The organism is Pseudomonas abyssi (genome assembly GCF_002307495.1).
Lineage (GTDB): Bacteria > Pseudomonadota > Gammaproteobacteria > Pseudomonadales > Pseudomonadaceae > Halopseudomonas > Halopseudomonas abyssi.
In genome coordinates, this window is sequence record NZ_NTMR01000009.1 from 1 (window position 1) to 229,301 (window position 229,301).

General features: G+C 60.5%; 213 protein-coding genes, 7 tRNA genes, 1 other RNA gene and 5 pseudogenes (1 of these 226 running past the window's edge). 103 read left to right on the plus strand and 123 right to left on the minus strand.

Annotation, left to right across the window (positions count from 1 at the left end; translation table 11 throughout):
* Positions 1-161: 161 nt before the first annotated feature.
* The 4 genes from CNQ84_RS06415 to CNQ84_RS06430 form a co-directional block, all read right to left on the minus strand.
* Positions 162-2,438, minus strand: a complete 2,277-nt coding sequence (locus CNQ84_RS06415; protein WP_096004084.1) for an OsmC domain/YcaO domain-containing protein — start codon at positions 2,436-2,438, stop codon at positions 162-164.
* A gap of 147 nt (positions 2,439-2,585) precedes the next feature.
* Positions 2,586-5,006 carry a TonB-dependent receptor gene (locus tag CNQ84_RS06420; RefSeq protein WP_096004085.1) on the minus strand — a complete coding sequence of 807 codons (2,421 nt, stop codon included), beginning with the start codon at positions 5,004-5,006 and terminating at the stop codon, positions 2,586-2,588.
* A 67-nt stretch (positions 5,007-5,073) separates the two neighbouring features.
* The gene (locus CNQ84_RS06425; protein WP_096004086.1) at positions 5,074-6,021 is read right to left on the minus strand and encodes a FecR domain-containing protein; all 948 of its coding nucleotides are present in this window, start codon (positions 6,019-6,021) and stop codon (positions 5,074-5,076) included.
* A complete protein-coding gene (locus tag CNQ84_RS06430) occupies positions 6,018-6,530 on the minus strand; it encodes a sigma-70 family RNA polymerase sigma factor (protein ID WP_096004087.1) in 513 nt (170 codons plus the stop codon). The genes CNQ84_RS06425 and CNQ84_RS06430 overlap by 4 nt, the downstream gene beginning before the upstream one ends.
* A gap of 147 nt (positions 6,531-6,677) precedes the next feature.
* Here CNQ84_RS06430 and CNQ84_RS06435 point away from each other — a divergent pair, with 147 nt between their 5' ends.
* Together CNQ84_RS06435 and CNQ84_RS06440 are read left to right on the plus strand one after the other, a co-directional pair.
* Complete coding sequence (locus CNQ84_RS06435; protein ID WP_096004088.1) at positions 6,678-7,079, plus strand: hypothetical protein; 402 nt, start codon at positions 6,678-6,680, stop codon at positions 7,077-7,079.
* 142 nt (positions 7,080-7,221) lie between these two features.
* Positions 7,222-8,547 carry a diguanylate cyclase domain-containing protein gene (locus CNQ84_RS06440; RefSeq protein WP_096004089.1) on the plus strand — a complete coding sequence of 442 codons (1,326 nt, stop codon included), beginning with the start codon at positions 7,222-7,224 and terminating at the stop codon, positions 8,545-8,547.
* On the opposite strand, the gene CNQ84_RS06445 is transcribed toward CNQ84_RS06440, so the two are convergent.
* Together CNQ84_RS06445 and CNQ84_RS06450 are read right to left on the minus strand one after the other, a co-directional pair.
* Positions 8,517-9,710 (minus strand): alpha/beta fold hydrolase, encoded by a 1,194-nt coding sequence (locus tag CNQ84_RS06445; protein ID WP_245841265.1) that lies wholly within the window; start codon positions 9,708-9,710, stop codon positions 8,517-8,519. The two genes, CNQ84_RS06440 and CNQ84_RS06445, sit on opposite strands and share 31 nt — an antisense overlap.
* Positions 9,711-9,889: 179 nt before the next feature.
* Positions 9,890-10,108: a hypothetical protein gene (locus CNQ84_RS06450; RefSeq protein ID WP_217350064.1), complete on the minus strand. Its 219-nt coding sequence runs from the start codon at positions 10,106-10,108 to the stop codon at positions 9,890-9,892.
* Between the two features lie 101 nt (positions 10,109-10,209).
* Between CNQ84_RS06450 and CNQ84_RS06455 the strand changes: the two genes are divergently transcribed.
* Positions 10,210-10,581: a hypothetical protein gene (locus CNQ84_RS06455; protein WP_096004090.1), complete on the plus strand. Its 372-nt coding sequence runs from the start codon at positions 10,210-10,212 to the stop codon at positions 10,579-10,581.
* A 74-nt stretch (positions 10,582-10,655) separates the two neighbouring features.
* Here CNQ84_RS06455 and CNQ84_RS06460 read toward each other — a convergent pair whose 3' ends face one another.
* From CNQ84_RS06460 to CNQ84_RS06540, 20 genes and pseudogenes are all read right to left on the minus strand, one after another.
* Complete coding sequence (locus tag CNQ84_RS06460) at positions 10,656-10,973, minus strand: hypothetical protein (protein ID WP_096004091.1); 318 nt, start codon at positions 10,971-10,973, stop codon at positions 10,656-10,658.
* Positions 10,974-11,050: 77 nt separating this feature from the next.
* The gene (locus tag CNQ84_RS06465) at positions 11,051-11,500 is read right to left on the minus strand and encodes an SRPBCC family protein (protein ID WP_096004092.1); all 450 of its coding nucleotides are present in this window, start codon (positions 11,498-11,500) and stop codon (positions 11,051-11,053) included.
* A 72-nt stretch (positions 11,501-11,572) separates the two neighbouring features.
* The gene (locus CNQ84_RS06470; RefSeq protein ID WP_096004093.1) at positions 11,573-13,987 is read right to left on the minus strand and encodes an AAA family ATPase; all 2,415 of its coding nucleotides are present in this window, start codon (positions 13,985-13,987) and stop codon (positions 11,573-11,575) included.
* Between the two features lie 230 nt (positions 13,988-14,217).
* Complete coding sequence (locus CNQ84_RS06475; RefSeq protein WP_096004094.1) at positions 14,218-15,099, minus strand: restriction endonuclease; 882 nt, start codon at positions 15,097-15,099, stop codon at positions 14,218-14,220.
* Positions 15,100-15,164: 65 nt separating this feature from the next.
* Positions 15,165-15,392: pseudogene (locus CNQ84_RS20900) on the minus strand (AAA family ATPase); the annotation flags it as partial.
* An 89-nt stretch (positions 15,393-15,481) separates the two neighbouring features.
* A complete protein-coding gene (locus CNQ84_RS20905; RefSeq protein ID WP_217350065.1) occupies positions 15,482-15,715 on the minus strand; it encodes an AAA family ATPase in 234 nt (77 codons plus the stop codon).
* Positions 15,716-15,718: 3 nt separating this feature from the next.
* The gene (locus tag CNQ84_RS06485) at positions 15,719-16,177 is read right to left on the minus strand and encodes a hypothetical protein (RefSeq protein ID WP_096004095.1); all 459 of its coding nucleotides are present in this window, start codon (positions 16,175-16,177) and stop codon (positions 15,719-15,721) included.
* A gap of 23 nt (positions 16,178-16,200) precedes the next feature.
* Positions 16,201-16,560 carry a hypothetical protein gene (locus CNQ84_RS06490; RefSeq protein ID WP_096004096.1) on the minus strand — a complete coding sequence of 120 codons (360 nt, stop codon included), beginning with the start codon at positions 16,558-16,560 and terminating at the stop codon, positions 16,201-16,203.
* A 35-nt stretch (positions 16,561-16,595) separates the two neighbouring features.
* A complete protein-coding gene (locus tag CNQ84_RS06495) occupies positions 16,596-16,967 on the minus strand; it encodes a VOC family protein (protein ID WP_096004097.1) in 372 nt (123 codons plus the stop codon).
* Between the two features lie 102 nt (positions 16,968-17,069).
* Complete coding sequence (locus tag CNQ84_RS06500) at positions 17,070-17,603, minus strand: cysteine hydrolase family protein (RefSeq protein WP_096004098.1); 534 nt, start codon at positions 17,601-17,603, stop codon at positions 17,070-17,072.
* A 35-nt stretch (positions 17,604-17,638) separates the two neighbouring features.
* Positions 17,639-17,914 (minus strand): annotated as a pseudogene (locus CNQ84_RS21060) (DUF6228 family protein); the annotation flags it as partial.
* A 224-nt stretch (positions 17,915-18,138) separates the two neighbouring features.
* Complete coding sequence (locus CNQ84_RS06505) at positions 18,139-19,992, minus strand: M48 family metallopeptidase (protein WP_096004099.1); 1,854 nt, start codon at positions 19,990-19,992, stop codon at positions 18,139-18,141.
* 204 nt (positions 19,993-20,196) lie between these two features.
* Complete coding sequence (locus tag CNQ84_RS06510) at positions 20,197-20,892, minus strand: class I SAM-dependent methyltransferase (protein ID WP_096004100.1); 696 nt, start codon at positions 20,890-20,892, stop codon at positions 20,197-20,199.
* Between the two features lie 68 nt (positions 20,893-20,960).
* Positions 20,961-21,518, minus strand: a complete 558-nt coding sequence (locus CNQ84_RS06515) for a riboflavin biosynthesis intermediates N-glycosidase (protein ID WP_096004101.1) — start codon at positions 21,516-21,518, stop codon at positions 20,961-20,963.
* Between the two features lie 59 nt (positions 21,519-21,577).
* Positions 21,578-22,018, minus strand: a complete 441-nt coding sequence (locus CNQ84_RS06520; protein WP_096004102.1) for a hypothetical protein — start codon at positions 22,016-22,018, stop codon at positions 21,578-21,580.
* A 202-nt stretch (positions 22,019-22,220) separates the two neighbouring features.
* Entirely contained in the window at positions 22,221-23,333 is a 1,113-nt protein-coding gene (locus CNQ84_RS21065; protein WP_425439953.1) for a methyl-accepting chemotaxis protein, read from the minus strand.
* Between the two features lie 9 nt (positions 23,334-23,342).
* A pseudogene (locus CNQ84_RS21070) lies at positions 23,343-24,275 on the minus strand (nitrate- and nitrite sensing domain-containing protein); the annotation flags it as partial.
* Between the two features lie 102 nt (positions 24,276-24,377).
* Complete coding sequence (locus CNQ84_RS06530; protein WP_096004104.1) at positions 24,378-25,010, minus strand: FMN-binding negative transcriptional regulator; 633 nt, start codon at positions 25,008-25,010, stop codon at positions 24,378-24,380.
* A gap of 9 nt (positions 25,011-25,019) precedes the next feature.
* Positions 25,020-25,265 (minus strand): hypothetical protein, encoded by a 246-nt coding sequence (locus tag CNQ84_RS06535; RefSeq protein ID WP_096004105.1) that lies wholly within the window; start codon positions 25,263-25,265, stop codon positions 25,020-25,022.
* Between the two features lie 6 nt (positions 25,266-25,271).
* Complete coding sequence (locus CNQ84_RS06540) at positions 25,272-25,679, minus strand: GFA family protein (RefSeq protein ID WP_096004106.1); 408 nt, start codon at positions 25,677-25,679, stop codon at positions 25,272-25,274.
* A 119-nt stretch (positions 25,680-25,798) separates the two neighbouring features.
* On the opposite strand from CNQ84_RS06540, the gene CNQ84_RS06545 reads away from it, so the two are divergent.
* The 5 genes from CNQ84_RS06545 (at position 25,799) to CNQ84_RS06565 (ending at position 29,410) form a co-directional block, all read left to right on the plus strand.
* Positions 25,799-26,416 (plus strand): hypothetical protein, encoded by a 618-nt coding sequence (locus CNQ84_RS06545; protein ID WP_096004107.1) that lies wholly within the window; start codon positions 25,799-25,801, stop codon positions 26,414-26,416.
* Complete coding sequence (locus tag CNQ84_RS06550; protein ID WP_133065873.1) at positions 26,409-27,137, plus strand: hypothetical protein; 729 nt, start codon at positions 26,409-26,411, stop codon at positions 27,135-27,137. Before CNQ84_RS06545 ends, CNQ84_RS06550 begins: the two co-directional genes overlap by 8 nt.
* Positions 27,138-27,245: 108 nt before the next feature.
* Entirely contained in the window at positions 27,246-27,824 is a 579-nt protein-coding gene (locus CNQ84_RS06555) for an LOG family protein (protein WP_096004109.1), read from the plus strand.
* A 109-nt stretch (positions 27,825-27,933) separates the two neighbouring features.
* Positions 27,934-28,776, plus strand: coding sequence for an AraC family transcriptional regulator (locus CNQ84_RS06560; protein ID WP_096004110.1), 843 nt, complete (start codon positions 27,934-27,936; stop codon positions 28,774-28,776).
* Between the two features lie 46 nt (positions 28,777-28,822).
* Positions 28,823-29,410: a LysE family translocator gene (locus tag CNQ84_RS06565; RefSeq protein ID WP_096004111.1), complete on the plus strand. Its 588-nt coding sequence runs from the start codon at positions 28,823-28,825 to the stop codon at positions 29,408-29,410.
* Here CNQ84_RS06565 and CNQ84_RS06570 read toward each other — a convergent pair.
* The gene (locus CNQ84_RS06570; protein ID WP_096004112.1) at positions 29,352-29,669 is read right to left on the minus strand and encodes an ORF6N domain-containing protein; all 318 of its coding nucleotides are present in this window, start codon (positions 29,667-29,669) and stop codon (positions 29,352-29,354) included. The genes CNQ84_RS06565 and CNQ84_RS06570 overlap by 59 nt on opposite strands.
* Before the next feature lie 339 nt (positions 29,670-30,008).
* Between CNQ84_RS06570 and CNQ84_RS06575 the strand changes: the two genes are divergently transcribed.
* Positions 30,009-30,221, plus strand: a complete 213-nt coding sequence (locus tag CNQ84_RS06575; RefSeq protein ID WP_096004113.1) for a hypothetical protein — start codon at positions 30,009-30,011, stop codon at positions 30,219-30,221.
* 20 nt (positions 30,222-30,241) lie between these two features.
* Here the strand turns inward: CNQ84_RS06575 and CNQ84_RS06580 are convergent, their stop codons facing one another.
* Together CNQ84_RS06580 and algB are read right to left on the minus strand one after the other, a co-directional pair.
* A complete protein-coding gene (locus CNQ84_RS06580) occupies positions 30,242-32,017 on the minus strand; it encodes an ATP-binding protein (RefSeq protein ID WP_096004114.1) in 1,776 nt (591 codons plus the stop codon).
* Entirely contained in the window at positions 32,014-33,360 is a 1,347-nt protein-coding gene (gene algB / locus CNQ84_RS06585; protein ID WP_096004115.1) for a sigma-54-dependent response regulator transcription factor AlgB, read from the minus strand. The genes CNQ84_RS06580 and algB overlap by 4 nt, the downstream gene beginning before the upstream one ends.
* A gap of 243 nt (positions 33,361-33,603) precedes the next feature.
* Between algB and CNQ84_RS06590 the strand changes: the two genes are divergently transcribed.
* The 4 genes from CNQ84_RS06590 to CNQ84_RS06605 all read left to right on the plus strand — a co-directional run bounded on the left by CNQ84_RS06590 (position 33,604) and on the right by CNQ84_RS06605 (position 35,710).
* On the plus strand, positions 33,604-34,014 hold the full coding sequence (locus CNQ84_RS06590; RefSeq protein WP_096004116.1) for a BON domain-containing protein: 411 nt from the start codon (positions 33,604-33,606) through the stop codon (positions 34,012-34,014).
* 27 nt (positions 34,015-34,041) lie between these two features.
* Positions 34,042-34,326, plus strand: a complete 285-nt coding sequence (locus tag CNQ84_RS20380) for a hypothetical protein (RefSeq protein WP_133065874.1) — start codon at positions 34,042-34,044, stop codon at positions 34,324-34,326.
* Positions 34,327-34,333: 7 nt separating this feature from the next.
* The gene (locus CNQ84_RS06600) at positions 34,334-34,765 is read left to right on the plus strand and encodes a GNAT family N-acetyltransferase (RefSeq protein ID WP_342745751.1); all 432 of its coding nucleotides are present in this window, start codon (positions 34,334-34,336) and stop codon (positions 34,763-34,765) included.
* Positions 34,766-34,993: 228 nt separating this feature from the next.
* Positions 34,994-35,710 (plus strand): TorF family putative porin, encoded by a 717-nt coding sequence (locus CNQ84_RS06605; protein ID WP_096004118.1) that lies wholly within the window; start codon positions 34,994-34,996, stop codon positions 35,708-35,710.
* A 300-nt stretch (positions 35,711-36,010) separates the two neighbouring features.
* Here the strand turns inward: CNQ84_RS06605 and dcd are convergent, their stop codons facing one another.
* The 3 genes from dcd to dctP all read right to left on the minus strand — a co-directional run bounded on the left by dcd (position 36,011) and on the right by dctP (position 39,003).
* Entirely contained in the window at positions 36,011-36,577 is a 567-nt protein-coding gene (gene dcd / locus CNQ84_RS06610) for a dCTP deaminase (RefSeq protein WP_096004119.1), read from the minus strand.
* A 74-nt stretch (positions 36,578-36,651) separates the two neighbouring features.
* A complete protein-coding gene (gene apbC, locus CNQ84_RS06615; RefSeq protein ID WP_096004120.1) occupies positions 36,652-37,743 on the minus strand; it encodes an iron-sulfur cluster carrier protein ApbC in 1,092 nt (363 codons plus the stop codon).
* A gap of 108 nt (positions 37,744-37,851) precedes the next feature.
* Complete coding sequence (gene dctP / locus CNQ84_RS06620) at positions 37,852-39,003, minus strand: TRAP transporter substrate-binding protein DctP (protein WP_217350066.1); 1,152 nt, start codon at positions 39,001-39,003, stop codon at positions 37,852-37,854.
* A gap of 232 nt (positions 39,004-39,235) precedes the next feature.
* On the opposite strand from dctP, the gene CNQ84_RS06625 reads away from it, so the two are divergent.
* From CNQ84_RS06625 to CNQ84_RS06635, 3 genes are all read left to right on the plus strand, one after another.
* Positions 39,236-39,829 carry a TRAP transporter small permease gene (locus CNQ84_RS06625; protein ID WP_096004121.1) on the plus strand — a complete coding sequence of 198 codons (594 nt, stop codon included), beginning with the start codon at positions 39,236-39,238 and terminating at the stop codon, positions 39,827-39,829.
* Positions 39,830-39,845: 16 nt separating this feature from the next.
* Entirely contained in the window at positions 39,846-41,129 is a 1,284-nt protein-coding gene (locus CNQ84_RS06630; RefSeq protein WP_096004122.1) for a TRAP transporter large permease, read from the plus strand.
* A 756-nt stretch (positions 41,130-41,885) separates the two neighbouring features.
* Positions 41,886-42,995 carry a methyl-accepting chemotaxis protein gene (locus CNQ84_RS06635; protein WP_425439954.1) on the plus strand — a complete coding sequence of 370 codons (1,110 nt, stop codon included), beginning with the start codon at positions 41,886-41,888 and terminating at the stop codon, positions 42,993-42,995.
* A 105-nt stretch (positions 42,996-43,100) separates the two neighbouring features.
* Here the strand turns inward: CNQ84_RS06635 and CNQ84_RS06640 are convergent, their stop codons facing one another.
* Positions 43,101-43,721, minus strand: coding sequence for an alpha/beta family hydrolase (locus CNQ84_RS06640; RefSeq protein WP_096004124.1), 621 nt, complete (start codon positions 43,719-43,721; stop codon positions 43,101-43,103).
* 336 nt (positions 43,722-44,057) lie between these two features.
* Here CNQ84_RS06640 and ccoN point away from each other — a divergent pair, with 336 nt between their 5' ends.
* The 13 genes from ccoN to CNQ84_RS06705 all read left to right on the plus strand — a co-directional run bounded on the left by ccoN (position 44,058) and on the right by CNQ84_RS06705 (position 55,744).
* Positions 44,058-45,485: a cytochrome-c oxidase, cbb3-type subunit I gene (gene ccoN / locus CNQ84_RS06645; protein ID WP_096004125.1), complete on the plus strand. Its 1,428-nt coding sequence runs from the start codon at positions 44,058-44,060 to the stop codon at positions 45,483-45,485.
* Positions 45,486-45,497: 12 nt separating this feature from the next.
* Positions 45,498-46,106 carry a cytochrome-c oxidase, cbb3-type subunit II gene (gene ccoO, locus CNQ84_RS06650; RefSeq protein WP_096004126.1) on the plus strand — a complete coding sequence of 203 codons (609 nt, stop codon included), beginning with the start codon at positions 45,498-45,500 and terminating at the stop codon, positions 46,104-46,106.
* Between the two features lie 6 nt (positions 46,107-46,112).
* Positions 46,113-46,301, plus strand: a complete 189-nt coding sequence (locus CNQ84_RS06655) for a cbb3-type cytochrome oxidase subunit 3 (RefSeq protein WP_096004127.1) — start codon at positions 46,113-46,115, stop codon at positions 46,299-46,301.
* Entirely contained in the window at positions 46,301-47,191 is an 891-nt protein-coding gene (gene ccoP / locus CNQ84_RS06660; RefSeq protein ID WP_096004128.1) for a cytochrome-c oxidase, cbb3-type subunit III, read from the plus strand. The genes CNQ84_RS06655 and ccoP overlap by 1 nt, the downstream gene beginning before the upstream one ends.
* A gap of 217 nt (positions 47,192-47,408) precedes the next feature.
* Complete coding sequence (gene ccoG / locus CNQ84_RS06665) at positions 47,409-48,818, plus strand: cytochrome c oxidase accessory protein CcoG (protein ID WP_096004129.1); 1,410 nt, start codon at positions 47,409-47,411, stop codon at positions 48,816-48,818.
* Positions 48,819-48,835: 17 nt separating this feature from the next.
* The gene (locus tag CNQ84_RS06670) at positions 48,836-49,351 is read left to right on the plus strand and encodes a FixH family protein (RefSeq protein ID WP_165771237.1); all 516 of its coding nucleotides are present in this window, start codon (positions 48,836-48,838) and stop codon (positions 49,349-49,351) included.
* Between the two features lie 7 nt (positions 49,352-49,358).
* Positions 49,359-51,812, plus strand: a complete 2,454-nt coding sequence (locus CNQ84_RS06675) for a heavy metal translocating P-type ATPase (RefSeq protein ID WP_096004131.1) — start codon at positions 49,359-49,361, stop codon at positions 51,810-51,812.
* On the plus strand, positions 51,809-52,030 hold the full coding sequence (gene ccoS, locus CNQ84_RS06680; protein ID WP_096004132.1) for a cbb3-type cytochrome oxidase assembly protein CcoS: 222 nt from the start codon (positions 51,809-51,811) through the stop codon (positions 52,028-52,030). The genes CNQ84_RS06675 and ccoS overlap by 4 nt, the downstream gene beginning before the upstream one ends.
* The gene (locus CNQ84_RS06685; protein WP_096004133.1) at positions 52,027-52,752 is read left to right on the plus strand and encodes a sulfite exporter TauE/SafE family protein; all 726 of its coding nucleotides are present in this window, start codon (positions 52,027-52,029) and stop codon (positions 52,750-52,752) included. The genes ccoS and CNQ84_RS06685 overlap by 4 nt, the downstream gene beginning before the upstream one ends.
* A gap of 85 nt (positions 52,753-52,837) precedes the next feature.
* Entirely contained in the window at positions 52,838-53,569 is a 732-nt protein-coding gene (gene fnr / locus CNQ84_RS06690; protein WP_096004134.1) for a fumarate/nitrate reduction transcriptional regulator Fnr, read from the plus strand.
* Positions 53,570-53,583: 14 nt separating this feature from the next.
* Positions 53,584-54,132 (plus strand): adenine phosphoribosyltransferase, encoded by a 549-nt coding sequence (locus tag CNQ84_RS06695; RefSeq protein WP_096004135.1) that lies wholly within the window; start codon positions 53,584-53,586, stop codon positions 54,130-54,132.
* 45 nt (positions 54,133-54,177) lie between these two features.
* Positions 54,178-55,047, plus strand: a complete 870-nt coding sequence (locus CNQ84_RS06700) for an ion transporter (protein WP_096004136.1) — start codon at positions 54,178-54,180, stop codon at positions 55,045-55,047.
* A gap of 55 nt (positions 55,048-55,102) precedes the next feature.
* Positions 55,103-55,744 (plus strand): response regulator, encoded by a 642-nt coding sequence (locus CNQ84_RS06705; RefSeq protein ID WP_096004137.1) that lies wholly within the window; start codon positions 55,103-55,105, stop codon positions 55,742-55,744.
* Positions 55,745-55,754: 10 nt separating this feature from the next.
* Here the strand turns inward: CNQ84_RS06705 and CNQ84_RS06710 are convergent, their stop codons facing one another.
* The gene (locus CNQ84_RS06710) at positions 55,755-57,557 is read right to left on the minus strand and encodes an ATP-binding response regulator (RefSeq protein WP_096004138.1); all 1,803 of its coding nucleotides are present in this window, start codon (positions 57,555-57,557) and stop codon (positions 55,755-55,757) included.
* A 157-nt stretch (positions 57,558-57,714) separates the two neighbouring features.
* On the opposite strand from CNQ84_RS06710, the gene CNQ84_RS06715 reads away from it, so the two are divergent.
* Together CNQ84_RS06715 and CNQ84_RS06720 are read left to right on the plus strand one after the other, a co-directional pair.
* Positions 57,715-58,227 carry a hypothetical protein gene (locus CNQ84_RS06715; RefSeq protein WP_133065875.1) on the plus strand — a complete coding sequence of 171 codons (513 nt, stop codon included), beginning with the start codon at positions 57,715-57,717 and terminating at the stop codon, positions 58,225-58,227.
* A 212-nt stretch (positions 58,228-58,439) separates the two neighbouring features.
* Entirely contained in the window at positions 58,440-59,474 is a 1,035-nt protein-coding gene (locus tag CNQ84_RS06720) for an NADP-dependent oxidoreductase (RefSeq protein WP_096004140.1), read from the plus strand.
* A gap of 42 nt (positions 59,475-59,516) precedes the next feature.
* Here the strand turns inward: CNQ84_RS06720 and glpD are convergent, their stop codons facing one another.
* The gene (glpD, locus tag CNQ84_RS06725; RefSeq protein ID WP_096004141.1) at positions 59,517-61,043 is read right to left on the minus strand and encodes a glycerol-3-phosphate dehydrogenase; all 1,527 of its coding nucleotides are present in this window, start codon (positions 61,041-61,043) and stop codon (positions 59,517-59,519) included.
* Between the two features lie 191 nt (positions 61,044-61,234).
* Here glpD and ybaK point away from each other — a divergent pair, with 191 nt between their 5' ends.
* Positions 61,235-61,705: a Cys-tRNA(Pro) deacylase gene (gene ybaK, locus CNQ84_RS06730; protein ID WP_096004323.1), complete on the plus strand. Its 471-nt coding sequence runs from the start codon at positions 61,235-61,237 to the stop codon at positions 61,703-61,705.
* A 34-nt stretch (positions 61,706-61,739) separates the two neighbouring features.
* Positions 61,740-63,221, plus strand: a complete 1,482-nt coding sequence (glpK, locus tag CNQ84_RS06735) for a glycerol kinase GlpK (RefSeq protein ID WP_096004142.1) — start codon at positions 61,740-61,742, stop codon at positions 63,219-63,221.
* Between the two features lie 251 nt (positions 63,222-63,472).
* Here glpK and efeO (CNQ84_RS06740) read toward each other — a convergent pair whose 3' ends face one another.
* From efeO (CNQ84_RS06740) to moaB, 6 genes are all read right to left on the minus strand, one after another.
* A complete protein-coding gene (efeO, locus tag CNQ84_RS06740) occupies positions 63,473-64,306 on the minus strand; it encodes an iron uptake system protein EfeO (protein WP_096004324.1) in 834 nt (277 codons plus the stop codon).
* A 32-nt stretch (positions 64,307-64,338) separates the two neighbouring features.
* Positions 64,339-65,661, minus strand: coding sequence for an iron uptake transporter deferrochelatase/peroxidase subunit (gene efeB / locus CNQ84_RS06745; protein WP_096004143.1), 1,323 nt, complete (start codon positions 65,659-65,661; stop codon positions 64,339-64,341).
* An 11-nt stretch (positions 65,662-65,672) separates the two neighbouring features.
* The gene (efeO, locus tag CNQ84_RS06750) at positions 65,673-66,800 is read right to left on the minus strand and encodes an iron uptake system protein EfeO (RefSeq protein ID WP_096004144.1); all 1,128 of its coding nucleotides are present in this window, start codon (positions 66,798-66,800) and stop codon (positions 65,673-65,675) included.
* A 42-nt stretch (positions 66,801-66,842) separates the two neighbouring features.
* Complete coding sequence (efeU, locus tag CNQ84_RS06755; RefSeq protein ID WP_096004145.1) at positions 66,843-67,679, minus strand: iron uptake transporter permease EfeU; 837 nt, start codon at positions 67,677-67,679, stop codon at positions 66,843-66,845.
* 302 nt (positions 67,680-67,981) lie between these two features.
* Positions 67,982-69,187, minus strand: coding sequence for a molybdopterin molybdotransferase MoeA (locus CNQ84_RS06760; RefSeq protein WP_245841268.1), 1,206 nt, complete (start codon positions 69,185-69,187; stop codon positions 67,982-67,984).
* Positions 69,184-69,723: a molybdenum cofactor biosynthesis protein B gene (moaB, locus tag CNQ84_RS06765; protein ID WP_096004146.1), complete on the minus strand. Its 540-nt coding sequence runs from the start codon at positions 69,721-69,723 to the stop codon at positions 69,184-69,186. The genes CNQ84_RS06760 and moaB overlap by 4 nt, the downstream gene beginning before the upstream one ends.
* A 107-nt stretch (positions 69,724-69,830) precedes the next feature.
* On the opposite strand from moaB, the gene mobA reads away from it, so the two are divergent.
* Together mobA and CNQ84_RS06775 are read left to right on the plus strand one after the other, a co-directional pair.
* Positions 69,831-70,439, plus strand: a complete 609-nt coding sequence (mobA, locus tag CNQ84_RS06770) for a molybdenum cofactor guanylyltransferase MobA (RefSeq protein ID WP_096004147.1) — start codon at positions 69,831-69,833, stop codon at positions 70,437-70,439.
* A gap of 219 nt (positions 70,440-70,658) precedes the next feature.
* Positions 70,659-70,735, plus strand: a tRNA-Pro gene (locus CNQ84_RS06775).
* 91 nt (positions 70,736-70,826) lie between these two features.
* Here CNQ84_RS06775 and acnA read toward each other — a convergent pair.
* Complete coding sequence (acnA, locus tag CNQ84_RS06780) at positions 70,827-73,556, minus strand: aconitate hydratase AcnA (protein ID WP_096004148.1); 2,730 nt, start codon at positions 73,554-73,556, stop codon at positions 70,827-70,829.
* 250 nt (positions 73,557-73,806) lie between these two features.
* On the opposite strand from acnA, the gene CNQ84_RS06785 reads away from it, so the two are divergent.
* The 17 genes from CNQ84_RS06785 (at position 73,807) to galE (ending at position 96,065) form a co-directional block, all read left to right on the plus strand.
* Positions 73,807-75,366, plus strand: coding sequence for a methyl-accepting chemotaxis protein (locus CNQ84_RS06785; RefSeq protein WP_096004149.1), 1,560 nt, complete (start codon positions 73,807-73,809; stop codon positions 75,364-75,366).
* A gap of 194 nt (positions 75,367-75,560) precedes the next feature.
* The gene (glmS, locus tag CNQ84_RS06790) at positions 75,561-77,387 is read left to right on the plus strand and encodes a glutamine--fructose-6-phosphate transaminase (isomerizing) (RefSeq protein ID WP_096004150.1); all 1,827 of its coding nucleotides are present in this window, start codon (positions 75,561-75,563) and stop codon (positions 77,385-77,387) included.
* A gap of 594 nt (positions 77,388-77,981) precedes the next feature.
* Positions 77,982-78,416 (plus strand): low molecular weight protein-tyrosine-phosphatase, encoded by a 435-nt coding sequence (locus tag CNQ84_RS06795; RefSeq protein ID WP_096004151.1) that lies wholly within the window; start codon positions 77,982-77,984, stop codon positions 78,414-78,416.
* A gap of 42 nt (positions 78,417-78,458) precedes the next feature.
* The gene (locus tag CNQ84_RS06800; RefSeq protein WP_096004152.1) at positions 78,459-80,684 is read left to right on the plus strand and encodes a polysaccharide biosynthesis tyrosine autokinase; all 2,226 of its coding nucleotides are present in this window, start codon (positions 78,459-78,461) and stop codon (positions 80,682-80,684) included.
* Positions 80,685-80,721: 37 nt separating this feature from the next.
* The gene (glmS, locus tag CNQ84_RS06805) at positions 80,722-82,548 is read left to right on the plus strand and encodes a glutamine--fructose-6-phosphate transaminase (isomerizing) (RefSeq protein ID WP_096004153.1); all 1,827 of its coding nucleotides are present in this window, start codon (positions 80,722-80,724) and stop codon (positions 82,546-82,548) included.
* Positions 82,549-82,593: 45 nt separating this feature from the next.
* Positions 82,594-83,742, plus strand: coding sequence for a non-hydrolyzing UDP-N-acetylglucosamine 2-epimerase (wecB, locus tag CNQ84_RS06810; protein ID WP_096004154.1), 1,149 nt, complete (start codon positions 82,594-82,596; stop codon positions 83,740-83,742).
* A complete protein-coding gene (gene wecC / locus CNQ84_RS06815; protein WP_096004155.1) occupies positions 83,739-85,016 on the plus strand; it encodes a UDP-N-acetyl-D-mannosamine dehydrogenase in 1,278 nt (425 codons plus the stop codon). The genes wecB and wecC overlap by 4 nt, the downstream gene beginning before the upstream one ends.
* A 49-nt stretch (positions 85,017-85,065) precedes the next feature.
* Entirely contained in the window at positions 85,066-86,343 is a 1,278-nt protein-coding gene (gene tviB / locus CNQ84_RS06820) for a Vi polysaccharide biosynthesis UDP-N-acetylglucosamine C-6 dehydrogenase TviB (protein ID WP_096004156.1), read from the plus strand.
* A gap of 71 nt (positions 86,344-86,414) precedes the next feature.
* On the plus strand, positions 86,415-87,488 hold the full coding sequence (locus CNQ84_RS06825) for an NAD-dependent epimerase/dehydratase family protein (protein WP_096004157.1): 1,074 nt from the start codon (positions 86,415-86,417) through the stop codon (positions 87,486-87,488).
* Between the two features lie 2 nt (positions 87,489-87,490).
* Complete coding sequence (locus CNQ84_RS06830; RefSeq protein WP_096004158.1) at positions 87,491-88,339, plus strand: glycosyltransferase family A protein; 849 nt, start codon at positions 87,491-87,493, stop codon at positions 88,337-88,339.
* Positions 88,340-88,342: 3 nt separating this feature from the next.
* Positions 88,343-89,476: an O-antigen ligase family protein gene (locus tag CNQ84_RS06835; RefSeq protein ID WP_096004159.1), complete on the plus strand. Its 1,134-nt coding sequence runs from the start codon at positions 88,343-88,345 to the stop codon at positions 89,474-89,476.
* Entirely contained in the window at positions 89,466-89,972 is a 507-nt protein-coding gene (locus CNQ84_RS06840) for an acyltransferase (RefSeq protein ID WP_096004160.1), read from the plus strand. The genes CNQ84_RS06835 and CNQ84_RS06840 overlap by 11 nt, the downstream gene beginning before the upstream one ends.
* Positions 89,969-91,165: a lipopolysaccharide biosynthesis protein gene (locus CNQ84_RS06845; RefSeq protein WP_133065876.1), complete on the plus strand. Its 1,197-nt coding sequence runs from the start codon at positions 89,969-89,971 to the stop codon at positions 91,163-91,165. Before CNQ84_RS06840 ends, CNQ84_RS06845 begins: the two co-directional genes overlap by 4 nt.
* A 138-nt stretch (positions 91,166-91,303) precedes the next feature.
* Entirely contained in the window at positions 91,304-91,993 is a 690-nt protein-coding gene (locus tag CNQ84_RS06850; RefSeq protein WP_281254812.1) for a WecB/TagA/CpsF family glycosyltransferase, read from the plus strand.
* Positions 91,994-92,008: 15 nt separating this feature from the next.
* Entirely contained in the window at positions 92,009-93,409 is a 1,401-nt protein-coding gene (locus CNQ84_RS06855) for a phosphohexomutase domain-containing protein (RefSeq protein ID WP_096004163.1), read from the plus strand.
* A gap of 213 nt (positions 93,410-93,622) precedes the next feature.
* Complete coding sequence (locus tag CNQ84_RS06860; RefSeq protein WP_096004164.1) at positions 93,623-95,038, plus strand: undecaprenyl-phosphate glucose phosphotransferase; 1,416 nt, start codon at positions 93,623-93,625, stop codon at positions 95,036-95,038.
* 1 nt (position 95,039) lies between these two features.
* Positions 95,040-96,065 (plus strand): UDP-glucose 4-epimerase GalE, encoded by a 1,026-nt coding sequence (galE, locus tag CNQ84_RS06865; protein WP_096004165.1) that lies wholly within the window; start codon positions 95,040-95,042, stop codon positions 96,063-96,065.
* A 284-nt stretch (positions 96,066-96,349) separates the two neighbouring features.
* Here the strand turns inward: galE and pgi are convergent, their stop codons facing one another.
* The 4 genes from pgi to rfaH form a co-directional block, all read right to left on the minus strand.
* The gene (gene pgi, locus CNQ84_RS06870; RefSeq protein ID WP_096004166.1) at positions 96,350-98,014 is read right to left on the minus strand and encodes a glucose-6-phosphate isomerase; all 1,665 of its coding nucleotides are present in this window, start codon (positions 98,012-98,014) and stop codon (positions 96,350-96,352) included.
* A gap of 18 nt (positions 98,015-98,032) precedes the next feature.
* The gene (locus CNQ84_RS06875; RefSeq protein ID WP_096004167.1) at positions 98,033-99,319 is read right to left on the minus strand and encodes a nucleotide sugar dehydrogenase; all 1,287 of its coding nucleotides are present in this window, start codon (positions 99,317-99,319) and stop codon (positions 98,033-98,035) included.
* A gap of 13 nt (positions 99,320-99,332) precedes the next feature.
* On the minus strand, positions 99,333-100,226 hold the full coding sequence (galU, locus tag CNQ84_RS06880; RefSeq protein ID WP_096004168.1) for a UTP--glucose-1-phosphate uridylyltransferase GalU: 894 nt from the start codon (positions 100,224-100,226) through the stop codon (positions 99,333-99,335).
* Positions 100,227-100,312: 86 nt separating this feature from the next.
* Positions 100,313-100,882, minus strand: coding sequence for a transcription/translation regulatory transformer protein RfaH (gene rfaH, locus CNQ84_RS06885; RefSeq protein WP_096004169.1), 570 nt, complete (start codon positions 100,880-100,882; stop codon positions 100,313-100,315).
* Between the two features lie 542 nt (positions 100,883-101,424).
* On the opposite strand from rfaH, the gene CNQ84_RS06890 reads away from it, so the two are divergent.
* The 8 genes from CNQ84_RS06890 to cysQ all read left to right on the plus strand — a co-directional run bounded on the left by CNQ84_RS06890 (position 101,425) and on the right by cysQ (position 108,570).
* Entirely contained in the window at positions 101,425-101,727 is a 303-nt protein-coding gene (locus CNQ84_RS06890) for a hypothetical protein (protein ID WP_096004170.1), read from the plus strand.
* Between the two features lie 105 nt (positions 101,728-101,832).
* Positions 101,833-102,951, plus strand: coding sequence for a polysaccharide biosynthesis/export family protein (locus tag CNQ84_RS06895; RefSeq protein WP_096004171.1), 1,119 nt, complete (start codon positions 101,833-101,835; stop codon positions 102,949-102,951).
* A 104-nt stretch (positions 102,952-103,055) separates the two neighbouring features.
* A complete protein-coding gene (locus tag CNQ84_RS06900) occupies positions 103,056-103,619 on the plus strand; it encodes a YjbF family lipoprotein (RefSeq protein ID WP_133065877.1) in 564 nt (187 codons plus the stop codon).
* Positions 103,620-103,663: 44 nt separating this feature from the next.
* Complete coding sequence (locus CNQ84_RS06905; protein WP_165771238.1) at positions 103,664-104,386, plus strand: capsule biosynthesis GfcC family protein; 723 nt, start codon at positions 103,664-103,666, stop codon at positions 104,384-104,386.
* Positions 104,386-106,521, plus strand: a complete 2,136-nt coding sequence (locus CNQ84_RS06910) for a YjbH domain-containing protein (protein WP_096004174.1) — start codon at positions 104,386-104,388, stop codon at positions 106,519-106,521. Before CNQ84_RS06905 ends, CNQ84_RS06910 begins: the two co-directional genes overlap by 1 nt.
* Positions 106,521-106,907, plus strand: a complete 387-nt coding sequence (locus tag CNQ84_RS06915) for a VanZ family protein (protein WP_096004175.1) — start codon at positions 106,521-106,523, stop codon at positions 106,905-106,907. Before CNQ84_RS06910 ends, CNQ84_RS06915 begins: the two co-directional genes overlap by 1 nt.
* A gap of 208 nt (positions 106,908-107,115) precedes the next feature.
* The gene (locus tag CNQ84_RS06920; RefSeq protein ID WP_096004176.1) at positions 107,116-107,742 is read left to right on the plus strand and encodes a transposase; all 627 of its coding nucleotides are present in this window, start codon (positions 107,116-107,118) and stop codon (positions 107,740-107,742) included.
* 48 nt (positions 107,743-107,790) lie between these two features.
* Complete coding sequence (gene cysQ / locus CNQ84_RS06925) at positions 107,791-108,570, plus strand: 3'(2'),5'-bisphosphate nucleotidase CysQ (RefSeq protein WP_096004177.1); 780 nt, start codon at positions 107,791-107,793, stop codon at positions 108,568-108,570.
* A gap of 273 nt (positions 108,571-108,843) precedes the next feature.
* Here the strand turns inward: cysQ and grxD are convergent, their stop codons facing one another.
* Complete coding sequence (gene grxD / locus CNQ84_RS06930; protein ID WP_083729463.1) at positions 108,844-109,164, minus strand: Grx4 family monothiol glutaredoxin; 321 nt, start codon at positions 109,162-109,164, stop codon at positions 108,844-108,846.
* A gap of 592 nt (positions 109,165-109,756) precedes the next feature.
* Here grxD and argF point away from each other — a divergent pair.
* Together argF and CNQ84_RS06940 are read left to right on the plus strand one after the other, a co-directional pair.
* Positions 109,757-110,662, plus strand: coding sequence for an ornithine carbamoyltransferase (argF, locus tag CNQ84_RS06935; RefSeq protein WP_096004178.1), 906 nt, complete (start codon positions 109,757-109,759; stop codon positions 110,660-110,662).
* 4 nt (positions 110,663-110,666) lie between these two features.
* Positions 110,667-111,773, plus strand: a complete 1,107-nt coding sequence (locus CNQ84_RS06940) for an ABC transporter ATP-binding protein (RefSeq protein ID WP_096004179.1) — start codon at positions 110,667-110,669, stop codon at positions 111,771-111,773.
* Between the two features lie 102 nt (positions 111,774-111,875).
* On the opposite strand, the gene CNQ84_RS06945 is transcribed toward CNQ84_RS06940, so the two are convergent.
* Positions 111,876-113,126 carry a serine hydrolase domain-containing protein gene (locus CNQ84_RS06945; RefSeq protein WP_165771239.1) on the minus strand — a complete coding sequence of 417 codons (1,251 nt, stop codon included), beginning with the start codon at positions 113,124-113,126 and terminating at the stop codon, positions 111,876-111,878.
* A gap of 193 nt (positions 113,127-113,319) precedes the next feature.
* Between CNQ84_RS06945 and msrB the strand changes: the two genes are divergently transcribed.
* The 3 genes from msrB (at position 113,320) to CNQ84_RS06960 (ending at position 114,985) form a co-directional block, all read left to right on the plus strand.
* Entirely contained in the window at positions 113,320-113,841 is a 522-nt protein-coding gene (msrB, locus tag CNQ84_RS06950) for a peptide-methionine (R)-S-oxide reductase MsrB (protein ID WP_096004181.1), read from the plus strand.
* Entirely contained in the window at positions 113,838-114,437 is a 600-nt protein-coding gene (gene msrA / locus CNQ84_RS06955; protein ID WP_096004182.1) for a peptide-methionine (S)-S-oxide reductase MsrA, read from the plus strand. The genes msrB and msrA overlap by 4 nt, the downstream gene beginning before the upstream one ends.
* 68 nt (positions 114,438-114,505) lie before the next feature.
* On the plus strand, positions 114,506-114,985 hold the full coding sequence (locus CNQ84_RS06960) for an FKBP-type peptidyl-prolyl cis-trans isomerase (RefSeq protein WP_096004183.1): 480 nt from the start codon (positions 114,506-114,508) through the stop codon (positions 114,983-114,985).
* Between the two features lie 115 nt (positions 114,986-115,100).
* Here the strand turns inward: CNQ84_RS06960 and CNQ84_RS06965 are convergent, their stop codons facing one another.
* Positions 115,101-116,978: an MFS transporter gene (locus tag CNQ84_RS06965; protein WP_096004184.1), complete on the minus strand. Its 1,878-nt coding sequence runs from the start codon at positions 116,976-116,978 to the stop codon at positions 115,101-115,103.
* Positions 116,979-117,103: 125 nt separating this feature from the next.
* Positions 117,104-118,555 carry an MFS transporter gene (locus CNQ84_RS06970; protein WP_118130308.1) on the minus strand — a complete coding sequence of 484 codons (1,452 nt, stop codon included), beginning with the start codon at positions 118,553-118,555 and terminating at the stop codon, positions 117,104-117,106.
* A 353-nt stretch (positions 118,556-118,908) separates the two neighbouring features.
* Between CNQ84_RS06970 and CNQ84_RS06975 the strand changes: the two genes are divergently transcribed.
* From CNQ84_RS06975 to bfr, 4 genes are all read left to right on the plus strand, one after another.
* Positions 118,909-120,087 (plus strand): YbfB/YjiJ family MFS transporter, encoded by a 1,179-nt coding sequence (locus CNQ84_RS06975; RefSeq protein WP_096004186.1) that lies wholly within the window; start codon positions 118,909-118,911, stop codon positions 120,085-120,087.
* Between the two features lie 241 nt (positions 120,088-120,328).
* Positions 120,329-120,802: an anti-virulence regulator CigR family protein gene (locus tag CNQ84_RS06980; protein WP_096004187.1), complete on the plus strand. Its 474-nt coding sequence runs from the start codon at positions 120,329-120,331 to the stop codon at positions 120,800-120,802.
* A gap of 179 nt (positions 120,803-120,981) precedes the next feature.
* Positions 120,982-121,194, plus strand: coding sequence for a bacterioferritin-associated ferredoxin (locus CNQ84_RS06985; RefSeq protein WP_096004188.1), 213 nt, complete (start codon positions 120,982-120,984; stop codon positions 121,192-121,194).
* Between the two features lie 122 nt (positions 121,195-121,316).
* Positions 121,317-121,784 carry a bacterioferritin gene (gene bfr, locus CNQ84_RS06990; protein ID WP_096004189.1) on the plus strand — a complete coding sequence of 156 codons (468 nt, stop codon included), beginning with the start codon at positions 121,317-121,319 and terminating at the stop codon, positions 121,782-121,784.
* A gap of 69 nt (positions 121,785-121,853) precedes the next feature.
* Here bfr and pyrF read toward each other — a convergent pair whose 3' ends face one another.
* From pyrF to CNQ84_RS07050, 12 genes and pseudogenes are all read right to left on the minus strand, one after another.
* On the minus strand, positions 121,854-122,552 hold the full coding sequence (gene pyrF / locus CNQ84_RS06995; protein ID WP_096004190.1) for an orotidine-5'-phosphate decarboxylase: 699 nt from the start codon (positions 122,550-122,552) through the stop codon (positions 121,854-121,856).
* A 37-nt stretch (positions 122,553-122,589) separates the two neighbouring features.
* Positions 122,590-123,753, minus strand: coding sequence for a lipopolysaccharide assembly protein LapB (lapB, locus tag CNQ84_RS07000; RefSeq protein WP_096004191.1), 1,164 nt, complete (start codon positions 123,751-123,753; stop codon positions 122,590-122,592).
* Positions 123,754-123,758: 5 nt separating this feature from the next.
* Positions 123,759-124,040 (minus strand): lipopolysaccharide assembly protein LapA domain-containing protein, encoded by a 282-nt coding sequence (locus tag CNQ84_RS07005; RefSeq protein WP_165771240.1) that lies wholly within the window; start codon positions 124,038-124,040, stop codon positions 123,759-123,761.
* An 87-nt stretch (positions 124,041-124,127) separates the two neighbouring features.
* Positions 124,128-124,433, minus strand: a pseudogene (gene ihfB, locus CNQ84_RS07010) (integration host factor subunit beta); the annotation flags it as partial.
* A 352-nt stretch (positions 124,434-124,785) separates the two neighbouring features.
* A complete protein-coding gene (gene rpsA / locus CNQ84_RS07015) occupies positions 124,786-126,468 on the minus strand; it encodes a 30S ribosomal protein S1 (protein WP_083726706.1) in 1,683 nt (560 codons plus the stop codon).
* Positions 126,469-126,623: 155 nt separating this feature from the next.
* Positions 126,624-127,313 (minus strand): (d)CMP kinase, encoded by a 690-nt coding sequence (gene cmk / locus CNQ84_RS07020; protein ID WP_096004326.1) that lies wholly within the window; start codon positions 127,311-127,313, stop codon positions 126,624-126,626.
* Complete coding sequence (locus CNQ84_RS07025; protein WP_245841270.1) at positions 127,313-129,556, minus strand: bifunctional prephenate dehydrogenase/3-phosphoshikimate 1-carboxyvinyltransferase; 2,244 nt, start codon at positions 129,554-129,556, stop codon at positions 127,313-127,315. The genes cmk and CNQ84_RS07025 overlap by 1 nt, the downstream gene beginning before the upstream one ends.
* On the minus strand, positions 129,549-130,661 hold the full coding sequence (gene hisC / locus CNQ84_RS07030; RefSeq protein WP_096004192.1) for a histidinol-phosphate transaminase: 1,113 nt from the start codon (positions 130,659-130,661) through the stop codon (positions 129,549-129,551). The genes CNQ84_RS07025 and hisC overlap by 8 nt, the downstream gene beginning before the upstream one ends.
* 93 nt (positions 130,662-130,754) lie before the next feature.
* Positions 130,755-131,852, minus strand: a complete 1,098-nt coding sequence (gene pheA, locus CNQ84_RS07035; protein ID WP_096004193.1) for a prephenate dehydratase — start codon at positions 131,850-131,852, stop codon at positions 130,755-130,757.
* A 5-nt stretch (positions 131,853-131,857) separates the two neighbouring features.
* Positions 131,858-132,943: a 3-phosphoserine/phosphohydroxythreonine transaminase gene (gene serC, locus CNQ84_RS07040; RefSeq protein WP_096004194.1), complete on the minus strand. Its 1,086-nt coding sequence runs from the start codon at positions 132,941-132,943 to the stop codon at positions 131,858-131,860.
* A gap of 2 nt (positions 132,944-132,945) precedes the next feature.
* Positions 132,946-135,705, minus strand: a complete 2,760-nt coding sequence (gyrA, locus tag CNQ84_RS07045; protein ID WP_096004195.1) for a DNA gyrase subunit A — start codon at positions 135,703-135,705, stop codon at positions 132,946-132,948.
* 255 nt (positions 135,706-135,960) lie between these two features.
* The gene (locus tag CNQ84_RS07050) at positions 135,961-137,001 is read right to left on the minus strand and encodes a s-methyl-5-thioribose-1-phosphate isomerase (RefSeq protein ID WP_165771241.1); all 1,041 of its coding nucleotides are present in this window, start codon (positions 136,999-137,001) and stop codon (positions 135,961-135,963) included.
* A 112-nt stretch (positions 137,002-137,113) separates the two neighbouring features.
* Between CNQ84_RS07050 and CNQ84_RS07055 the strand changes: the two genes are divergently transcribed.
* From CNQ84_RS07055 to CNQ84_RS07075, 5 genes are all read left to right on the plus strand, one after another.
* On the plus strand, positions 137,114-138,454 hold the full coding sequence (locus tag CNQ84_RS07055; RefSeq protein ID WP_096004197.1) for a TRZ/ATZ family hydrolase: 1,341 nt from the start codon (positions 137,114-137,116) through the stop codon (positions 138,452-138,454).
* Positions 138,444-139,151 (plus strand): bifunctional 2-polyprenyl-6-hydroxyphenol methylase/3-demethylubiquinol 3-O-methyltransferase UbiG, encoded by a 708-nt coding sequence (ubiG, locus tag CNQ84_RS07060; protein WP_083726690.1) that lies wholly within the window; start codon positions 138,444-138,446, stop codon positions 139,149-139,151. The genes CNQ84_RS07055 and ubiG overlap by 11 nt, the downstream gene beginning before the upstream one ends.
* Complete coding sequence (locus CNQ84_RS07065; RefSeq protein WP_096004198.1) at positions 139,151-139,831, plus strand: HAD family hydrolase; 681 nt, start codon at positions 139,151-139,153, stop codon at positions 139,829-139,831. Before ubiG ends, CNQ84_RS07065 begins: the two co-directional genes overlap by 1 nt.
* Positions 139,824-140,564, plus strand: coding sequence for a YciK family oxidoreductase (locus tag CNQ84_RS07070; protein ID WP_096004199.1), 741 nt, complete (start codon positions 139,824-139,826; stop codon positions 140,562-140,564). Before CNQ84_RS07065 ends, CNQ84_RS07070 begins: the two co-directional genes overlap by 8 nt.
* Before the next feature lie 183 nt (positions 140,565-140,747).
* Positions 140,748-141,668, plus strand: a complete 921-nt coding sequence (locus CNQ84_RS07075) for a GGDEF domain-containing protein (protein WP_096004200.1) — start codon at positions 140,748-140,750, stop codon at positions 141,666-141,668.
* Positions 141,669-141,722: 54 nt separating this feature from the next.
* Here the strand turns inward: CNQ84_RS07075 and rluB are convergent, their stop codons facing one another.
* From rluB to CNQ84_RS07105, 6 genes are all read right to left on the minus strand, one after another.
* Complete coding sequence (gene rluB / locus CNQ84_RS07080; RefSeq protein WP_083726682.1) at positions 141,723-142,619, minus strand: 23S rRNA pseudouridine(2605) synthase RluB; 897 nt, start codon at positions 142,617-142,619, stop codon at positions 141,723-141,725.
* 69 nt (positions 142,620-142,688) lie between these two features.
* Positions 142,689-143,534 (minus strand): SMC-Scp complex subunit ScpB, encoded by an 846-nt coding sequence (scpB, locus tag CNQ84_RS07085; protein WP_425439952.1) that lies wholly within the window; start codon positions 143,532-143,534, stop codon positions 142,689-142,691.
* The gene (locus tag CNQ84_RS07090) at positions 143,509-144,225 is read right to left on the minus strand and encodes a segregation and condensation protein A (RefSeq protein WP_165771248.1); all 717 of its coding nucleotides are present in this window, start codon (positions 144,223-144,225) and stop codon (positions 143,509-143,511) included. The genes scpB and CNQ84_RS07090 overlap by 26 nt, the downstream gene beginning before the upstream one ends.
* Positions 144,226-144,387: 162 nt before the next feature.
* Positions 144,388-145,605 carry a tryptophan--tRNA ligase gene (locus CNQ84_RS07095; RefSeq protein WP_096004203.1) on the minus strand — a complete coding sequence of 406 codons (1,218 nt, stop codon included), beginning with the start codon at positions 145,603-145,605 and terminating at the stop codon, positions 144,388-144,390.
* 64 nt (positions 145,606-145,669) lie between these two features.
* Positions 145,670-146,314, minus strand: coding sequence for an L-threonylcarbamoyladenylate synthase (locus CNQ84_RS07100; RefSeq protein WP_096004204.1), 645 nt, complete (start codon positions 146,312-146,314; stop codon positions 145,670-145,672).
* Positions 146,315-146,390: 76 nt separating this feature from the next.
* Positions 146,391-147,245 (minus strand): PHP domain-containing protein, encoded by an 855-nt coding sequence (locus tag CNQ84_RS07105; protein WP_096004328.1) that lies wholly within the window; start codon positions 147,243-147,245, stop codon positions 146,391-146,393.
* A gap of 184 nt (positions 147,246-147,429) precedes the next feature.
* Here CNQ84_RS07105 and CNQ84_RS07110 point away from each other — a divergent pair, with 184 nt between their 5' ends.
* The 5 genes from CNQ84_RS07110 to CNQ84_RS07130 all read left to right on the plus strand — a co-directional run bounded on the left by CNQ84_RS07110 (position 147,430) and on the right by CNQ84_RS07130 (position 150,662).
* Complete coding sequence (locus CNQ84_RS07110) at positions 147,430-147,732, plus strand: YciI family protein (RefSeq protein WP_096004205.1); 303 nt, start codon at positions 147,430-147,432, stop codon at positions 147,730-147,732.
* 14 nt (positions 147,733-147,746) lie between these two features.
* Complete coding sequence (locus tag CNQ84_RS07115) at positions 147,747-148,151, plus strand: SH3 domain-containing protein (RefSeq protein WP_133065878.1); 405 nt, start codon at positions 147,747-147,749, stop codon at positions 148,149-148,151.
* Positions 148,148-148,828 (plus strand): response regulator, encoded by a 681-nt coding sequence (locus CNQ84_RS07120; RefSeq protein WP_096004329.1) that lies wholly within the window; start codon positions 148,148-148,150, stop codon positions 148,826-148,828. The genes CNQ84_RS07115 and CNQ84_RS07120 overlap by 4 nt, the downstream gene beginning before the upstream one ends.
* A 128-nt stretch (positions 148,829-148,956) precedes the next feature.
* A complete protein-coding gene (locus CNQ84_RS07125; RefSeq protein ID WP_096004207.1) occupies positions 148,957-149,304 on the plus strand; it encodes a Spy/CpxP family protein refolding chaperone in 348 nt (115 codons plus the stop codon).
* A gap of 23 nt (positions 149,305-149,327) precedes the next feature.
* The gene (locus CNQ84_RS07130) at positions 149,328-150,662 is read left to right on the plus strand and encodes a HAMP domain-containing sensor histidine kinase (RefSeq protein ID WP_096004208.1); all 1,335 of its coding nucleotides are present in this window, start codon (positions 149,328-149,330) and stop codon (positions 150,660-150,662) included.
* A 25-nt stretch (positions 150,663-150,687) separates the two neighbouring features.
* On the opposite strand, the gene CNQ84_RS07135 is transcribed toward CNQ84_RS07130, so the two are convergent.
* Both CNQ84_RS07135 and CNQ84_RS07140 read right to left on the minus strand, forming a co-directional pair.
* Entirely contained in the window at positions 150,688-151,251 is a 564-nt protein-coding gene (locus CNQ84_RS07135; RefSeq protein WP_096004330.1) for a nitroreductase family protein, read from the minus strand.
* An 8-nt stretch (positions 151,252-151,259) separates the two neighbouring features.
* Positions 151,260-152,297: an AraC family transcriptional regulator gene (locus tag CNQ84_RS07140; protein ID WP_096004209.1), complete on the minus strand. Its 1,038-nt coding sequence runs from the start codon at positions 152,295-152,297 to the stop codon at positions 151,260-151,262.
* 184 nt (positions 152,298-152,481) lie between these two features.
* Between CNQ84_RS07140 and CNQ84_RS07145 the strand changes: the two genes are divergently transcribed.
* The 3 genes from CNQ84_RS07145 (at position 152,482) to CNQ84_RS07155 (ending at position 155,120) form a co-directional block, all read left to right on the plus strand.
* Positions 152,482-152,802 carry an Mpo1-like protein gene (locus CNQ84_RS07145; RefSeq protein ID WP_096004210.1) on the plus strand — a complete coding sequence of 107 codons (321 nt, stop codon included), beginning with the start codon at positions 152,482-152,484 and terminating at the stop codon, positions 152,800-152,802.
* 172 nt (positions 152,803-152,974) lie between these two features.
* On the plus strand, positions 152,975-153,547 hold the full coding sequence (locus tag CNQ84_RS07150; protein WP_096004211.1) for an HD domain-containing protein: 573 nt from the start codon (positions 152,975-152,977) through the stop codon (positions 153,545-153,547).
* 193 nt (positions 153,548-153,740) lie between these two features.
* Entirely contained in the window at positions 153,741-155,120 is a 1,380-nt protein-coding gene (locus tag CNQ84_RS07155) for an adenylate/guanylate cyclase domain-containing protein (RefSeq protein ID WP_096004212.1), read from the plus strand.
* Between the two features lie 44 nt (positions 155,121-155,164).
* On the opposite strand, the gene CNQ84_RS07160 is transcribed toward CNQ84_RS07155, so the two are convergent.
* On the minus strand, positions 155,165-155,983 hold the full coding sequence (locus CNQ84_RS07160; protein WP_096004213.1) for a UDP-2,3-diacylglucosamine diphosphatase: 819 nt from the start codon (positions 155,981-155,983) through the stop codon (positions 155,165-155,167).
* Positions 155,984-156,149: 166 nt separating this feature from the next.
* Here CNQ84_RS07160 and CNQ84_RS07165 point away from each other — a divergent pair, with 166 nt between their 5' ends.
* The gene (locus CNQ84_RS07165) at positions 156,150-158,327 is read left to right on the plus strand and encodes a patatin-like phospholipase family protein (RefSeq protein WP_096004214.1); all 2,178 of its coding nucleotides are present in this window, start codon (positions 156,150-156,152) and stop codon (positions 158,325-158,327) included.
* A 43-nt stretch (positions 158,328-158,370) separates the two neighbouring features.
* Here the strand turns inward: CNQ84_RS07165 and recQ are convergent, their stop codons facing one another.
* Positions 158,371-160,497: a DNA helicase RecQ gene (gene recQ / locus CNQ84_RS07170; protein ID WP_096004215.1), complete on the minus strand. Its 2,127-nt coding sequence runs from the start codon at positions 160,495-160,497 to the stop codon at positions 158,371-158,373.
* A gap of 123 nt (positions 160,498-160,620) precedes the next feature.
* Here recQ and CNQ84_RS07175 point away from each other — a divergent pair, with 123 nt between their 5' ends.
* The gene (locus CNQ84_RS07175) at positions 160,621-161,211 is read left to right on the plus strand and encodes a UPF0149 family protein (protein ID WP_096004216.1); all 591 of its coding nucleotides are present in this window, start codon (positions 160,621-160,623) and stop codon (positions 161,209-161,211) included.
* On the opposite strand, the gene CNQ84_RS07180 is transcribed toward CNQ84_RS07175, so the two are convergent.
* The 5 genes from CNQ84_RS07180 to CNQ84_RS07200 all read right to left on the minus strand — a co-directional run bounded on the left by CNQ84_RS07180 (position 161,208) and on the right by CNQ84_RS07200 (position 165,733).
* Entirely contained in the window at positions 161,208-161,849 is a 642-nt protein-coding gene (locus CNQ84_RS07180) for a DsbA family protein (protein WP_096004217.1), read from the minus strand. The genes CNQ84_RS07175 and CNQ84_RS07180 overlap by 4 nt on opposite strands.
* A 20-nt stretch (positions 161,850-161,869) precedes the next feature.
* Positions 161,870-162,820: an oxygen-dependent tRNA uridine(34) hydroxylase TrhO gene (gene trhO / locus CNQ84_RS07185; protein ID WP_096004218.1), complete on the minus strand. Its 951-nt coding sequence runs from the start codon at positions 162,818-162,820 to the stop codon at positions 161,870-161,872.
* A gap of 544 nt (positions 162,821-163,364) precedes the next feature.
* Positions 163,365-163,676 carry a BolA family protein gene (locus tag CNQ84_RS07190; RefSeq protein WP_096004219.1) on the minus strand — a complete coding sequence of 104 codons (312 nt, stop codon included), beginning with the start codon at positions 163,674-163,676 and terminating at the stop codon, positions 163,365-163,367.
* Positions 163,677-163,716: 40 nt separating this feature from the next.
* Positions 163,717-164,697 (minus strand): DMT family transporter, encoded by a 981-nt coding sequence (locus tag CNQ84_RS07195; RefSeq protein WP_096004220.1) that lies wholly within the window; start codon positions 164,695-164,697, stop codon positions 163,717-163,719.
* A gap of 91 nt (positions 164,698-164,788) precedes the next feature.
* On the minus strand, positions 164,789-165,733 hold the full coding sequence (locus CNQ84_RS07200; protein WP_096004221.1) for an HPP family protein: 945 nt from the start codon (positions 165,731-165,733) through the stop codon (positions 164,789-164,791).
* A gap of 123 nt (positions 165,734-165,856) precedes the next feature.
* Between CNQ84_RS07200 and CNQ84_RS07205 the strand changes: the two genes are divergently transcribed.
* The 3 genes from CNQ84_RS07205 to CNQ84_RS07215 all read left to right on the plus strand — a co-directional run bounded on the left by CNQ84_RS07205 (position 165,857) and on the right by CNQ84_RS07215 (position 171,452).
* Positions 165,857-166,186, plus strand: coding sequence for a 4a-hydroxytetrahydrobiopterin dehydratase (locus CNQ84_RS07205; RefSeq protein WP_096004222.1), 330 nt, complete (start codon positions 165,857-165,859; stop codon positions 166,184-166,186).
* A 440-nt stretch (positions 166,187-166,626) separates the two neighbouring features.
* Positions 166,627-168,633 (plus strand): bifunctional tRNA (5-methylaminomethyl-2-thiouridine)(34)-methyltransferase MnmC2/FAD-dependent 5-carboxymethylaminomethyl-2-thiouridine(34) oxidoreductase MnmC1, encoded by a 2,007-nt coding sequence (gene mnmC, locus CNQ84_RS07210; protein ID WP_281254813.1) that lies wholly within the window; start codon positions 166,627-166,629, stop codon positions 168,631-168,633.
* An 83-nt stretch (positions 168,634-168,716) separates the two neighbouring features.
* Entirely contained in the window at positions 168,717-171,452 is a 2,736-nt protein-coding gene (locus tag CNQ84_RS07215; protein WP_096004224.1) for a hybrid sensor histidine kinase/response regulator, read from the plus strand.
* Here CNQ84_RS07215 and CNQ84_RS07220 read toward each other — a convergent pair.
* Positions 171,433-172,188, minus strand: a complete 756-nt coding sequence (locus CNQ84_RS07220; RefSeq protein WP_096004225.1) for a sulfite exporter TauE/SafE family protein — start codon at positions 172,186-172,188, stop codon at positions 171,433-171,435. The genes CNQ84_RS07215 and CNQ84_RS07220 overlap by 20 nt on opposite strands.
* A 71-nt stretch (positions 172,189-172,259) precedes the next feature.
* On the opposite strand from CNQ84_RS07220, the gene CNQ84_RS07225 reads away from it, so the two are divergent.
* The 3 genes from CNQ84_RS07225 to CNQ84_RS07235 all read left to right on the plus strand — a co-directional run bounded on the left by CNQ84_RS07225 (position 172,260) and on the right by CNQ84_RS07235 (position 173,845).
* Positions 172,260-172,499 (plus strand): YheU family protein, encoded by a 240-nt coding sequence (locus tag CNQ84_RS07225; protein ID WP_096004226.1) that lies wholly within the window; start codon positions 172,260-172,262, stop codon positions 172,497-172,499.
* Between the two features lie 101 nt (positions 172,500-172,600).
* Positions 172,601-172,894 carry a hypothetical protein gene (locus CNQ84_RS07230; RefSeq protein ID WP_083726628.1) on the plus strand — a complete coding sequence of 98 codons (294 nt, stop codon included), beginning with the start codon at positions 172,601-172,603 and terminating at the stop codon, positions 172,892-172,894.
* An 87-nt stretch (positions 172,895-172,981) separates the two neighbouring features.
* Positions 172,982-173,845 (plus strand): pirin family protein, encoded by an 864-nt coding sequence (locus CNQ84_RS07235; protein ID WP_096004227.1) that lies wholly within the window; start codon positions 172,982-172,984, stop codon positions 173,843-173,845.
* A gap of 9 nt (positions 173,846-173,854) precedes the next feature.
* Here CNQ84_RS07235 and recR read toward each other — a convergent pair whose 3' ends face one another.
* From recR to dnaX, 3 genes are read right to left on the minus strand one after another with little or no spacing between them, the layout of a single operon-like run.
* The gene (gene recR / locus CNQ84_RS07240) at positions 173,855-174,454 is read right to left on the minus strand and encodes a recombination mediator RecR (protein ID WP_096004228.1); all 600 of its coding nucleotides are present in this window, start codon (positions 174,452-174,454) and stop codon (positions 173,855-173,857) included.
* Between the two features lie 3 nt (positions 174,455-174,457).
* The gene (locus CNQ84_RS07245) at positions 174,458-174,784 is read right to left on the minus strand and encodes a YbaB/EbfC family nucleoid-associated protein (protein ID WP_083726622.1); all 327 of its coding nucleotides are present in this window, start codon (positions 174,782-174,784) and stop codon (positions 174,458-174,460) included.
* Between the two features lie 17 nt (positions 174,785-174,801).
* Positions 174,802-176,802, minus strand: coding sequence for a DNA polymerase III subunit gamma/tau (gene dnaX, locus CNQ84_RS07250; protein ID WP_096004229.1), 2,001 nt, complete (start codon positions 176,800-176,802; stop codon positions 174,802-174,804).
* 165 nt (positions 176,803-176,967) lie between these two features.
* Between dnaX and CNQ84_RS07255 the strand changes: the two genes are divergently transcribed.
* A complete protein-coding gene (locus CNQ84_RS07255; protein ID WP_096004230.1) occupies positions 176,968-178,665 on the plus strand; it encodes a HAMP domain-containing methyl-accepting chemotaxis protein in 1,698 nt (565 codons plus the stop codon).
* Between the two features lie 206 nt (positions 178,666-178,871).
* Here the strand turns inward: CNQ84_RS07255 and ffs are convergent.
* From ffs to CNQ84_RS07275, 5 genes and pseudogenes are all read right to left on the minus strand, one after another.
* An RNA gene (gene ffs / locus CNQ84_RS07260) (signal recognition particle sRNA small type) lies at positions 178,872-178,968 on the minus strand.
* A gap of 81 nt (positions 178,969-179,049) precedes the next feature.
* Positions 179,050-179,838 carry a methyl-accepting chemotaxis protein gene (locus tag CNQ84_RS21075; protein WP_425439955.1) on the minus strand — a complete coding sequence of 263 codons (789 nt, stop codon included), beginning with the start codon at positions 179,836-179,838 and terminating at the stop codon, positions 179,050-179,052.
* Positions 179,839-179,907: 69 nt separating this feature from the next.
* Positions 179,908-180,678, minus strand: a pseudogene (locus CNQ84_RS21080) (HAMP domain-containing protein); the annotation flags it as partial.
* Positions 180,679-180,980: 302 nt separating this feature from the next.
* A complete protein-coding gene (locus CNQ84_RS07270; RefSeq protein ID WP_096004232.1) occupies positions 180,981-181,901 on the minus strand; it encodes an AEC family transporter in 921 nt (306 codons plus the stop codon).
* 8 nt (positions 181,902-181,909) lie between these two features.
* Positions 181,910-182,560: a thiopurine S-methyltransferase gene (locus CNQ84_RS07275; RefSeq protein ID WP_096004233.1), complete on the minus strand. Its 651-nt coding sequence runs from the start codon at positions 182,558-182,560 to the stop codon at positions 181,910-181,912.
* Positions 182,561-182,668: 108 nt separating this feature from the next.
* On the opposite strand from CNQ84_RS07275, the gene CNQ84_RS07280 reads away from it, so the two are divergent.
* The 4 genes from CNQ84_RS07280 (at position 182,669) to CNQ84_RS07295 (ending at position 188,201) form a co-directional block, all read left to right on the plus strand.
* On the plus strand, positions 182,669-184,411 hold the full coding sequence (locus CNQ84_RS07280) for a potassium/proton antiporter (RefSeq protein WP_096004234.1): 1,743 nt from the start codon (positions 182,669-182,671) through the stop codon (positions 184,409-184,411).
* Positions 184,412-184,510: 99 nt separating this feature from the next.
* Positions 184,511-186,883, plus strand: a complete 2,373-nt coding sequence (locus CNQ84_RS07285) for a heavy metal translocating P-type ATPase (RefSeq protein ID WP_096004235.1) — start codon at positions 184,511-184,513, stop codon at positions 186,881-186,883.
* 8 nt (positions 186,884-186,891) lie between these two features.
* Positions 186,892-187,284, plus strand: coding sequence for a Cu(I)-responsive transcriptional regulator (gene cueR / locus CNQ84_RS07290; protein ID WP_096004236.1), 393 nt, complete (start codon positions 186,892-186,894; stop codon positions 187,282-187,284).
* Between the two features lie 8 nt (positions 187,285-187,292).
* Complete coding sequence (locus CNQ84_RS07295) at positions 187,293-188,201, plus strand: LysR family transcriptional regulator (protein WP_096004237.1); 909 nt, start codon at positions 187,293-187,295, stop codon at positions 188,199-188,201.
* Here the strand turns inward: CNQ84_RS07295 and flgL are convergent.
* From flgL to CNQ84_RS07360, 13 genes are all read right to left on the minus strand, one after another.
* On the minus strand, positions 188,188-189,447 hold the full coding sequence (flgL, locus tag CNQ84_RS07300; protein ID WP_096004238.1) for a flagellar hook-associated protein FlgL: 1,260 nt from the start codon (positions 189,445-189,447) through the stop codon (positions 188,188-188,190). The two genes, CNQ84_RS07295 and flgL, sit on opposite strands and share 14 nt — an antisense overlap.
* A gap of 13 nt (positions 189,448-189,460) precedes the next feature.
* A complete protein-coding gene (gene flgK, locus CNQ84_RS07305) occupies positions 189,461-191,434 on the minus strand; it encodes a flagellar hook-associated protein FlgK (protein WP_096004239.1) in 1,974 nt (657 codons plus the stop codon).
* A 2-nt stretch (positions 191,435-191,436) separates the two neighbouring features.
* Positions 191,437-192,516, minus strand: a complete 1,080-nt coding sequence (flgJ, locus tag CNQ84_RS07310) for a flagellar assembly peptidoglycan hydrolase FlgJ (RefSeq protein ID WP_096004240.1) — start codon at positions 192,514-192,516, stop codon at positions 191,437-191,439.
* Between the two features lie 14 nt (positions 192,517-192,530).
* The gene (locus CNQ84_RS07315) at positions 192,531-193,631 is read right to left on the minus strand and encodes a flagellar basal body P-ring protein FlgI (RefSeq protein ID WP_096004241.1); all 1,101 of its coding nucleotides are present in this window, start codon (positions 193,629-193,631) and stop codon (positions 192,531-192,533) included.
* Between the two features lie 13 nt (positions 193,632-193,644).
* Entirely contained in the window at positions 193,645-194,322 is a 678-nt protein-coding gene (gene flgH, locus CNQ84_RS07320) for a flagellar basal body L-ring protein FlgH (protein ID WP_096004242.1), read from the minus strand.
* A 15-nt stretch (positions 194,323-194,337) separates the two neighbouring features.
* Positions 194,338-195,123 carry a flagellar basal-body rod protein FlgG gene (flgG, locus tag CNQ84_RS07325; protein ID WP_083726595.1) on the minus strand — a complete coding sequence of 262 codons (786 nt, stop codon included), beginning with the start codon at positions 195,121-195,123 and terminating at the stop codon, positions 194,338-194,340.
* A gap of 42 nt (positions 195,124-195,165) precedes the next feature.
* Positions 195,166-195,903, minus strand: a complete 738-nt coding sequence (flgF, locus tag CNQ84_RS07330; RefSeq protein WP_083726593.1) for a flagellar basal-body rod protein FlgF — start codon at positions 195,901-195,903, stop codon at positions 195,166-195,168.
* A 195-nt stretch (positions 195,904-196,098) separates the two neighbouring features.
* The gene (locus CNQ84_RS07335; RefSeq protein WP_096004243.1) at positions 196,099-197,496 is read right to left on the minus strand and encodes a flagellar hook protein FlgE; all 1,398 of its coding nucleotides are present in this window, start codon (positions 197,494-197,496) and stop codon (positions 196,099-196,101) included.
* A gap of 37 nt (positions 197,497-197,533) precedes the next feature.
* Positions 197,534-198,214, minus strand: a complete 681-nt coding sequence (gene flgD / locus CNQ84_RS07340; protein ID WP_096004244.1) for a flagellar hook assembly protein FlgD — start codon at positions 198,212-198,214, stop codon at positions 197,534-197,536.
* A 17-nt stretch (positions 198,215-198,231) separates the two neighbouring features.
* Complete coding sequence (gene flgC, locus CNQ84_RS07345; protein WP_096004245.1) at positions 198,232-198,672, minus strand: flagellar basal body rod protein FlgC; 441 nt, start codon at positions 198,670-198,672, stop codon at positions 198,232-198,234.
* Positions 198,673-198,674: 2 nt separating this feature from the next.
* Positions 198,675-199,082, minus strand: a complete 408-nt coding sequence (gene flgB, locus CNQ84_RS07350) for a flagellar basal body rod protein FlgB (protein WP_083726585.1) — start codon at positions 199,080-199,082, stop codon at positions 198,675-198,677.
* A 233-nt stretch (positions 199,083-199,315) separates the two neighbouring features.
* A complete protein-coding gene (locus tag CNQ84_RS07355; RefSeq protein WP_096004246.1) occupies positions 199,316-200,143 on the minus strand; it encodes a CheR family methyltransferase in 828 nt (275 codons plus the stop codon).
* A 33-nt stretch (positions 200,144-200,176) separates the two neighbouring features.
* On the minus strand, positions 200,177-201,124 hold the full coding sequence (locus CNQ84_RS07360) for a chemotaxis protein CheV (RefSeq protein WP_096004331.1): 948 nt from the start codon (positions 201,122-201,124) through the stop codon (positions 200,177-200,179).
* Between the two features lie 108 nt (positions 201,125-201,232).
* On the opposite strand from CNQ84_RS07360, the gene flgA reads away from it, so the two are divergent.
* The 4 genes from flgA to CNQ84_RS07380 all read left to right on the plus strand — a co-directional run bounded on the left by flgA (position 201,233) and on the right by CNQ84_RS07380 (position 203,755).
* Positions 201,233-201,943 carry a flagellar basal body P-ring formation chaperone FlgA gene (flgA, locus tag CNQ84_RS07365; protein ID WP_096004247.1) on the plus strand — a complete coding sequence of 237 codons (711 nt, stop codon included), beginning with the start codon at positions 201,233-201,235 and terminating at the stop codon, positions 201,941-201,943.
* 130 nt (positions 201,944-202,073) lie between these two features.
* The gene (gene flgM / locus CNQ84_RS07370; protein ID WP_096004248.1) at positions 202,074-202,400 is read left to right on the plus strand and encodes a flagellar biosynthesis anti-sigma factor FlgM; all 327 of its coding nucleotides are present in this window, start codon (positions 202,074-202,076) and stop codon (positions 202,398-202,400) included.
* A gap of 78 nt (positions 202,401-202,478) precedes the next feature.
* Complete coding sequence (locus CNQ84_RS07375; protein ID WP_096004249.1) at positions 202,479-202,937, plus strand: flagella synthesis protein FlgN; 459 nt, start codon at positions 202,479-202,481, stop codon at positions 202,935-202,937.
* Positions 202,938-203,005: 68 nt separating this feature from the next.
* Positions 203,006-203,755, plus strand: coding sequence for a flagellar brake protein (locus CNQ84_RS07380; protein ID WP_096004250.1), 750 nt, complete (start codon positions 203,006-203,008; stop codon positions 203,753-203,755).
* A gap of 43 nt (positions 203,756-203,798) precedes the next feature.
* On the opposite strand, the gene CNQ84_RS07385 is transcribed toward CNQ84_RS07380, so the two are convergent.
* The gene (locus CNQ84_RS07385; RefSeq protein WP_096004251.1) at positions 203,799-205,118 is read right to left on the minus strand and encodes an MFS transporter; all 1,320 of its coding nucleotides are present in this window, start codon (positions 205,116-205,118) and stop codon (positions 203,799-203,801) included.
* A gap of 291 nt (positions 205,119-205,409) precedes the next feature.
* On the opposite strand from CNQ84_RS07385, the gene CNQ84_RS07390 reads away from it, so the two are divergent.
* Positions 205,410-205,799 carry an antitoxin Xre-like helix-turn-helix domain-containing protein gene (locus CNQ84_RS07390; RefSeq protein WP_096004252.1) on the plus strand — a complete coding sequence of 130 codons (390 nt, stop codon included), beginning with the start codon at positions 205,410-205,412 and terminating at the stop codon, positions 205,797-205,799.
* Complete coding sequence (locus CNQ84_RS07395) at positions 205,793-206,479, plus strand: RES family NAD+ phosphorylase (protein ID WP_096004253.1); 687 nt, start codon at positions 205,793-205,795, stop codon at positions 206,477-206,479. The genes CNQ84_RS07390 and CNQ84_RS07395 overlap by 7 nt, the downstream gene beginning before the upstream one ends.
* Before the next feature lie 89 nt (positions 206,480-206,568).
* On the opposite strand, the gene CNQ84_RS07400 is transcribed toward CNQ84_RS07395, so the two are convergent.
* Positions 206,569-206,645, minus strand: a tRNA-Arg gene (locus tag CNQ84_RS07400).
* Positions 206,646-206,957: 312 nt separating this feature from the next.
* Between CNQ84_RS07400 and CNQ84_RS07405 the strand changes: the two genes are divergently transcribed.
* A complete protein-coding gene (locus CNQ84_RS07405) occupies positions 206,958-207,281 on the plus strand; it encodes an Arc family DNA-binding protein (protein WP_096004254.1) in 324 nt (107 codons plus the stop codon).
* 101 nt (positions 207,282-207,382) lie between these two features.
* On the opposite strand, the gene CNQ84_RS07410 is transcribed toward CNQ84_RS07405, so the two are convergent.
* From CNQ84_RS07410 to CNQ84_RS07510, 22 genes are all read right to left on the minus strand, one after another.
* Positions 207,383-208,519, minus strand: a complete 1,137-nt coding sequence (locus tag CNQ84_RS07410; RefSeq protein WP_083724812.1) for a sodium ion-translocating decarboxylase subunit beta — start codon at positions 208,517-208,519, stop codon at positions 207,383-207,385.
* Positions 208,520-208,530: 11 nt separating this feature from the next.
* Entirely contained in the window at positions 208,531-210,309 is a 1,779-nt protein-coding gene (gene oadA / locus CNQ84_RS07415) for a sodium-extruding oxaloacetate decarboxylase subunit alpha (protein ID WP_096004255.1), read from the minus strand.
* 50 nt (positions 210,310-210,359) lie between these two features.
* Entirely contained in the window at positions 210,360-210,617 is a 258-nt protein-coding gene (locus tag CNQ84_RS07420; protein WP_096004256.1) for an OadG family protein, read from the minus strand.
* A gap of 185 nt (positions 210,618-210,802) precedes the next feature.
* Entirely contained in the window at positions 210,803-212,242 is a 1,440-nt protein-coding gene (mgtE, locus tag CNQ84_RS07425) for a magnesium transporter (protein WP_096004257.1), read from the minus strand.
* A 166-nt stretch (positions 212,243-212,408) separates the two neighbouring features.
* Positions 212,409-212,485: transfer RNA gene (locus CNQ84_RS07430), tRNA-Arg, on the minus strand.
* Positions 212,486-212,582: 97 nt separating this feature from the next.
* Positions 212,583-212,659, minus strand: a tRNA-Arg gene (locus tag CNQ84_RS07435).
* 97 nt (positions 212,660-212,756) lie between these two features.
* Positions 212,757-212,833: transfer RNA gene (locus CNQ84_RS07440), tRNA-Arg, on the minus strand.
* A 97-nt stretch (positions 212,834-212,930) separates the two neighbouring features.
* Positions 212,931-213,007, minus strand: a tRNA-Arg gene (locus tag CNQ84_RS07445).
* Between the two features lie 97 nt (positions 213,008-213,104).
* Positions 213,105-213,195, minus strand: a tRNA-Ser gene (locus CNQ84_RS07450).
* Between the two features lie 59 nt (positions 213,196-213,254).
* Positions 213,255-213,440 carry a carbon storage regulator CsrA gene (gene csrA / locus CNQ84_RS07455; protein WP_083724804.1) on the minus strand — a complete coding sequence of 62 codons (186 nt, stop codon included), beginning with the start codon at positions 213,438-213,440 and terminating at the stop codon, positions 213,255-213,257.
* A gap of 154 nt (positions 213,441-213,594) precedes the next feature.
* Positions 213,595-214,830, minus strand: a complete 1,236-nt coding sequence (locus CNQ84_RS07460) for an aspartate kinase (RefSeq protein WP_096004258.1) — start codon at positions 214,828-214,830, stop codon at positions 213,595-213,597.
* 71 nt (positions 214,831-214,901) lie between these two features.
* A complete protein-coding gene (gene alaS, locus CNQ84_RS07465) occupies positions 214,902-217,523 on the minus strand; it encodes an alanine--tRNA ligase (RefSeq protein ID WP_096004259.1) in 2,622 nt (873 codons plus the stop codon).
* 551 nt (positions 217,524-218,074) lie between these two features.
* On the minus strand, positions 218,075-219,085 hold the full coding sequence (gene astA / locus CNQ84_RS07470) for an arginine N-succinyltransferase (RefSeq protein WP_096004260.1): 1,011 nt from the start codon (positions 219,083-219,085) through the stop codon (positions 218,075-218,077).
* 1 nt (position 219,086) lies between these two features.
* Positions 219,087-220,106 (minus strand): arginine N-succinyltransferase, encoded by a 1,020-nt coding sequence (locus CNQ84_RS07475; RefSeq protein WP_096004261.1) that lies wholly within the window; start codon positions 220,104-220,106, stop codon positions 219,087-219,089.
* 18 nt (positions 220,107-220,124) lie between these two features.
* On the minus strand, positions 220,125-221,381 hold the full coding sequence (locus CNQ84_RS07480; RefSeq protein ID WP_096004262.1) for an aspartate aminotransferase family protein: 1,257 nt from the start codon (positions 221,379-221,381) through the stop codon (positions 220,125-220,127).
* Between the two features lie 28 nt (positions 221,382-221,409).
* A complete protein-coding gene (locus CNQ84_RS07485) occupies positions 221,410-222,393 on the minus strand; it encodes a GlxA family transcriptional regulator (RefSeq protein ID WP_217350067.1) in 984 nt (327 codons plus the stop codon).
* Between the two features lie 184 nt (positions 222,394-222,577).
* The gene (locus CNQ84_RS07490) at positions 222,578-223,765 is read right to left on the minus strand and encodes a thiolase family protein (RefSeq protein WP_096004263.1); all 1,188 of its coding nucleotides are present in this window, start codon (positions 223,763-223,765) and stop codon (positions 222,578-222,580) included.
* Between the two features lie 422 nt (positions 223,766-224,187).
* The gene (locus CNQ84_RS07495) at positions 224,188-225,000 is read right to left on the minus strand and encodes an SDR family oxidoreductase (RefSeq protein WP_096004264.1); all 813 of its coding nucleotides are present in this window, start codon (positions 224,998-225,000) and stop codon (positions 224,188-224,190) included.
* 119 nt (positions 225,001-225,119) lie between these two features.
* Positions 225,120-225,761 carry a tRNA-uridine aminocarboxypropyltransferase gene (locus tag CNQ84_RS07500; RefSeq protein ID WP_096004265.1) on the minus strand — a complete coding sequence of 214 codons (642 nt, stop codon included), beginning with the start codon at positions 225,759-225,761 and terminating at the stop codon, positions 225,120-225,122.
* Between the two features lie 213 nt (positions 225,762-225,974).
* Positions 225,975-226,091 carry a cytochrome c oxidase subunit CcoM gene (gene ccoM, locus CNQ84_RS20910; RefSeq protein WP_281254814.1) on the minus strand — a complete coding sequence of 39 codons (117 nt, stop codon included), beginning with the start codon at positions 226,089-226,091 and terminating at the stop codon, positions 225,975-225,977.
* A gap of 82 nt (positions 226,092-226,173) precedes the next feature.
* A complete protein-coding gene (locus CNQ84_RS07505) occupies positions 226,174-226,353 on the minus strand; it encodes a hypothetical protein (protein ID WP_096004266.1) in 180 nt (59 codons plus the stop codon).
* 62 nt (positions 226,354-226,415) lie between these two features.
* Positions 226,416-226,688, minus strand: coding sequence for a hypothetical protein (locus CNQ84_RS07510; protein WP_096004267.1), 273 nt, complete (start codon positions 226,686-226,688; stop codon positions 226,416-226,418).
* 229 nt (positions 226,689-226,917) lie between these two features.
* Here CNQ84_RS07510 and rapA point away from each other — a divergent pair, with 229 nt between their 5' ends.
* Positions 226,918-229,301: the 5' portion of an RNA polymerase-associated protein RapA gene (rapA, locus tag CNQ84_RS07515; protein WP_096004268.1), read on the plus strand. The gene runs 457 nt beyond the window's last position; only the first 2,384 of its 2,841 coding nucleotides appear in the window; its start codon is at positions 226,918-226,920; its stop codon lies beyond the right edge, outside the window.

Here is a 229,301-nt window from a genome sequence, read left to right on the forward strand (position 1 = left end):
ACGGCGTTCTCCGCCCTACACCCGTAGCGTGGAGAACCGCGCAGCGTTCTCCACCAGAACCGCCGCGCCGCAACCACCCCGTAGCGTGGAGAACCGCGCAGCGTTCTCCACCAGAGCCAACGCGCCGCGACGACGCGGAGAAGCCTTTGGCGTTCTCCGCACTACGGCTTTTTGCGCCAGGCGGATCGGGGGCGGGAGGGTTGCAGGAGGGGTTTGGCTGTGGCGTCGTCATTGCGGGCGACGCTGGCGGCCGCCTTGGCGCGGGCGGCGTGGAGCTTTTTGTAGCTGTCGATCAGGCGCAGGTGGCGGTCCAGCCCTTCCAGCTGCATGTTGGTGGGTGTCAGGCCATGGAAACGCACATCGCCATTCGCCGAGCCGATCACCGCGTCCATCCGCTCGTTACCGAACATGCGCCGGAAGTTGGGCTCAAAATCGGCCAGCGCCAGCGCCTCATCCAGCAGCACCTCCAAGACCACGTTGAGCGCCTGATAGAACAGACCGCGCTCGACGGTGTTGTCGTTGAACTGCAGAAAGGCTTCGACCAGCTCCTTGGCCTCATCACGCTGCTGCAGCGCCAGATGAATCAGCAGCTTGAGCTCGAGAATGGTCAGCTGACCCCAGGTGGTATTGTCATCAAACTCGATGCCGATCAGCGTCTTGATATCGGTGTAATCATCCAGGCCACTCTCGTCCAGCCGCTCGACCAGCGCCTGCAACTGCTCATCATCCAGGCTGTGCAGGTTGAGAATATCGGCGCGGAAGTCGAGCGCCTTGTTGGTGTTATCCCAGATCAGATCCTCGACCGGGTAGATCTCGGAATAGCCCGGCACCAGAATGCGGCAGGCGTTGGCGCCCAGGTCGGTGTAGGTCGCCATATAGGCTTCTTTGCCCAGGTCTTTGAGAATGCCGAACAGGGTGTCGGCTTCCTGCTGGTTGGAATCCGCCCCTTGGCCGGAGAAGTCCCACTCGACAAAATCGTAGTCGGGTTTGGCGCTGAAGAAGCGCCAGGACACCACACCGCTGGAGTCGATAAAGTGCTCAACAAAGTTGTTCGGCTCGGTCACCGCCTGAGACTCGAAGGTCGGCTGCGGCAGGTCGTTCAACCCTTCAAAGCTGCGCCCCTGCAGCAGCTCGGTGAGGCTGCGCTCCAGTGCCACTTCGAGGCTCGGGTGCGCGCCAAAGGAGGCAAACACACCGCCAGTGCGCGGGTTCATCAGCGTGACGCACATGACCGGGAACCGGCCGCCAAGCGAAGCGTCCTTCACCAGGACCGGGAAGCCCTGCTCTTCCAGCCCCTTGATGCCGGCAACAATGCCCGGGTATTTGTCCAACACAGTCTGCGGCACATCCGGCAGCGCCAATTCGCCTTCCAGAATCTCGCGCTTGACCGCTCGCTCAAAAATCTCGGACAGGCACTGCACCTGCGCCTCGGCCAGCGTGTTACCCGCGCTCATGCCGTTGCTGAGAAACAGGTTTTCGATCAGGTTGGAGGGGAAGTACACCTCCTTGCCGTCGGACTGGCGCACATAGGGCAAGGCGCAGATGCCGCGCTCGGCATTGCCGGAGCTGGTGTCGATCAGGTGCGAGCCACGCAACTCCCCTTCCGGGTTGTAGATATCCAGGCAGTAGCTGTCGAGCAGCCCGACGGGCAGATCATCATTGCGCCCGATCTTGAACCAGCGCTCGTTGGGGTAATGCACGAAGTCCGCGTTGGCGATGTCTTCGCCCCAGAACTGATCGTTATAGAAGAAGTTGCAGTTCAGCCGCTCGATAAACTCACCCAGCGCCGAGGCCAGCGCCGCTTCCTTGGTCGCGCCCTTGCCGTTGGTAAAGCACAGCGGCGACTGGGCGTCACGGATGTGCAGCGACCAGACGTTGGGCACGATGTTGCGCCAGGAGGCGATTTCGATCTTCATGCCCAGCCCTGCCAGCAGCCCCGACATGTTGGCGATGGTCTGCTCCAGCGGCAGGTCCTTGCCCAGAATCCGCGTGCCCTCGCCCTCGGTCTGCACCGGCATCAACAGCGACTGGGCGTCAGCATCCAGATTCTCGACCTCTTCGATGACAAAGTCAGGGCCGGTCTGTACCACCTTCTTGACCGTACAGCGCTCGATCGAACGCAGGATGCCCAGACGATCCTTCTCGGAAATGTCGGCAGGCAGCTCGACCTGAATCTTGAAGATCTGCTTGTAGCGGTCTTCCGGGTCAACGATGTTGTTCTGCGACAGACGGATGTTGTCGGTGGGGATATTGCGGGTATTGCAGTAGAGCTTGACGAAGTACGCCGCGCACAGCGCCGATGACGCCAGAAAGTAGTCAAACGGGCCCGGAGCAGAGCCATCGCCCTTGTAGCGGATGGGCTGATCAGCCACCACCGTGAAGTCATCAAACTTGGCTTCCAGGCGGAGGTTGTCGAGAAAGTTGACCTTGATTTCCATGCAGAACACCAGACGTGGGGGCGGGTTGAATAGCCCGCCATTATCCGGCTTTTGTACTGAATGTCATGTCGCGTCCGCAGCAAAGCGACAGACGCGGATAACCGAACGCCACTGCCCAGGCCGACAACCAGCCTGGGCGCGCCAGGCTCAGAAGCCGATGGTGGCGGACAACAGACAGGTACGCGGCGCTGACAAGGTCAGGCCCGCAGCGCTGTCGTCCGATGCCCCGGCAGAAATCCAGGAGCGATCATCCAGCACATTCTCCACGCTGGCACGCAAAGTGACATCCTTGCCGGCAGCGGCAAAGGCGTACCGCGCACCCAGATCATAACGCTCCCAGCCGTCGATCTTCTTGCTGTTGGCCTGATCCAGATACTGCGAGCTGGAGTGAATGCCACGGGCAGTCAGGGTCAGACCGCGCAACGCCGGCACATCCCACTCGGCGCCCAGATTGACGCTGTACTCAGGCGTAGCAGGTGCACGGTTGCCGTCCTCGGTCGGATCGTTGGTGGCGGTCAGTTCACTGTCGATGTACATCAGGCCGCCGAGCAGACGCACACCCTGCCAGGGCTCGCCAAAGGTGCTCAACTCAATACCGCGGTTCTCGCGCTTGCCGTTGGGGCCGAACACGCCGGTGGCGGCGTCGGTTTCATAGGCGGGCTGACGAATGCGGAAGGCGCTCAGGGTGACGCCAACGTCGCCCCGGTCGTACTTGGCGCCCACTTCCACCTGCCGGCTGACAAAGGGCGCGAAGATTTCATCCTCGTTGATCGAGGTAGACGGGGCGATCTTGCCCTGGCTCAAGCCTTCCATGTAGTTGGCGTAGATCGACACCTCCGGTGCAAGCCGATATACCACACCAACCGAGGGCGAAACCTTTTCCTCGTCGTACGCGGTTTCACCCTTGATGCCGTTGCTCCAGTCGTCCACCTTCACCCGCTGCCAGCGCGCGCCCAGGGTAACCAGCAGGCGGTCATCCATAAAACCCAGGGTGTCGGCCAGCGCGACACCGCTGAAACGGTTCTCGGTGTAGACCTCGTTATCGATACGGGTCGGCGCGCCCGGTGCCGGCGTGGGCACCGGGTCATACAGGTTGCTCGGACCGGTGGCGTAGCGCGCGCCGCCGTTGGTGAAGTCCATGTAGAAATAGCTGGCAGCCAGGTTCAGCTCATGGCTGACCGGCCCGGTCTGTAGCCAGTTGCGCAGGCCGGCTGTGGCCGTGCGCACGCTCTCATCGCGGGTGAAGTCGCGTGGCTGCACATTGAAGTCACCGGCCTCGTTGATGATCGAGACGTTGTGACGCAGGAAATCGTGGTTGCTCTCGCGCACGCCCGCCGCGCCATAGAACAGCAGGTCCTCGTTGATGTCGTACTCGCCATTGAACGCGGCAAAAGTGTCTTCAGTACGGGCCTTGCTCCAGGCCTGCGCGTAGTTGTCATTGACCCGGTCGGCGTCCGGAATCGGCGCGGCTGCGCCAATCAGCACGCGCTCCTGCGGTGCATCGGTATCGCGCTCGGTGTGGCCAATGTCCGCGCCCAGGCGCACACGCTCGCCCCGGTAGTCGAGGCCCAGTACCGCCATCTCGCGGTCGACGTGCTGGTGGTCCCACTCGGTATCGCCTGCCTGGCGCACGCCGTTGAAGCGCAGGCCAAAGCGGTTGTCTTCGCCAAAGCGCCGTCCCACGTCGAGTGCACCGCCGACCTGGCTATCGGAGGCGTAGCTGCCGGTGAACTCGGTCAGTGGCGTATCGGCGGCCCGTTTCGATACCAGATTGATGCCGCCACCCACAGCGCCGCGCGGCGAGATGCCGTTGATCAACTGGCTGGGGCCCTTGATCACATCCACCCGGTCAGCCATTTCCATGTCGATTGAATAGGTCGGCAGAACACCGTACAGGCCGTTGAAGGCAACATCGCTATTGAACAGGCTGAATCCACGAATGGTGAACTGCTCAAAACGGCCACCGGCCGGGTTGGTGGAGCGCACCGACGGATCATTGGCAATCAGGTCCAGCAGGGTGCGGGCATTCTGGTTCTGGGCGGTTTCGCTGGTATAGGTGGTTGCGCTGAACGGGGTGTCCATAAAGTCGCGTGAGCCGAGCATGCCCTGGGAGGTTTGCATGGTTACCTGACCGCCGGCGTAACGCTCACCGCTGGCCAGCTGCGGGCTGACGCCCACGACCGTGATCGGAGCAATCTGCAGCGCCGCACTCTGGGCAGGCGCCGCGACCAGCGTATAGCCGCCAGCGCCTACCGGTTGAAGCTGCAGCCCGCTACCCTGCAGCAGGCGAGCAAAGCCCTCCTCCACGCTGTAGCTGCCGGACAGGCCTTCGCTGCGGCGGCCCTGCATCAGCGCCGGATCAACCGACAGGCTCACGCCAGCCTGACCGGCAAAGCGGGTCAGTGCCGCGCCCAGCTCGCCAGCCGGCACCGCATAGCTGCGCCGTTCCACCTCCTGCGCGTAACTGGTGGAGATAGCCAGCGGGCTGACGCTCAAGCCCATGACCAGCCCCAGGTGCACCCATGAACGCAGACGCAGCGATGCGCACTCGGTCGATACTGCAGACATAAACCAGCTCCTCAATTTTTGCTTTCTCACCGCTACTGACTGGCGAGCGCAGAAAAAGGGACAGGCATCAGGCATTTTCTTGTCTGGGCGCGAGCGACACCCAATAGCGGGTGCGTGTCTGCACGCTCAGCGGCAGACTGGCCGCCAGCAGAGCCAGCACACGGTCGGTGTCATCCAGTCGGAAGCTGCCCGTCACGCGCAGACGCTCCAGCGCCGGGTCCCAGCGCAGCACGCCGGGGCGATAACGACGCAGCTCGCGCAGAAAATCACCCAGCGGCTGGTTGTCGGCCAACAGCACACCCTGACGCCAGTCAGGCAGTGTGGGGTCATAAGGCGTCCAGCCGGACAAGCCACCCGCGCTTACCGACACCTGCTGGCCGCCCTCAAGCAGCTCGCTGGCACCGGCACTGGCGGCCAGCTGCACCCGCCCACGGGCCACCGCGATTCGGCAGTGGTCATCAAAACGGCGTACGCACACTTCAGCGTCACGCAGGGTGAGCACGGCCTGCGGCAAGATGATACTCAGCGGCTGATCGCCAGCGGCAGACAACGCAAGCTCCCCACGCACCAACGTCAGCCGTCGCTCGGCCAGCTGCAGATTCACCGCGCTATCGGTGTTCAGCTGCAGCTCGATGCCCTCGGCCAGCGGCATGCGCTGCTGTTCGCCAGTGGCGGTGTGGACATCGGCGGTCCAGGCCTGCACCGGCAACTGCCGCCCCACCAGCCAACCCGCAGGCAGCAACGCACACGCGCCCAGTACCCGCTTGACCGCCACCCGCCGACCCAGATCAGGCCTATCCAGCGCGGCCAGGGACAACGCACTGGGCAGCCCGGCAAAACGCTGACGCAACTGCAACGCGCGCTGCCAGGCGTGCTCGTGCTCGGGGTTGCTGCTGCGCCAATGCGCCAGGCGCGCGTGATCGTCTTCGCTGCAATCCTCCGCGTCCAGCAGCGCCAGCCAGCGCGCGGCAGCACGGGTAATATCGCGGCGCTCGGCCTGGGTCACACCGCTCATGTCCGCTCCAGCAGCAGACAGTGCTCGTAGGCTTGGGCCATGTAGCGTTTTACCGTGCGTTCGGACACCTGCAACCGCGCGGCAATATCGCGATAACCGAGCCCTTCCAGCTGACTCCAGAGAAAGGCCCGCCGCACGGCCAGCGGCAACCCGTCCAGCAGCTCGTCCAGCGCCTGCAGGGTTTCCAGCAGGGCCCAGCGCTGTTCTGGCGACGGTGCCAGCGCCTGCGGCAGTTGCTGCAGTGCATCCAGATAGGCCTGTTCCAGGCTGCGACGGGCGTAAAAGGTGTTAAGCAGGCGTTTGCCAACGGTCAACAGATAAGCACGCGGCTCGCGAATATCCGCCACGTTCTGGGAGCTGGTCAGCACCTTGATGAAGGCATCCTGACTCAGGTCAGCCGCATCCCAGGTGTTACCCAGCTGACGGCGCAACCAATTCTGTAACCAGCTGTGATGGTCGCGATAGAGCGTGTGCAGGTTCTGCTGTGTGGCTGGCGCGGCGTCGGTCATTGGCGGTCAGGATCAGGGAGGCGGGCAAATGAGATTGATTGTATTTAACAAATGCCATCAACTGCAATGCGCAAGACGCCCAAGCCCCATTGCACTGGCCGCGCAAACCCAGCACGATAGCCACACGCTCCCACGTGCAGATACGCCATGACCACGACGCCTGCCACACGCCAACCCTGCCCGCCCGGCACCTGCGATTGCGACCGCGACACCCTGGCCGGGCAAGCCAACGCCGATCCACGCATCCTGCGTCTGACGCTGCATGAAGAGAAACGACTGGTGGCCCGGCTCGAAGCCATCAGCACACTGGAAGAACTGGAGCACCTGCAAATGCGCATGTACGAGCAGTTGGGCATGCGTCTGGCCATCGACACCGGCTTTGGTGAAGTACGCAGCGTGCGCGGTATCGACATTAAGCTGCTACCGCAACCCGGGCTCTGCCGCAAAACCCGCAAGTCTATCCCCGCCGCCATCCGTCGCAGTCTGAAAGCGCATCCGGAGATCACCTTCGCGCTGCTGAACAGTCAGGACTTGCTGCGCGACGCCTGAGCGCCGCCAGCAACACAGCCGTGATGGGGCTCGCGCGACAGGGGAGCCCCGAGTAAGGCGTGGCCTTGCGTGCACGCAAGGCACAAAAAAAACATCAGCGCACGGTAGCAGGCCAAGGCACTCTGCCACTATATTGGGCGGCATGATCCCAGCTCCCCTGATTCCCCACGACAAGCTATTGGATTTGCTGCTGGATGTCGTCTGCGTCGTAAACAAGGAGGGACGCTTTTTATCCGTTAGCGCGGCCAGCGAACGGGTGTTTGGCTATACGCCGCAAGAGCTGATCGGCCGCACGGCCTTCGAACTGATCCACCCGGATGACCGGGAGGCCACCCGACAGATCGTCGAGCGAATCACCGCCGGCCAGCCCTCAAGCGATCACGAGAACCGCTACATCCACAAACAGGGCCATATCGTCCACATCATGTGGTCGACCCAATGGTTCGCAGCCGAACAGGTGCGCGTTGGCGTCGCCCGTGACATCACCGCGCGAAAACAGGCCGAGGCCAGACAGGCTGCGGTATATGCGGTATCGGCAGCGGCGCACTTGGCAGAAACACTGCCCGCACTGTATCAGCAGATGCATCACCTGATCGCCCAGCATCTGCCGGTCCAGGCCTTTTCCGTTGCCCTCTATGATCCCGAACGGGATCAACTGAGTTTTCCCTACCAGGCGGGTGATGGTCTGCCGGCGCCTGCGCCTGCGCCACTTGCCGCCTACCCGTCGCTGGCACGAACAATTCGCTCATACCCGCACACGCCCAAGACAGAAAACAACGGACAATCGCCTCAGCTCTGCGTCCCCCTGCTGCACGACGGCGTGCCCATTGGCGTACTCGTCGTACAAGGCCGGCGGGGCAGTCCAGTATTCAATGCACGGGACACCGAGTTTCTGAACTTTGTCGCCAGTCAGCTGGCCAGCGCCATCAGCCGGCACCGTGCCCACGATAAACTCTCCTTCCTCGCGCAACACGACCAGCTGACACAGTTGCCCAATCGCGTACTGCTCATGGATCGCTTGCAGGGCGCCCTGCTGCGAGCGCAGCGCACTAGCGGGCAACTGGCCGTGCTGTATCTGGACCTGGACAGCTTCAAGCAGATAAACGACACCTACGGCCATGGCGTTGGCGATCAGCTGCTGCAACAGGTCGCCGCCAGATTACGTCAGAGCGTACGCGAGTCCGACAGCTGTGGCCGTCTGGGTGGCGATGAGTTTGCGGTCCTGCTCGACAGCATTCGACAACGGCAAGACGCCGCAAGCGTAGCGGAAAAGATCCTCAGCACGCTGGCAGCTCCCTTTCTGATCGAGGGACATACCCTGACCTGTACACCCAGCGTCGGCATCGCGGTCTACCCTGAGCACGGTCAGAGCGAACGCCAGCTGATGCATCACGCCGACAATGCGATGTACGCTGCCAAACGCAACGGTGGCGCCGGCTACGCTTTTTCTCCGGACGCGCCAGCCTGACGCGCGAGAAAACCCAACAGCGCCTCAACAACGGCCGCTGGCTGCTCCTGCTCCACCCAGTGCCCTGCCCCGGCAATCAGGTCGACGCTGCGCAGGTCGGCGCACACCCGGCGCTGCATCAGCTCCAGCGCGCCGGGGCTCTGCCAGGTACCCCAGTCACTTGCACCGGCAATAAAACAAGACGGCACTGTTATCTGCCGCCCCGCAAACAGCAGCATCTCCGCCTGCGCCGCAGTTGAGCCAAGCGATCGGTAGCACTGCAGACCGCCCTGCAATCCGGTATCGGCAAAGATACCCGTATAGACTGCCAGCTCCGCTTCAGGCAGCCAGCCACAGGCAGCCACCTCAGCCGCTGACGGCATGGCAACCGCGACGGTCTCAGCCATCGTCTTGCCCTGCTCCATGATGTAGTAGGTCGGCATGCTGGCCAGATCGGCCGCACTCGCCGATGGCAGCGGCGCTGGCTGGTTGCCCGCCCAGTCCGCGCTTTTCATGTGGAAGTAGGCACGCAGAAAGTCGTGCAGCCCCTGCTCGCACGCCAGCATGTGCGCATTGGCGTCGGGCTGACTGAAGTAACGCTGATAATGCAGGCGCGGCGGCTCAAGAGCCGCCAGATCCGCATGCAACCGCGCAATGGCCTGCGTCCCGTTCTGCCCGTCAACGCGGTAACTTGGCGGGCCCGGATAAGGCGCGCTCATCATCGCGACCGAGCGAAACGCGTCCGGGCGCGTCAGCGCACAGGTACCGGCCACCGGCGAGCCGATATCATGGCCCACTACCGCCGCCACCTGGTCATAACCCAACGTGTGCACCAGCCCCAGTGCATCGCGTACCAGGTTGAGAAAGTGGTACTGACTGATGTCGCCGTCATAGCGCGCATCACCGCCCTCGGTCATGCCGTAGCCACGTTGGTCCGGCGCCACCACGTGATAACCCGCCTCGGCCAGCGGCAACATCACCTTGCGCCAGCTAAACGCCAGCTCCGGAAAACCGTGCAGCAATAACACACACTCACGCCCCGGCTGCTCAAAACCGGCTTCCAGAATATGGACGTTCAGACCGTTGCCATTGTCGACCTGGCGGGAGCGGATACCGGGCGGCAACTGCGCCAGCATGGCAGCGCGAGCAGCATTGCTGACCGGGCGGGCATTGAATTCGGGCATGGGGCCTCTTGTTGTTGTGACTGCCTAACAGAGCCCACAACCTATCCAGCACACCTCAAGCCGGTCAACCAATGACCGTCCCATTCAGCCTGCCGAATACAGCGGCATTGCCCAAAGCGATGTCGCAGATGCACAAAAGCCGCCCGGAGGCGGCTCTTGCAGTACCACTCGGCCCCCTATCAGGCAGCCGCCAGATCAGACTCTGCTTCCGCCAGCATGGCAAACTCTTCGTCAGCCGACTTGGCAACCAGATGCTGGCGGCTGTAGCCGAAGTAGTAGGCAGCGCCAATCACGAACAGGCCCATGGTGAAGAAAAACGCGCGCGGGTCGAAGGCGTACACACCGGTCAGCGCGACGAGCGAGAGCACCAGCGCGATACCCGAGGTCACCGCCGCCAAGCAGTATACCTACCCAATGCCAGAGCAGCACCCGGGCTTGGCGCATTAAGCACGGCAGCCGCTGTGGTAAAGTGGCCGCTTAATTCCACCAGGTAGCCCCCATGCTTATATACATTTTCATCGCCTGCGACCGGCTGGATGAAAAGCAGGAAAAACAGCTCAAACAGAACCTGCCAGCTCTGCAAGCCGCGCTGCAAACCTACGTTGAAGAAAACGAAGCCAACCGCGCCGAGCTGATTAACGATTGCAGCAGTGATGACTGCGAAGACTGGCAGCTGGGCATCAGCCAACCGGTGAAAAAGCACACCCACCTGGCCCCCGCCGTCAACCTGTTCAACAGCCTCGCCCAGCAATACGACATCGACTGCGAAGTAGGCTCCATCGAAGACGGCGAACGCGAGCCGGTCAGCTACTTTGGCAAGCATGAAGGGAAAGGCGACGCTTTTTTGATCGCCCAGTATCTGGGGCTGTAACGCGCAGAGACTGCCAGCTCCTGACCACGACGAATGAAGAATACGCCGGGGTCAGAAACCTGATCCGCGTTAGCTCACCCCTGCGAACCACCAGTCTCAGCGTCATCGGGTTTGCGGCCTCGCCGGGCCGCAGCAGCACGTTTAAACAGGCGATACGCCCCTACACCCGCAACAAGCGCGAACACCCCAAACGACAGCCCCAACACCCCATACACATACTCACTACCCGCGTGGTGAACCGTCACCCCGTCAAAGTAGCGACCCGCCTCGTTGTACGGCATACGCGCCTTGGTGAATGCGTATGCACAGAGCAGCACTGCCGAAATACCGAAGAGCAGTGCGAGCACGCCTGAGGCGGTGGCGAGGATGTTGAGTTTGGTGGTGGTTTTCATGGGGATGAGTGACGTCGTATCAGGTGGCCGGAATCAGGCAGTCCTTGCGAGCAAAAGCCAGTGACTTCAACCACTTGCTACGCACCTTGCTCGCAGTATTGCTTAAGGCCATTAAGCCTGGCCTTAACCACCCGCTTGAAATAAAGGCTAGCTACATATTCCGAGATTACGGGGATTGCCCATTTTTTGGTTTTGATGACGTAGCGAAATTTCGCTTTTGTAGTGCCACAGCTGAGGGGCTTGAATACCCAGCTGCCAGCAAAGCTCTTTATAAAGGCAGGGCCTTTGGTCATGACGATGGCTGCCGTGGTAGGCGGGGCAACCTGAACAAACTCGACCTCCATGGTTAAGCCGGACTTTGCGACTACAAGTGTCCTAACCCCAATGCCTACCTCGGTTGCACAACCCAGGAGCTCGATCCTTTCCGGAAACGGGTCCCACTGATACCTCACGGAATAGTCTTGAGACGCGGCGTACACGACCGGATGAGGCGCGTTGACAGTCAGCTCATACTCGATTAAGGCCATTTACGTGCCTCACGCCCGCATTTGCGGCTGGTTTGGAGCGCAGCGGAAAAACAGTCCGGCAACATGCGCTTGTTAGGCATTTTCTACCCCAATACTTTGAAGTAGCGCCGAATACTGGTCTGGATCTTTTTCTTCAATTTTTCGCAATATAAAACTTGCCGTTGTCTTCATCTCAGGCACATCAATAGGCAAAATACTTCTCTCAAACACACCCGCTAAATGGGAAAACTCATTGTTGATGCGATCCGTTAGTGACGATGCCAATGCATCATCTCCGAAAAAACGCGCCAGCTTGTCATCATTTTCTACGGCATTGGGGTATTTGTAGTACAAGAATGCTTCAAGAAACTTGCGGGCATTGTTTCCAAAGTTGTAGTAGCAATCATGATTTTCATCACACTCGATCTGGGCATGAGCGCATTTATAAATTTGATGAAACAGAAAGTTGAACTCCGTAACGTAGTCTTTCAGGTATCGAGGCATCAATGTAATGTCACTGACTTGATCCGTTCGGTTAATGATAAAGTATTGGGACTTCTTTTTGTTCAAAGCGCCGGGTAGCCGCTTCAGATACTTCAAAAAATCCAAATTGTGAGTCGAAATAAATAGCTGCTTAAAACGGTCACGCGCCTTGATCTCACCGTCATCTTCATATTTCTCTGGCGTTACAATCTCAGCATTAATAAGGCTGTAGACAAAAAAGATATGGTTTGCATCCAAGCTGGAAATGGGGTCATCGATCCAAATGATAGGCTGGTTACCTTTAGTCTCTATGTCTTCAAGCTTGGCCATGAAGTAACAGAAAGCTATCAGGCTGCATTCACCTTCGCTGAGATGGAATGCTTTTTTGTTGTTTCGAGTTACCTCAAACCGGTATCCAGATGACGCGTCCCCCAGGTTTTCTTCAATGGCTTTTAGTGAGAGAGACTGGTGGCCGAAAAAGTTGTTCAGATAATCGTTTACCCTATCAGCTCCCTTGCTTTCATCTTTTAACTGGGCCTTCAGTTCAGCAATTTTTTCTCGTTTTTCATCAACTTTTTCTGTTGCGGTGTTTTTAGCTTCCTTCGCTTCGCCCATAGCCTCATTCAATGTTTCGATGACCGTACACTCGTCTCCATACTTAATGTCGTTTATGAATGTATAAACCTCATGGAGTCGGAGAGCCGCACGAGCTTCAGATTGGTCAGCGCTTAGTGAAGCCGTAAGCCTATTAGATTCGTTTCTGAGCTCCTCATACGAATCCCTGACCGCATTCAAAGCATCTTCAATAAACTCAGATGTTTTAAACTCAAGAGGCGTAAAAATGTCATCTCTTCGTTTTTCGACCTGTTCTTTTATCGAGTCCAGACTCTGACTGTAAGACTCTGATAAGGTCGACAACTGCTCTGCCAATGAATCCAAGTCGGCTGTAAAGTTAGAGTAGAAATCCGAGTTTTTGATTTTCAGTAGATTAGGAACTCGGGCTCGCTCACGTTCAATTGATCCAAGCAGGGTTTCCAATGCTTGACGAAGCTCTTCAGACTCCTGATTAAAATGCTTGTCCAATTTCTCCCATAAATCTTCAGGAAGGTCGCTGCCACAAAATGCGCACTTATCTCTTTTCTCTTGATGATGGCCCCGACCAGTCCTCACCCACGAGGCCAGAGCCGCATCGATTAGCAATTCCTGAATTGGAGCAGATGCCTGAATCTTTTTTTCAATGAGCTCTTTAGCCTTTGAAGCGATAGCAGAGTATTGAAGATTGAAAGTTGATGATTCAGGGATTTCCGATCTGGGTTCTTCTCTAAGGAGGTCGTGAAACTTGCCCACCTGCTCATCAGTAAGCGGAGAATAAGTGCCTTTAGTAACAGTCGAGATGTCTGTCTTTATTTTAGAAACATTGTAGTTGGCATCACCAAACCTTTTATTGTGCTTGATTCCAGTGTCTGCCTTATTGGCTTTTTCACGTAACTTCCCCTCCAATTCTGACGACTTGTCATCATGGTCTTTTTGGACTCCTTTTAATTTTTCTTCAGCCCCAAGGAGTTCTCCCAGCAGTCCAGACTTGTCCTCTTCGCTCCCAAGTTCGGCTTCATGCTTCTCGATTTCTTCCTCAAGCTTTGTGTTGTCTTCCCCCAAGATGGCAAATGAATTGATCGTCTGCTCGTCATCAACAATGAACCGAAGGTTGTCTCGGACAAAGTCCTCATTGAAAACCCGAACGATTCGACCATGATTACTTAATGACCTCTGCGTGGCAGTGCTGCCGCCATCAAATGACAATTGAAACTCAGGTGAACTATATTTGTCTGATATCGTGCCAGTTTCAAGAGCTCTGAAGATCCGCGAGAGTGTTGTTTTGCCAGAATAGTTGCGGCCATATATGATGTTTAGCTTTTTAAATTCTGCGATGTTGTTACCAGCATCTCGCATAGATGATGACCACTGAAAATCATCATAGACCGCCATACTTTTAATTGAGTCTATTTTTTTTATATGTCCGCTCATGTATGTCCTTTTTGATGGTGCCTAACAGCTGATTGGACCGAAGGCTTCATCATTGCATATCGGTGACTTCTTCATAACAACACCTCCTTCCACACATCAGCATAAAAAATTAACAATAAAAACAGACACCTACCGCCATCCCATTAACCACGCACGTAATAACGCGACTTCCTCTTTTCGTGCTTCCAATAACCCTGTAGGGCATGCCGCTCGACATACCATCTGGGCATTTAAAGCAGCTGCACATTTACGATACCTCTGCATTTTGGATAGGTGCTGCAGCCCCAGAAGCTGTTGCCGGCGTTAGTGCCTTTGCGCGCAATGCGTTTGATCATGCTGCTGTGGCATAGCGGGCAGGTTGGGTCTTTTGCTGGCTGGAGGGTTGCGGCAGTGGGTGTGCTGGATGGTGTGCTGGTGGCCCGGGTTATGGGGGCGCTTGGTTGGGCGCGGAGCATCAGGCGTTTAAGGCCGGTGCCGTCGATCAGCTGGATGTTGCGTCCCTGGGCGAAGCTTTTGGCCTCTTGGGTGAACTGGCCTGAGGTGACCACATAACCACCCGCGGCGCCCTCTGCGGCCATGGCGCCGAAGAACTCGCGTACCACTGGTACGCCGACCTTTAGCGAGCGCCAGTGTTTGCATTGCACCAGGTACTTCTCGTTGTTCTTACGCAGGATCAGGTCTACGCCGCCGTCGGCGCCCTGGCCGCCGGTTTCGGTAATGCTGTATCCCTTGCGGCGGAAGGCTTCGCCAATGAGTTGTTCAAACTGTTGCCAGCTGAGGCCGTCGATGGCTTTGCCGGGTTGGGTGGCGGCGGTGACGCTGCCGAGCAATTGCTTGCGTTTGTAGCGCGCGATAACCGAGCCAATGGCGCCCAGGCCGCAGGCAATGGGGATGAGGTATTGGCCGAACAAGGCAAAGGTGCGCCAGAGCTGCGCGGTAAGAATGCCGCCCATATCGCCCGGCTTGAGGGCGGCAGGCGGGGTAACAGGTGCGGTGGCGATGGGGTGCAATATCAGCCAGCTGACCAGACCAATGGCCAAGCTTGCCCACCAGGGCAGACGTGACAGTACAACGATCAGGTCTTCAAATGCAGAGGTCCGTCTGCGTGCCATCCTTTGGCTCCTTTAACTGGCTTAGTGCCATTAAAGCCCTATCCTGGTGCGTGGTAAAGCCGCTTTTAGTCTGCCCCGCCCTGCTCTGCCGCCTGTGTTACCGCATGCAGCACAAAGGCCACGCGCTCCGGCACGCTGCAACAGGGCACGTCTACCACGTCATAACCCCAACGCAGGTACCAGCGTTTGAGGTTTGCGTACACCTGTTGGGCTTCGCTAAAGGTTTGGTCTCGCTCGCCGTCCGTTTGGTAGATGGCCTGCCATGGCGGCAGAAAGAACACGGTGCGTGTTGTAGGGGTAGGCGCTGCTTTGTTGCGCTACGGCGGCCTCGTCCATGGCGCCGGCGGCGTGCAGCATGTAGAGGGCGTCTACCACGCTGCGATCAAAGAAGCATGGCGTGTCTACAGTCTGCAATTGCTGATAGTGCTGCGTGTATGGCCTGGGCGAAGGCGGCGGGCTCGGGCCGTGGAGCAAGGCCGCTCTGCAGTCGGCTGCGGATAATGGCGCGGGCCGACTCGGGCACCACGGGATAACCGCGCTCGGCCAACGCTGCAAGCAGCGCTGACTTGCCGCCGCCGGGGCCGCCGGAGAGCACAAAACGGTTGGTCATAGGCATGGGTTACTCCACCGCATCCAGCGCTGCGGCGGCTGCGCGGGAGCGGCTGATGGCCTGGTCCAGCTGGGCGGTGCAGTGATCGCGCGCGGTCTCCAGCGCTGTATCTTCCACCGATTGCAGCGCAGCCCGCCGCGCAGCCAGCTCCTCGGCCTGCTGGGCAAAGGCATCCACAAAGTCCGGCCCCAGCGCGGAGACATTCGTACACTCCGCGCCGCCGTTGTAGGCCACCAGCTCGGTAAGAAAGAGCTTGGGATGGGCTTGCGCTACCTGGCCCAGTGTCCCGTTGATCCACTCTGCCACGGCGCCATCCGCGCCTTCATAAAAGCGGAACAATTGCGCGGTGGCAAAGGCTTCTCCGGCCAGGGCAGGCTCGGGCGCTGCGGCCACATCCTGCTCGGTTACCGCTGCCCAAATAGGCGTGCACAGGGCTGCGGCCAGCAGCGCCAAGGTTGGTTTGTTCATGAACGTTGACTCCTGCGCGGCGCTCAGATGGTGTTATCGAGTTGGATGGATTTCTCGGGCACACGCCAGAGGCGCACACCGTCGACGACCATGGTCCAGTCGCCTTCTACTTCGTGGGGCGGTTCGCTGACCTCAAAGCGCGTGGTCAAAAACAGCAAGCCAACAATAAAATCGTCGCCCTCAAAGCCCTGCATGGGCCCATTGATGGAGGTGGTGCCGCCGCTTTTAAGCCGCTCATAGGCGACGGTGCCGTCTGCCAGAATCAGCAGGCTCATCTCTTTGCTGCGCCATTGGCCTACGTAGTCCAGCCGGTTCTCCGGCAGCGGTTCGGCGCAGCCAGCCAGTAGCACGGCCATGGCGATCACCAGCAGCCAGTTTTTCATTGCGATTCTCCATTGCGTTCAGGGCACCGGGCAGATTACCGATTTGCTGGCGTGCGCGCTTCCGACCAGACCGCAAATTCGTTGCCGCTTGGCTCGCAGAAGTGAAAACGACAGCCGCCGGGAAAGTCGAAGCTCGGCTTGACGATATCGCCGCCGCACGCCTGCACCTTGTTCAGCGTTGCAGCGATGTCGGCGCTGTAGAACACCAGCAGCGCGCCGCCGCTGTCTGTGCGGTTGCAGGTATCAGCTTTGAAGAAACCACCATCCAGACCCTGATTGGAAAAGGCCGTGTAGTCCGGGCCGTAATCGGCAAAAGCCCAGCCAAAAGCAGCGGTAAAGAACGCTTTGGTAGCGGCCAGGTCCTTAGCGCCCAACTCAACGTAATTCAGTTTTTCATGCTGATGCATCGCGTCTCTCCTGCTACGAGATTGAACACCGCCGGGCGAGCCGGCGGCGTGGTTGAGCCCCCCCCCATTAGAGGGAGCGAGGCTAGCGCATGCTGGCCCGCATCAGGCAGGCTTTTGCTCTGCTACAAGCGCTGCGGTGGCTGTCAGCTCGATGTTGGGGTGCTTCGAGAGCGTAAAGCTGTGATGCGCAATGATTGTGCGGGCATCCAGGTGTGGTTTGTCGTGGGTGGTATGGGCGTCGTCTGCCAGGGTCACCTTGTAGCCGCGGCTAGCCGCGCTGAAGACGGTTCGATCGATACAGAACTCGGTCGAGTAGCCGCAGACAATAAGATGCTCTACACCCTCTTGTGCCAATCGTTCGGCCAGGTCAGTACCAAAAAAGGAGTCAGGTGTCTGCTTGCGCACGGTGATGCCCTGCTTGGCCGCGGTCAGGCCAGAGTATAGTTGCCAGGCCGGGCTCTCGGGCTCGAGCATGCCCGGAATCTGGTGCTGGATAAGTACGGTTTTCAGTGAATGTGCGTTGGCGTATTCCACCAAGGTGTTGATGTTGCGGACGACAGCCTCGGACTGATACGGCGGCTGAGCTGAGCCAAATACGCCGTTTTGCACGTCCACCACCAGGAGTGCGGACTTCATACCAATTCCCTTTAATAATGATGTGTTTCCTACCCTCAGGCAGGTACCGGGCCAAAGAAAGCACGTGCAGCTTTGGCGAGAGCGGGCAACGGACCAAACTCACAGTGCAACTGAGTTCTGACGTACCGCCCCTCAGAAGCGCCCAACGGGTTCAGCTCCAGACCGACAGTTACAGTTCCGCGCAAATCGCAGGTAGCAATCAGTTTGAACTCCCGCTCCAGCGACGCCCAGCAAAGCGGCTCTGCCCAAGGCCGGGTTTGTGCGCCCAGCAGCTCGAACAGACGCGCCAGCCCATCGGCATCGGTGTAGGCCCAGACATCCTGATGTCAGGTGAGCGCACTGGATGAAAACGTCACCTGAAAGTAATCGCCGTTGCGGCTGTGCAGTACCAGCTCTGCGTCGCTCGCGGCGGATTTGATGCGGAAGGTAGTCACGGTGCTCCGGTCGGTTGTTGCGCAGTTTGCGTCAGCTCAGTTCTCGTCAAACAAGCCCTCGAGACGTGGCATCTCCTACAGCGCTATCGGAACCCATTAAATCACCGCACCCTTGCCCCGCGCTTCCACCGGAACTTACGACCAAAGCGGTAGTTGTCGCCATCGGTACTGAGCACGAACACCTCACCCGGCAGCTGAATTTCATCGACCAGACGTTGCCCGATAGCGTCTACCTTTTTGCGACGATACAGCCCCCACCAACGCGTACAGGAATACCCGAGCACAAACAATGGGCGCTCGGGGAACAGGGCTACGCGCTTACGCAGCAGGTAAACCCGACGCAGCCCCGGCATGGCCCGCAGTTGGGCACGCAGTGCGGCAAGCTGCTCCTGATCCAGCCCATGGGGGTCAAAGGTGTCCTTGAGGGTGATCTGGTCGCGTTCAGCCCGTGCCCGCTGCAGCAGCTCGTGGCGCTCCAGCAAGCGGTCATGCCAGGCGTGGGCGGCCTCCTCTCGGCCACGGCGCCAGCAGTAGTCGCGCAGCACTTCATAGCCGCTCAGCTGGGCGTCCTCATCCAGTTTGGTGGCCTTTTCGACCAGGGCCAAGCCTGCATCATCATCGCGCTGCAATAGTCGCAGCCCCAGCGCGTAACAAACTACCGGCTGGTCCGGAGTCTGTTCATACAGGGCTTTGAACAGCGGCAAGGCCGCGTCTTCCCCGGCGCCGTACTCCTCGGTCAGGCAGGCATGATCATAGCCATCCTGCGGGTTCAGCTCGGTGCCCTGCTGCAGCATTGCATCCAGCTCGCGCAGGCGCTCGCGTCCGCGCGTGGCGGTTTGGTAGCGCTCTTCCCAGGCGGGTAGTACAGCGGCCTCCCAGCGGCAATCCAGCTCCTCGGTGATGGTCGACAGCACCGGGCCGAGCAAGCGATCTGCGCGCGCATCAGGGCGGGGCAACGATAGCAGCGGCCCCTGCTGCAGGGCGCGCAGGCGGTCGGTCAGGGCGGGATGGGTGTCGTCTGAGCTGGTCTCGCGCTGCAGCGCGTGTTCAACCCAGTCAGCCACCGGCTGGTCCTGCAGGCCGCCGGACACCTTGTCGGCCAGGCTGCCATAGGGCGCAAAGGCCGGGCGCGGCAGGTCGCTTGCGCTGCGGTGGATATCGCTCCAGTAGCGCTCGTCCAGATAACGGCCCACCACGTTGACGGCGGTTAGCGCCTCGGCAATCGCCTGCGGCGAAGTCAGGCGCGCCGCTGCAGCATCAGCCTCATACTCGTTGGCCCGCGCCAGCGGGAAGGAATAAGCCGTAAAGTACGGCACATACCAGTTGAAGAAACGGCGAAACAGAAAGGTGCCAAAACGGCCCTCGCCGACCAGCGAGTCGATCAGGCGATGCCAGCTCAGGCGCAGGCGGTAGATCCAGTTGGATACCCGGCCATGGCCACCGGCAAGGTGGCCAAACTCGTGCGCCAGCACGGCCCTGAACTGTTCTACGCTGAGCGTCTTCATCAGCGGCAGGCCGATGACCAGATAGTTGCGATACCAGCCGAATACGCCCAGGCGTGGCGTTTGCACCACGCAGGCATTGAAGTCGTCGGTAATCAGTACGCGGTGAAAACGCGGCGCCTTGAGCCCTTTGCGCAGGTCATTGATCATGGCAAACAGCTCAGGCGCCTCCTTCTGCGTTACGCGCCGCCCCTGCGGAGCATCCAGCTTGACCCACAGCGCCTTGAGCACCATCCACATCAACACCAGCAGCCCCAGCGCCAGCTTGGCGCCCAGCGCCTTGAGCGCGACAACGCTGATCACCGAGGTCAACAACAAGCCGACCAGCATAAAGGCGATGTAGCCGTAGCCCAGCAACGCCAGCGCCAATACGCGCATCTTGTACAGCCACGGGCGCCGCAGCGCCTGTGCTTCAAGGCGTGCTACCAGTTGTTCAAACTCCCGGTTGGTCATTGCGATGAGCTCCCTTTATCGTTTTTATCTGGGTGCGACGCGCAGCAGTACGCCACACCCGGGGCATCGGGGTGTGGCGTGTGTAACGGTATGCAGGGTGAAGTAGAAGCAATGCGCGCCATCCCTGGGCCTTGGGCAACGCTGCCCACTTGGCGAAATTACCGCGTCCGTGCGGCGGGGTAAAGTGGCGAAGCGCGCGGACGATTAATCCCGGCGCGCGCTCCAGGCGCGGATCATGCCAGCCTGAAAGAACGGAATCGGCGCGGTGAAACCGGCCTGCCGGATCAGCGCCTCAACGTTATCGGCGGGCAGTACGGCAACGTCCTGGCGATAGGTCTGCTGCATCCGCGCAACCACCTGGGGCGTTACCGGCTCGGCCGAGACAACCTGCGCCCAGAGCGTCATCAGCCGCGCCTGCTGTTGCGGATCGGCGCGGGCCGTGAGGTCGGAGCTGGCAAGAATGCCGGCCGGCTTTAAGCGGGCGGCTATCTGGCTGAAAAAGCCGATGCGCGCCTTTGGGTCCAGAATAAACTGCGAGACGAGAAAGCTGGTAGCAGCATCAAATTCCGCCTCTTCCGGCAGGCTGTCGAGGTAACCGGTGTGAAAGCGACAGCGCCCGGCAACACCCTGGGCCTCAGCGTTGCGGCGGCACTCCTGCATCATTGCACTTGATGGCTCAACGGCGGTGAAGCGCCACTGCGGGTAACGCGCGGCCAGATACAGCAGCTCCTGCCCGGTGCCAGCGCCGACACACAGCAGGTGCGCGTTGTCCGGTAGCTCGCTGAACACCGACTCCAGCAAAAAGTGCAGACAGTCGCGGATGGGCGCCTGCCGCGCCCACTGCTGGTCATAGCCTGCGGCCTGTTGATCAAAGAGTGCTTCCAGTTCCTGGCTGTTCATGCGGCGGCCTGTGCTCCGGTAACTGACTGAGGGCATCATCACCCGATTCAATCACCATACCGCAGCTGTCAAGCCTCAGCCTGGGCCAGGTGCTCGCGCACATCCATAAGGGCAAAGCCCAGCAGGTTGAGGCCCTTCCATTGGTTGGGGTTTGCCGCAGCCGGAGCGTCCTGCGCCAGCCCGATACCCCAGATGCGGTCAACCGGGCTGGCTTCTACCAGAACCCGATTCTCAGTACCCAGCAAAAACGCCTTGAGCGCCGGATGCTGAGAGAACTTGGCCAGATTGGCATTGACCACGATCTCAAACCTGGCCGCCTCCCAGCGCTGCTGGTCAAAGCCCTGCACCTCACGCCCAATGGCCTTGGCCTCCCCCGGATTGCCTGCTGCCAGCACGCGCTCGGCAGCGGCAAGGTCACCAAACAGCCGCGCCTTGTGGTACATCATGTAGTGCTCGGCTGTCAGGAAGGCGAGGCCGTCTTCTTCAAAGGGCGCGTCATACCATTGGCTAAAGCAACTTTTGGTTACCTGGGCGCCCGACTCCTGTTGGCCCCAGAAAAAGACGTACTTGACCTTGTTGCCGTGGTTTACCCAATCGACAAGCTGCGCTGTGCTTCTGATGCTCACTGCTGTTCCACTGTCTGTTGTCTGGAGAAAAGCTGCCGGTTAGCACTGGCGTAACGCAACTACTCCCCGCTCTCCCACTCTTCTTTGCTTGACGACACCAGAAAGTTCTTAGGGTAGCCAAAGAACACCCACTGACCGTTCGACTCAATCCCTGTCGCGGTAAAAGTCCTCAAGTAGATATCGTCGCCAACGTCGACGCTAGTGCGAAACTCCGAATCGTTACCGCCTAATATCCCCATCGAGTAGGCCATGATCTCAACCAAGTGCTCACCGGGTGCAACCCGGGCGGTGACGATAGGTTCTCTATTGATCGCACCAACATAGTTGCCGTCGATGAACACCCGAAGTTCAGCGGCAAATCCAAGGTAATCATTCTTGAAAACATGTATTTCACCGCTGTTGCTGTCATTGAGCCCCGGCACCGCATGGACCAGCGGAGCGGGTGAAGCGCAGCCAAAAAGCAGCATAGAAAGAGCAAAAATCAACAGAGACTTTGACATCCAAACTTCCTGTTCAGAGACTTCACTACCCGATGCAAGAACGTGGAAGGACATATCAGCACCGCAGCGCTAAACGTACCGTGTTGCACGGCGCGCTTCACTTTCCGGCGCCACGTACTTGCGTCAGAACGCCCCCGCAAGTTACCCGCTCAGCGAGCGGTGGTAAAGCCGACGACAGAGGGCGTGTCGAGTTAACCAGCTGTCAAGCCACCCTGAACCCCTGCGCCAACGCCTGCAGCTCACCCGCCAACTGCGCCTGACTGTCGGTCACCTGAGAAATTTCCCGCGAGCCGTTAAGGGTCTGCAGGGAGGTTTCGCGCACTGACGTCATGCTGCGAGAAATATCCCGCGTTACGGCAACCTGCTGCTCGGCGGCGGAGGCAATCTGCGAGGCCATGCCAGAGATGCGGTCAACGTCCTGCAGGATGGCGGCCAGGGTGTCTTCGAGTTTTTCGGCTTCATCGGCACTGAGGTTGGCCAGCTTGTGGCTGTCGGTCACCGCGGTGCGCACGCTGTCGGTAATATCGCGGAAGCCGCTGATCATGGTCTCGATTTCTACCGTGGAGTCATGCGTCTGACGCGCCAGATTGCGTACCTCATCGGCAACCACGGCAAACCCGCGACCATGCTCCCCAGCCCTGGCCGCCTCGATGGCGGCGTTGAGCGCCAGCAGATTGGTCTGGTCGGCCACCGCCTTGATCACGTCGATCACCCGGGTGATGGACTCGCTACTGGTCTGCAACCGCTCCATCTGGCCGTTGACCTGCTCGATGGCCCCGGCCAGATGCCGAATACGGCCAACGCTGTCCTGCACTACCTTGCGACCGGCTTCATTGCGCGCCGAGGCGTGCTGCGCCGCTTCAGCCACCTGCTGGGTGTTGCGCGAGATCTCTTCCGAGGTGCTGGACATCTCCTCCGCCGCAGCCGCGACCTGATCGACCAGCGCCTGCTGCTGGCCCACCTGGTCGGAGTTTTGGCTGGCGGTGGCGCGGGTCTGCTCCGAGGCCGAGGCCAGACGCACACTGGTTTCGTCGATCTGGCTCAGGGCACCGGAGAAGGTTTCGATCAGCCCGTTCAGCGCGCTGCCGATCAGCCCCATCTCGTCCTTGGAACAGACCCGTGTGCGCACAGACAGGTCCTTGCGCTCCATGATCTGACGAAAATCACCCAGCAGCTGATTCACCTGCCCGGATACCCCCATGATGATCAACAGCGCCAGCAACAGCACCGCGCCAATCACCACGCAGCCAATTATGGCGGCCCGACGCAGCTCCGAGCGCGCGCCCGCCAGCACCAGATCGGTGCCCTTCGCCATATCCACCGCCAACTGCTGCTTGAGCTGATAGATACCCGCGACCGCCGCGCTGGAGCTGTCGAACCATTCGATATTGGCCATGCCCAGAAAACCGTATTCCGACCCGATCAGCCGGTCACGCAGCGCCGCAAACTCGAGACTTTCCGGGCGCGTTTGCATGGCGTCCAGTTGCCCCTGCAGCGACGGCCCCAGCAGGCCCGCCGCCGCATCCAGCAGCGCCTGGCGGCGCGCGCCGGCTGCGCTGACCTGACTGGCCAGGGCCAGCGACACGCCACCATCACTCAGTACCTGAGCGCCGGCAGCCATCTCGCTGGCGCCCCACTCGCTTGCCTCGCTCAAGGCCAGAAACGCGCCCATCATCCGCGTCAGGCGTGGCTCGTTGGAGCGCAGCAGGATTTCCGGGATCAGTGCGATCAGACCATCGACGGCATCGGTGAAGGTTTGATAGGACAGCGCGGCATCCACATCCTCGTTGATCACCCGTTCACGCAGCGGCGCCAAGGCATCCAGTGCTTCGTTGATGCGGGCCAGCTGCGCGGCCACCGCCAGCCGGTCAGCGCCTTGCAGTGTTGCCATGCCGGAGCGCAGCGCGCTCAGGCTGGCATCTGTAACCGCACGCTGCAGCTCCAGGCGTTCGACCACACGGCCGTCAGCGCCCCCGGTTGCGATGAACAGCGCGGTCAGACCCCGCTCTTTTTGCAGGTTCTCCAGCGCCGGATCGGCTGTCAGCGCCAGGTCAAACAGCGCCCGTGCCGACTCTGTTGTCTGCAAGTGGGTGTAACGATCCTTGACCGTGGAACCGGAGAAATACAGCGTTCCGGCCAGCGCCGGCAGAATGAGCAGCAGCAATTTGCCGCGCATGGAGATGTTACGGAGCATCGACAGCATGGTGAGAAAACCTGACTGATTGGACAGCCAGACCCTCAGCAAGAAAAGTGCCATCACTTTGCCACGCAGCAATGCGGCCTGCAGCGCCGTGACCCGCACATTGCGCACCAGTTCAGGGCTGATACGCCAGTGTACGAGCGATAAAAGGGAGAGATTTCAGTCTTGCGGCCTGGCCATCGCCGCCGCCAGATCACCATGACCGCCCCGCTCCAGGCCATCAGCAGCCCCGGCAATATCCTCCGCAGCCTTGTTCTGACTCAGTTTGAACTTGCCGACCAGCTGCTCAATCTCGACGTCGATACCGACAATCGCCGCGAGCATCTGGCTGATGTATTCAGGGCTGGAGTCGGTCATTTTCCACGGCCGACCCTGCCCGGACGCCACCTCATGCTTGCGCGTCAGCCGGGCCACCAGCCCACGCACAAAGCGCTCGTCGTCGCGCAGGCGGATACGCCCATGGGCATGCACCACCTGATAGTTCCAGGTTGGCACCTGCCGGTGAGTCTCGTGCTTGCTGGGATACCAGTTGGGCGACACATAGGCCTGCGGGCCCTGAAAGATCACCAGCACGCGCATACCATCGGTGATCTGCTCGACCAGGGGGTTGGCGCGCGCCAGGTGCGCCTGCAGCGTACCCTGCGGCCCCTGGTCCGGCAGCAGCTCAAAGGGCACGTGATTGGCATCCAGCCCGTCCGGCCCGCTGGTGACCAGCGCACCCAGCGGGTTGGCCGTGATCAGGGCGTGTAGTTCACCGCTACGGGTTTCGGCAAAGTGCTCTGGCAGGTACATGGGCTAGCCTCAGATAGCGAAAGTCTGGTCGAGATAATACAGCCCCAGCACCAACAGCAGCCAAAAGACGATGCCGGCAGCGCTTTCCAGCCAGGCATGGTAGGACCGCGGTCTGAACCAGTGCGGCGGCCACAGGCAGCGCAGCAACCAGCGCCCGGGCAGACGCAGGCTGAGGTCGAGCACCGCACCCGCTTCCAAAATCAGGCGCCCGAGCAACAACAGGCCGCGCGCCAGTGCTTCGAGCAGCTCAAGCATCACTTGTTACTCCACGCTGGGCGCAAACTCGGCAAAACACGGCAGGCGATCAGTAATCTCAAACCAGTTTGCCTTGTGGGCGGTGAAAAAGTGCGCTTGCAAGCGAGTATCGAGATCACCGTCCAGCGTCCCTGCGCGAATCCGCAGCACGCCGGGAATGCGCTCATTACGACTGAAAATGGGCGAGCCGCAACCGCTGCAGAAGCAACGCTGCTTGCCCGGCGAAGAGCTGAAGCTGTTCAGCAGGTCCTGCCCTGTCAGCAAGCGAAAATGCGACTCGGCAACCGGGATATTGGTCGCAAAGGCCGTGCCCTGTGCCTTGCGGCGCTGGCCGCAGTGACACACCTGAATGGGCTCCAGCGGCCCGGACACCTCGTAACGAATCCCACCGCACAGGCAACTGCCGGTAATCATGTGAACTCCCCTGTTCTATCAGTGCTCTCTGCCACACCTTAAAATAGCCCAAAAAAGATAATATTGAAAAATTAGCATTTATAGGCTAACGTCATTCAGAACCTTCCAGAGGCCTGCCCATGACCATCGCTGCCGTCCTGACCGGCGACCTGATTGACTCCCAAGGCGTCGAGAATACGCAGGATTACGTCAACCAGCTACGTGCCACGTTGAGCAAACTGCTGCCATTGTGCGCCTTCAGTCACGAGCTGTACCGTGGTGACAGCTTTCAACTGACGCTGGAGTCCTCAGCTGACGCCGTTCGCTGCGCCGTGATGCTGCGCGCAGCGCTGATTGCAGCCAGCCCTGAACACGAGCGTTACGACGCCCGCATCGCTATCGGCATTGGGCACGCGCCTGAGAGTAACCACTATGGCGAAGCGTTCGTGCTCTCTGGTCAGGGGCTCGACGGTATGAAAAAAGAAACTCTTGCCCTCTTCACCCACTCCGCCAGCCTGCTGGACCACCTCGAGTTACCCATCGCCTTTGCCGCTCGCATCATCGAGAACTGGACCCGAGTCGAAGCCGAGACCTGGTGGTTGCACGCCACCATGAACACTAGTCAAAAGGCGCTTGCTGAACATCTGGGCAAGTCTCAAGTCACCGTACACAAGGCACTGCAGCGTGCCGAAGCCCCACTGATTGACCGCTTTCTGGCCCGCAGCCACGAATGGATTACGGAGCTGGCCGGTGACTGATCTCATGCTATTGCCATTGATGCTGCTCCTGCACATGCTCAGCAGCCTGTGGGCCAACGCCCGGCCGCTGCCCGAGCAAGCCGACCGGTTGCAGCAACGCGCCTGGCTAACTCTCAAGGCCTTGCCATTGGCCGCCGCCATCAGTGCCTTGCTGCTGTCGCAGGGGCTGGTCAGCGGCCTCATGGGCTTCATCGTGATACTGCTCAGCCAATTGATTCTGGAACACCAGCGCCTGACCCGGCCGCAAACCTTCACCGCCAGCTTTGTGCTCGGCCAACTCATCCCCGTCGCTATCGTGGTCCTGCTCTGGAGCGGCGCCACCGACAACTGGAGTCAGTTGGCAGCCGCTTTTGAGCAGTTGCTGCAACCGCAGATGCTGACCGTGCTGGTGGGCGCACTTTTCCTGCTGCATCCGACTTCGTCACTGATTGCCCTGATCCTGACGCCCTGGCTGAATCACGTGGACCTGCAGGATGAGCAATCGTTGAAGAAAGCTGGCCGTCTGATCGGCTTTCTTGAACGGCTGCTGGCCTTTGCCTTTGTGGTTATGGGCCAATGGTCGGCCATCGGTTTTCTGCTCGCAGCCAAGAGCATCATGCGCTTCAACGACACCCGACAGGCCAAGCGGCCGGTGTCAGAGTATGTCCTACTCGGGACACTGCTCAGCTTCGGCACCAGCGTGGCGACCGGACTGGCCGTCCGCACGCTACTCGGCGGTTAGCCGCGACACACTAATCTGGCAAAAATAGCCTCACGAAGGTAAAGTCATCAGCCCTTCGCGGCGCTCTGCCACCGAGCGTTGCCCCTCCCCAGCTCATCAGGAGAGTCCATGCGTCTGTGTGTTTTCTGTGGTTCCTCCCCCGGCAACCAACCCGAATATCTTGCCGCCGCTCAGCAGCTCGGCACCGCGCTGGCCAAGGCCGGCATTGGCCTGGTGTACGGCGGTGCCCAGGTTGGTCTGATGGGTGCAGTCGCTGATGCGGCGCTGGCCGCCGGTGGCGAAGTGATTGGGGTGATCCCGCGCCATCTGGTCGAGCGCGAATTGGCCCACGAAGGCCTGACCACCCTGCACGAAGTCGGCTCCATGCACGAACGCAAAGCCATGATGGCCGACCTGTCTGACGGCTTTATCGCACTGCCCGGCGGCGTCGGCACCTTTGAGGAACTGTTCGAAGTCTGGACCTGGGGCCAACTGGGCCACCACCAAAAGCCCTGCGCCCTGTTCAATGCCTCCGGCTACTACGACAAGCTGATCGAGTTCCTCAACCACGCAGTAAACGAAGGCTTCATGCGCCAGCCCTACCGCGACATGCTGATCGTCGACAACGCAGCAGAGCCCCTGCTCGCGAAGGTCCGCGACTACACACCGCCCAGTGTCGCCAAGTGGGTGAAGACCGGGCAGCGCTGACCCGCACACGGCTGTCGGCAGCCCGCCGACAGCCGTGCACAAATCTTCCAGACACCCACAAACACTGGGTTATGCTGCACTGATACTCGTCATCCCCTAGGCGTGCGCCATGAAACCCAGCAACTGGATCGATCTCAAGCAGGATGCCGACACCGGCATTGAGACGATTCGTGCCCATTTTGAGGGCCACGCCTACGATCCGCACTGGCACGACAGCTATCTGGTCGGTTTTACCGAGCAGGGCCTGCAGCGCTTTCATTGCGGACGGCAGCGCTATGACAGCGTGCCGGGCAAGGTCATTCTGATTGAGCCGGGTGAAGTGCATGACGGTGAGGCGCCGACAGAGGATGGTTTCACCTATTCCATGCTGTATCTGGACCCGCTGTGGATGGAGCGCGAGATGCGCGGGCTGTTTGCCGACGCGCCCGAGGATTGCGTCCCCGGAATGAGCATGACGGTGACGCAGTCACCCGAGCTGATCTTCGCCATCGCCAGCACCTTTCAGACCCTGCATCAGCAGGAACTGCGCATTGTCAGGCAGACGGCCTTGGACTATCTGCTCAGCAACCTGTCGGCACATACCCAGTGGCGCCGCCGTACCGAGGCCAACCCGCGCATGCCGCAGGTGGCGTTGCGAGCCCGCGACTACCTGCACGCTCATGCGCATGAAGACCTTGGCCTGAACGAGCTGGCGGCCGTGACCGGTGTTGACCGCTTTCGCCTGAACCGCGCGTTCAAGGCGGCTTTCGGCATGGCGCCGCACGCCTATCTGGTACAGCTGCGTCTCGCCCAGGCCCGCCGCCAGCTGGCCGCAGGTCAGGCCCCGGCCGAGGTGGCCGCCAGTCTGGGATTTGCCGATCAGAGCCATCTGGGACGCTGGTTCAAGCGTGCCTACGGCGTCACCCCCGCGCACTACCAGCAACGCTGCTCAGGCCTTCCAGACCGACGCTGAGACACGCGGCAGACTGGCTCTCGAATCCATTTTCGGGAGAACTGTCTTGACCGCCCTGCTGCCCTTTCTTGTCTTTGCCTTTGTTGCCTCCATCACCCCCGGCCCGACCAACCTGTTGGCCATGAGCAGCAGCGCCCGCTTTGGCCTGCGCGCCAGTCTGCCTATCGTGCTGGGCGGCTGCGCGGCTTCCGCCGCCCTGGTGCTGGCGGTGGGGCTAGGCGCCGGTGCAGCGCTGCTGACGCACCCCGAGATGGCGACAGTATTCGGCTGGGCGGGCGCGCTCTGGCTGAGCTGGCTCGGTTGGAAGATAGCCACCGGGGATGTGCAGCTGAACACCGACAGCAGCACCGACAAACCGCTGGGCGCTGCGGCGGCCGCCTTGATGCAGCTGATCAACCCCAAGCCGTGGACCGTGGCGCTCGCGGTTGTTGGTGTCTTCATGAGCACCTCAGGCGCGCCGGCCTGGATGCTCGCGCTGCTGTTTCTGCTGATCGCCATTCCCTGCATGCTGCTGTGGGCGTGGCTGGGCCTGAAAGCGCGCCATTGGCTGCATTCTAGGGTGGCACTGCGACGCTTCAATCAGCTGATGGGGGTGCTGCTGGCGGGCTCTGGCTGGCTTGGCCTGCTCGGCTAAGTTCAGTCAGACGCTGATAGCCTGACTGGCTCAGCAGCACCAGATTGACGGTGGTGGCGTAGATCTGGCCGCTCACCTTGAGACTGTCGATCAGCGCCTTGTGCGCGTCGGCCGCCAGATAGAAGAAGTCCTTCCCCTCCTCCAGCTGCGCCTCGCAGCGACGGAACACCCGAAACGCCGTGCCTTTGGGGGCGTGATTGAGTTCGTCGAGCTGACGCAGGCTCAGCGTATCGGTGTCGGCATAGTGGATGGGCTGCATGTCTGTCGTGTTCAAGGTCAAAGTGGGTGGCGGCAAAAACATCATCAAGCACGCTACTCAGACGGCATGCTGGCGAGGGGCGTCACGGAGCGGACGACTTGCCAGATACCGCACGGCGAGACCACATTGTGCCAAAGTCGGCGATCAGCGGTAAGTGCCCTCTGGGTCTGCCGCGCGTTCGCGGCGATGCGGACGTTGCACTGCAAGGACTGAATCATGGCGCTGCCCCGGTCCTGCGTCACAGTAGACGCGAGCACACCGGGCAACCGGAGCACAGAAGGGCTTATGGCGCTCCCGGCAAGCCGTTATACTCGCCGCCCCCACCTTGGAGAGAACGTCATGAGCAAGCAAGACGATCAGTGCCTGAACGATGCGAGCACCGACCAACCGGTTGCGCCGTCAGCGACCGGGCTCGGCGCCCTCTTTGCGGCCGCCGGCAAACAGGCCGGCAAAACCAACTCGCCCAGACAGGGCAAGGCGGGCTTCGACCCGCACACCAAGCGCGTACATATGCCGCCGCGTGGCACGCGCCGCTCGATGGGTAAACGCTGATTGATCAGCGCCTGCCGCCGCTACAACGGCAGAGCAAAATGGAAGCTGGCGCCCTCGCCAGGCCGTGACGTCACACCAATGTGGCCACCGTGCAGCTGCACGACCTCCTTGCATAGTGCCAACCCGAGGCCTGCCCCGCCCTTCTTGCCGCCGCCCTGAACAAAGGGCTCGAACACCCGGATCTGCTGACTGTAGGGAATACCCTCACCGGTGTCGGTGACGGCAAATACCACGCGTTTGCCATTACGCTGCACCGACACGGTAATGCTGCCGCCCACATCGCTGTGCCGCAACGCGTTGCCGACCAGGTTGTCCAGCACTCGCTCCAGCTGCAGCCGGTCCAGCCGCGCAACGGCCAGGTCGTCATCTATCTCTTCGTGCATGCTTATGCCCTGCTGCTGGGCCTGGGCCTCAAAGCGCGATACCACCGCTCGCACCAGTTCGCGCGGGTCGCATGGCTCCAGCTCCAGCTTCTGCAGGCCATTCTGATAGCGCGAGAAATTGAGCAGGTCGTTGATCAGGTCCACCAGCCGGCGCATTTCCTCATCGACAGTGTCGAACAGGTCTTGCTCGCGACTGCCCGGCGTGAACTCCAGCCGTTCCTGCAACAGGGCAAAGGCCATGTGCATGCCGGTCACCGGCGTACGCAGCTCGTGGGAGGCGCGTAGCACAAACTCACGACGCACCCGTTCGAAAGCACGCTGATCGGTCACATCACGCAGCACCATCACCGCGCCCTGCACCCAGCTGTCGTTGCGCACCACCGGGGTCAAACTGTAGTCGAGCAGGCGCGTCTCACCGGACACCTGCACCGCCAGGTCTTCCTGTTCGCTGCTGAAGGCATCACCGGCCAGTACTTCGCGCACCTGCTCATCCAGCTCAGGACGCCCCATGGCCTGCCCCAGTGATTGCCCCAGCTCGCGCGCATCCCAGTTGAGCTGGCGCCGGGCAACCGGGTTGAAGTGGTCCACCTCACCATGCTGATCAAGAATCAGCAAGCCGTCGTCGATACTGTCGAGTACCGCTTGCAGGCGCCGCTGCTCTGACTGCAACGCTTCCAGGTCAGTGCTCTTGAACTGACGCAGCGCCTCGGCCATGGCGCCAAAACGGCGACTGAGCGCCGCCACCTCGGTGACCGGTGACAGCGGCAGCATTACGTTGAAGTCACCTTGACCGATACGGTCGGCAGCCTGCGCCAGGCTTTCAATGGGGCGGCCAAAGCGCTGGGCAATGCTGTGGGCCGTCAACAGGCCCAGCAGCAGCACTGCCAGACCAATCAGGCCCAGCAGTATGGCAATCAACCAGGCGCGCTGGTGGGCCGCGGTTTCCGCTACTTCAACGTATTCCAGATAGCGGTTCTGCACCTCATTGATCCGGTCACGCATGGCCGCCACATTAATGCTAAGTGTGCTGTCGGAAAGCAGGTCACGGCGCAGGGAGGTGGGGCGCTGGAGCACCTGATCGTAGACCGAGTAAGCCCGGCTGATCTCGCTAATGGCTTGGCGGTCGGCGTCACTGCGCGCCTGCTCCCCGGCCACCGTCAACCACTCCTTGAATATCCGGTCTGACTCCTTGAGCGCGGCAGAATCAAAGTCTTCGGCCAACAGCATGGTGACCTGACGACCGATCTCCTGACGCATGCCCATGGTTGCCTTGAGGATGCCGATGTTGCTACTGACACTCAGACTCTGCGACTGCGTGAGGCTGAGCACGCCAACCATCCCCACCAGCAAGCCGACCAGGGCAACCGTCAGCAACGCACTGCTGCTGAGAAACAGCTGGCTGCGCAGCTTCATAGACCGAACTGCTTACGCTTGCGATACAAGGTAGAAGCATCAATCCCAAGGGTGCGCGCGGCCTGCTCCAGCGTCGGGCTGGAAGCCAGCACGGCTGCGATATGCGCCTTCTCCAGCTCGTCCAGGCTCAGGCTCGCGCCCACACGTGGTGCGGCGTTGTCTTCGGGTTCTGCGCCCAGGCCCAGGTGCGCTACATCCACCCGCTCTTCATTGCAGATGATGCTGGCACGTTCGATGACGTTGCGCAGTTCGCGGATGTTGCCGGGCCAGCCGTGGTTGAGTAGCGCATTCTGCGCGCCGTCGCTGAAACCACGCGCCGGACGGGCGTAGTCCTTGACGAAGCCGGCCAGAAAGCGGTCGGCCAGAGTGAGAATATCGTCGGTACGCTCGCGCAGCGGAGGCAAGGTCAGGGTAATCACGTTGAGGCGATACAGCAGGTCTTCGCGAAAGCGCCCTTCCTTGGCCATCTCGGTCAGGTCAAGGTTGGTTGCCGCCAGAATGCGCACATCCGCGCGGCGGGTCACCGGATCACCGACGCGCTCGTACTCTTTGTCCTGAATAAAGCGCAGCAACTTGGGCTGCAGCGTGAGCGGAAAGTCACCAATCTCATCCAGAAACAGGGTGCCGCCGTCGGCCTGGCTGACACGCCCCAGGGTACTTTCGCTGGCACCGGTGAAGGCGCCCTTGGTGTGGCCAAATAGCTCGCTTTCCATCAACTCGGCATTGAGAGAAGGACAGTTGATGGTGACGCATTCCTTCTTGGCCCGCCGGCTCCAGCCGTGAATCAGGCGGGCCAGCTCACCCTTGCCCGTCCCCGACTCACCTAAAATAAGGATGTTGGCATCGGTGCCGGCTACCTGACGCGCGGTTTCCAGTACCGCCATCATCGCGGGGCTTTGCGAATCGCCGCTCACGCGGGTCTGCCGTACTTCCTCTTCCAGGGTTTCCAGTCGCGCGGCCATCTGCCGCGCTTCAAGCTGCTTGGCTGCGGACATGCGCAACTGATCAGGGCTGCAAGGCTTGACCAGATAATCGACAGCGCCGGCCTGCATGGCGTCGACCGCGGTATCCACCGCCGAATGAGCGGTTACCATCACCACGCGCATCCAAGGCGCAATCGCGCGCATGCGCGCCATCACATCCAGGCCATTTTCCTCGCCCAGACGCAGGTCCAGAAAGCACAGGTCAAACACCTGGCTGTGCAACACCGACTCGGCTTGCATACCGTTACTGGCGGTCGCTACCAGATACCCCTCGTCTTCGAGGCAGTAACGGAAGGTACGCAAAATCGCTGGCTCATCATCAACCAGCAATATCCGGCCATTGCTTTGAGTTGCATCCATAAGGGTTGTCTTCTCCGGGCGCTGATCCCACCGCAAGGCAGTCGTGCAAAATGCATGACCTACCGGGACGCATCTTGCAAACTGCATGCAAGGCAATCTGCGAAAATTCTGTAAGCATTTGATTTTTATTGATTTAAAAACACTAAAAAGCCTGGCACGACGCTTGCTCAAGTACTAATACAAACCAGAAAAAGGCGAGCCACAAGCAAACCTTTATACGGATATTGACTGGAGAAGACCGTCATGCGCAGCGCCAAACCCATCGCACTGCTTAGCCTATCCACCGCCCTGCTGTGCTCACTGTCAATGAGCACGCAAGCACGCGAGCCGGCTCTTAGCATGGAGCCGCACCAGGCCACGATAGTTCAATCTGCCGACGACAGCCGCATCGTCAGCACCCTGCAATCACGGTTGACCTGGCATGGTAACACGTCCGGCATCGACATCCGTGTGGACAGCAACAAGGGGGTTGTACGGCTCAGTGGTGTGGTTCCCGAGCGCGGGGACAAGCGTGTTGCGGTCGCTACCGCCCTACACACGCCGGGCGTGGTCAGCGTGGATGCCAGTCAACTGCATATCGGACAGGCTCGGACAGTCAGCGAAGCACGCTGGCCAAGTCCGGCGCTGCAGACTGCCAACCGACTGCAGCTGTAATGCAAAAAGAAGGAAAGGAAAAAAATCATGTCTCTGGAGCCCAAACCTGCGATTTACTTTCATATAATGGAAGCCACTCGACCTGGAGCTTTTGATAACCAGTTAACTGAGCGTTTTACCGCCGCACCGAGGAGATCCCCCATGTACAACTGGGCCATCGCCTTTATTGTCATGTCTCTTGCCGCCGCCGTATTTGCATTGGGAGGATTTGGCGCCCCCTACGATCAGCTGGGCGCTTTGCTTTGCCCCCTGTTTTTGGCCCTGTCTGTGGTGGCTGCCGTAATGGGCAAACGCACCCGTCATCGCCAGTAGCACCCCGTTGACCGCACCAGCGGATACGGTAACACTGACATTGCAGCAGCTGCCCCGCGAGTTGCTGCCCCTGGCCAACCGGTTCTACCGCCGCCACCATCGCGGTATGAAGGCGAATGGCCAACAGCAGATCTGGGTGCTGCGCGCACCTGACATCTGCGCCAGTCTGTGCCTGCAGCCCGTGGAAACTGGACACTGGCTAACCGCCTTGCTGGTCGCGCCAGCGATGCGCGCCCAAGGCCTCGGCACTCAGCTGCTAGACCAGGTGCGTGCCGAGGTCGACGGCCCCATCTGGCTGTTTTGCGCCCCGCACCTGACTCCCTTCTACCAGCGCTGCGGCTACCAGCTTGCCGCCCACCTGCCTGAATCGCTCGACTCACGCCTGCAACGCTATCAGCGCAGCAAGTCGCTGGTCGCCCTGGCAAACCTGCCCGGGTAAGCCATTTCTACCCCATCGTGGCAGCTTGCCACCAAATGCAACACAATTCTGTAATACGCGCACTACAACAGTGCGCGCGCAGCTATTGTACCTGTGTACCGAAGAGCAACCGCACCCGCAATTATGACGTAAGCAATTGATTTAAAAAGAAAATAAAAAACTGGCAAGCTAAATGCTATGTGAGCAATGCCAACGCACTTAAATCAAAAACCTACGGGGTATTACGTGATGATGAAGAAAATCGCAGTTGCCGTTGCTACCGCCAGCACGCTCTCTTTTGCCAACATGGCGCACGCCGAAGCCTTTGATACCGCCATGGGCGAGTTTGACGTCAGCATGACTGCCACCCTGGCAACCGACTACATCTGGCGCGGCCAGTCGCAAACCGATGGCGCTGGCGCCATTCAGGGCAGCCTGGACATCGCCCACGAAAGCGGCCTGTACATCGGTGCCTGGGCATCCAACATCGACTCAACCGACTTTGGCGGCTCCAGCATCGAGATCGACTACTACGCCGGCTACGGCGGAGCCATCACCGACGACATCAGCTACGATCTGTCCTGGACTACTTATACCTACCCGAAAAACAGCGCTATCGATGTTGAAGAAGCGCTGGCCAGCATCAGCCTCTACGGCCTGACCCTGGGCGCCAAATACGCGTACGATCCGCAGAGCGCGCTGTACACCTACGTAGGCTATGACTTCTCCCTGCCGTACGACGTGGGCCTGGGCCTGCACTACGGCCTGACCGACACCAAAGATCCGCTGAACGGCGTTGACGGTGACGAAGAATACGGCGATTGGGCCGTCACCCTGAGCAAAACCATGCTGGGCCTCGACGTCGCTCTGATGTACAGCGACACCGACCTGGGTGATGACTGTGCCTACTCCAGCCAGGATTCCTGTGACTCCAACGTCACCCTGTCGGTCTCGAAAACCCTGTAATACCCGGCCCGGGCTAGCATATCCCCATCAGACGCTGAGCCCGGGCTGCTGTTCCGTCAGCATTGCACCGCCTCTTTTGCGCTGTTCCACGGCAGCTCGAAAGCGGCGGTTTTTTTATTCACGACTAACCGTGCGGGTGGCGCCTAAGGACGGAACGGTGTTGAGCCCACTGACGGGGACCACGCCGGCCAGAACGCCGCATTGCGCGGGCACGCGGTTGGCTTGGTCCGCCTTGCCACAGATGACCACACAACAAAAAACCGGCCCAAGGCCGGTTTAGTCGTCATGCGCTCTTGCCGCTCAGGCGCGTGGCAAGGTAACGCCGCGCTGCCCCTGATACTTGCCGCCGCGATCACGGTAAGAGGTTTCGCAGGTCTCGTCGGACTCAAAGAACAGCATCTGCGCTACACCTTCATTCGCGTAGATCTTGGCCGGGAGGTTGGTCGTGTTGGAAAACTCCAGGGTCACATGCCCTTCCCACTCCGGCTCCAGCGGCGTGACGTTGACGATAATGCCGCAACGCGCGTAGGTGCTCTTGCCCAGACAAATAGTCAATACATTGCGCGGAATACGGAAGTACTCAACGGTGCGCGCCAGCGCAAAGGAGTTGGGCGGGATGATGCAGACATCACTCTGAATATCGACAAAGCTCTTGTCGTCGAAGTTTTTCGGATCAACGATCGCCGAATGGATATTGGTGAATACCTTGAACTCGTCGGCGCAGCGCACATCGTAGCCGTAGCTGGAAACACCGTAGGAAATGACCCGCTCGCCCTCAGCGCCGCGGATCTGGCGCTCGACAAAGGGTTCAATCATCCCCTGTTCCTGGGACATGGTGCGGATCCAGCGGTCGGATTTGATGCTCATGGCGGGTCCTGAGTGATCTGTACGAAAACGAGCCAGCATGTTACCGGGTTATAGGCAATGACAAAAGACCGTCATCAATCCTCGCTAATGCTGATCTCCGGCATGCCGCCGGCGCCTTTCAGCGCCGTGATGCGCGCAGCGGCGTGACGGGCCATGTCCTGATAGACCATGCTGATCTGGCACTCCGGCTCAGCCACCACCGTCGGCTTGCCGCCATCGGCCTGCTCGCGAATCATCATTGACAGAGGCATCGAGCCGAGCAGCTCGACATGGTATTGCGCCGCCAGGCGCTCACCACCACCCTCGCCAAACAGGTGCTCGGCATGGCCGCAGTTGGAGCAGATGTGGATTGCCATGTTCTCAACCACACCGAGCACCGGGATGTTCACCTTCTCGAACATGCCGATGCCCTTCTTGGCATCCAGCAGCGCGAGATCCTGCGGTGTGGTAACGATAACGGCGCCCGTCACCGGCACCTTCTGCGCCAGGGTCAGCTGGATATCCCCCGTGCCCGGCGGCATATCTACAACCAGATAATCCAGGTCATCCCAGGCGGTCTGGGTCAGCAGTTGCATCAGTGCACCGGACACCATCGGGCCGCGCCAGACCACCGGCGTGTTGTCATCCACCAGAAACGCCATGGACATAACTTGAATGCCGTGCGCACGCGGCGGCACAAACCATTTACCCTCGCGGGTTTCCGGTCGCGTGCCTTCGGGCAAGCCCAGCATCAGCCCCATACTGGGGCCATAGATGTCGGCATCCAGCACACCGACCTTGGCGCCCTCTCGCGCCAGAGCCAGCGCCAGATTGGCGGCCGTGGTGGACTTGCCTACCCCGCCCTTGCCAGAGGCCACCGCAATCACGTTCTTGACGTTGGCCAGCGCCGCGACCTGCCCCTGCACCGCACCCGCTTCAATCTCGCAGCGCACACTGACCTTGGCCGAGGTCACGCCATCGACATTCTCCACCGCCGTTTGCAGAATCTGCGCAATGCCACCGACCAGGCTGCCGGCGGCATACCCCAGCACCAGCTCAGCCTCGACCTGCCCGCCATTAATCTCCAGACGGCGCAGGCAACCGCAACTCAGCAGGTCGGTTTTCAGGTAGGGGTCCTGGTATTGGGCCAGGGCCTGTTCAATGGCAGCGCGATCAAGGGTCGACATGACGGAGTTCCGAACGAGATAAAGAGGCCGCTATGCTACCGAGCAGCACAGCCCAACGCAAAGCGGCCCGCCGGTGGAGCCGGCGGGCCGCTGCTTTAACGCAACTGATCAGGCGGCGTCAGCTTGTGGCTCGGCGTCAGCCTCTTCTGCCTCGTCGCTGGACTCCTGCTCAGCCGGGGCCACCTTGGCAGCATCGGCCTGCTCTACCTGCTCGATCAGGGTGTTCATCAGGCGAGTACCGCGCTCACCGACCATCTCGGCAAACACATCACGCACCGGCAGGCTGCGCTCGCGGAAGGCTTCACGCTCTTCAGCGGTCAGGTAAACCAGTTCGATGTCGCTGTTCTCGGTGATGATATCCAGACGCTCGGTGTTCAGGCGGGTCTGCACGTCGTGAATCCACGGCACCAGCTCGACCACTGCCTCTTCGACCACATCCTTGCGCTCCTGGCTCAGACCGTCATACCAATCGCTGTTGGCCATAAAGGTCGCGATAAACTGAGCCTGGTTGGCAAAGATCAGGTAATCCTGCACCTTGTAGAAGTCCATTTCCTGGTGGGCAAACACCGGTTGGATGTTGCCATCCAGCTGACCCAGCTGCATGCCGCTGAACAGCTCACCGTATTCCATGGTGGTCGGGTCGGCGCCGTAGGCGCTATAGGTTTCGCGCAGCAGGCGGTTATCCATGGTGCGGATCGCCAGGCCGTCAAAATCCTCGGGGGTGCGGACCGCCTTGTTGGCACTCCAGACCTGCCAGCCTTCCGGCACAATGGCGAGCGGCTGCAGGCCGCGATCACGGTAGGAGGCAACCAGGTCCTCGTTCTTGCGGAAGGCCGGGTCGTTGAGAATCTCGGTATTGGTCTTCTCGTCATCGGTCAGCACGAAGTTCAGGCTGAACAGCTGCGACTCGGGAACGGAACCGCCCAGAAAACCGGAGCCGAAGGCAAACTGCACTGCACCGGACTGGACCTGATCATAGATATCGGTCAGACCACCCAACTGGCCGTAGGGGTAGAGTTTGACCTCTACCGCGCCGTCGGTCTTTTCCTTGATCAGCTCGGCAAACTTGGCGCCGTACTCGTATTGCACGCTGCCATCAATCTCTTCCAGGGCAAAACCCCATGTTTCGGTTTCTACTTCGGCAGCCGCAGTCGGCTCCTCCGCTGCAGGGGCGGTATTCGATGCCGTCGGTTCTTCCTCGGACCCGCACGCTGCCAGCATGATCGCTGCTGCACCAATACATCCATTGCGCCAATTCATGGAACACTCCTTATCAACTGTTCTGGATTCCTCACGAACCTTAACACAGCACAACCGCATGTCCACGCCGTGCAAAAGCCTTTTATATGAGTTAAGGTCAAAAAAGGCGCCGAAACTACGGACCAGATCGCATTCTGACTGCAGCGTCCGAATTACGACATTGCACCAGCAGATAGCGTAGACGAGGTCTGATCGGTCAGCCCGGAGACAATAGCCACACAGGACACATTGCATGCCCCAGCCAGCCGAGCCGTCGGCAAGCCACACGAGCGGCTCTTTGCTGCTACGTCTGCTGGGCGCGGTAGACCGCGTTACCGAGTGGGTCGAAAAAATCATTCTGGGCAGCAGCGTGCTGTTTCTGGCCGGACTGCTGATCGTGCACGTACTGGGCAGGCAGCTGTTCGGCAATGGTGTGACAGGCCAGGTTGAGCTCACCCAGATCAGCCTGATCATCATGACCTTCTCGGGGCTCGGCTACGCCGTGCGGCGCGCACGCCATATCAGCATGTCCGCTTTCTTCGACCAGCTCAGCGGCAAACCACGCAAGGCGCTGATGATCTTCATCGCCCTGGGCACCGCTGCCCTGATGTTCTACCTGGCCTGGCACGCTGGTGACTATGTCACCAACATTTACGAGCGCGGCCGCACCTCCTCCGCCCTGCAGATTCCGCTGTGGATTCCCTACCTCGCGGCCCCGGTCGGCTTTGTGCTGGCCGGCATCCAGTTTGTGCTCACCGCCGTGCGCAATCTGACCTCTCGCGAGGTCTACCGCTCCTTCACCGAGAAGGACGAATACGACGCCATTCCGGACGACGGCGCGCTCTGACCAAGGCTACGGACCCATGCTTACCCTGACCTTCATTACCATGATCGTGCTGCTGGCATTGGGCTTCCCAATGATGGTGCCGCTGCTGGTCGCCGCGCTCATGCTGCTGTTTCTGGTCATCGACCTGGGCAACGTCAGCCTGCTGATGGGACAGATGATCAGCGGCGTGCAGTCCTGGGCGCTCGCCGCCGTACCGCTGTTCATTTTTGCTGCCGACCTGATGACGCGCGGGCATACAGCCAACCGTCTGCTGGACCTGGTACAGAGCTTTGTCGGCCACCTGCGTGGCGGCCTGCCGATCACCACCGCCGCCAGCTGCACCCTGTTTGGCGCAGTGTCGGGCTCTACCCAGGCAACCGTGGTGGCCATGGGCGGGCCGATGCGCCCAAAGCTGCTGGAGAAGGGATACTCAGACACCTTCAGCATCGCCTTGATCATCAACGCCAGCGACATCGCGCTGCTGATTCCGCCCAGTATCGGCATGATCATCTACGGGGTGATTTCAGGGTCCTCAATCGGTGACCTGTTTATCGCCGGTATCATCCCCGGCCTGCTGATCCTGCTGTTGTTCTCCATCTACTGCTGGGTCGCCTCCATCCGCATGGGCATTGCGCCAGAGCCAAAGAGCGATTGGACCACACGTCTGCTGGCCCTGCGCAAGGCGCTGCTGCCGCTCGGCTTTCCTTTGGTGGTGGTCGGCGGTATCTACGGCGGCCTGTTCAGCCCGACGGAGGCTGCGGCCATCGCGGTGCTCTATGCCCTGATTCTTGAGGTCGTCATTCTGCGCGCGGTAAAGCTGCGCGAGTTGTGGGATGTGGCACTGTCTACCGGGCTGATCACCGCCGTGGTGTTCATTCTGGTAGCAGCCGGCAACGCCTTTACCTACGCCATCTCCTTTGCCGGTATCCCGCAGGCCATCCTGGATCCGGTGATCGCCAGCATCGGCGACAACCAGACTCTGGTGCTGGCCCTGATCGCCGTGTCGTTTTTCATCGGCTGCATGTTCGTTGACCCCATCGTGGTCATTCTCATCCTCACACCGCTGTTCAAGCCCGCAGTCCAAGCCGCCGGCCTGGACCCGGTGCACGTTGGCGTGATTGTCACCCTGCAGGCCGCCATCGGATCGGCAACACCGCCCTTCGGCTGCGACATCTTTACGGCCATGGCGATCTTCCGCCGGCCCTACTTCGATGTCATTCGCGGTACACCGCCCTTCATATTCATCCTGCTGATAGCGACAGTGTTACTGATACTCTTTCCCGAGATATCGCTGTGGCTGCCTTCGCTCGCCCAGGACTAATTACAAAACGCCATCAAATATGACGTTTTTGTCCTATCGAATTTGCGAATCAGCGCCGATATTCTGATCGTTAACGGACTATTTGCTTTTTTGCCTCACCCCCTCAGGGCAGCGCATGCCGTTACAACAACAATATCGAGAAGCGCCCAGGAGGCACCCATGATGTCAGAGCAACACGCCGAGGCGCTTGCGCCCGCCGCCAAGCCCGTCCTCGCTCGTAGCCGGCTAGCCTTGGCCGGGCTGATCATCTGCGAACTCTTTCTGTTTGCCGCAGTGCTGCTCAGCACGACCGGCGTGCTCTTCTGGGCCGCATTGGCCATGCTGATCCCGACGCTCGCGCTTACCTGGCAGCTGCATGGCGGAGCCGGCGACAGCGGCGCACTGGGAGCCAGCCTGCAACGCGTTAACGGCAAGCAGATTGATCTGCGCCTGGGCAATGAGAAACACAGCGACGACCCAGCCATTCAGGAGTACGTCAAACTAAACGAACGCCTGCGCGCCATCATGCTGGAGCTGCAGCAGAACAGCCTGGGCACGGCGCTGGCCTCAGCCAATAGCCGCCTGCTGGCAGAACAGGCAGCGCGGGACGCGCAAAGCCAGCAGCAGGTCTCCGAACTGATCTTCCATGCCAGCGAGCAAACCACCAGTGCCCTGCAGGACATCTCCCATCGCGCCACCGGTGTCACCGAAGTCAACTCCCGCAACCTGGAAATGGCCCGTCAGTCGCGCGAGCAGATGAGCGATGCCCGCAGCAAGATGCAACAAATCAGCGACGCCATGGGTGGCTTCAAGGACAACGTCAGCGCCCTGAACGCCACCTCGGCAAAGATCCGCGACATCCTGACCACCGTGCAGGACTTCTCTGCGCAGACCAACATGCTGGCACTCAACGCAGCGATTGAAGCCGCCCGCGCTGGCGAGCAGGGTCGCGGCTTTGCGGTGGTGGCCGATGAGGTACGCAACCTGTCGCTCAAGGTCGGCAACGCCGCCGAACAGATCAGCCAACTGATGGGCCAGATGAGCGACGCCATGGCTGGCGCAGATGCCCAGACCCTCGGCATGCTGGAGCAGACCGAGGCAACTGGCACGGCCGTCAGCAGCGCAGCCGATCAGTTCGATGCCATGGTTGATGACTTCCAGCGCGCCAACGACGATCTGCTGATGGTCAGCAGCGCCCTGGAGGAACTGACCGCCACCAACGCCGAAACACTGCAGCACGGCGGCGAGATTCGTGACCTGAGCCTGACCATCAGCCAGCACATGGCCGCCACCCACACCCAGGCCGATGCGCTGCGTGACAACACCAACCTGGCGCTGCGCTCGCTGGCCGGTTTCCGTCTGGGCGAAGGCCAGCTGGAAGCCGTGACCGAAGTCCTGATGGCACGGCGCAAGGAAATCGAGCAACGCCTGGACGCGCTGGCCGACAACGGCGTTGATCTGTTTGATCAAAACTACACGCCGGTGGCCAATACCAACCCGCCCAAGCACGACGTGCGCTGGGCCGACGCCTTTATCGACCGCATTCGGCCACTGCTGGACGAGTGGGACAAGGGCGGCCAGGACGGTATTGTTTATACCGCTGCGGTGAACGAGCGCGGCTATCTGCCGACCAGCCGCAGCGCCTCCTCCCAACCACCCACCGGCGACCCGCGCATTGATGCCGCGCGCAGCAACTACAAGCGGTTTGCGGTGTCCAGCGACACCGACCTGCGCATTATGGCCAGCTGCACTTACCTCAATCTGGGTACCTTTGTGCTGCCCGGCACCACCACCGTGGTGTTCGTGCTCTATGTGCCGATCTTCGTCAAAGGCCGCCGCTGGGGGACGATGTCTTCCGCGATTGCACCGGCGGCATTGGGGCTCTGAGGGCCGCCGCAGTGCGGCGAGCTGGAAGCCGCAAGCAAGACAGTTTGGGCTTTTAGGTTTTAGCTTGAGGCTTGAAGCTTGAAGCTTGAAGCTTCCGCCTTGCAGCTAACGCTCGGCCGCCGCAATAAACGCGGCGGCGACGTCTGCCGCTTCTTCTATTAGCGCCTGCTGTGTCAGGCCGCTGGACTTCAGCGGCCGAAAGTCGTGTTCGCCGGACTCCAGCCAGTGCAACTGCAGTGCAGGATCCAGCGGATAGGCCGCGACCTCATCTGGTTTGCCAAAGGGGTCCCGGGTGCCCTGCACTATCAGCCCCGGGCAACCGATCTGCTGCAAATGCTCAATACGGGTACGTTCGGGCTTGCCCGGCGGGTGAAACGGATAGCCAAAGCAGATAAAGCCGGCGGCCCCCACCTCCGCCGCCAACTGACTGGCCACGCGTGCGCCCATCGACTTGCCGCCTAGAAACAGACGCCCGGAAACCCCAGCGGCCTGCTCGCGCATACATTGCTCCAGCATCGGCATCGGGTTGGGCGGACGCTTGCGGCCATCGTCGCGGCGCGCCGCCATATAGGGGAACTCAAAGCGCGCCACCTTGACCCCCTGGGCAGACAGCGCCGCCGCCAGCTGCGTCATAAACGGGCTGTCCATCGGCGCGCCGGCGCCATGGGCCAGCAGCAGCGTTGCTCTGGGCTCGCCGGCTGGCTGGTCGGTCAGCACTGATTGCATAACACCTTCCTTTATATAGATTCGTACGCTGCGACACGATGTCACATAAACTGCGCCCTGCTGCACCTTCACATAACCCCGGTAGAGGGCTAGTCTGAACCCTGTCCCGACGTTTGTCTCTCCGACGCGCTAGCGGTGAAGCTATCTCGGGCAACCACCCTGGTGGGGCCATGGCGAGCAGGCCATACAAGAGCAAAATTCTCGCCGTTTCAAGCCTTTGAAGGGCTTTGCGACGCACCTCGACACTGACCTATGTCATTGCAATGCGCGCGGGCTTTCCTCATACTTGCCAGCGCTTTAAACCCAATAAACCAACTGCTATCCGTGGAATCTCGCATGAGCACAGCTACCACTCCGACAGCCTATAACTATAAGGTGGTACGCCAGTTCGCCGTCATGACGGTGGTCTGGGGTATCGTGGGCATGGCCATGGGCGTCTTTATTGCGTCCCAACTGGTCTGGCCTGAACTGAATTTTGGCTTGCCGTGGACTACCTTCGGACGTCTGCGTCCGTTGCACACCAACGCGGTCATCTTCGCCTTTGGCGGATGTGCCCTGTTCGCCACCTCCTACTATGTGGTCCAGCGCACGACGCAGGCCCGCCTGGTATCCGATGGCCTCGCTGCTTTCACCTTCTGGGGTTGGCAAGCGGTTATCGTTCTCGCGGCGATCACTCTGCCCATGGGCCTCACCAGCACCAAGGAATACGCTGAGCTGGAATGGCCAATCGACATCCTGATCGCGGTTGTGTGGGTGAGCTACGCGCTGGTGTTCTTCGGCACCATCATGAAGCGTAAGATGAAGCACATCTACGTGGGCAACTGGTTCTTCGGTGGTTTCATCATCACCGTTGCGGTCCTGCACATCGTCAACAGCATGGCGATGCCGGTTACCCTGACCAAGTCCTACTCGATGTACTCCGGTGCTACCGATGCGATGGTGCAATGGTGGTACGGCCACAACGCAGTTGGTTTCTTCCTGACCGCCGGCTTCCTGGGCATGATGTACTACTTCGTACCCAAGCAGGCTGAGCGTCCGATCTACTCCTATCGCCTGTCCATCGTGCACTTCTGGGCGCTGATCGCCATCTACATCTGGGCCGGCCCGCACCACCTGCACTACACCGCTCTGCCTGACTGGGCTCAGTCCCTGGGTATGGTGATGTCCCTGATCCTGCTGGCACCCTCCTGGGGCGGCATGATCAACGGCATGATGACCCTGTCCGGCGCCTGGCACAAACTGCGTACCGACCCGATCCTGCGCTTCCTGGTTGTGGCACTGGCGTTCTACGGCATGTCCACCTTTGAAGGCCCGATGATGGCTATCAAGACCGTCAACGCACTGTCCCACTACACCGACTGGACCATTGGTCACGTACACGCTGGTGCTCTGGGCTGGGTTGCCATGATCTCCATCGGTTCGCTGTACCACCTGATCCCGAAAGTCTTCGGTCGTGAAGCCATGTACAGCACTCCGCTGATCAACGCTCACTTCTGGCTGGCGACTATCGGCACCGTGCTGTACATCGTGGCCATGTGGGTCAACGGCATCACTCAGGGCCTGATGTGGCGCGCAGTCAACGTTGACGGCACCCCGACCTACTCCTTCGTCGAGGCGCTGGAAGCCAGCCACCCGGGCTTCATCGTCCGTGCAATCGGCGGTGCCTTCTTCCTGCTCGGCATGTTGCTGATGGCTTACAACGTATGGCGCACCGTGCGCCACAGCAAAGCAGCTCAACTCGAAGCTGCGGCCCAGACTGCCTGAGGGATGTGCTAAATGAAACTGCATGAAACAGTAGAAAAAAATCTTGGCCTGATGATCTTTCTGATGGTGTTTGCCATCAGCTTCGGCGGCCTGGTTCAAATCGTACCGCTGTTCTTCCAGCCGGAAACCACCGAGCCGGTAGAGGGCCTGCGCCCGTACACCGCAGTGGAGCTGGAAGGTCGCGACATCTATATCCGCGAAGGCTGCGTTGGCTGCCACTCGCAGATGATCCGTCCGTTCCGTGCCGAGACCGAACGCTATGGTCACTACTCGGTTGCCGGCGAAAGCGTCTGGGAACACCCCTTCCTCTGGGGCTCCAAGCGCACCGGTCCGGACCTGGCCCGTGTTGGCGGTCGTTACTCCGACGACTGGCACCGCGCTCACCTGATCAAACCTCAGGACGTGGTGCCGGAATCCAAGATGCCAGCCTTCCCCTGGCTGCAGGATGACGTGCTTGATGGCAAGCACACCGCCCGCAAGATGGAAGTGCTGCGTACTCTGGGCGTTCCTTACACCGATGAAGACATCGCCGGTGCTCAGGAAGCAGTCAAGGGCGTATCCGAAATGGATGCTCTGATTGCCTACCTGCAACACCTTGGCACTGTCCTGTCGGATCGGTAAGCAACCATGGATATCAATACTCTCCGAGGCCTTGGCACAGTATTCGCGTTTGTCGCCTTCGTCGGCGTCGTGATCTGGGCCTACAGCACGTCCAAGAAGAAGGACTTCGATGAGGCAGCCCAGCTGCCCTTCGCGGACGAAGAGGACGACAAGGCCTCCGGTGAGCAGCACAAAGATGCTAGGAGTGACAAGTAATGACTAATTTCTGGAGCGGGTACATTGTTGTCCTGACCCTGACCTGCCTGGGCCTCATCCTCTGGCTGCTGCTGGCGACCCGCAAGGGCCAACGCAAGGAACAGACCGAAGAAACCCTGGGCCACAGCTTTGACGGCATTGAAGAGTTCGATAACCCGCTGCCCCGCTGGTGGTTCGTGCTGTTCATCGCCACCATGGTATTCAGCGCCATCTACCTGTTCCTGTTCCCGGGTCTGGGCAAGTGGCCGGGCTACCTGAACTGGACCCAAGTAGGCCAGTACGAAGCAGAAGTCGCCAAGGCTGAAGAAGCCTTTGCCCCGATCTTTGCCAAGTACTCCGCCATGCCGGTTGAAGAAGTCGCCAAAGATCCTGAAGCGGTTGCTATAGGCCAACGCCTGTTCGCCACCAACTGCTCGGTCTGTCACGGCTCTGACGCCCGCGGCGCCTTCGGCTTCCCGAACCTGACCGACAACGATTGGCTGTACGGCGGTGACCCGGAAACCATCAAGACCACCCTGCGCGCAGGTCGTCAGGCAGCGATGCCCGCGTGGCTCGCGGTTATCGGTGAAGATGGTGTACGCAACGTCTCCGGCTATGTCCGCAGCCTGTCCGGCCTGGAAACCGAGAACGTTGATCTGGCCGCAGGCCAAACCACCTACACCAACACCTGTGCGGTCTGCCACGGCCCGGATGGCAAGGGCAACCAGCAACTGGGTGCGCCCAACCTGACCGACGACATCTGGCTGTATGGCTCCAGCTTCCTGCAGGTTCAGCAGACTGTGCGTTATGGTCGTAACGGCCACATGCCGACACAGGCCCACCTGGGTGAAGACAAGATCCACATGCTGGCCTCCTACGTTTACAGCCTGTCCCACAAAGACGAGCAGTAAGCCGCAGCAGTGGTTGCAACACCCAACGGGGAGGCCAGTGGCCTCCCCGTTTTTTTTGACGCGACTACCTGTCGCATTGTGGCTGCGGACCAAGAGGTCTATTTTCAATATTGAGAAAGTACGCGTCTTGCATCGCGTACCAGCTTAGCGGCAAAGATTGGCCCTACGAGAGGCCAGTCGCCGTGCACCCCTTCCGCCTGATAGGGTTAGTCTGACCATGAGCAAAATCCCCGTCCAAGATGTAACACCCAAGGTCGAAACCTACGACCTCTACGCCAAGCGCCAGAAAATCCAGACCCGCTCCTACAAGGGCCTGTTCATGAACGTACGCCTGGCCGGCGTGGCTGCACTGTTTCTGTTGTACTTCGGCACGGTCTGGCTGCCGTGGGGCGACCGCCAGGCGGTGCTCTGGGATCTGCCCGCCCGCCAGTTCCATATCTTTGGCGCGACCTTCCAGCCGCAGGACTTCTTCCTGCTGTCCTTCCTGCTGATCATCTGCGCCTTTGGCCTGTTCTTTATCACCGTGTTCGCCGGCCGGGTATGGTGTGGCTATACCTGCCCGCAGACTGTCTGGACCTGGATTTTCATGTGGGCAGAGCGCATCACCGAGGGTGAGCGCAATGCACGCATCAAGCTCGACAAGGCGCCCATGAGCGTCAACAAGTTCCTGCGCCGCAGCGCCAAGCATGCCATCTGGCTGGTGGTTTCGGTGCTGACCGCCATCACCTTTGTTGGCTATTTCACGCCCATCCGCGGACTGGTAGCAGACCTGTTCACCCTGCAGATTGCCGGCTGGGCCGCGTTCTGGGTGTTCTTCTTTACCGCCGCCACCTATATCAACGCTGGCTGGCTGCGCGAGCAGGTGTGCTTTCACATGTGCCCCTACGCACGCTTCCAGAGCGTCATGTTCGACGCTGACACCCTGATCGTGTCCTATGACGCCAAACGCGGCGAGCCGCGTGGCGCCCGCAAAAAAGGCGTCGACCCGGCTGAGGTCGGCAAGGGCGATTGCATCGACTGTAACATCTGCGTGCAAGTGTGCCCGACCGGCATCGATATCCGTCACGGGTTGCAGTACGAATGCATCGGCTGCGCAGCCTGCGTAGATGCCTGCAACGAGGTCATGGATAAGATGGAGTACCCGCGCGGTCTGATTCGCTATACCACCGAGCACGAGCTCGAAGGCAAGAAGACCCACTGGCTGCGCCCTCGCCTGCTGGGCTATGGCGCGGCTCTGGTGACCATGATCGTGATGTTTATCATCACCGTCGGCAACCTGGCTCAGGTATCGCTGGATATCGAGCGAGATCGAAACGTTCTGTATAGAGAAACCCGTGCCGGGGACATCGAGAACGTGTACATTGTCAAAATTTTCAACAAGGGTCAGACCGAACGCACCTACACAATCGACGTCAGCGGGCACCCGGCGCTGCAACTGCAGATGCCGGACAACCGCCTGACCGTCGCGCCAAGCCGCAAGCTTGAACTGCCGGTCAACATCCATATGGAGCCGGGCGCGCTGAACGGCGCGACCAACATACCGATCACCTTTGTGGTCACCGCTGAAGACGATGACAGCGTGCAGGCCGAGGCAGAAAGTCGCTTCATGGCGCCGCAGGTACGCTGATGAGCACAGGAACATCCATGACGCACGACCCTTCGCAATCGGCCTGGTACAAGCAAATCTGGGCCTGGTTCGTCATCGCCATTCTGGCCTTTGCCGTGTTCATCGGCATCGGCCTGCTGCTGGTGGCAACCATGAACCCGGACAGCCTGGTGCGCGACAACTACTACAGCGAAGGCAAGGCGATCAATCTCACGCTGGACCGCGATCACCATGCGCGTGATATGGGCATCGCCGCCAGCTTCATGGTGGACTCGGTAACCGGCGATATCAGCCTGCAGCTGGAGGGCGACCTGCCCGCCCTGCCGCGCAGTCTGACGCTGGACCTGATCTCCCCTGCTCACGCCTCCCGCGATCGCTCGGTGACGCTGCGGCAGATCAGCGGCAACACCTACACCGGCCAGCTGGAGAAGCAGATCGAAGGTCGTCGCTATATCGAGCTGAGCGATCCGGACAAGCCCGGTGAAGGCGGCTGGCGTCTGACCGGTGAGCTGCACCTGGGCGGCAACCAGCGGTACCAGTTGAGCGCCCACTGATTCGCGCATGACCCAACCCACCCCCTGCTATCACTGCGGCGAACCGGTTCCGGCCGGTGCGCCCTGGACGGTTGAGCTGCTCGGCGCACCGCGCGCCATGTGCTGCCCGGGTTGCCAGGCTGTGGCCGAGGCAATCAGCAGCGCGGGTCTGGAATCCTACTATCAGCATCGAACCGAACCCTCGGCCAATCCAGAAGCACTGCCCCAGGCACTGCAAGACGAGCTGGAGCTGTATGACCGTGACGATGTCCAACAACGTTTCTCTCGCAGCGAAGGCGAAGGCCAGCAGGCCACCCTGCTGATCGAAGGCATCAGCTGCGCCGCCTGTTGCTGGTTGATCGAACGCCACCTGCGCGCGCAACCCGGCGTGCAGGAAGCCAGTCTCAATATGGGCAATCAGCGCCTCAGCCTGACCTGGAGCCCCCAGCAGACCAAGCTGTCCGCGCTGCTCACCAGCCTGCGCCGCATCGGCTACAACGCTCACCCCTACGAGCCGGACAAGGCCTCGGAGCAGATCGCCGACGAGAACCGCCGCTACCTGCGCCGCCTCGGCCTGGCCGGGCTGATGTTCATGCAGGTGATGATGGCAACCATGGCGCTGTCCAGCGAGTTTGATCAGGACATGACCGAGGGCATGGCCCATCTGCTGCGCTGGGCCAGTCTGCTGATGACCACGCCGGTAGTGTTCTACAGCTGCGCCCCCTTCTTTCAGGGCGCCCTGCGCGACCTGCGCAACCGCCGCCTGAGCATGGACGTGTCGGTCTCGCTGGCCATCGGCGGTGCCTATCTGGCCGGTATCTACGCCACCCTGATCGGCCAGGGCGAGGTGTACTTCGACTCGGTCACCATGTTTGCCCTGTTTCTGCTCGCCGGTCGCTACCTGGAGCGCCGAGCGCGGCAGCGCACGGTGGAAAGCACCGCCAGACTGGTCAACCTGCTGCCACCCAGCGCCCTGCGTATCGAGGCCGATGGCTCGCGCCAGCGCATCATGCTGGAGGAGCTGCGCTGCGGCGATCTGGTCGAAGTCAAACCTGGCGAAAGCATCCCGGCTGACGGGCTGATCGCCAGCGGCAGCAGCAGCGTTGACGAATCAGCGCTGTCCGGTGAGTACCTGCCGATCGCCAAGCAGCCTGGCGATCGCGTCACCGCCGGCACCCTGAACGTCGAAGGCCCACTACAACTGCGCATCGAGGCGCTGGGCGAGGAGACCCGCCTGTCCGCCATTGTCCGCCTGCTCGAGCGAGCCCAGTCCGACAAACCCCGGCTGGGCCGCCTGGCTGACGACGTAGCGCAGTACTTTTTGCTCACGGTGCTGCTGGCCGCCGTGGTCGTCGGCGGTGCCTGGTGGTGGGCCGCCGATGCCCACACCGCCTTCTGGATTGTGCTGGCAATGCTGGTCGCCACCTGTCCCTGCGCCCTGTCGCTGGCCACACCGACCGCGCTCACGACCGCCACCGGCAGTCTGCACCGCCTGGGTCTGCTGGTTACCCGCGGGCATGTGCTCGAAGGCCTGCCGCAGATGCAGACGGTGATCCTCGACAAGACCGGCACCCTGACCGAAGGCCGCATGACGCTGGAACAGATCCAGCCCTTTGCCGGCGTCAGCAGCGATCAGGCCCTGCGCTGGGCACAGATGCTCGAAAGCCACTCCGAGCACCCCATCGCCCGCGCCTTTGGCCGCACCAGCGCCCAGGCCGAGGCCTCCCATAACCAGCCAGGCATGGGCCTGGAGGGTGTCTGCGATGGCCAGCGCCTGCGCATCGGCAAGGCGGAGTATGCGATGGACCTGAGCCAGCAACCGCTGCCCACGCGCCCCACCGGCGACGGTCAGTGGCTGCTGCTGGCCGGCGACCAGGGCCCGTTGGCCTGGTTTGGCCTCAACGACCGCCTGCGTACCGACGCCGCCGAGTTGATCCGCGGCCTCAAGCAGCGTGGCCTTGACGTCGTCCTGCTGTCTGGCGACCACCAGAACGTGGTGGACCGGGTCGCCGCTGAACTGCAGATCGACCAGGCCATCGGCAACGCCAGCCCCGACGACAAGCTGGCCTACGTGCAGCAACGCCAGCGCGCCGGCGAAAAAGTGCTGATGATGGGCGACGGCGTCAATGACGTACCGGTCCTGGCCAGCGCCGACATCTCGATCGCCATGGGCAATGCCTCGGATCTGGCCAAGACCAGCGCCGACGCGGTGCTGCTCGGCAGCCGACTCGGCGCCCTGCTGCAGGCCATCGGCATCGCCAAACGCACCCGTGCGATCATGATCGAAAACCTGGGTTGGGCAACCCTGTATAATGTCGCCGTTCTGCCGCTGGCAGCGCTTGGCATGATCACCCCGGCCCTGGCCGCCCTGGGCATGTCAGTCAGTTCACTGCTGGTGGTGCTCAACGCCTTGCGCCTGACCCGCATCCGCCAGCCTGCGCAGGCCGCCTTGCCAGCTGCTCAACCGGAGCCGAGCCCATGACCGTTCTCTACATTCTCGTGCCCATCGCCATTGTGCTGGTCATCATTGCCATCTGCCTGTTCAACTGGGCGGTCAACAACGGCCAGTACGAAGACCTCGACAGTCCCGCGCACAGCATTCTGTTTGATGAAGACGACCCGGCGCACCTCGCCGCGCAGCAGCGTGACGAAGCGCCCGCCGACGATGCAAGCGACAGCGAGCAACCACCCCGTTCATGAATGACCTGCTCCCCCAACTGCTGACCGCGCTGGCCTTGGGCCTGCTCGGCGGCGGACACTGCATTGGCATGTGCGGCGGCCTGATGGGCGCCCTGACCATGGCCATCCCGCCGGAACGCCGCCATGGCTGGCCGCTATGGCGCCTGTTGCTGTCCTATAACGCAGGGCGTATCGCCAGCTACAGCGCCGCCGGCGCATTGCTTGGCAGCCTCGGCTGGGCTCTGCAGGGCATGGGGCTGGGCGTGGTGCTGCGCAGCATCGCCGGCCTCTTGATGATTGCCATGGGGCTGTATCTGGCCAACTGGTGGGCCGGGCTGACCCGCATTGAACAGCTGGGTCGGGGACTGTGGAAACATATCGAACCGCACGCCCGCGCCCTGCTGCCGGTGCAGCGGCCCGGCCAGGCCCTGCTGCTGGGTGCGCTCTGGGGCTGGCTACCCTGCGGCCTGGTGTACAGCACGCTGATCTGGGCCAGCAGCCACGGCAGCGCAGGCCATTCCGCCCTGTTGATGCTGTTCTTCGGTCTCGGTACCCTGCCGACATTGCTGGCCACCGGGGCTGCTGCCGAACGCCTGACCGCCCTGCTGCGCCGCCGCAGCCTGCGCGTCAGCGCCGCGCTGGTGATTATCCTGTTTGGACTCTGGACCTTGCCCGGCCCGCATCAACACTGGCTGATGCAGCATTTGAGCTTGCCATCGCAGGCACATCACGGGCATGAATGAATACCTGTTGCAATACTCCCAGGCGTGGCGGCGATGCCATGCTTGAGGTAGGCTTTGCTGATCGAACAACGGAGCTGTGACCGTCATGACCGATGCAATCAAACTCAAGTCGCTGCCCGAAGCGCACTGCAAGGACTGCAGCCTGGCCACCATGTGCCTGCCGCTGGCACTGCAAGACCAGGAGCTCGATACGCTGGACAGCATCGTCAAGCGTGGCCGGCCGCTGCGCAAGGGCGAGATGCTGTTCCGTCAGGGCGACCCCTTTGACTCGCTCTATGCTCTGCGCTCGGGCACCATCAAGACCTTTACCGTTGACGACGCAGGTGTAGAGCAGATTACCGGCTTCCACCTGGCCAGCGAGCTGATCGGTCTGTCCGGCATGGACGGCGAGCGGCAGCCGGTCTCGGCGGTCGCGCTGGAAACCACCTCCGTGTGCGAAATCCCCTTCGAGCGCCTGGACGACCTGACCGCCACCATGCCGTCGCTGCGTCGTCAGGTCATGCGCCTGATGAGCCGCGAAATCCGTGACGACCAGCAGATGATGATGCTGCTGTCGAAAAAGACCGCCGATGAACGCATTGCCACGCTGCTGATCAACCTGTCTGCCCGTTTCCGCGCCCGCGGCTATTCCGCCCGTTCCTTCCGCCTGGCCATGTCACGCAACGACATTGGCAACTATCTGGGCCTGGCGGTCGAAACCGTCTCGCGCGTGTTCACCCGCTTCCAGCAGCAGGGGCTGATCGCCGCCGACGGCAAGGAAGTAGAAATCACCAACCACGGCGAGCTTTGTGCGCTGGCCGGTGGCCAACTTGACTGACCCGGCACCCGCTGATGATCTTTGACGAATACGCTATCAAATCGCTGATTCGCCCGGTACCGGGCTTTCCGAAGGAAGGTGTGACCTTCCGCGACATCACCCCGCTGTTTCAGTCACCCAAGGCCCTGCGCATGGTGGCAGACAGCCTGATCCAGCGCTATATCGACAGCCCGGTCACGCATATCGGCGCCATTGATGCCCGCGGCTTTCTGATCGGCTCGATTCTCGCCTATGAACTCAATCGCCCGCTGGTGCTGTTCCGCAAGGCCGGCAAGCTGCCCGCCGATACGCTCAGTGCCAACTACCAGACCGAGTATGGCGAGGCGACGCTGCAGATGCACCGCGACGCCCTGAGCGGTGGTGAGCAGGTGCTGCTGCTGGACGACTTGATCGCCACCGGCGGCACCTTCCTGGCCGCGGCCAGCCTGGTACGCCAGAGCGGTGCCGATGTCTATGAGGCTGCGGCTATCATCGACCTGCCGGACCTGGGCGGCTCGCAACAGATGCAGGACACCGGCATCCCGACTTACACGCTCTGCGCCTTTGCCGAAAGCGAGCGTTGATTCCCGCGGCCTGCCTCGCAGGCCGTAACCTTTCTCAAGACTCCCATGAACCAGACACTCGAGCTCAACACGCCCTGGCGCGCGCGCCTTGCCGCCCGCCTGGAACACCCGCGCTTTCAGTACACCATCACCGCCCTGATCCTTATCAATGCCGTCGTCCTTGGTCTGGAGACAGCGCCCTCGATCATGCTGCGCTGGGGCGGCCTATTGCGGCTGCTCGACCAGTTGATCCTGACCTGTTTTGTGGTCGAGATTGCCCTGCGCTTTGTCGCCCATGGCTGGCGTCTGCTGCGCGACCCGTGGGGGGTGTTCGATACCTTGGTGGTGGCGATCGCACTGGTGCCTGCCAGCGGCCCACTGGCGGTACTGCGCGCCCTGCGCGTGCTGCGGGTACTGCGCCTGGTGTCCATCGTGCCGAGCATGCGCGTGGTCGTGCAGTCACTGCTGGCCTCGCTGCCCGGCATGGGTAGTATCGTCGCCCTGCTGGGTCTGATCTTCTATGTTGCCGCGGTCATTGCGACGCAGCTGTTCGGCGAGCAGTTTCCGGAGTGGTTCGGCACCCTGGGCGCCAGCCTGTACACCCTGTTCCAGGTGATGACGCTGGAGAGTTGGTCGATGGGCATTGTCCGCCCGGTGATGGAGACCTATCCCTACGCCTGGCTGTATTTTGTGCCTTTCATCCTGATTGCCACCTTCATGATGCTGAACCTGTTTATCGCCGTCATCGTCGATGCCATTCAGCATCAACGCGATGCGCTGGAACCGGTGCAGGAGCCAGTGGAAGACCCTCAGCAACTGCTGCTGGCCGAAGTAAAGGCCCTGCGCAGCGAACTGGCTGAGCTGCGTCAACGTTTGCCGGACCAGGACTCTGGACCTGACCAGGCAGCTTGCATATCATCAAGCCGCGAACAATAACAAAAGGCTGTCACCGGGACGCACTGAGGCAGCCAGCGCGTAGAGGATTCCACGCATGAGCAACACGCTGCCGCCCGATACACGGCTATTGCTGATTGATGACCACCAGATCTACCTCGACGGCCTGAGCCTGACCCTCAGCTCGTTGTGTGAAGGCGTCCAGCTCGACCACGCCCACAACGCCGCCGAGGCGCTCCAGCAAGTGAGCGAACATCCCTATGACCTGATCCTGCTGGACCTGCAATTGCCGGACAGCAGCGGTCTGGCGCTACTGCAAAAGTTACGCGCCGCCGACGCCATGGCGCCCATCGCCATCCTCACCGCCAGCAACAGCCCCAGCGATCTGGATGCCGCCCTGCAGCTGGGCGCGGCCGGCTTCATCAGCAAAACCGCAGACGGCGCAACCTTGCTGCAGGCAGTCACTCAGTTGCTGTATGGCGCGCAGGTGGTGATCAGTGATGAGAATCGCCCGCTGGATCGGCAAAGCAGTGCCCGGGAAGTGGGTATAACGCCGCGTCAGCTGGAAATTCTCGACCTGCTCGCCGAGGGGCTGCCCAACAAACTCATCTGCCAGCGCCTGTCGCTCTCCGAAGATACGGTCAAAACCCACCTCAAGGCGCTGTTTTCGTCACTGGAGAGCCACAACCGCACCGAGTGCGTCAATCATGCGCGCAAGCTGGGGCTGGTGAGCTTCTGACAGGCGCCGGTCAATCAGCGGGGGCCGCGCTCGGCGCCTGCGCCAGCAACTGTTGCACGGTGCGTCGCAGGCGCGCAGGCAACACCGGCTTGTAGAGCAACTGGATATCAGCCAGGCGGAGCGCCTCGGTCAGCTCCTCCGAGGTATCTGCGGTCACCAGGGCTGCGGGGCCGGCGTAGTCGCCGCGCTCGCGCAGGTGGCGAATCAGCTCCAGGCCGTTGAGTTCACCCTCCAGGCGGAAGTCGCTCAACAGAATATCGACAGCGACCGTGCGCAGCCCCACCAATGCCTCATCGGCACTGGCAAATGCCCAGACAATACAGCCCCAGCTGGACAACAAGGTCTGCATGGCTTCGCGGCTGACGCGGTCGTTCTCGATCAGCGCGACCTGGCCGCGCAACTGCGGCAGCGCCGCGTTCACCGCTTCCTGCGGCTCTATCTGCCACTCGCCCACCGGCGCTTCAAACCAGAAGCGGGCACCCTCGCCAACCCGTGACCACAGGCCCGAAGGATAGGCCAGCAAGTGCAGTATCTGCCGGCAGATACTCAGACCCAACCCCACTCCCTTGTCCAGGGTACGCGCCGGATTACGCAACTGGGTAAACTCCTCGAAGATACGCTCCTGATCAGCCTCGGCCAGCCCGCAGCCGTTATCGACCACGGCAATCCGCAAGCGCGCCTCAACCCGTACCACCTCAATGCGCACCAGACTCGCCTCGGCATGAATCAACGCATTGTTCAGGTAGTTACGCAGCAGCCGCTCCAGCAGCAGCGGATCACTTTGCACCGCCAGGTGCGCCGGGCACTCAATCTCCAGACGTATGCCCCGGCGCCGGGCGTAGGTTTCCAGGCTGGCCACCAGCCGCTCAAGCCAGGGCCGCAGGTTGAAGGAGCGGGTTTGCGGACGGACCATGCCGACACTCAAGCGCGAGATATCCAGCAACGAATTCAGCATCGCCTGCAATAACTGGGTCGAGTCGGTCAGACGTTCCACGGTGCGCCGCGCTTCGCCCTCCAGCACCTGATCCTGCAGGTGCTGGATAAACAGCAGCATGGCATGCAAAGGCTGGCGCAGGTCATGGCTGGCGGTCGCCAGAAAGTGGGTCTTGCTCTGGCTTTCGCGCTCGGCACGGCGTCGTGCCGCTTCCAGCAACTGCTCGTTAACAAAGCTCTGCCGCTGCAGGTACTCGTAGATATAGGCGCCCAGCGAGCCCATCAGGGCAAAGCTGCTCAGAAAAATGCCGTCGGATATGACCCGTGCTGGCTCACTGCCAGAGAGCTGGGCGGCAGCCAGATAGCTCAGCACAATCGCCCAGGAACCGATCACCGCGTGGCGCATGGGCAGCGCCAACAGGAAGAACCCCGACAGCAATACCAGATAGAGGCCATCGTGCGTCACACGGATGGGCACCTCAGCCAGCCGCGCAACGGTAATCACCATCACCACCATCAGGCCGGAGCAGCAATAAGCCAGTGTCGATACCGCAAAGGCCCGCGCCGGCCTTACCCGGCCGGGCCGGTTGCCGTACCAGATGGCCAAGCACACCAGCACCAGCGCCACCGCTCGAATACTCAAGGTATAACGCGCCACCTCAGGCGGCAGGTAAAGATGGTCAAGCCACATGAACAGCAGCATGAACAGGACGGATGAGGCCGCTACGACCACCACACGTCCCGCCATCTTTACATGCAGGTAGTGCTGAAAGGCCTGCTCCAGCGGGCCGCTGAAGCGCAGCCTTGCAAAGCCGCGCTGTTGCGCCAGCAGCGCAGGTTCATCAATGCCGACGGCGGCAGAGGCAGTAATCGAGGTCATGCAGATCAGGGCCCGTTGTTGTTATCAGTGTGGCCAATATATCGAGACGTTATATAGCACATCGTCTACGACGTTAAATAATTTAAAAACAATGCGTTACCAGCACAAACTCTGGCTATGCTTGAGAATAGGACGCTAACTGACAGGACGTAACTGCATGTCTGCCAACCTCCTCACTCATCCAACGCAACACAGCTCGTCGTCACCCGCTCCCTCCGCAGAGCCCAGTCGCTACCTCTGTCAGCAACAACTCCTGCCGGTCATGCAGTACCTCCAGCTCGACTGCCCGCAGCTGCAGCAACTGCTGGTCGGCACGCTGCTGTGCATGTCCGCGCTGCCAGCGCCCCAACGCGCAGCCGAGGCCATCGGCCCCTTTGGTATCCCGCCGAGACTGCACACGCTGATCTGGGACGACTACCTCGCCTACCAGCCCGACCTGGCCAGCAAGGTTCGAGGCCTGGCCAGCCAGCACTGCTTCCTGACCGACCCGCATGCCGAGCTGGGTTACAACCTCGGCTACGCCGCAGCCATTGCCTGGCTGATCTACCAGCGCCAGCACATGCTCCCCGGCGAGCAAAGCGATCTGGCTAGCCTAGCGCGAATCTGGGAAGCCTCCTACCCCCATAGGGGTGGCCACGCCGAGGACTTCCAGCGCGCCTGGCTTGCCTGACCCGTCGCAGGCCAATGAGGCCTGATCAGACAGCCGCGCCGGGGGCGTTGACGCAACAGGCACGCACGCCAAAGGACGGCCGACTCTGGCACCTGAACCCCATCAATGGCGCACCATCAAGCAACCCGATACCGGCTTGACCCTTGCCTGGCACTGGCGCATTGTCGGCGGCACAGTCGTCGGCCGACGGCCCTGACCAGAGGACAACAACAATGCCCCAGACTTCCGACATCAATCGCCAGATACTGCTGGAATCCCGCCCGATTGGCGCCCCTACCCAAGCCAACTTCCGCATGGTGGAAACACCTGTCCCCGCCGTGAGTGCCGGGCAAATGCTGCTGCGCAACCGCTGGATGTCGCTTGACCCCTACATGCGTGGACGCATGAGTGACGCCAAGTCCTACGCCGACCCGGTACCGGTTGGTGGCGTAATGACCTGCGGCACCGTCAGCGAAGTGGTCAGCTCAGAACTGGAAGGCTACGCTCCGGGCGACCTGGTCATGTGCTTTGCCTCCGGCTGGCAGGATTACACCCTCTCCGATGGCAGCATGGTATTTCGCCTGGACCGCAACATGCCCGAGCCCTCACAGGCCCTGGGCGTGCTCGGCATGCCCGGCTTCACCGGCTACATGGGCTTGACCGATATCGGCCAACCCAAGGTCGGCGAAACCGTGGTTGTCGGTGCAGCAACCGGCCCGGTCGGCACCGTCGTCGGCCAGGTCGCCAAGATTCTGGGCTGTCAGGTGGTCGGCATCGCCGGCGGCTCAGAGAAGTGCGAGTACGCCGTGAAGGAGCTGGGGTTTGACGCCTGCATCGACCACAAGGACCCGGCCATGGCCGAGAAACTGGCCGCAGCCTGCCCCAAGGGCATCGACGTGTACTTTGAGAACGTCGGCGGCAAGGTGTTCGACGCGGTCATGCCGCTGCTCAACGCCCACGCCCGCATCCCCCTGTGCGGCCTGATTGCCCAGTACAACGCCACCAGCCTGCCAGAGGGCCCCGATCGCCTGCCGCAGCTGATGCGCCTGATACTCAGCCAGCGTATCCGCATGCAGGGCTTTATCATCTTCGACAACTACGGCCACTGCTATCCCGAGTTCCTGAAGACCATGACGCCCTGGGTGGCCGAGGGCAAGGTGCGGGTGAAAGAAGACCGTGTAGAAGGACTGGAAAACGCCCCCGATGCCTTTATCGGCCTGCTCGAAGGGAAAAACTTCGGCAAGCTGGTGGTCAAGATCGCCGACTGATCTGTCAGCCGGTTCAGCTGGCGCCCGTCAACCGGCGGGCGCTCACTCCCACTCCCGGTTAGCCAGATAGCACGTTACCCGCGCGCGTTGAGCCTCGGTCAGGTGCAGGCCCAACTTGCTGCGGCGCCACAATAGCGTATCGGCATCCTCGGTCCACTCGCGCTCGCGCAGATAACGAATCTCGCGCTCGGTCAGCCCGGCGCCAAAGTCCTCCCCCATATCCTCGGCACAGGTCATCCCGCGCAGGAACACGCGACACAGCGTGCCGTAACTGCGCGCATAGCGCGTGCGCTGCGCCTCGGTAAGCCAGGGGTAGGTCTGCGCCAGTTCCGCCTGCAATGCCGCCTGCGTGTCGAAGTCTCCGCCGGCCAGCGCATGCTCGGCCGTCCAGGCTGGGCCTACCGCCGGAAACCAGCGCTGCAGGCGGTCCAGCGCCTGCTCGGCCAGCTGTCGATAGGTCGTCAGCTTGCCGCCAAACACGGCCAGCAGCGGCGCCTGCCCCGGCTCGGCGTCCAGGGTCAGGCTGTAATCACGGCTGACCTCTGCCGCGTTCGCCGTGGCGCTGCTGATCAACGGGCGCACCCCGGCAAACCGATGCACAATGTCCGACGCGCGCAACTGCCGCTTGAAGTGCGCGTTGACCACCTCCAGCAGGTAGTCGATCTCGGCCTGTTCCGGCTCCACCGACGCCGGATCACCCTGAAAGTCCACATCGGTGGTACCAATCAGCGAGAAGACGCCTTCGTAGGGCAGTACAAAGACAATCCGCTGGTCCTCGTTCTGCAGGATGTAAGCCTCACTGCCGCGGTGCAGCTGTGGCACCACGATATGGCTGCCCTTGACCAAACGCACGCCATGCGGCGAGCGGGCATTGACCACCCGCTCCATCACCCGCGCCGCCCAGGGACCAGCGGCATTGACCAGCGCCCGCGCCAGCACGGTGCGGCGCTCACCTGCCGCGCTTTCCAGCTCCACCTCCCACAGATCATTGCGGCGCCGCGCCGCGATGCAGCGGGTACGCAGACAGATCTCGGCGCCCAGGCTGGCCGCTTGCACCGCATTGAGCGCCACCAGCCTCGCATCGTCAGCCCAGCAATCGGAATACTCGAATGCGTAGTCGATGATCGGGTTAAGCACGCCCTGGCCGTTCAGCGCCTTGCCGGAGGAACCGGGCAGACTGGTGCGCCGATGCAGATGGTCATACAAAAACAGGCCGGCGCGCAGCATCCAGCGCGGGCGCAGGTGCGGACGATGCGGCAACACAAAGCGCAGCGGCCAGATCAGATGCGGTGCCTTGGCCATCAACACCTCGCGCTCACCCAGTGCAGCGCGCACCAGGCCAAACTCGTAATGCTCCAGATAACGCAAACCACCGTGCACCAGCTTGCTGCTGGCCGAGGAGGTATGTGCGGCCAGATCGTGCTGCTCACACAACAGCACCGACAGACCGCGGCCGGCCGCATCATTGGCAATGCCTGCACCATTGATACCGCCGCCAATCACCAGTAGATCCAGCACCGCCATGGGCGTAGATTGGCGTCGTCGTTCCTCTGGGTGTGGCGAGAGCATGCAAGGTCCTTTTATCAGCGGTGCCTGGGCGCCCAAGGTGCGCCATGGCAACAACCCGTGGCGACCGGCGCTATCTGTTGTACAACGCCACGCAGCCAGCAGCAAGCTGGCGAGCGTGACCAGCCGCACAGAGCTTGGCCGATGAGCGCCTGCGGTTTAACCTTGCAGCATCACCCGGCACAGATGACAACATGACGCCCGCAACCAAACTGCTCGACAAGGCCAAGGTGGCCTACCAGCTGCACCGCTACACCCACGACCCGCAGGCTGAATCCTACGGCAGCGAAGCCGCCGACAAGCTCGGGCTGGAGCACCGACGCGTGTTCAAGACCCTGCTGGCCGCCAGCGAAACCGGTGAGCTGCTGGTTGCGGTGGTTCCCGTCTCGGACAAGCTGAACCTCAAGGCACTGGCCAGCGCCGCCAAGGTAAAGAAAACCGCCATGGCCGATCCGGCGGCCGCCCAGCGCAGCACCGGCTATCTGCTCGGCGGCATCAGCCCACTCGGCCAGAAGAAACGCCTGCGTACCTTTATTGATAGCAGCGCCGCAGACTGGGACAGTATTTTTGTCAGCGGCGGCCGGCGCGGGCTGGAAATCGAACTCAACGCCAGCGACCTGCAGGCCCAGACCAACGCTCAGCTATGCGAGCTGTGCCGCGACTGAACCCTACTCACAAGCATCCGACCAGGACACCAACATGGCCAAGCCGATCCTCGCCATAGACCAGGGCACCACCAGCAGCCGCGCCATTCTGTTTGCCGCCGATGGCAGCCCGCAGCACAGCGCCCAGCAGGAGTTTGCCCAGCACTTCCCGGCAGACGGCTGGGTCGAGCACGACGGCGAAGACATCTGGCAATCCACCCTCGCCGTCTGTCGTGAGGTCCTCGACAAGGCCGGCATCAGCGCCAGCGAGGTGGCCGGCATCGGCATTACCAATCAGCGCGAAACCACCTTGCTGTGGGATGCCGAGAGCGGCGAACTGCTGCACCACGCCATCGTCTGGCAGGATCGCCGCACAGCGGATTTCTGCGCCCGCCTCAAGGCAGACGGCCACGAGACACTGATCAGCGAGCGCACCGGCCTGCTGATTGACCCCTACTTTTCCGCTACCAAACTGCGCTGGCTGCTCGATGAAGTGCCCGACGCCCGAGCCCGCGCCGAACGGGGCGAGCTGCGCTTCGGCACTGTCGACTGCTTCCTGCTCTGGCGTCTGACCGGCGGCCAGGTACACCGCACCGACGCCACCAACGCCTCACGCACCATGCTGTTCAACATCCACACCCAGCAGTGGGATGAGGAGCTGCTGTCGCTGCTCGACATTCCGGCCAGTCTGTTGCCCGAGGTGATGGACAGCGCCGCCGACTTTGGCCAGACAGACGCCAGCGTGCTGGGTGCCAGTGTGCCCGTGTGCGGTATCGCCGGCGACCAGCAGGCCGCACTGATCGGCCAGGCGTGTTTCAGCCCCGGCATGGTCAAAAGCACCTACGGCACCGGCTGCTTTATGGTGATGAATACCGGCGACACGCCAATCCGCTCGCAGAACCGCCTGCTGACCACCGTTGGCTATCGCCTGAAAGGCCAGACCACCTATGCCCTGGAGGGCAGCATTTTTGTGGCCGGCGCCGCCATCCAGTGGCTGCGCGACGGCCTCAAGCTGATCCAGCACGCCGGCGAGACCGAAGCCCTGGCACGCCAGGCCGGCGACCACAACGGCGTCTACCTGGTACCCGCCTTTACCGGCCTCGGCGCGCCCTACTGGGACCCGGCCGCGCGCGGCGCCATCTTCGGCCTGACCCGCGACACCGGGATCGCCCAGATCGTTGCTGCCGGTCTGCAATCAGTCTGCTTCCAGACCCGCGATCTGCTTGACGCCATGCAAGCCGACGGCGCCCAGAACACTGCCGCCCTGCGTGTGGACGGCGGCATGGTGATCAACAACTGGGTCGTGCAGGAGCTGGCCAACATCCTCGGCGTCACCGTCGATCGCCCCCAGGTCACCGAAACAACCGCCCTGGGCGCCGCCTACCTGGCCGGCCTGCAACTTGGCATCTTCAAGAACCTGGACGACATCGCCAGCCACTGGGCCTGCGAACGCACCTTCACCCCGGTGATGGCCGAAGAACAGCGCAGCGCGCTGTACGAAGGCTGGCTGGACGCAATCCGGCGGGTGCGGGAGTAAGCAGCACTGAATTCCCGCCTTCGCCGAAATGACGGATATGTGCATACCCGCCCCTCTGAATCCCCCACACCCGGTCATCCCCGCGAAGGCGGGGATCCAGATCGACGTCAGAGACAGCACTGAGCGCCCGCCTGCGCGGGAATGACGGTGGCGTGTTGGCGCCACGCTGGGTTAACCAGAAAAACGTGGCGCACCCAGGCTCATGGACGCTGCCTGCGCACCCACACCGCCAATGACGGCATCGAGTACCGTTAATCCAGCCCGAGCATCCCGCGCAGTGTGGACAGCTCCTCAGCCAGGACGGTGACCGGCCCGACCAATGCACGGCGATCGCGTTCGCTGACCTTGTCGTAGGTCTGGAAGCCTTTGCTGGCGTCGCCTTGGCTCAGGTGGTAGTTGGCCAAGGTGTCATCAAGCGCAGCAAAGTTGCTTTCGATACGCGCAACAAAGGCCGGATCGTCCTGCTCGACCAACGGTTTGACCAGCTCAAAGATTTTCTTGGAGCCATCCAGGTTGCCCTGAAAATCCCACAGGTCGGTATGGCTGTAGCGATCTTCCTCACCGGAGACCTTGGTCGCAGCCACTTCTTCCATCAGCGCGGCAGCGCCACCGACCACCGCTTCCGGCGGGAAGGTCAGCCCCTGCACGCGCTGCTCCAGGTCATTCACATCGACCATCAGGCGCTCGGCATAGGCATCCAGGCCCTCGGTGCTGCGCTCATGGAACAGGCCGTACTCCAGCCGGTGAAAACCGGTAAAGGTCGGATCCTGCACGCCATTCTCGTAATCGTCTTCACGGGCGTCGATGCTCGCATCCAGATCGGCGAACAGCTCGGCAATAGGCTCGATGCGCTCGTAGTAGACACGGCTGGGCGCGTACAGCGCCTGCGCGCGCGCAAGGTCACCGGCCTTGACTGCCTCGGTAAAGGCGCGGGTGTGCTCGGTAAACTGCTCAAGATTGTCGAGCACATAGAGTTTGTAGTCGGTAATAGGCGCTACCAGCGCCTGCGGCGCGACGGCGGCCTGGGCCTGCAGCGCGCCCAGACTCAACGCGGCGGCAAGCAGAACACGACGGGAAATCAGCATCTTGGTCTCCTGAAAGGTCGGATAAATATCAGTCACGCTTCACGGATTGCATCGGCAGCAGCCAGCATGCCGCTACCCAGAAAATCGCCAGCCTGCACACCCGGCAGGGTAAAGAAGTAACCGCCGCCTACCGGCTTGATGTACTCCTCCAGCGGCTCGCCATCCAGACGCTGCTGCACGGTGATGAACCCCGCCTGCAGATCCGCCTGATAGGCAATAAACAGCAGGCCCATATCCAGCTGACCGTTGGCTTCGACGCCATTGGAGTAGTTGAACGGACGGCGCAGGATCAGGTTGCGCTCACTGCCGTGGGTGCGCGGGTTGGCCAGGCGGATATGCGAGTCCAGCGGCGTCACGCTGCCGTCCGGGTCACCGGCATACTGCGGCAGGTCATGCTCGACACCGCCGTGCATTGGCGAGCCGCTGTCGCGACGCCGGCCGAAGATCGCCTCCTGCTCCTGCAGTGGCGTACGATCCCAGCGCTCGACAAAGTTGCGGATCAGGCGCACCGCCTGATAGCTGCCGTTGTGCGCCCAGGCCGGCTCAGCGTTATTGCGGCCGACCCAGACCAGTTGCTGCATCAGCGTGCGATCGTCCGCTGGCGGGTTGGCGGTACCATCGCGAAAGCCGAGAAAATTGCGCGCGCTCTCGGTCTGACCGTCCGGGCGCGGGGCCATGACCGGCACACTGCCCTCCTGCTTCCAGCGCACCATCAACAGACCGGGGGTGTTCTTGATGATGTCGCGCAGCGCGTGAATGGTGGTGCCTTCGCTGTTGGCGCAGAACTGCAGCGAGATATCGCCGTGGCAACGCGCTGCGTCCAGCGCGTCATTCGGGAAGGCCGTCATACGCTCCAGGTGCCGCGGCTTGACCTCAGCCAGGCCAAAGCGTTCATCAAACAGCGAAGCGCCAACCGACAGCGTAATGGTCAGACCGTCCGGGTCGATGGTCGGGCCAAGAATGCCGGAGTCGACCGGTGGATAGCGCGGGTCGCGCTGCTCGTAGCTGCCACCCCGGGTGAGAAAGTCAATCCGCTCACTCAGAATACGCAGCAACTGCTCCAATCCGGCGCGATCGCGCGCCAGTACGTCAAAGGCCACCAGCATGCCCACCGCCGGGCGCGGTGTGGTGATGCCCTGCTGATGAGCACCGTGCCAGGGATAGGCTTGACCAGTGGTTGCGCTGGTCGGTGCATCGGCTACCTCGGCAGTGCGCGCCGGCTGACTCGCCAGCGCGCCACCGCTCAGACCCGCAGCCGCAATACCGGCACCGGCGGCGCCAAGCCCCTGCAGAAAACGTCGACGATCCAGCCCGGCGAACGGGCAACCCTGGGATGAAGTGTCATGCTTACTCATGCAATGCAATCCTAATTGGCCGCTGCAAGCAGCGGGTTGACGTTGGCCAGCTGCGCCGCCAGCGCTTCGGTCAGCGGCAGTACGCTTGGCGCACTGCCCTCAGACATCTGTGCAGCCAGGGCCTGATTGGCCTCGGCCAGTTGCGCCGCCTGCTCCGGGTGCGCCTGTTGCAGCACGGGAACCACCAGACTCACGACCTTGTCCACGCCCTGCTGCAGACTCATCAGGTCAGCCAGCGCCAGCTCACTCAGCTGGGCCTGCCCCTGCTGCTGGTCATGCCAGGCCTGCAGCACGCGACCGGCACCGCGAGCCAGCTGCGGCGCGGGCACGCCCTCAGCGCGCAGGCGCTCGCGCAACTCAGCCACATCGTGATTAAGCTGCTCGGCTACCGGCCGCAATCCATCGAGGCTTTGCTGTTCGAACAATCCGTAAGCCAGACGCTGAAACCCCATGAACTCAGGGTCCTGTTCGCGCTGGGCGAAGTAGTCGGCGCGGGCGTTGAGACGCTGATCCAGATCGCTGAACAGGCCAACGGCCAGGGCCATCTGCTGATCCACCGTACGCGCCGCCCGATAGGCCTGCTGAGCGGCGCTCAGGTCACCGGCCGCAATCTGCTGCTGCAGCTGTTCAGCCGCCTTTGCCAGGGCGCGCCCACGTAGCGTGAGATACACCTGGTATTCGGCCAGCGGCCCGATCAGCGCGCGGGCGGACACTTCCGTCACGCGCTCACTGCCATCGCCCTCGGTGACCGTCAGCGTGCCTTGGGGGTTGCTCAGCAGGCCGCAGGTCATCGCGTACTCACCGGGCGTCAGTTGTGCACTCAGCTGTTGCCGCATGCCCGGCGCAATGTTCTCGCGCTCCTCCAGCACCATCACACCATCGAGAATCTCCCACTCGATAGCCCGCTCCGAGCCGTTGATGACGGTAAATCGCCGCTTACCCGCCGGCACCGAAATGGCATTGGGCACGCACCCTTTGGCGGTAACCGTCACCTCGGTACTGTCGGCGTACGGTGTGGCAGACTTGCCGCCCAGCGAGACATAGAACAGCGCCAGCGCACCCAGCATCAGCAACGCGGCCGCGACCAGGCCGGCCCGCAGGGCCAGACGGCTGGGCGCAGAAACAGGAGAATCAGTCATCAGAAGACACTCGCAAGCAGTTGAAAAACAGACCTGAGCCAATCAGCCCCGAGCTGCAGAGGGCCCAGGCAGTGCCTGAGCAGGCGGCCAGAAGAAAGCGCACAGCGCCAGGGCCAAGTACCCGAGGTAGGCCACCAGCTCACTCACGCTGGGCGCCGGGTAATAGCCAAAGATGCCGGCAAACAGGCTGCCCAGCGCGGTATCCAGCGGTAGCCAGTCACTCAGATCAAAGACCACCGCCTGAGCGTGGTTCCACAGTCCCGCCTCGTGCAGCGCCCGCACCGAGCCGGCAAACAGCCCGGCGGCCACCAGCAGAATGAACAGCCCGGTCAGGCGGAAGAAGTACTTGAGGTTCAAGCGCAGGCTGCCGCGGTAGAAGGCCCAGCCCACCAGCGCCGCGCAGAGCACGCCGAGGAGCGCGCCCAGCGGCGCGCCATGGCTCTGACTTTGCTGGAATACCGCCAGCAAGAAGAAGATCGACTCCAGCCCCTCACGGGCTACCGCCAGAAATACCATGCCGATCAGCGCCCAGGTGTGCTGGCGGCCCTGGGCAAACGCCTGATCCAGCGCCCCGGTCAGCTCGCCACGCAACCCTTGGGCGGCGCGACGCATCCAGAACACCATCCAGGTCAGCATCGCCACAGCAACAAAGCCCACCAGGGCCTCAAACAGCTCCTGCCGGCGTTGCGGAAACTCGGCACTGACAAACTGCAAGCCCGCACCAGCCAGCAACGCCAGACTGACCGCCAGGAAAATGCCGATCCACACCAGCGGCATCCAGCTCGCGCGCCCCGTCTGGCGCAGGTAGGTCGCAATGATGCCAACGATCAGCGCCGCCTCGAGGCCTTCGCGCAGCATGATAAGAAAGGGGATGAACATGAATGAAGTCGCAGATGAGAATTGATACGCAACAATGATACATGTAACAAAATATGTAACAAGCAGCAAAACCGTATCCGATATGGAAACACTGATTTCTCATCTGACACTGCAAGGGAGGCATACAGTAGTAGGGGGACAAAGCCGCAGGCGTGTCCGCCGGTCGGCCTCAATGCTGACATCGATGGTTTGAGCGGGTGGACTAGGGCAGCGTAGTCCACCAGAGCCACACCGCAGCACCCTGTCCCGCGGACACGCCTACGGCTTTGTCCGCCCTACCCGCCCAAGCGTCGACTCGAGGACTAACCGAGCAGCCCGGAGAACGGCAGATAGCGCACCAGGTCGCCCGCCGCAAAGGTCTGACCTGCCGGGACGCACAGCAGCCCGGTGGCCTGGCTGGCGCTGCTGAGCACGCCGGAGCTTTGATTGCCGGCCAGCTGCACCGCGCCCTGCTCCACTCGCGCACGCAGATACTCATCGCGACTGCCAGCCCGGTTCCAGGCGCAACCGGCGGGCAGCTCAAACTGGGCGGGGGCGGTCTCGAGCGCTCCCAGGCGGGTCAGCAGGTACGGGCGCACCAGCAACAAAAAGGTGACCAAGGTTGCCGCCGGGTTACCCGGCAAACCGAGCACGGGCGTGTCGGCGTAAGCCGCCAGGGTAAAAGGCTTGCCCGGCTTGATCGCCAGCTTCCACAGATCCACAGCGCCGCCCTCGCGCAGCGCCTGTCCCAGGCAATCTGCCTCGCCAACCGAGACGCCACCGGAGGTGATAATCACATCGGCCTGTGCACTCAGCTCGCGCAGGCGCGCGTGGGTAGCAGCCAGGTCATCCGGCAGGATGCCGGCATCCAGCACGGTCTGGCCCAGGCCCTTGAGCAGCCCGATCAGGGTGAAGCGATTGCTGTTGTAGATCTGCCCCGGCGCCAACGCCTCGCCCGGCTCCACCAGCTCATTACCGGTCGACACCACCGCCACCCGCAGCGGCTGACGCACCGATACCTCGGCCAAACCGACCGAGGCGATTACACCCAGCTCTTGCGGGCGCAGGCGCACACCGGCGGCGATCACCTGCGCGCCCGCCACAATATCCTGTCCGCGCCGACGCACGTTCTGGCCGGGCACAACAGGCGCCTGCAACTGCGCCACCTCTCCCTGCTGCGCCACGTTTTCCTGCATCTGCACCGCATCGGCACCGGCCGGCAGTGGCGCGCCGGTAAAGATGCGCGCACAGGTCCCCGCCTGCAGCCGCCGCGGCGCCATGCCCGCCATAATCCGCTGACTGACCGGCAAGCCACTCGCCATGGCCGCAGCCAGATCGCTGCTGGCCAAGGCATAGCCGTCCATCGCGCTGTTGTCCCAGGGCGGCACGTCCGCCGCAGCGACTACCGGCTCGGCCAGAACACAGCCCAACGCATCTGCCAGCGGCACCTTGGCGACGGCCGTCGGCGGGTGCTCGGCCGCACTCGCCAGCAAGCGCTCAAGGGCAGTGGCGACCGGCATCAGACTCATGCGCGACGACCACACTGCTCGGCCATGCCCAGGTGCTGCACAAAGTTGCAGGGGCGTGTGCGGCTGTCCAGTTGCGGCTCCAGAATACGCGTCCAGGCGGTACGACAGGCGTTGGTCGAGCCCGGCATGCAGGCCACCAGCGTGCGGTTGGCCAGGCCCGCCAGCGCGCGGGACTGAATGGTCGACGTGCCGATATCTTCTACCGACACCTGACGGAACAGCTCGCCAAAGCCTTCCACCTGCTTGTCCAACAACGGGGCAATCGCCTCGGGCGTGCTGTCGCGACCAGTGAAGCCGGTCCCACCGGTAACCAGCACCACCTCGATCTCGGGGTCGGCAATCCAGGCCGACACCACCGCCCGGATACGATACAGGTCGTCAGGATAAAGTTGCCGATCAGCCAGGTGATGACCGGCGGCCTGCAGGCTATCAGCCAGCAACTGCCCGGAGGTGTCGGACTCCAGCGTACGGGTGTCACTGACGGTGAGCACGGCGATGTTCAGAGGGCAAAAGGGGGCGTCGGGCTTGCTGCTCATGGGGTGGAATCCTTGTCGAAGATAAAATCAGGCAGGCGCGACCCGTGTCATTGTTCGCTGCTTGCCGCGCTGTTATAACACAGGGCAACCTTGCACGGAGTCCTGTCATGCCCAACCCGATCAACCTCAGCGCACTAGTGCTGGCCGGCGGCCAAGGCAGCCGGCTGGGCGGTATCGACAAGGGGTTGATGGTCTATCATGGCGAGCCCGTGGCCGCCCATCTGAGCCGATTGCTGGCCTCGCTGAGCAATGAAGTGCTGATCAGCTGTAACCGTAACGCCGACCAGTACCAACAGTGGGCCGACCGGCTGGTCAGCGACCCGCAACCCGACTACCCCGGTCCGCTGCTGGGCATTCTCAGCGCACTGCGGGTCGCGCGCGGCAGCCATCTACTGGTCGTGCCCTGCGACATGCCGCGACTGGACGCGCCGCTACTGCGAGCGCTGGTCGCGCTGACCTGCGAGCACCCCGAGCGGCCCATCGCGCTGCAGAGCGCAGAACAGTTGCAGCCGCTGATCTGCATATTGCCGCGCAGCCTGCTCAACACGCTGGAGCAGGCCTGGCAAGCCGGCCAGCGCAGCCCGTATCGCTGGCTTATCGAACAGCAGGCAGTTACCCTGACCATTGCCGCAGACGACCCGCGCCTGCTCAACGCCAACACCCGCAGCCAATGGCACACCCACCTTAAACGCCACAGCCCCCACCAACGGCGCTAACGTCCAGGCCAACCGGTGGGCAAACCTGCGGCCTGCCCACCCTACAAAGGGCCGCACCAGCCGTAGGGTGGCCTAAGCGAAGCGTGTCCACCATCAGCGCCACAGCCCCACCACCAGCGGTGGAGTCGCCCTGCACACCCGCTAACTCCGCGAAAAACGGCAATTTTTTTCGATTGCCTCTTGTGCGAAAAGCTCTTTTAGGTAAAATGCCGCCCACAACGGAGCGTAGCGCAGCCTGGTAGCGCGTCTCGTTCGGGACGAGAAGGTCGCTGGTTCGATTCCAGTCGCTCCGACCAACAGCAAAACCCCTGACTCAGTGAGTCAGGGGTTTTTCTTTTTGTGCTCGCAAAAAGCAGACGACCGGGCCTTCACCCGGCCGCCCCTCCATCAGTCCAGCATCTCGCGCAACACGTGGTGCAGAATGCCGCCCGCCTTGAAGTAAGCAATCTCGTTGGCGGTATCGATCCGACACAGCACCTCAAACTCGACCACCTTGCCTTCCGGGGTGTGTGCCTTCACCTGCAGACGCTGGCCCGGCTTGAGGTTGTCGTCGATGCCCAGAATATCGATCTGCTCATGCCCATCCAGTCCCAGCTCGGCGACATTCTTGCCGTCGACAAACTGCAGCGGCAGCACGCCCATACCAACCAGATTGGAGCGATGAATCCGCTCGAAGCTTTCGGCCAGCACCGCCTTGACGCCCAACAGATTGGTGCCCTTGGCGGCCCAGTCACGGCTGGAGCCGGTGCCGTACTCCTTGCCCGCCAACACCACCAGCGGCGTACCTTCGCTCTGATAGCGCATGGCAGCATCGTAAATCGACAGGCGCTCGCCCGAGGGCACGTGGATGGTCTCACCACCCTCCTCGCCACCCAGCATGCGGTTGCGAATCCGGATGTTGGCAAAGGTACCGCGCATCATCACCTCGTGGTTGCCACGACGCGACCCGTAGGAGTTGAAGTCGTCCGGCTCAACGCCTTGCGCCTGCAGGTATTCGCCGGCTGGCGAGCTGGCGTTGATGTTGCCGGCCGGCGAGATGTGGTCGGTGGTGATGGAGTCGCCAAACACCGCCAGTACCCGCGCCTGCTCGACCGACTGCAATGGCGCCAGCGGCTGATCAATGGCTTCAAAGTACGGCGGATGCTTCACATAGGTGGAGGCATCATTCCAGGCGTAGGTCTTGCCCTCGCCCACAGCAATCGAGCGCCAATGCTCATCGCCGGTAAATACATCGGCGTAGCGGCTGCGGAACATGTCGTCCTCTACCAGCGCCACCGCATCGGCTATATCCTGATTGCTCGGCCAGATGTCCTTAAGGAACACCGGGCGATTGTCGGCATCCAGCCCCAGCGGCTCTTCGCGCAGGTTGATACGCGTATTGCCGGCCAGTGCGTACGCCACCACCAGCGGCGGCGATGCCAGCCAGTTGGCCTTGACCTGCGGATGCACCCGGCCTTCGAAGTTGCGGTTACCCGATAGCACGGCCGAGACGGCCAGGTCATGCTCGCTGACGACCTTCGACACCTCATCAGGCAGCGGTCCGGAGTTACCGATACAGGTGGTGCAGCCGTAACCCACCAGGTTGAAGCCCAGCTGGTCCAGGCTGTCGGTCAGGCCGGCCTTCTCCAGATAGTCGGTCACCACCTTGGAGCCAGGCGCCAGCGAGGATTTAACCCAGGGCTTGCGCATCAACCCGCGTTCAACGGCGTTCTTGGCCAGCAGGCCGGCGGCCATCATCACGCTGGGGTTGGAGGTGTTGGTGCAGGAGGTAATCGCAGCAATCACCACTGCGCCATGATCCAGCACGTGTTCTTCACCACCCACCGTAATCGAGGCCTGAGCGTTGGGGCCGCCCACCGCTGTGCCACCGCCGCCTTCGCCTTCCAGACGCGCCTGCTCACTGTCAGCCGGCGTCATCTGCAGCGCCAGCAGTTCTTCAAAGGCAGCCGGCACATCCGGCAGCGCGACACGATCCTGCGGACGGCGGGGGCCGGCGAGACTCGCCTCAACCTCACCCATGTCCAGGTGCAATGTGTCGGTAAACTCCGGCTCATCACCGGCCTCACGCCACAGCCCCTGGGCTTTGCAATACGCCTCTACCCGCGCAACCACCTCGTCGGGCCGGCCAGTCAGGCGCATGTAACGCAGGGTTTCGTCGTCCACCGGGAAAAAGCCGCAGGTGGCACCGTACTCCGGCGCCATATTGGCGATGGTCGCGCGGTCAGCCAGCGGCAGGTCCGCCAGGCCGTCACCGTAAAACTCGACAAACTTGCCGACCACGCCCTTGGCACGCAGCATCTGGGTCACGGTCAGCACCAGGTCAGTCGCGGTAATGCCTTCACGCATACGACCGGTCAGCTTGAAGCCGATTACCTCAGGGATCAGCATCGACACCGGCTGCCCGAGCATCGCAGCCTCGGCCTCAATGCCACCCACCCCCCAGCCCAATACACCCAGGCCGTTGATCATGGTGGTGTGCGAGTCGGTACCCACCAGCGTATCGGGCCAGGCCCACTGCTCACCGTCCACCTCAGCGGCCCAGACGGTCTGCGCCAGATATTCCAGATTGACCTGGTGACAGATACCCGTGCCCGGTGGCACCACACGGAAGTTGTTAAAGGCTTTCTGCCCCCAGCGCAAAAATTCATAGCGTTCGCCGTTGCGCTGCATTTCAATCTCCACGTTTTGCGCAAAGGCCTGGTCGCTGGCAAAGCGGTCCACCATCACCGAGTGGTCGATGACCAGATCAACCGGCGACAGCGGATTGATCTGTTCCGGATCGCCATTGGCACGGGCCACCGCATCGCGCATGGCAGCCAGGTCGACCACGGCGGGCACGCCGGTAAAGTCCTGCATCAGTACACGCGCCGGGCGGTATTGAATCTCACGGTCAGAGCGCCGCTCCTTCAGCCAGTCCGCCATCGCCTTGATGTCGTCCTGCGTCACGGTTTCGCCGTCTTCGTTGCGCAGCAGGTTTTCCAGCAGCACCTTGAGCGACTTGGGCAAGCGCTTAAGCTCCGGCAGCGTCTCTGCGGCCTGGGCCAACGAGTGGTACAGGTAGGTGCTATCACCGACGGCTAGTTGCGCGCGGGACTTCAGGCTGTCTTTCACGGACATATCTCCTCCTAATGTCGAGCACTGGCCACGTTTGTGGTTGCTATAATGGTTCGGTGCCAGCACATGTATTTGGTCCTGAGAGCCGCAATGTCTGTCTGCGCTCTGTGTTCGGAAGACCATAGTGCGCCAAAAATGTTCATGCGGACTATAAAGACACAGTGTTCTGTGACCGATACACCAAGCATAGACAATCCGGCACCCCTGCCAATCCGGCGATCGTGCCGAGAGTCACTCAGTAGAGAATCCGAACATGCGCAACAACCAGCCCGTCACTCAACGAGAACGCACCTTTCCCGAGACCCAGCGGCTGATCTCCACCACCAACCTCAAAGGCATCATCACTTACTGCAATGACGCTTTTGTGGACGTCAGTGGCTTCACCCGGGAAGAGTTGATCGGTAGCCCGCACAATATGGTGCGCCACCCCGACACACCGGCTGCGGTCTTCGCTCACATGTGGGCCGACCTCAAGCGCGGGCGCGCCTGGATGGGCATCGTCAAAAACCGCTGCAACAACGGTGACCACTACTGGGTCAATGCGTTTGTCACACCGATTTATGAAAACGGTCAGGTTCAGGGCTACGAGTCGGTACGGGTGCGCACCACACCCGGCCAGGTGCAACGGGCCGAAGCCTTGTACCAACGGCTGAACAGTGGCCGCAAGGCGGTTACGGCCGACTGGGCTGGCATGGCCCTGACTATCGTCCCCAGCGCACTGATGCTGGCTATCGGCGCTGCCGCAGGTGCGGCGCTGGGCTGGAGCGGCGTTGCGCTGGCGGCCGTGCTGGGTATTCCGGCCGGTCTTGGCCTCAAGGCACTGCTCGACAAGCGCCTTGAGCGCATCATCGGAGCCGCCGAGAGCACCATTACCGACCCGTTGCTGGCGCAGATGTATACGCCCTATCAAGGTGCGTTGGGACAGATCGAAATGGCCATCCACAGCCAGCAGGCGCGCCTGCAAACCTGTCTGACTCGCCTGGCCGACAGTGCCGAGCGGCTCAAGCAACAAGCCAGCGAGGCCAGCCAGCTGGCCAGTCAGAGCAGTCAGGGCCTGGCGCAGCAACGCGCCGAGACCGATCAGGTCGCTGCAGCGATCAACCAGATGGCCGCCGCCACCCAGGAAGTCTCAGGCAACGTGCAAAGCACCGCCGACGCCACCCACGAGGCCAGCGACTTGTCATTGCACGGCAAAACGGTCGCTACCCGCGCGCGGCAAGCGATGGAAAGCCTGTCCGGCGCCGTAAACTCAGCCACCACCATTACCAACCAACTCGCCAACGACGCCCGCGAAATCGGCAGCGTCGTCGATGTGATCAAGGGCATCGCCGAACAGACCAACCTGCTGGCTCTCAACGCCGCCATCGAAGCAGCCCGCGCCGGCGAACAGGGGCGTGGTTTTGCCGTGGTCGCGGACGAGGTGCGCGCCCTTGCCAGCCGCACCGCCGAGTCGACCGAGCAAATTCATAATCTGATTGCCAACCTGCAGCAAGCCGCACAAAGCACGGTAGACAGCATGCGCTCGGGCAACGAGCAGGCCGAACGCGGCGTACAACAGGTCAGCGAGGCGGACGACGCACTAGAGGGCATTCGCCAGGCCATCGAACGTATCAACGAAATGGCCAGCCAGATTGCCAGCGCAGCGGAAGAGCAAAGTAGCGTGGCCGAAGAAATCAACCGCAACGTCAGCAACATCGCCAGTCTGGCCGACAGCACCTCCAGCGATGCCCAGCGCAGCGCTGCACTGAGCAACGAGCTGACGGCCACCGCCGAGGCGCAGGTCAATCTGGTGGAGCGCTTTAACCGGCGCTAAGCACCTGTTCACGATACGCTACGCCTCGCAGAGGCGTAGCGCAGAGGCTCAATTCAGCGCGCCCCCGCCAACGCAATTGGCAGCCAATCCGCAGTTGCTGGCCGCGGCCTGCAGCCTCAACAGACAGGCCCCCTGCCCTGACCTGGGCAGCAGTGATAAACTCCCGCCTTTGTTTGCCAGCCAAGGACACCACCATGTGCGGAATCGTCGGCGCCACCGCCCAACGCGATATCACCCCCATCCTGCTTGAAGGCTTGCGCCGTCTTGAGTATCGCGGCTATGACTCCGCCGGCGTGGCAGTACTGAACCCCGGTGACGGTATCCAGCGCGTGCGCGCCGTCGGCAAGGTGGCAGAGTTGGAGAGCGCCCTGCAAGCCACTCCGGTCAGCGGCACCCTGGGTATCGCTCATACCCGCTGGGCTACCCATGGCAAGCCGGCCAAGCACAATGCGCACCCGCATATCTCCAACGGCCTGGCCGTGGTACACAACGGCATCATCGAAAACCACGCCCCGCTGCGCAAACGCCTGCAGGATCTCGGCTTTGAGTTCACCTCCGAGACCGACACCGAAGTGGTCGCCCACCTGCTGGCGCACCACTATGCTGACAGCGCCAACGTACTGGACGCCTTCCGCGCCACCCTGGCAGACATCCACGGCGCCTATGCATTGGCGGTTATCCACGAGTCAGAACCCAACACGCTCTACTGCTCGCGCATGGGCAGCCCGCTGGTAATCGGCGAAGGCAGCGGCGAACACTACCTGGCCTCCGACCCGCTCGCCCTGCTCCAGGTGACTGACCGCTTCCGCTATCTGGAAGAAGGCGACTACGCACGCGTAAACCGCGAGCAATGCGAAATCTGGGATCGCGAGCACAACAGCGCGGACCGTCCGGTCGCACGCTACGAGCACGCCGCGCACAGCCTGGACAAGGGCGAGTACCGCCACTTCATGCTCAAGGAGATCTTCGAGCAGCCGCAGGCGATCAGCGACACCCTGGCCGGCACGCTCGGCGACGATCACGTCCTGACCGCGATCCTCGGCCCTGAAGCCGAAACCCGCCTCACCGATATTGCCAACATCCATATCGTCGCCTGTGGCACCAGCTACCACGCTGGCCTGGTCGCCCGTTACTGGATCGAAGAGCAAGCCGGCCTGCCGTGTCAGGTAGAAGTGGCCAGCGAGTACCGCTATCGCAGCGTGGTCGTGCCCGCCAACACCCTGCTGATCACCATCTCCCAATCTGGCGAGACCGCCGACACCCTGGCTGCCCTGCGTTACGCCAAGGACCAGGGCTATCTCGCTACTCTAGCGATCTGCAACGTCGCCGGCAGCTCACTGGTGCGTGAAGCAGACTGGCGCCTGTTGACCCACGCCGGCCCCGAAATTGGCGTCGCCTCCACTAAAGCCTTCACCACCCAGCTGGTCGCCCTGCTGTGGCTGACCACCGCCTTGGCACAAACACGTGGCCGCACCGAGTACGTCGCCCGCAACGTCGACGCACTGCGCGCCCTGCCAGCACAGGTCGAGGCGGTACTCGGCCTGGAACCTGCGATTACCGAACTGGCCCAACGCTTTGCCAACAAACACCACGCGCTGTTCCTGGGCCGCGGCCCGCACTACCCCATCGCGATGGAAGGCGCACTCAAGCTCAAGGAAATCTCCTACATCCACGCCGAAGCCTACGCCGCCGGCGAACTCAAGCACGGCCCGTTGGCACTGGTGGATGAAGACATGCCTGTGGTCAGCGTCGCGCCCAGCGACAGCCTGCTGGAAAAACTGCGCTCCAACCTGGAAGAAGTCCGCGCCCGTGGCGGCCAGCTGATCAACTTCGCCTGCGAAACCATCGAGCCCAGCGGCGACAGCAGCGTCCAGACCGTCGGCCTGCCGTGGGTCGAAGAATGCGTCTCCCCGGTGCTCTACACCCTGCCCCTGCAACTGCTTAGTTACCACGTCGCGTTGGTCAAAGGGACTGACGTCGACAAGCCGCGCAATCTGGCCAAATCGGTGACGGTCGAGTAGGTACACTTCTTGCATAAGCCTGACCGACAACGGCCAGACTGGCAGCCAACCCGCGTGATAGACGAAAGCACTTTAATTCGAGCGAAATTCGCGCCCAAAAATGGCGCACAACAAGGTAAACTGCGCACCGTTTTTAAATAAGGCAGTCCGGTGACAGCCCGATTGCAGCGCCGCTGGCGCACTTCAAGAAGATTCGGAACCAATCCGAACATCCCCTCTCAAAGCACCCGGCGCGCAGCCCAAGCCGCACTGCGCCGCCAACCTGCTGTTTTAACGAGAGTTGCAGTATCCGTAAGGTCACAAAAAAGTAACCTTACCTAAACATACTAAGCCGGCCTAAAATACATCACCGCCCTTCTGGCGCCGCACCACACAAGGCCAGAAGCAAGCAAAGTCCTCAGGATGAAGACTGTAAATCCTGGGGCGGTAGCGTGCCTGAACGCCTGTTTTTTGTGCAGCCAATGCGTCTCGGGCCTGTATCACTTTAGCGCCACAGCAAGCTTGACCCCCACCGGGGCCATGGATACAGTCAAACTGCCCTCCGAGCTACCCACAGCACAGAAGGCCGCAACTCAAGGCAGAGACAGCAGCAACATGTTCAATTCCATCCTCATCGTCTGCGTGGGCAACATCTGCCGCAGCCCCATGGCCGAAGCCATGCTTCGAGATCAGCTGGCCGGTAAAAACATCCGCGTCGCCTCAGCCGGCGTCGGCGCCCTGGTCGACAAGCCCATGGACAGCACCGCCTTGGAGGTGCTGCGCGAACACGGTGGTGACCACCCTGATCACAAGGCACGGCAGCTCACCCGCGAGATGGCACATCAGTACGACCTCATCCTCACCATGGAACCACGCCATGTGCAGGACATACTCAAGATAGCCCCAGAGGCACGCGGCAAAACCTTCCTGCTTGGCAAATGGCAAGGCGATCAGAAGATCCCTGACCCCTACCGCCAGCAACGTCCCGCGTTTGAGCACGTTTATCAAGTGGTCCAGCAAGGCGTAGCCAGCTGGGCCAAACACCTATAACAAGCACACCAGAATTCCACTCCTGATTTCCGAAGGGATTACATGCAGAACAACACCCCGCCTACGGCACAACAGCACGACAGCGACGAAATCGATCTTCTTGCCCTACTCGGCGCATTAATAGATGGCAAATGGATCATCGCCGGCTTTACCGTCTGCTTTGCAGTTATCGGTGTTGCTTATGCGCTGTTGGCTACGCCTATTTATCAGGCCAACGCGCTGATCCAAATTGAAGAGAAATCGGGCAACACACTCTCTGGTCTGGGCGAGCTGTCGGATATGCTCGGCAGTACTCCTGAGGCTGTAACGGAAATAGAACTGCTGAAATCTCGCGCGGTTATTGGGCAAGCAGTAGACAACCTGAAGCTGGATATCATTGTCGAGCCTCACTACTTCCCCATCATTGGCCGCTGGATGGCCCGCCGCTATGAGCCGGACACCAAAGGTGAAATAGCCTCACCACTACTTGGTTTTGACAGCTTTGCATGGGGCGGTGAAAACGTCGACATTTTCCAGCTTGACGTACCAAGTAGTTATCTGAGTAAGCCTTTAGAACTCGTAGCGGGCGCAAACAACACCTACACCCTTTACAACGATGACGGAGAGCTCCTCCTTCAGGGCGCTGTGGGAGAACAGGTCAGCAGCAGCGGCTTTACCATGCAGGTAAAAACGCTGAACGCGCGGCCGGAAACCCGCTTTGACGTCATCAAGCAGCGCAAGCTGAATACCATCATTGACTACCAGCAACAGTTAGGTGCAGCAGAACGGGGCAAGGATTCGGGCATCATCAGTCTGAGCATGCAGCACGACAATCCGCAATATGCCATCAGCATCCTGGATGAAGTCAGCCGGCTATATGTGCGCCAAAACGTAGAACGCAACTCTGCAGAAGCCGCGCAAAGTCTTGAGTTTCTCCGGGAGCAACTGCCTCAAGTGCGCAAAGAGCTGGAACGCTATGAGCAAGCGCTCAATGAGTATCAAACCAGCACCAACTCCGTTGACATCACGATCGAAACCCAAGCCATTTTGGACCAGATTGTCGAACTGGACACCCTGATCTCCGAGCAAAACCTCAAACGCGCGGAAATGGAACGCCGGTTCACCCGTCAGCACCCGTCGTATCAAGCGCTGCTTGACCAAATGGAGCAGCTCAAGCGCCAAAAGGCAGAGCTAACCAGCAAGGTAGAGTCACTACCAGCCACCCAACAAGAATTACTGCGCCTGACTCGTGACGTAGCCGTCACTACCGAGGTGTATACCACCATGCTCAATAGCACTCAGGAGCTGGACGTGTTGCGCGCAGGCACCGTGGGTAATGTCCGCGTTATAGACACCGCAGACGTTAATGTTGAAGAACCCGTCAAACCCAAGAAAGCCCTGATCGCGATCATCGCAACACTGCTAGGCGGCTTTATCGGCGTAGCTCTAGTGCTGCTGCGCAAAGCCCTTAACCGTGGGGTCGAAGACCCAGATGTCATAGAGCAACTCGGCCTGCCGGTCTACGCAACCATCCCTTTCAGTCGAGATCAGGAAGTAGTCGACGGTGGTGTAAAAAGCCGCCGCCCTGCTAGTGCCACTACCTCCGGCCTGCTGGCGGTTACCAACCCGGCCGACTTGGCAATCGAAGCCCTTCGCAGCCTGCGCACCAGCCTGCACTTCGCACGCCTCGAGGCAAAAAACAACATTCTGATGATTTCCGGCCCCAGCCCGGGTGTCGGTAAATCATTCGTCTCTGCCAACCTCGGCGCCATCATGGCCCAAGCAGGCCAACGGGTACTCTTGATTGATGCCGACATGCGCAAAGGCTACCTGAACAAGCTGTTCAAGCTCCCCGCCGAAAATGGATTATCAGAATTGCTCGCGACAAGAATCACCAGCAAGGACGCTATCTACCAAACCGAAGTCGAAGGCCTACAGGTTGTACCGCGCGGTCAAATACCTCCTAACCCATCGGAGCTATTGATGCACGCAAACTTCACCAGCTTCCTGGACAACGTCAAAGACGAGTACGACATCGTTATTGTAGATACCCCCCCTATCCTTGCCGTAACAGACGCTGCAATCGTCGGTCGCCACGTGGGCATGAGCCTCATCGTTACCCGCTTTGCCGTAAATGCCGCAAAAGAAATCGAAGTCGCGATGCGACGGTTTGAGCAAAACGATATTCAGCTCAAAGGGGCAATCTTCAATGCGGTAGAGAAGAAAGCCTCCTCGTATGGATATGGAAACTATGGCTACTACAACTATGAATACAAATCAGACAAGTAACACTCAAGCCCAACCAGGCAAAGGACTGTCCTAAATCATGTGCGGAATCGTCGGCGCCACTAGTAATAGAAACGTTGTCCCTATTCTTCTTGAGGGGCTAAAAAGGCTTGAATACCGCGGATACGACTCTGCGGGCATTGGCATTATCAAGGGTGAAACAATTCACAGCTGGAAAGCCACTGGAAAGGTCAAAGAGCTGGAAGCCTGTATTGCCGCAGCACCCGATACAGCTCAAACGGGTATCGCACACACTCGCTGGGCCACGCATGGCAAACCGCTCCAGCACAACGCACACCCCCATCGCTCCGACAGGCTCGCGGTGGTGCACAACGGCATCATTGAAAACCATTCGGGCTTGCGCAAGAAGCTACAAGAGCAAGGATATGAGTTCAACTCGGACACAGATACCGAGGTAATCGCTCACTTGCTTGCCAGTCACTATCGTAAAAGCGAAGACTTGCTCGTCGCATTGCGCAATACGCTCAACCAATTACGCGGTGCCTACGCCATCGGGGTGATTCACGAAGACCAACCAGAGATGCTCTACTGCGCCCGCCAAGGCAGCCCTTTGGTGATTGGGGTTGGCAGTGAAGAACACTTTATCGCCTCCGACCCACTCGCCTTGCTGCAGGTGACTGACACCTTTGTCTATCTGGAGGAAGGCGATCACGCTGTTATTAGCCCGCGCGGTATTAAGCAATGGGACGCAAGCAACAACCCCAAACAAGTAAGTAGTCAACGCTACGAACATGCTGAACTCAGCATGGAGAAGGGCGAATACCGACATTACATGCTGAAGGAAATACACGAACAACCCGCGGCGCTGCGCGACACCTTAACAGGTTTGTTTACAGAAGATCGCGTGTTGACCGCCATTCTTGGACCTGAAGCAGAAAAGCGGCTACACGAAGTACAAAATATTCATATTGTCGCCTGCGGTACTAGCTACCATGCTGGCCTGGTCGCTCGCTACTGGATTGAAGACATTGCCGGGCTCGCCTGTAATGTTGAGATTGCCAGCGAGTTTCGTTACCGTCGCGTCGCTGTGCCCGCCAATACATTACTGGTCTGTATCTCTCAGTCAGGCGAGACAGCGGATACACTAGCCGCATTGCGCCACGCTAGGCATGAGGGCTACCTGGCCACCCTGGCCATTTGCAACGTGCCCGGCAGCTCATTAGCCCGCGAGGCAGATTGGCGACTACTGACCAAAGCCGGCCCGGAAATTGGCGTGGCGTCAACCAAGGCTTTTACCACTCAGCTTGCCGTCTTACTCTGGCTAAGCGCGGCACTCGCCCAGACCCACGGAGCGCCGCCAGAAATCACCGGCGAGATTGTCCGCGCCTTGCGTGGCTTACCAACCCAAGTCGAGCAAGCGCTCCAACAGGATGCTGAGATTCAGCGTTTGGCTGAGCGCTTTGCGAACAAACAACACACGCTTTTTCTGGGCCGCGGCCCCCTGTATCCCATCGCCATGGAAGGCGCACTCAAGTTAAAAGAAATCAGCTATATACATGCTGAAGCTTATGCTGCTGGCGAACTAAAACATGGCCCGCTGGCACTAGTTGATGAAAGCATGCCGGTTGTATCTGTCGCGCCCAACTGCCAACTATTGGAGAAACTTAAGTCCAACCTGGAAGAGGTGCGGGCTCGCGGTGGCCAGTTAATTAACTTCGCCTGCGAGACAGCAGACATGCAAGATCAAGATGGCATCACTCACATCCACATGCCCTGGGTAAATAGCTGCATAGCCCCTATTCTTTACACTCTCCCGCTGCAACTGCTCAGCTACTATGTCGCCCTAGTCAAGGGCACAGACGTCGACAAGCCCCGCAATCTAGCGAAATCAGTAACTGTTGAGTAGTTAGGCACCAGCAACGCACCAACTCACTCCCGGCTATCAAAAGACATGACTCAATTGAAAACCCTTTGCGTATTCGGTACGCGTCCCGAAGCTATCAAAATGGCGCCACTCGCACTGCAACTTGCAAAAGACCCACAAGTTGATGCCAAGGTGTGCGTCACAGGTCAGCACCGCGAGATGCTAGATCAAGTATTAGGGCTATTCGACCTAAAGCCCGACTTCGATCTCAATATCATGAAACCAGGACAAGACCTGACCGATGTCACGTCTGCCATTCTGCAAGGCATGAGAGGCGTATTGGCCACCTGCAGGCCCGACATCGTATTGGTCCATGGGGACACTGCAACCACATTTGCCACGGCCTTGGCTGCATACTATCAACAAATTCCGGTAGCCCATGTGGAAGCAGGTCTGCGCACCGGTAACCTCTACTCTCCTTGGCCGGAAGAAGCGAACCGTTCGCTTACCGGCGTATTGACTGCACTGCATTTCGCTCCGACCGAAGGCTCCCAGCAAAACCTACTCCGTGAAGCAGTCCCGGCAGACCGGATCCATATAACAGGCAATACGGTGATCGACGCGCTGCTGCAGGTGGTTGAGAAACTAAAACAGCCGGAGCTAAATAATCAGTTCGACCAGCAATTCAACTTCCTAGACGCCAGCAAAAAACTGGTACTAGTGACCGGCCATCGACGGGAAAGTTTTGGTGGAGGTTTTGAGCGTATTTGCAAAGCCCTAGTAAACACGGCTGCGAAGCATCCCGATGTGCAAATTGTCTACCCCGTGCATCTGAACCCGAACGTACGAGAGCCAGTCAACCGCCTACTGAGCGGCCAGCCAAATATCAAATTAATCGAACCTCAAGATTACTTACCCTTCGTATATCTGATGAACCGAGCCCACATCATTCTCACCGACTCGGGCGGCATTCAGGAAGAGGCACCATCACTCGGCAAACCAGTGTTGGTGATGCGTGACACCACTGAGCGACCAGAAGCGGTCGCAGCAGGAACAGTTCGACTCGTGGGCACGGATAGCGAGCAAATTTGCCAGCAGCTCAGCTTGCTCCTAGAAAACCCGGAGGCTTACAGCAAAATGGCCATGGCGCACAACCCCTATGGCGACGGCAAAGCCTGTGACCGCATCCGCCGAATTCTTATTAACTGGAATGTAGCTCGAAAGGAAGACGCATGAACTTCAACACTATATCTATGATCGGTCTCGGCTACATCGGCCTACCGACGGCAGCTGCCTTTGCCTCTCGTAAGGTGAAGGTTATTGGGGTTGACGTGAACCCTCACGCGGTAGAGACCATAAATAAGGGACAAATACACATTGTCGAGCCGGATCTGGACATGGTCGTGCACTCCGCCGTGACGGAGGGCTATCTGCGCGCCACACTAACTCCAGAACCAGCCGACGCATTCTTGATAGCGGTACCCACTCCCTTCAAGGGGGACAACCATGACCCCGACCTAAGTTATATAGAGTCAGCCGCAAAGGCTATCGCTCCAGTACTGCAAAAGGGAAATTTAGTCATTCTGGAGTCGACAAGTCCAGTAGGCGCAACCGAAAAAATGGCCACATGGCTGGCCGAGGCACGTTCAGATTTGACCTTCCCACATACTCATGGCGAAGAGTCAGACATCCGCATTGCCCACTGCCCCGAACGCGTTCTGCCTGGCCATGTGCTTCGCGAATTAGTCAACAATGATCGCGTGATCGGTGGAATGACCCCCAAATGCTCGCAACTAGCAGCGGCGCTTTATAAAATATTTGTGCAAGGCGAGTGCGTCATAACCAACGCCCGTACGGCTGAAATGTGCAAGTTGACGGAAAACAGCTTTCGAGATGTGAACATTGCCTTTGCCAATGAACTGTCTATTATTTGCGACAAGCTAGACATAAACGTTTGGGAGTTGATAGGTCTAGCGAATCGTCATCCGCGAGTTAATATCTTACAACCAGGCCCAGGTGTTGGAGGACATTGTATTGCGGTGGATCCTTGGTTCATAGTTAGCAAAACGCCGAAGGAATCGCGACTAATCCGTACCGCACGAGAAGTCAATGACTCCAAGCCTGAATGGGTAGTTAAGAAAGTGGAGTCTGCAATAAATGAACACCTAAAATTGTTTCCTGAAAAGACACCAAGCCAGGTTACCGTCGCTTGTCTTGGTTTAACTTTTAAAGCAGATATTGATGATCTACGTGAAAGCCCTGCACTGCAGATAGCCACAAAAATTGCGGAGCGGAACAAAGGACGCACAATCGCCGTCGACCCTAACATAAAAACCAAAAAACCGCCGATACCTAGCAACATAAGTCTAACTAGCACTGCGGAAGCCTGCTCAACGGCAGATGTGACTGTCATACTGGTAAACCACAAAGAGTTTAAAATCCCTGGCGCTCTTAACTTCAAAACAAATTTTATAGTCGATGCAACTGGAATAATAGAAAACCAAGCCTAACCCTGCCTCAATCTTACCGATCTAACCTTACAAAGAAACCAGGTAACAGATGAACAATACAGACACACTAAAGCTCGCAGTCCTTGGCTTAGGCTATGTAGGGCTGCCGCTCGCAGTTGAATTCGGAAAGAAACGCGACGTGACGGGGTTTGACATAAACACAGCCCGAATAGAAGCATTGACAAAAGGGCACGACTCTACGTTAGAAGTAAGTCGCAACGAACTTCAAGAGGCAAAATATTTAAACTACACCTCCTGCATTGAAGATATTAAAGAATGCAACGTTTTTATCATCACGGTGCCGACTCCCATTGATGAGCACAAGCAGCCAGATCTATCGCCATTAACCAGCGTAACCAAGAGCATCGGTAAAATACTTAAAAAGGGCGACATCGTAATATATGAATCAACGGTATACCCGGGCGCGACCGAAGAGCATTGCGTCCCAATATTAGAAAAAATTTCAAACCTAAAATACAACACCGACTTCTTCGCAGGTTATAGTCCTGAGCGAATAAACCCAGGCGACAAAGAACACAGGGTAAAAGACATAAAAAAGGTCACCTCAGGCTCGACAGAAAAAGTTGCAGACATCGTCGACAGGCTTTATGCCGAAATCATTGTAGCAGGCACGCACAAAGCGCAGAGCATACGTGTCGCAGAAGCCGCAAAAGTTATAGAAAACACTCAACGAGACCTCAACATTGCGTTAATAAATGAGCTCGCCATTATCTTCAACAAACTAGGCATCGACACACAAGCTGTCTTAGAAGCTGCTTCCACAAAGTGGAACTTCTTGCCATTCAAGCCTGGGTTAGTGGGTGGGCACTGTATCGGTGTCGACCCTTATTATCTCACTCACAAAGCTCAGAAGATCGGATACCATCCCGAAATCATCCTCGCAGGACGAAGACTGAACGACGGCATGGGAAGCTATATCGTCTCGCAATTAACCAAAGCGATGTTAAAACGGCGCATACATGTTAACGGGGCGCGAGTGCTAATCATGGGACTAGCTTTCAAAGAAAACTGTCCCGACCTGAGAAACACTAGAGTAGTGGACATATTAAATGAGCTTAGTGAGTACAATATTGACGTAGACATTCATGACCCATGGGTAGATGAACTCGAAGCCAAAAGCGAATACGACATCACCCTGACTAAAAGTCCAGAGGCAGACTCGTACGACGCAATAATAATCGCCGTAGCGCACGACGAGTTTCGAAAATTAGGCGTAGACAAGATTAGGTCTTTTGGTAAAACCTCACACATCATTTACGACCTAAAGCACCTATTTAGCGCCGAGCACTCAGACCTTCGCCTTTAAAGACGACAAATCAGCAGTAAATAAAAGCATATGATTGCCACCTTCACAAGCAACAAAGAGATCACAAAGAAATGACTCGTTACTCGGAAATAAAACAGTCGCTTCTACTGCAACCTAAAACCTGGTTAATAACTGGAGTTGCAGGCTTCATTGGATCGAACCTTCTAGAAACACTACTAAAACTGAACCAAAGCGTCGTCGGGCTCGACAATTTCTCTACAGGACATCAGAAAAACCTAGACGAAGTGAAAGCACTAGTAACCCCTGAACAATGGAGTAACTTCCAGTTCATTGAGGGCGATATACGAGACATGGAAGCATGTCGCAATGCAATGACTCATTTATCACTAGGTGACGACACAACAAGTAAAAAAAGACGCGTCGATTACGTACTTCACCAGGCAGCATTAGGATCTGTTCCGAGATCTATTAACGACCCTACCACCACCAACGATGTAAATATCAGCGGATTTCTAAATATTCTAATCGCCGCAAGAGATGCGGAGGTGAAGAGCTTCACCTATGCGGCGAGCAGCTCAACATATGGGAGTCATGAGGCACTCCCCAAAAAAGAAGACATTATCGGTTCGCCTTTATCGCCGTATGCCGTGACTAAGTATGTCAACGAGCTTTATGCAGATGTTTTTTTCAAAACCTATAATTTCAACTCAATTGGGCTGCGATATTTCAATGTATTTGGAAAACGTCAAGACCCCGACGGTGCTTATGCAGCCGTAATCCCAAAGTGGACTGCAGAAATGATCAGGGGAGGAAAAATCGAGATCAACGGGGACGGGGATACAAGTAGAGATTTCTGCTTTATTGCAAATGCAGTGCAAGCAAATCTGCTTGCAGCAACCAATACGCTAGAAGAATCTTTTAATAATGTCTACAACGTAGCCTACGGTGGACGCACATCACTTAACCAACTATTTTCCATCATACAAGCCACTTTGAAGGGAAACGGGGTGCATTATAGCCCCCCACCCATATATAAAGATTTTCGACCTGGCGATGTACGACACTCCCAAGCAGATATTAGCAAAGCCAAAACCCTATTAGGTTACATGCCGGAAAATGACATTACCAGCGGCATAGAACTCGCTATGCCTTGGTACATTAAGAGCTTGAATAGAAAAAAATAGAAATGAAAAACATTGCAATAATTACCCCCTTGAGGGACGAAATCAATAATATTGATCGACTATTTTCGGCAATAGAGCATCAAACACAACCCCTCTACCTATGGATCATAGTTGAAAACGGCAGCACAGATGGAAGCGTGGAAAAACTATTATCCAGAGCCAAAACCTCAAAAATAAGGAAAATAGTCATATTAAACGAAGCCTTCGACGACAACACTTATGCTCTCGGAAGCAAGTATTCCCAAGTAGTAAGCCGCGGCTTCGAAAAAGCAAAGTTAGAAGCTGATTACTCTGAACTCAGCCATATCGGAATACTAGACTCTGACTGCTTCCCGGAGGAAGCATATTACGAAAAGCTTACACGCTTTTTGGATAAACATCCCGACACAGGGATAACTAGCGGAATTATATACGATGACGCAGGAAAACCAGATTCGGCGTCGATGAATTGGGTCCGAGGAGGTTGCCGGTTATGGAAAATGGATTGCTTCAATGAAAGCGGATATATCATTGGCCCTTCCGCCGACGCGCTAAGCTCAGCCAAAGCATCAATTGCAGGCTGGAATTCAAATGTATGTAAAAGCGCCAAGGTCATCTCAAGAGAAGTCGGCGCAAGGGTAAACCATAGATACTACGGCTACGCAAGCTACTTTCGCGGCGTAACACCTGTATATGCTATTTTGAGGACCATTGCAATAACACCTCGGTCTCCGAGCAACGCGCTACAGTATATGATTGGGTACTTTGAAAGCTTAATATCGAGAAAAAAAAGGTGTGCCGACCCTGGGATTTTAAAGTATTACAAGAACTACACATGGAACAAGGCAAAAACGCTTTTTAAACCGAATTAATATATGCATATCATCCTTGCTGTCGTCATTTTAGGCATTGCACTTGTTCCGGCTGCGCTATATGTCGCAATGCCAACATATATGGGGATATTGTTTTTAGCACACAAAACAAAAACCACAAATAAAAGCCAAGGAACAGCCATACCAAGCTCAGCCATAATTATCGCGACGATAATCATCGTCACCTTATTTCTTTCAGTGCTGGCTAATCAATCAATTTCAGACTTATATTTATCCTTCCGCGGATCAGCTCGATATATGATATATCTGGCGTTTGCCGTCACAGTAGCAAAAACAAACCCGAACACACTAAGGTCCACACTCCGACTGCTATTGATCCCACTAGCTTTAGGCCTGGCGCTTCAAAACTATTTAACGCTATACGAGCCGATAAGCGGAACCACAAGATATAAATTCATATTTGAGCATCCAAATCATTTTGCTTACTTCTTAGTACCTATCTTTTTCTATTATTTAGCTTTAGAAAAGAATCAAAGATATAAGCTGCTTGGAATTTCAATTGTTTCAATATCTCTAGCCTTATCAAAAAGTAGCGGCGCAGCGTTAACAGTATCTGCGATAACAATTGTGTACTTCTCAAAAAACTCTAAAGCCCTGCTTTACGGGTTACTTTGTGCGATAGCACTAGCTTCACTCGCGTATATAACAGGCACCTATGATAAGTTATATGCTCAAATAACCTCTTTTTCACCAGGGGAGTTAAACACAAAGATTGACGATCAAAATTTTGGCGGCTCCGGATCGCTAAGCTGGCGATTGGTCTACTGGGGTGCAATATTAAAATCCATATCCATCGAAAGCTGGCATTCACTTTTGATCGGTTTAGGATATGGCTCCATGTCCTACGGAAGTTATGCTTTCGACTTCATGTACACCGACCCACACAACGACATTATAAAGACTCTAGCGGAAAACGGGTTGATTGGAATAGTAACGCTAGCCTACATTTCATACTTAGCAGGAAGAAAACTAACCAAGCATAAGCTAGCCTTTTTCCTGTCTTTGTTGATACCGATGTTTTTTGGAAACATCCTAGTGAACGCGGCTTACATCTCAACAACCATAATCACTTTTCACTTACTGCACAGAGCCTCTACACCAGACAATGAATATTAAGCGCATTTTTTTTGGATTTCTTTCAGCCAACCTTTCAACGCAACGAGTAATTTGGCCTATTTCAAAACAGTTTTGGAAAGCATCCTTAGGCGCCATGGGTAATAACGTTAGAATTCTGAGAGGTACAAAAGCGATCTCTCCCAGCAACATACGCCTCGGAGAAAACGTATATATTGGTGAGCGATGCGCTCTTTACGGTTATGCAAACATAACCGTCGGACAAAACACTCTCATAGCAAGAGAAGTTATCATCCTTACTAGGAATCATATTTTTTCTTCTTTGGACTCCCCTATACGAGATCAAGGATATAGCGTTTCACCTGTCACAATCGAAGAAGACGTTTGGGTTGGCGCCAGAGTAACTATTTTACCTGGCGTAACAATTGGGAAAGGAAGTGTGGTCGCAGCTGGCAGTGTAGTTACAAAAGATATACCTAAATACTCAATCGTAGCTGGCATTCCAGCAAGACAAGTCAAGTCGAGATTAGAGCAGTGAAAAGAAAAACAGAGCTATTTCTTTCTCTCATTAATCGCGCCACAATCCCCGTAGCCACATTTTTATCTTTAATAATATTTGCCAGAACTTTACCAGCAGACGAATTCAACGGTTACTTGATCAGCATGACCGTCGCGACCTGGTCCATAGCAACGGCGTTCCAGTGGCAAAAAAACACTGTCATTCGACTGTTCGACCCAAGGGAAAAGTCAACGACTAAGTACTTCGCCGTCGCCTTCTTGACGGCAGCGGCGTCAACCGTCGTGATATTTGCATATAGCTATATCGACCAACGAATCAGCTCACTCGTAGCTGTGTTTGTAATAACTACGGGTCTCACCTACGTCTTGGGAGGGATACTTAGATCGTCCGGTAGAACCTTCGCCTTTCTTACCACAGAAACCTTGTTCACTCTCGTAAAGTGGACGCTAGGTGCAACAGCTGCCTATTTCTTTATATCTACTGACGCAATATTTATAGGCCTAGCGATTGGCACATCGCTAGCCTGCACTATAGCTTTTTCAATCATAATAAAAGACGGATACAGCCTTTTCCAAGAAAAAACTTCAGCTCTAGAAATAAGAAAAATTCTTGGCTTCGGCTTTTTTTTAGCAATAAATGACTTCTTTGGCTCAGGTTTGATGTACGTAGATCGACTTTGGTTTTCAGATGCCACTGTATCTGAAAGCTATATTATCGCCTCCAACATAGGAAATCAGATTAGCTCCGTGATAATGGGGGCATTTCTAATGGTGGTTTTTCCTAGAATATCTACGCAATACAAGAGCGGTGGTGCCTGGGAAGCTAGTTTCAAAAAATATCTAAAGCTGTTCCCAGGTTTCGCGTTAACATGTTGCGCAGCATCTTACTTCGGAGCTCCCTACCTTATTGAATTCATAAAACCATCGCTTTACGAAATACCTCACCTCGCTATATTGGTAACGGTATCACAGTGCTGCTATTACCTTCTCGTTTTTCTCTCAATACCCTACCTAATCACAATGCGACCCAAAACACCAACACTGATTATCGCACTTTCCTTCATTCTATTTTTAATATTAGGGCAGATTCTCATCAAAGTTGAAACCCAGCCACAGGCCATCGTTCTAAGCAAAACAATAATATTACTTCTCTCATGCGTCGCGTCCTGGTACTTATACTCCAAACGTCTCCCAGGTAAAGCCGCACCATAGTTACCGACGCCCACAAATACATCTATCAATTCTACCAGCACCTCGCCATCTAAGCTCAACATCAAACCTTCAAATACTTTATTTAGGAAAACAATGCGACGCATAACTTTTTTAGACTGCCCTATGCACCCGATAACGATGACAGATACAGTCACAGCAATCACATCAGCAATCGACAATGGTGTATTTACTCAGCACGTGGTGGTGAATGTCGCGAAGCTTGTAAATATGCGTACCGATTCTTTACTCAAAGAATCCATAGAACAGTGCGACATAATAAACATCGACGGCATGGGTGTAGTTGTTGGGGCACGCTTTTTAGGACACAATATTCCAGAACGCGTAGCAGGTATCGACCTTTTCCACGCTTTGCTAAAGATGAGCGCGCAACGTGGACATGCAATATACCTCTTAGGTGCCGAGCAAGAAGTATTAGTAAAAACCGAGCGCAAGGTCAAAGAGCTATACCCCAGCTTAAACGTTGCCGGTAGCCACAACGGTTACTTCTGGGATGATGAGGAGTCCGTTGTTAGCGACATAAAAGCCTCAGGTGCGAAGCTTCTTTTCGTCGCCATCACCTCGCCCAAAAAAGAGAACTTTATAAATCGTTGGCGCGATCAACTGGGCGTTAATTTTGTTATGGGTGTAGGTGGCACATTCGATGTAGTCGCTGGCAAGGTTTCCCGTGCCCCCAAATGGATGCAAGACAGTGGTCTGGAGTGGTTATACCGGGTAATTCAAGAACCAAGACGAATGTGGAAGCGGTATTTAAAAACTAATCTATTGTTTGCATGGTTACTGCTTAAAGAAAAGCTTTCCATCCGTTAATTAAGCTGAACTCTCATGCCCACAATTTCCTGTTTCAAAGCCTACGACATCCGCGGCCAACTCGGCACAGAGCTCGATGAAGATATCGCCTATCGTATTGCCCGCGCGTTCGCACAGTTCCTCAAGCCCCAGCGTATCGTCTTGGGTGGCGATGTCCGCGCCACCTCCCCTACTCTTAAAGCTGCGCTCGCCAACGGCTTGCGTGATGAAGGGGTAAACGTTCTGGATCTTGGCCTGACCGGGACGGAAGAAGTTTACTTCGCCACGTTCCACCTAGGCGTCGATGGCGGCATCGAAGTGACCGCATCCCATAACCCCATCGACTACAACGGCTTCAAGCTGGTGCGCGAAGGGGCCCGGCCCATTTCGGCGGATACCGGCCTTGCCGCTATCCGCGAGATCGCCGAAGCCAGCAGCTATCAATTAGTGGACGGTAAAGACCCAGCGGTGGCAGAAGCAGACCGCGGTAACTATGAGCTGGTGGATACCCGTGCGGACTTCGTCAAGCACTTGATGGGCTATATCGATACCACCGCTTTTGACCGCCCGCTCAAGCTGGTCGTCAACGCCGGAAACGGCGCAGCGGGGCCTGCGGTTGACGCCATTGAGGCTGCTTTCAGTGCCGCCGGCCTGCCCGTTACCTTTATCAAGATCTGCCATGAGCCAGACGGCACCTTCCCCAATGGTATCCCCAACCCCATCCTGGTCGAGAACCGCGCCACCACACGTGACGCTGTGCTGGAGCACGGTGCGGACGCAGGCATCGCCTGGGACGGCGACTTTGACCGCTGCTTCCTGTTCGACGAACAAGGCCGGTTTATTGAGGGCTACTACATCGTCGGCCTGCTTGCCGAGGCGTTTCTGCAGAAAGAAAACGGCGCTCGCATCATTCACGACCCGCGCCTGGTCTGGAACACGGTTGAGCAGGTAGAGAGCAACGGTGGCGTTGCGGTACAAACCAAGGCCGGTCATGCCTTTATCAAAGAGCGCATGCGCAATGAGGATGCCATTTACGGCGGTGAGATGAGTGCGCATCACTACTTCCGTGACTTCGCCTACTGCGATAGCGGCATGATCCCCTGGTTGCTGATTGCCGAGTTGATGTGCCGCAAAGGCCTGCCCCTGTCAGCCTTGGTCGACGAGCGTATTGCGCGCTTCCCGTCCTCTGGCGAGATCAACCTGAAGGTGAAAGATGCCCCAGGCGTGCTCAAGGCCATCGAGTCCCAGTATGCCGGTGACGCTTTGAGTGTTGATCACACTGACGGCGTTAGCATCGAGTTTGCTAACTGGCGCTTCAACTTGCGCGCATCCAACACCGAGCCGGTTATTCGCCTCAACGTTGAAAGCCGCGGCGACCAAGCGCTGATGGAGCAGCAAACCAAGCAACTGTTGGACGCTATCAACGCGTTGTCCTGAGCGACCAACACCGGTCCAATACTAGAGATCGGCGCCACTCAGCGGCCGATCTCTGCGATACTATGCGACCTGAGTCACAGGCTCGTCATAGCGCTCTGCCCTGTCAACGCGTTGGGCAAAAAAAGGGGGGTGAAACCACTTCACCCTGCAAGACTCTTAATCAGATCGCAGCCGACAGTGTTTCTGAACATTGTGCATTCGCAGGAATAGATCATGCAGCCTACCCAGAACGGAATCATCCGCTCCAATGAACCGATGCTCGCGGTCATGCACCGCTGGTTGGACCTGGTCGTCATTGCCGGGGCACTTTTTGTCGTGCTCTGGTTTCAAGAGACCACACTGCACCGAGATCACTGGATCAGCTTGCTGATCACGCTCTTTCTCTTTTATCTGATCAACGATTTCAGCCACCTCTACGGCTCCTGGCGGGGTGAACACTCGCTACGCGAGCTACGCCAGGTGGGTGGCAACTGGGCAGCGGCCTTTGCCGCAGCCTTCGTGACTGACTACTTCTTTTTTCAGAACACCCGCTTGCCAGACGTGGAAAAGGTGGCTTGGTTTGCCTTGGGGCTAATTAGCCTGTGGGGCTACCGTGTGCTGCTACGGCAGGTCATGCGCCGCCTGCGTAGCCACGGTTACAACACTCGCTCCGTTGCCATTGCCGGTGCCGGTGAGCTGGGCCAGAGACTTGCGAATAACATCGTTAGTACCCCCTGGATGGGTCTGAACCTGATGGGGTTTTATGACGATAAGACCAGCGACCCGATTCCTCTTGCCGATACTAGCGTGGCAATACCTGTAAACGGTGATATGCGCCAGCTGATCAACGACGCCAAAGCAGGCATAATTGACAAAATCTATATCACCCTACCTATGCGCGCGGAACTCAAAATCAAGTGGCTGCTCGATGAACTGAGCGATAGTACCGCTTCGGTTTACCTGATTCCTGACGTCTTCGTGTTTGACCTTCTGCATGCGCGCAGTGAGTCCATCAACGGGCTGCCGAGCATCAGTATCTTCGACACCCCAATGGACGGCGCCAACCGCATCGTCAAACGCATCGAAGACATCATTCTTGCCACGCTGATCCTCGGGCTCATATCCATACCCATGCTGATGATCGCCTTCTGCGTTCGCATAACCTCTCCCGGGCCTGCGCTCTTCCGCCAGAAGCGCTACGGCATTGACGGCAAGTCCATCGAGGTCTGGAAGTTCCGCAGCATGAAAGTGATGGAAAACGGCGCCAAGGTCACCCAAGCGACCCGTGGCGATAACCGTATCACCCCCTTTGGTGCTTTTTTGCGCCGCACCTCTCTAGACGAGCTGCCGCAGTTCATCAACGTCCTGCGTGGTGAAATGTCCATCGTCGGCCCCCGCCCCCACGCCATTGCCCACAATGAGGAGTACCGCAAGATCATCAGCGGCTACATGCTCCGCCACAAGGTCAAACCTGGCATTACCGGTTGGGCGCAAATCAACGGTTGGCGTGGTGAAACTGACACCGTCGACAAGATGGAGAAGCGCATCGAGTATGACCTGGACTACATACGCAACTGGTCGCTGTTTCTAGATCTGAAGATTGTATTTCTGACGGTCTTTAAAGGGTTTATCAACAAGAATGCCTACTGATATGCAATCCACAGCTCGCGTTCTCGTCACCGGCGGCGCAGGCTATATCGGAACCCACACCTGCATTCAACTACTGTCTGCCGGCTACCAGCTATTGGTACTGGACAACTTTAGCAATAGCTCACCGGAAGCATTGCACAGAGTACAAGCGATCACGGGTATTGAAGTGCCCGGCATTGAAGGCGATATCAATGATGCCGCGCTGCTGGATAGGCTTTTTGAGCAGCACGCTATTGATGCCGTTATTCACTTTGCCGGGTTAAAAGCGGTCGGCGAGTCTGTAGCGCAGCCGCTGCGCTACTACCACAACAACGTCAGCGGCACCGTTACCCTGTGCCAGGCGATGCAGCGCGCGGGTGTTTTCAATCTGGTGTTCAGCTCGTCGGCCACGGTCTACGGCGACCCGGCGACACTGCCGATTCGCGAGGACTTTCCCACCAGTGCGACCAACCCCTATGGCCGCTCCAAGCTGATCATTGAAGAGATTCTGGGTGATCTATACACCTCCGATCCGCGCTGGAACGTGGCTTTGCTACGTTACTTCAACCCGGTCGGCGCTCACCCCAGCGGGCTAATCGGTGAAGACCCTAGCGATATCCCGAACAACCTGATGCCTTATATTGCGCAGGTTGCCGTTGGTCGCAGGGAAAGGTTAAGCGTGTTTGGTAGTGATTACCCCACGGTGGATGGCACCGGGGTGCGCGACTATATCCATGTCATGGATCTGGCGGATGGTCATGTGAGGGCGCTGGCCTGGCTGCAGCAAGGCTTGGGTATCAAGGCATTCAATCTCGGCACCGGGCGCGGCTATTCGGTATTGGAAATGCTCAAGGCTTTTGAACAAGCCTGTGGCAAGACGTTAGCGTACGAGCTGGTCGCCCGCCGCCCCGGCGATGTCGCCAGTTGCTATGCAGATCCGACGTTGGCAGAGCAGGAACTGGGCTGGAAGGCGACACTGGGTATTGAAGCCATGTGCGCCGATGGCTGGCGCTGGCAGTCGCAAAACCCGGAAGGGTATCGTAGCTGAGGAAGGTGCCAGGTCACTGGGCAGGTTGAACTCGTGCCTGACCAGTGGGGGCTCGGTGCACGTCCGTGGCCGAGTTGGAACTCGGCCTTTCCGTAAATGGGGCACGGGCTGGTGGACAAGCCGTTGGCTTCTCCACCCTACGGGCGACTGCGTGCTACGCGACCAGCGCGGTCGTAGGGCGGAGTGAGCGCAGCGTGTCCGCCATCAAACTCGCTATCCTCCCAGCGCTTGTCTGCAGCCCCTTGGTGGACACGCCTCAGGCTTTGTCCACCCTGCTCGTAGGTTTACTGGGCTTTGATAAAGTCGATCAGCCCACGGGTGGAACTGTCGAGCGCTGCGGCGGCTTCTTCACCACGAATCACCCCAAGGGTTTCGGTGGCAATTTTCTTGCCCATCTCCACTCCCCACTGGTCAAAGGGGTTGATGCCCCAGATCACCGCCTGGGCAAACACCTTGTTCTCGTACGCTGCAATCATGGCGCCCAAGCTGAAGGGGCTGAGTTCCTTCAACAGCAATGTCGAGCTGGGTTGGTTACCGCGGTAGCGCTTGTAGTGCGGCAGCTCACCCTCTTCTGCCAGCGCGGCTTCTCCCAATGCGAGCAGGCGCGACTGCGCCAAACAGTTGGCCAATGCCAGCTCATGCTGACTGACCAGCTCTTCTGCATCGACCGTATGGCGCGCCTCGTGGTAACGCAGCGCCGGCGCAATGAAGTCGCAGGTCACAACTTCAGTGCCCTGGTGCAACAGCTGATAGAACGCATGCTGCGCATTGGGCCCAACCTCTCCCCACAATACCGGGCAGGTGTGCAGCTGCACCAGCTCGCCGTCACGGTTGACTGACTTGCCGTTAGACTCCATCTCCAGCTGTTCCAGATAGGCCGGCAGTTTCTCCAGTCGACCATCATAGGGCAAGATGGCATGGGCGTTGATGCCCAGGCAGTTGGTATTCCACACGCCAATAAGCGCCATCAGCACGGGCAGATTGCTCGCCCAGGGCGCAGAGCGAAAATGCTCATCCATCAGGTGCGCACCCGCCAGCAGCTGGCGGAACCCCTCCATGCCGATACGCAGCGCAATCGGCAGTCCAATACAGGACCACAGTGAATAACGACCGCCCACCCAGTCCCAGATCTGCAGCTGGTTTTCCCGATGAATACCCCACTCGCTCATCTTCTCGGGCTTGGACGATACGCCGATAAAGTGGCAGTGCATCAGCCCTGCGCATTTACCCAGCGAGCGCTCCAGCCAGGCCAACGCCGTATTGGCGTTGTAAAGCGTATCGACAGTCGTGAAGGACTTGGACGAGACAATGAACAGCGTATTTTGCGGCCGCAACTGCTGCAGCAGCTGCGCCATCTGACTGCCGTCCATTGATGATGCAAAGTGAATGCCGAGCGACTTGCTGCTCTTGATTGCAAAATCGTTAAGCGCGCGGCTGACCATCAAGGGGCCAAGATCCGAGCCACCCACACCGATATTGACTACATCGGTGATGACTTCACCGGTCATGCCGCGCCATTGGCCACTGTGGATCTTATCGACCATCGCAGCCATGCGATCCAACTGCGACTGCACATCGGAATAGACGCCCTCTACCGGCTCCTTCAGCTCTGTGTCGGCAGGCACGCGCAGCGCCCAGTGCATGGCCGCGCGATGCTCGGTGTTGTTGACCGTTTCGGCATTGAACAAGCGCTCGATCCAGCCGCGCAGGTCAGCACTGTCAGACAGGGCAAACAACTTCTCCAGTGCCAGCGAGTCCACACGCTGCTTGCTGTAATCCAGCAGCAGAGGGCCGGCGGTCACGTTAAATCCGGCAAAGCGCTGTTCATCCGCGCGAAACAGCTCAGCCAGGTGCAGAGGGCGCAGGCGCTCTGCCTGGATATTCAGGTCAGCCCAGGCCTGCTGCTCAGCTTGCGTACCCGTATCGGGTATGGATTTGAAGGCATTCATGTCGGCATCCCTCTGGGCTCAACGCCCAACTCCGTAATAGGTAAAACCATGCTCACGCACGTAGGCCGGGTCATACATGTTGCGGCCATCAAGGATTACCGGTTGTTTCATACCCTTGCGCAGCCGGTCCAGGTCAGGATTCCAATACATTTTCCATTCAGTGAGCACCATCAGCGCATCCGTGCCGTCAGCTGCGGCGTAGGGGTGACTGGCATAGTGCAACCCCGAGTGATGTCCGTAGCGCTCCAGCAGTGCAGGCAAGGCTTCCGGGTCATGCACGCGCACCTTGGCGCCTTGCGCCCAGAGGGCCTCAAGAATGCGAATGATGGGTGCGTTGTCGATGCGCCCGGTTTCAGGCTTGAAGGCCGCGCCCCAGATGGCAATGGTGCGGCCCTTGAGGTCCGTGTGATAGTGCTGCCAAAGTCGGCGGAACAGATACTCTTTCTGACGCTCGTTGATCTCAATCACCTGATTGAGCAAGGAAGAACCCACACCAGACGCGTCCAGAGTATCAACCAGGTTAATCACGTTGCTTGAGAACCCCGGGCCACCAAAGCCAACCCCAGGATACAGGTAGGCTGGCCCAATACGCGGGTCCGCCGCAACGCCCTGACGAACGCTTTCGATATCAATGCCCAGCGAGTCGGCCAGGTTGGCCATATCGTTCATAAAGCTGATACGGGTCACCAGCATGCCGGTGATTGCCAACTTGGTGAATTCTGCCTCACGTGGGCTCATAACCAGGAAGTGGTCGCGGTCACGGTTAAAGGGGCGGAATATTTCCTTTACCAGCAGCTCGGCATAACCATCATTGCAGCCCAAGATGATCTGCGGCGGCTTGTGCATGCCATCCAGCGCGGTACCTTCCTGCAGAAAGTCTGGCAGGGCCACTACCGAGCGACGGCTTTCGCCGCCATCGGTACGCAGCAGCTTCTCCAGGTGCTCGGTAAAACCGACCGCAAACGGACTTTGGTTGACCACCAGCCAGCTGCGCTCGCGCACCTGCGACAGCCGCGTGACTATCTTCTCGGCCAGCGCCGACTCGTCGGTGTCCAACGCCAGAAAGACCGCTCGACTGTCAGCGCCGGGCAAACCGTCAAAGTCACCGTACACCAGCCGGCCGCTGGTGTGGCCGCTGCTAATCAGCCGACGCAGGCCGGGTTCGCTGTAAGCAGCCTTGTTGGCGATAATTTGCTGGCGCACGCGCCCCTGGGGCATGCGCAGCACCACATTGTGTCCAGTGGACGCCAGACTGCCGGCAGTGACCAACGCTGAAAGGGTGTCGCCGTAGAGATCGATGTGCACGATGGGCTCCGCGTTAGTCGTTATATTGACGCAGCAACTCGGCAAACTCGGCACCTACCTGCGGGTGGCGCTTGGCGTAGGCCAGCGTCGCCTGCAGGTAACCAATTTTGCTGCCGCAGTCGTAGGTCACGCCTTGCATGCGGTAGGCTTCTACCGACTCTTCCTTCATCAGCGTGGCGATAGCATCAGTCAGCTGGATCTCGTTACCGGCGCCGGGCGCCGTATCAGCCAGCAGTTCAAAGATACGCGCGGGCAGGATGTAGCGCCCAACCACCGCCAAATCAGAGGGTGCATCGGCCTGCGCCGGCTTTTCTACAACGCCCGTCATCACCTGGCTGGTACCGGCCGCAGGTGCGTCGCCCTCAAGGGCAACCACTCCGTATTGCGATACCTTGTCCATGGGCACCTGCTCCACCATGATCTGCGCCCGCTGGCTGGCCTGATAGCGCTGCACCATGGCAGCCAGGTCCGGCTCCGAGCCGGCCGGTTGCAACTCGGCATCAACCAGCACGTCGGGCAGCATGACGGCAAAAGGAGCATCGCCGACCACTTCACGGGCACACATCACGGCATGGCCCAGACCTAGGGCTTTACCCTGGCGCACGCTGATCACGCGAACGTCCGGCGGCAGAATGGAGCGCATGACCTTGAGCAACTCGTCCTTACCGCGGCGCTCCAGCTCATTTTCCAGCTCGTAGTGCACATCAAAGTGGTCTTCAATCGCGCGCTTGGCCGAATGGTTGACCAGCACAATCTGTTTAATGCCCGCGCGTACGGCTTCATCTACCACGTACTGGATAACAGGCTTATCGACAACCGTGATCATTTCCTTGGGAATGGCCTTGCTGGCTGGGAGAAAGCGGGTACCGAGACCGGCAACGGGTAGAACGGCTGTTTTGACAGTCACAGATAACTATCCTTTGTCGACGACATTAAAAGTCAGAGAAAAAATAAACATCAGGCCACTACAACTGAAAGTAGAGGCCTGAAATATCACGCATATTTCGCGCCAGCCAACGACTGACCGGCGAATGCATTGGCCTGAGCAGACCGCTCACCCGCAGACTTGATACTGCGCAGCGGCATTTTCAGCCGCTGCTCTCGATGCAGCAGGGTAAGCAGCAAAATGGCGCGCTCTTCACCATCATTGCGCAAAAAAATGGCTTCAAGCTCACTGAAGGGGCCTTCAGTAATGCGCACCGCATCACCACAGGCAAACTGACAAGCAACGGGGGCTTCACATTCGTGCGCATGCAGGCGATTGATCAGGTCGGCAGGAACTACCGCCGGTTCGTTACCAAAGGTCACCAGGCGCGCAACGCCGCGGGTGGAGCGGATGGAGTACCAGTTGTCTTGCAGCCGATCCAGCCGCACGAATAGATAACCGGGGAACAGGGACTCACTCACCTCGGCCTGGCGGCCGCGCTTGACCTGCTGAGCGCGGCGCAGCGGACGATAGCAATTGAAGGACTGATTGCGCAGATTTTGTTCTGCCCGCTCATCCTGACGGGGTTTGCATTGAATCAGGTACCAACCTGAGGCGTTTGCGTATTGTCCAGACATCCTGTCACCCGAGCAGCCTGCCGGCCCGCTCTCAATTGAACTTGGTAAGTTGGCTCTCACCTTGCGCATATAGAATCACCTCACACCCCAAAACATCTGGGGCGTGCAATTGCGGCGCAATGATAATTGCCTGCCCTCCTCCCGGACAAGACTTGACTTGCCCGGGGCGACACATGGTCATGACGCGCCACCGCTCAAAAGATTTGGCGCGAAAAGACACCCCTCACGCCCGCTTTGGCCTGCAACGCGGCAGGCTCCACCCACAACTGACCGCCCAGCCCCGTGATCTACGCCAGCCTGATGACAGCTTTGTGAGCAAATTCACACAACTAAGCTCAAAAGGTACTAGCGCACTATTATCGAACGCAGACGCGCGAGAACGGGGCCAACCACTATCCAGAAGCGCGCATCCGCCAGGCTCAACCCAAAGGCCATCATGGCGCCACCACACAGTATAAACAAGGCTCTGATTTGGGGGTTTTCATTCACCTTTAACTGCGTATAATCCAAGTCGTATTTCCCACGTAACAAGGAGACGAGTTATGAATAAACAAGTACTTGCACTGATTGCCAGCGGCCTGTTGCTCGCCTCCGGCGCGGCCATGGCACAAAGCGGCAGCGACGCTGGCACTGGCGGCGGCACCGGCGGAACCAGTGGCGCAACCACTGGCGGCGGAGCTGGCGCAGGCGGCGCGGCTGGTGGAGCTGCCGGCGGTCTCGGCGCCATGAGCGGTGTAGTCATCGGCGGCGCAGTTGTTGGCGGCGCAGTTGCTGCAGCTAACGATGACGGTGATGGCTCCAGCGGCACTACCGGCACTACCGGCACTACCGGCACTACCCCCTGATCCGGGGCGCTTTATAATGGATACAAAGCCACCCACCAGCATGCTTGGGTGGCTTTTTTTTGCACGGCGTTATCGCCGCCTAATTGACTATAAGAATTTCTGCCCATGAATCGCATCGCCCTCGGCGCCCTTGGCGCAACGACTCTTTTACTGCAAGCCTGCATGTTCTCCCCCGGCATGCATATGGACACGGACCGTCTGATCGCTGAAGACTCTGTCGAGGCAAGCATGGTCGAGATGGTGCAGATCACCCCCAAAGTGCTGGCACAGGAGAATGTGGAGCGCCCCGAGCGGAAAATCCCACAGGCCCTGCTGGATTATGCGCCAGAGAACTACCGCCTTGGCCCCAATGACGCCCTATTCATCACAGTGTGGGACCACCCTGAGCTGACTATTCCCGGCGGCCAGCAGCAGCCATCCTCTGCCAACGCACGGGTAGTACGAGACGACGGCACGCTGTTCTATCCCTTTATCGGCAACGTAAAGGTGGCAGGGCTCACCCAGGAAGAGCTGCGCAAACTGATTTCTGAACGCCTGGCTCGCTATATTGAGCAACCCCAGGTTGACGTCAATATTCTTGAGTACAACAGTCAGAAAGTCACCCTGAGCGGTGCTTTTAACAACCCTGGCTTTCGCGCGATCAATTCGCAACCCCTCACCTTGCTACAGGCGATCGGCGAGGCGGGGATTGACCAGTCCCGTGCCGACCTCTCGCGCCTGCAAATTCTGCGCGACGGTCAAATCTACACACTCGATTACGACTACCTCACTGGCCACCCCAGTGCCGTCGGCAATATCTACCTGAAAGACGGCGACAAGCTGCACTTTGGCCTGAATGACGCGCGCAAGGTCTTTGTCATGGGAGAGGTACCGCGCCCCACCGCGCTGGCCTATAGCACCAGCCGCATGACGCTTAGCGAAGTGCTGGCCACCGTTGGCGGCCCCTCCCCAACATCATCCAGCGGCCGCGAGGTGTACGTGATTCGCGGCGTTGAGAACCTGGAGACGGACAAAGCAACCGTATTCCAGCTAAACGCGCAGTCGCCCTCTGCGTTTATCCTGGCGGACCAGTTTGAAATGCAGCCGCAGGATGTTGTTTTTGTCGGAGCCGCCGGTATCACCCGCTGGAACCGCTTTATCAGTCAGCTGCTGCCAAGTGCCACGCTTGTGGGCACTACCGCCAGGGCGGGTAGCGATTATAACGACTTCTCTGACGACAACTGATCGTGTACTTGATACGCACCTTTCGCTGCTGCGCCCTCGCCGCAGCAGCGCTACTGGCGGCTGGCTGCAACTCGCTGACAAGTAACTCGATCGAAACTTTTCGCATGGCGTGGAAAGGCAAAGTCAACGAGATCCCGGAAGGCCAGGTATTGCAAGCTCCCGGCGATAGCCTGCTGATCCGCGCAGGTGCCGCCGAGGCCCTGTTCGTCGCACCTGCAGGCAGCAGAGGATGCATAAGCTGGTGGGGCATAGCCGAGCAAGTTGAAACCTGCCATGGCCGCATCAGCCAGATAGTTGGGCTGGAGACAGACGTGGCCCAACCACTGACTACAGACGACCCGTTCAAAACAGGACTGCTGAACGTTACCGAAGGGCAACAAGTCACTCGCTTCGTCGACTACCCACTTAGCTACCAGACAGGCATAGAGCAAATTGCGACCTACTTTATAGGCCCGCAAGAGTCGCTCACCCTGTTTGGCCAGACGGCACAGTACCAACGCATTGATGAGCGCATTTGGATGCCTGAGCTGGATTATTCAGCGCTCAACCAGTATTGGGTGGACCCGAACACCGGCCTGGTGCGGCGCAGCCTGCAACATCCCAGCCCCGACTTTCCGGTATTTGAAGTTATCAGCACCCATAAAAGCAGCAAGGATGCAGGACAATGATTGCTCGGCTGCTATTTGCCGCAATACTGCTTCAGCCTGCCCTTGTGGCAGCCGCCCCAATATTCAGCATTACGGGCGCCGTCAGCCAACCCGGCGACTACCAGTGGCAGCAAGGTGTTCGGCTGCTGGACGCGTCCGTTACAGCGCAGGTGAACTCAAACGCCTGGTATATGGGCGCCACCCTGCAACGTGAGAGCGCGAAGCTTGAGCAGCGCAAGCTCAAGGTTGGGCTATTGTTTGACCTGCGCAGCGCCAAGGTGCGCTCACGACTGGCCGGCGACCCAGCAGCCCAGGCGCTGATTGAGCGGCTGACCGCCCAAGTAGAGGCCATGCCCGTTACCGGCCGCATTCCGGCAGAGATGAACCCGCTGAAACAACGTCTTGTCCGCTACAACCCGCTATTGGAAGCAGGTGACAAGATCCACTATGCGCTGCGCCCCAACAGCATCACGGTAACCGGCGCCGTGCAAGCCGACTGCCAGCTTACTTACTCATACGCCACCAGCCTGTATGACTATCTGGCCGCCTGCCCTGCACACCCGCTAGCCTCCGCCGACACGCTGTATCTGATACAGCCGGACGGCGCGGTAGAGCGACTCGGCAGCGGCCACTGGAATCAGCAGGATGCGTCGGTCGCAGTCGGGGCCACACTGTTCGTACCAGTAGATGAGACGGCGCTGACCGCTGACGGCGAGCCCGAAACCTTCAACGAAGACATGGCCGCCTTTATCGCCACCCAGACACCTGCACAGGAGCGTATCAGGTAATGCAGCGTCCATTCCTGCCAGCCTTTTCCGCTGCCGCACTGCCCACTCTGCTACTGGTTAGCATTACCGCTACGGCCGACATCAACAGCCGCTATAACACCACCCAGCACGATTTTGGTGGCGTCGGCCTGCTGCAAACCCCAACAGCACGTATGGCGGAAGACGGCAACCTGAGCTTCAACGCTAACCGCACTGAACCCTATAGCCGCTATAGCATCTCGGCGCAGCCGCTGCCATGGCTTGAAGGCACCATTCGCTATATCGCGATCACCAACCGCAACTACGGACCAGAAGAGTTTAGTGGCGACCAGAGCTTTAAAGATAAAGCGATCGACTTTAAAGTGCGCCTCCTTAAGGAAAGCTACTGGGTTCCGCAAGTAGCGTTCGGCATGAGAGACGCCGGCGGTACAGGCCTTTTCTCCAGCGAGTACTTTGTTGCCAACAAACGCTTTTATGATCTAGACGTTAGCTTGGGTATTGCCTGGGGTTATATCGGTAATCGAGGCGGCATCGACAACCCGCTTGGCTGGTTCAAAGACAGCTTCAATGACCGCGGCGAAGTGACTGCAGATGTTTCTCAAGCCGGCGACCTGGGTACCAACCGGTACTTTAAAGGCCCCATTGGCTTGTTTGGCGGAGTCGAGTACCAAACCCCCTGGGACCGCCTGCGCCTCAAGGTGGAGTTGGATGGTAACGACTATGAGTCGGAACCGCTGAGCAATGAAATAGACCAGGACTCCCCCATCAACTTCGGTGCCACCTACCGTCTGGGCAAAAGCATTGATCTGACCGCTGCATTTGAGCGCGGCAATACTGCCATGTTCGGCATTACCTACCAAGCCAACATGAAGACCAACCCGGAGCCCAAAAAATATCTCGACCCAGCCCCCGAAGCCCGACGCGGCTTGCCCGCTGGCGTGAACGGAAGCCAGGTCGACTGGGCCGACATAAGCCGACGCCTTGGCGAGAACGCAGGCATCAATGTGCAGCAAATTTCCCTGCACGGCGACGAAGTCATTGTGACCGGCGACCAGACGCGCTATCGCAACCGCGCCCAAGGCCTGGGCCGCGCCGCGCGCGTGCTGGACAACAGCCTGGGTGAGGGCTCCTATGATTGGTACACCCTGGTGTATCGCCCCCGCGGAATGGACGTCAGCCAGACCAGTGTCAATGCCGAAACCTTGCGCCGTTATGAAATGAACGAGGTAGACGCAGATACCTTACGCAAGGGCGTAGTAAATGCGGTGCCTTCTGTGCTCGATGACGAGGTTGTCTATACCGCGCCACTGGACAAATACAGCTTTGGTACCTCGCTTGGCTACACCCAAAACGTCGGCGGCCCAGATGGCTTCCTGTTGTATCAGTTCCTGCTGCGCTTTAATGGTGCCTACTACTTTGATGATAACAAGTGGCTCAACGGCAGCGTTGGCGTCAACCTGCTAAACAACTACGACAAGTTCGAATACGACGCGCCGAGCAACCTGCCGCGCGTACGGACCGACATCCGCTCGTACGCGACCAGCTCAGACGTTCAGCTCAGCCGCCTGCAATACACTCAGACCCACCGCCTGGACCGTGACCTCTACGCAATGGCCTATGCTGGTCTGTTCGAGTGGATGTACGGCGGCGTCGGCGGTGAAGTGCTGTACCGCCCCTACGGTGCAAACTGGGCAATTGGCGCAGACTTCAACTGGGTCAAGCAGCGTGGTTTTGAGCAGGACTTCAGCTTCCGTGACTACTCGACCCTCACCGGCCACGTAACCGGCTACCTGCAGACCGGCATCTATGACGTGCTGGCCAAGGGCAGCGTGGGCCGCTACCTGGCGGGCGATTATGGCGCCACGCTGGACCTGTCACGTCGCTTTGACAATGGCTTCACCATGGGCGCTTGGGCAACCATGACCAATGTCTCCAAGGAAGAGTTTGGTGAGGGTAGCTTTGATAAAGGCGTCTATATCCAGATTCCGTTCGATGCCTTCTTCATTCGCTCCACTACCTCAGTCGGCACCATTGCCTGGAACCCGCTGACCCGTGACGGTGGCGCGCGACTTGCCCGCTACTACCAGCTCTACAACTTCACCAATGACCGTGACCTCGACAACTTCAACGACGGCTTCCGCCGCCTGACCGAATAATGGTTATGTGGCGCAAGCTGGAAGACCTCCGCCGTAGTTGGCGCCCATGGTTTGTCGTCGGGTTCTTCGCACTGCTGGCCTTGGGGCTGTATCTGGGCATGCGCCCCACCCCACCGCCAGCGGCGTATAGCTGGCAGGCCAGCTTCTATCATGGCGGCGGCATCTTTGCGCTGACGCTACTGAGCTTTCTGGCCTTTGCGCGCTGGCCCTGGTGGCTGCGCGCGGTGCTGCTGACACTGGTTGGCGTGGCGGTTGAGATGGTGCAGGCGCTGCACCCCACACGCACCACCGACTGGCACGACATTGTCGCTAACAGCACGGGGCTGGTAATCGGCTTGCTGCTGATTGGCGGCTACCAGTACATGCTGCGCCGCCAGACCGCCTAGCGGCGCTCAGCACCTCTCCGACCGCTTTTCCCTTCCTCCGCCTCCTGACCTGCCCCGTATGGATTATGTACGGGGCCTGCGCTAAGCGCGTCAACATTTAGACCATTCGTCAGACATTACTGTTTATTGACATTTTTGCGTCACAGATCGCAGAGATTCACTGCTTACATTGTTAGCGTCTAATCTGGTACAGCGATAAGGAAAGTCCATGACCAGAGACAGATTCACACCTCGTTTCACACCCACGGAAGTCTGGAAGGGTTGGCAGCGCTCACCGCAGAAAGCCGAGCGCGCCATTCCCTACGATTTGCAACTGATCACCCTGCGCCTCGCTGACTCCCTGCCCCCTTGCGCCATGCAGGTTCTGCAGGAGGAAGTGCGCGCCCAGCCGCCGGAAGAGCGCGTGCTGTTTCGCCGCCGACGGTTAGACCATCATCTGCAACAGGGTCACGGCTGCTGCTTGCTGGCACACCCGAACATGGCTGCCGAAGTGGCCGATGCACTGGAAAGCCAGAATCGCAAGCGCTACAAGCTGATCGCCTGGTGCATCATGCCCAATCATGTGCAGGTGCTGCTGGAGCCCACCTACTCTACCCCTCGCATTATCCAGGCGTGGAAGACCACGACCACCCACTGGATGCAACAGAACAAGCAATCACTGGCGCTCGACACACCCGGCCGCATGCTATGGATGCGCGACTACTGGGACAGGTACATCAAGGATGAGCAGGACCTGCAACAGAGCATCCAGGAGCTGCAGAACACGCCGGTCGCCGCCGGACTGTGTGAGCAGCCCAAACAGTGGCGTTGGTCCAGCGCGTATGAGTCCGGGTGAATTGATCAGCCCCTGCGGGCATAATGGCGGCCTTAGCTAGGAGGACCCATGCAACCAGACGAACAACATCGGCTGCTGGAAGCCGTAGCCACCCTGACCCGCGCCGCCGGCGCCGTGATCATGGATATTTATCACAGTGATTTTGCCGTGCGCGGCAAGGACGACGCCTCTCCTGTGACCGACGCAGACGAGCGCGCCGAGGCGCTAGTTCTTGAGGGCCTGGCCAGGTTGGGGGTGGACTTTCCGGTGGTGGCTGAAGAAGCAACCGCGGCGGGCCATGTGCCCGAGATAGCGGACTGTTTCTGGCTGGTTGACCCGCTGGATGGCACACGGGAGTTCGTCAATCGCAACGGCGAGTTTACCGTCAACATTGCCTTGATCGAGAACGGCAGCCCACTGCTGGGCGTGGTGTTTGCGCCCGCCATCGGCGCACTGTATGCCGGGTCCCGTGCGGGTGGCGCCTATATTGAAGATGCCGACGGGCGTCGCGCCATCCAGGTTCGCGAGCCATCCCACGACGGGCTCGACGTGCTGGCCAGCCGCTCCCATGGCGATAGCGCGGCATTGGAACAACTCCTGGCCGGCCGCCCGGTGCGTTCACTGATCAACGCGGGCTCGTCGCTCAAGCTATGTTTGCTGGCCGCTGGACAAGCGGACATATACCCGCGCCAAGGGCGCACCATGGAATGGGATATCGCCGCGGGTCACGCCGTATTGGCTGCTGCTGGCGGGCAGATACAAACCCTCGACGGCGGCCCGCTCCTGTACGGCAAGCCCGGCTTTGAAAACCCCCACTTTGTCGCCTGCGGGGCTCAGCCGTTTTTTTGAGGGTGTTGTGTTGGCAGGTTGGTGTACACGCCTACGGCTTAGTACACCCTACGGTGCAGCACGGCCGGTAGGGCGGATTAAGCGCAGCGTATCCGCGGGGCGCGCGCACGGGTAATCGGCCCGTGTGGATTGAATGGTGTACACGCCTGCGGCTTAGTACACCCTACCGCGCAGCGTGCCGTCCGTTGTCCTGGGCTACTCGGTGTGGAAACACAATAAAAAACGCCCGAAGGCTTTCGCCTTCGGGCGTTTTTGCTGGCTAAGCGGCCAGGATCAGGCGGCGGGCTGTGCTGCCTTGACCATGGTTTGCAGCTCACCGGATTCATGCAGTTCCAGAATGATGTCGCTGCCGCCGACCAGTTCGCCGTTGATCCACAGCTGCGGGAACGTCGGCCAGTTGGCGTAGCCCGGCAGGCTTGCACGGATCTCGGGGTTTTGCAGAATGTCCACGTAAGCAAACTTCTCACCGCAGGCCATCAGCGCTTGTGAGGCGCGGGCGGAGAAGCCGCACTGCGGGGCGTTCGGCGCGCCTTTCATGTAGATCAGTACCGGGTTGTTGGCGATCTGTTCTTTGATGGTATCGATGATGTCCATTGCATTCCTCATAAGGTTGTCGGCGTTTTGGCACCTTGCAGATGCGCCATTCTAACGTAAAGGAGGCTCTGATCAATTCCACACGCCCTCTGCGAGTGCTCAAGTGTGCAGATGCAAGGCACGGTGTGCAGCCAATAGTGGTTCTATCGGCAAGCAGCGCAACGCCGCAGATGCATGCTTGAGCGCTCGCCCTGCGGGTGGGGCCGCCGAGGTTGCGCCTGTAAAGCCGTCACTCAGCGTCGCTCGTCGCTCACGTGGAATAACCACAAAAACGCCGGGAGCGTTTTTGCGCGCCAGCCCCGAAGGGGTGAAGCGCAGGGATGCGCTGAACACCCTACGCTTCTCCCTCCTTGATTGGCGGCTTTACAGGCTGCAACAGGAGGGTGAACAAAACGTCAACAGACCCTAAGGTCCAGCGTCCTGCTGAGCCACAAAACCCTCTGCGACCAAGGCCCATTTGCCACGGGCTGGATTTTCCCTATAAGATCCCTGCTTCTCTTTATTACTGTGGCTGTTACCAGGCCTTCAGGCTCTCTGGTACGGCGACGTATTTCCGGTCGTTAAGCGACCGAGGTAACTAGGTAGTACAGATATGACTACACGGCACTTTCTATCGTTGATGGACTGCTCGGAAGCCGAGCTCATCAGCCTGATCAAACGCGGCATCGAACTCAAGTCCCTGCATCGCCAAGGCGTGGTGTATGAGCCGTTGAAAAACCGCGTATTGGGGATGATTTTCGAGAAGGCCTCCACCCGCACCCGCGTGTCCTTCGAGGCAGGCATGATTCATCTGGGCGGCCAGGCCATTTTCCTGTCGCCGCGTGATACGCAGCTGGGCCGCGGCGAGCCGATCGAGGATAGCGCCCGCGTGCTGTCCAGCATGTGCGATGCGATCATGATTCGTACCTTTGCGCATGAGACCCTGGAAACCTTCGCCCAATACTCGAAAGTGCCGATCATCAATGGTCTGAGCGATGACCTGCACCCTTGCCAGCTACTGGCCGACATGCAGACCTATCTGGAGCACCGTGGTGCCATAAAGGGCAAGACCGTAGCCTGGATCGGCGACGGCAACAACATGTGCAACACTTTTATCCAGGCCGCCATCCAGTTTGACTTCCATCTGCGCGTTGCCTGCCCCGAAGGCTACGAGCCGGCGCAGCAGTTTCTGGACCAGGCCGGTGACCGCGTGACCGTGATGCGCGACCCGATGGAGGCCGTCGCCGGTGCCCACCTGGTCAATACCGACGTTTGGGCGTCGATGGGCCAGGAAGACGAAGCCGAAGCGCGCCTCAAGCAGTTTGCGCCTTACCAGGTAACGCCGGCGATGCTCGATGCGGCCGACGAGTCCGTGCTGTTCATGCACTGTCTGCCTGCCCACCGTGGCGAGGAAGTCAGCGACGCACTGATGGAAGACCCGCGCAGCGTGGTCTGGGATCAGGCCGAAAACCGCCTGCACGCGCAAAAAGCGCTGGTCGAATTCCTGCTGGTTGAGTGACGCCATGACGACGCCAGTGCTGGAGCTTGATTCCCTCAATTGCGGCTACGGCCAGCAGTTGATCGTCAATGAACTGAGCATCCACCTGCGCGAGGGCGACATCGGCTGTCTGCTGGGCCCATCGGGCTGCGGCAAGACAACGACCCTCAGGGCCATTGCCGGCTTTGAACCCATCAGCGGCGGCAGCATCCTGCTCGACGGTAAAGCCCTGAGCACCGCACAGCATCGGGTTGCCCCGGAGCAGCGCCAGATCGGTATGGTATTTCAGGACTATGCGCTGTTCCCTCACCTGAGTGTGGCGGACAACGTGGGCTTTGGCATTCATACCTCTCCGGAGCGCAAGCGCATCGTCGATGAGCTGCTGGCACTGGTCAAGCTCGACAAGCTGGGCCGCCGCTACCCGCACGAACTTTCCGGCGGCCAACAGCAGCGCGTGGCGCTGGCCAGAGCCATGGCACCCAACCCGCGCCTGCTGTTGCTCGACGAACCCTTCTCTAACCTTGATGGCGAGCTACGTCGGCGTCTGTCTGCCGAGGTACGCGATATTCTCAAATCCCGTGGGATCAGCGCCATGCTGGTCACCCACGACCAGGCTGAAGCCTTTGCCGTCTGCGACCAGGTCGGCGTGCTAAAGGATGGGCGTCTGCAGCAATGGGATACGCCCTACAACCTCTATCACGAGCCCGCCACGCCCTTCGTCGCCAGTTTTATCGGCCAGGGCTACTTCATCCGCGGCCAGATGGAGGCGCGCGACACCGTTGCCACAGAGCTTGGCGTGCTTCAGGGCAATCGCGCCTACCCAATGCCAGAGGGAAGCCCCGTGGACGTGTTGCTGAGGCCGGATGATCTGGTAGGTGACGCTAGCAGCGCATTGCGCGCCCGGGTGATTGATCGCACCTTTCAGGGCGCAACCATCCTTTACCGCATGCAACTGCAGACCGGCACCCAGCTCGAAGCCCTGTTCCCGAGCCACGCCGACCATCAGCCCGGCGACGAGGTCGGTCTGCGGGTCGCGGCGGAGCACTTGGTAGTGTTCCCAGCTCAGGGCAGCGTCAATCTGCACGCCCAGCTGCCGCTGGAGCAAGTGCTTGATACCGGCCGCTCTGCCTGACCCCTTTGCGTGGAGAACGCTGCGCGTTTCTCCACCCTACGCCTCTACACAGTTCTGTGCGTAGGGCGGAGAACGCCGCAGGCTTCTCCGCGCACCCCCGCATCAGGGCTGCGCGGGCCCGTACAACGCGCGACTCGCCTTGCCGTGGATCATGCGCGAGAGACGGTAATCGGTGTTCTGCATCATGCCGATGATGATGGCGTCGTTGCTCGGGTCAATCCAGCACCAGGCGCCCTGAATCCCCCACCACCAGTAGGTACCCTGCGGCAGATAGCCGGCCGCTGGCGAGTCATTCACCACGGCGACATTCAACCCAAACTGGTTGCCCGGAAAGAACGGACCAATATTTTCCACGCCCTGCGGCAACTGATTGCGGCGCATCAGCTCAACGGTGTCTGCCTTGAGAATACGGGTACCCTCCAGCTCGCCGCCGCCCAGCAGCATGCGGGCAAAGCGCAGATAGTCATCCACCGATGAGATAAGCCCGCCGCCACCATTGAGAAAGCGCGGCTTGCTGAGAAACGGCGTATTGGGCAGCGCCTTGAGCGAGCCGTCAGGCTGCGGCTGGTAAGACAGCGCCAGACGCTCGGCCTTGTCCTCCGGTGCGTAAAAATCAGTGTCACTCATCTGCAGCGGGTCGAAGATGCGCTCTTGCAAAAACACATCAAAGGACTTGCCAGACAGCACCTCAATCAGAGCCGCCTGAATATCCACCGATATACTGTAGTGCCAGACCGTGCCCGGCTGATGCAGCAAGGGTATGTGCTCGAGCTTGGCCATCATATCGACGAAGGTGGAGTCACGGTTCTGGATATCGGCCTGAACGTAAAGCTGGTCTACCTGGGTATCGCCGAAGCGACCATAGGTAAAGCCGCCCGTGTGGGTCATCAGCTCACGGATGGTTACCGGATGTGCCGCCGGTTCAGTCTTGGGCATGCCCTCAGGCCCGTCGGCCACGGCCACCTGCAGATTTTGCAATTCAGGAATGTACTTGCCGACCGGCTCGTCCAGCTCAAAGCGCCCCTCATCGAAGAGCGTCAGGAGCGCGGTGCCGGTCACCAGTTTGGTCAGGGAGAAAATCTTGTAGAGGCTGTCTGGCTCAAGCGGCCGCTGCTGCTCCCGGTCTGCATATCCATACTCGGCGCGCTGCACAACCTCGCCGTTCTGGTACACCAGCGTGGCGATACCGCCAATGCGCCCCTGCTCCACCTCCTGGGCCATGGCCGCGGCAAAGGCATCCAGCCGCGGCTGGGTGAAGGTGTGCGCTGCCTGCTCGGCGTACAGACTGCCAGAGAAACCCGCCGCCAGCAGCACAGCACTGCCCAGCAGCTTACGCATGCTTGATCGAATCATTATTATTTTCCTTGCGTGTGTTATAGGCCTGCCGATGCCGAGGGAAGCACCGGGATATAGCGAGACTAACCGCCACGAGACAAGCTGCCAAGCTGTCTCAGGGCCTATCAGGCCGAGTGATACGCACGCCCCGATGTAACAAATGCCGTTACCAGGCGTCAGATGATGACAGTCACCACACACAGGATCGACCATGAAACGCCGTACCCTGCTTAGCGGCCTGCTGGCCGCCCCCGCCCTGCCGCTTCTGTCCAGCACGGCCAGTGCCAAGGATGCCTTTCATGTGCCGCAAGTCGAGGCACTGGACCTGCCCGCAGACTACTGGCGCGACAAGGTATCAGACGCCGCCTGGGACGTGCTTTTTGAAGAAGCCACCGAACGCCCCGGCAGCAGCCCGCTGGACAAGCATTACGAGCCCGGCACCTACCTGTGCGCAGCCTGCTACCTGCCGCTTTTTTCGTCTGAGCACAAGTTCGACAGCAAGACCGGTTGGCCCAGCTTTACGCAGCCGTTGGTCGGACACATCGGAACACGGCAGGACTTTGCGCTGATCTGGCCGCGCACCGAATACCACTGCGCCCGCTGTGGTGGCCATCAGGGCCATGTCTTTGACGACGGCCCCGCCCCCCGGGGCGAGCGCTGGTGCAACAATGGTTTGGCACTCAGATTCATTCCCGCTGGCGAGCCGCTGCCGGCCCTGCGAGGTGATGCATGAAATACGCTGCCCCTGCTCTGGTTCTGTTCGCCCTGTCTCCGCTGGCCGTGGCCAGCGAGCCGGTCACCCAAGGCCCGCCGGGCACCGAAATGGCGGTGTTTTCCGGCGGTTGCTTCTGGTGCACCGAGTCTGACTTTGACAAGCTGCCAGGCGTGGTGGAAACGCTGTCTGGCTATACCGGTGGCGAGGCCGAGACCGCAGACTATCAGCAAGTGTCTGCCGGCGGCACCGACCACATCGAATCGGTCGCGGTGTTTTTTGACCCAACCAAGACCAGCTACGCTGAGCTGGTGGAGGCCTTCTGGCCCACCATCGACCCGCTTACCGCCAACGCCCAGTTCTGCGACCACGGCTACCAGTACAGCAGCGCCGTGTACTACGCCAACGATGAGCAGAACGCCTTGCTGGAATCGTCTCGGGATGCCCTGGAGGCGCGTTTTGATGAGCCGATACACACACTGATACTGCCGCGCCAGCCCTTCTATGCCGCCGAGGACTATCACCAGGACTACTACGAGAAAAACCCGCTGCGCTACACCTTCTACCGCACTACCTGTGGTCGCGACGCCCGCCTCGAGGAAATATGGGGCGATTGACTGACCATGGAAAAGTACCGCGCGAGTCTGGATAATGGCGGGCTTTGATAGCCCAAGCGGAATTCACTATGCAGATTGCCGAAAAAACCGTTGTCCAGTTTCACTACGACCTCTCTGACGCCAATGGCCCGATCGAGTCATCCCGCGAGCATGATCCGGTGTTGTATCTGCATGGTCAGACCGGCCTGATTGATGGCTTGGTTGAAGCCATGGAAGGTCACAGCGCAGGCGAGACCTTTACTGTCACCATCCCGCCGGAAAAGGCCTATGGCGAAGTCCGTGAAAACGCCCTGCATAAAGTCCAGGCCAAACGCCTGCAAGGCGCCAAAAAGTGGAAGCCGGGCATGGTTGCCATTTTGCAGACCGAGCAAGGCCCGCGTCAGGTAGTGGTGGTCAAACCGGGGCTGTCACAGGTGGTGGTTGACACCAATCACCCGTTGGCCGGCCGCGAGCTGACCTTTAACGTGGAGATTCTCGACGTACGCGCTGCCACCGAAGAAGAGCTGGCCCACGGCCACGCCCATGGCGTGGGTGGTCATAACCACTGATCAGCCGCCAGCGCTTGCCAAGCCGTAGGGACGCGACATGTCGCGTCCGCTACCTCGCGGCGCTGATCATGACCTTGCGGACGCAGCATGCTGCGTCCCTACGCCTGTCGCTGTCTCAGCGCCGTTCTCCACGCAATGCCAATACCTGTTCATGCAGGTACTCCGGCAGGGCCGCCTCGGGCGTCACCGGCTGCCCTGCTACCAGACAGACCCGTGACCACAAGCGGCGGAAGAACCCCTTGTGCGGGTCACGACTGAAAAAGCTGCCCCATAGCCCCTGCAACGCCAAGGGCACGACTGGGACAGGGTCGTTCTCCAGAATCCGCGTGATGCCCGCGCGGAATACGTCCATCTCGCCATCAGCCGTCAGCTTGCCCTCGGGGAAGATACAGACCACCTCGCCTGCGCGCAGGTAGGCCGAGATGCGTTCAAAGGCGCGCTCGTAGGTCACCTCATCCTCCTGCCGCCCGGCAATCGGCACGGTGCCGGCGGTGCGGAAAATGAAGTTGAGCACCGGCAGGCGATAGATCTTGTAGTACATGACAAAACGCACCGGGCGGCGCACAGCTCCGCCAATCAGCAGCGCATCGACAAAGGACACGTGGTTGCACACCAGTACGCACGGCCCGTCATCCGGGATCGCCTCCAGGTTGCGGTGCTCAACGCGGTACATCGAGTGTCCCAGCAGCCAGATGAGAAAGCGCATGCTGAACTCCGGCACCACCTTGAAGATGTAGCCGTTGACCAGCACGTTGAGCAACGAGATGGTCAAAAACAGCGTCGGGATCGACAGCTCCAGCACACTGAGCATGACAATCGCCAGAATCGCCGAACAGACCATCAGCAGCGCATTGAGAATATTGTTGGCTGCGATGACCCGCGCGCGCTCCTCTTCGCGGCTGCGCGACTGGATCAGCGCGTACAGCGGTACGATGTAAAAACCGCCAAATACGCCCAACCCCAGGATGCACCCCATGATGCCCCAGGCGCCGGGTTGTGCCAGCAGAGTCAACCAGTCATAGGCTTCGGCGCCGGCGGCGATGCTGCCGGACAGGCTCCAGATCAGCAGACCGAACACGCTCAGGCCAAAGGAGCCAAAGGGCACCAGGCCGATCTCTACCTTATGGCCCGACAGCCGCTCACAGAGCACGGAGCCCAGCGCGATACCCACGGAAAACACCGTCAGGATCAGGGTAACCACGCTCTCGTCGCCGTGCAGATAGTCCTTGGCAAAGCCGGGAATCTGCGTCAGATAGGTCGCACCGAGAAACCAGAACCAGGAGTTGCCGAGAATCGAGCGAGATACCGAAGGCACCTGCTCCTTCAGCCCCAGGCGCAGAATAGCCCAGGACTGGCGAAAGATATTCCAGTCAATCGCCAGGTCCGGCAAGCCGGCGCGCGCGCTTGGAATCCGCCGCGCCGCCAGATAGCCGCCAATGGCCACGACCACCACTGCCCCGCCCACCAGACTGGCCCAGCCACCGCTGGCCATCAGGATACCCGCACACAGGGTGCCGCCCAGAATCGCCAGAAAGGTACCCATCTCAACCAGCGCATTGCCGCCAACCAGCTCGCCCTCTGCCAGCGCCTGCGGCAGGATCGAATACTTGACCGGCCCGAATAGCGCCGACTGGGTGCCCATCGCAAAAAGCACCACCAGCAACAGCGGCAAGCTGCCCAGCCATAGTCCAAGGGCGCCAAGCAGCATGATCGCCACCTCGCCCAGCTTGATGCGCCGGATCAACACGTCCTTGTCGAACTTTTCACCAAACTGCCCGCCGAGTGCCGAGAACAGGAAGAACGGCAAAATGAACAGCAAGGCACTGAGGTTGATGAGCAGGTCACGGTCAGCATTGAAACTGAGCTTGAACAGGATCGCCAGGATCAGCGCCTGCTTGAACAGATTATCGTTGAAGGCGCCCAGCAACTGACTGGTGAAGAAAGGGAGAAAGCGTTTGCTACCGAGCAAACGAAACTGCGAGTGTTCCGACATGGCGCTGCGTATCCTTCCGGTCTATTCGGTGCAGGGGGCAGCATACCCAAAATCGGCAGGCTCCGGGACGGAACCTGCCAACAATCTGGCGCAGATTTGCCGCGCCAGAGGGGGGGCTCGTCCTGCTAGCGCGAGGCGCCCATGACGCTCAGACGTGCTTCGCGGCGCAATACCCAGCGGTGGATACGCTCCTGACGCTCGGCGGTAAGCGGGTAACGCCAGGCAATCACGAAAGCCGTCATATACAGCGCGACGGGGCCGAGAATGTAGAGAACGCGCAGTGACATCAGCTGCGAGGCAGAATGCTCAACGGCCTTGGCATCAAACCCGACCACGGCCAGCAAGCCCAGCGACAGACCAAGCCCCAGCGCCATGGCTGCCTTCTGCGCCATGCCGCTCATGGCAAAGAACAGGCCGGTGCGGTGCTCGCGGCTACGCGCCGTGTCCAGGTCGACGATATCCGCCAGCATCGACAGCGGCAAAAACTGAAAGGCAGCAAAACAGAAGCCCTTGATCGCAAACAATATTGCGAAGGGCAGCAACTGGCCGGCCCCCAGGAAGAACATGCCCAGAATACTGGTACTGGAAATCGCCAGTGCCGCACAGAACGCCCGATGCTTGCCGATCCGCTTGCCTACCTGCAGCCAGAACGGAATGCCCAGAATGCCGATGCCAAAGTACAGCAAATACATCAGGCCGATCTGCGCCTGAATCTGAATCACGTGCTGCATAAAGAACACCGACAGCGCGTTGCGGAACGACTCACCCGTCACCACCACCAGCAACATCAGGATCATGCGTTTGAACGGGCCGTTGTTCTTCAGCACGCGCAGGCCCTTTTTCCAATCGGTGCGCTCAACCGACTGCGGCGGCGCTTCTTTGACTGCGCCAACCACCCAGAAGACCGTCAGCGGCAACAAAATCAGCATCATCCAGGCCATAACCGCGAGAATGGGCCCGTAGCCAATGCCCAACTCACCGTCGCGCCCGAACAGGGTGACCGCCGTTTGCATCAACCAGCCATCAGTGTGTCCGGCCTGAAAGCGTGCGCCCAGAGCCTGTACCAGCGCCGGTGCCAATGCGGCCAAAAACAATCCAATCAGCACAAACCCTTCACGCGAGGCCACTACACGGCTGCGCTGGTGATAGACGGTGGACAGCTCGGCGCCCCAGGCGCCATAGGGCAAGGTCACCATGGTCCAGCCCAGGTACATCAGCATGGTCCAGAACAATAGATGCCCGATACCAATGCCGTCGGGCGGCATGAAGATCATCACCGTACCGGCCAGCATCAGCGGCACCCCCATGACCAGCCAGGGCTTGCGCCGACCAAAGCGGGTGCGCCAGCGGTCACTGAGGGTGCCAATCAGCGGATCGGTAATGACATCAGACAGGCGAGCAATGACCAGCACCAGCGCCATCAACGCCATGTTCAGGCCAACTTCCTGGGCATAGAACGGTGGCAGATAGACCACCAGGGGATAACCAATGATGGCCAACGGCATACCGATGGAGCCATGCAGAAGAATCGTAGAACGTTTGAGGACGCCATTGGCGTCCGTACTGGACTGCGACATGCCACTCTCCCAAGAACGCGGGCTCCGCACCCGCTTTTTATATTTATTGTTTGCCCCTGCACCGCCAGGCGGCCTTACCGCTCCAGAGCAGCCGGCAACGTCAAGCCCGACCTTAGGTGCACGTTTGTATACTCTATACTGCAGCCCTCGCTCTCCACACCAGCGCACCGACGCCGAAGCTGCGGACAATTCATGCATATGTTTCCGCCCCCGCTATACTCGGGCCCAGTCGCCTACCCCGCGCCCCAGCAACCACGGGGCCTGCAGCCTGCCAAGCCGGCGCAGAAACACGCCATCAACTCCGCCTATAGTACTCATTCGCCGCACTGATGGTGCGTTAAGGAAGCCGTACGATGCCCTATCGCCAACCCTCCACGCTGCATGCGGTACTCGCCGCCGCAGCCTTGCTGCTGGTTGTCCATGGACTCGGCCGCTTCATTTTTACTCCCTTGCTCCCTCTATTGGTGGACGATGGACAGTTCAGCACCAGCCAGGGCGCCGCACTGGCCAGCTGGAACTATGTTGGCTACCTGCTGGGCGCGCTGGCGGCGATCCGCTGGCATCGGCCTCAGCAAATCCAGCGCAGCATACCGCTGGCGTTAGCCCTGCACTGCCTCACTCTGCTCGGCCTGGCCATCACCGATTACGTTCCCTTCATCACCTTGCTGCGCCTGGGCAACGGCGTCAGCAATGGCTTGATTTTCGTGATGGTCCCGGCGCTGCTGATGGAGTGGTTGGCAGCCCGGCAGCGCATCGGCCTGAGCGGCCTTATTTATCTTGGGGTTGGCGGCGGCCTGCTGCTGTCTGGCGTGCTCTCGCACCCGCCCGGCGTGTCGCTGGCGCATGCGAGCCGCTGGTGGCCAGCAGCCCTGCTCAGCGTGCCGCTGGCGCTGTGGGGCGGCTGGCTCATGCTGCGCCTCAGTGTTGACGCCCCCGGCGCAAGCAAGGACAAGCGCACACCTGCGCCATCAGCGTCCTTGCTCGACGCGCGGACCCGGCCACTGTTTCTGGCTTATGCCGGTGCAGGCATGGGCTACATCCTGCCAATGACCTTTCTGCCGATGATCGCCAGCATTCAGCTGGGTTCCGGTCATCCGATGGTGCAACAAAGCTGGCTGATTGTAGCGGCCGCCACCCTGCCCGCTGCCTGGTTATGGAATCACCTTGGTCAACGTCTTGGTGACCGAAATGCCCTGTTGCTCAATTACACGACCCAGCTCGCCAGTGTGCTCGCTGCGCTGATCCTGCCGGCCGGAATCGGTATTGTGCTTTGCTCGCTGCTGATGGGCGGCAGCTTTCTGGGCGCGGTATTACTGACCCAGCGGCTTGGGCGCAGCCTTCAGCCACACCAGGGGCCGCGCCTGTCGGCGGCCCTTATCGCCCTGTACAGCGTGACGCAGCTGCTTGGGCCCTGGCTTGCACGCGAATGGCTCAATCACGGTGGCACCCTGCCGGAAACGCTCTGGCTCGGCGCAGGCGCCTTGGCCTGGGCGCTGATCTGGACTTGGCGAACCGGATACGCACACAGGTAACAGGGAACCTCCGGGAAAGCGCTTTAGGAAGCACGGATTAATTCCACATGCCCTCTGGCGTTCAGGCTGGGCCGCATCCGGCGGGGCTGCAATCAAGGCGTGGTTTCGAAGGCATGTCAGGACCTGTCGAGAATTCACAACGCAGAGTGTGGCCCCGCTTGAGCACTCGCAGAGAGCGTGTGGAATTAATCAGTGCTTCCTATACTCAAAGCAAGACAGAGACATTTGCAGAGGCCAGACCATGCGCATACCTTCAAGCTCCCTTCTGATTGCCGGCCTGCTGGCCGCAGCCCTTGCCGCACCGGCTCACGCCAAGCAGGATGACCGCGGCCATGGCAACGGAAACGGCAATAGCTATCATGCACAGCAGGGCAATGACCGAGGCCAAGGTGCAAACCGGTATGACGACCGTGATCATGATCGAGATCGCTACGACCGTCCTTACGATCGAATTCAGGAAGACATCATACGCAGCATCTTCCGCGACAACCGCGAGCTGGTGCAGCGCGGCGATAGCCTGCCGCCGGGCATCCGCAAGAACCTGGCACGGGGCAAGCCGCTGCCGCCCGGTATTGCCAAGCAGCTCGATCCGCGCCTAGTAAGCCGCCTGCCCCATTACGACGGCTATGAATGGCGCCAGATCGACGGAGACGTAGTGCTCGCCGAGATCACCACCGGCATTATCGAATCCATCATTTATGACGTAATCTACTGATACACAGATGAGCCAGCGGGTTTCAATCCGCTGGCTCTTTTGTTTCGGCTCGGCGTAATCGCACAAGCCGGCAGACGGCGTCAATCGGTCTCATAAATCGACGCTATTTTCTTTGACAATCATTCTCATTCGAATTAGCATGCACTCATTGTCAGCTCAGGCTGTTCAGGAGAATCTGCATGTACGTTTGTCTCTGCAAAAGTGTAACCGACAATCAGATTAAAGACGCCATTGCTGGTGGCGCCTGCTCTATGCGCGACCTGCGTAACGACCTCGAAGTCGGCACGCAATGCGGCAAATGCGCCCGTGACTGCAAATCACTGCTGAGCGAAAATCTCGCTGCCAGCCCCGCCGCCACTGCCATGCTGTCGGCGCAATACGTAGCGGCCTGATTCCGGCTCTCATTACCGCCTAAGAATCATTTTTAACTTCTTTCTTTTCAAACACTTAGATTTGACAACCCCCTTTTGGCAGCCCACACTTGGCGACTGAATAGTCCTGAGGGGGCATCGCTATGAAAGGCGACAAGCAAGTCATCCAACACCTGAACAACGTTCTTGGCCTGGAACTGATTGCCATCAATCAGTATTTCCTGCACGCGCGCATGCTCGAAGACTGGGGTCTGGACAAGCTCGGCAAGCGCGAATACAAGGAATCCATCGCTGCGATGAAGCACGCGGATCGTTTGATCAAGCGGATTCTCTTTCTCGAAGGCCTGCCCAACCTCCAAGATCTCGGACGCCTGAAGATTGGCGAAAATACCCGTGAAATTCTGGAGTGTGACCTGAAGCTGCAGATGCAAGCGCTGCCCGACCTGAAAGAGGCCATCGCTTTCTGCGAAAGCGTGGGCGACTACGGCAGCCGCGAAGTCTGCGAAGACATCCTCGAAGCGGAAGAAGAGCACGTCGACTGGCTGGAGACTCAGCTGAGCCTGTATGACGCCGTCGGCGCTGAAAACTACCAGCAGTCGCAGATCGAATGACCTGCTGTTTGATCCCATAAAAAACGCCGCATTTCGCGGCGTTTTTTATGGGCAGGTACCTCTGAGCGCCTAGCCCAGGCTGGCGATAATCTCGTCCAGCGCCTGGGCCGGATTGTGCGCACGGGTGACCGGACGACCAATCACCAGATGGCTGCTGCCATTTTCCAGCGCCTGCGCCGGCGTAACGATACGCTTCTGATCATCTGCCGCGCTGTCGGCCGGCCGAATACCCGGCGTGACCAAAAGGAAGTCTTCTCCCAAGGCACCGCGTAGCGCCTTGGCTTCACGCGCCGAGCACACGACCCCGTCCAGACCGCAATCCTGTGTCAGGCGAGCCAGACGCTGAACCTGAACCATGGGCTCGATATCGATACCTACTTCCTGCAGGTCCTCCTGCTCCAGACTGGTAAGAATGGTCACAGCGGTCAGCAGAGGACGACCGCCAGGGCGACGCTCCAGTATCTCGCGACAAGCCTCCATCATGCGGCGACCGCCACCGGCGTGCACATTTACCATCCACACGCCCAATTCAGCGGCGGCGCGCACGGCGCTGGCGGTGGTGTTGGGGATATCGTGAAACTTGAGATCCAGGAACACCTCAAAGCCCTTGGCCTGCAAGGCCTCAACCACCGCAGGGCCTGCGCTGGTGAACAGCTCCTTGCCAACCTTGACGCGGCACTTCTGTGGATCCAGTACATCCGCCAACTGCAGGGCCGCACCCGACTCAGGGAAATCCAGGGCGACGATAATCGGGCTGATGTTCGGCATATAACGTATATCCTGTTCAAGATTGGATTAGGCGATGTCAGACCAGCTCGTGGCCCTTCAGCGGTTTTACCGTGCTCCAGCTTTGGCAGCTCGGGCACTGCCAGTAGAGCTTGTTACCTGCAAAGCCGCAGCTGTCACAACGATAGCGAGGACGCGCCCGGCTAAGGGCGTCCAGCAGTCCAGGCAGAGGGTCGGCAGCATTCTCCGCCGGCCCACGCAAGCGCAGCAACTCCAGCACCCCGGGTAGCGAGGGCTGCACCTGCAGACGCTGCAGTAAAAAACGCTCTGCACTGGCAGCCCCTTCTGTGCGCTGAATCAGCCGCGCGCGCGCCAGGATGATGGCGACAACCGGCTTGGCAGAGCGCTCCAGCGCCTGATCCAGATAGTCCGCCAGATCGAGCGCGCCATTATCCGCACAGCGCTCGGCCAACGCCAGCACTTCCGGCACAAAGTCCGGGACTTGCTGCGCAAGTCGCTGCAGCAGATCCGCTGCCGCCTTGTACTCGGCTGCCTGCGCGTGCAATTCAGCAAGCATGATCAATGCCCTGCCACACAGCGGTTCAACCTTTAGCGCTGCACGCAGATGCCGTTGCGCATCGGCCGCCTCGCGCCGCTGCAAGGCCTGCGCAGCGAGCTCACAATGATAGTGCGCCAGGGTAACCGAAAACTCCGGCCGTTCGCGCAGCAGGCGCTCACCAATAGCGATAGCCTCGCCCCATTCGTGCTGGTGCTCGTAAACCGAAACCAGATCGACCAGTGCCTCTGCACGGAGACTTGAGCCAGAACCGGCCAACTCCTCCAGCAAACGCTCCGCGCGCTGATGCATGCCGACAGCCAGGTAATCACGGGCCAGCTCCAGCTGCACGCGGTCAGCCTGTTCAGGCGTCAGACTGGGGCGAGCCAGCAGATTCTGATGGACCTTGATTGCCCGCTCAACATCACCACGCTGACAAAACAGCTTACCGATGGCGATGTGGGTTTCGACGGTCTCGGGGTTGACCTCTAGCGCGCGGATAAAGGTCTCGATGGCCTCGTCAGGCTGCTCGTTCAGCAGGTAATTGAGGCCAATAAAATACTGCTTGTCGACAGCACTCCCGTGCGGCTGCAGCATGAAGCCAACCTTGATGGCCTCACGGCGCCCCAGAAACCAGCCTATCGCCAGGGCCAGCACAAACAGCCCAAGGAACATCAGTTCCTGCATGACTATCAGCCTTTGACAGCTTGCGTGCGCAGTTTGTCGATTTCCTTGCGGTAGCGATTAAGCTCGTTGCTTTGCACCATGAGCTTCAGTCGCAAACGGGTGGTAATCAGCCAGCCGACGAAAACGCCCAGCGCACTGCCGAGAATGAAGGCAAGCACAACGTAGATGGAGAGAGGCAATGCAGGAGACTGCATCTCGAGAAATTGCAGGGAGGTGGCTTGCTGATTTTCCAGCATGAAATCCATGGTCGCCAAGGCTACCAGCAGCAAAACCAGGATCAGCAACACGCGCTTCAACCACAGCATGTGATACAACTCCGCATCCATTGAGTGTGTGCGAAGTATAACCCAGCCCAGCCGGGCTGCGGCATTGGATCAGGCGTTTTCGAGTGACTCGTTAACCCGATCACGCAACTCCTTGCCTGGCTTGAAGTGCGGTACGTACTTGCCCTCCAGTTCTACCGCATCACCGGTCTTGGGATTACGCCCTACCCGCGGCGCACGGTAATGCAGAGAGAAACTGCCGAATCCACGAATCTCGATTCGCTCCCCGGTAGCCAATGCCTGGGACATGTGTTCCAGCATGGTCTTGATCGCAAGCTCAACGTCCTTCGCCGACAACTGCCCCTGTTGTTCGACAATGCGCTCGATCAACTCCGACTTGGTCATGGTTTTCCCTTTCTTATCAAGCGAGTAGACTCGTTTGTCGTTTTATAGGGTTTTACCATGCTTGACTAGGTTTGAACAGCCTGTTAAGCGAAGCGCTCCCGCGCTTCGCAGCGGCAAGGCGGATGGCCGCCCCCGGCAAGCGGCAAGCGGCAAGCGGCAAGCGGCAAGCGTAATCAGGATGCAGCTGCCTGCGGCGCTATCAAGCTTTTGCTAAAGACTTGATGCTTTATCTCAGGTAAACCCGCGGCCTCGACAACGCGTTTTTTTCTTGTGGCTTGCAGCTTGAGGCTTGCAGCTGTGCCCGCCCAATGGGCGGGCACAAAAAAGGGCGACCGAAGTCGCCCTTTTTTACAGCTGGATAGGCTTAGTTGCCTTTGCCTTCCATCTGCTGCTTGATCAGATCACCAATGGTGGTCGGACCAGCGGCCAGCATTTCCTGCTTACGCAGGTCTTGCATGGCTTCTTTCTCGTCTTCAACGTCTTTCGCCTTGATGGACAGGCTGATGACGCGGCTCTTACGGTCGACACCAATGATCTTGGCTTCGACTTCATCGCCAACGTTCAGGACGTTGCGGGCATCTTCAACGCGGTCACGGCTGATTTCGGAGGCTTTCAGAGTGCCTTCGATGTCGTCTGCCAGAGTGATGATGGCGCCTTTGGCGTCAACTTCCTTGACGGAACCGGTGATGATGCTGCCTTTCTCGTTCAGGGAAACGAAGTTGGAGAACGGATCGTCTTCCAGCTGCTTGACGCCCAGGGAGATACGCTCGCGCTCAGGGTCAACAGACAGGATAACGGTTTCGATCTCGTCGCCTTTCTTGAAGCGGCGTACTGCCTCTTCGCCGGCTTCGTTCCAGGAGATGTCCGACAGGTGAACCAGACCGTCGATGCCGCCGTCCAGACCGATAAAGATACCGAAGTCGGTGATGGACTTGATGGAACCGGAGATCTTGTCGCCCTTGTTGAACTTGCTGGAGAACTCTTCCCACGGGTTCATCTTGCACTGCTTGATGCCCAGGGAGATACGACGACGGTCTTCGTCGATGTCCAGAACCATAACTTCCACTTCGTCGCCAACGTTGACAACCTTGGACGGGTGGATGTTCTTGTTGGTCCAATCCATTTCGGAAACGTGAACCAGACCCTCTACGCCTTCTTCCAGCTCGGCGAAGCAGCCGTAATCGGTCAGGTTGGTGACCTTGGCAGTAACGCGAGTGCCTTCCGGGTAGCGACCGGTGATAGCGACCCACGGATCTTCGCCCAGTTGCTTCAGACCCAGGGAAACGCGGTTACGCTCACGGTCAAACTTCAGGACCTTGACGTCGATCTCGTCACCAACGTTGACGATCTCGGACGGATGCTTGATGCGCTTCCAGGCCATGTCGGTGATGTGCAGCAGGCCGTCTACGCCGCCCAGGTCAACGAACGCACCGTAATCGGTGAGGTTCTTGACGATACCCTTGACGACTTGACCTTCCTGCAGGGTTTCCAGCAGGGCTTCGCGCTCGGCGGAGTTCTCGGCTTCCAGAACTGCGCGACGGGAAACGACAACGTTGTTGCGCTTCTGGTCCAGTTTGATGACCTTGAATTCCAGTTCCTTGTTTTCCAGGTGGGTGGTGTCACGTACGGGACGTACGTCAACCAGCGAGCCCGGCAGGAACGCACGGATGGTGTTGACGTCGACGGTAAAGCCACCTTTGACCTTGCCGTTGATAACGCCCTTGACGACTTCTTCTGCAGCGAAAGCAGCTTCGAGGACTTTCCACGATTCGGCGCGCTTGGCCTTTTCGCGGGACAGTTTGGTTTCACCGAAACCGTCTTCAACGGCGTCCAGTGCAACGTGAACCTCATCACCCACTTCGATGGTCAGTTCGCCCTGCTCGTCCAGGAACTGATCGCGCGGGATGACACCCTCTGATTTCAGACCGGCGTGAACGGTGACCCAGTCGGAGTCGATGTCCACAACGATACCAGTGATGATGGAGCCCGGCTCCATATCAAGGGTTTTTAGGCTTTCTTCAAAAAGTTCGGCAAAGCTTTCGCTCATTTGGAATCCTGTAAGTAAGTATTTTAGGGCAGCTACCGCAGAGCCGTTTTAAAGCGCGCCTTGCAGCTACTGTCCCGCCACGCCACCAGCTTGCGTGGGTTGATGGTATCAATGCCCTTTCCGGTGGTGCTGGTTACCCGGAACAGACAGTCTGATCAGCCCAGCAGGTTGCGCTCGCGCGCCATCGTCTGGACTGTTTCAAGTACTTCTTCGATGCTCATCTGCGTGGAATCGATCAGGATTGCATCATCCGCCGGCTTCAGCGGCGCAACGCTGCGATTCATATCCCGCTCATCCCGCGCGACAATCTCATCGAGAAGACTCGCCAGATTAGCAGTTTCACCCTTTCCGAGCAACTGCCGGTAACGCCGTGACGCGCGCTCCTCGGCGCTGGCGGTCAAGTACACCTTCAATTGCGCATCGGCAAACACCACGGTTCCCATGTCACGGCCATCGGCGACCAGCCCCGGCGCTTCGCGGAACACGCGTTGACGCTGCAGCAGCGCGTCGCGCACCGCCGGCAGCGCGGCTACCTGGGAGGCGCCGGCACCGACATCTTCGGTACGGATGGCGCGGCTCACATCCTCGCCCTCGAGGATGATCTGCTGCTCGCCACCCGCCTCGGCGGCGATGAACTGCACATCCAGATGCGCGGCCAGCGTTTCCAGCGAGGTTTCGTTGGTCAGATCCACGCCATGATTGCGCGCCGACAGGGCAAGCAGGCGATACAGGGCGCCGGAGTCCAGCAGATTCCAGCCCAGGCGAGACGCCAGCAGACCGGCGATGGTGCCTTTGCCCGACCCACCAGGGCCGTCGATGGTGATGACGGGGGCCTGTTGATCAATCACGCGTTGTCCTCCAGACGGACTTGCATGCCGACCGATTGCGCAAGGTCGATAAAGCCCGGGAATGATGTCGCCACGTTGGCGCAATCCTTGATATGAATGTCGCCGGTGGCGCGCAGTGCAGCGACCGAGAACGACATGGCGATACGGTGGTCACCATGGCTTTCGACACTGCCGCCCCCCATGGGGCCGCCGTCGATAATGATGCCGTCCGGCGTCGGCTCTGCCTTCACGCCCAGCGCCTGCAGACCGTCAGCCATGACCTGGATGCGATCCGACTCCTTCACCCGCAGCTCTTCGGCATCACGCAGAATGGTCCGTCCTTCAGCGCAGGCTGCAGCCACGAACAGTACCGGGAACTCGTCGATTGCCAGCGGCACCTGATCCACCGGGATGTCGATACCTTTGAGCGGCGCGTAGCGCACACGGATATCTGCCACCGGCTCACCGCCTACTTCGCGCTCGTTGAGCAGCTCCAGATTACCGCCCATGGCGCGCAGGATATTGATGATGCCGATGCGCGTCGGGTTGATGCCGACGTGCTCCAGCGTCAGGTCAGCGCCCTCGCAGATGCTGGCAGCAACCATGAAGAAGGCCGCAGACGAGATATCGGCCGGCACATCAATGCGACAGGCTTTGAGAGTATGGCCCGACTCGATGGTCGCAGTGGCACCATCCACCTTGACCGGGTAGCCGAAGCCCTTGAGCATGCGCTCGGTATGGTCACGCGTGGGCGCAGGTTCGGTCACCGAGGTGGTGCCAGAGGCATACAGCCCCGCCAGCAGGATGCAGGATTTGACCTGCGCACTGGCCATCGGCATCTGGTAGTCCATGCCCATCATGCGGCTGCCGCCCTTGATACGCAGTGGCGGGCGGCCCTCTTCGCCGGTGTCGATCTGCGCGCCCATCTCGCGCAGCGGCTTGGCCACACGGCCCATCGGGCGTTTGGACAGCGAAGCATCACCGGTCAGTACGGTGTCAAAATCCTGTCCGGCCAGCAGACCCGACAACAGACGCATGGACGTGCCGGAGTTGCCCAGGTACAGCGAGCCGGGCGGCGCCTGCAGGCCGTGCAGGCCAACGCCGTTGATAGTCACACGGCCATGGTGCGGCCCCTCAATCACCACGCCCATGTCACGGAATGCCTGCAGGGTCGCCAGACTGTCTTCGCCTTCCAGGAAGCCTTCGACCTCGGTCACGCCTTCGGCCAGTGAGCCGAGCATGATCGAGCGATGGGAAATGGACTTGTCGCCGGGCACACGAATACTGCCGTTGACCTTGCCGCCGGGGCTGGCGATGAAGTTGAATTCTTGAGTTTGCATAGGTTCCATATAGGCCCTGCGGGCCAGAATAGTGCTGAAATGCTCTCGTGCCGACTTGGCTCGGGTAAACACACCAAGCAGCGTGTTGGCGTCGCGGGTGTCCACCGCCTCACGCAGTCGACCCAGATCCTGGGTAAAGGCATCGAGGCTGCGCAAGACCGCATCCCGATTGGCCAGAAAAACATCGCGCCACATCACCGGATCACTCGCGGCAATGCGGGTAAAGTCCCGGAAGCCACCGGCAGCGTAGCGAAAAATCTCCAGATTTTCGTTACGCGATGCCAGCGTATCGACCAGCGAAAAGGCCAGTAGATGCGGCAAATGGCTGGTCGCCGCCAGGACTTCATCATGGTCGGCCAGCGACATGCTCTCCACATCGGCATCCAGCGCCTGCCAGCAGCGCTGCACCAAGCTGACCGCCTCCGCCGCCGTCTGCTCAAGCGGCGTAAGAATCACCTTGTGGTGGCGGAACAGATCTGCCCGCGCCGCCTCCACACCGCTTTTTTCCGAACCGGCAATCGGGTGGCCCGGCACAAAGTTGGCAGGTACCGCGCCAAACACCTCTTCCACCGCCTGGGCAACCGCCCCTTTGGTACTGCCCACATCCGTAATCACGGCATCGCCCAACTCCAGCGCTGCCAGTTGCGCCAGTACCGCGCGCATACCCAGCACCGGCACGGCCAGCATGATCAGATCAGCGCCCTGCACGGCTTCAACCAGATTGGCCGTGACCTTGTCGACCACGCCCAGAGGCACCGCCTGACGGCGTGAGACCGGGTCCAGATCACAACCGATTACCTCGCGGCACAGGCCGCTCTGGCGCATACCCTTGGCAAAGGAGCCGCCGATCAGGCCAAGCCCGATAACGGCAAGGCGATCGATTGTCGGTGTTACTGGTGACAGGCCGGTTACATCAGCCACGACTCAGCACCTGCTTGAGCACATCCAGAAACCGCTGATTTTCCGCTGGCAGACCGATGGTCACGCGCAGGTAGTTCGGCATGCCGTAGTTGGCCACCGGCCGCACAATCACCCCTTCGCGCAGCAACGCCTGAAAGACCGGCGCCGCTTCACGACCCAGGTCGATGGCGAGGAAGTTGCCGCGCGAGGGAATCCAGCTCAGGCCAAGAGCCGCACAGCCGTCTTCGAGTTGCTGCATGCCTTGGCGGTTGATGCGGCGACTTTCGATCAGGTACGCCTCATCCTGCAGGGCCGCCAGTGCAGCGGCCAGCGCTAGACTGTTGACGTTGAACGGCTGGCGTACGCGGTTCAGCGCATCGGCAACCGCCGGATTGGACAGGCCGTAGCCTACCCGCAACGCGGCCAGGCCATAGGCTTTGGAGAAGGTACGCGAGACCAGCAGATTCGGGTAGCGCTCCAGGTAATCGACGCCATTGGGCACGTCGTCCGTTTCAACGTACTCGGTATAGGCTTCATCCAGCACCACGATGACGTTCTCCGGCACGCGATCAAGGAAGGACTCAAGCGCAGCGCGTTCAATCCAGGTGCCGGTGGGGTTGTTGGGGTTGGCGATAAAGACCACCCGGGTCGCCGCGGTGATGGCGGCCGCCATGGCATCCAGGTCATGGCCCCAATCCTTGGCCGGTACAGACACCGCCTTGGCACCCACCGCCTGGGTGACAATGGGGTAAACAGCAAAGGCATGATCGCTGAAGACCACTTCGTGCTCAGGACCGACAAAGGCGCGCGTGACCAGTTCAAGGATATCGTTGGAGCCGTTGCCCAGCGTAATACCTGCGGTATCCACGCCCAGCTTCGCAGCCAGCGCCTGCTTCAGCGCAAAGCCATTGCCGTCCGGGTAACGCGTCAATTCTGCCAATGCCGCAGCAATGGCCTCACCTACCGCCGGGCTCGGGCCCAGCGGATTCTCGTTACTGGCCAGCTTGACGATATCCTGCGGCCGCAAGCCAAACTCTCGCGCCAACTCCTCTACCGGTTTGCCCGGCACATAGGGAGACAGCTTCTGCACACCTGGCCGCGCCAGGCTGAGGAAATCACAACTCATAGAACACAAGCCTCAAGCTACAAGCAGCAAGCTTCAAGTCACATCAGGCCGCAGTTGCTTGCAGCTTGCGGCTTGCAGCTTGTCGCTGATGATTTAGAGCACCGCCTTCGGATACGACCCCAGCACCTTGAGCGCTACCGATTCGTCGTTGATCTTCTCCAGCACATCCTTGATCAACGGATCGTGCTGGTGACCGAAGAAGTCGATAAAGAACACATAGGTCCATTTGCCACTGCGCGACGGGCGGGTTTCGATGCGGCTCAGATCGATGCCGTTGGAGTGGAACGGCTCGAGCAGGTGATGGAGCGCACCCGGTTTGTTGCGCATGGAAACGATGACCGAGGTCTTGTCGTCGCCGGTCGGCGGTACTTGCTGGTTACCGATGATCAGAAAACGCGTGGAGTTATCCGGGCGGTCTTCGATTTTCTCGGCCAGACGTGTCAGCTCGTAAAGGTCGGCCGCCATATCGCCGGCAATCGCAGCCGAGTTCCATTCACCCTTGACCCGACGCGCGGCATCGGCGTTGCTGGCAACAGCCACGCGCTCGACATTGGGGTAATGGGCGTCCAGCCATTTGCGGCACTGGGCCAGCGACTGGGCGTGGGAATACACGCGGGAGATCTTGTCGGTCTGGGTGTTTTCACCGACCAGCAAATGATGGTGGATGCGCAGCTCTACCTCACCGCAGATCACCAGATCGTGCTCCAGGAAGCTGTCGAGCGTGTGGTTGATGGCGCCTTCGGTAGAGTTTTCTACCGGCACCACGCCAAACTGCACCGCGCCGGCCGCCACTTCACGGAAGATCTCGTCGATCGCCGCCATCGGCACGCTGACCACCGAGTGACCAAAGTGCTTGAGCGCAGCCGCTTGAGTAAAGGTGCCTTCCGGGCCCAGATAGGCCACACGCAGGGGTTCTTCCAGCGCCAGGCAGGCCGACATGATTTCACGGAACAAGCGGGCCACTTCTTCGTTATCCAGCGGCCCCTTGTTCAGCTCCATGATGTGCTTGAGCACCCAGGCTTCGCGCTCGGGACGGTAGAACAGCGGCTTGACGCCGGGCTCCAGCGCCTTCTGCTTGACCTGTGCAACCGTCTGCGCGCAGGCAGCCCGCTCGCTGATCAGGTCAAGGATCTTTTCATCAATGGTGTCGATGCGCTTGCGCAGCGCCTTCAACTGATCTTCATCAGACATGGATATCAACCGTGCTGCTGTTCAAACTCGGCCATGTAGGCCACGAGTGCGTCGACCGCGGCTTGCGGCACTGCGTTATAGATGGAGGCGCGCATACCGCCAACCGAGCGGTGACCTTTCAGATTGAGCAGTCCGCGCTCTTCGGCGCCCGCCAGAAAAGGCTTGTCCAGCCGATCATCAGCCAGGCGGAACGGAATATTCATCCAGGACCGGTCAGCAACGTTGATCGGGTTGCTGTACAGCTCGCTACCATCGATGGCGGAGTACAGCGTTTTCTGCTTGGTATCGTTGATGCGCTTGAACGCCTCCAGGCCGCCCTGCTCCTTGAGCCACTGGAAGATCAGGCCGGACAGGTACCAGGCGAAGGTCGGCGGGGTGTTGTACATGGAGTCGTTCTGCGCGGCCACGGCGTAGTCAAGCATGGTCGGGCAGCCGGCACGGGCACGACCCAGCAGATCTTCACGCACAATCACCACCACCAGCCCGCTGGGGCCGATGTTTTTCTGGGCGCCGGCGTAGATCATGCCAAAGCGTGAGACATCAATCGGCCGCGACAGGATGGTCGAGGACATGTCCGCCACCAGCGGTACATCGCCGGTCTGCGGCACCCAGTTGAACTCCAGGCCGCCGATGGTTTCGTTCGGGCAGTAGTGCACGTAAGCGGCGTCTGCCGACAGCTGCCACTCGTTCTGACCAGGAATGGCAAAGTAGTCGTAGGCCTTGGCGCTGCCGGCCACGTTGACGTTGCCAAAGCGCGCAGCCTCGTCGATGGCCTTGCGCGACCAGATGCCGGTATCGATGTAATCGGCGCTGCCGCCCTCGGGCATAAGATTCAGCGGGATCTGGGCAAACTGCTGACTGGCGCCACCCTGCAGGAACAGCACCTTGTAGTTGTCGGGAATGACCAGCAACTCGCGCAGATCCTGCTCGGCCTGCTGGGCGACAGCAACAAATTCGTCGCTGCGATGGCTCATTTCCATGACCGACAGGCCCTTGCCCTGCCAGTCCAGCAGCTCAGCCTGAGCCCGCTGCAACACCGCTTCCGGCAACGCTGCCGGTCCAGCACAGAAATTGAACAGACGCTTACTCACGATTACTCCTGATCATCCACGGGTTGCTGCTCATCACCTTCGGGCTGCTGCTCCTCGCCTTCTGCGGCGGCTTCAACGGCCATTTCAATCTCTTCCTCAGTGGGCTCCTGCACACGCTCCAGGCCGACCAGCTTTTCTTCCGGGGCCAGGCGAATGAGCATGACGCCCTGGGTGTTACGCGAGAGGCTGGACACCTCGCTGACGCGGGTGCGCACCAGGGTGCCCTGGTCGGAAATCAGCATGATTTCCTCGCCATCGACCACCTGCACAGCGCCCACCAGTGCGCCATTGCGCTCGTTGGAGACCATGGCGATCACGCCCTGGCCGCCACGACCGCGACGCGGGAAGCCCTCCAGCGCGGTGCGCTTGCCGTAACCACGCTCGGAGGCGGTCAGGATCTGCGCCTCTGGCTCGGGGATCAGCATGGAGATCAGACGTTGCTCGGCCGGCAGACGCATGCCGCGCACGCCGCGGGCGGTACGGCCCATGGTGCGTACATGACGCTCCTTGAAGCGGATAACCTTGCCGCCGTCGGAGAACAGCATGATGTCGCGCGAGCCGTCGGTAATGGCTGCGGCGATCAGGGTGTCACCCTCTTCCAGGCGCAAGGCGATCAGGCCATTGCTGCGCGGACGGCTGAACTGCACCAGCGGCGTCTTCTTCACGGTGCCGCGCGCGGTGGCCATAAAGATGTAGGAACCGGTGGGCTCGTCGTTGTCGTCATCGTCGCTGTCAGCATCACCGTCGGCATCGGCCTCGACCTCAACGGCTTCACCTTCGATCACGCCCGCCTCGTCTTCCAGCTCATCGCCCTCTTCGGCGCTCTGCTGCTGCAGGGCTTCCAGGTCAACCTGCAGCATGGCGGTGATCCACTCACCCTCCTCCAGCGGCAACAGGTTGACCAACGGGCGCCCACGCGCGGCACGCGACGCTTCCGGAATTTCGTAGGTCTTCAGCCAATACACCTTGCCGCGACTGGAGAACAGCAGCAGCGTAGCGTGGCTGTGGGCGACCAGCAGGTGCTCGACGTAGTCTTCATCCTTCACGCCGGTCGCCGCCTTGCCGCGGCCACCACGGCGCTGGGCCTGGTAGTCGGTGAGCGGCTGGCTCTTGGCATAACCGCCGTGGGAGATGGTCACCACGCGGTCTTCTTCGGCAATCAGGTCGGCCAGGGACAGGTCCATGCGCGAAGCAACGATCTCGGTGCGACGCTCGTCACCAAAGTCGTCGCGTACCTTTTCCAGCTCTTCGATGATGACTTCCATCAGGCGCTCCTGGCTGTTCAGGATGCGCAGCAGCTCGCCGATCTGCTCCAGAATCTGCTGGTACTCGGTCAGCAGCTTTTCGTGCTCCAGGCCGGTCAGGCGATGCAGACGCAGATCCAGAATGGCCTGGGCCTGCTCGGGAGACAGGTAATACTTGCCTTCACGCAGACCATACTGCTCGTCCAGCCCATCGGGGCGGCAGGACTCGGCACCGGCACGCTCGACCATCTCGATCACGGTGCCCGGCGCCCAGGCGGTCGCGATCAAGGCTTCGCGGGCTTCAGCCGGGCTGGGCGACTTCTTGATCAGCTCGATAACCGGGTCAATGTTGGACAGCGCAACCGCCTGACCTTCCAGGATGTGCCCGCGCTCGCGTGCCTTGCGCAGCTCATAGACAGTACGACGGGTCACCACTTCACGGCGGTGACGGACGAAGGCTTCGAGCAGTTCCTTCAGATTGAGAATCTTCGGCTGACCGTCCAGCAGACCGACCACGTTGATGCCGAATACGCTCTGCATCTGGGTCTGGGAGTACAGGTTGTTGAGCACCACCTCGGGCACTTCACCACGGCGCAGCTCAATAACCACACGAATACCGTCCTTGTCGGACTCGTCGCGCAGCTCGGTAATACCTTCGAGTTTCTTTTCCTTGACCAGCTCGGCGATCTTCTCGATCAGGCGCGCCTTGTTCAGCTGATACGGCAGTTCCGAAATGACGATCTGCTGGCGACCGCCGACCTTGTCGATATCTTCGATTTCGCAGCGAGCACGCACGTAAATACGACCACGGCCGGTACGGTAGGCCTCAACGATGCCGGCGCGACCATTGATGATGCCCGCGGTCGGGAAGTCCGGACCCGGGATATACTCCATCAGCTCGTCGATGCTGATATCCGGGTTGCCGATCACCGCCAGGCAGCCGTTGATCACCTCGGTCAGGTTATGCGGCGGAATATTGGTCGCCATGCCGACGGCGATACCGCTGGAACCGTTGACCAGCAGGTGCGGGATCTTGGTTGGCAGGACGTCGGGGATCTGCTCTTTGCCGTCGTAGTTGGGCACCCAATCGACGGTTTCCTTGTCCAGGTCAGCCAGCAGCTCATGGGTCAGCTTGGCCATGCGCACTTCGGTGTAACGCATCGCCGCCGCGTTGTCGCCGTCGATGGAACCGAAGTTGCCCTGGCCATCGACCAGTGGGTAACGCATGGAGAAGTTCTGCGCCATACGCACGATGGTGTCGTACACCGCGGAGTCGCCGTGCGGGTGGTATTTACCGATGACGTCACCAACCACACGCGCCGACTTCAGGTACGGCTTGTTCCAGTCGTTGCCCAGTTCGCTCATGGCGTACAGCACACGACGGTGCACCGGCTTGAGACCGTCACGCACATCCGGCAGAGCCCGACCAACGATGACGCTCATGGCGTAATCCAGGTAGGACTGTTTCAGTTCGTCTTCGATATTGACTGGAAGGATTTCTTTGGCCAGTTCACCCATGAAACGGCATTCCTTTTATTGTCGGCGTTGAAATAACGCCAAAAGCAATGCAAAGGCCTGAAGCCCCGGACTGGCCGGGACATCAACACCTCTGCGACACGCGCATTGGAAAAGCGAAAGCACTGATCAACCCACCCTGCAGAACGGCTTCTGCAGCGGGGCGCATTCCGCCCGATCAAAGCGGCAAAGGATACCACAGAGAACCCGTCGACGGGAGCACATAGCGCGCCCGCCAAAGGGGGTGAGCGAGCAACATCAGTGCAGTCGGCGAATACTCATGAGTTTGGCGATCTTGCCCTCGTCAGGTCGCTCGATAACGCCCTTTTCCGTGACGATGGCGTCAATCAGCTCGACCGGCGTAACGTCCAGCGGTTGACTGGACCCCGCCGCGCCCTGCAGCACCTCGGGCTCCAGGGCATCGCCGTCACTGAGGCTCATGTCCAGGGTGGCGGTCGAGGCCACCACCATAAAGCGCAGACCGTGGTGCATGGCCAGAATGGCCAGCGCGTAGGTCCCCTGGGTAGTGATCACATCGCCATTGGCGGCAATGCGCTCGGCGCCCACTATCACCCAGGACACCGGGTCGTATTTCATGCTGCTGGCCGCGGCCGTATCCGCTATCACGCTGCACGGCACGCCAGTGCGCTGCAACTCCCAGGCAGCCAGTCGTGCGCCGCTGCGCGACGGGCTGGCCTCACTGACCAGCACCTCTTTCAATACGCCGGCCCGGTGGGCCGCCTGTACCACCCCCATGGCCGTGCCGCCTCCGCCGCCAGACAGCTCGCCGCTGTAACCCAGCAGCATCAGCTTTTGTTCAGCCGAGTGATGGCGGCGCAGCAACTGCAAGCCAAAGCGCGCCATACTCTGGTTGGCCTCGGCATCGGCGCCAGCGATCGCCTCGGCGGCCTGCAGCAAACGGCCTGGCACATCGGCATCAGGCGCGATGCCGGCCAGCGTTTGCCGCATGATGCCTAGCGCCCACTGCAGGTTAGCCGCCATTGGCCCCAGCGCGGCAAAAGCGGCGATGACTGGCTCCAGCTCCTGCGACCAGTCGCGGACCGGCGTGACCTGTTGTCGCGCCGCCAATGCAACGCCAAAGGCTGCAGCAACGCCCAGCGCCGCCGCACCGGCCACCACGCCACAGCGCATGGCCGCCAGCACCTCGACCTCATCACGGCAATCCTGGGTTGCCAGCTCCGGCAGGCGGCGCTGGTCCAGCAACCTGACTGCGCCCTCCGGCAGCCAGCTGACTGCCTGCAAACACGCTTTATCTGCTACCGCCTCAATCTGCAACATGACAGAATCTCCTTCCAATGGCGCCGGGTTGGCCGGCGCACCACAAGCCCACGCTGCATTTGCCCATAACCAGCAGGTATACTTGCCGACCATGATGCAAGGCGAATTGAACATGACCACCCTGCCCGGCGAGCTCGACCTGCTGATCGTGCCACGCTGGATTATCCCTGTTGCCCCCCACGGTCTGGTGCTGGAACAGCACGCCGTGGCGGTCCACCAGGGGCGTATCGTCGCCCTGCTACCGCTGAGCAGTGCCAATACACTGCAACCGCGCGAGCGCCGCGATCTGCCCAACCACGTACTGATCCCCGGCCTGATCAACGCCCACGGCCATGCCGCAATGACCCTGTTCCGCGGCCTGGCCGACGACCTGCCGTTGATGACCTGGCTTACGGAACATATATGGCCCGCCGAAGGGCGCTGGGTCAACGCCGATTTTGTCCGCCTGGGCACCGAGCTGGCGATGGCCGAGATGCTACGCGGCGGCACCACCTGTTTTTCAGACATGTACTTCTACCCGGATGTTGCAGCGGCTGCGGCACTGGATGCGGGCATGCGTGCGCAGGTGTGCTTTCCGGTCATCGACAACCCGATCCCCGGCGCCCGCGACGGGGCAGAGGCGATTGCCAAAGGCCTCAAGCTGCGTGACGACATGCGCCACAGCGGCCTGATCACAACGGCCTTTGGCCCACACGCGCCCTATACCGTGGGTGATGAAACCCTTACCCGCATTCGCACCCTGGCCGACGAGCTGGACATGCCCATCCACATGCATGTGCACGAGACAGCGGGCGAGGTTGCCGATGCCGTGAAGCAGACCGGCGAGCGACCGCTGCAGCGCCTGCAGCGCCTGGGCCTGCTCGGCCCCAGACTGCAAGCGGTGCACATGACCGACATCAGCGATGCCGACCTGGCCTTGCTGGTCGAGTACGGCGTGCAGCTGGTGCATTGCCCCGAATCCAACCTGAAGCTGGCCAGCGGCATGATGCCGGTGCAGCGCCTGCTCGACAGCGGCCTGAACGTGGCGCTGGGCACCGACGGCGCTGCCAGCAACAACGATCTCGACATGTTTGGCGAGATGCGCACCGCCGCCCTGCTGGCCAAGATCGTGGCCGGCGCGCCCACCGCACTGGACGCCCACAGCGCCCTGCACATGGCGACCCTGGCTGGCGCTCGCGCGTTGGGGCTGGATGAGGAGATCGGCTCACTTGAAGTCGGCAAGGCGGCCGACATGACTGCCGTCGACCTGTCCGGCATTGCCCAGCAACCACTCTACAACCCGGCCTCACAGCTGCTGTATACCTGCAACGCCAGCCAGGTCAGCGATGTCTGGGTTGCCGGCCGCGCCAAACTGCGCGACGGCCAGCTGATTGGCCTGAATACGCCTGATATCCTGCAGCGAGCTCGCGAGCTGGCTGCCCTTATTGCCCAAGGGGAACCCCATGAGTCTTAACGTTGATCGCGCTGAAATCGCCAAATTCGAGGCGCTGGCAAGCCGCTGGTGGGACCGCAACAGCGAGTTCAAGCCGCTGCATGAGATCAACCCGCTGCGCACCAACTGGATCGATGAGCGCGCCAGCCTGGCCGGCAAGAAAGTGCTGGACGTTGGCTGCGGCGGCGGCATTCTGGCTGAGGCCATGGCCCAGCGTGGCGCCCAGGTCACCGGCATCGATATGGGCGAGGCGCCGCTGGCCGTCGCTCGTCTGCACCAGCTGGAGTCCGGCGTCAGCGTCGACTACGAGCAAAGTACCGCCGAGGAGTTTGCCGAGCTGCACGCCGGCACCTTTGATGTGGTGACCTGCCTGGAGATGCTCGAGCACGTGCCAGACCCAAGCTCGGTGATTCGCGCCTGCGCCAAGCTGGTCAAGCCGGGCGGCCAGGTGTTTTTCTCCACCATCAACCGCAACCCCAAGTCGTTCATGTTCGCCATCGTGGGAGCCGAGTACGTCTTGCGCATGCTCCCGCGCGGCACCCACGAATTTGCCAAGTTCATCCGCCCGGCCGAGCTGGGCCGCTGGGTGCGTGACGCCAGCCTTGACCTGCAGGACATCACCGGCCTGACCTTCAACCCGCTGACCCGCACCTACAAGCTGGGCGCCGACGTAGACGTCAACTACATGGTGCACTGCCAGCGCGAGGCGCAGGCTTGATGCTCAGCGGCGTTCTTTTTGATCTGGACGGCACCCTGCTTGATACCGCCGAGGATTTTGTCCATATCATCCAGGCTATGTTGCAGGAGCACGGCAGACCGCCGGCCGCTGCGGAACTGATTCGCGCCCAGGTGTCTGATGGCTCGATCGGCATGCTGTCTACCGCCTTTAAGCTATCGCCCGAGGCAGCGGCATTCGCCGCGCTGCGCGAGGACTTTCTCAGCCGCTACGAGCAAGGATTGGCCGTGCATACCCGGCCCTTTCCCGGCATCAGTGAACTGCTCGACTGGCTGGACGCAGAACAACTGCCCTGGGGCGTGGTGACCAACAAGCTCAGCCGCTTCAGCATTCCGCTGCTGGAGCAAACCGGCCTGGCCAGTCGCTGCGCGTCGCTGGTCTGCCCGGATCAGGTCGCGCGCGGCAAGCCCGACCCGGAGTCTGCACTGAAAGCCTGCAGTGAGATGCAGACCGACCCGGCCGGCTGCATTTTTGTCGGCGACCATCTGCGCGACATCCAGGCCGGCCGCGCCGCCGGCATGGCCACCATCGCCGCGCTGTACGGCTATCTGCCCGCAGATGAAGACCACCTTGCCTGGCAAGCCACCCACAGCGTGCAGCACGCCAGCGAACTATTGCCCTGGCTGCAACAGCGGCATCAACCGGAGACATCCCATGTTTGAGTACACCGCCCCGGCCGACCTGCTGACCGGCCGCGTTATCCTGATCACCGGCGCCGGCGACGGCATTGGCCGCGCCTGCGCGCTGAGCTGTGCCGCCCATGGCGCCACTGTGGTGCTGGTTGGCCGCACTCAGAGCAAGCTGGAAGAGGTTTACGACGCCATTGAAGCGGCTGGCCATCCGCAACCGGCACTCTGCCCGCTGAACCTGGAAACCGCCACCGAAAAGGACTATGAAGACCTCGCAGACCAACTGTTCGACACCTTCGGCAAGCTTGATGGCCTGGTCCACAATGCCGCCGAGCTGGGCCCGCGCACCCTGCTTGATGGCGTCAAACCGGAAGCCTGGCTGCGCGTCATGCAGGTCAACGTCAACGCGCCCTTCATGCTGACCCGCGCGATGATGCCGCTGCTGCGCGCTGCAGAGGATGCATCGGTACTGCTGCTGTCCTCCAGCGTCGGTCGCAAGGGACGTGCCTACTGGGGCCCCTACGCGGTCAGCAAATTTGCCGTTGAGGGCATGATGCAGGTGCTGGCCGACGAGCAGGATGGTACCAGCAACATCCGCGTCAACAGCGTCAACCCGGGCGCCACGCGCACCCGCATGCGTGCCAAGGCCTACCCCAACGAGCAGGCTGAGACCAACCCCAAGCCCGAGGACATCATGCCGGTATTCCTTTACCTGCTGGGGCCTGACGGCAAAGCGCACAATGGCGAGGCTTTTGACGCTCAATAGCCGTTTTTTTGACAACAGCACGCCGCCTGTCACGGCCCCCTTGGCCGAAGGCGGCATTTTTTTGCCGCTCCGTCACCCTGCCGACCCACCAAAAACCATAAGCCATTGATATAAAACAACAAAATATAATGGCACATTGATTGCTTGAGAAGCTGTACCAGAGACTCCGCAGGTACATCCATCATGCCTCTTCAGGGAAACACCATCGATTTCGACTCGGCCCGCATGAAGCTTGCCCAGGGCGACGCCGCACGCCGACGCCGCAGCAAGCCGGTATCCAGTTTCGAAGCGATCCAGCGCCACCTGAGCCTGACCCTGCAAACCAGCCTTGAGCTAGACCGCGTACTGGAGATGTTCTTTGCCGGTTTACAGGCACTGCTGCAGGCCGACGGCATGGAGTACCGCCACAGCGCTGCCGGCGCGTCCCTCAGTCTCGGCCACCGGGCCCTGCACCGCTGCAGCTACCGCCTGTCACACGCCGGCGGCTATCTGGGCGAACTGCAACTCAGCCGGCAAACACGCTTTACCGAGAACGAGCTGGCCAGCCTCGAGGCCCTGCTGGGCACCCTGCTGTTTCCCCTGCGCAATGCCTTGATGTACCGCGAGGCGCTGGCCAGTGCACTGAACGACACCCTGACCGGTGCCGGCAACCGCCTGGCCCTCAATCAGAATCTGGAGCGCGACATGCGCCTGGCCAAGCGCACCGGCCAACCGCTGTCGCTGGCCATACTGGATGTTGACCATTTCAAACGCATCAACGACCGCTTTGGCCACGCTTACGGCGATGAGGCGCTAAAGGCGGTGGTGAACTGCGTAGCAGCGTCACTGCGCAACGTGGATGGCCTGTACCGCCTGGGTGGTGAAGAGTTTGTGGTGTTGCTGAACAACACTGACGCTGACGCCTGCATGCTGGTCGCCGAACGCATTCGCCAGTCAATCGAGCAACTGCAGTTCCACATCGACGGCCAGCCCCTGCCGATGACTGCCAGCCTGGGGCACGCCACCCTGCGCGCTGACGACGACGCCACCAGCCTGCTCAACCGCGCCGACCTGCGCATGTACGAAGCCAAGCGCGGCGGCCGCAACCGGGTGATTGGACAGTAACTCCGGCACAAAAAAAACGGCGCCCGAGAGCGCCGTTTTTTTATCGTTTCATCATCAGCGGTCGCGTCGACGACCACCCCGCGGCTGGCGAGCCTGATGCATGGAAGGCTTGCGTGCCAGGCGCTGCAGCTTCTCCTTGTCGCTGGTCTTCATCGCCGGCAGGGCGATGGGCTCCAGGCCCACTTCCTTGCTCAGCGCGTCCAGTTCGTTCTGCTTAAGCTCGCGCCAGCGGCCAACGGGCAGCTCCGGGCCGAGGAATACCGGCCCGAAGCGCACGCGCTTGAGGCGGTTGACGCGCATGCCCTGGGACTCCCACAGGCGGCGTACTTCGCGGTTGCGGCCTTCCATCAGGCAAACGTGGAACCAGCGGTTGATACCCTCGCCACCGGAGGCCACGATATCGGTGAACTTGGCCGGGCCGTCTTCCAGCATCACGCCCTCTTTCAGGCGCTCGACCATTTCCTCGGTCACCTCACCCATCACGCGCACGGCGTATTCACGGTCCATTTGATAGGACGGGTGCATCAGCCGGTTGGCCAGCTCACCATCGGTGGTGAACAGCAGCAGACCGCTGGTGTTGATATCCAGGCGACCAACGTTGATCCAGCGCCCATGCTTGAGACGCGGCAGCCGGTCGAAAACGGTGGGGCGACCTTCCGGGTCATCACGGGTACAGACTTCGCCCTCGGGCTTGTTGTACAGCATCACGCGGCGGGTGACTTCGGAGCCCAGATCACGGCGAATCGGGCGGTCATCCACGCTGATCTGATCCATGCTGTCGACTCGGCAGCCGAGCTCGGCGGGCTGTCCGTTGACGCTGACCCGGCCGGCGGCAATCCAGCCTTCAACCTCGCGGCGTGAGCCCAGCCCCATGCGGGCCAGCACCTTTTGCAGTTTTTCGCCTGGCGCCGGCGCGGCGGGGTTGTCGTTTACGTCGATATCGTCAGTCATTGGAGCACCTCCCGGTGTGATGCAGAGAAAAGCCGTGCAGGATACCACTGAGCTCAGGCGTCAGCCAGCTCAGCTGCGCTGCCCTTCATCGGAATCATCAACGCCTGACTGTTGGCCGGGGGGTAGGTTTTTTGGCGCAGGCGCGTCCGAAGCCGGCATGTCCAAGGCCGGCATATCATCAAAGTCACTTTTGAGGTTGGCTTCCATGGCATTGAGCTCATCCAGCAGATTGCGGAAACCCGTCTGGCCTTCTTCCGAGTCCAGCGGCTTGAGCGGCTCCACCGGCAACCAGGCCGCGTCACCTGCAGCTTCGCCGTCGCGCGCCTGGGCATCGGCCTCCTCCGGTGACTGCAGCGCCAGCTCCGGCGCCATATCCAGCTCATCCAGATCACGCACCGCCGCCAGCGGTGGCAGCTCGTTCAGGCTGCGCAGGTTGAAGTAGTCGAGAAACTGTCGTGTGGTGGCGTACATGGCCGGCCGCCCCGGCACGTCGCGATGCCCCACCACCCTGACCCACTCGCGGTCCAGCAAGGTCTTGACGATCTGGGTGCTGACCGCAACGCCACGGATATCCTCAATTTCGCCACGGGTGATCGGCTGCCGGTAGGCAATCAGCGACAGGGTTTCCAGCAAGGCACGGGAGTAACGCTGCGGACGCTCCTCCCACAACCGCGCCACCCAGGGCCCATACTGTTCACGCACCTGCAGTCGCCAGCCACTGGCTACCTCACGCAGCTCGATGGCTCGTCCCTGATAGCTGGCTGCCAGCTTCTCCAGCGCCTTGCGAATATCCTCAAAGCCCGGCAGCGCATCTTCATCGAACAGCTCGCGCAGCTTTTCCACCGACAGCGGCCGGCCCGCTGCCAGCAACGCGGCCTCGACAATGTGTTCAATCGGCGGCTGGCTCATGCTCACCTCGTGCCTTGACGTGAATGGGGGCAAAGGCTTCGCTCTGCACCAGATCTACCAGCTGTTCCTTGACCAGCTCCAGCACGGCCATAAAGGTCACTACCACCCCGAGCTTGCCTTCGCTGGCGTTGAACAGGCTGACAAAGGGGACAAACTGTCCGGCCCTCAGGCGATCCAGCACCTCGGCCATGCGCTCGCGCGTCGACAGCGCCTCACGGGTTACCTGGTGGCTTTCGAACATCTCGGCCCGACGCAGCACTTCCGACAGCGACAGCAGCAGCTCCTGCATACTGACCTCCGGATGCGCGCGGCGGCTCGGCAACTCGCCCACCTCGACCCGCGCCGCCCAGGTCTCCCGCCCCATGCGCGGCAGCCCGTCGATGTCCTCGGCGGCCTTCTTGAAACGCTCGTACTCCTGCAAACGGCGGATCAGTTCGGCGCGCGGGTCACCCTCGTCATCATCCAGCTCTTCAGGGCGTGGCAACAACAGGCGCGACTTGATCTCCGCCAGCATCGCCGCCATCACCAGATACTCGGCCGCCAGCTCCAGACGCACGGCTTTCATCAGCTCGACGTACGTCATGTACTGACGGGTGATCTCAGCAACCGGAATATCGAGAATGTCGATGTTCTGCTTGCGGATCAGATACAACAGCAAGTCGAGCGGGCCTTCAAAGGCCTCAAGAAAGACTTCCAGTGCTTCAGGGGGGATATACAAGTCCTGCGGGACTTCGGTGTAGGCCTCGCCGTAGACAACGGCAAGCGGCAGCTCCTGCTGCCGGCCGACGCCGCGCGAACGGTCTAGCGCGGCGTCGGTCTCGGGGCTGACCGCGGCATCCTGCGTCGGGTCAGCCATCGCTTACTGCCGGTACTGCAGGCCCATGGCCTGACGTACTTCGATCAGCGTATCACGCGCCGCTTCACGGGCACGCTCGGTCCCCTCATTGAGGATCACCCGCACCGCATCGGGGTTGGCTTCGTATTCGGCAGCACGCTGCTGCATGGGCGACAGCTCGGCGCTGATGGCGTCGATAACCGGTTTTTTGCAGTCAATACAACCGATACCGGCGCTGCGGCAGCCTTCCTGCACCCAGTCGTGAATCGGCTGATCGGTATACACCTGATGCAGCTGATACACCGGGCACTTGTCCGGGTTGCCCGGGTCAGTGCGGCGCACCCGCGCGGGGTCGGTCGGCATGCGGCGCACCTTTTCCGAGACTTCGTCGGTAGTGTCGCGCAGGGTGATGGTGTTGCCGTAGGACTTGGACATCTTCTGTCCGTCCAGACCGGGCATCTTGGAGTCCGGCGTCAGCAGGGCCTGTGGCTCGGGCAGGATGACCTTGCCGCCCCCCTCGAGGTAACCAAACAGACGTTCCTGGTCCCCCAGGGTAATGTTCTGTTGCTCTTTGAGCAGCGCACGCGCCGTCTCGAGCGCATCCGCATCGCCCTGCTCCTGATAGGCCTTGCGCAGGCTGGAGTAAAGCTTGGCGGCCTTTTTGCCCATCTTCTTGACGGCGGCCTCCGCCTTGTCTTCAAAGCCCGGCTCCTTGCCGTACAGATGATTGAAACGACGCGCCACCTCGCGGGTAATTTCAACGTGCGCCACCTGGTCGGCACCCACCGGCACCTGGCCGGCGCGGTAGACCAGGATGTCCGCGCTTTGCAGCAGCGGATAGCCAAGGAAACCGTAGGTCGCCAGGTCGCGATCCTTGAGCTTTTCCTGCTGATCCTTGTAGGTCGGCACACGCTCCAGCCAGCTGACCGGGGTGACCATCGACAGCAGCAGGTGCAACTCGGCGTGCTCGGGCACCTGAGACTGAATGAACATGGTGGACGAGGTACCGCTGACGCCGGCGGCCAGCCAGTCGATCAGCATGTCCCAGACGTTCTGCTCAATGCTCTGCGGGTCTTCGTAATGGGTAGTCAGGGCGTGCCAGTCGGCGGCGAAGAAAAAGCACTCGTACTCGTGCTGCAGCTTGACCCAGTTTTTTAACACACCGTGATAGTGACCCAGGTGCAGACGGCCGGTAGGGCGCATGCCTGACAGAACCCGGCGCTGCGAATCGACAGAACTCAAGGGGGACTCCTGAAAAGACCAATTGTAATAAGCAAACTGCGGCGATTATACCGATAAAGCAGGATCAGTCATGCAGCTCGCTGCGGCTGACCCCAAAGGGCTCTGGATCGCCCCGCCCCTCACGCAGCACTTCAACCTCGCCATCGAGCAGACTGATCACCGTAGTGGGCTCCACCATGCAAGCGCCACCGTCGATAATCAGCTCGATTTGCTTGCCGAGGCGCTCGCGAATCTGCTCGGGGTCGGTCAGCGGCAAGTTATCGCCGGGCAGCATCAAGGTCACACTGAGCAGCGGCTCACCCAACGCCGCCAGCAGATCCAGGGTGATCTGGTGGTCCGGCACGCGCAGGCCGATGGTACGGCGCTTGGGATGCAGCAGCAGCCGCGGCACCTCGCCAGTGGCGTTGAGAATAAAGGTATAGGGGCCGGGGGTCGTCGCCTTCAGCAGGCGAAAGGTCGTATTGTCGACCTTGGCGTACACACCCAGCTCAGACAGGTCACGGCAGACCAGGGTGAAATTGTGCTTGTCATCAAGCTGGCGCAGGCGCCGAATGCGCTCCAGTGCATTCTTGTTGCCGAGCTGACAGCCCAGCGCGTAGGCCGAGTCGGTGGGATACGCCACTACGCCGCCCTGGCGAATAATGTCGGCGGCCTGACGAATCAGTCGTGCCTGCGGGTTTTGCGGGTGAATCTGGAAGAACTGGCTCATCGAACTCTATCCGTGTTTTCTTGAAGTTTAGCAGGGTGCTAGCGGTAAAGCGGGCGATATCAGCAGGCGTATTGCGTCACGCACTGAACAGGCTGCTCTGCCACACGGGCGTACAGTCAGGCGGCAGCGCCGTCATGCTACCCAGCGCCGTCCAGGGTGAAGCCGGGTTGTGAAAATCGCTGCCACAGCTGGCAAAAAAGCCGAACTCGACCGCCAGCTTACCCAGGTAGGCGACCTGATCCACCGCCTGCTTGCCGTTGGCCACCTCAATGCCACGCCCTCCAGCTGCAGCAAACTGGCGCAACAGCGCGCGCAACTTGCTGCGCGTCAGGCCGTAGTGCCAGGGGTGCGCTACCACTGCCATGCCGCCGGCAGCCCGCAGTTGCTCAACCACCTCTTCCAGGCTGGGCCAGTGCTGGCGAATGTCGCCCAGCTTGCCAGCCCCCAGCCACTTGCGAAAGGCTTCGCCATGGTCGCGCACATGGCCGGCCTGCACCATCCATTCGGCAAAATGCGGGCGCCCCGGCGGCTGCGACACATCGCCGCCAGCTGCCTGCTGCGCGGCCACCGCCCCTTCATAGGCGCCAGGCATTCGCTTAGCGGCCAGCCGTTCACCAATCTGCTCTGCCCGCCGCCAGCGTCCATCACGCACCGCCGCCAGAGCCTCGGTCAATACCGGCGACTCGGGATCAAAGCCGTAACCGAGGATATGCAGCGTATGGCCAAACCACTGCGCCGACATTTCGACACCACTGACCCAGTGCACACCGAGGCTGCGCGCGGCATCCGCCGCTTCGGACAGACCGTCGATGCAGTCGTGATCGGTCAACGCGACCATCGCGACCCCCGCCTCGGCCACGCGCCGCATCAATTCAGCGGGCGCCAGGCTGCCATCGGAGGCGGTACTGTGCATGTGCAGGTCAACAATCAACGGCATTCTCCCGGAACAGGTAAAGACACATCGCGATAACAGGGCCGACAAAGCGCGCCCAGCTTGACGCAGCCGCGTCTCTTTCGCCTATTATGCCGCCTGAACCGTCTCAAGCCCATGCCCGATCCATCGGCCCGGCCACAGCCAACCGCGTCACTGAACAGTCACGCCGCAAGGAATATTCATGCTCTACGCCATCATGGCCACCGACAAACCTGACAGCCTGAGCGACCGCCTGGCCGCCCGCCCCGATCACTTGGCCCGTCTGCAGGACCTGCAGGCGCAGGGACGCCTCGTCCTGGCCGGCCCGCATCCGGCGATCGACAGCGCCGATCCAGGTAGCGCCGGCTTCACCGGCAGCCTGGTGGTAGCCGAGTTTGCCTCACTGGAAGATGCCCAGGCATGGGCTGATGCCGACCCCTATGTGGCCGCCGGCGTCTACGCACAGGTGACCATCAAACCCTTCAAACGCGTATTCCCGGCCTGAGCAAGGAGGCAATCATGTTCCGTTCGTTAATCTGTAGCGCTGTGTTCGGCAGCATCCTGCTGGCCCAACCCGCCCTCGCCCAGGAGCCGGCCGGCAGCGCGACGCAAACCGAGGACAGCACTCAGGCCCAGGATATCGGCACACTGCAGGCTGAACTGGCCCGCGTAGAAGCCGAACGCCAGCGTCTGGCCGACCAGCTCGACGGCGGCGCGCAGGGTGAGCGTGTCGAGCAGCTGCAAAGCGAGAACCAGCAGCTGCGCAACGACAACCAGGCTGCGCGACTGGACGCCCAGGCGCGCCTGATTACTCAGCAACAACGCTGGTTTCTGATTGGCGGTCTGAGCGTTGCAGCCAGCATGCTGCTGGGCTTCGTACTTGCCCGTATGGGCCGCCAGAAGCGCCGCGAATGGCTGAACTGACGCCCGTCCTGATCATCGACGACGATCAGGAGCTCTGCGAGCTGCTGCGCGACTGGCTGGCGACCGAACGTTTTGAACTGACGGCGGCCCACGACGGGCCCAGCGGACTGGCTGCGGCGCGCGCCGATAGCTACGCTGCCATCATTCTCGATGTGATGCTGCCGGGCATGAACGGCCTGGAAATCCTGCGCGAGCTGCGCCAGAGCTGCCAGACCCCGCTGCTGATGCTCAGCGCCCGGGGTGAGCCGGTTGACCGTATTCTTGGCCTGGAACTGGGCGCCGACGACTACCTGGCCAAACCATGCGATCCGCGCGAGCTGGTAGCCCGCCTGCGGGCTCTGCTGCGCCGCAGCCAGCCAAATACCGATGCCGGCAGCGACGAGCTCAGCCACGGCAATCTGCGCCTGGATACCGGCAACCTGATGGCCTGGCAGGACGACGAACCCCTGCAGCTGACGCAAAGTGAAGCGCTGATCCTGCGTGCGCTGATGACTCGCCCGGGGCAGGTTGTCGACCGCCAGACGTTGTCACGCGAAGCACTCGGCAAACCCCTTGGCAGCTACGATCGCAGCCTCGACATGCACATCAGCAACCTGCGTCGCAAACTCGGCCCGCATCCTGAAGGCCGGCCACGCATTCAATCCATTCGCGGGCGTGGTTATCTGCTTGGCCACTGAACAGTCAGCACTGCGTTCTAGCCATTTACACAACCTTTACCAACCCCATGCCACCGCTGACATAGCACTCTCTAGACTCTGCAGGCAATGAGCGGATTCCCCGGTCAGACACCAACGGAGAATGACCCATGAAAAAGACACTGATTGCTGCCACCCTGCTGCTGACCACCGGCCTGTCCGGCGCGGTGATGGCGGGTTCCAACCACGACAACCCGCCGGCGCGCGAGCGTGGCTTCGAGCGCATGGCCGAAGAACTGCAACTGAGCGATGAGCAGAAAGCGCAGCTGGAACAGATTCGCGAAGAAGAGCGCGAAAAATTCAAGACCCTGCGCGACGAGAGCAAGGCGCGCTTTGATGCCGTGCTGACCGCCGAGCAGCGCCAGAAGATGGAAGAGCTGCACGAGCAACGCCGCGAGCGTCTGGAAGAGCGCCGTGAGGGCCGCGAGCACCGCAAGCCGCGTGGCGATTGCGAGTAACACGCTGACAGGAAACACACCCCATGCGGCTATTCTGGAAGGTCTTTGCAGTACTCTGGCTGGCAACCCTGCTGGTCGGCGGTTCGGGCTTTCTGGTCAGCCGCACCCTGCAGCAGGACTGGCTCCTGTTGCAGCTCAATCCGCAGCTGCGCGACTTTGCCGCGCAGCTGGTCGGCATCTACGAACAGCAGGGGCCGCACGCCGCCCAGCAGTGGCTGGAAACCCAACGCCTCGAAGACCGCTTGCGCGCCCACCTGTTTGACGATACCGGCAGCCCGCTGCTGCCCGGCACCTTACCGGTCAATCCGCGCTTTGCTCCGGGTCCGCCGCCAGAACCGCCGCGTCACGGTGATGGCCCCGGGCGTGGTCGCCTGTTCCAGTTGGCCTGGGACACCGAACAGGCGAACTACTTCGTGACCCTGTACGTACCGGCGCCGGCGCTCTGGCAAGGCCAGCGCGCCCCGGTTGCGCTGATGCTCAACGTGGTCCTGGCGATGGCGTTGCTGGCATTACTCAGCCTGGTGCTCAGCCGCTACCTGACACGCCCGCTGCGGCAGCTCGGCAGCGCAGCTCAGGCGTTGGCCAAGGGCCGTTTCAGCACCGGCAGTCTGCAACAGACCAGCGAGCGACGCGACGAAATCGGCGAGCTGGCCCGGCGCTTTGAGAGCATGGCCGAGCAGGTGCAGTCGTTGCTGGATAGCCAGCAACAGCTGCTGCGCGACGTATCCCATGAGCTGCGCTCACCACTGGCCCGCCTGCGCGTCGGGCTGGCACTGGGCAGCCAGCGTGACCTTGAGGCGAACGACCCGCTATGGCAGCGCCTGGACCGCGAGTGCGACCGCCTCGACCGCCTGATCGACGGCATTCTGACCCTCAGTCGACTGGACAGCCAGCGCGAACCACCCACCCCCTTTGCCCTCGACCCGCTGGTACGCCAGGTGGTGGACGACAGCCGCTTTGCTGCCGCCGATCTGGAGCTGGCGCTGCAAGGACAGACTGACCTGCGCCTGACCGGTTGGCCCGACCAGCTGCAGGCCGCGCTCGACAACCTGTTACGCAATGCGGTGCGCTTCAGCCCGCCGAACGGAATCATCCAGGTAGCCCTGTCAGCAACCAGCCATGGCGCGCAGATCATCATCGATGATCAGGGCCCGGGCGTAGCGGATGAATGGCTCAGCCGCCTGAGCGAACCCTTTGTCCGCGTGCCCGGGCAGTCTGCCGATAGTGGCTACGGCCTCGGGCTGACCATCGCCCAGCGCGCCGTGGCCCGCCACGGCGGCCAGCTGACCTTCGCACACAACAGCGACGGCGGGCTGCGGGTAACGGTACTGTTGCCGGGTTCAAGAACCGGCGCATGACAACCGTGTCAGCACCGGTTATGGCTCAGGCCGCAGGCCAGGACGAGAAGTAGGATTCCACCGCCAGCGCTGGCACATTCTTGCGCTCACCGGCCGGGTGGCCGACATAGAGAAACGCCAGAATCTGCTCGTTGCTCGCCAGCCCCAGTTCCGCATGCACCTGCGGATGATAGGCCAGCGCGCCGGTGCGCCACACGGCACCAAGCCCCATGGCATGGGCTGCCAGCAGCATGTTGTTGACCGCCGCACCGCAGGCCAGATCCTGCTCGATGGACGGCACCTTGGGGTGATCCTGATGACGGCTGATGGCCACGATCATCAGCGGCGCGCGTAGCGGCAGCCCCTGATAGCGCGCCAGGGTATCGGCGGACAGGTCTGGCGTGTCGGCCAGCGCAGCGCGGCCAAACACCTCGCCCAGCGCCTCCAGCCCTTCACCTTGGATCACCAGAAAACGCCAGGGCCGCAGGTAGGCATGATCCGGCGCCCGCAGGGCCGCACGGAACAGGGCCTGTTGTTGCTCAGACGTGGGGGCCGGGCCAGTCAGCCGTGGTACGGAAACCCGCTCATGCAGGGCGGTCAGGGCATCCACAGAACGCATTACTCCTTGATATCGACGTCGTCGCCATTGAGCACCTGCTCGCGGTACTGCCCGGGCGGCAAGCCAAACCAGCGCTTGAAGGCCCGAAAGAAGTTGCTGGGGTCGGCAAACCCGAGCATGCAGGCAATCTCAAACAGGGTGAGTTGCGGTTGACCCAGATACTGCAACGCCAGTTCCCGGCGAGTGCGCTCAAGCAACTGCTGAAAGCTGACCCCCTCTTCCTGCAGGCGGCGCTGCAGGGTACGAGTGCTCATATTCATCGCGGCGGCAACTGCCTGGCGCTTGGGTTCGCCCTGACGCAGCAGCCGGCACAGCACCTGGCGAGTCTGATGGGTCACCGGGTCGGCTTCAAAGCGGGCCAGAAATTCGCCGGCAAACCGGTCGTGCAGTTTGGCCAGATGCTCGTTGGCCGTGGCCAGCGGCGTTTCCATCAACTGCCGGGAAAAGGTCAGGCTATGGCTTGGCGCATCAAACGCCATGGGGCACTGAAATAGCGCGGCATAGGGCGCGGGATCGCTCGGGGCCGAGCGCGCAAAAGTTGCCTGCAAGGGCGTCACCGGCTCGGCCGTCATCCAGCGGCAAAACGCCAATGCATAGGCCATGGCCGCCTCGACACTCTGCTGGGCGGCCGGCAGGCGATCGCCATGGATGGCAAACTGGATGCGGCACTGCCCCGGCTCCAACTGCAGCATCAGGTCAGCAGACTCGCCGATCAGACGCTGATAGCGCACCACCCGGTTAAAGCCTTCAAGCAACGAGCGGCTGCTCATCAGCGAGTATCCGACCACACTGAAGTGCGCCGGACGAACCACATGGGCCATGTGCAAACCGATTGCCGGGTTGCCGCTACGCTCGACCGCCAGGTGCCAAACGCGCGTCATGCCGTCCTGCGCAATGCGCGCATCCGGGTCGCTCAGCAGCTCCGGGTCCAGACCGGCATCGGCGAACAGCTCGGCAATATCCAGCCCTTCAATAGCCAATGCATGCCCAATGGCCGAGGCCCAGCCTGACGAGGTGGTCCGTTGAGCTTGCAACATGCTGTTCTGTACCCTGTTCCTTTATGTTATTCGATTGGATCAGCCGCCATGTCCGCCCCCCCTGCACAACTGACAGAGGTAGAGCAGGCACTTCCATGATGTCCGGCGGCTGATCATAGACTAAAGTAGGCTTGAAACAAAAATCCGTGCACCGCCGCCCATTGGGCGCGCCTGGGAGTCCGCCATGCCCCACGCCAGCGAGCCGTCATCCTTCAGCAGCTTCGCCGAATTCTATCCCTATTACCTGAGCGAGCATCAGGATGACAGCTGTCGGCGCCTGCATTACGCCGGCAGCAGCCTGGTCATCGCCCTGCTGCTCTATGTGCTGTTCAGCCAGAACTGGCTGTGGCTACTGGCCGTGCCCCTGGCTGGCTACGGCTTCGCCTGGGTGGGTCACTTCTTTTTTGAGCACAACAAGCCAGCCACCTTCCGCTACCCACTCTACAGCCTGATGGGCGACTGGGTCATGCTGCGCGACGCCCTGACCGGACGCATCCGCTTCTAAGCGCCAGAGCTCGGCAAATCCGCTGACTGTCAGCAGAGTGACAGTCAGCCCCCACCCCCTTCTCTATCATGCCTCGAGGTAGCACTGCTTCAGCCAGCGCCCAGCCAGCCGGCAGGCCAGCTGGCGCAGTCTCCGCAGCCTGAACCACAAACATAACAAGAGGAACGCCACCATGGGTGAGCAACGCGCACAATTCCGCGCCATGCAGGAAGGTACCGCCGAAGACTGGGGGATCATCTCCAGCCACTTCCGCCCCTTTGCCAAGGAACTGCCAGACCGCATCATCAAGCACCTGCAGTTGCTGGATGGTGATTTTGGCGGTTTCCCGATTGACCGTCTCGAGCACTCGCTGCAAACCGCAACCCGGGCACACCGCGATGGCCGTGACGAGGAATACGTGATCTGCGCCCTGCTACACGACATCGGCGACACCCTGGGCAGCTACAACCACCCGGATATCGCCGCGGCGATACTCAAGCCCTTTGTCAGCGCCGAAAACCTCTGGATGGTCGAGAAGCACGGTATTTTCCAGGGCTACTACTTCTTCCATCACCTGGGTATGGATCGGCACCTGCGTGACCAGTTCAAGGATCACCCGCTGTACCAGTACACCGCCGAATTCTGCGCCAAGTACGATGCCCCGGCCTTTGACCCGGACTATGAAAGCGAGTCGCTGGCGTTTTTTGAACCCATGCTGCGACGCGTCTTCGAGAAACCGCGCAACAGCATCTACAAGACCGAATAACCGCCGATACCAGCGAGCAGGCGCCTCTCCCCACCCGAGGCGCCTGCTTTTGACCATGACATCCGTCGGCGAATTTGGCCATTGGATAGACGGGCAATTGTCCCGCCTGATCCCAGGCCCTATGATGCTCAGTCATGCGACGTAGCCGGGTGCCTGCCCGCTACCGCCGTCTCGGCCACGGAATTGACTGAACATGACGATCGACACCCGCATTGCGCCCGTCAAACCACCGCTTGACGGCTACTACTCCCGTATCATCGCCTACCTGTGCGCAGCCCTGACCTTCAGCGCCCTGCTGGTCGAAGATGGCCACCGCCTGAGCTACCTTGTCGCGATCCTGTATACCCTCGCGTATCCCCAGCTGGCGCAGTACCTGCTGGCCCGACTGCCGCGCCTACCCCATCTGCCCCAGCGCCTGAGCCTGCTGGCACTGGATGCGCTGCACACCGGCGTATTCATCGCATTGCTGGGCTTCAACTACGTGCCCAGCATCATGTTTATTGTCCTGCTTGGCCTGTCCTGCCTGATCGCAGGCGGGCCGGCCTATCTCGCCGCCGGCTGGCTGCTGGCGCTGGCCGGGGTATTGCTCGGCGCCGCCATATTCATGCCCGACGTCAGCCTCTACAGCAGCCCGCTGGTGACCCTGGTCAGCCTGCTCAGCGGCGGCTTTTTCATTCTGGTGATGGCCGCCTTCGTGCATCGCCAGGGACGGCATCTGGAAGAAGCCCAGCAGCAGGTTCAACGCGAGCAGGAAAAGACCACCCGACTGGCCGCCAACCTGTCGAAATACCTGTCACCTCAGGTATGGGAGTCGATTTTCTCCGGCAAACGCAGTGTCCAGCTGGAAACCCGACGCAAGAAGCTGACGGTATTCTTCTCCGATATCCGCGGTTTTACCGAGCTGGCCGAGGAACTGGAGGCCGAGGCGCTGACCGACCTGCTGAACAACTATCTGGATGAAATGTCGCGCATTGCCCTGCAATACGGCGGCACCATCGACAAGTTTGTCGGCGACTGCGTCATGGTGTTCTTTGGCGATCCGAAGACCCAGGGCGCCAAGCAGGATGCCGAGGCAGCGGTTTCCATGGCCATCGCCATGCGCAAGCACATGAAGGTGCTGCGCCAGCAGTGGCGCAGCAAGGGCATCACCAAACCGCTGGAAATCCGTATGGGCCTGAGTACCGGCTACTGCACTGTGGGTAATTTTGGCGCCGCAACACGCATGGACTACACCATTATCGGGCGCGAAGTGAACCTGGCCAGCCGCCTGGAAAGCGCCGCCGACGCCGGTGAGATCCTCATCTCCCATGAGACCTACTCCATGGTGAAGGATCTGATCATGTGCTACGACAAGGGCCAGATCAGTGTGAAGGGCTTTGCCCGGCCTGTGCAGATCTATCAGGTGGTGGGCCTGCGCCGCGAACTGGGCGCTGCGCCGACCTTCCTTGAGCGCGAGCTGTCCGGGTTCTCGATGTATCTGGACACCAACCACGTGCGCAACTACGACAAGGAAGACATCATCAAGGCGCTGGAACTGGCGGCGCGCAAACTGCGAGACAAGGTGATCGTCTGACGCCGCGGCTGTTGCGATGCGCTCATCGCAACAGCCGCCACCTCTCAGGCTGCGCTGCCCTCCAGCGCATCGGCTACCGGCTCCAGCGCCGCAGCCGTACTCTCGTCCCAGCGGTACAGCTCGATACGTCCGTCCTGGTGCTCGATCAGCGCTGTGCAGGACTCCACCCAGTCACCGCAGTTGAGATAGTCAATGCCGTTGACCTGGCGAATCTCCGCGTGGTGAATGTGGCCACAGACCACGCCTTCATAGCCGCGCTGAACGCATTCGTGGGCCAGCGCCTCCTCGAACTCGCTGATGAAGTTGACCGCCTTTTTCACCCGATGCTTGAGATACGCGGACAGCGACCAATAGCCGAAGCCAAAGCGTGAGCGCCAGTGGTTGAGCCAGCGGTTGAGCACCAGGCTGAACTCGTAGGCATGATCCCCCAGAAATGCCAGCCAGCGGTGACAGCGGGTGATCACATCAAACTGATCGCCATGGATGACCAGCAAACGACGCCCGTCCTGGCACTGGTGTACCGCCTCGTCCACCAGCTCGATATTGCCCAGCAGCAGGGTCGAGTAGCGGCGCAGAAACTCGTCGTGGTTACCCGTCACGTAGACTACCCGAGTGCCACGCTTGCTCATGGTCAGCACGCGGCGCAGCACATTGGTATGGGCCTGCGGCCAGTAGATCCCCTTGCGCAGGCGCCAGCCATCGATAATGTCACCAACCAGGTAGAGCTGGTCACAGTCATAGGATTTGAGGAAGGTTGCCAGCTTGTCGGCCTGGCAGCCACGGGTGCCGAGGTGCAGGTCCGAGATCCACAGGGTTCTGACGCGCTGCTTTTGCGCCTTGGGCAAAGACACGGCGGTATTCATGCGGCTGTCCTCCTTGGGAAGTTAGGAAAACCTTATCGCCGAGCAGTGACTGACACATGTCAGAAATATGGCCTTAACATGACAACAGGATCGACCCGCAGGGGCGCGCAGCTTCATATACAATGGCGGCTTTTCCACCATGCCACCCGCTGCCCGGACCCGCGTCATGCTCAAACGCCTGCTGCCGTTGCTGTTGCTTTTCCTCTCCACCTGGACCCTGGCCGAACCGCTGCGTACCGGCCTGGTGCTGTCGGGCGGCGGTGCACGAGGGCTCGCGCATATCGGCGTGCTCAAGCAACTGGAAGAAATGAACATCCCGATCGATGCGATCGCCGGCACCAGCATGGGCGCAGTGATTGGCGGACTTTATGCGGCTGGCTACAGCGCCGATGAACTGGAACAGATCGCGCTGGATCTGGACTGGCAGGCGACTCTCAGCGACACGCCGCTACGCGAGGACATCCCCTACCGCCGCAAGCAGGACGACCGCGACTTTCTGGTCAAGCAACGGCTGACCTTCAAGGATGGTGCGCTGAGTTTCCCGCTGGGCTTGTTGCAGGGCCAGAACATGGGCGTAGTACTGGAAAGCCTGCTGGTGCACACCAACGAGATCGACGATTTTGATCGTCTGCCCATCCCCTTCCGCGCGGTGGCCACCGATATTGCCACCGGCGAAGCCGTGGTGTTCGACCGCGGGCACCTGCCGCTGGCCATCCGTGCAAGCCTGGCCCTGCCCGGCTTCTTTGCCCCGGTCGAGGTGGATGGCCGGCTGCTGGTAGACGGCGTACTGAGCAAGAACGTGCCCATCGATGTCGCCCGCGCCATGGGGGTGGACCGAGTCATCGTGGTGGATATCGGCACGCCGCTGAAATCGACCAGCGAGCTTAATTCGGTGCTGGACATCATGGACCAGACCACCACCCTGCTCACCCGCACCAACACCGAGCGCCAGCTGGCCACCCTGACCGACGCCGATCTGCTACTGCAACCCGCGCTGGGCGACATGGGCTTCAGCAGCTTTGCCGAAACCCAGCAGGCCATCGACGCCGGCGCGCGCAGCCTGAGCGAGGCCGACGGCGTGCTGGCCTTTGTTGCCCCACAGGGCAGCGATGCCGGCGGTAATCTGGCCAGCAGCCGCCCCCAACGGCAGGCGATTATTCATGCTGTCGAGGTGGACAACAGCGGCAAGGTGGCCGATGAAGTGGTGCTCAGCATGATTCGTCAGGAGATCGGTGAGCCGCTCAATCTGGCACGCCTGCAAACCGACATGGGCACCATCTACGGCACCGACTACTTCAGCCGCGTCACCTACGAGGTAGTGCACGATCAGGGCCACAATACCTTGCTGGTGCACACTGCCGGCCGCCGAACCGGCACCGACTACCTGCGTCTGGGGCTGAATCTGGTCGATGATTTCGAGGGTGACAGCCAGTACAACCTGGGCGCCAGCTTCCGCGTCAACGGCCTCAACCCCTTGGGCGCCGAATGGCTGACCCGGCTGCAGGTCGGCTCGGATCAGGAGCTGTACACGGAGTTCTATCAGCCGCTGGACTACGGCTCACGCTACTTCGTCGCCCCCTTCATTGACGCCGAGGCGCGCAACCTCGAAGTCATCGACGACAACGACCCCATCGTGGCTTACCGCCAGAAGCGCTATGGCGCCGGTATCAATATCGGTCGGCAAATTGCCAACAACGGCGAGGTGCGTTTTGGGCTGTCGCGCTACCGCGGCAACTCGCGGGTCCGCATCGGCGATCCGGACCTGCCGGATGTCGACTTTGACGAGGCGTTTTACTCGATCGAGGTCGACCGCGACACCCTGGATAACGTCAACTTCCCGCGTTCCGGAGACGAGGCCAAGTTCAGCTGGCGGCAGTCCGAGCCGGCACTGGGCGCCGACGAGCGCTATCAGCAAATCGAGTTCAAGGCCAACAAGGCCTTCGGTTTTGGTCCCAACAGCTTGCAGGTTGGCGGCTTTATCGGGCGAACCGACAGCGATGTAAACGTGGCGCAGAGCAGTTTTGTGCTGGGCGGCCCCGGCTGGTTCTCTGGCTTCCGTCAGGACGCTCTGGCCGGTCAGAACTATCAGCTCGGCCGCCTGGTCTACTACCGCCGCCTGACACCCAGCTACTTCAATGCCGTCAGCCTGCCGCTGTACCTGGGCGCCAGTCTGGAATACGGGCGGGTATACAACCGCGACGAGACCGACTTTGACACCGGCTACTTCGGGGGCGGCAGCCTGCTGCTGGGGATGGATACGCTGGTCGGCCCGCTATTTTTTGGTCTGGGCGCCAACGAAGAGGGGCATGAGGCGCTGTACATGAAGCTGGGGCAGACGTTCTAACCTGCCGGGGCGCGTGACCATGCGCCTCGCACAGCCTCGCATCCTAGCCGCTGATTTCCTGCACCAGCGCAGCGCGGATGCAGTGCAGCACGCCCTCTTCGATCGGCTCGTCGAGCTCGCGGGCCACCGTGCGCACACCCGGCAACTCATCGCTGTCGTGATTGAGAAAGTGGTCCTGAATCCGTTCCAGCTGCGCCGGCCCGATATCAATCGCCTGCTCCAGCGTCAGGTTACCGGTACTGATACCCTGCGCCAGCTGGCCGTAGACCTTGCGCAACGGCTGGCCTAGCTGCGCCGCTGCCTGCTCGGCGGTCATGCCGGCCAGCACCAGCGCCAGCGCCTCATGGGCGTCACGCGTCTCGTTATCCGCCTGCGCGCCCTCACCTCCCAGCACCTGCAGAAAGTCTGCGCCGTAACGCTCCAGCTTGTGCGACCCCACGCCGCTGACCAGTGACATGTCCTGCAGAGTGGTCGGCCGCTGACGCAGCATGTCCACCAGCGTACTGTCAGGGAAGATGACATAGGGAGGCACTCCGTGGGCATCCGCCAGCTGCTTGCGTCGAGCCCGCAGCGCTTCCCACAGCTCGCGATCGGCCTCGGCAATCACCGGCTTGTTGCTGCTGCGCGTACCGCTGCTGCTTGGTTTGCTGACATCACGCCGCAATTGCAGACTTTCCTCGCCACGCAACAGCGCGCGGCAACTTTCGGCCAGACGCAGGCTGCCGTAACCATCCAGGTCGATCTCGACCAGCGCTCTGGCAATCAGCTGACGGAATACCGAGCGCCACTCGTTTTCGCCCAGCCCCTTGCCAATCCCCCAGGTAGACAGATGCTGGTGTCCGGCATTGCGAACCTTCTCGTTGTCGCGCCCCAGCAAAATATCGATCAGATGACCGACGCCGTAGCGCTGCCCGCTGCGGTAGATGGTCGACAACGCCATGCGCGCCGCCTCGCTACCGTCCCAGGTATCCACCGGTTCCAGACAGTTATCGCAGTTGCCACACGGCTCCGGCAGGGTTTCGCCGAAGTAGCCCAGCAGGGTCTGCCGACGACAGCTGGTCAGCTCGCACAGCGCCAGCATGGCATCAAGCTTGTGCCGCTCGATGCGCTTGTGCCGCTCGTCGCCCTCGGAGCCGGCCATAATCTGGTTGAGCATCAGCACATCTTGCAGGCCGTAGGCCATCCAGGCATCGGCTGGCAACCCGTCACGCCCTGCCCGGCCCGTCTCCTGGTAGTAGGCCTCGACGCTCTTGGGCAGATCCAGGTGGGCCACAAAGCGCACGTTGGACTTGTCGATCCCCATGCCAAAGGCGATGGTGGCGACCATGATCAAGCCTTCCTCGTTGAGAAAGCGCTTCTGGTGATTGGCGCGCAGCTCCGCTGGCAGGCCGGCATGGTAAGGCAGCGCCGGCCAGCCCTGGTCACACAGCCAGGCAGCCGTGTCCTCGACCTTGCGGCGCGACAGGCAGTAGACGATACCGGCGTTGCCCCGATGCTCGCGCAAAAAGGCCTGCAACTGCTGGCGCGGCTTATCCTTGGGCACAATGCGGTAGAAGATATTCGGGCGATCAAAACCGGAGATAAAACAGGCTGCTTGCTCCAGCTTCAGGCGCTGCGCCATTTCGGCGCGGGTGCGCTCGTCAGCGGTCGCCGTCAGCGCCATGCGCGGCACGCCCGGAAACTGCTCGGCCAGCTGGCCCAATTGCAGGTATTCCGGACGGAAGTCATGCCCCCACTGGGACACGCAGTGGGCCTCGTCAATGGCGATCAGGGCGATCTGCAGAGACTGCAGGAAGGCAATGGTCCGCGGCTTGAGCAGGCGCTCGGGTGCCAGGTAGAGAAACTCCAGCTCACCAGCGCGCATCTGCCGGGCGATCTCACGCTGGGCGTCTTCGCTGAGCGTCGAGTTGAGTGCAGCGGCGCGCAAACCAAGCTCGTTGAGCGTGGCGACCTGATCATCCATCAGCGCAATCAGCGGCGACACAACGACTGTCAGCCCCTGACGCAGCAACCCCGGTACCTGATAGCACAGCGATTTGCCGCCGCCGGTGGGCATCAGCACCAGGGCATCACCGCCACAGGCAACCTGATCAATGATATCGGCCTGCTGACCACGGAATTCGCCGTAGCCAAACACGTCTCGCAATTGTTGCAGGGCTTGCTCGCGCATGGGTCTCCTTAGTGGGGGTCAGGACGCGCACCGGGATGTTTCAGCGGCCGCAGAGTATAACGCCTTTGGCAATTGCCCGGGGCATGCGTAAAATGCCGGGACCATTGATAGAGAGGTGTCCCCATGTCCTTTTCCGACCAGCTCCAGCACCTGCAAGCATTTCTGGACGCCGACGACCTGCACGATGAAGCGCTGGATTACATGGCCGCCTGCGGCTACCTGACCGCTCTGGCGATAAGCCCGGAGGTAGTGGAGGACGCCGAACTGCTGGCAGAACTGTTTGCCGAGACGCCGGACTATCAGGATGCCGAGCAGCAAGCGCAGATCGAAAGCACCCTGCTGGAACTCAAGGCGCGCATCGCCCGCGAGCTGGCCAGCGACGAGGACCTGGAACTGCCCTGCGAGCTGACGCTGGGTGATGAGCCGGACTACTCCGACCTGCGCAGCTGGTGTATCGGCTTCATGGAGGGCGTGTTCCTGCGTGAGGAAGCCTGGTTCAGCAATGACGAAGAGCTGGTCAGCGAGTTGCTGCTGCCGATCATGGTTGCCTCCGGCCTGTTTGCCGATCAGCCCGAGTTTGCCGAAATCCATGAAGACGAAGACATGGTCGAGGACATGGCTGAGCACATCCCCCAGGTGCTGACCCAGCTGTTCCTGCTGTTCAACGCCCCGGAAGAAAAGCAGAAGCCGGCGCTGATCACCAAGCGTCGCTAAGCCACTGACTGGCGGCCCTCACCGGCCGCCAGCCAGCGCTCCAGCAGCGCCAGCACATCAGCCTCTGGGCGATAGCCTGTGCTCAGCAGCGCCAGCTGACCGTTACGCTCGCCAAACAGAATCGGCAACTCTGCCAACCCCAAGCCCTCCACCCACTGCAAGTCCTGCTCCAGCTGCTCGGCACTGGCCGGCGCATCGAAGCGTTCAGCAAACAAAGCTGCGTCGTATTGGCTCGCCTCGGCCACGGCAACCAGCACCGCCGTTTGCGTCACATCCTGCCCTGCCACATAAAACGCCTCCTGCAACGCCCGGGCAAAGACCCAGCTACGCGCCGGGTCGAGCTCGCGCGCCACAATCAGCGCACGGCTGGCGGGCCGGGTATCGTAAACCAGGGTGGTGGGTAACGCCTGTGGGTCGCCAAAGGGTTGGCCACTGAGGCTGGCGACCGCCTGCCAGTGGGCGGCCAGCGCCTGGCGCGAGTGCTGATCCAGCGGCGCACCATGGTTGGCGCGCAGGCTGGCCGGCATCAGATGCAAGGGCAGATCCGGCCAGCGCTGGCGAATACGATCAAGCAACGGCGCCATCCCCCAGCACCAGGAACACATCGGGTCCATGATATGGAGCAGGCGCTGCTGCATCGGTGATTCTCCTGTAGGGATCAGTCGCCCCTGTTGGCGTTTGGCGAAGCCAGGCTAGCCGCCTTGCCAATAGGATGCGGCTCGTTACGGCGTTTGGCCAGCTCAATCTGACGCTGACGCTCCTCGGCGCGCTGGCGCGTCTTCTCCGGCAGGCTGTCGTAGCAGCGCGGACAGCTGATGCCCTCGACGTACTGGCTGGACGCCTTGTCCTCAGGCGATACCGGGTGGCGGCAGGCGTGGCACTGATCGAAGGAGCCTGGGGCCAGGTCGTGACGCACGGTCACGCGGTTATCAAACACAAAGCACTCACCATTCCACATCGACTCTTCGGCCGGAACGTCCTCAAAATACTTGAGAATACCGCCCTTGAGGTGAAACACCTCACCAAAGCCTTCCTCGAGCATGTAGCTGGACGCCTTCTCGCAACGGATGCCGCCGGTACAGAACATTGCCACCTTTTTGTGACGTTTTGGGTCAAAGTGCTCGCGCACGTACTCGGGGAATTCACGAAAGGTCTTGGTCTGCGGGTCGATAGCGCCCTCAAAGGTACCGATAGACACCTCGTAGTCGTTGCGGGTGTCGATCAGCAGTACCTCGGGGTCGCTGATCAGGGCGTTCCAGTCCTTGGCGTCGACATAGGTGCCCACCTTGCGCGTGGGCGAAACACCCTCGACGCCCAGGGTGACGATTTCCTTCTTCAGCTTGACCTTGGTGCGGTAGAAGGGAATCTCGTCGCAGAAAGACTCCTTGTACTCCAGATCACTCAAGCGGGGGTCACTGCGCAGCCAATCCAGCACCGCAGCCATACCCGCCTGGGGGCCGGCGATGGTGCCGTTGATGCCTTCCTCGGCCAGCAACAAGGTGCCTTTGACGCCATTGGCGGTCATCTCGTCCAGCAGGGGCTGGCGCAGGGCTTGATAGTCATCCAGGCGGACGAACTTGTAGAGTGCCACAACAACAATTGCAGACATGCATACCTCTTCTTCAGTGGGCGCCCGCGTAAAGGGCGTACCGTTGGGGGCCGCGATTCTAGCAAAAAATGGGGGGTTGCGAAAAATGGGCGGCGTTGCGGATGGGCGGGACCGTCGAGTGATAGCTCGTCCGGTCGTTACTTGTGAACTCGAAAGCGCGCTTGGTCATTCTCTGCGCCTTTGTCCCATCCGCCTTTCGCCTTCTCCGGCGAGCCAAGGGGCACCCGGCTGCGCGGCCCTTCGGGTTCGCTGCGTTGCTCGATTTATCGGGGTGGCCGGCGAGGTGAGCCACAAAACTCGGGGGCTCTGCCCCCTCGGACATCCTGTGGCTCTTTTCCCCGATAAATCTGCGCTACTCGCCCGCGTAAACGGGACTGGATTCCGTGCACGCTTGACCATCGCTGATCATTCCCACGCTCCGCGTCCTGCTGAGGGGTGACGCCAGCAGCACCTTAGCTCGCCGTGAAGGCGAAAAGCTGACTTGATAAAAACAGGCTGCTAAAAGCCATTTACTGCCAGCCGCACCAAACCACCGGAGCGTCAATCAACCGTGCTTGCCGCCACCCAGGCAATTGGGCGAGTCCGGCGCCTGCTGGCGTTGCTGCCATTCCTCTGCCGTGTAGGTGTGCAGCGCCAGCGCGTGAATGCGCTGCATCAGCTCCCCCAGGGTGCGATACACCGCCTGATGCCGTTTCACAGCGTTCAACCCGGCAAAGTCCTCGCTGACGATCACCGCCTTGAAGTGCGATTCCGAACCCGGCGGTACGCTGTGCATGTAGCTTTCGTTGATCAGCTCAAGATGGCTGGGCTGCAGCGCCTGCAGCGCCTGGTGCAGGGCTTCCTGGGTGGTGGACATGGCTGTCTCCTGTGGCGGTTTCACGGCCCGCTAGTCTAACTCAGGAACCCGCCGGTGGTGGCGTCACGCTCAGGCGCCGCAGGCGACGTTGGCGCAAATTCTGAATCAGGCTGGGCGCCAGTGCGATCAGCGCCGAGCCCAACACCACCAGCAACGCGCCCACATAGGCCAGGTTATTGAGCACTTCCGGCTCGATCAGCCCCGGCCAGAGCATCGCTCCGAGCGCGACCATAGAAAAGGTAAACAACGGCGTGGTGGTCACCGTCGCACTGACCCGCGAGGCCTCCCAATGCGCCAGCGCCTCGGCAAAGGCGCCGTAGGCCACCAGGGTATTCAGGCAACAGCCCACCAGCAACCAGGCCTGCAGACTGCTCAAGGACAGCACCTGCGCTGGACTTGCCAACGGCCAGATCAGCAGCGCACAGGACAGGTAGATCACCATCATCACGGTGACCGACGACCAGACCGTCAGCAGCTGTTTCTGTGCCAGCCCGTAAAGCGCCCAGCTGAACGCCGAGGCCAGCGCAATCAGAATACCCAGTGTGTAGCTGCTCATCTGTGACAGCAGCTCAGCCAGACGCTGATTGAAGAACAGCACAAAACCCGGCAGCAACACCAGCAGGCCCAGCACCTGCCCCAAACCAAAGCGCTCGCGAAATACCAGCATGCTGCCCAGCATCAACATCACTGGCGCGGTCTGGATGATCAGTTGCATGGTGCCTGCGGACAGCCGGTTCAGCGCCATCAGGTACAGCACGTAGTTGAAGGCCAACCCCAGAATGGCAACCACCAGCAACCCGCGATTACGCCCGGACAGGGCCATGATCGAGGGCAGGCGTCGCTTGGCGGCCAGCCAGCAGAACAGGACCAGTCCGGCACTGAGCAAGCGGTACCAGGTCACGGTGTAAGGATCCATGACCTGCAGTACCTGCTTGAGCATGATCGGCAGTACGCCCCACAACAGGGTGGTGGTCAGCGCCAACAGAAAACCATAAAGCCAGCGCCCGGAAGACACGTGCATGGAGATAACTCGAGGAAGGGGGAAGAAGGCACCATTGTAGAAAGGCGCAGCAGTTGCCGACAGAGACAGTTTGTACCGGCAACTGTACCGGTCAGCCAGTCTCTTCCTCACCGGTTACCCTATGCCAGAGCCGCCGTTGCTCATCGGGTTCGACCCGGTAGCGCGCCCAGCGCAAAAACTCGCTGACCCGGCAGATACCGTTGCCACCCTCACCGGCGCCCTTGACGATACGATAACGCACGCGCCCCGCTCGGCCGGGTCGATTGACCACCTGCTGTACTTCGCGCACGGACCAGTTACGTCCGGGAAGCCCGTTGCTGTAGTAGGCACCGGTGACCAGGTCTGCGGCAGCCACGCCCTTGCTCTGGGCGTTGTTGTTGGCCAGTTCGACCAGCCGCAGCAGATCATCAAACTCGATGTCCATGTAGGCGTTCATCTGCTTGAGCGCGTGTTCAAAGTCTTCAGGAGCGATGCCCGGCGCGCGTGAGACCTGGTGACGGACCAGCGGCAGAGGATAGCGCCGCCCCTCAAACAGGGCATTGAAGGCCACGGCGAACAGCACGATCACCAGCACATCGAGCAAGATCGGATACACCACGAAGGCAAAGCCGGCCTCGGTGATCTGCGGCCCACCCAGCACGACAATCATCGCTGTGGCGCTGCCCGGCGGGTGCAGGCAGCGGGCATACATCATGATGACGACGCTGCCGCCCACCGCCAGCGCGGCCAGCCAGAAGCCGGGCGGCAGGTACTGCACGCAGGCCACGCCAAAGGCCGCAGACAGGACATGCCCGCCAATCACCGACCAGGGCTGCGACAACGTGCCGTGCGGCATGGCAAACACCAGCACCGCGCTGGCGCCCATGGAGCCGGTGACCCAGAGCGCGGCCTCGGCCATGACCAGATGCGTGACCCCGTACAGCAGAATCAACGCGAGCGTCGTCCCGAGCGCAGACACCAGCTTTTCCCGGTGACTGGTGCTGTCCGGCCGCCAGCCTAGAAAGCGCAGCCCTCTGCGCAACCACCGCACCCGCATCACCCGCACGCTCTCTCCCTCTCACTGTCAGCGGCCATGATACCTGAGACAGCCCCCCAGTAACCTGTCATTCAGAACCCTGACTGCTATGCTGGCAGCTCATTTGCCAAAAGGAGAGCCACTATGACCGACCTCGCAGACCGCACACTGGTCCAGGGCCAGCCAGTACTCAACGAGGCAGAGATCCACCGACAGCTGGCCGCCCTGCCCGACTGGTCGCTGGTCACCCAGGCTGAGGTGCCTCGCATCAAGCGGACCTACAGCTTCCCTGACTTTGCCAAGGCCCTGACCTTCGTCAACCAGGTTGGCGCACTGGCCGAGCAGCAAAACCATCATCCGGCCCTGCTGCTGGAGTGGGGCAAGGTCACCGTCAGCTGGTGGAGCCACGATGCCGGTGGCGTCCATCTGAACGACCTGATCATGGCAGCAAGGACCGAGCGCCTGTACCAGTAACCAACACCAGTCTCTCGTTCGACTCGTGAGAAGCGCCGATCTTGATTCCGCGTGCCGGCATGCAGCTCACTGTGTCGCGCTGCACGCTCGGGCCCTCGCAGAGGCGCGTGGAATTGATCCGCGCCTTTCTTGTAGCCAATTTATCTAACACCGTCACATACCTGACATCGACGGCTCACCACGCCGTGCTATAAATAACACTGGGTGGAGGCCACAACCTCCCCCTTGGTGCCAACTCCAACCAGGAGCACGCACATCAAGGCGCCCACAAGGCGCCCGCCCAATAAAAACAAGAAGGCGTATGCCATGAAACCGTTTTATAAGGCCAAGTGGTCCACCGTGGCCCTGGTCGTGCTTGCAACCTGGTTGCTGCTGATTTTGCCCAATCTGAGCTGATGCCCGGATACAATGGCGCCCACGCCCAGCAGCCCGGAGCCATTGTGAGCCACACCCCTGTCGAATCTGCCGACCTGACCTGGATGGATGGCGACCAGCCGTTCTCCACCCGTTTTGCCGATGTCTACTTCTCGCGCGAAAGCGGTCTGGACGAAACCCGCCATGTGTTTCTGCTGCACAATCAATTGGCCGATCGCTGGGCCGCGCTCGACGCGGGTGCGCACTTTTGCATTGCTGAAACCGGCTTTGGCACCGGCCTCAACTTTCTGGCCGCCTGGCAACTCTGGGATACCTGCGCGCCTCAAGACGCCTGCCTGCACTTTGTCAGCACAGAAAAATACCCGCTCAGCCCGACAGACATGCAGCGTGCGCTGGCTATCTGGCCAGAGCTGGCCGCCTACGCCAGCGAACTGCTTGAGCAGTATCGCGACCTGACCGCCGGTTGGCAGCACTTTTCTCTGGCGCACGGACGCGTCACCCTGACCCTACTGATCGGAGACCTGTTTGACACGCTGCCGCAACTGGACGCCGGCGTTGACGCCTGGTTTCTCGATGGCTTTGCCCCCGCCCGCAACCCCGACATGTGGCAGCCCGAGCTCTACCAGCGCATGGCCGCGTTATCGCGCCCGGGAGCGACCGTCGCCACCTTCACCAGCGTCGGTGACGTGCGTCGAGGCCTGCAGACAGCCGGTTTTACCATGCGCAAGGTCAAAGGTTTTGGGCGCAAGCGGGAAATGCTCTGCGGCCAGCTGGAACAGACGCCGGAGGCAGGCTGGCAGGCGCCCTGGTTTGCACGCCCCGGCGGGACCAGCGAGCGCCAGGCGGTGGTCATCGGCGGCGGACTGGCTGGCGCCTGCAGCGCCCATGCGCTGGCACGACGCGGCTGGCAGGTAACGCTGCTGGAGCGCGAAGCAGAGGTCGCCCAAGGCGCCTCGGGGAATCCGCAGGGCATTCTGTACTGCAAGCTGTCCCCGCATCATCCGCCGCTGTCGCGCTTTATTCAGAGCAGCTATCAGTACAGCTTGCGCCTGCTGACACGAACGCTGCCGCAAAACCAGGACACCTGGCAGCAATGTGGCGTACTCCAGCTCGGCGGCGACGAGCGCGAACAAAAACGCCAGCAGGGGCTGGCCAGCCAGGGCTATCCAGCGAGTTTTCTGCACGCCGTGACGGCCGAGCAGGCCAGCGCACTGGCTGGTGTGCCCATTGAACAACCCGGGCTGTTCTTTCCTGGCGGCGGTTGGGTCAGCCCTCCGCGCCTGTGTGAGGCGCTGCTGCAGCATCCATTGATCAGTGTGCACCCCTATCGCCATGCGATTGAATTGCAGCACTGCGCAACGCACTGGCAGATCCTGGATGCACAGGGCAGTGTGCTGGCCGAGGCACCTCGGGTCATTCTCTGCTGCGCCCATGACACCGCCGCGTTTGAGCAAACGGCGCACCTGCCGCTCAAGGCCATTCGCGGCCAGCTCACCCATTTGCCGACCAATACGCAAAGCGCAGGCCTACGAACCGTCCTCTGCGCCGACGGCTATATTTCCCCCAGCCGCCAGGGCAGTCATCACCTTGGCGCAAGCTTTCGCTTTGACCGGCTGGACCTGCAGCCCAGCGAGGAGGAGAACGCGCATAACCTGCATCTGCTGCAGGCCCTGTCGCCGGCGCTGCATCAGTCGCTGCAGCACACCACGCCCAGTGGCGCCCGGGTTGGCCTGCGCTGTACCGCGCCCGACTATCTGCCGCTGATTGGCCCGGTGGTTGATGCCAACGCCTTCACCGAGCGCTATGCCGCGCTTGGCAACGATGCCAGTCTGCGACCAGACAGCCCTGCACCCTGGCACCAGGGCCTCTACGTCAATGTTGCGCATGGCTCACGCGGCCTGATAAGCGGCCCGCTGAGCGGAGAACTGCTGGCGGCGTGGATGAATAACGAGCCGCTGCCTTTGCCGCGTGAGCTGGCAGAAGCAGTGCATCCCTCACGGTTTCTGCTGCGCCAGCTGATACGCCGCAACGCCACCGACCGTCCGAAACGCCAGCGCCGGGCTGCTGACTGAACCGGCCATGTGCTAGCATCAGGGACAGCACTGCCGCAAAGCAAAAAGCACAATAGAGCGGCTGCCGTACGGATACCACATTCATGCGTCAATGCTGTCTACTCCTGCTGCTCTGGGCATTATCCGGCAGCCTCATCGCAGCGCCGCCCCAGCCGACCGCCATGCAGGCATTGGCGCCGCTCGAGATTACCCGGGACAGCCCACGCATCAACCTCACCAGCCATCTACTGCTGCTGGAAGACCCCGCAGGCAACCTGACAGCCGACCGATTGCTGCAAGGCCAGCAGCATCTGCCCTGGCGTCAGGTGCACACTCGTTTTGTCAACGAAGGCAAGAACCATTCGGTATGGTGGCTGCAGTTTGCCCTGCACAACACCGGCAATGTGCCGGTGCAAGGCGTTCTGCAAGTGGACTACGCCCTGCTTGATCAGTTGCACCTGTACCAGCAAACCCCGGACGGTACCCTGCGGGACCAGACCGGAGGCGACTACCAGCCGTTCGACGAACGTCCGGTAGGCGTCAGCAAGCACTGGTTTGCCCTGGAGCTGACGCCCGGTGTCCATCGCTTCATGTTGCGCGTCGACAGCAGCAGTACCGTTTTCATACCGCTGCACTACGCCAGCTGGCCGGCCAGCAGCGCGCAGCTGGAAACCAGCATGCTGTTGCACGGCCTGTTCTATGGCGTACTGCTGGGGCTGCTGGCCTACAACCTGTTTCTGCTCAGCTCCCTGCGCGAGAAAACCTATTTCTGGTACCTGCTGTACCTGCTGAACATGGTGTTGTTCATGGCGGCCTTCGATGGCCTGGCCTGGAAGTGGATCAATGCCAGCGTGTCCGTGCAAACGCTGACTATTTACACCCTGATGTTTCTGCACTGTGCGGTGTCTACCCAGTTCAGCCGCTACTTCCTGCATACCCGCGAGCAGTTCCCGCAACTGGACCTGCTGCTACGCAGCGGGATCCTGCTGGTGCTGCTGGCCATGATCAGTTTGCCGCTGATCAGCGTTGACCTGTACAACAACATGGCCAGCCTGACGGTACTGATCAGCTCCATCGTGCTGTTATTCAGCGGGTTGTATGTCTGGCGCCGAGGCTTTCGCTACGGCTCCTACTACACTCTGGCCTGGAGCCTGCTGCTGATCTCCCTGGTGCTGTCAACGGCCGGCTCACTGGGTTACGAGCTGCCAGGCATTCCGTACGGTTCGCATTGGGTCAAGATTGGCACTTGCGCCGAAATGATCCTGCTGTCCCTGGGCCTGGCTGACCGCATCAATGCGCTGAAAGAGGCGCGCTTTCACGCCGATGAGTCAGCGCGTCAGGCGCGCCTCGAAACCCGGGCCCAAGGGCGCTTTCTGGCCCGCATGAGCCATGAGATTCGCACCCCGATGAACGGTGTGCTGGGCATGCTGCAACTGCTCGGTGATACCCGCCTGGACAATCGTCAGCGCTTTTATCTGGATACCATCAGCAAGTCAGGCCAGACCCTGCTGACCGTCATCAACGACATTCTCGACTTTGCTCGCCTTGAATCAGGCAAGGTGGAGCTGGAACAGCTCCCCTTCGACCCGGAAGAGCTCGCCTCCGATGTGACCGGACTGTTCACCGCCCAAGCGTTGGAGAAACGCCTAGCACTGTACTGCAGCGTTGCCCCTCACCTACCCCGCCAGTTGCAGGGTGACCCGACGCGCCTGAAGCAGATCCTGATGAATCTGCTGAGCAACGCCTTCAAGTTTACCGAGCAAGGTCACGTCAGCCTGCACCTGGACGGCCGCCCTGCCGGTGGCGAGCGTGATCTCTGGCTGCTCGAATGCACCATACGCGACACCGGTATCGGTATTGCGGAGCAGGCCCAGAGTCAACTGTTCAACTCCTTTACCCAGGCCGACAGCAGCACTACACGGCGTTACGGTGGTACCGGCCTGGGCCTGGCAATCAGCCAGGAACTGGTGCGCCTGATGCAAGGCGACATCACCTTGCAGAGCACCCAGGACGAAGGCACCAGCATCCGGGTGCAGGTGCCGCTGAGAGCAACCGAACTCCAGGCGCCCCGCCCTGACACGCCACCGGTTGCCGCGCTGATTGCGCGTCAGAGCGATGCGCAGCTGAGCTATCGCCTGCAGCTTGAGCGCGTTGGCTATCGGGTCATCTGCCAACCGGACGGCGCAGCCAGTGACTGCGAATTGATGATGATCGACTGCCAGGGTATTGCTGTTGATCAGCTGCAACCCCTGATAACCGACGGGCAGACGCCGATTTTGCTGCTACGCGCAGCAGACGACCACCGCCCCCTGTTGCCCGGCAAAGGCGTGCTGCTGGAGCAGACAACGCCGCTGCTGCCCGCTCAACTCCGTGAGCTGTTGCGCCAACTGCTTGCCCCCCAGCCCGCCAGCGACGAGCCGCCGAGTAGCAGCGGCCAGCCACCGGTTGTCAGAGGCCATCTACTGGTTGCCGAGGACAACCCGGTGAATCAGCTGGTCGTGCGCAGCCTGCTGGAAAAGGCGGGTTACAGCGTAGAAATTGCCGAGAACGGCGCAGAGGCCGTGCAACGCTACCGCGATGCCCCGGCCAGCTACAGCCTGATTCTGATGGACTGTGAGATGCCGGTTCTCGACGGGTTTGAGGCCACCAGACGCATTCGCGCGCATGAGCAGCGCGAGCACCTGGCGCGCATTCCTGTTGTTGCGCTCACAGCCCATGTTCTCGACAGCCACCGGTTGGAAGGCATGACCGCCGGCATGGATGACTACCTGGCCAAACCCGTCGAGAACGAACAACTGTTTGCCTGCCTGCGCCGCCTGATCAAGCCAGCAGCCCTATGACCCCCTCCACCAGCAACTTACCACCGGTCAGTAGCAGAAACACATAGCACAGCTGATAGATGAGCTTCTCGTTGCTGCGCTGCAGCAACCAGTAGCCACAGCGCACACCGATAGGCGCCAAGGGCATCAACACCAGCGAGGTCAGCAGGTTTTCACTGGAGAACTGCCCGAGGTAGAGATAGGCCGGCACCTTTACCCAGTTCACCAACGTGAAGAATACCGCCAGGGTGCCCATCAGCAGGGTTTTCTCCAGCCGTTGAGGCAGCATGTACACATTGATCGGCGGGCCGCCCGCGTGAATGCCAAAGCTGGTAAAACCAGATAGCATGCCCCAAAAGCGCCCGCGCCAGGCATTCGCCGGCCGCGCTTGCTGCTGATCGCGGCGCCACCAGGCATTGATCACAAAGCTGACCGCAATCATCCCGATCAACAGCCGGATGTGCTGCTCATTCATCAAGCGAAAGGTCAGCGCGCCGATCAGCACACCGACTATCGCCGCTGGCAGAATGATGCGCAGGTTGGTGCGGTCCCAGCGACCACGGAAAGTGCGCAAGGCGACCAGGTCCATCAGGCAAAGAATCGGCAACAGGATCGCAGCGGCCTGCTGCGGCGCCACCACCAATGCCATCAGCGGCACCGAGACAATGGCGATGTTGCCGCCAAACCCGCCCTTGGCGATGCCGTACAGCAACACGGCAGGAATGGCACAGAGATAGAAAAACGGGTCGGTAATCATGGCACAACGATAGGCTGACAAAGGCGCCAAGTGTACCATTGACGCCCCGACGTCAGCTGAGAATCAGACGTATGTTGATCCCCTACCAGATGCTTGAACCCGCCACCCTCGACGCCCTGCTCGAGGACTTTGTGACCCGCGACGGCACCGACAACGGCTTTGACGACAGCCTTGAGCGCCGGGTTGCCCAGGTACGCCGCATGCTGGGAAAAGGCGAGGTACTGATCGTATTTCACCCGGACACCGGAGACGTCAGCCTGGCGCACCGCCACAGCATTCCCGCCGACATGCTGCGCGATGCGCAGCTGTGACATATCAGCGCAGAAGCCGCCCCTCGATACCGCCAGTGCTTGGAGGCTGACGCCGCAGCGGCTAACATAAGTCTCTTTCCGTGCGGTCGAGTGAGGTAATAATGAAAACGTTTGCAACCTGGGCCCTGGGCGGCCTGCTTGGCCTGAGCAGCATCTCGGCACTGGCCTGTACCCCAGAGGAAGCCATCGCCAAGGGCGAGCACCTTGCTCAGTTGATCTATGACCGAACCAAGGACCAGCCCGGCAAGGCCGAAGAACTGAACGCCCGCCTCAAGGCGCTGCAAGAGCAAGACCCGGCCAACGGCCGTTACGACTCCTGCCAGGGCTATCAGCGCATCATCGACGAGCTGAACGCTGAAGACGCCGCCGCAAAAGCCGCGCAAGAAAATCAATAAATTCGATACGAATAACGCATATTTTGCGTTATTCAATCAAATTATCTGCTTATAGAATGGCGCATAACCTGATTGAGGAGATGCGCCATGACCACCTATCGTACCCTGCTGGATAGCCGTGTCGGCCAACCCGCCGCCGACGGTGACGGTGTGCGCCTGACCCGCGTATTCGGCGGCCCAGACGCCCGCCAGCTTGACCCCTTTCTGATGCTTGATGAGTTTGGCTCCGACGCGGCAGCCGACTACATTGGTGGCTTTCCGTCGCACCCGCACCGTGGCTTTGAGACAGTGACCTACATGCTGGAAGGTCGCATGCTGCACGAAGACCACCTGGGCAACCGTGGCCTGCTCGGCCCCGGCGGCGTGCAATGGATGACCGCCGGACGCGGGATCATCCACTCGGAAATGCCCCAGCAGGACCACGGCACCATGCGTGGTTTCCAGCTCTGGCTGAATCTGCCTGCCGCCGAAAAAATGCAGCCGGCCCACTACCAGGATCTGCCACCCGAGGCGATGCCCACGCGCTCCCTGCCAGGTGGCGGCCAGCTCAAACTGATCGCCGGTAGCCTGGTGCTGGAGGAGCAGACGGTACAAGGCCCCATTCACGGCGGCAGCACCCAGCCGCTGTATGTCGACCTGCACCTGGGCGCAGATGAGCAGGTACAACTGCCGACGCCCGCCGGCCATACCGCCCTGTTGTATGTGTACGAAGGGGCGGTCGCTATCGACGCAGAGGAAAGCTCAGCCACGCTGACACGCGGCCAGCTTGGCCTGTTAAGCGATGGCGAGGGGGTAAGCCTGACAGCCGAGGCCGCTGGTACCCGGCTACTGCTGATGGCGGCGCGGCCGATCGGCGAGCCCGTTGTCCAGTACGGTCCGTTCGTCATGAATACCGAAGCAGAGATAAGACAGGCCGTGCGCGACTACCAGTTAGGTCAGCTCACCGACTGACCACGCACCTCAGAGAATCTGGGTACGGCCCGCCAGCGCGTGGGCCAGGGTGCCGCCGTCGATGTATTCCAGCTCGCCGCCCAGCGGCACGCCATGCGCAATGCGAGATACCTTGATACCACGAGGGCGCAGCAAGCCGGCAATGTAATGCGCGGTTGCCTCGCCCTCTACGGTCGGATTAGTCGCCAGAATGACTTCGGTCACGGCTCGCCCCTCCAGACAGTCGAGCAGTGCCGGTACGCCGATCTCTTCTGGGCCCATGCCATCCAGCGGAGACAGGTGCCCCTTGAGCACAAAATAGCGGCCGTGATAGCCGCCAGCCTGCTCTACCGCCCAGACATCAGCGGGGCTCTGCAGCACACAGAGCAGGCTGTCGTCGCGACGCGGATCACTGCACAGCGAACAGATCTCGGTCTCGCTCAGGGTGCGGCAACGTTTGCAATAGCCCACCCCGTCAATAGCAGCCTGCAGCGCCTGCGCCAGATGGGCTGCTGCCGGACGATCACGCTCCAGCAGGTGCAACGCCATGCGCTGCGCCGTCTTGGGACCAACCCCTGGCAGGCCGCGCAGGGCGTCGACCATCTGCCGGATAAGCGGACTGAAGGCCATGGATCAGAACGGCATCTTGAAGCCGTCGGGGAGATTCATGCCCCCGGTGAAGCCGGCCATCTTTTCCTGATTGGTCTGCTCCAGCTTGCGCACCGCATCGTTGATGGCGGCGGCGATCAGGTCTTCGAGCACTTCCTTGTCTTCCTGCATCAGGCTGTCATCGATGCTGACACGGCGCACATCGTGACGACCGGTCATCAGCACGGACACCAGACCAGCGCCAGACTGACCGGTGATTTCCATGTTGGCCAGTTCTTCCTGCATCTTGGCCATCTTTTCCTGCATTTGCTGGGCCTGCTTCATCAGGCCTGCCATGCCACCTTTCATCATGACGCTATCCTCGTAGTTCAGTTGACGGGGGCATCCAATGGACGGATGCTTCCTTCACAAATATGGGCGGCGAAGTCACTTTGCAAGCGTTGCACCAGGGGATCGGCGACGATACTTTGCTCGGCAGCGCGCTGCCGGGCGGCCTTGCGTCGGGCAGCTGCCACAGCAGGCGTTTCCTGAGTAGGCGCTGCCACCTCGACCAGCAGCTGCACCGGTTGCTCCTGCACAGTGCCAATGGCCTGCTCCAGCCGCTTGCGATGATTCTCGTTGTACAGGGCACTGTGCCCCGGGTCCAGATGCAGGGTCCAGATCCCCTGCTCGCGGCCGACCAGCTGACAGTGCGCGGCAATACTCTGGGTCAGACCGGTCAACCCCAGGCGTTCGAACAGCGCCAGCCATTCGGCCGCTAGGCCACTGGCCGGTGGCAAGTCACTGATGGCGTCTTGTGCTTCCTCGGCAGCGGCCTGCTCTTCGGCATCCGGTAGCTGCCAGTCGTCGATATATTGGGCGACGTCCAGTTCATCTTCATCGCACTCACCCATCCCGCTGTCATCCGGCGGCGGGCCATCCATCCAGTCGGCGGGCGGCTCATCCTGCGGTGGCTTGATCGGCGTGGTCGAGCTGATCGGGTGGCTGACCGGATCGGGCTTCGCCTGCGCCGGCTCAGGCTCAGGCTCTGGTACGACGGGCTTAGCTGCTTCGGGTTCGGGCTCAGGCGCTGCTCCTGGCGGCTCGACCGCAGGTGCAGGTGCAGGTGCAGGTGCAGGTGCAGGTGCAGGAGTATGAGACTCGACAGCTGCAGCAGGCGCAACAACGGGCGCTGCGGCTGCCGGGGTCGTCTCGGGTTCAGTCTTGGCCGGACTGGACCCCGTCGACTTTTCCGGCGCGTCGCCGGGCGGCACCACCTGCCCCGCTGGCCGAACATCAGCCAATGTGCCAGGCCGGAAGGCCAGCATCCGCAGCAACGCCATTTCCAGGCCGCCACGAGGCTCTGGCGCCAGCGGCAGGTCACGGCGCCCGTGCAAGGCCAGTTGATAGAACAGCTGCACGTCCTCGGCACTGACCTGCCCGGCCAACGCCAGCACACGCTGCTGATCACCCAGACTGTTATCGGTTGCCTCAGGCACCACCTGGGCCATCGCCACGCGCTGCAACGTCGAAATCAGTTCGGCCAGCACCCCGGAAAAGTCCGCGCCCTGCTCTGCCAGCTCGGCTACTGCCGCCATCAGGGCTCGCGCGTCACCAGCGATCAGCGCTTCCAGCACAGAAAACACCTGGCCGTGGTCGATGGTGCCGAGCATGTTGCGTACTTCGGCCACCTGCAACTGGCCGTTGCCAAAGGCAATAGCCTGGTCGGTCAGGCTCAGGGCATCGCGCATCGAGCCATCGGCAGCACGCCCCAAAAGCCACAGCGACTCCTGATCAAAACCGATCTGCTCATCGGTCAGAACATGCTGCAGGTGCTCAACCACCTTTTCCGGCGGCATATTCTTCAGGGAAAACTGCAGGCAACGCGAAAGAATGGTGACCGGCAATTTCTGCGGATCGGTCGTAGCCAGCAAAAACTTGACGTGCTCCGGCGGCTCTTCAAGGGTTTTCAGCAGCGCGTTGAAACTGTGGCTGGAGAGCATGTGCACTTCGTCGATCAGGTAGACCTTGAAGCGCCCACGGGTCGGCGCGTACTGCACGTTCTCCAGCAGCTCGCGGGTGTCTTCAACCTTGGTGCGACTGGCAGCGTCGACCTCGATCAGGTCAACGAAGCGACCCTGGTCAATTTCCAGACAGGATGAACAGGTGCCACAGGGCTCGGAGCTGACCCCGGTCTCACAGTTCAGGCATTTGGCCAGAATCCGCGCGATGGTGGTCTTGCCCACACCGCGGGTGCCGGTGAACAGATAGGCGTGGTGCAGGCGGTTGTTGTCCAGCGCATTGATCAGCGCCTGCAGCACATGGGTCTGTCCGACCATTTCACGGAACAGGCGCGGACGCCATTTGCGGGCAAGTACCTGATAACTCATTGGCTGTGTTCGGTTCCGTCTGCGGTGGGTCGAATGCAAGCGGGTAATGTACCCAAGCAAGGGCTACAATGCGAGTGAAAGACGCCATTTCTCGCCCCTGCAAGCGACAGCTGGCGACAGTCCGCGGGACTGGGGCGAAGGCATGCCCGCTAAACCTGTTCGCCGTTGCGAGACAGTTTCCAGCATGCCAGAGGACGTACCAGAACGATACCAGCCCTAACAAACCTCACGATCAAACTACGGCTTATCCTCCTGACCGCATCAGCTCTGCTACTGCTGATCATCCTGAGCGTCATATCGGTCAGTGCGATCAACCAGGCCGCGCAGTCACTGGATACGGTCTACCATGACCGCCTCATCCCGACCGGCCAGCTCGGACGCATCCAGCAGGAATTACAGAACGTCCGAGCCGAACTGCTGTTATCGTTTCAGCACGACCCCAACCAGCCGATGAGCAACAGCCACGACCACCCGGTCAATCGACACCTCGAGGAAGTCAACGGCTCACTCAAGCGTATCGACAGCGACTGGAAAGCGTACCTGGCGACGTACCTGACCCCGGAAGAAAAGCAACTTGCGGACCAGGCCAGCCAGCAGTTGAGCACGCTGCTGAATCAGGGCGTCAACCCGACACTAACCGCTCTGCAGCGCCAGGATTACGCCAACGCAAACCGCACCTTGCTGACATCGCTCCAGCCTGCAGCCAGCGCGCTGGACGGCACGCTGGAGCGCATGCTCGCCCTTCAAGTCACTATTGCCGAGCAGGAGTATCAAAAGGCGGAGCAGAGCTACTCCCGACCCCTGATGATCAACATCGCGACCACGCTGGTGGCACTGGCGGTATTGACGCTGCTCTCATGGAGCATCATTCACGGCATCAGCGCGGCCGTTACGAGGCTGGAGCAAGCCAGCACACGTCTGGCCGAAGGTGATCTGACCGCTCGCACGGGTGACCAGAGTAACGATGAGCTGGGCCGCATCAGCCAGGCATTCGACCGCATGGCCGGGCGTTTTCAGCAAACCATCAATCAGGTCGCAGGCTCCAGCAACCAACTCGCGGCGGCGGCCGAGGAAACGTCGGCCATCAGCGTGCAGACCGGCGACGGCGTGCGTCAGCAGCAGCACGAAGTGGAACAGGTGGCGACCGCCATGCACGAAATGACCACCACAGTGCAGGACGTTGCCCGCAACGCCGCCGACGCCGCCGAGTCGTCGCGCCAGGCAGACCAGGAAGCACAGCAGGGGCGGCTGCTAGCCACCCGTACCATCGACGCGATCCAGTCCCTGGCCGAGGAAGTCGAGCGCGCCGCCCAGGTCATTCAGCGGCTGGAACAGGACAGTGACAACATCAGTAGCGTCCTGACGGTTATTCAGGGCGTTGCCGAGCAGACCAACCTGCTGGCACTGAATGCGGCCATTGAGGCGGCGCGAGCCGGCGAGCAGGGACGCGGTTTTGCGGTAGTGGCCGATGAGGTGCGCGCACTGGCCTCACGCACTCAGCAGTCCACCACTGAAATCCAGACCATGATCAGCCGCCTGCAGGAAGGCACTGGAGAGGCGGTGAGCGTCATGCAGATCAGCCGCGACAAAGCGCAGCAAGGCGTAGAGGCGGTCGGCCTGGCCAGCGATCGTCTGCTGGCGATCACCGACGCGGTTACCCGCATCAACGACGTGAATGCACAAATCGCCTCCGCGGCAGAAGAGCAGTCTTCGGTTGCCGAGGAAATCAACCGCAATATCACCAACGTCAGTGACATCGGCAAACAGACCCGCACGGCCTCGCAGCAAAGTGCGGCCACCAGCGAGGAACTAGCGCGCCTGGCCAGCGATCTGCAGCAGCTGATCAGCCGCTTCAAGGTTTAAGGTTCCACTGCGGTGCCGGGCTGAATAGACGGCACCGCAGCGAGCACGCCAACCCCAGGTTCTGGCCACCGGGGCATCCCGCCGACGCACACTCACCTGCAGACAGACCTGAAGATTGCCACACGAAACGCAGGCACGCGAAAGAAACCTGCCAAAACGGCAGACAGAGCGAGAAGGAGAACAAAGCGGGGGGGAGATTGGAGGCGGCCCCGCAGCCACACCCCGGCACACGATATGACCGCTGCGGCTGCTCCCTTCCGGGCCTGACCGGGTTCACGGCTGATCATTGCGAGGGGACCGACGGGGCCACCATAGCGACCTGAGTGCTGACTGCTCTCAGGCCGCGCTATTGTAACGGCTTATGCTCAAGTTACAACCCGAATATCAGGTTTTGAAGCGACCGACCTGCGCCTGCAGGGTTGAGGCCAGGCGAGCCAGCGCGTTGCTCGCATCGCGGCTTTCCTGGGAGGATTGAGCCGCCTGGTTCGACAGGTCGCGAATACCGCTGATGTTACGGGCGATGTCTTCGGTGGTCTGGCTTTGCTCTTCACAGGCAGCAGCGATTTGCGCCGCCATGTCGTTGATGCGCATCACCGAGGCTGACGTCTCGTTGAGCGAGGTTTCGGTTGCTCCCGCCTTCTCGACACTCTGCCCAGCCAGCTCCGCCCCACGCTGCATGACCGCAACCGCCTGACCGGTACCGGATTGCAGTTTCTGAATCATCTGCTGAATGTCTCGGGTCGAATCCTGGGTACGAGCAGCCAGTGCGCGCACCTCATCGGCCACTACTGCAAAGCCGCGCCCCTGCTCGCCGGCACGCGCCGCCTCAATAGCCGCATTCAGTGCCAGCAGGTTGGTCTGCTCGGCGATGCCTTGAATGACACTAAGCACACCGCCGATCTTGTCTGTGTCCTGCTCCAGGTTGTTGATCACGCCGGCGGCCTCTTCCACGTCTGCAGCGAGGCGTCGCAGGTCGTTCATGGTCGCGGACACCACATCAGAAGCAGCGTGGCCTTGACGATCGGCTTCGCGGGCGGCGTCGGCAGTGCTATGGGCGTTATCTGCCACCTCATGGATCGCTGCGCTCATCTCGGTCGCTGCGGTGCTGACCTGATCAACCGCCATGTACTGCTCATTGACCAGTTTTTCCTGGCCGTTGGCAATGGCGCTCATTTCCTCGGCTGCCGAGGCAACCTGGAGCGTGGATTCGGCAACCTGGCGAATCAGCGTCTGCAGCTGCTCGAGAAAGGCGTTAACCGCACGACTGAGCTCACCTAGCTCATCGTTGGAATGCACCGCCACACGCTGGGTCAGATCGCCCTCGCCATCGGCAATATCGCGAATACGCTGCAACAACTCGCGCAGGGGGGTGGTAATCATGCCGGGGAAAAACACAATCATCAGTATGCAAACGACAGCCCCGATAATCAGCACGGTGGCGAGGCGCGCATGACTGGCGCTGACATCCGCCGCGGCTTCTACCTCCTCCGCGTCGGCCTGGCGGTTAACCAGCCCTGTCATCTGATCAATCAAATCGCGTGCCCGGGTAAACTCCTCATAGCCGCGACCGTAGCTGATATTGGATGCCTGTGCGGCGGCGCCACTGCGCGCCAACCTGACATTCTCCATCGCCGTCGCCTTCCAGGTGGCAAAGGCACGAGTGAACTCGGCTGCCAAAGCCTTACCTTCAGGCGCGTCAGTTTCCTCGCCATAACGGGCGATGCGATCGCTGGCCTGCTGCAAGTTGTCGTTCAGCTCGGCATCCAGGCCCGCACTGTTCACGCCGGCAATGATGGCACGCTCGGCACTCAGGGCTTGATACAGGTCACGATCGGCTTCGAGCACCACACTGCTCTGCGGCAGCAACTCGGCAGCAACTCGATTCAAGCGCGACTCAACCGTGCCGAGCGCCAAGATCGCGAACAACCCCGACAAGGCCAGCAAGGCGGCCAGAATCAGCAGGGGGATGGTTAGTTTCCAGCGGAAGCTCATATCTCGGATCAGGCTAGGCATAACGGTTATCACTCTTGTAGCAGACGCAGGCAGAAAAGGCCGCAGCGGGCCGGTTATTCCCTGAAACAGGCTCGATAGGACTCCGCCTTATCGACAGCAGCCGGGCGTAACCCTTCGCCCCGGGAAACCGTAACGACATCATGTTTCCCTTACACGACACTGACCCACCCTTGTTCCAGTAGCTTGGCCAGCGCTCCTCAATCCCATAATCAAATTATCGGCCAAGGCTCCCCGGGCATTAGCTGTTTTGCGTCAGTTTTTTCTCTATTTGCAGTCTAGTCGCAAAAAAGCGCCAACGCCGCTCAAACAAAGATCCAGGAAATCATCAGCGGGATATACACCAGCGCCACCAGCGTGCTGAGCAGTGCTGTGCCAGCGACCTGCCGCGGATGGGTGTCCAGCAGCGTCGCGATCACCACGGTATTGGCGGCAATGGGCGTAATGGAGATCAGCAGAATCGCTTGGTAGACATCCTGCCCGTACAGCTGGGTCACGTGGCTATCGAACCAGCACAGTGCCAAGGCCATCAGCGGCCAGCTGACAAACTTGCCCAGCAACGCCAGCCCGGTAAAGCGCAAGTCACCGGCCAGCCCCTGAAAGCTGAGAATACTCATGCCGATGATCATCATGCCAAAGACGCTGTAAGCACCGCGCAGATTGTCAAACAGCGGTACGAATGCCTCAGGGATCGACAGACCGCTGCTGTTGAGCAACACAGCCAGAAAAAAAGCGTATAGCGACGGCAAGCGCGCGACTTTCAGCAGGCAATCACGAATACCGAAGCGCCCGCGGGCAGCCAGATAGAACCCGACCGAGGTTTCAAATAACGTGGTGCCCAGCATGCAGACGATGTAGATCGACAATCCCTGCTCACCAAACAGCAACAAGGCCACCGGTATGCCGAAATAACCGGTGTTGCCGGTGCCAACGGCGAGCGGAATCATGTTGGCGCCGGACTGCGGAAACCACCGTCTCGCGATCAGCAGGTGCAGCCAGCCCAGCAGGCTGCAGACGCCGAAAGTGAGAAAGGGCAAGGCGATGACTTCAGCGGACAGGGGCGCGCGCATCACACCGGCAAAGACCACCGACGGCGTGACGATATACATCATGATGCCGGCGATATGCCGCCCACTGGCCTCCAGATAGCGTCCGGCCAACCAGCCAAGACCCACCGTGACGTAGAGCGGCAGCAGTTTATACAGCAGGGCAAGAGCAGCCAGCATCTGACGCCTCAGGCAGAAATGAGATAAACCCGTTCAACCAGCGCCTGCATACCCTGGCTGGCAAAAACCGCGTGATCGGCCAGTACATCCTGCTCGTCCAGCAGCTCGATCGAGCAACCTGCGTAGAGTCGTCGTACCTCTTCGTCTGGCACGCTGAAGGGCGGTCCCGGGCGCTGCTCCTGAGGATAGTCCAAAGTTACCAGCAGCATTTTCCAGCCGCCCGGCAACAGCTGCCGCAGATGGGCCACGTAGCACTCGCGCATGGCCGGCGGCAACGCGATCAACGCAGCGCGGTCGTACACTGCCGCCACCTCGGCCACGTGCTCGGGCTGCAGGCCAAAGTAATCACCACACAACAGACTGAAACCACTGCCGCTAGCCACCTCAAAGCTGCCCTGCTGGGTCCACTGCAACGCCAGCTCATGTTCCTCGCCAAAGGCCTCGAGTGCACTGCGCGCCAGCTCGACGCCCAGCACCTGGTGCCCCTGAGCGCGCAGCCAGATCAGATCAAGCGACTTGCCGCACAAGGGCACCAGGACCGACTCTGCCCCGCCAAGGGCCAGGCGCGGCCACCACTGCTGTAACAGCGGGTTGGTTGCCGCCTTGTGAAAGCCTATTTCCCCGCGCTGCCACCGCTCTTGCCAGAATGCTGCGTCCATACTGTCCTCACTACACACAATGCATTGACTATACAGTAATTTTTTTACTGCACCGGGACAGAGGCGATATAGTGGAGCCGTTCGTACCACCCGCCATCGAGTTGCCCCATGGACTACATCAACACCCTATTCCTGATAGGTGCAGTGCTGCTCTGCTTCAGCGTCCTGGCCAGCTCGCTGTCCTCGCGCCTGGGCATTCCACTGCTGTTGATCTTTTTGGTCATCGGCATGCTCGCGGGTGTCGACGGCATCGGGCGTATTCAGTTTGAGGATGCCAACAGCGCCTTCCTCATCGGCAGCCTGGCGCTCGCCATCATCCTGCTCGATGGCGGTATGCGTACCCGCGTGGAAAACTTCCGGGTCGGCCTCTGGCCGGCCATGTCGCTGGCCAGCCTGGGTGTTCTGATCAGTGCCGCACTGACCGGCGCGCTGACCGCGTGGATGCTCGAACTGCATTGGCTGCAGGGGCTGCTACTGGGAGCCATCGTCGGTTCGACCGATGCGGCGGCGGTATTCTCACTGCTGCAGGGCAAGGGGCTGAACCTCAAACAGCGCGTTGGCGCGACGCTGGAGATCGAATCCGGGTCCAACGACCCGATGGCGATTTTCCTGACCATCACGCTGGTTGAAATGCTCGCCAACGGGCAGACCAGCTTCAGCTGGTCCTTTGCCCTGCTGCTGATCGAGCAGTTTGGCATCGGCGCCCTGTGCGGCCTGGCGGGTGGCTTCGGTCTGGTCTGGCTGGTCAACCGGGTCACCCTGCCCGCCGGCCTCTACCCGCTGCTGATCACCAGCGGCGCCATCATGGTCTTTGCCGCCACCAACAAGATCGGCGGCAGCGGTTTTCTGGCGATCTATCTGACCGGCCTGATTCTGGGCAACAAACGCGTGCGCAACCTGCAGAACATTCTGCAGGTGCAGGATGGAATGGCCTGGCTCAGCCAGATCGGCATGTTCCTGATGCTCGGCCTGCTGGTCACCCCCAGTGAGATGGTCATCATCGCCGTGCCAGCGATCGTGATCGCGCTCTTCCTGATTCTGGTCGCGCGCCCTATCGCCGTGCTGATCTGCCTGGCACCCTTTGTATTCTCCTGGCGGGAGCGGATGTTTATCGCTTGGGTCGGTTTACGCGGCGCTGTGCCCATCATTCTGGCGATCTTTCCGCTGCTGGCCGGCCTGGAACAGGCACAGCTGCTGTTCAACCTGGCCTTCGTCGTGGTGCTGGTATCGTTGCTGTTGCAGGGCTCATCCCTGCCGTTGGCAGCGCGGCTGTGCAAGGTAGAGATTCCCCCCCAGCCCGAACCATTGCAACGCACCAGCCTGGACACCGCCATCGAGGGCGACTTTGAGCTGTTGATCTACCAACTGGACAACGCCAACTGGTGCGTCGGTGTCGCCCTGCGGGATCTGAAGATGCCGGACGACACGCGTATCGCGGCCGTGTTTCGTGGTAACCGCCTGCTGCACCCCACCGGCAGCACACAGCTGGCACTCGACGATGTGCTCTGCGTCGTCGGCCGGCCGCGCGATCTGCCCGCCCTGTCCAAGCTGTTCAGCAAGGCGCAGCCACCACGCCGACTGGAAAGCCGCAGCTTCTTTGGTGACTTTATTCTCGAAGGTGACGCAACGCTCGGTGAGGTTGGCAAGTTTTACGGCTTTGCCGTACCCGAAGACATGCGCGACCAGACCCTGGCGGCTTTCTTCAGCCGACAGTTCGGCGGCCACCCCGTGGTCGGCGACCAGATCGAGTGGGAAGGTCACACCTGGGTCGTGGCCGCCATGGACAATGACTGGATCCTCAAGGTGGGCCTCAAGCTCGGCAACGGTGGCGGCCCGGTCCTGGGATTCTAGGGCAGCACGGCCCCATCGCGCCGGCCCGCGCCCCACGCTTGACCTTCACATGATGTCAGGGTTCATGCTGCAATGGAGTTAACAGCGCAGGAGCAGGTCATGTCGGAGATTACATTGCAGCTTGGCGGTATGAGCTGTGCCGGATGCGTCGGCCGGGTTGAGCGAGCCCTTGCAGGCGTCGACGGCATCCAACGGGTGGCAGTCAACCTGGCGGCGCAAACCGCCCGCATGGATGTACAGACCAACAGCCAGCTACTGGCCGTTGAAAAGGCACTGCAGCAGGCGGGCTACCCCGCCGAACAGCAGACCCGCCAGATACAGATTGGCAACCTGACCTGCGCCAGCTGCGTGGGCCGTGCCGAGGCTGCCCTGGGCACGGTGCCGGGTGTGCTCGATGCCCAGGTCAATCTGGCCAGCCAGCAAGCCCGTGTGCGGATGCTGCAAGGTACGGATCAGGACGCCCTGCTGCGCGCGCTGCGTCAGGCGGGTTATCCCGGACAGTGGGTGGATTCCGACGCCCCCGCCGCCGAGGCGGGGCCGGACCTGGCCAAACAACGGCGACGTGTGATCATCGCCGCCCTGCTCAGCGCGCCCATGCTGCTCAGCATGCTCCCTGCCCTGCTGGGCGCCGGCCACTGGATGCTGCCAGGCTGGCTGCAGCTGATTCTGGCGAGCATCGTGCAGTTTGTCTTCGGCGCCACCTTCTACCGTGGCGCGTGGCATGCCCTGCGGAACCGCACAGCCAATATGGACCTGCTGGTGGTGCTGGGCACCAGCGCCGGTTGGGCGCTGAGCACCTGGAACCTGCTTACCCAGTCGCCTGGTACCGAGCTGCACCTGTACTACGAGGCCTCTGCGGTCATCGTCACCTTCATCCTGCTGGGCAAATACCTGGAAAACCGCGCAAAAGGGCAAACCCTGGAGGCGATACGTGCCCTCACCGCCCTGCGCCCTGATACGGCCCGGCTACGTGATGCCGAGGGCGAACGCGATGTCCCCCTCAGTCAGGTGCTGCCGGGCGACCAACTGGTCGTGCGCGCCGGCGAACGCATTCCGGTGGACGCCGAGATTGTCGAGGGCGACAGCCATATCGACGAATCCATGCTCACCGGCGAGAGCCTGCCGGTCAGTCGCGGCCCCGGCCAGGCCGTGCGTGCCGGCAGCCTGAACCAGGACGGCGTATTGCTGCTCAACACCACCGGCGTCGGTCAGGACACCCTGCTGGCGCAGATAGTGCGCATGGTCGAAAACGCGCAAAGCTCCAAGGCGCCCATCCAGCGCCTGGTCGATCGCGTCGCGGCGGTATTCGTCCCGGTGGTGATTGCCATCGCGCTGATGACCTGGGTGCTCGGCAGTTTCTTCATCGGCCCGCAGGCGGCGCTGCTCAACGCCATTGCCGTGCTGGTCATTGCCTGTCCCTGCGCCCTGGGGCTCGCCACGCCGACCGCCATCATGGTCGGCACCGGGGTAGCCGCACGCCACGGCATTCTGATTCGCGACGCCGAAGCGCTTGAGCGCGCCCGCCTGGTCAACGCCGTGATCTTTGACAAAACCGGCACCCTGACCCGTGGCAAACCCGCGCTGACCCGCGTCGAGCCTCTGAACGGGCATAGCGCCGAAGACGTACTGCGCGTGGCCCTGGCCCTGCAACAACAGGCCGAGCATCCGCTGGCCCGCGCTCTGTGCGACTACGCCGCCGAACAGGGTATCGAGACAGCGCCCGCCGACAACCTGCAGGTGCTTGCCGGTCGCGGCGCCCAGGGTTTGGTTGACGGCCAGAGCGCCTGGCTGGGCAGCGCCCGCCTGCTGGAAGAGCAACACCTGGATCTGACGCCCTGGCAGCAACAGGCCGCCGAGTTGCAGGCTGACGGGGCAAGCCTGTCCTGGCTTGCCCGGGGCGATCAGGTCCTGGGCCTGCTGAGCTTTGCCGACAGCCTGAAGGACAATGCCCGCGCCACCATAGACCGTCTGCAGGCGCAGCACATCGAGTCCCTGCTGATCAGCGGTGACAGCCAGAGCGCCGCCGAGCACATCGGCCGCCAGCTGGGACTCGACCAGGTCCGCGGCAGCGTGCTGCCAGCCGACAAGGTCAGTGAAGTGCAGCGCCTGCAGCAACAGGGCAAGGTTGTGGCAATGATCGGCGACGGCATCAACGACGCACCTGCGCTGAGCAGCGCCGATGTCGGCATGGCCATGTCGACCGGCACCGATGTCGCCATGCACAGCGCCGGCATCACCCTGATGCGCGGTGACCCGGCCCTGGTACCCATGGCGCTGGCGCTGTCACGCCGCACCGGCGACAAGATTCGTCAGAACCTGTTCTGGGCTTTCGTGTACAACTGCCTGGGCATTCCGCTGGCCGCCTTTGGCCTGCTCAACCCGATGATCGCCGGTGCCATGATGGCAGCCAGCAGTGTCTGCGTGGTCAGCAATGCGCTGCTGCTCAAGCGCTGGCAACCGGAGGAGGCATGAATAGAAGTATGAATATCAGCCAGGCCGCCAGGGCCAGTGGCCTCAGTCCGCGGATGATTCGGCACTATGAAAAAATCGGTCTGCTGCCAGCGCCGCCGCGCAGTGATGGCGGCTATCGTCAGTACGGCGATAGCGACCTGCACACCCTGGGCTTTATCCAGCGGGCGCGGCGCCTCGGCTTCAGCATGGAGCAAATCGCCCGACTGCTTCAGCTGTGGCAGGACCGCTCGCGCTCCAGCGCCGAGGTTAAAGCGCTGGCCGGCGAGCATCTGAAGGAGCTGGAGGCGCGTATCGCCGACCTGCAGGCCATGCACGCCAGTCTGGCGCAATTAGCCGATTGCTGTCAGGGTGACCACCGCCCGGACTGTCCGATCATCAACTCGCTGGCCAGCCCTTGCTGAGACGCCCCATGGAACTGAAATCCTTACGCCACTTTGTTGCCCTGGTCGAGCATCAGGGCTTTGCCCGCGCCGGCGAAGCGATCGGCCTGAGCCAACCAGCGCTGAGCCGCAGCATCCAGACACTGGAGCAGCGCCTCGGCTGCGACCTGATCAACCGCGGCGGCAAGGGGGTCGAGCTGACGCCGCAAGGTCAACTGGTGCTAGAGCATGCCCAGCGACTGCTCGCTGGTAGCACGGCGTTGCGCAATGCCCTGCGCCAGTTCAACGACCTGGAAGCCGGTGAGTTGCTCATGGGCGCCGGTCCCTTTCCGGCAGCAGGCCTGCTGCCGCGTGTGCTGGGCCAGTTCAACCGCCGCTACCCGGGCGTGCGGGTCCATATGGAAGTGCAGCACTGGGTGGCGCTGCGCAATCAACTGCTGGCGGAACAGCTGGAGCTGTTCGTTGCGGATATTCGCGAACTGGAAGGCGACCCGCTGCTGGAGGTAACGCCGCTGCAACAGGCCCCCAGCCGGCTGTTCTGCCGGGCAGGCCACCCGCTGGCCGGGCGCACGGATCTGACGCCCGAACTGCTGGCCGCCTATCCGCTGGCGAGCTTTCGCGTCCCGGAGTTGATTCTGCAAGGTCTGCGCTACACCCTGCCGCGCCCGGAGCCGCTGATCAGCCTGGAGTGTGACAATCTGGACGTGCTAAAGCGCGTGGTACGCCACAGCGACGCCCTGAGCATTGCCGGTCTGGACATCCTGCACGATGAGCTAAGCGCCGGAACCCTGACGCTGCTGGACTGGCCAGAGCTGCTGCCCGGCACCAGCTTTGGTCTGGTGACCCGTCGTCAGCGCCCGCTATCGCCCGCTGCGTCAGCCTTTATCGAGATGCTGCGCGCCGAGAGCCTGGCGCCGCAGCCCGTTACAGCAGATTGAACAAACTCAGGCCGCTGACCCGGACAAAGCTCTGCTGCGACGCCTCCAGCACCACCGACTGCAGACTCAGCCGGCTGAGCGCCTCGGCGTAGTCCAGATCCTCCAGCTCGGAGGTGACGGAGGTATTGATCAGCGAGACTTCCTCGTTTTCGGTCAGGGTCGACTCGATGACGTTCATGCGCGCACCGATGGTGGTCTGCACGCCCAGCACCTTGTTCATGGCGTTGTCGAGATTTTCCAGGCTGACGGCAACCACATCTCGCCGAACCAGTTTGTCCTCGGTGCTACTCGTGCCGTCCTCCAGGGTGCTGCGCAGCAGTGCGACGGTTTCCAGCACGCTGCGGGTTTCCCGGTTGGTGCTGCCCGGCGTGCTGTCACCGGTGCTGATACTGAAGCTGTCACCGGCGGCAAAGTCACCATCCAGCGTCACCGCCACGCCCGCGTAGCGAACGGTGAATCCGCCCTCGTCATTTTCTTCCAGCTGACCGGTCACCGGGGGCGTCAACGGGTTGCCGCCACTATCGACAATTTCATAGCTGTCAGCAGTCGCGCCAATCACGATGCTGACACTGCCCTGGGGGTAAAAGGTGGTGTCGTAGGCGCTTTTGTTCTCGACCACGCCCAACGAAATGCGTCCGCTACCGGTATTGCCGGCATCGGCTTCGGTATTGACGCGGTTGACGTTGGCCACATTGACGAACAGGTCCTTGCCGTTGTCATTGATAGCCACGTACTTGGAACCGGCAATCTGAATCGAGCGTTGCCCCTCGTCACCCTGGTAGCTGTAGCTGCCATCGGGGTTTTTGACGAAAGGCTGCTCACTGCTCTGATAACCGCCAAACAAATACTCGCCACGCGCATTGCGGCTGTTGAACAGGTTGTACAACTCCTCTTCACGCTGCTCCAGCTCGGTCGCCAGGGCCTGACGGTCAGCGTCGCTCTTGGAGCCGTCCCCCGCCTCGATAGCGATTTCGCGAACGCGCTGCAAGACATTGTTGACCGAATTGAGGATGGCCTCCTCCTGAGTCAGGCTGTTGTTGGCCGCCGTCATGTTGGTGCTGAACTGCTCCAGACGGTTGGACTCCTGATTCAGCTGCAACAGGCGCACAGTCGCCACCGGGTCATCCGCCGGGGTCAGGATGCGCTTGCCCGAGCTGATCTGCTCCTGGGTGCGGGTGGCATTGCTGTAGTTGTCCTGAATGCCGCGCACACCGCTGTTGAACTGCTGGATGGTTGAGATACGCATGGGTCGTTACCCGTTATCTGACGCTGTTGATCAGCGTATCAAAAATGGTCCGGGCCACCTGAATCACCTGGGCCGAGGCGTTGTAGTACTGCTCAAAGCGGATGAGGTTGGCCGCTTCTTCGTCAAGGTTGACCGCCGACACCGAGTCACGGTTGTTGGTCGCCTGGGTCAGTACCGAGGCACTGGATGCCGAGTTGGTACGCGCCTGGGCCGTGTAGGTCGCCACTCGCTGGACCAGGTCGCCATAGCCGTCGACAAAGGAAAAGCCTTCAGCGCCGTTGGCCTGCCCCAGCACCTGAGCGGTCTGCAAGTCCGACATCACCAGGGCGTTGCGGTTGTCCGCGACCCCGGTATTGAACTCCAGGTTGAAGCTGTCGCCGTCCTTCGGTGTGCCGGTCATGGCCATGCTGAAGGTGTAACCGCCGACGGTAACCTCGACGCTGTTGGTCTGGCCCGGCGTAATCACCAGTGGCGAGGGGTTCAAGGTCGCCGTACCGCCGGTCACCTGCAGCTCACCACTGGCCTCGTCGTAGCTCAGCTCGATGGGCAGCAGCCCCTGCAGGGCTGCCGGATCAATGGGTGAAGGGCCGGCACTCAAGCTCGGCTGACTCAGGGTACCGGTGCCGCGATTATCCAGGCTGGCGTCAACCGAGCCCGGTGCGGCAAAGGCCAACTCCTGCGGCTCCTGCATCACCACGCCCATCTCGGCGGCAGCATGACGGGTCGGGGTCAGCAAAAAACGGTCACCGGCCGCGATACCGCCGCCACCCAATTCGACGGTGAAGCCATCCAGTTCCGGCGGCGGCACGCTACTCAGATCATAAGGGCCACTGACGCTGTCATCCGAGGTGCGGCGCACGGTAAATTCGGTAGCAGTGGTAAACACCACTTCATAATCCGAGGTGCTCAGCTGCGAGGTATCACTGATCAGCACGTCGAGCTTGGCGTTCGGATCGCTATTGTTGACGCGCGCCCGACTGCGCCCGTCTACCAGCTCAGCGCTGTTGATGTCGTTGAACAGCGAAGCGCCAGCATTGCCGTTAAGGTCTAGCCCCTGTCCCTGCTGCTGGTTGAATTCGCTGGCGATCGACAGCGCCAGGCGGCCAATGGCGTTGAGCGCCGGATCCAGCACATCATCGCGGTATTTGATCAGGCCACCCAGCTCACCGCCGCTGATCAGCCCGGTGACGTCCTGCGATGCGTTGCCGGCCTTGAGCACCACGTCTACCCGCGACGGATCGCCAGCACCGGGCCGCACCGCCAGCGTGGAGGCTTCGTTACCGACCACCAGCGGCTGGCCCGAGCCGATAAAGATGTTCAGGACATTGTCGTCCTGCTGCACCACGGTCACACCGATCAGCTCGCTCAACTCGCGCACGGCTTCGTCCCGGGCGTCGAGCAGGTCATTGGGCTGGGCACCATTGGCGGCCGCTACTGCGATGCTGTCGTTGTAGCTGGCGATGGAGGTGGCAAGACGACTGGCCTGATCGGCCAGCGTGCTCATCTGCTGACCGATAAACTGATTCTGCGTGGTCAGGCTGGTCTGTACGGTATTAAAGCGCGAAGCGAGTCCTTCGGCCTCGGACAAAAACAGCTGCCGCGCCGGCAGGTTGGCCGGGTCTTCGATAGCCGTCTGCAGCGCGTCAAAGTAGCTTTGCAGACCGGGGGTGATGCCGGTTGCGCTGCTGGAAACCAGGGTGTTGAGCTGTTCCAGCTGAGACTGGAACGCCTGCACCTCTGCATTGGTTGAGGTCGCCGTCCTGACCTGGTTGGTCAAAAACTGGTTATAGATGCGCTCGACATCGACCACCTTGCTGCCGTTACCCAGGTAGCCGGCACCACTGAAGCTGGGAGTCTGAGCAACCTGCAGCGCCGTTTGCCGGGTATAGCCGGCGGTGTTGACGTTGGTGATGTTCTGACCGGTGACCGACAGCTGGGTCTGGGCTGTCTTCAGGCCGCTGAGGCCGATACCGAATAGATTTGCCATGCTCAGGCCCTGCCGCCGTTATCTGAAGTGGTATCAGCGCTGGCAACACGGCTATCGCTGCTGCCAATCAGCTGACGGGCGATCTGCGACACCTTGCGTGCGTACTGCGGGTCGGTCGCGTAACCAGCGCTCTGCAGCTCACGGAAGAAGGTATCCGGGTTGTCGGTGCTGCTCAGCGCCTTGCTGTAGCGCCCGTTGGTTTCCAGAAAGCTCACATAATCCTCAAAGCTCTGCTCCCAGGAGCTGTAACTGCGAAAGTCCGCCCGCTCGCGGGTGCTGACGCCGTTGCGAAATTCAGTAGTAGCCACGTTGGCACTCTCGCCCTGCCAGCCGCCATGGGCCTTGATACCAAACAGGTTGTGGCTGGAGCTGCCGTCAGACTGACGAATGACCGACTTGCCCCAGCCGGTTTCCAGCGCGGCCTGAGCGACCAGATAATGCGGGTCGACCCCCAGGCGCGCCGCAGCCTTCTCGGCCATCGGCAGCATGGTCTCGACAAACTCCTGGCTATTGGCAAAGCGGGTGCGCTGCGCCACCTCGCCGGTTACGGCGGCTGCGGTCGATGCGCTGCGACGCATGGCCTCAATACCGCGCAGCGGCTGCCAGTCATTGCTCTGGTTGCTGCTGGTGCTGGCTTCGGCGCGATCCAGTCGCTCGGCCCAGGCACTGTAATCGGAGGCGATCTGCAGGCGCCGGCGCGCCAACAGCTCGGACTGGTCCACCGCTGGCGCAGCGGCGCCCGACGCACCGGCGCCCGCGTCAGCAGCGGTGCCGCCGGCCTCGGCCTTGGGCGAAAGCTGGCGCATAAGTGCGTCGCTCAACCCCAGACCCGGACCCTCTGACAGATGCACGGCCATCTGGTTGTCGTACATTTCCTGATAGAACTTGGTCTGCGGGGTATTCAGCGGGTTACCTTCGGCAAACACGGCGTTGGCATCACGCATGCTCTTGATCATCATGTTGACGAACAGCGACTCGAACTGCTGCGCAACCTTGCGCACGTTCTCCGGGCTGTTGGCGTCGCTGCCAGCCTTGAGCTGGCTGACGCTGTTGATGTCGGTGTAGCTGGTGCTGATGCTCATGGCGTGCTCCCCGGTCAGATGATGACCAGATCGGCATTCAGGGCGCCGGCCTGCTTAAGGGCTTCAAGAATGGCCATCAGGTCGCCCGGCGCAGCGCCGACCTGGTTGACCGCACGGACGATTTCATCCAGCGAAACACCCGGATTGAATACGAACATGCGGCTGTCGCCTTCCTCGATATTGATCTGTGAACTCGGTGAAATGACCGTCTGCCCACCAGACAATACTCCGCCAGGCTGACTGACCTGCGGGTTTTCACTGATGGTCACGGTCAGGCCGCCGTGGGTCACGGCTGCCGGCTGCACGCGCACATCCTGGCCGATGACGATGGTGCCGGTGCGCGAATTGATGATCACCTTGGCAGCAGCGTTGCCCTGCTCCACCGTCAGGTTTTCCACCATCGCCAGATAGTCGACACGCTGATTGGGGTCGATCGGCGCACGCACGCGCACCGAGCCGCCATCCAGCGCCTGGGCAACGCCCGGACCGAAGGTTTCGTTGATCCGATCGACCACCCGTTTGGCAGTGGTGAAGTCAGGGCGGTTGAGATTGAAAATCAGGTGATCACCAGAGGCGAACGGGCTGGATACCGCACGCTCCACTGTCGCGCCGTTGGGAATACGCCCGGCGCTCGGAATGTTCACCGTAATGCGCGAGCCATCCGCGCCTTCGGCACCAAAGCCACCCACTACCAGGTTGCCCTGGGCGATGGCGTAGACCTGCCCGTCGATCCCCTTGAGCGGGGTCATCAGCAGCGAGCCACCGCGCAGACTCTTGGAGTTACCAATTGACGACACGGTGACATCGATGGTCTGGCCAGGCCGGGAAAACGGCGGCAGGTCAGCGTGGATAGCCACCGCGGCGACGTTTTTCATCTGAATGCGGGTCCCTTCCGGCACGGTGATGCCAAACTGGGTCAGCATGTTCTCGAAGGTCTGCACGGTAAACGGGGTCTGGCTGGTCTGGTCGCCCGAGCCGTCCAGCCCCACCACCAGGCCGTAACCGATCAACTGGTTGCTGCGCACGCCGGCAATGCTGGCGATGTCCTTCAGACGATCAGCCAGCGCCAGCGGACTGGCAAGGCAAAGACAGAGGCAGATAATCAGGCTGCGCATGGCAGTACTCCTGTCAGAACGGCCACATGGGGCTGAGGAAGAACTGACTCAGCCAGCCGGGCTGGTTGGCATCGGCAAAAGCGCCCTTGCCGGAATAGGTGATGCGTGCATCGGCCACACGGGTCGACAGCACAGTGTTGTCCGGCCCGATATCGTCAGTGCGCACCAGACCACTGATGCGAATCAGCTCGTCACCCTGGTTAAGGGTGATCCACTTCTCGCCGCGAATCGCCAGAATGCCGTTGGGCAGCACCTCGGCCACAGTGACCGTGATGGAACCCGACAGGCTGTTGCTCTGATTGGCATCGGAGCTGCCTTCAAAGGCACGCTGACCCGACATGCTGACGCCCAGGTCCAGCCCCTTGAAACCGACGGCATTGCCGAGAATGGTGGGGTTGGCGATGGTGGTCGAGCTGTCCTTGTCGATCTCGTTTTCCGCCTTCTTCTGCGCCGCTGTGCGTTCGGTCAGGGTGATGGTAATGATGTCACCGACCCGGTGTGCCTTGCGGTCGTTGTAGAGGCTCATTTCAAAGCCGGGCTGATAGATCGCGCCGTTGTTCAGTTCCTGTGGCAACGGCGTGCGCGGCAACACCGGCGCATACGCCGGGTCGTCACGCATCGGCGGCGCCTGCATGCAGCCAATCAGGCTGAGCGGCACCAGCAGCATCAACACCTTAGACAAACGGATCATGATTCCAAGCTCCCGTCAGAGGTTCTGACTGATGTACTGCAGCATCTGATCTGCGGTGGAAATGACCTTGGAGTTCATCTCGTAGGCGCGCTGGGTGGTGATCATGTTGACCAGCTCCTCCACGACGCTGACGTTGGAATTCTCCAGGGTGTTCTGCAACACCGTACCCAGGCCGTTCTGACCGGGGTTGCCGGCCTGCGGCGCACCGCTGGATGCGGTCTCAAGGAACAGGTTGTTGCCAATCGACTGTAGGCCCGCCGGGTTGATGAAGTCGGCAGTCTGAATGTTGCCGATCTGCTGCGCGGCCGGATTGCCGAAGGTAGTAATGCTGACCGTGCCGTCTTCCCCCACGGTGAAGGTCTGCACGTCGTCGGGCAGCACAATGCCGGGCTCCAGCGGAAAGCCGTTGGAGGTCACGATCTGACCATCGGCATCCAGATGGAAGCTGCCGTCACGGGTGTAACCGATACCGCCGTCGGGCATCAGAATCTGAAAGAAGCCGCGCCCGTTGACCGCCATGTCGAGCGGCTGCTCGGTAGTCTGCAACGTGCCCTCGGTAAAGATCTTCTGGGTGCCGACCACGCGTACCCCGGTACCCAGCTGAAGGCCTGAAGGCAGCTGGGTATCCTGAGTGCTCTGACCACCGGGCTGACGCTTGATCTGATACAGCAGATCTTCAAACTCGGCACGATCACGCTTGAAGCCGGTCGTCGAGACGTTGGCCAGGTTGTTGGAAATGGTCGTCAACATGGTGTCCTGGGCGGACAGACCTGTCTTGCTGACCCAAAGAGCTGAAAGCATCACCTTTCTCCTCGCGCGCCGAGTAATTGACGCGCAGTAGCATTAACTCATCTGCAGAATGCGGTCGGTAACCTGCGCGTTCTCGTCGGCGGTTCGCATCATCTTGATATGCAGTTCGAACTGGCGGGCCAGCGACAGCATGGCGGTCATCTCTTCCACCGCATTGACGTTGCTGCCCTCCAGAAAACCGGTTGCCACCTGCACCGCGCCATCGGCCAGCTCCTCGCCCGCCTGAGTGTGCATCAGGCCATCCTCGCCCTTCTCCAGTGCCGCTGCTGGCGGGTTGACCAGCTTGATGCGATCAACCTCGGCCATCACCGCCGGGCCTTCACCCAGCGCACGGATACTGATGGTGCCGTCCGAGCCGATCTCAATCTTCTCGGCCGGCGGAATCGCAATCGGCCCGCCGTTGCCCAGCACGGGCAAACCGCCGCTGGTACGCAAGATGCCGAAAGCGTCAATATTCAGGCTACCCGCCCGCGTGTAGGCTTCAGAGCCGTCCGGTGCCTGCACCGCGATCCAGCCTTCGCCCTGCACGGCCACGTCGAGTTCACGTCCGGTCTCGATCATGGTGCCGGAGGACAGGTCCGTGCCGGGGCGCTCTGTCATTGCGTAGGCGCGGGTGGCGTAGCCGTCACCAAAGACCGGCATGGAGCGCGCCTGCTCAAAGTCACGGCGAAAACCGGTGGTAGTCAGGTTGGCCAGGTTGTTGGCGTGCGAGCGCTGCGCCAACGCGTTCTGACTGGCCCCCGTCATGGAGATGTACAAGGATTTGTCCATGCCCTGCTCCGCTTCGTTTGCGCGACAAGGATTTGCCGCTTTTGCTTGCTTAGGGAGTATCAAGCAGAGATCATGCCAACCCTTGAAAATAGTATTTTGTTGTTTATTTTCAGCAGGTTATAAAAAACAAAAGCGGCAATACCGGCAAATCCTTTTGCCGGTATTGCCGCCCTGTTGGCGTTATCGCCTGCGCGCTTAGCGCAGGTTGATGATCGCCTGGGTCACCGCATCTTCGGTCTGAATGGTCTTGGCGTTGGCCTGGTAGTTACGCTGCGCCACGATCAGGTTGATCAGCTGTTCGGAAATATCCACGTTGGACTCTTCCAGCGCACCGGACTGAATGCCGCCCAGGGTACCTGTGGTCGGCGCGCCGATCACCGGCTCCCCCGACGCCGAGGACTGAGCCCAAGCGGTATTACCCAGCGGCGTCAGCCCCTGCTGGTTGGCAAAGGTTGCCAATACCACCTGACCCTGAACCCGGGTCTGGCCATTGGTGTAACGGGCCACCAGCAGACCAGCATCGTCAATTTCCAGACCAGCCAGCTCACCGGTAGTGAAACCGTCCTGGCTTACCGCAGTCACCGCAAAACTGGAGGCATATTGCGACGAACCAGTCAGGTTGATGGTCAGGTTGTTGACCGGGGAATCAGCCCCCGTGGGTTGACCTTCGCTATCCAGCGGCACCCAGCCGGTCAGGGTAAAGGGCTGGTTGGTAGTCAGCTCACCAACGCTGTTGAAGTCGACGTCATAGCGCGTGGTGGTGGTTGGGTCAAAGGCAGGATCAGAGGCCTCGACACCACTTTGCACATCCCGACCATCGATCAGCACATACATGTCCCAGCTATTGGCGTCGTTCTTGACGAAGTACTTGGTCATGACATGGGAATTACCCAGGCTGTCGTAAATAGTGACCGAAGTAGAGCTGTTGTAGGTGGCCGAGTTGGTCGGATCAAAGGTGGTTGCCGCCGCTGCCTGACCAGCTGCCTCGGCAGTGGCAATCTCGGCCGCCGTCGGGTTGGCCGGATCCGCCGCCGTGGCGATGGACGCCGCATACGCCGCGTCATACTGCTGGGTCCAGACGGTCGGACGAGTTTGAGTGGAGTTCAGGTTCAGCGTCGACACGACACCGGTGGTGGCATTCGGATCAGCCGAGCGGGTGTCGACGCGCAGGTCGGTCTGCACCCCCTGATTGATCTGACCGGTCACCGCGTTAACCGCAAACCCCTGCAGACGCTCACCGGCATTGTTGACGATGTTGCCGTCGCTATCAGTACCAAAATAGCCGGCACGGGTGTAGCTGATCGCGCCGTTGTTACTGGTCACAAAGAAGCCGTTACCGTTGATAGCCAGGTCCAGGCTGTTCTCGGTAAAGCTGATGTTACCCTGATTGAACAGTTGCGCCGCGTTCGCCAGCGCCACACCGCTGCCGGTGGCATTGCTGCCGGAACCGAGCACCGACGCGGCGTACACATCAGCAAACTCGGCGCGCGAGCTTTTGAAGCCGACGGTGCCGGCGTTGGCAATGTTGTTACCAGTGATATTCAGATCGGATGCTGCCGCCCGGATACCACTCAAGCCGATATTGAAAGCCATGGTTTTATCTCCTCACCTACAGTATGTCGGACGACACTTATTTGATTGCGTAGACGTTGGACAGGCTGATGCTGCCAAGGCCCGCCACGTTCAACAGCATTTCACCACTACCACCAGCACCCAGCGAGACACTGTCGACATTGGCTGGCAACAGGGTGGCCATCTGGGTGTTCTTGCCATCAATCGACGCCATGGCCTCGACGGTGTAGATACCGGGCTCGGCCAGGTTGCCGCTGGCGTCGGTACCATCCCAGGTAAAGTCATGCATGCCCGCTTCCTGGCTACCCAAGTTGATGGTTTTCACCAGACTGCCCGCATCGTCATAAATGTTGACGAACACATTGGTGCTGTTCTTCTGCAGCGCCAGCTGACCTTCCAGCCCCGCCTCGGTATCCACCACCGCCTGATCGGCCGGCACAATCACCGTGCGACCAACCAGGGACGATGCCTGCAACGCCTGCGATGACTGGTAGCCGCTGAGCAGCGACTCCATCGAGGTGTTCAGATTGCCAATGCCCTCCACCGTGCTGAACTGGGCCAGCTGAGCGATAAACTCGCCGTTTTCCTGCGGCGAAAGCGGATCCTGATTATTCATCTGCGCCACCAGCAGCTCCAGAAACTGATCCTTGCCCAACTCATCCCCGGTCGCGAACCGGTCGGAGTCGATCTGATACTGGTCCAGCGCGCTGGCACCGGTTGCAACATTGCTAATGCTCATGGTCTATTTTTCTCCGCTCACTGACCCAGCGTCAGAACGCGCTGCAGCATGGTTTTGGCGGTATTCATGACTTCCACGTTGGTCTGATAGGACCGCGACGCCGACATCATGTTGGCCATCTCCTCGACTACATTCACATTCGGGTAATACACATAGCCGTCTTCATTGGCCATCGGATGGTCCGGTTCGTAACGCGGCTCCAGCGTGGCATCGGACTCGACAATGCCGAGCACCGACACGCCGTCGCCTGCCTGCTGATCCGGGCTGAACAGCGAGCCACCGGTGGCCTGCTGACTGCTGAAAATGGTGGCGAACACCGGGTTGCGCGCGCGGTAGGTCTCATCAACGCTACTGGAGACGGTCTCGGCGTTGGCGATGTTGCTGGCCACCGTGTTCAGGCGCAGCGACTGCGCGCTCATGCCTGACCCGGCGATATCAAATACCTTGTCGAGGGACATGCTTACTCTCCCTTGATGGCTGTCATCAGCCCTTTGAACTTGCTGTTGAGGAAGGTGAAGCTGGCCTGGAAGTCGATGGCGTTCTGGGTGTAGGCGGCCTTCTCGACCTCCGAGTCCACCGTATTGCCATCCACTGCCGGCTGCAGTGCGTTGCGGTAACGCAGCCCTGCGACCTGGTCGATCAAGCCATCGATGGCAATGTGCTGGGCATCGGTACGCGCCATCGGCAGCGAGCCGCTTTCACCTTCGCCCTGCTGCGCTGCCAGCGCGGCGGCAAAGTCGAGGTCTCGCGCCTTGTAATTCGGGGTTTCGGCGTTGGCAATGTTGTTGGCCAGCACTTCTGCCCGCTGACCGCGAAAACGCAGCGCCTGCTCGTGTATGCCCAACGCATTGTCAAAGTTGATACTCATCGCACCCATCCTCATTTCGGCCAACTGACCAAAAGCTGTCACTGGGCATGACAAAGCAATCACCGTGCCAAATATAAAATCATCTATTTTTCAAAGAGATAGAAAACAGCGCGCCAGAAAAGCGGCAAAGGCTTACCGGCAAACGGCAATAGCACCGGCAGGCCGGCAACAGGAGCGGCAAGCGGCAAGGAGGGAAAACAAGGAAGGGGAAGCGGATAACCACAAGGCGCGAATCAACGCGCCTTATAGACGATCCCCGGGCTGCACTGCACCATCTGGTACAGCTCGGGCAGGCCGTTCAGAGCCTCGGAGGCGCCGAGCATCAAGTAGCCGCCTGGTTTGAGTGTGGCGTGAATGCGGCGCAGGATGTCCTTCTTCACGTCTGCCGAAAAGTAGATCAGCACATTGCGGCAAAACACAAAGTCGAACTTGCCGAGCATGGAGTAGCTATCCAGCAGATTCATCGCGCGAAACTCAACCCGGTTGCGAATCGGCGTCTTGACGGTCCAGCGGCCAGGGCCGTTTTGGTCAAAATAGCGATTCAGTCGTTCGGGCGACAGCCCCCGGGCTACCGACAGGCTATCGTACTCGGCACTCTTGGCTGCATTCAATATGCCGCCAGACAGGTCGGTTGCGACAATCTGCGCGCCGCCGCGCAGCTGCCCCAGATTAGCCCGTTCAAACTCGTCAATGGCCATGCTGAGCGAGTACGGCTCCTGCCCGGAGGAACAGGCCGCCGACCAAATGCGCAGGCGCTGCCCTGGCGATTGCTTGATGAACTCGGGAATGAGCCGCGTCTTGAGCACTTCAAAAGGATACACATCGCGAAACCACAGGGTTTCGTTGGTGGTCATTGCATCGATCACCGATTCACGCAACCCGCCCCGCGGCTGCGCCTGAATACGCTTGACCAGTTCGCCGAGGTTGGCAATGCCTTCCTGTTCCAGCAGGCGGTTCAAGCGGCTGGAGACCAGATACTGCTTGTTGTCGCCCAGCACAATGCCACAGGCCTTTTCCAGAAAGTCCCGAAACAGCTGAAAATCCTGATTCGCCAAAGTCACGAAGTCTGCCTTGTAGTTGTTGAGTTCAAGCTGTCAGCCTTCACCAGCACCGCCTTCACGCAGCAGGTGCAGACGAGCGATGACACGCTGGGCCAGGTCATCCGGTTTGAATTTGGCAAGAAAATCGTCCGCCCCCACCTTTTTCACCATCGCCTGGTTGAACACCCCGGACAACGAGGTGTGCAGCATGATGTGCAGACGATTGAGGCGCGGATCGTTACGCACCTCGGCGGTCAGCGTGTAGCCGTCCATCTCGGGCATTTCGATGTCGGAGATCATCATCAGCAAGCTCTGACTCACGTCTTCCCCTTCATCGGCCCGGGCCTTGAGCCAGTCCAGCGCCTGCCGACCATCGTTGAGCGCCACAATTTCGACACCCACCTCCTGCAGGCAGCGCGTCACCTGCTTGCGCGCAATGGAGGAGTCGTCAACGATCAGCACCCGCCGGGCCACAGCCTCAGCCTGGGTATCAGCGTCCACCACACCGGCAGAGACATTTTCGTTGGTCGGCACCACCTCGGCCAGCACCTTCTCCACATCGATGATCTCAACCATCTGATTGTCGACCCGGGTGACGGCGGTCAGATAGTGCTCGCGGCCGGTGCCCTTTGGCGGCGGATGGATTTCAGACCAGTTCATGTTGACGATGCGCTCGACCGAACGCACCAGAAAACCCTGCACCTTGTAGTTATACTCGGTGATGATCACAAAGGCGGTATCCAGATTATCCAGCCCCGGGCCACCGGTCGCACGATTGAGGTCAAGGATCGGCAAGGTGCCTCCGCGGATGTGAGCGACCCCCCGCACCACCGGGTGCAGTTTGGGCATGGCCGTCAGACGCGGGCACTGCAATACTTCCTTGACCTTGAAAACGTTGATGCCATACAGCTGATTGCCCGCCAGGCGAAACAGCAGCAGTTCGAGTCGGTTCTGCCCAACCAGCTGCGTCCGCTGATTGACTGAATCCATCACACCAGCCATGGGCTGCTCCTCATCGTCAACACGGTGATGCGGCATGTTTCCTGCAGGACCTGCCTGCAAGCGACAGCAATCCGACACGCACCACACATCAGGAATGTAGGTAATTGTATGCGTTTTATCACTGGGTGCGCGGCATTGGCGATCTTTTTTTCCGCCAGCCTCCACGCAAACCCGCTCATCGATCAGCTTATCGGCGCCACCCGCGACTTTCTTGAACAGCAAGTACAAGAACATGTCGCCAGTAGCGGCCTGCAAGCGCGTCATGAGATACAGCTTAGTCGCTTGGATCACCGTTTGCGTCTGCCGCTGTGTAATGACGACGCGCTCAGCGCAAGCCTTGAAAGCCCGGCCACACCGGTCGGTCGCGTCACCGTGCGCGTGAGCTGCACTGCGCCCTCCCCCTGGCGGCTGTTTGTGCCGGCCCAGGTCAGCCTGTTTCAACCGGTGGTAGTCAGTACCCGCCCACTGTCACGCGGCTCCGTGGTTGGCGCCGACGATGTACACCTGGCCGAACGTGACACCGGCCTGCTGGGCAGCAATTACCTGCTTGACCCGGCCCAGGCCATTGGCATGCAACTCAAGCGCAATGTCTCGGCCGACAGCGTGTTGAGCTATACCCAGCTTGAGAACAACCGCATTGTGCGGCGTGGCGACAAGGTAGTGATCAGCGCCGGCAACAGCAGCGTGTCGGTAAAAATGCCGGGAGAAGCGTTGGAGGACGGTACCCAGGGAGAGCAGATTCGCGTGCGCAATAGCCGTTCGAACCGGGTCATCCGCGCGCGCGTCACGGGGCCCGGCCAAGTTGAGGCCGGCATGTGATGCACCGACAAAACGGGTATACTCGGGCCCTTCAGGGCTGTGATCGTCGTCACACAAATTTTCCCTAAAGTTTTCCTTTGCGCTGCCGTTACAACGGTTAGAGAAGATTTAACAGCTTGAGGAATTTATCATGGTCATCGACTTCAACTCGCCCAACGGAGCCAATGGTGTCGGCCGTAACAGCCAAGCCAGCAGTGCCACCGCCAAGCGCGAAGCCGGCGCCGTAACCGATCGCACTACCGATACTGCAGCGCAACAGGCAGAAAAGAACGACGCTCCTTCCTCGGTCAACCTGAGCGCCCAGGCGCAGCAACTGCAGGCGATCGAAGAGAAGCTCCGCGACCTGCCTGAGGTCGACAGCGAGCGCGTCAGCCAACTGCGCCAAGCCATTGCCGATGGCAGCTACAAACCGGACAGCAGCCGCATTGCCGACAAGCTGCTGAACCTGGAAGGCTGACAGCCAGTAGTCACCACGCCCTCCGTGCCTGTATTCTTGGCTGCAGCATCTAATTAACGCGCAGCCAGGAGGCAGGTCATGCACCCCTTGCACCCGCACTTTCAGCAAGCCGAACAAGACTGCCAGGCCTATCTGGCGCTGCTTGACCAGGAGCGTGACGCCCTGACCGGTCAGGATATCGGCAACCTGGAACAGATTCTTGACGCCAAACGCCCCTACGCCGAGCAATTGGTCCGTCATGACCAGCAGATTAAATCCTACTGCCAGCAGCACCAGCTGCAGCTGGGCGACCTGGCTGACCACATCACCGCTCAGCACGACGCCGCCCTCTCCGCGGCCTATCAGGCGTTCCTCCAGGCGCTGACCGCGTGCCAGCAGGCCAACGACCGCAACGCCCGCCTGGTCCGCCACAGTCAGCACGCAACCCGTTCACTGCTGGACCTGCTGCGCAACCAGGGCGAACCCAGTGCTGGCGTATATGACCAGCTGGGCAACGCCAGCCGCAGCGGCCAGACGCGCGACCTCACCAAAGCCTGATCACACATGCCAAGGTGCCAGCACGCTGTGTATAGTTATCAAAATATTGCAAAAACTGAGTAGCAGACGTGTCCAACCTATTCTCACAAGAAGCTGGCCCACAGCCGCCCCGCGAAATCCGAGCCCAGGTCGAAATCATGGCGTTGCTCAAGACGCTAATGCAAAGCCGCGACCCGCTGACCATCACCTTTACCGACCGCAGCCAGAAGTTTCAGAGCTTTATCGTCAAGCTTGATACCGATCAGGCCGAGCTGTGGATCGATGAAATGATCCCCCGAGAGGGCGACAGATACGCCAGCCAGGGCGAATCCTTCCGCATCGACGCCTGGCATGAGGGTATTCACATGCGCTGGCATTGCCCCGGCGCCACCCAGGTGCAACTGGAAGATGCGCCGGCGTACGCCACCGGCGTACCAGACGAGATGCACTACCATCAGAAACGCGGTGCCTTTCGGGCGAGCGTCCGGCGCACAGCCGATATCGCCATCGAGCTGACACATCCAGAGCGCCAGCGGCGTTTTACCGCTTACCTGATGGACCTGTCGGCTACCGGCTGCAAGGTGCGCCTGGAGGGGGATCTGAGCCGCTCCCTGACAGCTGGCGAGCTCTATACACCCGCCACCCTCAACCTGCCCGATGCCGGGCGAGTGGAAGTAGCCGCCGAAGTGCGCCATGTGCATTTTCGAGAGGAAGCCAACGAGACCCACGTCGGCCTGATGTTCAAGCAACCCAGCGCGCTGGCGCAGCGCAGCATTGATCGCTTCGTCAACTACCTGCAGCGCGAGGCCCGTCGTCTGGAGAAGGAAGACCTGTTCTAGGGTCTCTAAACGCTCAGACCCACCCCGCGTCAACAGAGGATCATCACCCTGGCAGGTGATCGTCCTCTGCCACTTCCTCAGGCGCAGCAGGCGCCGCCGCGTCCTCATCCGTCATCTGATCGGTTACCGCCTGCTCATTAACGCGAGGGTCGATAGCTGCCGCCAGTGGTGAGCTAGCCAGGTTACCGGCTGCCGGCATGAACTGCAGCGGCGCTGCCTCGACCAGATTCTCACCGGTAACCGCATCAGCTCGCACACGGAATACCAGAATGGCACTGCAGGCGGCCATAAAGATGTAAAGCATGCTTGGCCCCCACAGCTTCATCATTGCCGAGCTCAGCAGCGGGCCGATACTGGCACCCAAGCCAAAGGTGACCAGCAGCATCGCCGACAGCGGCACCCGGTCATCGGGCTCAACGTGGTCGTTAGCCAGCGCCACCGCCATCGGATACAGGGTAAAGACCATCAACCCGAATAGCGCAGTCAGGAAAATCAGCGCCCCGCCCGGTATGAAGCCGATGGCCATCAGCACCGAGACCGCCGTCAACACCATCGCATTGAGCTGGATCAGCTGGCTACGATCAACCCGATCAGACAACCAGCCGGCCGGCCACTGGGCCGCAAGACCCGCGCAAATGGTGACCGCCATGTACATACCAATCTCGGAGTTGTTCAGCCCGACCGCACCAGCAAACACCGGTGCCATGCCGTAAAAGGCGCCCAGCATCAGCCCCGCCACCGCAATGGTTGTCAGCGCCTGAGGAATACGCTGTACAAAGAGTTTTACCTTGAGCGGCGCTGGATGCAGCGGCGCCGGGTGAATCTGACGGGTGGTTGCCACCGGCACCAGACAAAGGGAAAAACACATCGCCACATACAGCAGGTGATCGATCGCCAGATCCGGCTGAAGCGCAAACACCACCTGCCCCAATACCAAGCCCAAAAAGGTCACCACCATATAGCTGGCGAAGACCATACCGCGCTGATGCGACTCGGCCTGCTCGTTCAACCAGCTTTCCAGCACCATGTACTGACACATCATCGCCATGCCCACCAGCACCCGCAACGCCAGCCATACCTGCACCGACTCCGTCAGCGCATGCCCCATTACCGACGCGGTGACCACCCCTGCGCTGGCGACAAAAGCCCGGATATGCCCCACCCGGGCGATCAGCCGGTGCCCGATCGATGCCCCTGCCACCAGGCCTGCGTAATAACCGGTCATCAACAGACCGATCCACAGCTCACTGACGCCTTCGGCCGCCAGTCTCAGCCCCAGATAGGTACCCAACAGACCACTGCCCAGCAGCATCAGCAAGGTAGCGAAATACAATGAGGAAAAGGCCGTAAGCGCGCGAGACATCCAAACTCCGTAGCGATTGCAGTACATGAAAGCGATTAAACACCGACCTGCCAACCCGGCACTCCGACCGAGCACGATACAGGCAAGATCAGCGCCTACCAAGAGTAGCCGAATCTACATGAAACAGCGCCTGTAGACACGGATTCGGCAGCTCTGCATTTGTGGACAGACAATAGTAGCGCGCGTTCCGCAGTGAACCGTGCGCCAAACAAGCTCTCAAGACACAAAATTTGATATTACGTCTCAGCAGGCGCAATATGGAGCAACACCAGCACCTCAACGGGCATCGCCATGACCACAGCACCCGCCGGCGCAAAGAAAGACATGGCCCTGGTTGGTCTGCGCACCGCGCTGAACATCCTGGGCAAATGGAAAACCAGCACCGAGCAGGCCGGCAATATTCTGCGGGTATCACGCAGCACCATCAGCCGCGCCCGCACAGACAAGACCGTATCGCTGGATGAAGACCAGCTCAAGCGCGTGTCGCTGGTACTCAACATCCACAGCGCCCTGCGCATGCTGTTTGATAACCCGGCCAACGTCTACGGCTTCATGCAAATGAAAAATCACAACGAATTTTTCAATGGCAGAAGCCCACTGGAAGTAGTGCAAAACGGCGACATGATTGCTCTGTACGAAACCTTTCGCCGCATCGACAGCCTGCGCGGGGCCCAATGGTAAGCACGGCAGGCGCAGCGCCAACCATCACCGGCTACCGCCTGATCAACAGCAAATACCCGCCGACCTCGCTGTTCGATGATGTGGCCGACGCCGACGACTTCCATGCGTTATTCCTGCTGCAGGAGCTGACCAATCCCCGCCTGCAAAATGAACTGGGCAACCTGCAGCTGATCAACACCGCCGACATCCCCTTTGGCATCAACGGCTGCAACATGGCCACCGCCCCCTTCACCCACGTTAACCCCGCAGGCTCGCGCTTCAGCAACGGCAGCTACGGCGTACTCTATGTTGCCGACACCATCGAAACGGCCGTACTTGAGGTCAAGCACCACCAGCTGCTGTACTGGAGCCAGGTGCCGGCGCTGGCCTACGAACGCATGCTATTTCGCGGCCTGCGCTGCACCTTCGCGGACACCGACCTGCTTGATCTGACCGACCGCCCCATGAGCGACCCCGTTTACGCACCAGCGGACTACAGCGCGAGCCAGGCGTTCGGCGCCAGGGCACGCAAGGACGGCACCAACGGCGTGAAGTACTGGTCAGTACGCAACCAGGCCCAGCACGCCCTCTGTTGGGGCCTGTTCACACCAAAAATCGTACACAGCTGCGTCCAGACCGCCGCCTATGAAATGGTCTGGTCAGACGGCATTACCAGTGTGGGGAAGTTGTCGGTGTTCTGAGGGGAGGCAGACAGTTCAGCCAACACTGCCATCAAGCGCCAAAAACACAAAAGGCTTGCCGATTAAAACCGTGCAAACCTTTGTTTTACTGGCGCGCGAGCCCGGATTCGAACCGGGGACCTACCGCTTAGGAGGCGGTTGCTCTATCCAGCTGAGCTACAAGCGCGTGTCCCTGTGTTGAGCCGCCCTGATGGCGCTCGGACGCTGCGCATCTTAACCAAAGCAGGGGGCGATTTCCACCAAGCGGGGAAGTACGCTCAGCACTGGCAAAGTGCCATTCGTCGTAAACCCGTCACATTTTGGGGACATTTTTTTGTCGCACTCTGGCGCTTGGAGAAAAAACCGGGTCTACTAGTGGCACCTTGAAGGCAAAACCTGTCTAACCTCAAGACAAGGTTCCGCCGGCCGGCGGCTTACCCAGCCGTTTGAGGCACTAGGCCAGTATCGATTTTTTCAGCGAAGCGATTATTATTGCCCCATGAAAACAGCGACCCAGCACTACACCAGCCGCACAGCCGACAAGTTTGTTGTTCGTCTGCCACAAGGCATGCGTGATCGCATTGCCGACGTAGCCAAACAGCATCACCGCAGCATGAACTCGGAGATCATTGCCCGGCTCGAACACAGCCTGCTTGATCTGCCGACACTGCCCGACACCGGTCACCCTTCGCGCAAGATGCTCGACGAGCAGGACGCAGAGGGCCTGAGCAGTCCGGAGCGCGAGCTGTTGCTGCGCTTTCGCGAAATGAGCCGCCGCCAACAGAACGCATTGCTTGCGCTGCTGGCCAACGAGCAGCAGTAAAACACCGCCCTCCCCCGGATACACCCTGCCAAGTCATTGGCGCCACCATCAGGGCATAAAAAAACCCGCTCAATTGAGCGGGTTTTTTGTTGCCTGCAATATCAGCCGACAAAGTTCAGCAGAATACCTGCCGCTACCGCCGAGCCAATCACACCGGCCAGGTTGGGCCCCATCGCATGCATCAACAGGAAGTTGTGCGGATTGGTCTCCAGACCGACACGGTTGGATACTCGAGCGGCCATGGGCACTGCCGATACACCCGCAGAACCAATCAGCGGGTTGATCGGGTTCTTGCTGACCAGGTTGAGCAGCTTCGCCATCAGTACACCCGCGGCGGTACCGGCGCAGAACGCCAGCATACCCAGCACCAGGATACCCAGAGTCTTAAGCTGCAGGAACGAATCAGCAGACAGCTTGGAGCCAACCGCCAGACCCAGACCAATAGTCACAATGTTGATCAGCGCATTGCGGGTGGTATCCGCCAGACGCTCAACCACACCACACTCACGCATCAGGTTGCCGAAACACAGCATACCCACCAGCGGAGCGGCATCAGGCAGCAGCAGGGCAACCAGCATCAGCAGCAACAGCGGGAAGATGATCTTTTCCGACTTGCTGACCACGCGCAGCTGAGTCATGACAATGCCACGCTCTTTCTGGTTGGTCAGTGCCCGCATGATCGGCGGCTGCAGCAGCGGCACCAGTGCCATATAGGAATAGGCGGCTACGGCAATCGGGCCGAGCAGATCCGGCGCCAGCTTGGAGGTCACGAAGATGGAGGTTGGACCATCCGCACCACCGATAATGGCGATGGATGCTGCCTCCTTCATAGTGAACTCAAAGCCCGGAATACCGGCCGAGGTCAGCGCCAGAGCGCCGAGCAGCGTACCGAAGATACCGAACTGCGCAGCGGCGCCCAGCAGCAGGGTACGGGGGTTGGCCAGCATCGGACCGAAGTCGGTCATGGCGCCCACACCCATGAAAATCAGCAGCGGGAAGACACTGGTCGGCAGACCCACTTCATAGATCAGGTGCAGAATGCCCGAGCCTTGCGCCATGTTGGCAACCGGCAGGTTGGCCAGGATGCCGCCAAAACCGATCGGGATCAGCAGCAGCGGCTCAAAGCCCTTGCGAATAGCCAGGTAGATGAGACCAAAACACACCAGGATCATCACCGCCTGGCCAGGGGCCATGTGGTAGATACCCGTGGTATGCCATAGCTGGAGAAGCTTATCCATTAGTCTCTCCCTTAGCCGATGGTCAGCAGAGTGTCGCCAACGGCAACGGCGTCGCCAACCTTGACGTCAACGGAAGCAACGGTACCGGCGCGCTGGGTGCGGACTTCGGTTTCCATCTTCATGGCTTCAAGGATCATGACAACATCACCCTCTTCCACAGCGTCGCCGACGCTGACCAGTACCTTGAAGATATTGCCCGACAGCGGCGCAACCTGCGGCTCGCCGTCACCAGCAGGTGCGGCAGCAGCCTGAGCCGGCGCAGCGCTTTCACCAATCGGCTTGATGCCGGAGATGTCGCCACCCTCGGCCACCTGAACCACGTACTCCTTGCCGTTGACGGCAACGGTGTAGGCTTGCGGCGCAGCGGCGCTGCTGCCGGCCGGCAGTTCGTTGCCGGTCGGCACCGGCTCGAAGGCGTCCGGGTTGCCACGGTTTTCCAGGAACTTGAGGCCAATCTGCGGGAACAGCGCATAGGTCAGAACGTCGTCGATCTCGTTCTCGGCCAGCTTGATGCCCTTTTCGCTGGCCAGGCCCTTGAGCTCGGCAGTCAGCTTGTCCATCTCTGCTTCCAGCAGGTCAGCCGGACGGCAGGTGATGGCTTGAGCGCCGTCCAGAACGCGCGCCTGTAGCTCGGCATTAAAGGCCGCCGGCGCTGCGCCGTACTCGCCCTTCAGAACGCCTGCGGTTTCCTTGGTGATCGACTTGTAGCGCTCGCCAGTCAGCACGTTGATAACCGCCTGGGTGCCAACGATTTGCGAGGTAGGGGTCACCAGCGGGATAAAACCCAGGTCTTCACGCACGCGCGGGATTTCCGCCAGCACTTCGTCAAACTTGTCGCTGGCGCCCTGCTCCTTGAGCTGGTTTTCCATATTGGTCAGCATACCGCCCGGTACCTGAGCGACCAGAATGCGGGAATCAACGCCACGCAGGTTGCCTTCAAACTTGGCGTATTTCTTCCGCACTTCACGGAAGTAGGCAGCCACTTCTTCCAGCAGCTCCAGATTCAGGCCGGTGTCACGCGGGGAGTTCTGGAAGATGGCAACGACCGACTCGGTCGGCGAGTGACCGTAGGTCATCGACATGGAAGAGATGGCGGAATCGACATTGTCGATACCGGCTTCAGCGGCCTTGAGGATGGCGGCAGTGGACAGACCAGCGGTCGCATGGCACTGCATGTGAACCGGAATGCTCAGCGTGGACTTCAGCTGGCTGACCAGGTCGAACGCAACGTAGGGGTTCAGAATGCCCGCCATATCCTTGATGGCAATGGAGTCGGCACCCATGTCTTCAATCTGCTTGGCCAGATCGACCCACATCTGCAGGGTGTGCACCGGGCTGGTGGTGTAGGAAATAGTGCCCTGGGCATGCTTGCCCTGCGCCTTGACGGCTTTCAGCGCGGTTTCCAGGTTGCGCGGATCGTTCATCGCGTCAAATACGCGGAATACATCCACACCGTTGACGGCAGCGCGCTCAACGAACTTTTCAACCACGTCGTCGGCGTAATGGCGGTAACCCAGCAGGTTCTGGCCGCGCAGCAGCATCTGCTGACGGGTGTTGGGCATGGCCTTTTTCAGAGCGCGAATACGCTCCCACGGATCTTCCCCAAGGTAACGGATACAGGCATCAAAGGTCGCGCCGCCCCAGGATTCAACAGACCAGAAGCCAACCTGATCCAGCTTGCCGGCGATCGGCAGCATGTCGTCCAGACGCATGCGCGTGGCCAGGATGGATTGGTGCGCATCACGCAGGATGACATCGGTAATGCCCAGAGGCTGTTTGTTGTCGGTCATAGTGTCATGGCCTTTATTTGATTTTTAATAGTGAAAACCGCAAAACGAAATCAGGAACGCTGGCGCGCACGGTGCTGCTTGATAGCAGCGCCAATGGCGGCAACGACATCAGGGTCCACACTGGCTGGCGCAGCGCTGGGCTTTTTGCGCACGGGCTTGGGCGCCGGCGCGGCCTCGGGGAAATAACGTGACAGGATGGCGGACATCAGGCTGGTACAGCAGACCAGCAGAATAAGGAAGGAGAACACTGCCCCCATCCCGAGGAGCATCAGCTCGACGCCCTCAAGAACCAGATTGGTTGATTCCATTTTCTCTCCCTGCAGCTCTGGGCATGGCTGGGTCCATGCTGCTCTTTTAATAGTTGAACTTCAGTGGGTGTACGACCAAAGCCCGATTGCGGACGGGCCTCCCACGCGAAAAAACGGCCTAATGTATCCTGATGTGACATTTTAGGCAATCAAGGCGACACCTGATGACAGGTCGCAGAGAGTGCTCAGAGCAAGAACAATGTCGCCAGACCGAGGAAGATAAAGAACCCGCCACTGTCGGTAATCGCGGTGATCAGTACGCTTGAGCCCAGAGCCGGGTCACCACCAAGACGTAGCCTGATCAAAGGTATGAATACCCCCATACAGGCCGCCAGCAGCATATTCAGCGTCATCGCAGCCAACAGCACGGTGGCCAGTGCAACACTGCCATATAGCAGGTAGGCGATACCGGCCAGTACACACCCCCAGAACAAGCCATTGATCAGCGCCACACCGACTTCCTTACGCAACAGCCGCTTGCCGTGGGCAACCTGCACCTGTCCGGTTGCGATACCGCGCACAATCATGGTGATGGTCTGGTTGCCGGAGTTGCCGCCGATTCCCGCAACGATAGGCATCAGAGCGGCCAACGCGACCAGTTGCTCAATGGCCGTTTCAAACAGGCCGATGACCCGGGAGGCAATCAGCGCGGTACACAGATTCACCGCCAGCCAGGCCCAGCGGTTGCGCACAGATTTCCAGACCGAGGCAAAGATATCCTCTTCCTCACGCAGACCGGCGGCATTAAGCACCTCGGCTTCGCTCTCCTCACGGATATAGTCAACCATCTCATCAATGGTCAGACGACCGCACAGGCGCCCCAGGTTGTCGACCACCGGCGCTGACACTAGGTCGTAACGTTCAAAGGCCTGCGCAGCCTCACCCGCATCATCGGCCGGATCAAACACCACCGGATCATCTGCCATGACGTCGGCGACGAGCGCATCCGGCGAGCTGACCAGCAGTTTCTTGATGGACAAGACACCCTTGAGCAGACCCTCGGTGTCCACCACAAAGAGCTTGTCCGTGTGATCAGGCAAGGCGTCAAAGCGGCGCAGATAGCGGCTGACCACTTCCAGGCTGACATCGTCACGAATCGTCAGCATATCGAAGTCCATCAGCGCCCCGACCTGATCCTCGTCGTAAGACAAGGCCGACTTCAGACGGTCGCGTTGTTGCGCATCCAGGCTATCCATCAGCTCGCGCACGATATCGCGCGGCAGGTCGGGCGCCAGATCGGCCAGTTCGTCCGCATCCAGGCTGTTGGCCGCCGCGATGATCTCGTGGCTATCCATGTCGGCGATCAGCGTTTCCCGCACCGCATCCGACACTTCCAGCAGAATCTCGCCGTCACGCTCGGTCTTGACCAGTTGCCAGACCGCCAGACGTTCCTCCAGCGGCAACGACTCCAGCACGTAGGCTACGTCCGCCGGGTGCAACTCATCGAGCTTGCGCTGCAGCTCCACCAGGTTCTGCTGATGCACCAGATGCTCGACCAACTCCTGGTGCTGGCCGTCCTGTTTGTGCACCAGGTTCTCGACCAGACGGTGGCGCCCCAACAGCTCCTGCACCTGATCAAGGCGATCCTGCAGGCTTTCCGGTGATTTTCTGTTGATTTCCGACATGGCAAGGCTTCCCGACCGCCCGGATGCGGGCATTTACCAATCGACGCCGCCCAGGACAGGCGGGCCACAGCGCGCTGGTATTCAGCCTATCAGGCTTTGCCCGGCAACTCAGCTGCACTTTTATGAAGACGAAAAAAAACCCACTGAATTCAGCGGGTTCTTTATATGGCGCACTCGGGAGGATTCGAACCTCCGACCGCTCGGTTCGTAGCCGAGTACTCTATCCAGCTGAGCTACGAGTGCGTGTGGAGGCGCATTATACGCATTTTTTTCGCCTTGTCATCAGTAACATCAAACTAAAGACGAAAAAAAACCCACTGAAATCAGTGGGTTCTTTATATGGCGCACTCGGGAGGATTCGAACCTCCGACCGCTCGGTTCGTAGCCGAGTACTCTATCCAGCTGAGCTACGAGTGCGTGTGGAGGCGCATTATACGCATTTTTTTCGCCTTGTCATCAGTAACATCAAACTAAAGACGAAAAAAAACCCACTGAAATCAGTGGGTTCTTTATATGGCGCACTCGGGAGGATTCGAACCTCCGACCGCTCGGTTCGTAGCCGAGTACTCTATCCAGCTGAGCTACGAGTGCGTGTGGAGGCGCATTATACGCATTTTTTTCGCCTTGTCATCAGTAACATCAAACTAAAGACGAAAAAAAACCCACTGAAATCAGTGGGTTCTTTATATGGCGCACTCGGGAGGATTCGAACCTCCGACCGCTCGGTTCGTAGCCGAGTACTCTATCCAGCTGAGCTACGAGTGCGTGTGGGGGCTAATTATAGGCTCTTTTACCGCGCCGTCAAATGTTTTTTCTTTTAAATTCAAGAACTAACACCTGACAAAACCTACAACTCTAAAAATGGCGGAGAGGGCGGGATTCGAACCCGCGATACCCTTTTGAGGTATACTCCCTTAGCAGGGGAGCGCCTTCGGCCTCTCGGCCACCTCTCCGAACACGCGGGGAATATTACCCGCGTGATTTTATTATTGCAACGAAAAACTCAATAAAATTAGTTATTTGGTTCTTCGTCTTTCTCTTTCTGGATGCGCTGGTAAATTTCTTCGCGGTGAACAGCGACTTCTTTCGGCGCATTCACGCCAATGCGCACCTGGTTGCCTTTGACACCCAGGACAGTCACGGTAACTTCATCACCTACCATCAGGGTTTCACCAACCCGTCGAGTGAGTATCAGCATTCCATTTCTCCTTGCTAATGATCAGGACACAGCTCTGCAAAAAACCGGCTAGTAGCCTGACGCGACCTAGATCAACGCAGGCGGACACGGCAGCCAGAAACCGCGCCCTTGTAACTGACCAGCCAAGGCTGGTCAGCCGGGACCGACAACGCCGTTAAGCGTCCTCGGCAGCCGGAGCATCCAGCCCGAAGGCGGTATGCAGCGCACGCACTGCCAGCTCCAGATACTTCTCGTCGATGACCACCGACACCTTGATTTCAGAGGTGGAGATCATCTGAATATTGATACCTTCATCCGCCAGCGCCTCGAACATGCTGCTGGCCACGCCCGCATGCGAGCGCATGCCTACCCCTACGATAGACACCTTGGCGATTTTGTCATCAGCCGCCACTTCACGTGCGCCGATATCGCTGGCTACCTGCTTGAGAATAGACTCCGCCTTGCGAAATTCGTTGCGATGCACAGTAAAAGTGAAGTCGGTCGTGTTATCCATCGACACGTTCTGCACGATCATGTCGACTTCGATGTTCGCAGCACTGACCGGCCCCAGAATCTTGAAGGCCACACCGGGGGTATCCGGCACGCCGCGGATGGTCAGTTTGGCTTCATCACGATTGAACGCGATACCAGAGATGACGGGTTGTTCCATTGATACGTTGTCCTCAAGGGTAATAAGGGTGCCCGGGCCTTCTTTAAAGCTGTGCAGCACGCGCAGCGGCACGGCGTATTTACCAGCAAACTCCACCGAGCGAATCTGCAGCACCTTGGAGCCCAGACTGGCCATCTCCAGCATCTCTTCAAAGGTGATGCGATCAAGTCGACGAGCGCGCTCGACCACGCGCGGATCCGTGGTATAGACACCATCAACGTCAGTATAGATCTGACATTCGTCGGCCTTCAGCGCGGCTGCCAGCGCCACGCCCGTGGTGTCAGAGCCGCCACGACCAAGGGTGGTAATGGCGCCGTTCTCGTCAGCGCCCTGGAAGCCCGCCACGATCACCACACGACCGGCAGCCAGCTCGCGGTGCATACGCTCGTCGTCAATCTGCTGGATACGCGCCTTGCCGTGGGCACTGTCGGTCAGAATGCGCACCTGCGGCCCTGTCATGGAGACGGCTTCAACACCAATCGCCTTGAGCGCCATGGCCAGCAGGCCGATGGTGACCTGCTCGCCAGTGGAGACAATCACATCCATCTCGCGCGGATCGGGGTCGGCCTGAATCTGCTTGGCCAGATCAATCAGGCGGTTGGTTTCCCCGCTCATGGCAGAAACCACCACGACCAGGTCATCGCCCCGCTCCCTGAAGCCCTTGATTTTCTCGGCGACTTGCTGGATTCGCTCCACGCTGCCAACCGAGGTACCACCAAACTTCTGGACAATAAGCGCCATTTTGCTACGTCAATCCTCACCCAGCGGTCGGCCTTCCGACCCGTCTAAAAGCACTCTTGCGAGCGCCTCCCCTACTGCTGCGCGACCCACTCGGTCGCTGCGCTCAACGCCTGATCCAGCGCCGCGACGTCAGTGCCTCCGCCTTGCGCCATATCCGGACGTCCGCCACCTTTGCCGCCAACGGCCTGGGCGGTGGTGCGAATCCAGTCGCCCGCCTTGAGCGGCCCGGCCAGGTCCTTGGTGACCCCGGCCACCAGCACGACCTTGCCTTCGTGTTCGCCACCCAGCAGGATAGCGGCTGAACCCAATTTGTTCTTCAACTGATCGACCAGCGCCATCAGGCCCTTGCCGTCCTGGCCGTCAACCCGCTGTACCAGCACCGTGCGACCACCCAGCTGCTGTGCAGCCGCTGCCAGGTCAGACCCGGCAGCACTCGCGGCCTTGGCCTTGAGCTGCTCGACTTCCTTCTCCAGCTGACGGCTGCGCTCGACCAGCGCGGTCAGTTTATCCAGCACCGTATCGCGGCTGCCTTTGACTACCTGCGCTGCGTCACGCAGGCGCTCTTCAGTCTCGGCCACCCAGGCGAGCGCACCGGCGCCGGTGACCGCTTCGATACGACGCACACCGGAAGCGATACCGCTCTCGGCGGTAATTTTGAACAGGCCGATGTCACCGGTACGCGATACATGGGTACCGCCGCACAGCTCAACGGAGAAGCCGTTGCCCATGGTCAGTACGCGCACTTCATCGCCGTACTTCTCACCAAACAGCGCCATGGCGCCCTTGCTCTTGGCGGTCTCGATGTCGGTCAGTTCAACGCCGACAGCCGAGTTTTGACGCACCTGCTCGTTGACCATGTCTTCCAGCAGGCGCAGCTGTTCAGGCTTGATGGCCTCGTAGTGACTGAAGTCAAAGCGTAGACGTTGACTGTCGACCAGTGAACCTTTCTGCTGCACGTGATCCCCCAGCACCTGGCGCAGGGCGGCGTGCAGCAAGTGGGTGGCCGAGTGGTTCAGCGCGGTGGCCTGACGTACGCTGGCGTCGACCTGAGCCGCTACCTGCTCGCCAACCCGCAGGCTGCCCTGCTGAACAACAACGTGGTGCAGGTGCGCATTGCCTGCCTTGGTGGTGTCGGACACTTCAGCCTGCACGCCATCAGCACGCAGAAAACCGGTATCGCCTACCTGACCACCGGACTCGGCATAGAACGGCGTCTGATCCAGCACAGCGACGCCCTTCTCGCCCTCGTTCAGCGCCTCGACCTGCTCGCCATCACGGAACAGCGCAACAACACTGCCCTGCCCTTCAGTGCCATCGTAGCCCTGGAAACGGGTCTCGATATCAACCTTTACCAGCGCGTTGTAATCCAGGCCAAACTGGCTGGCGGACCGGGCGCGCTCGCGCTGCGCTTCCATCGCCGCTTCAAAGCCGGCTTCATCGATGGTCAGCTCACGCTCACGGGCGATGTCACCGGTCAGATCCACCGGAAAGCCGTAGGTGTCATAGAGTTTGAAAACAACATCGCCGGGAATCTCGCTGCCCTTCAGCTCGGCCAGGTCCTGCTCCAGAATGCGCAGGCCCTGATCCAGCGTCTTGGCAAACTGCTCTTCCTCGGTCTTCAGCACGCGCTCGATATGCGCCTGCTGGGTTTTCAGCTCGGGGAACGCATCACCCATCTCGGCCGCCAGCGCCGCGACGATCTTGTGGAAAAACACACCCTTGGCGCCCAGCTTGTTGCCGTGGCGGCAGGCGCGGCGAATGATGCGGCGCAGCACGTAGCCCCGGCCTTCATTGGACGGCAGCACACCGTCAGCAATCAGGAAGCTGCAGGAACGGATATGGTCGGCAACAACCTTCAGTGAGGCAGCGTTGTCCTGAACACAGCCAATGGCTTCAGCGGCAGCGGCCAGCAGGTTCTGGAACAGGTCGATCTCGTAGTTGGCATGCACGTGCTGCATGACCGCGCTGATGCGCTCCAGCCCCATGCCGGTATCCACACTCGGCGCCGGCAGCGGGTGCATCTCGCCGTCAGCCGTGCGATTGAACTGCATGAAGACGTTGTTCCAGATTTCGATATAGCGATCACCGTCCTCTTCGGGCGAGCCCGGCGGGCCACCCCAGATATCGGCGCCGTGATCAAAGAAAATCTCGGTACAGGGACCGCACGGGCCGGTATCGCCCATGGCCCAGAAGTTGTCCGACGCGTAGGGCGCGCCCTTGTTGTCGCCAATACGCACCATACGCTCAGCGGGCACACCCACTTCCTTGGTCCAGATGTCGTAGGCCTCGTCATCACTGGCGTAGACAGTGACCCAGAGTTTCTCCTGCGGCAGGTTCAGCCACTTGTCCGAGGTCAAGAACTCCCACGCGTAGTGAATGGCATCGCGCTTGAAATAGTCGCCGAAACTGAAGTTACCCAGCATCTCGAAAAAGGTGTGATGACGCGCGGTGTATCCAACGTTCTCCAGGTCATTGTGCTTGCCGCCGGCACGCACGCACTTCTGGCTGCTGGTGGCGCGGGTATAGGCGCGTTTCTCCAGGCCCAGGAAGCAGTCCTTGAACTGGTTCATGCCGGCGTTGGTGAACAGCAGTGTCGGGTCGTTGGCCGGAATCAGCGAGCTGGAGGCAACGCGGGTGTGCCCCTTTTCTTCAAAGAAACGGAGGAAGGATTCACGGATGTCTGCGCTTTTCATAATTCCCTTACCAGAGACGGGTCGGCCAGCTGAACGTCGGGAGCATATCGCGCTCTGCGCCGCTTAGGGAGGCTGCCCCAGATGGAGCATCCAGACTGGCAAAGAGCCGCATTATATAAGCATCAGAGCGCTGGATGCATTAGGGTCTGTCAACGTTTCGTTCACCCGCCTGCCGGCGGCCATTTTTCGGCCAGGCAAGGCGGAGGGAGTGCACTGTGGTTGCTCCACACAAGCGACTGACAACGCAGCCTGGCCGAAAAATGGCCCCGGCCCTCTGGGTTGCGCCTGTAAAGCCGCCACGCAGCGTCGCTCGTCGCTTATTTGGAATGACCAAACTACGCTCCTCGCTCCTTGATTGGCGGCTTTACAGACGCAACAGGCGGGTGAACGAAACGTTAACAGACCCTAGCTCCACGGTTGATATTCACTATGCCTTCTATAGTTTCCGACCGTGAAACAACCGATGAGGTTCACTGGGCGTCTACCTGTGCCGACAAGACCTGTTAGCCTGAGCTGCAGCACATAGCCGTCAACGCAGGCTCGCTCTACCCTCAGGCGTTCAGCGCGACCGCGCGCACCAGCGTGCCGGCGCGCAACTTGAGGCGCTCTGCGGACTCGGCACCCACCACCAGGGTGCCGGCAGCCACGCGCGCCGGGGCGGCAATCATGCGGCAGTTATCACGCCCGCGATTGGAAATGAGATAAGGCTCGGCTTCATCGCCCGGCGTACCGATGGCCAGCAGCAGGGTGCGGCTGTCGCGGATAGCGCGAATTTGTCCACGCTGCGCCTCCAGCGTGGCGCCGCCATCAAAGATGTCGATATAGCCCTGATAGCGCATGCCTTCTTCTTCCAGCACCAGCCGGCCAGCTTCAGAATCGGGGTGCACCTGCCCGATGGCGTCACGCGCAGCCTGACTCAAAAAGCAGGCGTAGAGCGGAAATTTGGGCATCATTTCAGCGATAAAGGCCTTGTTACCCAAACCGGTCAGATAATCGGCACGGGCAAAGTCCATGCGGAAAAAGTGCTGCCCCAGGCTGTCCCAGAAAGGCGAGCGGCCGCTCTCGTCGGAGCGACCACGCATTTCCACGACGACCCGTTCGGAGAAGTCCTGCGGCGCATCGGCCATGAACATGAACCGCGCCTTGGACAACAGACGCGGGGTATCCCCGCTACGGAACTCGGGGGCAAGAAAGTAGGAGCACAAGGCCGTAGCGCCGGTCAGGTCATTGACCAGGAAAAGGGTCGGATGTTGGCGATAGACGCCCAGCTCATCGCTGGCAGCCACGGTCAGCCCCATGCGATAGCTATACCAGGGCTCGCGCATGCCGGCGGCACCCAGCATGCCGCTGGAGCCGATCAGGCGACCGTCTACGCCCTCCAGCACCAGCAGGTAATCAGCATCGGCCTGCGGCACCTGGCCGGCAAAGCTCTGCTCGATCAGCTGCAAGCGCTCGCGCAGACGCTCCTCGCTGGCCGGCAGCGTCGTCAGCCCGGCGCCCGCACTGTGCGCCAGCGCCAGCAACGCCTCAAGATCTCCCAGATTGGCGGCCCGTACCAGCATGTCAGTCTCCCCTAATCAGGCGCACACTATCGCCCTCGGCAACACGCAGCGCCTGGGCGGTTGCCGCATCCAGCTGCAGCGGCTCGCCCGGCTGCCAGGCAAAGCGCAGGGCGCAGGCACGAAAATCACACACCTTGGTATTGGCGACCAGCCACAGCGTGTCGCCTGCCTGCGGCTGGCCAACCACGACCTGTGCCAGCTGACTGTGACGCACACTGGTCAGCATGGCCGTGCGCGCGTTGACTACCGGCCCGCCATCAAAGATATCGACGTAGTTGTCGGTCTCAAATCCTTCATCCATGAGGATGTCGAACACATCCTGCACGCTGGGATTGACCTGGCCGACCACTTCCTGGGCCTCGTCAGACAGCATGGGTACGTAGATCGGATAGCCCGGCATCAGCTCTGCCAGGAAGCCGCGCCCGCGCTCGCTACCGATGCGCTCAGCCTCGGCGTAGCTGACGGCAAAGAAGTGACGACCCACTGCGTCCCAGAATGGCGCATTACCCTGGTCATCACTGATACCCACCACCTCCACCGAGGTGGACTCGGCAAAACGCTGGGGGTGACTGGCCATAAACAGCAGACGACCGCGGGCATTGAGCTGCAGCAGCTCAGGCGTGCGATGGCCCTCGCTCAGATGATAACCGACCAGCAGACTGTGCCCGGTCAGATCGTGACAGAGCGACAGCACGTGAATACGGTTGTGCAGGCCCAGCTCACGCGAGGCATGCACAAACATTTCATTGCGAAAGGTATAGAACGGAGAGCGAAAACCGGAGGCAGCGATAATCCCGCTGCAGCCAACCAGAGTGCCTGTAGCGGTGTCTTCCAGCACGAAAAAATAACGCTCTTCCCCACTGAAGGTCACTTCCTCTGCCATGGAGGCTTCCGATGCCGCCAGGATGTCGGCCAGCCGCTCGCGACTGGCCGGCAACGCGGTTACCCCAACCGGGCTCGCCGCCGCCAGGCGTTCGATCTGTGGCAGGTCCGCCGTCCTGCCCAAACGCAGCATCAGCATCCAGTTTTCTCCCAGGACCTAGGCGACTAGGCGCTGCAGCGCAACGCGTAGCCGTGCCAGGCCTTCGGCTATATCGGCTTCATCAATAATCAGGCTCGGCGCCAAACGCACCACGTCCGGCCCGGCCTGCAGCACCAGAACGCCTTCTTCCTGCGCCAGCATCTGCACGTCTTTGGCCTTGCCGCGCCAGGCGTCACTCATCACCGCCCCCAGCAGCAGACCGCTGCCACGCACACCGGAAAACACACCGAACTCAGCGCCCATGGCTTCCAGTTCGGCGCGCAGGCGCTGGTGCCGCTGCGCTACACCATCCAGCACCGCCGGCGTGTTGACAATATCCAGCACCCGCTCGGCAACCGCGCAGGCCAGCGGGTTACCGCCGTAGGTGCTGCCATGGGTACCAACGGCAAAATGCTCGGCAATCGCCGTCGTGGTCAGCATCGCCGAAATAGGGAAACCGCCGCCCAGGCTCTTGGCACTGGTCAGAATGTCGGGCACCACACCGCTGTGCATGTAGGCAAACAGCTTGCCAGTACGCCCCATGCCGCTTTGTACCTCATCAAACACCAAGAGCGCCTGATGCTTGTCACAGAGTGCACGCACCGCCTGCAGGTAGTCGCTGCTGGCCGGAATAACGCCACCTTCACCCTGCACTGGCTCCAGTACCACCGCACAGGTGGCATCGGACATGGCCGCTTCCAGCGCGGCCAGGTCCTGATAGGGCACATGGCTGATGCCGCCCATGGCAGGGCCGAAGCCTTCGGAGTATTTGGGCTGACCACCGACACTCACGGTAAACAACGAGCGACCGTGGAAGCTGTTGGTGCAGGCGATGATCTGGTGCTTGGCCGCACCGCCGGTGTTATGCCCCCAGCGACGCGCCAGCTTGAAGGCGGCCTCGTTGGCCTCGGCCCCGGAGTTGGCAAAAAACACCCGCTCGGCGAAGGTGGCCTGCACCAGTTTGTCAGCCAGACGCAACGCTGGCTCATTGGTCATGATATTGGAGACGTGCCACAGCTTGCCGGCCTGCTCGGTTAGCGCCTCAACCAGCGCCGGGTGCGCATGGCCCAGCGCGTTCACCGCAATACCGCCCGCCAGGTCAACGTATTCTCGGCCTTCCTGGTCCCACAGACGCGAGCCCGCGCCGCGAACCGGAACCATATTCACCGGTGCGTAATTGGGAACCATAACCCGATCAAAATCGGACCGACCGACCGTTGTTGACACTGTCTTCTCCTTGCTATCAAAAGGCACATCAAAAGGATGTGCAGTCATACCCGCTCGCCCCTGCGAAACGGTTCAATCAGGCACTGCCTTCGGCAGTCTGCTGTGCGCGCCGCTGATTGCGATCTTCACGCGGCGTCACGCCAAAACAATTGCGATAGGCACTGGAAAAATGCGGCCCGGAAGAGAAGCCGCACGACAGCCCTATCTGAATAATCGATTTACTGGTCTGCAGTAGCATCTGGCGCGCCCGATTAAGGCGCAGTTCCAAGTAATACTGCGACGGTACGCTGTTGAGGTACTGCTTGAAAATACGCTCCAGCTGACGCCGCGACACGCAGACATGACGGGCAATTTCATCCGTGGTCAGCGGCTCTTCAATATTGGATTCCATCAGGATAACCGCCTGGGTCAACTTGGGATGGCTGCTGCCCAACCGGTTGCGCAGCGGCATGCGCTGACGCTCGCTGCCGTCACGGGTACGCTCGATCACCAAATCCTCAGCCACCAGTGCCGCCAGATCCTGGCCCTGCTCTTGCGCCAGCACGCCGAGCAACAGGTCGGTACTGGCCAGCCCGCCACTGCTAGTGGCCAGATTGGCGTCCTGCACGTACAGCTGGGTAACCGCTTCTACCTGCGGAAAACGCTCACGAAACTCGTCCAGCATGCGCCAATGCACTGCGCAGCGAGCACCACCAAGCACACCGCAGGCCGCCAGCACCGCTGCACCCGCCTCCAGGCCACCAACCAGGACGCCCGCGGCCAGCCATTCGGCAAGCTGCGGCGCCAGCCAGTCCGGCAGCGAGTCCCCTGCGGCAAGACTTTCCGCTACCAGCCACAACTGAGCAAAACCGGGAGCGCAGCTCTGTAACGGCGCCGGCTGCAGCAACAGGCCATCGGACGCGCGCACTGATTGTTCTTCCAGTGTGCAGCATTCGATCTGATAGAGGGGCTCTTCGGCCATGCGGTTGGCCGACAGCAGGACCGACAACGCCGGCATCAGGCTGCCAGGGTGGGCACCGGGCAGCAGCACAAAGACGACTCGCCGCAGCTCAGTCGCCATCTCTGTCCGCCCCGCCATGGTGATTGCCCACGCGCCTGTTCCTGTCCGAGTCAGCAAAAAGCGCATTGTGCCACAAGGCAAACAGCCAAGCACCGGAGAAAAGGTGGCTTGATGCAACAAAAAAGGGCGCCTCCCACCGGGGGAGACGCCCTTCTTGACGCAGCCGCAGATGCGGCCACGCGGATCAGCCGCGGTAGGCTTCGAACAGGCCGGTTGCGCCCATGCCACCGCCAACACACATGGTGACGATGCCATAACGCTTGCCGCGACGCTGCAGCTCACGAACCAGGTGACCCACCTGACGAGAACCGGTCATGCCGAACGGGTGACCGATGGAGATGGAGCCGCCGTTGACGTTGTATTTCTCGTTGTCGATCTTGAGGAAGTCACGAGCGTACAGGCACTGGGAAGCAAAGGCTTCGTTCAGCTCCCACAGGTCGATGTCGTCGACGGTCAGGCCACGGGATTTGAGCAGTTTCGGCACGGAGTAAACCGGACCAATGCCCATTTCGTCAGGCTCGCAACCGGCGACAGTGAAGCCACGGAAGTAAGCCAGCGGCTTCAGACCCAGCTCCAGCGCCTTGTCCAGGCTCATGACCAGAGTCATGGAGGCGCCGTCGGACAGCTGAGAGGCGTTACCGGCAGTCACGGAACCGTCTTCGGCAAACACCGGCTTCAGGCTGTTCAGACCTTCGATGGTGGTGTCGGGGCGGTTGCAGTCGTCGCCTTCAACAACACCGTCAACGATGGTGATTTCGCCGGTGGCCTTATCCTGAACCTGATATTTGACGTTCATCGGCACAATTTCGTCATCGAACAGGCCTTCGGCCTGGGCGCGAGCAGTACGCTGCTGGCTCTGCAGTGCGTAGTTGTCCTGCTGCTCACGGGTGACGTTGTAGCGGCGCGCAACGATCTCGGCAGTCTGACCCATCGGGTAGTAGATGCCCGGGAAGTCTTTTTCCAGGATCGGGTTGACGAAGTTGTCGGTGTTGCGGCTCTTGGCCGTCATGGTGATGGACTCGACACCACCGGCAACGATGGCGTCGGAGCAACCGGAAGCAACCTGGTTGGCTGCGATGGCAATCGCCTGCAGACCGGAGGAGCAGTAGCGGTTCAGGGTCATACCGGCAACATCGATACCCATTTTCGACAGCACCGCAACGTTACGACCGATGTTGTGGCCTTGAGCACCTTCGTTGGAGCCGGCACCGACGATGCAGTCGTCGATCATCTTCGGGTCAATGCCAGTGCGCTCGATCAGCGCGTTGACACAGTGGGCCGCCATGTCATCCGGACGGGTCATATTGAACTTGCCGCGGAAGGACTTGGCCAGACCGGTGCGGACGCTGTCGACGATTACGACTTCACGCATTGCGATAACCTCATTGCTTGCCTAGGGGTTCAGACGGGCAACCCGTCATTAAAGGAAGCGCTGATCAATTCCACAAGCCCTCTGCGAGTGCTCAAGCGTGCAGATGCAAGGCGCGAAGTGCAGCCAATAGTGGGGCTATTGGCAAGCAGCGCAACGCAGCAGATGCACGCTTGAGCGCTCGCCCTACGGGGCGCTCAGACTGGGCCGCACTCTGCGTTGTGATTTCTCGACAGGTCCCGACATGCCTTCGAAATCACGCCTTGATTGCAGCCCCGCCTGAACGCCAGAGGGCATGTGGAATTAATCAGTGCTTCCTTAAAGGTCGCCAAGCATACTGCCCCAAGGCCGCAACAGGAAACACAATAGACGCAGCTGATAAAACGCCATAGTCCGCCGACAGACGGCTGCCGACGGACCGGCCTTCAGTTGACGGGCACGCGTTTGGCAGCCAGGCGGAACATTTCGTCGTAGATGACCTGCGGATCGGCGCGTTTTTGCTGCAGTGCCAGACGGCCCCGCTCGTGCGGCAGAATCATAAACTGATCCGCCTCGCTTTCACGGAAAGTGATATCGGCGACATCGGCAGCACTGATCGGCGAGTTCTCCAGCAGCTTGGCCATATCATCACGGGCCTGGGTGTCCGGGCCATGATAGGACGCCAGCAGATTGGTCTGGAAAAACGACGGGCAAACCACGCTGACCTTGATGCCCAGCGGGTGCAGCTCGGCCAACAGACTCTCCGACAGCGCCACCACCCCGGCCTTGGCTACGTTGTAGTTGCTCATACCCGGCGTTTGAATATGGGCAGCCATAGAAGCAATATTGATGATGCGGCCTGCACCCTGACGCATAAACAGCGGCATAAAGGCCTTGCAACCCTTCACCACGCCCATCAGGTTGATGCAAATCTGCGAATCCCAGTCCTCCAGTGAGAGGTCCCAGAACAAGCCGCCGGAGGCAACGCCGGCGTTGTTGATCAACACATCGACGCCGTTCAACCGCTCATCACAACTTTGCGCAAGCGCCGCCAGCTGGCTGAAGTCACGCACATCACACCGCTGGGTAAACGCCCAGCCTCCGGCCGCCGTTGCCAGCCGTCGGGTTTCTTCCAGCCCGTCATCGTTAATATCTGCCAGCGCCAGCCGCGCACCCTCACGCGCATAACGCAGTGCCAGCTCCCGCCCCAGGCCACTGCCTGCGCCTGTAATAACGACCCGCTGTCCTGTTGCTTGCATGCGATCCCCTTAATTGTTCTTGTTGTGCCACAGGCGACGACCTGTTCTGCGCAGTCTAGCGAGACCACGGGCCCGGGCCAGCGCTGACAAGGGATAATAAAAGCCGTGAATGCGCTTCTCTATTCAACAGCCGGGTCGGACGCAGCGCCATAGTTCTGCTGGTAACGCGCCAGCCCCATGGCGCTGATCTGCCCCTCGATCAGCGCCTCGAACGGCGCCAGCAGGGCATGCTTGTCAAAACCGGGATGCAACACAGAGAGCGCCTCGGCGCCCGCTTCGATAGTGGACAGCGCGCCGGCCTGCGGCACCTTGCGCAGGCGATAACGGCTGACCAGCCCGGCGGGCAGGCATACCTGCGCCATCGACTGCAGCACAGGATTGAGATAAACCAGCTTGCGCGCCTTACGCCAGGTGCCATCGAGCAGCACCAGCCGCCTGGGACGCAGGTCGGCGGCGGCGGGCAACAGCACTTGCGCCTGCTCGCCAGGAAACAGCAGCTCATTGCGCCATCGGGGGTCCTGCAAACGCCGCATCCAGGCAGGGTGCTCCTGCAGGGATTCGGTTATCAGCAAGTGAGCGTTAACCAACCCCGGCACCAGCAAGCGAGCCGTGTTGAGCGCATGAGAGGCTTCATCGGGGTGCTGGATCACCAGCAACTGGGTTGGCGGCCACAAACGGGGAATCAATGAACACAGACACTGGGCCTGAGGCCGGGCACACACCGGGCAGCGGACGCGGCCGGCCGAAGAACGGACAGACATAACGGATAACCAGACAACGGTGATTACTCATTATGCCCGCTGCAGCAGGCACAGGGCAGAGCAAAAACCTCCCCGGCGCACCGCGCCTGACTATCAGGGCCGGTTGACGTTTCGCTCGTCCGCCTACCAGAGGCCCTGCGGGCGGGGCCGCCTGGGTTGCGCCGGTACAGGCAGCAACAGCCGGGTGGACGAAACGTCAACAACCATTAAATGCTACTTGGACTTCTTCTTGTGCGCGTCGCGCCAGATAAACAGGCCGACCCCACCCAGAAAAGCCACCATCAAACCCACAGTGATCACACCAGCAATGACTGCTTCATCAACATACATAACCCACCTCCTGCGTTGGCAATGACTGCAGGTTATGCCGCACGGGATGTGAGGTTATTGACGCGGGTCAATAAGAGAGGGGCTACTTCTTCTTTTTATTGCGGCGGCCTTTCTTGCCGGCCTTGCCGGAGCCAGGCAACGGCAGTGCGCGAGAAAACGCATCGCGCATGGCCTCCAGGCGGGCATCGTGAATATCGTGAATACGTTGACGACGGGCTTCCCCCAGGTCGATCACGTCACCACTGCGATTGTCGTCGGTCATGGTTCCACTCACCCTATACGGAAGCGCTGCCCACCAGCGCATTCCACTCAGCGCTCAGACTATCAAACTTCGATATCGACAAGCAGCCCCTTGTCCGGCAGCTCCAGTTCATCTGCACTGGCTTGACGCTCTTCCGGCGACTGCTCCTGACGGGTATGCACCCGACGCTTGCGACGCCGGCGTTCCGGCCAGCGTCCGCGGTCGCTCTGACGTCGTTCAACCTGCTGCGCTGCGGCATCGTGCAACGGCTCGCTGGCCGCCGAGGGCTTGACCTCGCGACTGCTTTTGACTGCATCATTCTGCGCACCGGCTGGCGGTAAACCGGGTATCAGCATGCTCTGTTCCCTCGTGATCATCTTCCCTGAAGAACCAACAACTACACTGCTATATCGACCGGAAATCGGTTCCCCTGATCCACGCAACGGTGACCTGGCGCACAAATCGGACAATTTTTAACCAGCTCCAATGTCCCACCACCGTCAGCTAAAGGCAAGCCGCCGGTTCCGGGATGGCGGGTGATCGGGTACGATATGCGCCTTTTTTCAGCACCATCAGGAGAGTGGCATGACGGCTTTTATCCCGGGACAGCGCTGGGTCAGTGACAGCGAAGCAGAACTGGGGCTCGGCACTGTCCTGTCACAGGATGACCGCGTGGTGATCGTGCTCTACCCGGCCAGCGGCGAAACCCGCCACTACGCCCTGCGCAACGCCCCGCTAACCCGCGTGCGTTTCAGCCCCGGCGATGCCATCAGTCACCATGAAGGCTGGCAGCTGGTGGTCAGCGACGTCAGCGAAGCCAATGGCCTGCTGGTGTATCAAGGCCTGCGCGAAAACGGCGAAAGCGCCAGCTTCCCGGAGACCATGCTGGACAACTTCATCCAGTTCCGCCTGGCCAGTGATCGACTGTTCGCCAGCCAGATTGACCCGCTGCCCTGGTTCAGCCTGCGTTTCGAAAGCCTGCGACACTATTGCCGTATCCAGCGTTCCCCGCTGCTCGGCCTGGCCGGTGTGCGCACCCAGCCGATCGGTCACCAGTTACACATTGCCCGCGATGTGGCCGACCGCATGGCCCCACGCGTGCTGCTGGCCGACGAAGTCGGCCTGGGCAAGACCATCGAGGCAGGCCTGGTTCTGCATCGTCAACTGCAGACTGGCCGGGTCCGTCGCGTACTGATCGTGGTGCCGGAAAACCTGCAGCATCAGTGGCTGGTGGAAATGCGCCGCCGCTTCAACCTGCAATTCGCCCTGTTCAACGCCGACCGCTGTGACGGCGCCGACAGCAACCCCTTCGAGGAAGAGCAACTGGCCTTGGTGGCGCTGGAGTTCTTGCTGGAGAACACCACCGCCCAGGATCATCTGCTGCAGGCCGATTGGGACCTGCTGGTGGTCGACGAAGCACACCACCTGGTCTGGCATGAAGACAACCCCAGCCCCGAATACGCACTGGTCGACACCCTCGCCAGACAAACGCCAGCGGTCCTGCTGCTGACCGCCACCCCGGAACAGCTCGGTCAGGCCAGCCACTTCGCGCGCCTGCGCCTGCTCGACCCGGACCGGTTCCACAGCCTCGAAGACTTCGTGCAGGAAGCCGAGCGGTACCAGCCCGTCGCGGAGGCGGTTCAACACCTGCTGGAGCAGGACCAGCTGAGCGCCGATGACCGCACCGCTATCGGCAGTTGGCTGGGCGAGAGCGCCACGCCGCTGTTCGCTGCGCTGGAAGCCGGCGGCGACGAGGGTCGCAGTGCACGCGACAGCCTGGTACGCCAGCTGCTCGACCGCCACGGCACCGGGCGCGTGCTCTATCGCAACACCCGCGCTGCGATTGCCGGCTTCCCGGAACGCGACCTGCACGCCTACCCGCTGCCCTGCCCCGAGCAGTATCAGGACCTCGAAGGCCAGGTGGCACTCTATCCCGAACAACCGCTGCAGGCCGACTTTGACGGTCAGGAGCACCCCTGGTGGCAGGCTGACCCGCGCGTCGAGTGGCTGATCGACACACTCAAACTGCTCAAGCGCAACAAGGTACTGGTGATCTGCGCCCACGCCGAAACCGCGCTGGACCTGGAAGATGCCCTGCGGATCCGCAGCGGCATCCCGGCAACCGTATTCCATGAGGGCATGAGCATCGTCGAGCGCGACCGCGCCGCCGCCTTCTTTGCCGACGAGGAGTTCGGCGCCCAGGTATTGATCTGCTCGGAGATCGGCAGCGAAGGTCGCAACTTCCAGTTTGCCCATCACCTGGTGATGTTTGATCTGCCGACCCACCCGGACCTGCTGGAGCAACGCATCGGCCGGTTGGACCGCATTGGTCAGCAGCACCGTATCCAGCTGCACATCCCCTACCTTGAAGGCACTGCACAGGCGCACCTGTTCCAGTGGTATGACCAGGCGCTGAACGCCTTCCGCGCGACCTGCCCGACCGGCAACGCACTGCAGCACCGCTACGGCGCTGAGCTGCTGCAGCACCTGGACCATCCGGGCACCGATGGCTGGGACGCGCTGATCGAACGTGCCCGCAGCGAGCGTCAGGCGCTGGAACAAGAGCTGCACAACGGTCGAGATCGCCTGCTGGAGCTGCACTCGCGCGGCCAGGCAGACTCCGAACAGATGATCGATGCCATCGCCAGGCAGGACAACGACTTCCAGCTGCCCATCTACATGGAGCGGCTGTTCGATGTGTTTGGCGTGGACAGCGAAGACCATTCAGACAACGCGCTGATCCTGCGCCCGGGCGAGCGCATGCTGGACGCCGGTTTCCCGCTGGGCAACGACGAAGGTGTCACTGTCACCTACGATCGCGACACCGCGCTGTCGCGCGAAGACATGCAGTTTCTGACCTGGGAACACCCGATGCTGCAGGGCGGCATGGACCTGGTACTGTCCGGCAGCATGGGTAACAGCGCCGTGGGCCTGCTGAAGAACAAAGCCCTTAAACCCGGCACCATGCT

Excerpts from the sequence above, each read along its gene's own strand:
- CNQ84_RS07055 (WP_096004197.1), top strand. The coding sequence starts at position 137,114 with ATGACCACCCTGCCCGGCGAGCTCGACCTGCTGATCGTGCCACGCTGG.
- CNQ84_RS06420 (WP_096004085.1), bottom strand. The coding sequence starts at position 5,006 with ATGTCTGCAGTATCGACCGAGTGCGCATCGCTGCGTCTGCGTTCATGG.
- CNQ84_RS07140 (WP_096004209.1), bottom strand. The coding sequence starts at position 152,297 with ATGTTGCAAGCTCAACGGACCACCTCGTCAGGCTGGGCCTCGGCCATT.
- flgJ (WP_096004240.1), bottom strand. The coding sequence starts at position 192,516 with ATGAGCATCAGCACCAGCTACACCGACATCAACAGCGTCAGCCAGCTC.
- CNQ84_RS07485 (WP_217350067.1), bottom strand. The coding sequence starts at position 222,393 with ATGGCGACTGAGCTGCGGCGAGTCGTCTTTGTGCTGCTGCCCGGTGCC.
- ccoO (WP_096004126.1), top strand. The coding sequence starts at position 45,498 with ATGAAACTGCATGAAACAGTAGAAAAAAATCTTGGCCTGATGATCTTT.
- efeO (WP_096004144.1), bottom strand. The coding sequence starts at position 66,800 with ATGACTGATTCTCCTGTTTCTGCGCCCAGCCGTCTGGCCCTGCGGGCC.
- CNQ84_RS06850 (WP_281254812.1), top strand. The coding sequence starts at position 91,304 with ATGACAGATACAGTCACAGCAATCACATCAGCAATCGACAATGGTGTA.
- CNQ84_RS06590 (WP_096004116.1), top strand. The coding sequence starts at position 33,604 with ATGCGCAGCGCCAAACCCATCGCACTGCTTAGCCTATCCACCGCCCTG.
- wecC (WP_096004155.1), top strand. The coding sequence starts at position 83,739 with ATGAACTTCAACACTATATCTATGATCGGTCTCGGCTACATCGGCCTA.
- CNQ84_RS06720 (WP_096004140.1), top strand. The coding sequence starts at position 58,440 with ATGCCCCAGACTTCCGACATCAATCGCCAGATACTGCTGGAATCCCGC.
- CNQ84_RS06985 (WP_096004188.1), top strand. The coding sequence starts at position 120,982 with ATGTACGTTTGTCTCTGCAAAAGTGTAACCGACAATCAGATTAAAGAC.
- CNQ84_RS07280 (WP_096004234.1), top strand. The coding sequence starts at position 182,669 with ATGGACTACATCAACACCCTATTCCTGATAGGTGCAGTGCTGCTCTGC.
- CNQ84_RS06635 (WP_425439954.1), top strand. The coding sequence starts at position 41,886 with ATGCAACAAATCAGCGACGCCATGGGTGGCTTCAAGGACAACGTCAGC.
- CNQ84_RS06570 (WP_096004112.1), bottom strand. The coding sequence starts at position 29,669 with ATGCAGCCCATCCACTATGCCGACACCGATACGCTGAGCCTGCGTCAG.
- rpsA (WP_083726706.1), bottom strand. The coding sequence starts at position 126,468 with ATGAGCGAAAGCTTTGCCGAACTTTTTGAAGAAAGCCTAAAAACCCTT.
- rfaH (WP_096004169.1), bottom strand. The coding sequence starts at position 100,882 with ATGTCTGGACAATACGCAAACGCCTCAGGTTGGTACCTGATTCAATGC.
- CNQ84_RS07460 (WP_096004258.1), bottom strand. The coding sequence starts at position 214,830 with ATGGCGCTTATTGTCCAGAAGTTTGGTGGTACCTCGGTTGGCAGCGTG.
- CNQ84_RS06960 (WP_096004183.1), top strand. The coding sequence starts at position 114,506 with ATGCAGATTGCCGAAAAAACCGTTGTCCAGTTTCACTACGACCTCTCT.
- CNQ84_RS07475 (WP_096004261.1), bottom strand. The coding sequence starts at position 220,106 with ATGCTGATGCTGCGTTTGGGCAGGACGGCGGACCTGCCACAGATCGAA.
- cysQ (WP_096004177.1), top strand. The coding sequence starts at position 107,791 with ATGCAACCAGACGAACAACATCGGCTGCTGGAAGCCGTAGCCACCCTG.
- CNQ84_RS06560 (WP_096004110.1), top strand. The coding sequence starts at position 27,934 with ATGAAACCCAGCAACTGGATCGATCTCAAGCAGGATGCCGACACCGGC.
- CNQ84_RS06695 (WP_096004135.1), top strand. The coding sequence starts at position 53,584 with ATGATCTTTGACGAATACGCTATCAAATCGCTGATTCGCCCGGTACCG.
- glpK (WP_096004142.1), top strand. The coding sequence starts at position 61,740 with ATGGCCAAGCCGATCCTCGCCATAGACCAGGGCACCACCAGCAGCCGC.
- CNQ84_RS07200 (WP_096004221.1), bottom strand. The coding sequence starts at position 165,733 with ATGCGGGTGCGGTGGTTGCGCAGAGGGCTGCGCTTTCTAGGCTGGCGG.
- CNQ84_RS07230 (WP_083726628.1), top strand. The coding sequence starts at position 172,601 with ATGAAAACGTTTGCAACCTGGGCCCTGGGCGGCCTGCTTGGCCTGAGC.
- CNQ84_RS07500 (WP_096004265.1), bottom strand. The coding sequence starts at position 225,761 with ATGTCTGTCCGTTCTTCGGCCGGCCGCGTCCGCTGCCCGGTGTGTGCC.
- CNQ84_RS06555 (WP_096004109.1), top strand. The coding sequence starts at position 27,246 with ATGCGTCTGTGTGTTTTCTGTGGTTCCTCCCCCGGCAACCAACCCGAA.
- CNQ84_RS07130 (WP_096004208.1), top strand. The coding sequence starts at position 149,328 with ATGCGGCTATTCTGGAAGGTCTTTGCAGTACTCTGGCTGGCAACCCTG.
- CNQ84_RS06980 (WP_096004187.1), top strand. The coding sequence starts at position 120,329 with ATGCGCATACCTTCAAGCTCCCTTCTGATTGCCGGCCTGCTGGCCGCA.
- flgC (WP_096004245.1), bottom strand. The coding sequence starts at position 198,672 with ATGTCCCTCGACAAGGTATTTGATATCGCCGGGTCAGGCATGAGCGCG.
- CNQ84_RS07110 (WP_096004205.1), top strand. The coding sequence starts at position 147,430 with ATGCTCTACGCCATCATGGCCACCGACAAACCTGACAGCCTGAGCGAC.
- CNQ84_RS06800 (WP_096004152.1), top strand. The coding sequence starts at position 78,459 with ATGCAGAACAACACCCCGCCTACGGCACAACAGCACGACAGCGACGAA.
- CNQ84_RS07405 (WP_096004254.1), top strand. The coding sequence starts at position 206,958 with ATGAAAACAGCGACCCAGCACTACACCAGCCGCACAGCCGACAAGTTT.
- CNQ84_RS07315 (WP_096004241.1), bottom strand. The coding sequence starts at position 193,631 with ATGCGCAGCCTGATTATCTGCCTCTGTCTTTGCCTTGCCAGTCCGCTG.
- pyrF (WP_096004190.1), bottom strand. The coding sequence starts at position 122,552 with ATGCCGAACATCAGCCCGATTATCGTCGCCCTGGATTTCCCTGAGTCG.
- dctP (WP_217350066.1), bottom strand. The coding sequence starts at position 39,003 with ATGAATTGGCGCAATGGATGTATTGGTGCAGCAGCGATCATGCTGGCA.
- CNQ84_RS07180 (WP_096004217.1), bottom strand. The coding sequence starts at position 161,849 with ATGCAGCAGCGCCTGCTCCATATCATGGACCCGATGTGTTCCTGGTGC.
- CNQ84_RS06785 (WP_096004149.1), top strand. The coding sequence starts at position 73,807 with ATGCGCAACAACCAGCCCGTCACTCAACGAGAACGCACCTTTCCCGAG.
- CNQ84_RS06840 (WP_096004160.1), top strand. The coding sequence starts at position 89,466 with ATGAATATTAAGCGCATTTTTTTTGGATTTCTTTCAGCCAACCTTTCA.
- pheA (WP_096004193.1), bottom strand. The coding sequence starts at position 131,852 with ATGTCTGATGAAGATCAGTTGAAGGCGCTGCGCAAGCGCATCGACACC.
- CNQ84_RS06475 (WP_096004094.1), bottom strand. The coding sequence starts at position 15,099 with ATGGCACGCAGACGGACCTCTGCATTTGAAGACCTGATCGTTGTACTG.
- CNQ84_RS06510 (WP_096004100.1), bottom strand. The coding sequence starts at position 20,892 with ATGAACAGCCAGGAACTGGAAGCACTCTTTGATCAACAGGCCGCAGGC.
- glpD (WP_096004141.1), bottom strand. The coding sequence starts at position 61,043 with ATGCTCTCGCCACACCCAGAGGAACGACGACGCCAATCTACGCCCATG.
- CNQ84_RS06675 (WP_096004131.1), top strand. The coding sequence starts at position 49,359 with ATGACCCAACCCACCCCCTGCTATCACTGCGGCGAACCGGTTCCGGCC.
- flgD (WP_096004244.1), bottom strand. The coding sequence starts at position 198,214 with ATGAGCATTAGCAATGTTGCAACCGGTGCCAGCGCGCTGGACCAGTAT.
- CNQ84_RS06670 (WP_165771237.1), top strand. The coding sequence starts at position 48,836 with ATGACGCACGACCCTTCGCAATCGGCCTGGTACAAGCAAATCTGGGCC.
- lapB (WP_096004191.1), bottom strand. The coding sequence starts at position 123,753 with ATGCAGGAACTGATGTTCCTTGGGCTGTTTGTGCTGGCCCTGGCGATA.
- cueR (WP_096004236.1), top strand. The coding sequence starts at position 186,892 with ATGAATATCAGCCAGGCCGCCAGGGCCAGTGGCCTCAGTCCGCGGATG.
- alaS (WP_096004259.1), bottom strand. The coding sequence starts at position 217,523 with ATGAAAAGCGCAGACATCCGTGAATCCTTCCTCCGTTTCTTTGAAGAA.
- msrA (WP_096004182.1), top strand. The coding sequence starts at position 113,838 with ATGAAATACGCTGCCCCTGCTCTGGTTCTGTTCGCCCTGTCTCCGCTG.
- CNQ84_RS07270 (WP_096004232.1), bottom strand. The coding sequence starts at position 181,901 with ATGCTGGCTGCTCTTGCCCTGCTGTATAAACTGCTGCCGCTCTACGTC.
- mgtE (WP_096004257.1), bottom strand. The coding sequence starts at position 212,242 with ATGTCGGAAATCAACAGAAAATCACCGGAAAGCCTGCAGGATCGCCTT.
- CNQ84_RS07480 (WP_096004262.1), bottom strand. The coding sequence starts at position 221,381 with ATGACTGCACATCCTTTTGATGTGCCTTTTGATAGCAAGGAGAAGACA.
- pgi (WP_096004166.1), bottom strand. The coding sequence starts at position 98,014 with ATGAATGCCTTCAAATCCATACCCGATACGGGTACGCAAGCTGAGCAG.
- CNQ84_RS06825 (WP_096004157.1), top strand. The coding sequence starts at position 86,415 with ATGACTCGTTACTCGGAAATAAAACAGTCGCTTCTACTGCAACCTAAA.
- CNQ84_RS06655 (WP_096004127.1), top strand. The coding sequence starts at position 46,113 with ATGGATATCAATACTCTCCGAGGCCTTGGCACAGTATTCGCGTTTGTC.
- grxD (WP_083729463.1), bottom strand. The coding sequence starts at position 109,164 with ATGGACATCATCGATACCATCAAAGAACAGATCGCCAACAACCCGGTA.
- CNQ84_RS06495 (WP_096004097.1), bottom strand. The coding sequence starts at position 16,967 with ATGCATCAGCATGAAAAACTGAATTACGTTGAGTTGGGCGCTAAGGAC.
- wecB (WP_096004154.1), top strand. The coding sequence starts at position 82,594 with ATGACTCAATTGAAAACCCTTTGCGTATTCGGTACGCGTCCCGAAGCT.
- CNQ84_RS07335 (WP_096004243.1), bottom strand. The coding sequence starts at position 197,496 with ATGGCTTTCAATATCGGCTTGAGTGGTATCCGGGCGGCAGCATCCGAT.
- CNQ84_RS20380 (WP_133065874.1), top strand. The coding sequence starts at position 34,042 with ATGTCTCTGGAGCCCAAACCTGCGATTTACTTTCATATAATGGAAGCC.
- apbC (WP_096004120.1), bottom strand. The coding sequence starts at position 37,743 with ATGTCGACCCTTGATCGCGCTGCCATTGAACAGGCCCTGGCCCAATAC.
- CNQ84_RS07410 (WP_083724812.1), bottom strand. The coding sequence starts at position 208,519 with ATGGATAAGCTTCTCCAGCTATGGCATACCACGGGTATCTACCACATG.
- bfr (WP_096004189.1), top strand. The coding sequence starts at position 121,317 with ATGAAAGGCGACAAGCAAGTCATCCAACACCTGAACAACGTTCTTGGC.
- CNQ84_RS07155 (WP_096004212.1), top strand. The coding sequence starts at position 153,741 with ATGACGATCGACACCCGCATTGCGCCCGTCAAACCACCGCTTGACGGC.
- mobA (WP_096004147.1), top strand. The coding sequence starts at position 69,831 with ATGCCCAACCCGATCAACCTCAGCGCACTAGTGCTGGCCGGCGGCCAA.
- CNQ84_RS06575 (WP_096004113.1), top strand. The coding sequence starts at position 30,009 with ATGAGCAAGCAAGACGATCAGTGCCTGAACGATGCGAGCACCGACCAA.
- ubiG (WP_083726690.1), top strand. The coding sequence starts at position 138,444 with ATGAGTCTTAACGTTGATCGCGCTGAAATCGCCAAATTCGAGGCGCTG.
- CNQ84_RS06795 (WP_096004151.1), top strand. The coding sequence starts at position 77,982 with ATGTTCAATTCCATCCTCATCGTCTGCGTGGGCAACATCTGCCGCAGC.
- CNQ84_RS07395 (WP_096004253.1), top strand. The coding sequence starts at position 205,793 with ATGGTAAGCACGGCAGGCGCAGCGCCAACCATCACCGGCTACCGCCTG.
- CNQ84_RS07165 (WP_096004214.1), top strand. The coding sequence starts at position 156,150 with ATGCTCAAACGCCTGCTGCCGTTGCTGTTGCTTTTCCTCTCCACCTGG.
- CNQ84_RS07100 (WP_096004204.1), bottom strand. The coding sequence starts at position 146,314 with ATGAGCCAGTTCTTCCAGATTCACCCGCAAAACCCGCAGGCACGACTG.
- CNQ84_RS07495 (WP_096004264.1), bottom strand. The coding sequence starts at position 225,000 with ATGCAAGCAACAGGACAGCGGGTCGTTATTACAGGCGCAGGCAGTGGC.
- CNQ84_RS06855 (WP_096004163.1), top strand. The coding sequence starts at position 92,009 with ATGCCCACAATTTCCTGTTTCAAAGCCTACGACATCCGCGGCCAACTC.
- flgG (WP_083726595.1), bottom strand. The coding sequence starts at position 195,123 with ATGCTTTCAGCTCTTTGGGTCAGCAAGACAGGTCTGTCCGCCCAGGAC.
- CNQ84_RS06435 (WP_096004088.1), top strand. The coding sequence starts at position 6,678 with ATGACCACGACGCCTGCCACACGCCAACCCTGCCCGCCCGGCACCTGC.
- CNQ84_RS06625 (WP_096004121.1), top strand. The coding sequence starts at position 39,236 with ATGCCCCAGCCAGCCGAGCCGTCGGCAAGCCACACGAGCGGCTCTTTG.
- CNQ84_RS06910 (WP_096004174.1), top strand. The coding sequence starts at position 104,386 with ATGCAGCGTCCATTCCTGCCAGCCTTTTCCGCTGCCGCACTGCCCACT.
- CNQ84_RS06940 (WP_096004179.1), top strand. The coding sequence starts at position 110,667 with ATGACGACGCCAGTGCTGGAGCTTGATTCCCTCAATTGCGGCTACGGC.
- glmS (WP_096004150.1), top strand. The coding sequence starts at position 75,561 with ATGTGCGGAATCGTCGGCGCCACCGCCCAACGCGATATCACCCCCATC.
- CNQ84_RS06760 (WP_245841268.1), bottom strand. The coding sequence starts at position 69,187 with ATGAGTCTGATGCCGGTCGCCACTGCCCTTGAGCGCTTGCTGGCGAGT.
- recQ (WP_096004215.1), bottom strand. The coding sequence starts at position 160,497 with ATGCGCGAGCAAGCCCTGCAACAATTGCGAGACGTGTTTGGCTACGGC.
- CNQ84_RS07510 (WP_096004267.1), bottom strand. The coding sequence starts at position 226,688 with ATGCTGATACCCGGTTTACCGCCAGCCGGTGCGCAGAATGATGCAGTC.
- CNQ84_RS06425 (WP_096004086.1), bottom strand. The coding sequence starts at position 6,021 with ATGAGCGGTGTGACCCAGGCCGAGCGCCGCGATATTACCCGTGCTGCC.
- CNQ84_RS07375 (WP_096004249.1), top strand. The coding sequence starts at position 202,479 with ATGCACCCCTTGCACCCGCACTTTCAGCAAGCCGAACAAGACTGCCAG.
- flgH (WP_096004242.1), bottom strand. The coding sequence starts at position 194,322 with ATGATCCGTTTGTCTAAGGTGTTGATGCTGCTGGTGCCGCTCAGCCTG.
- csrA (WP_083724804.1), bottom strand. The coding sequence starts at position 213,440 with ATGCTGATACTCACTCGACGGGTTGGTGAAACCCTGATGGTAGGTGAT.
- flgA (WP_096004247.1), top strand. The coding sequence starts at position 201,233 with ATGCGTTTTATCACTGGGTGCGCGGCATTGGCGATCTTTTTTTCCGCC.
- CNQ84_RS07225 (WP_096004226.1), top strand. The coding sequence starts at position 172,260 with ATGTTGATCCCCTACCAGATGCTTGAACCCGCCACCCTCGACGCCCTG.
- CNQ84_RS06540 (WP_096004106.1), bottom strand. The coding sequence starts at position 25,679 with ATGATTACCGGCAGTTGCCTGTGCGGTGGGATTCGTTACGAGGTGTCC.
- CNQ84_RS06500 (WP_096004098.1), bottom strand. The coding sequence starts at position 17,603 with ATGAAGTCCGCACTCCTGGTGGTGGACGTGCAAAACGGCGTATTTGGC.
- CNQ84_RS06835 (WP_096004159.1), top strand. The coding sequence starts at position 88,343 with ATGCATATCATCCTTGCTGTCGTCATTTTAGGCATTGCACTTGTTCCG.
- ybaK (WP_096004323.1), top strand. The coding sequence starts at position 61,235 with ATGACGCCCGCAACCAAACTGCTCGACAAGGCCAAGGTGGCCTACCAG.
- galE (WP_096004165.1), top strand. The coding sequence starts at position 95,040 with ATGCAATCCACAGCTCGCGTTCTCGTCACCGGCGGCGCAGGCTATATC.
- tviB (WP_096004156.1), top strand. The coding sequence starts at position 85,066 with ATGAACAATACAGACACACTAAAGCTCGCAGTCCTTGGCTTAGGCTAT.
- CNQ84_RS06470 (WP_096004093.1), bottom strand. The coding sequence starts at position 13,987 with ATGAGCGGACATATAAAAAAAATAGACTCAATTAAAAGTATGGCGGTC.
- CNQ84_RS06890 (WP_096004170.1), top strand. The coding sequence starts at position 101,425 with ATGAATAAACAAGTACTTGCACTGATTGCCAGCGGCCTGTTGCTCGCC.
- CNQ84_RS06545 (WP_096004107.1), top strand. The coding sequence starts at position 25,799 with ATGACCATCGCTGCCGTCCTGACCGGCGACCTGATTGACTCCCAAGGC.
- gyrA (WP_096004195.1), bottom strand. The coding sequence starts at position 135,705 with ATGGGTGAACTGGCCAAAGAAATCCTTCCAGTCAATATCGAAGACGAA.
- CNQ84_RS06445 (WP_245841265.1), bottom strand. The coding sequence starts at position 9,710 with ATGCCCGAATTCAATGCCCGCCCGGTCAGCAATGCTGCTCGCGCTGCC.
- CNQ84_RS07150 (WP_096004211.1), top strand. The coding sequence starts at position 152,975 with ATGGGTGAGCAACGCGCACAATTCCGCGCCATGCAGGAAGGTACCGCC.
- CNQ84_RS06685 (WP_096004133.1), top strand. The coding sequence starts at position 52,027 with ATGAATGACCTGCTCCCCCAACTGCTGACCGCGCTGGCCTTGGGCCTG.
- recR (WP_096004228.1), bottom strand. The coding sequence starts at position 174,454 with ATGGCCTTCAGTCCGCTTATCCGGCAGATGGTCGACGCCCTGCGCGGC.
- ccoP (WP_096004128.1), top strand. The coding sequence starts at position 46,301 with ATGACTAATTTCTGGAGCGGGTACATTGTTGTCCTGACCCTGACCTGC.
- CNQ84_RS07205 (WP_096004222.1), top strand. The coding sequence starts at position 165,857 with ATGACCGACCTCGCAGACCGCACACTGGTCCAGGGCCAGCCAGTACTC.
- CNQ84_RS21065 (WP_425439953.1), bottom strand. The coding sequence starts at position 23,333 with ATGGCGAAGGGCACCGATCTGGTGCTGGCGGGCGCGCGCTCGGAGCTG.
- CNQ84_RS07070 (WP_096004199.1), top strand. The coding sequence starts at position 139,824 with ATGTTTGAGTACACCGCCCCGGCCGACCTGCTGACCGGCCGCGTTATC.
- CNQ84_RS06715 (WP_133065875.1), top strand. The coding sequence starts at position 57,715 with ATGTCTGCCAACCTCCTCACTCATCCAACGCAACACAGCTCGTCGTCA.
- CNQ84_RS06945 (WP_165771239.1), bottom strand. The coding sequence starts at position 113,126 with ATGATTCGATCAAGCATGCGTAAGCTGCTGGGCAGTGCTGTGCTGCTG.
- hisC (WP_096004192.1), bottom strand. The coding sequence starts at position 130,661 with ATGAGTTGTGATTTCCTCAGCCTGGCGCGGCCAGGTGTGCAGAAGCTG.
- CNQ84_RS07505 (WP_096004266.1), bottom strand. The coding sequence starts at position 226,353 with ATGACCGACGACAATCGCAGTGGTGACGTGATCGACCTGGGGGAAGCC.
- CNQ84_RS07220 (WP_096004225.1), bottom strand. The coding sequence starts at position 172,188 with ATGATTACCGACCCGTTTTTCTATCTCTGTGCCATTCCTGCCGTGTTG.
- flgB (WP_083726585.1), bottom strand. The coding sequence starts at position 199,082 with ATGAGTATCAACTTTGACAATGCGTTGGGCATACACGAGCAGGCGCTG.
- CNQ84_RS06970 (WP_118130308.1), bottom strand. The coding sequence starts at position 118,555 with ATGTCGCAGTCCAGTACGGACGCCAATGGCGTCCTCAAACGTTCTACG.
- CNQ84_RS06530 (WP_096004104.1), bottom strand. The coding sequence starts at position 25,010 with ATGTACCTGCCAGAGCACTTTGCCGAAACCCGTAGCGGTGAACTACAC.
- flgL (WP_096004238.1), bottom strand. The coding sequence starts at position 189,447 with ATGCGTATCTCAACCATCCAGCAGTTCAACAGCGGTGTGCGCGGCATT.
- CNQ84_RS06415 (WP_096004084.1), bottom strand. The coding sequence starts at position 2,438 with ATGGAAATCAAGGTCAACTTTCTCGACAACCTCCGCCTGGAAGCCAAG.
- CNQ84_RS07195 (WP_096004220.1), bottom strand. The coding sequence starts at position 164,697 with ATGCACGTGTCTTCCGGGCGCTGGCTTTATGGTTTTCTGTTGGCGCTG.
- ccoM (WP_281254814.1), bottom strand. The coding sequence starts at position 226,091 with ATGTATGTTGATGAAGCAGTCATTGCTGGTGTGATCACTGTGGGTTTG.
- CNQ84_RS06535 (WP_096004105.1), bottom strand. The coding sequence starts at position 25,265 with ATGCTTGAGCTGCTCGAAGCACTGGCGCGCGGCCTGTTGTTGCTCGGG.
- CNQ84_RS06915 (WP_096004175.1), top strand. The coding sequence starts at position 106,521 with ATGGTTATGTGGCGCAAGCTGGAAGACCTCCGCCGTAGTTGGCGCCCA.
- ccoN (WP_096004125.1), top strand. The coding sequence starts at position 44,058 with ATGAGCACAGCTACCACTCCGACAGCCTATAACTATAAGGTGGTACGC.
- CNQ84_RS21075 (WP_425439955.1), bottom strand. The coding sequence starts at position 179,838 with ATGAGCGCCATTGCCAACGGCCAGGAAAAACTGGTCAATGAGCAGTAC.
- CNQ84_RS06440 (WP_096004089.1), top strand. The coding sequence starts at position 7,222 with ATGATCCCAGCTCCCCTGATTCCCCACGACAAGCTATTGGATTTGCTG.
- flgK (WP_096004239.1), bottom strand. The coding sequence starts at position 191,434 with ATGGCAAATCTATTCGGTATCGGCCTCAGCGGCCTGAAGACAGCCCAG.
- glmS (WP_096004153.1), top strand. The coding sequence starts at position 80,722 with ATGTGCGGAATCGTCGGCGCCACTAGTAATAGAAACGTTGTCCCTATT.
- CNQ84_RS06485 (WP_096004095.1), bottom strand. The coding sequence starts at position 16,177 with ATGAACAAACCAACCTTGGCGCTGCTGGCCGCAGCCCTGTGCACGCCT.
- CNQ84_RS06965 (WP_096004184.1), bottom strand. The coding sequence starts at position 116,978 with ATGTCGGAACACTCGCAGTTTCGTTTGCTCGGTAGCAAACGCTTTCTC.
- CNQ84_RS07490 (WP_096004263.1), bottom strand. The coding sequence starts at position 223,765 with ATGCGTGAAGTCGTAATCGTCGACAGCGTCCGCACCGGTCTGGCCAAG.
- CNQ84_RS07235 (WP_096004227.1), top strand. The coding sequence starts at position 172,982 with ATGACCACCTATCGTACCCTGCTGGATAGCCGTGTCGGCCAACCCGCC.
- CNQ84_RS06505 (WP_096004099.1), bottom strand. The coding sequence starts at position 19,992 with ATGACCAACCGGGAGTTTGAACAACTGGTAGCACGCCTTGAAGCACAG.
- ccoS (WP_096004132.1), top strand. The coding sequence starts at position 51,809 with ATGACCGTTCTCTACATTCTCGTGCCCATCGCCATTGTGCTGGTCATC.
- CNQ84_RS07175 (WP_096004216.1), top strand. The coding sequence starts at position 160,621 with ATGTCCTTTTCCGACCAGCTCCAGCACCTGCAAGCATTTCTGGACGCC.
- astA (WP_096004260.1), bottom strand. The coding sequence starts at position 219,085 with ATGCTGGTACGGGCCGCCAATCTGGGAGATCTTGAGGCGTTGCTGGCG.
- moaB (WP_096004146.1), bottom strand. The coding sequence starts at position 69,723 with ATGAGCAGCAAGCCCGACGCCCCCTTTTGCCCTCTGAACATCGCCGTG.
- CNQ84_RS06900 (WP_133065877.1), top strand. The coding sequence starts at position 103,056 with ATGGCGTGGAAAGGCAAAGTCAACGAGATCCCGGAAGGCCAGGTATTG.
- CNQ84_RS07160 (WP_096004213.1), bottom strand. The coding sequence starts at position 155,983 with ATGAATACCGCCGTGTCTTTGCCCAAGGCGCAAAAGCAGCGCGTCAGA.
- CNQ84_RS07115 (WP_133065878.1), top strand. The coding sequence starts at position 147,747 with ATGTTCCGTTCGTTAATCTGTAGCGCTGTGTTCGGCAGCATCCTGCTG.
- CNQ84_RS07125 (WP_096004207.1), top strand. The coding sequence starts at position 148,957 with ATGAAAAAGACACTGATTGCTGCCACCCTGCTGCTGACCACCGGCCTG.
- CNQ84_RS07295 (WP_096004237.1), top strand. The coding sequence starts at position 187,293 with ATGGAACTGAAATCCTTACGCCACTTTGTTGCCCTGGTCGAGCATCAG.
- trhO (WP_096004218.1), bottom strand. The coding sequence starts at position 162,820 with ATGTCTGCAATTGTTGTTGTGGCACTCTACAAGTTCGTCCGCCTGGAT.
- CNQ84_RS06460 (WP_096004091.1), bottom strand. The coding sequence starts at position 10,973 with ATGAAAACCACCACCAAACTCAACATCCTCGCCACCGCCTCAGGCGTG.
- CNQ84_RS07065 (WP_096004198.1), top strand. The coding sequence starts at position 139,151 with ATGCTCAGCGGCGTTCTTTTTGATCTGGACGGCACCCTGCTTGATACC.
- CNQ84_RS06640 (WP_096004124.1), bottom strand. The coding sequence starts at position 43,721 with ATGCAATCAGTGCTGACCGACCAGCCAGCCGGCGAGCCCAGAGCAACG.
- CNQ84_RS06465 (WP_096004092.1), bottom strand. The coding sequence starts at position 11,500 with ATGGCCTTAATCGAGTATGAGCTGACTGTCAACGCGCCTCATCCGGTC.
- CNQ84_RS07145 (WP_096004210.1), top strand. The coding sequence starts at position 152,482 with ATGCCCCACGCCAGCGAGCCGTCATCCTTCAGCAGCTTCGCCGAATTC.
- CNQ84_RS07275 (WP_096004233.1), bottom strand. The coding sequence starts at position 182,560 with ATGGACGCAGCATTCTGGCAAGAGCGGTGGCAGCGCGGGGAAATAGGC.
- CNQ84_RS06605 (WP_096004118.1), top strand. The coding sequence starts at position 34,994 with ATGATGAAGAAAATCGCAGTTGCCGTTGCTACCGCCAGCACGCTCTCT.
- CNQ84_RS07075 (WP_096004200.1), top strand. The coding sequence starts at position 140,748 with ATGCCTCTTCAGGGAAACACCATCGATTTCGACTCGGCCCGCATGAAG.
- CNQ84_RS06705 (WP_096004137.1), top strand. The coding sequence starts at position 55,103 with ATGAGCAACACGCTGCCGCCCGATACACGGCTATTGCTGATTGATGAC.
- efeB (WP_096004143.1), bottom strand. The coding sequence starts at position 65,661 with ATGAGTAAGCATGACACTTCATCCCAGGGTTGCCCGTTCGCCGGGCTG.
- CNQ84_RS06920 (WP_096004176.1), top strand. The coding sequence starts at position 107,116 with ATGACCAGAGACAGATTCACACCTCGTTTCACACCCACGGAAGTCTGG.
- CNQ84_RS06630 (WP_096004122.1), top strand. The coding sequence starts at position 39,846 with ATGCTTACCCTGACCTTCATTACCATGATCGTGCTGCTGGCATTGGGC.
- CNQ84_RS06490 (WP_096004096.1), bottom strand. The coding sequence starts at position 16,560 with ATGAAAAACTGGCTGCTGGTGATCGCCATGGCCGTGCTACTGGCTGGC.
- efeO (WP_096004324.1), bottom strand. The coding sequence starts at position 64,306 with ATGCTGATTTCCCGTCGTGTTCTGCTTGCCGCCGCGTTGAGTCTGGGC.
- flgF (WP_083726593.1), bottom strand. The coding sequence starts at position 195,903 with ATGGACAAATCCTTGTACATCTCCATGACGGGGGCCAGTCAGAACGCG.
- algB (WP_096004115.1), bottom strand. The coding sequence starts at position 33,360 with ATGGATGCAACTCAAAGCAATGGCCGGATATTGCTGGTTGATGATGAG.
- CNQ84_RS06830 (WP_096004158.1), top strand. The coding sequence starts at position 87,491 with ATGAAAAACATTGCAATAATTACCCCCTTGAGGGACGAAATCAATAAT.
- CNQ84_RS20905 (WP_217350065.1), bottom strand. The coding sequence starts at position 15,715 with ATGCCTATGACCAACCGTTTTGTGCTCTCCGGCGGCCCCGGCGGCGGC.
- fnr (WP_096004134.1), top strand. The coding sequence starts at position 52,838 with ATGACCGATGCAATCAAACTCAAGTCGCTGCCCGAAGCGCACTGCAAG.
- efeU (WP_096004145.1), bottom strand. The coding sequence starts at position 67,679 with ATGTTCATCCCCTTTCTTATCATGCTGCGCGAAGGCCTCGAGGCGGCG.
- CNQ84_RS06710 (WP_096004138.1), bottom strand. The coding sequence starts at position 57,557 with ATGACCTCGATTACTGCCTCTGCCGCCGTCGGCATTGATGAACCTGCG.
- CNQ84_RS06455 (WP_096004090.1), top strand. The coding sequence starts at position 10,210 with ATGCTTATATACATTTTCATCGCCTGCGACCGGCTGGATGAAAAGCAG.
- CNQ84_RS07390 (WP_096004252.1), top strand. The coding sequence starts at position 205,410 with ATGACCACAGCACCCGCCGGCGCAAAGAAAGACATGGCCCTGGTTGGT.
- CNQ84_RS06700 (WP_096004136.1), top strand. The coding sequence starts at position 54,178 with ATGAACCAGACACTCGAGCTCAACACGCCCTGGCGCGCGCGCCTTGCC.
- CNQ84_RS06430 (WP_096004087.1), bottom strand. The coding sequence starts at position 6,530 with ATGACCGACGCCGCGCCAGCCACACAGCAGAACCTGCACACGCTCTAT.
- CNQ84_RS07215 (WP_096004224.1), top strand. The coding sequence starts at position 168,717 with ATGCGTCAATGCTGTCTACTCCTGCTGCTCTGGGCATTATCCGGCAGC.
- CNQ84_RS06975 (WP_096004186.1), top strand. The coding sequence starts at position 118,909 with ATGCCCTATCGCCAACCCTCCACGCTGCATGCGGTACTCGCCGCCGCA.
- ccoG (WP_096004129.1), top strand. The coding sequence starts at position 47,409 with ATGAGCAAAATCCCCGTCCAAGATGTAACACCCAAGGTCGAAACCTAC.
- oadA (WP_096004255.1), bottom strand. The coding sequence starts at position 210,309 with ATGACCGACAACAAACAGCCTCTGGGCATTACCGATGTCATCCTGCGT.
- CNQ84_RS07420 (WP_096004256.1), bottom strand. The coding sequence starts at position 210,617 with ATGGAATCAACCAATCTGGTTCTTGAGGGCGTCGAGCTGATGCTCCTC.
- CNQ84_RS07385 (WP_096004251.1), bottom strand. The coding sequence starts at position 205,118 with ATGTCTCGCGCGCTTACGGCCTTTTCCTCATTGTATTTCGCTACCTTG.
- CNQ84_RS06860 (WP_096004164.1), top strand. The coding sequence starts at position 93,623 with ATGCAGCCTACCCAGAACGGAATCATCCGCTCCAATGAACCGATGCTC.
- flgM (WP_096004248.1), top strand. The coding sequence starts at position 202,074 with ATGGTCATCGACTTCAACTCGCCCAACGGAGCCAATGGTGTCGGCCGT.
- CNQ84_RS07050 (WP_165771241.1), bottom strand. The coding sequence starts at position 137,001 with ATGTTGCAGATTGAGGCGGTAGCAGATAAAGCGTGTTTGCAGGCAGTC.
- CNQ84_RS06895 (WP_096004171.1), top strand. The coding sequence starts at position 101,833 with ATGAATCGCATCGCCCTCGGCGCCCTTGGCGCAACGACTCTTTTACTG.
- argF (WP_096004178.1), top strand. The coding sequence starts at position 109,757 with ATGACTACACGGCACTTTCTATCGTTGATGGACTGCTCGGAAGCCGAG.
- rluB (WP_083726682.1), bottom strand. The coding sequence starts at position 142,619 with ATGACTGACGATATCGACGTAAACGACAACCCCGCCGCGCCGGCGCCA.
- msrB (WP_096004181.1), top strand. The coding sequence starts at position 113,320 with ATGAAACGCCGTACCCTGCTTAGCGGCCTGCTGGCCGCCCCCGCCCTG.
- dcd (WP_096004119.1), bottom strand. The coding sequence starts at position 36,577 with ATGAGCATCAAATCCGACCGCTGGATCCGCACCATGTCCCAGGAACAG.
- CNQ84_RS07360 (WP_096004331.1), bottom strand. The coding sequence starts at position 201,124 with ATGGCTGGTGTGATGGATTCAGTCAATCAGCGGACGCAGCTGGTTGGG.
- CNQ84_RS06520 (WP_096004102.1), bottom strand. The coding sequence starts at position 22,018 with ATGTCAAAGTCTCTGTTGATTTTTGCTCTTTCTATGCTGCTTTTTGGC.
- CNQ84_RS07245 (WP_083726622.1), bottom strand. The coding sequence starts at position 174,784 with ATGATGAAAGGTGGCATGGCAGGCCTGATGAAGCAGGCCCAGCAAATG.
- dnaX (WP_096004229.1), bottom strand. The coding sequence starts at position 176,802 with ATGAGTTATCAGGTACTTGCCCGCAAATGGCGTCCGCGCCTGTTCCGT.
- CNQ84_RS07190 (WP_096004219.1), bottom strand. The coding sequence starts at position 163,676 with ATGTCCACCACCCAGGAAGCCCTGCACCAGGCGCTGCAGGCGCTGCAG.
- CNQ84_RS07285 (WP_096004235.1), top strand. The coding sequence starts at position 184,511 with ATGTCGGAGATTACATTGCAGCTTGGCGGTATGAGCTGTGCCGGATGC.
- acnA (WP_096004148.1), bottom strand. The coding sequence starts at position 73,556 with ATGTCCGTGAAAGACAGCCTGAAGTCCCGCGCGCAACTAGCCGTCGGT.
- CNQ84_RS06580 (WP_096004114.1), bottom strand. The coding sequence starts at position 32,017 with ATGAAGCTGCGCAGCCAGCTGTTTCTCAGCAGCAGTGCGTTGCTGACG.